Annotated in this window: 206 protein-coding genes, 5 tRNA genes, 2 pseudogenes and 1 riboswitch (1 of these 214 cut by a window edge); of the genes and pseudogenes, 97 read left to right on the plus strand and 116 right to left on the minus strand. The window is 69.8% G+C overall.

The genetic code is table 11. From position 1 onward, the window contains the following. The 5 genes from ACIHFB_RS38595 to iolC form a co-directional block, all read right to left on the minus strand. Positions 1–260 (minus strand): aldehyde dehydrogenase family protein (locus tag ACIHFB_RS38595; protein WP_400129349.1); only part of this gene is annotated, 260 nt, incomplete at its 3' end. Positions 261–274: 14 nt separating this feature from the next. After that, positions 275–2158 carry a 3D-(3,5/4)-trihydroxycyclohexane-1,2-dione acylhydrolase (decyclizing) gene (gene iolD / locus ACIHFB_RS38600; protein WP_400129350.1) on the minus strand — a complete coding sequence of 628 codons (1884 nt, stop codon included), beginning with the start codon at positions 2156–2158 and terminating at the stop codon, positions 275–277. Continuing rightward, positions 2155–2976 carry a 5-deoxy-glucuronate isomerase gene (gene iolB, locus ACIHFB_RS38605; protein ID WP_365282992.1) on the minus strand — a complete coding sequence of 274 codons (822 nt, stop codon included), beginning with the start codon at positions 2974–2976 and terminating at the stop codon, positions 2155–2157. Before iolB ends, iolD begins: the two co-directional genes overlap by 4 nt. A 7-nt stretch (positions 2977–2983) precedes the next feature. Beyond that, positions 2984–3865, minus strand: coding sequence for a deoxyribose-phosphate aldolase (locus ACIHFB_RS38610; protein ID WP_365282993.1), 882 nt, complete (start codon positions 3863–3865; stop codon positions 2984–2986). Beyond that, the gene (gene iolC / locus ACIHFB_RS38615; RefSeq protein WP_365282994.1) at positions 3862–4812 is read right to left on the minus strand and encodes a 5-dehydro-2-deoxygluconokinase; all 951 of its coding nucleotides are present in this window, start codon (positions 4810–4812) and stop codon (positions 3862–3864) included. Before iolC ends, ACIHFB_RS38610 begins: the two co-directional genes overlap by 4 nt. A gap of 503 nt (positions 4813–5315) precedes the next feature. Here iolC and ACIHFB_RS38620 point away from each other — a divergent pair. Beyond that, positions 5316–5516 (plus strand): MerR family transcriptional regulator, encoded by a 201-nt coding sequence (locus ACIHFB_RS38620; protein ID WP_365282995.1) that lies wholly within the window; start codon positions 5316–5318, stop codon positions 5514–5516. Positions 5517–5611: 95 nt separating this feature from the next. Here the strand turns inward: ACIHFB_RS38620 and ACIHFB_RS38625 are convergent, their stop codons facing one another. Together ACIHFB_RS38625 and ACIHFB_RS38630 are read right to left on the minus strand one after the other, a co-directional pair. Continuing rightward, positions 5612–6655 carry a zinc-dependent alcohol dehydrogenase family protein gene (locus tag ACIHFB_RS38625; RefSeq protein ID WP_400129351.1) on the minus strand — a complete coding sequence of 348 codons (1044 nt, stop codon included), beginning with the start codon at positions 6653–6655 and terminating at the stop codon, positions 5612–5614. A 166-nt stretch (positions 6656–6821) separates the two neighbouring features. Then, the gene (locus tag ACIHFB_RS38630; protein ID WP_400129352.1) at positions 6822–9077 is read right to left on the minus strand and encodes an MMPL family transporter; all 2256 of its coding nucleotides are present in this window, start codon (positions 9075–9077) and stop codon (positions 6822–6824) included. A gap of 127 nt (positions 9078–9204) precedes the next feature. Between ACIHFB_RS38630 and ACIHFB_RS38635 the strand changes: the two genes are divergently transcribed. The 3 genes from ACIHFB_RS38635 to ACIHFB_RS38645 all read left to right on the plus strand — a co-directional run bounded on the left by ACIHFB_RS38635 (position 9205) and on the right by ACIHFB_RS38645 (position 12462). Then, complete coding sequence (locus ACIHFB_RS38635) at positions 9205–9912, plus strand: TetR family transcriptional regulator (protein WP_400129353.1); 708 nt, start codon at positions 9205–9207, stop codon at positions 9910–9912. 71 nt (positions 9913–9983) lie between these two features. After that, on the plus strand, positions 9984–10199 hold the full coding sequence (locus ACIHFB_RS38640; RefSeq protein WP_365282999.1) for a heavy-metal-associated domain-containing protein: 216 nt from the start codon (positions 9984–9986) through the stop codon (positions 10197–10199). A 25-nt stretch (positions 10200–10224) separates the two neighbouring features. Further along, a complete protein-coding gene (locus ACIHFB_RS38645; protein WP_400129354.1) occupies positions 10225–12462 on the plus strand; it encodes a heavy metal translocating P-type ATPase in 2238 nt (745 codons plus the stop codon). 764 nt (positions 12463–13226) lie between these two features. On the opposite strand, the gene ACIHFB_RS38650 is transcribed toward ACIHFB_RS38645, so the two are convergent. After that, on the minus strand, positions 13227–14516 hold the full coding sequence (locus ACIHFB_RS38650; RefSeq protein WP_365283001.1) for a citrate synthase: 1290 nt from the start codon (positions 14514–14516) through the stop codon (positions 13227–13229). A 220-nt stretch (positions 14517–14736) separates the two neighbouring features. Further along, positions 14737–17013: an ATP-dependent RecD-like DNA helicase gene (locus tag ACIHFB_RS38655; protein WP_365283002.1), complete on the minus strand. Its 2277-nt coding sequence runs from the start codon at positions 17011–17013 to the stop codon at positions 14737–14739. A gap of 151 nt (positions 17014–17164) precedes the next feature. Between ACIHFB_RS38655 and ACIHFB_RS38660 the strand changes: the two genes are divergently transcribed. The 6 genes from ACIHFB_RS38660 to ACIHFB_RS38685 all read left to right on the plus strand — a co-directional run bounded on the left by ACIHFB_RS38660 (position 17165) and on the right by ACIHFB_RS38685 (position 24286). Beyond that, positions 17165–18196, plus strand: a complete 1032-nt coding sequence (locus ACIHFB_RS38660; protein WP_365283003.1) for a LacI family DNA-binding transcriptional regulator — start codon at positions 17165–17167, stop codon at positions 18194–18196. After that, positions 18193–19713 (plus strand): sugar ABC transporter ATP-binding protein, encoded by a 1521-nt coding sequence (locus tag ACIHFB_RS38665; protein ID WP_365283004.1) that lies wholly within the window; start codon positions 18193–18195, stop codon positions 19711–19713. The genes ACIHFB_RS38660 and ACIHFB_RS38665 overlap by 4 nt, the downstream gene beginning before the upstream one ends. Beyond that, entirely contained in the window at positions 19703–21652 is a 1950-nt protein-coding gene (locus tag ACIHFB_RS38670; protein ID WP_400129355.1) for a substrate-binding domain-containing protein, read from the plus strand. Before ACIHFB_RS38665 ends, ACIHFB_RS38670 begins: the two co-directional genes overlap by 11 nt. A 44-nt stretch (positions 21653–21696) precedes the next feature. Next, the gene (locus ACIHFB_RS38675; protein WP_365283006.1) at positions 21697–22692 is read left to right on the plus strand and encodes a ribokinase; all 996 of its coding nucleotides are present in this window, start codon (positions 21697–21699) and stop codon (positions 22690–22692) included. Next, positions 22689–23078, plus strand: coding sequence for a D-ribose pyranase (rbsD, locus tag ACIHFB_RS38680; RefSeq protein ID WP_400129356.1), 390 nt, complete (start codon positions 22689–22691; stop codon positions 23076–23078). Before ACIHFB_RS38675 ends, rbsD begins: the two co-directional genes overlap by 4 nt. A gap of 245 nt (positions 23079–23323) precedes the next feature. After that, the gene (locus ACIHFB_RS38685) at positions 23324–24286 is read left to right on the plus strand and encodes a helix-turn-helix domain-containing protein (RefSeq protein WP_400129357.1); all 963 of its coding nucleotides are present in this window, start codon (positions 23324–23326) and stop codon (positions 24284–24286) included. Between the two features lie 241 nt (positions 24287–24527). Here the strand turns inward: ACIHFB_RS38685 and ACIHFB_RS38690 are convergent, their stop codons facing one another. Genes ACIHFB_RS38690 through ACIHFB_RS38700 form a run of 3 tightly spaced genes read right to left on the minus strand, consistent with a single transcriptional unit; the run spans position 24528 to position 27681 of the window. After that, positions 24528–25328 (minus strand): sugar phosphate isomerase/epimerase family protein, encoded by an 801-nt coding sequence (locus ACIHFB_RS38690; protein ID WP_400129476.1) that lies wholly within the window; start codon positions 25326–25328, stop codon positions 24528–24530. 35 nt (positions 25329–25363) lie between these two features. After that, positions 25364–26533: a dihydrodipicolinate synthase family protein gene (locus tag ACIHFB_RS38695; protein WP_400129358.1), complete on the minus strand. Its 1170-nt coding sequence runs from the start codon at positions 26531–26533 to the stop codon at positions 25364–25366. After that, the gene (locus ACIHFB_RS38700) at positions 26530–27681 is read right to left on the minus strand and encodes a Gfo/Idh/MocA family oxidoreductase (RefSeq protein WP_365283011.1); all 1152 of its coding nucleotides are present in this window, start codon (positions 27679–27681) and stop codon (positions 26530–26532) included. The genes ACIHFB_RS38695 and ACIHFB_RS38700 overlap by 4 nt, the downstream gene beginning before the upstream one ends. Positions 27682–27992: 311 nt before the next feature. Here ACIHFB_RS38700 and ACIHFB_RS38705 point away from each other — a divergent pair, with 311 nt between their 5' ends. Then, positions 27993–29039 (plus strand): LacI family DNA-binding transcriptional regulator, encoded by a 1047-nt coding sequence (locus tag ACIHFB_RS38705; RefSeq protein ID WP_365283012.1) that lies wholly within the window; start codon positions 27993–27995, stop codon positions 29037–29039. A gap of 118 nt (positions 29040–29157) precedes the next feature. Here the strand turns inward: ACIHFB_RS38705 and ACIHFB_RS38710 are convergent, their stop codons facing one another. The 4 genes from ACIHFB_RS38710 to ACIHFB_RS38725 all read right to left on the minus strand — a co-directional run bounded on the left by ACIHFB_RS38710 (position 29158) and on the right by ACIHFB_RS38725 (position 33621). Then, the gene (locus ACIHFB_RS38710; RefSeq protein WP_400129359.1) at positions 29158–31305 is read right to left on the minus strand and encodes a xanthine dehydrogenase family protein molybdopterin-binding subunit; all 2148 of its coding nucleotides are present in this window, start codon (positions 31303–31305) and stop codon (positions 29158–29160) included. Next, positions 31305–32279 carry an FAD binding domain-containing protein gene (locus tag ACIHFB_RS38715; protein WP_400129360.1) on the minus strand — a complete coding sequence of 325 codons (975 nt, stop codon included), beginning with the start codon at positions 32277–32279 and terminating at the stop codon, positions 31305–31307. The genes ACIHFB_RS38710 and ACIHFB_RS38715 overlap by 1 nt, the downstream gene beginning before the upstream one ends. 3 nt (positions 32280–32282) lie before the next feature. Then, on the minus strand, positions 32283–32888 hold the full coding sequence (locus ACIHFB_RS38720) for a (2Fe-2S)-binding protein (RefSeq protein ID WP_400129361.1): 606 nt from the start codon (positions 32886–32888) through the stop codon (positions 32283–32285). A 157-nt stretch (positions 32889–33045) separates the two neighbouring features. Then, positions 33046–33621, minus strand: a complete 576-nt coding sequence (locus ACIHFB_RS38725; protein WP_400129362.1) for a TetR family transcriptional regulator — start codon at positions 33619–33621, stop codon at positions 33046–33048. Positions 33622–33801: 180 nt separating this feature from the next. Here ACIHFB_RS38725 and ACIHFB_RS38730 point away from each other — a divergent pair, with 180 nt between their 5' ends. Together ACIHFB_RS38730 and ACIHFB_RS38735 are read left to right on the plus strand one after the other, a co-directional pair. Further along, positions 33802–34770 carry a bifunctional helix-turn-helix transcriptional regulator/GNAT family N-acetyltransferase gene (locus ACIHFB_RS38730; protein ID WP_365283017.1) on the plus strand — a complete coding sequence of 323 codons (969 nt, stop codon included), beginning with the start codon at positions 33802–33804 and terminating at the stop codon, positions 34768–34770. A gap of 18 nt (positions 34771–34788) precedes the next feature. Beyond that, positions 34789–35589 (plus strand): sugar phosphate isomerase/epimerase family protein, encoded by an 801-nt coding sequence (locus tag ACIHFB_RS38735; protein ID WP_365283491.1) that lies wholly within the window; start codon positions 34789–34791, stop codon positions 35587–35589. On the opposite strand, the gene ACIHFB_RS38740 is transcribed toward ACIHFB_RS38735, so the two are convergent. Both ACIHFB_RS38740 and ACIHFB_RS38745 read right to left on the minus strand, forming a co-directional pair. Then, positions 35573–36157: an alpha/beta hydrolase gene (locus ACIHFB_RS38740; RefSeq protein WP_365283018.1), complete on the minus strand. Its 585-nt coding sequence runs from the start codon at positions 36155–36157 to the stop codon at positions 35573–35575. The genes ACIHFB_RS38735 and ACIHFB_RS38740 overlap by 17 nt on opposite strands. A gap of 27 nt (positions 36158–36184) precedes the next feature. Continuing rightward, entirely contained in the window at positions 36185–36751 is a 567-nt protein-coding gene (locus tag ACIHFB_RS38745) for an RBBP9/YdeN family alpha/beta hydrolase (RefSeq protein ID WP_400129363.1), read from the minus strand. A 61-nt stretch (positions 36752–36812) separates the two neighbouring features. On the opposite strand from ACIHFB_RS38745, the gene ACIHFB_RS38750 reads away from it, so the two are divergent. Next, positions 36813–37178 carry a MerR family transcriptional regulator gene (locus ACIHFB_RS38750; RefSeq protein ID WP_400129364.1) on the plus strand — a complete coding sequence of 122 codons (366 nt, stop codon included), beginning with the start codon at positions 36813–36815 and terminating at the stop codon, positions 37176–37178. Here ACIHFB_RS38750 and ACIHFB_RS38755 read toward each other — a convergent pair. Then, a complete protein-coding gene (locus tag ACIHFB_RS38755) occupies positions 37168–37587 on the minus strand; it encodes an ATP-binding protein (protein ID WP_400129365.1) in 420 nt (139 codons plus the stop codon). The genes ACIHFB_RS38750 and ACIHFB_RS38755 overlap by 11 nt on opposite strands. Before the next feature lie 121 nt (positions 37588–37708). Here ACIHFB_RS38755 and ACIHFB_RS38760 point away from each other — a divergent pair, with 121 nt between their 5' ends. Continuing rightward, positions 37709–38527 carry a Scr1 family TA system antitoxin-like transcriptional regulator gene (locus tag ACIHFB_RS38760; RefSeq protein ID WP_400129366.1) on the plus strand — a complete coding sequence of 273 codons (819 nt, stop codon included), beginning with the start codon at positions 37709–37711 and terminating at the stop codon, positions 38525–38527. Further along, positions 38524–38697 carry a DUF397 domain-containing protein gene (locus ACIHFB_RS38765; protein ID WP_400129367.1) on the plus strand — a complete coding sequence of 58 codons (174 nt, stop codon included), beginning with the start codon at positions 38524–38526 and terminating at the stop codon, positions 38695–38697. The genes ACIHFB_RS38760 and ACIHFB_RS38765 overlap by 4 nt, the downstream gene beginning before the upstream one ends. Here the strand turns inward: ACIHFB_RS38765 and ACIHFB_RS38770 are convergent. The 3 genes from ACIHFB_RS38770 to aroA are packed head-to-tail and all read right to left on the minus strand — an operon-like array spanning position 38678 to position 41347. Further along, positions 38678–39466, minus strand: a complete 789-nt coding sequence (locus ACIHFB_RS38770) for a hypothetical protein (RefSeq protein WP_365283024.1) — start codon at positions 39464–39466, stop codon at positions 38678–38680. The two genes, ACIHFB_RS38765 and ACIHFB_RS38770, sit on opposite strands and share 20 nt — an antisense overlap. Before the next feature lie 12 nt (positions 39467–39478). Beyond that, entirely contained in the window at positions 39479–40102 is a 624-nt protein-coding gene (locus ACIHFB_RS38775; RefSeq protein ID WP_365283028.1) for a GNAT family protein, read from the minus strand. Positions 40103–40114: 12 nt separating this feature from the next. Then, the gene (gene aroA, locus ACIHFB_RS38780; RefSeq protein WP_400129368.1) at positions 40115–41347 is read right to left on the minus strand and encodes a 3-phosphoshikimate 1-carboxyvinyltransferase; all 1233 of its coding nucleotides are present in this window, start codon (positions 41345–41347) and stop codon (positions 40115–40117) included. Positions 41348–41936: 589 nt separating this feature from the next. Here aroA and ACIHFB_RS38785 point away from each other — a divergent pair. The 6 genes from ACIHFB_RS38785 (at position 41937) to ACIHFB_RS38810 (ending at position 48667) form a co-directional block, all read left to right on the plus strand. Continuing rightward, positions 41937–43727 carry a glycoside hydrolase family 3 protein gene (locus ACIHFB_RS38785; RefSeq protein WP_400129369.1) on the plus strand — a complete coding sequence of 597 codons (1791 nt, stop codon included), beginning with the start codon at positions 41937–41939 and terminating at the stop codon, positions 43725–43727. A 115-nt stretch (positions 43728–43842) separates the two neighbouring features. Continuing rightward, a complete protein-coding gene (locus ACIHFB_RS38790; protein WP_365283034.1) occupies positions 43843–44475 on the plus strand; it encodes a hypothetical protein in 633 nt (210 codons plus the stop codon). Positions 44476–44906: 431 nt separating this feature from the next. Beyond that, on the plus strand, positions 44907–47240 hold the full coding sequence (locus ACIHFB_RS38795) for a nitrate- and nitrite sensing domain-containing protein (RefSeq protein ID WP_365283036.1): 2334 nt from the start codon (positions 44907–44909) through the stop codon (positions 47238–47240). Then, positions 47237–47671 (plus strand): roadblock/LC7 domain-containing protein, encoded by a 435-nt coding sequence (locus ACIHFB_RS38800; protein ID WP_365283038.1) that lies wholly within the window; start codon positions 47237–47239, stop codon positions 47669–47671. The genes ACIHFB_RS38795 and ACIHFB_RS38800 overlap by 4 nt, the downstream gene beginning before the upstream one ends. Beyond that, on the plus strand, positions 47668–48060 hold the full coding sequence (locus tag ACIHFB_RS38805) for a DUF742 domain-containing protein (RefSeq protein WP_365283040.1): 393 nt from the start codon (positions 47668–47670) through the stop codon (positions 48058–48060). Before ACIHFB_RS38800 ends, ACIHFB_RS38805 begins: the two co-directional genes overlap by 4 nt. Next, positions 48041–48667, plus strand: coding sequence for a GTP-binding protein (locus ACIHFB_RS38810; protein ID WP_400129370.1), 627 nt, complete (start codon positions 48041–48043; stop codon positions 48665–48667). Before ACIHFB_RS38805 ends, ACIHFB_RS38810 begins: the two co-directional genes overlap by 20 nt. Before the next feature lie 61 nt (positions 48668–48728). On the opposite strand, the gene ACIHFB_RS38815 is transcribed toward ACIHFB_RS38810, so the two are convergent. The 4 genes from ACIHFB_RS38815 to ACIHFB_RS38830 form a co-directional block, all read right to left on the minus strand. Then, entirely contained in the window at positions 48729–50162 is a 1434-nt protein-coding gene (locus ACIHFB_RS38815) for a S28 family serine protease (protein WP_365283042.1), read from the minus strand. 155 nt (positions 50163–50317) lie between these two features. After that, the gene (locus tag ACIHFB_RS38820) at positions 50318–50704 is read right to left on the minus strand and encodes a hypothetical protein (RefSeq protein WP_365283044.1); all 387 of its coding nucleotides are present in this window, start codon (positions 50702–50704) and stop codon (positions 50318–50320) included. Positions 50705–50781: 77 nt separating this feature from the next. Continuing rightward, positions 50782–54513, minus strand: a complete 3732-nt coding sequence (locus tag ACIHFB_RS38825) for an ABC transporter ATP-binding protein (RefSeq protein ID WP_400129371.1) — start codon at positions 54511–54513, stop codon at positions 50782–50784. A 112-nt stretch (positions 54514–54625) separates the two neighbouring features. Beyond that, positions 54626–55642 carry an esterase-like activity of phytase family protein gene (locus tag ACIHFB_RS38830; protein ID WP_365283048.1) on the minus strand — a complete coding sequence of 339 codons (1017 nt, stop codon included), beginning with the start codon at positions 55640–55642 and terminating at the stop codon, positions 54626–54628. Positions 55643–56084: 442 nt separating this feature from the next. Here ACIHFB_RS38830 and ACIHFB_RS38835 point away from each other — a divergent pair, with 442 nt between their 5' ends. From ACIHFB_RS38835 to ACIHFB_RS38845, 3 genes are all read left to right on the plus strand, one after another. Beyond that, on the plus strand, positions 56085–57029 hold the full coding sequence (locus tag ACIHFB_RS38835; RefSeq protein ID WP_365283050.1) for an EamA family transporter: 945 nt from the start codon (positions 56085–56087) through the stop codon (positions 57027–57029). Between the two features lie 90 nt (positions 57030–57119). Then, positions 57120–59402, plus strand: coding sequence for a glycosyltransferase family 39 protein (locus ACIHFB_RS38840; RefSeq protein ID WP_365283052.1), 2283 nt, complete (start codon positions 57120–57122; stop codon positions 59400–59402). A 189-nt stretch (positions 59403–59591) separates the two neighbouring features. Continuing rightward, complete coding sequence (locus tag ACIHFB_RS38845; protein ID WP_365283054.1) at positions 59592–60395, plus strand: endonuclease; 804 nt, start codon at positions 59592–59594, stop codon at positions 60393–60395. Positions 60396–60407: 12 nt separating this feature from the next. Here the strand turns inward: ACIHFB_RS38845 and ACIHFB_RS38850 are convergent, their stop codons facing one another. From ACIHFB_RS38850 to ACIHFB_RS38860, 3 genes are read right to left on the minus strand one after another with little or no spacing between them, the layout of a single operon-like run. Beyond that, positions 60408–62090 (minus strand): thiamine pyrophosphate-binding protein, encoded by a 1683-nt coding sequence (locus ACIHFB_RS38850; RefSeq protein ID WP_400129372.1) that lies wholly within the window; start codon positions 62088–62090, stop codon positions 60408–60410. Beyond that, positions 62087–63067, minus strand: a complete 981-nt coding sequence (speB, locus tag ACIHFB_RS38855; RefSeq protein WP_365283058.1) for an agmatinase — start codon at positions 63065–63067, stop codon at positions 62087–62089. The genes ACIHFB_RS38850 and speB overlap by 4 nt, the downstream gene beginning before the upstream one ends. Positions 63068–63111: 44 nt before the next feature. Further along, a complete protein-coding gene (locus tag ACIHFB_RS38860; protein ID WP_365283060.1) occupies positions 63112–64566 on the minus strand; it encodes a sodium:solute symporter in 1455 nt (484 codons plus the stop codon). A gap of 122 nt (positions 64567–64688) precedes the next feature. Here ACIHFB_RS38860 and ACIHFB_RS38865 point away from each other — a divergent pair, with 122 nt between their 5' ends. Both ACIHFB_RS38865 and ACIHFB_RS38870 read left to right on the plus strand, forming a co-directional pair. Further along, positions 64689–66356 carry a PucR family transcriptional regulator ligand-binding domain-containing protein gene (locus ACIHFB_RS38865; protein WP_400129477.1) on the plus strand — a complete coding sequence of 556 codons (1668 nt, stop codon included), beginning with the start codon at positions 64689–64691 and terminating at the stop codon, positions 66354–66356. A 66-nt stretch (positions 66357–66422) separates the two neighbouring features. Beyond that, on the plus strand, positions 66423–67211 hold the full coding sequence (locus tag ACIHFB_RS38870; RefSeq protein WP_365283062.1) for a phosphatase: 789 nt from the start codon (positions 66423–66425) through the stop codon (positions 67209–67211). Positions 67212–67266: 55 nt separating this feature from the next. On the opposite strand, the gene ACIHFB_RS38875 is transcribed toward ACIHFB_RS38870, so the two are convergent. The 4 genes from ACIHFB_RS38875 to ACIHFB_RS38890 form a co-directional block, all read right to left on the minus strand. Next, positions 67267–68229, minus strand: coding sequence for a cation diffusion facilitator family transporter (locus ACIHFB_RS38875; RefSeq protein ID WP_365283064.1), 963 nt, complete (start codon positions 68227–68229; stop codon positions 67267–67269). Positions 68230–68234: 5 nt separating this feature from the next. Beyond that, a complete protein-coding gene (locus tag ACIHFB_RS38880) occupies positions 68235–69116 on the minus strand; it encodes an acyl-CoA thioesterase II (RefSeq protein WP_365283066.1) in 882 nt (293 codons plus the stop codon). A 61-nt stretch (positions 69117–69177) separates the two neighbouring features. Next, on the minus strand, positions 69178–70335 hold the full coding sequence (locus tag ACIHFB_RS38885; protein WP_365283068.1) for an acyl-CoA dehydrogenase family protein: 1158 nt from the start codon (positions 70333–70335) through the stop codon (positions 69178–69180). Positions 70336–70434: 99 nt separating this feature from the next. Continuing rightward, on the minus strand, positions 70435–71025 hold the full coding sequence (locus ACIHFB_RS38890) for a TetR/AcrR family transcriptional regulator (RefSeq protein ID WP_365283070.1): 591 nt from the start codon (positions 71023–71025) through the stop codon (positions 70435–70437). Between the two features lie 86 nt (positions 71026–71111). Between ACIHFB_RS38890 and ACIHFB_RS38895 the strand changes: the two genes are divergently transcribed. The 10 genes from ACIHFB_RS38895 to ACIHFB_RS38940 all read left to right on the plus strand — a co-directional run bounded on the left by ACIHFB_RS38895 (position 71112) and on the right by ACIHFB_RS38940 (position 84193). Beyond that, positions 71112–72743, plus strand: coding sequence for a carboxyl transferase domain-containing protein (locus ACIHFB_RS38895; protein ID WP_365283072.1), 1632 nt, complete (start codon positions 71112–71114; stop codon positions 72741–72743). 14 nt (positions 72744–72757) lie between these two features. Then, a complete protein-coding gene (locus tag ACIHFB_RS38900; protein ID WP_400129373.1) occupies positions 72758–74755 on the plus strand; it encodes an acetyl/propionyl/methylcrotonyl-CoA carboxylase subunit alpha in 1998 nt (665 codons plus the stop codon). Continuing rightward, positions 74752–75708, plus strand: coding sequence for a hydroxymethylglutaryl-CoA lyase (locus ACIHFB_RS38905; protein ID WP_365283076.1), 957 nt, complete (start codon positions 74752–74754; stop codon positions 75706–75708). Before ACIHFB_RS38900 ends, ACIHFB_RS38905 begins: the two co-directional genes overlap by 4 nt. Positions 75709–75714: 6 nt before the next feature. Continuing rightward, positions 75715–76875: an acyl-CoA dehydrogenase family protein gene (locus tag ACIHFB_RS38910; RefSeq protein WP_365283078.1), complete on the plus strand. Its 1161-nt coding sequence runs from the start codon at positions 75715–75717 to the stop codon at positions 76873–76875. 130 nt (positions 76876–77005) lie between these two features. Next, entirely contained in the window at positions 77006–78052 is a 1047-nt protein-coding gene (locus ACIHFB_RS38915) for an ABC transporter substrate-binding protein (RefSeq protein ID WP_400129374.1), read from the plus strand. A 118-nt stretch (positions 78053–78170) separates the two neighbouring features. After that, positions 78171–79007, plus strand: a complete 837-nt coding sequence (locus tag ACIHFB_RS38920) for a siderophore-interacting protein (protein ID WP_400129375.1) — start codon at positions 78171–78173, stop codon at positions 79005–79007. A gap of 150 nt (positions 79008–79157) precedes the next feature. Beyond that, positions 79158–80624 carry a lysine decarboxylase DesA gene (gene desA, locus ACIHFB_RS38925; RefSeq protein ID WP_365283084.1) on the plus strand — a complete coding sequence of 489 codons (1467 nt, stop codon included), beginning with the start codon at positions 79158–79160 and terminating at the stop codon, positions 80622–80624. Further along, on the plus strand, positions 80608–81891 hold the full coding sequence (locus tag ACIHFB_RS38930; protein WP_365283086.1) for a SidA/IucD/PvdA family monooxygenase: 1284 nt from the start codon (positions 80608–80610) through the stop codon (positions 81889–81891). The genes desA and ACIHFB_RS38930 overlap by 17 nt, the downstream gene beginning before the upstream one ends. Then, positions 81888–82427 carry a GNAT family N-acetyltransferase gene (locus ACIHFB_RS38935; RefSeq protein ID WP_365283088.1) on the plus strand — a complete coding sequence of 180 codons (540 nt, stop codon included), beginning with the start codon at positions 81888–81890 and terminating at the stop codon, positions 82425–82427. Before ACIHFB_RS38930 ends, ACIHFB_RS38935 begins: the two co-directional genes overlap by 4 nt. Continuing rightward, on the plus strand, positions 82424–84193 hold the full coding sequence (locus ACIHFB_RS38940; protein ID WP_400129376.1) for an IucA/IucC family protein: 1770 nt from the start codon (positions 82424–82426) through the stop codon (positions 84191–84193). Before ACIHFB_RS38935 ends, ACIHFB_RS38940 begins: the two co-directional genes overlap by 4 nt. 138 nt (positions 84194–84331) lie before the next feature. Here ACIHFB_RS38940 and ACIHFB_RS38945 read toward each other — a convergent pair whose 3' ends face one another. Further along, positions 84332–85903 carry a beta-N-acetylhexosaminidase gene (locus ACIHFB_RS38945; RefSeq protein ID WP_365283091.1) on the minus strand — a complete coding sequence of 524 codons (1572 nt, stop codon included), beginning with the start codon at positions 85901–85903 and terminating at the stop codon, positions 84332–84334. Between the two features lie 93 nt (positions 85904–85996). Here ACIHFB_RS38945 and ACIHFB_RS38950 point away from each other — a divergent pair, with 93 nt between their 5' ends. Beyond that, positions 85997–86878 (plus strand): DUF4429 domain-containing protein, encoded by an 882-nt coding sequence (locus ACIHFB_RS38950; protein ID WP_400129377.1) that lies wholly within the window; start codon positions 85997–85999, stop codon positions 86876–86878. Between the two features lie 25 nt (positions 86879–86903). Here the strand turns inward: ACIHFB_RS38950 and ACIHFB_RS38955 are convergent, their stop codons facing one another. Beyond that, positions 86904–88463, minus strand: coding sequence for a metallophosphoesterase family protein (locus ACIHFB_RS38955; RefSeq protein WP_365283095.1), 1560 nt, complete (start codon positions 88461–88463; stop codon positions 86904–86906). A 186-nt stretch (positions 88464–88649) separates the two neighbouring features. Here ACIHFB_RS38955 and ACIHFB_RS38960 point away from each other — a divergent pair, with 186 nt between their 5' ends. Together ACIHFB_RS38960 and glmS are read left to right on the plus strand one after the other, a co-directional pair. Next, the gene (locus tag ACIHFB_RS38960; RefSeq protein WP_365283097.1) at positions 88650–88907 is read left to right on the plus strand and encodes a hypothetical protein; all 258 of its coding nucleotides are present in this window, start codon (positions 88650–88652) and stop codon (positions 88905–88907) included. 14 nt (positions 88908–88921) lie between these two features. After that, positions 88922–90739 (plus strand): glutamine--fructose-6-phosphate transaminase (isomerizing), encoded by a 1818-nt coding sequence (gene glmS, locus ACIHFB_RS38965; RefSeq protein ID WP_365283099.1) that lies wholly within the window; start codon positions 88922–88924, stop codon positions 90737–90739. 169 nt (positions 90740–90908) lie between these two features. Here the strand turns inward: glmS and ACIHFB_RS38970 are convergent, their stop codons facing one another. Continuing rightward, positions 90909–91472 carry a GPR1/FUN34/YaaH family transporter gene (locus tag ACIHFB_RS38970; protein WP_400129378.1) on the minus strand — a complete coding sequence of 188 codons (564 nt, stop codon included), beginning with the start codon at positions 91470–91472 and terminating at the stop codon, positions 90909–90911. A 150-nt stretch (positions 91473–91622) separates the two neighbouring features. Next, positions 91623–92150 carry a universal stress protein gene (locus ACIHFB_RS38975; protein WP_365283103.1) on the minus strand — a complete coding sequence of 176 codons (528 nt, stop codon included), beginning with the start codon at positions 92148–92150 and terminating at the stop codon, positions 91623–91625. Between the two features lie 316 nt (positions 92151–92466). Here ACIHFB_RS38975 and ACIHFB_RS38980 point away from each other — a divergent pair, with 316 nt between their 5' ends. From ACIHFB_RS38980 to ACIHFB_RS39000, 5 genes are all read left to right on the plus strand, one after another. Beyond that, positions 92467–92787, plus strand: a complete 321-nt coding sequence (locus ACIHFB_RS38980; RefSeq protein ID WP_365283105.1) for a hypothetical protein — start codon at positions 92467–92469, stop codon at positions 92785–92787. A gap of 378 nt (positions 92788–93165) precedes the next feature. Next, positions 93166–94380, plus strand: coding sequence for a helix-turn-helix domain-containing protein (locus tag ACIHFB_RS38985; RefSeq protein WP_400129379.1), 1215 nt, complete (start codon positions 93166–93168; stop codon positions 94378–94380). A gap of 145 nt (positions 94381–94525) precedes the next feature. Further along, positions 94526–95146: an oligoribonuclease gene (orn, locus tag ACIHFB_RS38990; protein WP_365283107.1), complete on the plus strand. Its 621-nt coding sequence runs from the start codon at positions 94526–94528 to the stop codon at positions 95144–95146. A 94-nt stretch (positions 95147–95240) separates the two neighbouring features. Then, a tRNA-His gene (locus ACIHFB_RS38995) sits at positions 95241–95313 on the plus strand. A 66-nt stretch (positions 95314–95379) separates the two neighbouring features. Then, positions 95380–95880: a GNAT family N-acetyltransferase gene (locus ACIHFB_RS39000; protein ID WP_400129380.1), complete on the plus strand. Its 501-nt coding sequence runs from the start codon at positions 95380–95382 to the stop codon at positions 95878–95880. Positions 95881–95965: 85 nt separating this feature from the next. Here ACIHFB_RS39000 and ACIHFB_RS39005 read toward each other — a convergent pair whose 3' ends face one another. Next, positions 95966–97021, minus strand: a complete 1056-nt coding sequence (locus tag ACIHFB_RS39005) for a LacI family DNA-binding transcriptional regulator (protein ID WP_365283111.1) — start codon at positions 97019–97021, stop codon at positions 95966–95968. 329 nt (positions 97022–97350) lie between these two features. Here ACIHFB_RS39005 and ACIHFB_RS39010 point away from each other — a divergent pair, with 329 nt between their 5' ends. The 4 genes from ACIHFB_RS39010 to ACIHFB_RS39025 all read left to right on the plus strand — a co-directional run bounded on the left by ACIHFB_RS39010 (position 97351) and on the right by ACIHFB_RS39025 (position 102119). Beyond that, the gene (locus ACIHFB_RS39010) at positions 97351–98673 is read left to right on the plus strand and encodes an extracellular solute-binding protein (RefSeq protein ID WP_400129381.1); all 1323 of its coding nucleotides are present in this window, start codon (positions 97351–97353) and stop codon (positions 98671–98673) included. Further along, complete coding sequence (locus ACIHFB_RS39015; RefSeq protein ID WP_400129382.1) at positions 98670–99698, plus strand: carbohydrate ABC transporter permease; 1029 nt, start codon at positions 98670–98672, stop codon at positions 99696–99698. Before ACIHFB_RS39010 ends, ACIHFB_RS39015 begins: the two co-directional genes overlap by 4 nt. Next, positions 99695–100591, plus strand: coding sequence for a carbohydrate ABC transporter permease (locus tag ACIHFB_RS39020; protein WP_365283117.1), 897 nt, complete (start codon positions 99695–99697; stop codon positions 100589–100591). The genes ACIHFB_RS39015 and ACIHFB_RS39020 overlap by 4 nt, the downstream gene beginning before the upstream one ends. A 100-nt stretch (positions 100592–100691) precedes the next feature. Next, complete coding sequence (locus tag ACIHFB_RS39025) at positions 100692–102119, plus strand: GH1 family beta-glucosidase (RefSeq protein WP_365283119.1); 1428 nt, start codon at positions 100692–100694, stop codon at positions 102117–102119. 66 nt (positions 102120–102185) lie between these two features. Here ACIHFB_RS39025 and ACIHFB_RS39030 read toward each other — a convergent pair whose 3' ends face one another. The 8 genes from ACIHFB_RS39030 to ACIHFB_RS39065 form a co-directional block, all read right to left on the minus strand. Further along, positions 102186–104183, minus strand: a complete 1998-nt coding sequence (locus ACIHFB_RS39030; RefSeq protein WP_400129383.1) for a beta-galactosidase — start codon at positions 104181–104183, stop codon at positions 102186–102188. Next, entirely contained in the window at positions 104177–105493 is a 1317-nt protein-coding gene (locus ACIHFB_RS39035) for a glycoside hydrolase family 36 protein (RefSeq protein ID WP_400129384.1), read from the minus strand. Before ACIHFB_RS39035 ends, ACIHFB_RS39030 begins: the two co-directional genes overlap by 7 nt. Before the next feature lie 26 nt (positions 105494–105519). After that, positions 105520–106419: a carbohydrate ABC transporter permease gene (locus ACIHFB_RS39040; RefSeq protein ID WP_400129385.1), complete on the minus strand. Its 900-nt coding sequence runs from the start codon at positions 106417–106419 to the stop codon at positions 105520–105522. Then, a complete protein-coding gene (locus ACIHFB_RS39045; protein WP_365283127.1) occupies positions 106416–107393 on the minus strand; it encodes a sugar ABC transporter permease in 978 nt (325 codons plus the stop codon). The genes ACIHFB_RS39040 and ACIHFB_RS39045 overlap by 4 nt, the downstream gene beginning before the upstream one ends. After that, the gene (locus ACIHFB_RS39050) at positions 107390–108703 is read right to left on the minus strand and encodes an ABC transporter substrate-binding protein (RefSeq protein WP_365283129.1); all 1314 of its coding nucleotides are present in this window, start codon (positions 108701–108703) and stop codon (positions 107390–107392) included. The genes ACIHFB_RS39045 and ACIHFB_RS39050 overlap by 4 nt, the downstream gene beginning before the upstream one ends. Positions 108704–108946: 243 nt before the next feature. Further along, on the minus strand, positions 108947–110404 hold the full coding sequence (locus tag ACIHFB_RS39055; RefSeq protein WP_400129386.1) for a cellulose binding domain-containing protein: 1458 nt from the start codon (positions 110402–110404) through the stop codon (positions 108947–108949). A gap of 229 nt (positions 110405–110633) precedes the next feature. Beyond that, the gene (locus ACIHFB_RS39060; protein ID WP_365283133.1) at positions 110634–112010 is read right to left on the minus strand and encodes a HAMP domain-containing sensor histidine kinase; all 1377 of its coding nucleotides are present in this window, start codon (positions 112008–112010) and stop codon (positions 110634–110636) included. Beyond that, positions 112007–112705: a response regulator transcription factor gene (locus ACIHFB_RS39065; RefSeq protein ID WP_365283135.1), complete on the minus strand. Its 699-nt coding sequence runs from the start codon at positions 112703–112705 to the stop codon at positions 112007–112009. Before ACIHFB_RS39065 ends, ACIHFB_RS39060 begins: the two co-directional genes overlap by 4 nt. A 110-nt stretch (positions 112706–112815) precedes the next feature. Between ACIHFB_RS39065 and ACIHFB_RS39070 the strand changes: the two genes are divergently transcribed. Further along, positions 112816–113325: a hypothetical protein gene (locus tag ACIHFB_RS39070; RefSeq protein ID WP_365283137.1), complete on the plus strand. Its 510-nt coding sequence runs from the start codon at positions 112816–112818 to the stop codon at positions 113323–113325. A 160-nt stretch (positions 113326–113485) separates the two neighbouring features. Here the strand turns inward: ACIHFB_RS39070 and ACIHFB_RS39075 are convergent, their stop codons facing one another. Together ACIHFB_RS39075 and ACIHFB_RS39080 are read right to left on the minus strand one after the other, a co-directional pair. Next, the gene (locus ACIHFB_RS39075) at positions 113486–114355 is read right to left on the minus strand and encodes a spermidine synthase (RefSeq protein ID WP_400129387.1); all 870 of its coding nucleotides are present in this window, start codon (positions 114353–114355) and stop codon (positions 113486–113488) included. Between the two features lie 42 nt (positions 114356–114397). Further along, positions 114398–114880 carry a hypothetical protein gene (locus ACIHFB_RS39080; RefSeq protein WP_400129388.1) on the minus strand — a complete coding sequence of 161 codons (483 nt, stop codon included), beginning with the start codon at positions 114878–114880 and terminating at the stop codon, positions 114398–114400. Between the two features lie 272 nt (positions 114881–115152). Between ACIHFB_RS39080 and ACIHFB_RS39085 the strand changes: the two genes are divergently transcribed. Then, the gene (locus ACIHFB_RS39085; RefSeq protein ID WP_400129389.1) at positions 115153–116592 is read left to right on the plus strand and encodes a hypothetical protein; all 1440 of its coding nucleotides are present in this window, start codon (positions 115153–115155) and stop codon (positions 116590–116592) included. A gap of 34 nt (positions 116593–116626) precedes the next feature. Here ACIHFB_RS39085 and ACIHFB_RS39090 read toward each other — a convergent pair whose 3' ends face one another. After that, positions 116627–117223 (minus strand): histidine phosphatase family protein, encoded by a 597-nt coding sequence (locus ACIHFB_RS39090; RefSeq protein ID WP_400129390.1) that lies wholly within the window; start codon positions 117221–117223, stop codon positions 116627–116629. Between the two features lie 197 nt (positions 117224–117420). On the opposite strand from ACIHFB_RS39090, the gene ACIHFB_RS39095 reads away from it, so the two are divergent. The 7 genes from ACIHFB_RS39095 to ACIHFB_RS39125 all read left to right on the plus strand — a co-directional run bounded on the left by ACIHFB_RS39095 (position 117421) and on the right by ACIHFB_RS39125 (position 123938). After that, a complete protein-coding gene (locus tag ACIHFB_RS39095) occupies positions 117421–118374 on the plus strand; it encodes a phosphatase PAP2 family protein (RefSeq protein WP_400129391.1) in 954 nt (317 codons plus the stop codon). Beyond that, positions 118325–119494: a hypothetical protein gene (locus ACIHFB_RS39100; protein ID WP_400129478.1), complete on the plus strand. Its 1170-nt coding sequence runs from the start codon at positions 118325–118327 to the stop codon at positions 119492–119494. Before ACIHFB_RS39095 ends, ACIHFB_RS39100 begins: the two co-directional genes overlap by 50 nt. Beyond that, positions 119485–121074, plus strand: a complete 1590-nt coding sequence (locus ACIHFB_RS39105; RefSeq protein WP_400129392.1) for a hypothetical protein — start codon at positions 119485–119487, stop codon at positions 121072–121074. Before ACIHFB_RS39100 ends, ACIHFB_RS39105 begins: the two co-directional genes overlap by 10 nt. Further along, on the plus strand, positions 121071–122411 hold the full coding sequence (locus tag ACIHFB_RS39110) for an AAA domain-containing protein (RefSeq protein WP_400129393.1): 1341 nt from the start codon (positions 121071–121073) through the stop codon (positions 122409–122411). The genes ACIHFB_RS39105 and ACIHFB_RS39110 overlap by 4 nt, the downstream gene beginning before the upstream one ends. 343 nt (positions 122412–122754) lie before the next feature. Continuing rightward, entirely contained in the window at positions 122755–123126 is a 372-nt protein-coding gene (locus ACIHFB_RS39115; protein WP_365283153.1) for a hypothetical protein, read from the plus strand. A gap of 109 nt (positions 123127–123235) precedes the next feature. Beyond that, positions 123236–123871 (plus strand): hypothetical protein, encoded by a 636-nt coding sequence (locus tag ACIHFB_RS39120; protein WP_400129394.1) that lies wholly within the window; start codon positions 123236–123238, stop codon positions 123869–123871. Further along, positions 123862–123938: transfer RNA gene (locus ACIHFB_RS39125), tRNA-Lys, on the plus strand. Before ACIHFB_RS39120 ends, ACIHFB_RS39125 begins: the two co-directional genes overlap by 10 nt. 71 nt (positions 123939–124009) lie before the next feature. Here the strand turns inward: ACIHFB_RS39125 and ACIHFB_RS39130 are convergent. After that, complete coding sequence (locus tag ACIHFB_RS39130; protein WP_365283157.1) at positions 124010–125353, minus strand: M6 family metalloprotease domain-containing protein; 1344 nt, start codon at positions 125351–125353, stop codon at positions 124010–124012. A gap of 358 nt (positions 125354–125711) precedes the next feature. Between ACIHFB_RS39130 and ACIHFB_RS39135 the strand changes: the two genes are divergently transcribed. Continuing rightward, the gene (locus ACIHFB_RS39135) at positions 125712–127577 is read left to right on the plus strand and encodes a putative bifunctional diguanylate cyclase/phosphodiesterase (RefSeq protein ID WP_400129395.1); all 1866 of its coding nucleotides are present in this window, start codon (positions 125712–125714) and stop codon (positions 127575–127577) included. On the opposite strand, the gene ACIHFB_RS39140 is transcribed toward ACIHFB_RS39135, so the two are convergent. The 3 genes from ACIHFB_RS39140 to ACIHFB_RS39150 all read right to left on the minus strand — a co-directional run bounded on the left by ACIHFB_RS39140 (position 127553) and on the right by ACIHFB_RS39150 (position 130539). Then, positions 127553–128656, minus strand: a complete 1104-nt coding sequence (locus ACIHFB_RS39140) for an LLM class flavin-dependent oxidoreductase (RefSeq protein ID WP_365283161.1) — start codon at positions 128654–128656, stop codon at positions 127553–127555. The two genes, ACIHFB_RS39135 and ACIHFB_RS39140, sit on opposite strands and share 25 nt — an antisense overlap. A 363-nt stretch (positions 128657–129019) precedes the next feature. Continuing rightward, positions 129020–129751, minus strand: coding sequence for a decarboxylase (locus tag ACIHFB_RS39145; RefSeq protein WP_400129396.1), 732 nt, complete (start codon positions 129749–129751; stop codon positions 129020–129022). After that, positions 129748–130539: an aspartate/glutamate racemase family protein gene (locus tag ACIHFB_RS39150; RefSeq protein WP_365283165.1), complete on the minus strand. Its 792-nt coding sequence runs from the start codon at positions 130537–130539 to the stop codon at positions 129748–129750. Before ACIHFB_RS39150 ends, ACIHFB_RS39145 begins: the two co-directional genes overlap by 4 nt. Before the next feature lie 183 nt (positions 130540–130722). Here ACIHFB_RS39150 and ACIHFB_RS39155 point away from each other — a divergent pair, with 183 nt between their 5' ends. Then, entirely contained in the window at positions 130723–131694 is a 972-nt protein-coding gene (locus tag ACIHFB_RS39155) for a D-2-hydroxyacid dehydrogenase (protein WP_400129397.1), read from the plus strand. Positions 131695–131713: 19 nt separating this feature from the next. After that, on the plus strand, positions 131714–133102 hold the full coding sequence (locus ACIHFB_RS39160; protein WP_365283169.1) for an amidase: 1389 nt from the start codon (positions 131714–131716) through the stop codon (positions 133100–133102). Here ACIHFB_RS39160 and ACIHFB_RS39165 read toward each other — a convergent pair. Then, on the minus strand, positions 133083–133577 hold the full coding sequence (locus ACIHFB_RS39165) for a DUF3830 family protein (protein WP_365283171.1): 495 nt from the start codon (positions 133575–133577) through the stop codon (positions 133083–133085). The two genes, ACIHFB_RS39160 and ACIHFB_RS39165, sit on opposite strands and share 20 nt — an antisense overlap. A gap of 108 nt (positions 133578–133685) precedes the next feature. Here ACIHFB_RS39165 and ehuB point away from each other — a divergent pair, with 108 nt between their 5' ends. From ehuB to ACIHFB_RS39195, 6 genes are all read left to right on the plus strand, one after another. Further along, positions 133686–134579: an ectoine/hydroxyectoine ABC transporter substrate-binding protein EhuB gene (ehuB, locus tag ACIHFB_RS39170; RefSeq protein WP_365283173.1), complete on the plus strand. Its 894-nt coding sequence runs from the start codon at positions 133686–133688 to the stop codon at positions 134577–134579. After that, positions 134576–135295: an ectoine/hydroxyectoine ABC transporter permease subunit EhuC gene (gene ehuC, locus ACIHFB_RS39175; protein WP_365283175.1), complete on the plus strand. Its 720-nt coding sequence runs from the start codon at positions 134576–134578 to the stop codon at positions 135293–135295. The genes ehuB and ehuC overlap by 4 nt, the downstream gene beginning before the upstream one ends. Continuing rightward, entirely contained in the window at positions 135292–135942 is a 651-nt protein-coding gene (ehuD, locus tag ACIHFB_RS39180; RefSeq protein WP_365283177.1) for an ectoine/hydroxyectoine ABC transporter permease subunit EhuD, read from the plus strand. Before ehuC ends, ehuD begins: the two co-directional genes overlap by 4 nt. 7 nt (positions 135943–135949) lie before the next feature. Beyond that, on the plus strand, positions 135950–136729 hold the full coding sequence (gene ehuA / locus ACIHFB_RS39185) for an ectoine/hydroxyectoine ABC transporter ATP-binding protein EhuA (protein ID WP_365283499.1): 780 nt from the start codon (positions 135950–135952) through the stop codon (positions 136727–136729). Positions 136730–136925: 196 nt separating this feature from the next. Continuing rightward, positions 136926–137684: an IclR family transcriptional regulator C-terminal domain-containing protein gene (locus ACIHFB_RS39190; RefSeq protein WP_365283179.1), complete on the plus strand. Its 759-nt coding sequence runs from the start codon at positions 136926–136928 to the stop codon at positions 137682–137684. Positions 137685–137767: 83 nt separating this feature from the next. After that, positions 137768–137844 (plus strand) — tRNA-Lys (locus tag ACIHFB_RS39195). Positions 137845–137897: 53 nt separating this feature from the next. Here ACIHFB_RS39195 and ACIHFB_RS39200 read toward each other — a convergent pair. The 5 genes from ACIHFB_RS39200 to ACIHFB_RS39220 all read right to left on the minus strand — a co-directional run bounded on the left by ACIHFB_RS39200 (position 137898) and on the right by ACIHFB_RS39220 (position 143424). Beyond that, complete coding sequence (locus tag ACIHFB_RS39200) at positions 137898–139568, minus strand: AMP-binding protein (RefSeq protein WP_365283181.1); 1671 nt, start codon at positions 139566–139568, stop codon at positions 137898–137900. A gap of 40 nt (positions 139569–139608) precedes the next feature. After that, complete coding sequence (locus tag ACIHFB_RS39205; RefSeq protein ID WP_365283183.1) at positions 139609–140130, minus strand: hypothetical protein; 522 nt, start codon at positions 140128–140130, stop codon at positions 139609–139611. A 103-nt stretch (positions 140131–140233) separates the two neighbouring features. Further along, positions 140234–140839, minus strand: a complete 606-nt coding sequence (locus tag ACIHFB_RS39210) for a lytic polysaccharide monooxygenase (protein ID WP_365283185.1) — start codon at positions 140837–140839, stop codon at positions 140234–140236. Positions 140840–140949: 110 nt separating this feature from the next. Beyond that, a complete protein-coding gene (locus ACIHFB_RS39215) occupies positions 140950–142074 on the minus strand; it encodes an SPFH domain-containing protein (protein WP_365283187.1) in 1125 nt (374 codons plus the stop codon). 57 nt (positions 142075–142131) lie between these two features. Then, the gene (locus ACIHFB_RS39220) at positions 142132–143424 is read right to left on the minus strand and encodes a peptidoglycan-binding protein (RefSeq protein WP_365283189.1); all 1293 of its coding nucleotides are present in this window, start codon (positions 143422–143424) and stop codon (positions 142132–142134) included. A gap of 188 nt (positions 143425–143612) precedes the next feature. Between ACIHFB_RS39220 and ACIHFB_RS39225 the strand changes: the two genes are divergently transcribed. From ACIHFB_RS39225 to ACIHFB_RS39235, 3 genes are all read left to right on the plus strand, one after another. Then, positions 143613–143686 (plus strand) — tRNA-Lys (locus tag ACIHFB_RS39225). A 453-nt stretch (positions 143687–144139) separates the two neighbouring features. Continuing rightward, the gene (locus ACIHFB_RS39230) at positions 144140–146116 is read left to right on the plus strand and encodes a glycosyltransferase family 2 protein (protein WP_365283191.1); all 1977 of its coding nucleotides are present in this window, start codon (positions 144140–144142) and stop codon (positions 146114–146116) included. After that, positions 146113–148050, plus strand: coding sequence for a galactose oxidase-like domain-containing protein (locus ACIHFB_RS39235; RefSeq protein ID WP_400129398.1), 1938 nt, complete (start codon positions 146113–146115; stop codon positions 148048–148050). Before ACIHFB_RS39230 ends, ACIHFB_RS39235 begins: the two co-directional genes overlap by 4 nt. 90 nt (positions 148051–148140) lie before the next feature. On the opposite strand, the gene ACIHFB_RS39240 is transcribed toward ACIHFB_RS39235, so the two are convergent. Next, positions 148141–149175, minus strand: a complete 1035-nt coding sequence (locus ACIHFB_RS39240) for a glycoside hydrolase family 6 protein (protein WP_365283195.1) — start codon at positions 149173–149175, stop codon at positions 148141–148143. A 177-nt stretch (positions 149176–149352) separates the two neighbouring features. Here ACIHFB_RS39240 and ACIHFB_RS39245 point away from each other — a divergent pair, with 177 nt between their 5' ends. Next, positions 149353–150129 (plus strand): GAF and ANTAR domain-containing protein, encoded by a 777-nt coding sequence (locus ACIHFB_RS39245; protein ID WP_365283197.1) that lies wholly within the window; start codon positions 149353–149355, stop codon positions 150127–150129. A 373-nt stretch (positions 150130–150502) separates the two neighbouring features. Here ACIHFB_RS39245 and ACIHFB_RS39250 read toward each other — a convergent pair whose 3' ends face one another. Both ACIHFB_RS39250 and ACIHFB_RS39255 read right to left on the minus strand, forming a co-directional pair. Then, complete coding sequence (locus ACIHFB_RS39250; RefSeq protein ID WP_365283199.1) at positions 150503–151162, minus strand: class F sortase; 660 nt, start codon at positions 151160–151162, stop codon at positions 150503–150505. A 6-nt stretch (positions 151163–151168) separates the two neighbouring features. Further along, positions 151169–151819 (minus strand): hypothetical protein, encoded by a 651-nt coding sequence (locus tag ACIHFB_RS39255; RefSeq protein ID WP_400129399.1) that lies wholly within the window; start codon positions 151817–151819, stop codon positions 151169–151171. Positions 151820–152038: 219 nt separating this feature from the next. On the opposite strand from ACIHFB_RS39255, the gene ACIHFB_RS39260 reads away from it, so the two are divergent. Then, a complete protein-coding gene (locus tag ACIHFB_RS39260) occupies positions 152039–152818 on the plus strand; it encodes an HAD-IIA family hydrolase (protein WP_365283203.1) in 780 nt (259 codons plus the stop codon). A 54-nt stretch (positions 152819–152872) separates the two neighbouring features. Here ACIHFB_RS39260 and ACIHFB_RS39265 read toward each other — a convergent pair whose 3' ends face one another. From ACIHFB_RS39265 to ACIHFB_RS39310, 10 genes are all read right to left on the minus strand, one after another. Next, complete coding sequence (locus ACIHFB_RS39265; protein ID WP_400129400.1) at positions 152873–153925, minus strand: 2-aminoethylphosphonate ABC transporter substrate-binding protein; 1053 nt, start codon at positions 153923–153925, stop codon at positions 152873–152875. A 40-nt stretch (positions 153926–153965) separates the two neighbouring features. Then, a complete protein-coding gene (locus ACIHFB_RS39270; protein WP_400129401.1) occupies positions 153966–154763 on the minus strand; it encodes an ABC transporter permease in 798 nt (265 codons plus the stop codon). Next, complete coding sequence (locus ACIHFB_RS39275) at positions 154750–155526, minus strand: 2-aminoethylphosphonate ABC transporter permease subunit (protein WP_400129479.1); 777 nt, start codon at positions 155524–155526, stop codon at positions 154750–154752. The genes ACIHFB_RS39270 and ACIHFB_RS39275 overlap by 14 nt, the downstream gene beginning before the upstream one ends. A 35-nt stretch (positions 155527–155561) precedes the next feature. Beyond that, a complete protein-coding gene (locus ACIHFB_RS39280) occupies positions 155562–156629 on the minus strand; it encodes an ABC transporter ATP-binding protein (protein WP_365283211.1) in 1068 nt (355 codons plus the stop codon). Next, entirely contained in the window at positions 156626–157300 is a 675-nt protein-coding gene (locus ACIHFB_RS39285) for a phosphonatase-like hydrolase (RefSeq protein ID WP_400129402.1), read from the minus strand. The genes ACIHFB_RS39280 and ACIHFB_RS39285 overlap by 4 nt, the downstream gene beginning before the upstream one ends. Then, positions 157294–158418: a TIGR03364 family FAD-dependent oxidoreductase gene (locus tag ACIHFB_RS39290; RefSeq protein WP_400129403.1), complete on the minus strand. Its 1125-nt coding sequence runs from the start codon at positions 158416–158418 to the stop codon at positions 157294–157296. The genes ACIHFB_RS39285 and ACIHFB_RS39290 overlap by 7 nt, the downstream gene beginning before the upstream one ends. Before the next feature lie 142 nt (positions 158419–158560). After that, on the minus strand, positions 158561–159316 hold the full coding sequence (locus ACIHFB_RS39295) for a GntR family transcriptional regulator (RefSeq protein ID WP_365283217.1): 756 nt from the start codon (positions 159314–159316) through the stop codon (positions 158561–158563). Positions 159317–159347: 31 nt separating this feature from the next. Next, positions 159348–160091 carry a hypothetical protein gene (locus ACIHFB_RS39300; RefSeq protein ID WP_400129404.1) on the minus strand — a complete coding sequence of 248 codons (744 nt, stop codon included), beginning with the start codon at positions 160089–160091 and terminating at the stop codon, positions 159348–159350. Between the two features lie 139 nt (positions 160092–160230). Further along, entirely contained in the window at positions 160231–160902 is a 672-nt protein-coding gene (locus ACIHFB_RS39305; RefSeq protein WP_400129405.1) for a VOC family protein, read from the minus strand. Between the two features lie 34 nt (positions 160903–160936). Beyond that, entirely contained in the window at positions 160937–162100 is a 1164-nt protein-coding gene (locus ACIHFB_RS39310; RefSeq protein WP_400129480.1) for an ROK family protein, read from the minus strand. A 78-nt stretch (positions 162101–162178) separates the two neighbouring features. On the opposite strand from ACIHFB_RS39310, the gene ACIHFB_RS39315 reads away from it, so the two are divergent. Both ACIHFB_RS39315 and ACIHFB_RS39320 read left to right on the plus strand, forming a co-directional pair. Continuing rightward, a complete protein-coding gene (locus ACIHFB_RS39315) occupies positions 162179–163252 on the plus strand; it encodes a Gfo/Idh/MocA family oxidoreductase (protein ID WP_365283223.1) in 1074 nt (357 codons plus the stop codon). Beyond that, entirely contained in the window at positions 163249–163755 is a 507-nt protein-coding gene (locus tag ACIHFB_RS39320; RefSeq protein WP_365283225.1) for a heme-degrading domain-containing protein, read from the plus strand. The genes ACIHFB_RS39315 and ACIHFB_RS39320 overlap by 4 nt, the downstream gene beginning before the upstream one ends. A gap of 103 nt (positions 163756–163858) precedes the next feature. Here the strand turns inward: ACIHFB_RS39320 and ACIHFB_RS39325 are convergent, their stop codons facing one another. Beyond that, complete coding sequence (locus tag ACIHFB_RS39325; protein ID WP_400129406.1) at positions 163859–164716, minus strand: fumarylacetoacetate hydrolase family protein; 858 nt, start codon at positions 164714–164716, stop codon at positions 163859–163861. Positions 164717–164966: 250 nt separating this feature from the next. Between ACIHFB_RS39325 and ACIHFB_RS39330 the strand changes: the two genes are divergently transcribed. Beyond that, positions 164967–165752 (plus strand): SAM-dependent methyltransferase, encoded by a 786-nt coding sequence (locus ACIHFB_RS39330; RefSeq protein WP_400129407.1) that lies wholly within the window; start codon positions 164967–164969, stop codon positions 165750–165752. 14 nt (positions 165753–165766) lie between these two features. On the opposite strand, the gene ACIHFB_RS39335 is transcribed toward ACIHFB_RS39330, so the two are convergent. From ACIHFB_RS39335 to ACIHFB_RS39345, 3 genes are all read right to left on the minus strand, one after another. Continuing rightward, positions 165767–166501 (minus strand): YidC/Oxa1 family membrane protein insertase, encoded by a 735-nt coding sequence (locus ACIHFB_RS39335; RefSeq protein ID WP_400129408.1) that lies wholly within the window; start codon positions 166499–166501, stop codon positions 165767–165769. Between the two features lie 94 nt (positions 166502–166595). After that, the gene (locus ACIHFB_RS39340) at positions 166596–166868 is read right to left on the minus strand and encodes a DUF6412 domain-containing protein (RefSeq protein ID WP_365283503.1); all 273 of its coding nucleotides are present in this window, start codon (positions 166866–166868) and stop codon (positions 166596–166598) included. A gap of 178 nt (positions 166869–167046) precedes the next feature. Then, positions 167047–167574, minus strand: a complete 528-nt coding sequence (locus ACIHFB_RS39345; RefSeq protein WP_400129409.1) for a winged helix-turn-helix transcriptional regulator — start codon at positions 167572–167574, stop codon at positions 167047–167049. Between the two features lie 282 nt (positions 167575–167856). On the opposite strand from ACIHFB_RS39345, the gene ACIHFB_RS39350 reads away from it, so the two are divergent. Continuing rightward, the gene (locus ACIHFB_RS39350; protein WP_400129410.1) at positions 167857–169155 is read left to right on the plus strand and encodes an MFS transporter; all 1299 of its coding nucleotides are present in this window, start codon (positions 167857–167859) and stop codon (positions 169153–169155) included. Positions 169156–169295: 140 nt separating this feature from the next. Here the strand turns inward: ACIHFB_RS39350 and ACIHFB_RS39355 are convergent, their stop codons facing one another. Then, positions 169296–170078: a class E sortase gene (locus ACIHFB_RS39355; RefSeq protein WP_400129481.1), complete on the minus strand. Its 783-nt coding sequence runs from the start codon at positions 170076–170078 to the stop codon at positions 169296–169298. 329 nt (positions 170079–170407) lie between these two features. Between ACIHFB_RS39355 and ACIHFB_RS39360 the strand changes: the two genes are divergently transcribed. The 3 genes from ACIHFB_RS39360 (at position 170408) to ACIHFB_RS39370 (ending at position 174827) form a co-directional block, all read left to right on the plus strand. Continuing rightward, positions 170408–171880: a beta-1,6-galactanase gene (locus ACIHFB_RS39360; RefSeq protein ID WP_400129411.1), complete on the plus strand. Its 1473-nt coding sequence runs from the start codon at positions 170408–170410 to the stop codon at positions 171878–171880. A 456-nt stretch (positions 171881–172336) separates the two neighbouring features. Continuing rightward, positions 172337–173413, plus strand: a complete 1077-nt coding sequence (locus tag ACIHFB_RS39365) for a hypothetical protein (RefSeq protein ID WP_400129412.1) — start codon at positions 172337–172339, stop codon at positions 173411–173413. 403 nt (positions 173414–173816) lie between these two features. Further along, the gene (locus tag ACIHFB_RS39370) at positions 173817–174827 is read left to right on the plus strand and encodes an SEC-C domain-containing protein (protein WP_400129413.1); all 1011 of its coding nucleotides are present in this window, start codon (positions 173817–173819) and stop codon (positions 174825–174827) included. 134 nt (positions 174828–174961) lie between these two features. Here ACIHFB_RS39370 and ACIHFB_RS39375 read toward each other — a convergent pair whose 3' ends face one another. Then, positions 174962–176341, minus strand: a complete 1380-nt coding sequence (locus ACIHFB_RS39375; RefSeq protein WP_400129414.1) for a DUF222 domain-containing protein — start codon at positions 176339–176341, stop codon at positions 174962–174964. A gap of 737 nt (positions 176342–177078) precedes the next feature. Beyond that, positions 177079–177456: a winged helix-turn-helix transcriptional regulator gene (locus ACIHFB_RS39380; protein WP_400129415.1), complete on the minus strand. Its 378-nt coding sequence runs from the start codon at positions 177454–177456 to the stop codon at positions 177079–177081. A 122-nt stretch (positions 177457–177578) separates the two neighbouring features. Between ACIHFB_RS39380 and ACIHFB_RS39385 the strand changes: the two genes are divergently transcribed. After that, positions 177579–178454 carry an NAD(P)-dependent oxidoreductase gene (locus ACIHFB_RS39385; protein ID WP_400129416.1) on the plus strand — a complete coding sequence of 292 codons (876 nt, stop codon included), beginning with the start codon at positions 177579–177581 and terminating at the stop codon, positions 178452–178454. A gap of 23 nt (positions 178455–178477) precedes the next feature. Here ACIHFB_RS39385 and ACIHFB_RS39390 read toward each other — a convergent pair. Both ACIHFB_RS39390 and ACIHFB_RS39395 read right to left on the minus strand, forming a co-directional pair. Continuing rightward, positions 178478–178573 (minus strand): annotated as a pseudogene (locus tag ACIHFB_RS39390) (IS5/IS1182 family transposase); the annotation flags it as partial. Positions 178574–178877: 304 nt separating this feature from the next. Then, positions 178878–179477 (minus strand): hypothetical protein, encoded by a 600-nt coding sequence (locus ACIHFB_RS39395; RefSeq protein ID WP_400129417.1) that lies wholly within the window; start codon positions 179475–179477, stop codon positions 178878–178880. 273 nt (positions 179478–179750) lie between these two features. Here ACIHFB_RS39395 and ACIHFB_RS39400 point away from each other — a divergent pair. Beyond that, positions 179751–180568 (plus strand): IS5 family transposase gene (locus tag ACIHFB_RS39400; RefSeq protein ID WP_400129418.1). Its coding sequence is split into 2 segments (ribosomal slippage): positions 179751–180098 and positions 180101–180568, totalling 816 coding nucleotides; the frame shifts between segments, so codons are not numbered across the junction. Between the two features lie 48 nt (positions 180569–180616). Here ACIHFB_RS39400 and ACIHFB_RS39405 read toward each other — a convergent pair. From ACIHFB_RS39405 to ACIHFB_RS39415, 3 genes are all read right to left on the minus strand, one after another. Next, positions 180617–181618: a YDG/SRA domain-containing protein gene (locus tag ACIHFB_RS39405; RefSeq protein ID WP_400129419.1), complete on the minus strand. Its 1002-nt coding sequence runs from the start codon at positions 181616–181618 to the stop codon at positions 180617–180619. A 227-nt stretch (positions 181619–181845) separates the two neighbouring features. Then, entirely contained in the window at positions 181846–182424 is a 579-nt protein-coding gene (gene cyaB / locus ACIHFB_RS39410; protein ID WP_400129420.1) for a class IV adenylate cyclase, read from the minus strand. A gap of 21 nt (positions 182425–182445) precedes the next feature. Further along, a complete protein-coding gene (locus ACIHFB_RS39415; protein WP_400129421.1) occupies positions 182446–183297 on the minus strand; it encodes a helix-turn-helix domain-containing protein in 852 nt (283 codons plus the stop codon). 774 nt (positions 183298–184071) lie between these two features. Here ACIHFB_RS39415 and ACIHFB_RS39420 point away from each other — a divergent pair. Next, positions 184072–184164, plus strand: a pseudogene (locus tag ACIHFB_RS39420) (DUF397 domain-containing protein); the annotation flags it as partial. Between the two features lie 129 nt (positions 184165–184293). After that, the gene (locus ACIHFB_RS39425; RefSeq protein ID WP_400129482.1) at positions 184294–184770 is read left to right on the plus strand and encodes a hypothetical protein; all 477 of its coding nucleotides are present in this window, start codon (positions 184294–184296) and stop codon (positions 184768–184770) included. Between the two features lie 34 nt (positions 184771–184804). Here ACIHFB_RS39425 and ACIHFB_RS39430 read toward each other — a convergent pair whose 3' ends face one another. Next, positions 184805–185815: a hypothetical protein gene (locus ACIHFB_RS39430; RefSeq protein WP_400129483.1), complete on the minus strand. Its 1011-nt coding sequence runs from the start codon at positions 185813–185815 to the stop codon at positions 184805–184807. Between the two features lie 145 nt (positions 185816–185960). On the opposite strand from ACIHFB_RS39430, the gene ACIHFB_RS39435 reads away from it, so the two are divergent. After that, positions 185961–186617 carry a TetR/AcrR family transcriptional regulator gene (locus tag ACIHFB_RS39435; RefSeq protein WP_400129422.1) on the plus strand — a complete coding sequence of 219 codons (657 nt, stop codon included), beginning with the start codon at positions 185961–185963 and terminating at the stop codon, positions 186615–186617. Positions 186618–186676: 59 nt separating this feature from the next. On the opposite strand, the gene ACIHFB_RS39440 is transcribed toward ACIHFB_RS39435, so the two are convergent. The 4 genes from ACIHFB_RS39440 to ACIHFB_RS39455 all read right to left on the minus strand — a co-directional run bounded on the left by ACIHFB_RS39440 (position 186677) and on the right by ACIHFB_RS39455 (position 191442). Continuing rightward, entirely contained in the window at positions 186677–187795 is a 1119-nt protein-coding gene (locus ACIHFB_RS39440) for a DUF4037 domain-containing protein (RefSeq protein WP_365283258.1), read from the minus strand. A gap of 147 nt (positions 187796–187942) precedes the next feature. After that, the gene (locus tag ACIHFB_RS39445) at positions 187943–188263 is read right to left on the minus strand and encodes an SCO4225 family membrane protein (RefSeq protein ID WP_365283260.1); all 321 of its coding nucleotides are present in this window, start codon (positions 188261–188263) and stop codon (positions 187943–187945) included. Positions 188264–188368: 105 nt separating this feature from the next. Beyond that, positions 188369–189052 (minus strand): response regulator, encoded by a 684-nt coding sequence (locus ACIHFB_RS39450; RefSeq protein ID WP_400129423.1) that lies wholly within the window; start codon positions 189050–189052, stop codon positions 188369–188371. Continuing rightward, positions 189049–191442, minus strand: a complete 2394-nt coding sequence (locus ACIHFB_RS39455) for a histidine kinase (protein ID WP_400129424.1) — start codon at positions 191440–191442, stop codon at positions 189049–189051. The genes ACIHFB_RS39450 and ACIHFB_RS39455 overlap by 4 nt, the downstream gene beginning before the upstream one ends. Before the next feature lie 314 nt (positions 191443–191756). On the opposite strand from ACIHFB_RS39455, the gene ACIHFB_RS39460 reads away from it, so the two are divergent. Next, the gene (locus ACIHFB_RS39460; RefSeq protein WP_400129425.1) at positions 191757–192218 is read left to right on the plus strand and encodes a DUF5707 domain-containing protein; all 462 of its coding nucleotides are present in this window, start codon (positions 191757–191759) and stop codon (positions 192216–192218) included. Between the two features lie 30 nt (positions 192219–192248). Next, on the plus strand, positions 192249–192902 hold the full coding sequence (locus ACIHFB_RS39465; RefSeq protein WP_400129426.1) for an HAD family hydrolase: 654 nt from the start codon (positions 192249–192251) through the stop codon (positions 192900–192902). Positions 192903–193245: 343 nt separating this feature from the next. Here ACIHFB_RS39465 and ACIHFB_RS39470 read toward each other — a convergent pair whose 3' ends face one another. Together ACIHFB_RS39470 and ACIHFB_RS39475 are read right to left on the minus strand one after the other, a co-directional pair. Continuing rightward, a complete protein-coding gene (locus ACIHFB_RS39470; RefSeq protein ID WP_400129427.1) occupies positions 193246–194070 on the minus strand; it encodes an inositol monophosphatase family protein in 825 nt (274 codons plus the stop codon). Continuing rightward, positions 194030–194917, minus strand: coding sequence for an alpha/beta fold hydrolase (locus tag ACIHFB_RS39475; protein ID WP_400129428.1), 888 nt, complete (start codon positions 194915–194917; stop codon positions 194030–194032). The genes ACIHFB_RS39470 and ACIHFB_RS39475 overlap by 41 nt, the downstream gene beginning before the upstream one ends. Positions 194918–195065: 148 nt before the next feature. Here ACIHFB_RS39475 and ACIHFB_RS39480 point away from each other — a divergent pair, with 148 nt between their 5' ends. Then, positions 195066–195368: a hypothetical protein gene (locus tag ACIHFB_RS39480; protein ID WP_400129429.1), complete on the plus strand. Its 303-nt coding sequence runs from the start codon at positions 195066–195068 to the stop codon at positions 195366–195368. A 29-nt stretch (positions 195369–195397) separates the two neighbouring features. On the opposite strand, the gene ACIHFB_RS39485 is transcribed toward ACIHFB_RS39480, so the two are convergent. Together ACIHFB_RS39485 and ACIHFB_RS39490 are read right to left on the minus strand one after the other, a co-directional pair. Continuing rightward, on the minus strand, positions 195398–196690 hold the full coding sequence (locus tag ACIHFB_RS39485; protein ID WP_400129430.1) for a glycoside hydrolase family 27 protein: 1293 nt from the start codon (positions 196688–196690) through the stop codon (positions 195398–195400). Between the two features lie 39 nt (positions 196691–196729). Then, positions 196730–197101, minus strand: coding sequence for a VOC family protein (locus ACIHFB_RS39490; RefSeq protein WP_365283276.1), 372 nt, complete (start codon positions 197099–197101; stop codon positions 196730–196732). Between the two features lie 169 nt (positions 197102–197270). Between ACIHFB_RS39490 and ACIHFB_RS39495 the strand changes: the two genes are divergently transcribed. Then, the gene (locus ACIHFB_RS39495) at positions 197271–198701 is read left to right on the plus strand and encodes an alginate lyase family protein (protein WP_400129484.1); all 1431 of its coding nucleotides are present in this window, start codon (positions 197271–197273) and stop codon (positions 198699–198701) included. 454 nt (positions 198702–199155) lie between these two features. Here ACIHFB_RS39495 and ACIHFB_RS39500 read toward each other — a convergent pair whose 3' ends face one another. Both ACIHFB_RS39500 and ACIHFB_RS39505 read right to left on the minus strand, forming a co-directional pair. Beyond that, the gene (locus ACIHFB_RS39500; RefSeq protein ID WP_365283278.1) at positions 199156–199626 is read right to left on the minus strand and encodes a hypothetical protein; all 471 of its coding nucleotides are present in this window, start codon (positions 199624–199626) and stop codon (positions 199156–199158) included. A gap of 72 nt (positions 199627–199698) precedes the next feature. Further along, on the minus strand, positions 199699–201111 hold the full coding sequence (locus ACIHFB_RS39505; RefSeq protein ID WP_365283280.1) for a DUF445 domain-containing protein: 1413 nt from the start codon (positions 201109–201111) through the stop codon (positions 199699–199701). Between the two features lie 190 nt (positions 201112–201301). Here ACIHFB_RS39505 and ACIHFB_RS39510 point away from each other — a divergent pair, with 190 nt between their 5' ends. Beyond that, positions 201302–202639: an SGNH/GDSL hydrolase family protein gene (locus ACIHFB_RS39510; protein ID WP_400129431.1), complete on the plus strand. Its 1338-nt coding sequence runs from the start codon at positions 201302–201304 to the stop codon at positions 202637–202639. A gap of 59 nt (positions 202640–202698) precedes the next feature. On the opposite strand, the gene ACIHFB_RS39515 is transcribed toward ACIHFB_RS39510, so the two are convergent. Genes ACIHFB_RS39515 through ACIHFB_RS39530 form a run of 4 tightly spaced genes read right to left on the minus strand, consistent with a single transcriptional unit; the run spans position 202699 to position 206143 of the window. Then, positions 202699–203493, minus strand: a complete 795-nt coding sequence (locus ACIHFB_RS39515; RefSeq protein ID WP_365283284.1) for a DUF1707 domain-containing protein — start codon at positions 203491–203493, stop codon at positions 202699–202701. Positions 203494–203526: 33 nt separating this feature from the next. After that, on the minus strand, positions 203527–204522 hold the full coding sequence (locus tag ACIHFB_RS39520; RefSeq protein ID WP_400129432.1) for an ATP-binding cassette domain-containing protein: 996 nt from the start codon (positions 204520–204522) through the stop codon (positions 203527–203529). A 6-nt stretch (positions 204523–204528) separates the two neighbouring features. Then, positions 204529–205293, minus strand: a complete 765-nt coding sequence (locus ACIHFB_RS39525) for an ABC transporter permease (RefSeq protein WP_400129485.1) — start codon at positions 205291–205293, stop codon at positions 204529–204531. 49 nt (positions 205294–205342) lie between these two features. Next, entirely contained in the window at positions 205343–206143 is an 801-nt protein-coding gene (locus ACIHFB_RS39530) for an ABC transporter permease (protein WP_400129433.1), read from the minus strand. A gap of 202 nt (positions 206144–206345) precedes the next feature. On the opposite strand from ACIHFB_RS39530, the gene ACIHFB_RS39535 reads away from it, so the two are divergent. Continuing rightward, positions 206346–208724 carry a transglycosylase domain-containing protein gene (locus ACIHFB_RS39535; protein WP_365283292.1) on the plus strand — a complete coding sequence of 793 codons (2379 nt, stop codon included), beginning with the start codon at positions 206346–206348 and terminating at the stop codon, positions 208722–208724. Here the strand turns inward: ACIHFB_RS39535 and sugE are convergent. The 3 genes from sugE to ACIHFB_RS39550 form a co-directional block, all read right to left on the minus strand. Further along, positions 208718–209038: a quaternary ammonium compound efflux SMR transporter SugE gene (gene sugE / locus ACIHFB_RS39540; RefSeq protein ID WP_210594103.1), complete on the minus strand. Its 321-nt coding sequence runs from the start codon at positions 209036–209038 to the stop codon at positions 208718–208720. The genes ACIHFB_RS39535 and sugE overlap by 7 nt on opposite strands. A gap of 37 nt (positions 209039–209075) precedes the next feature. Continuing rightward, a riboswitch (guanidine-III (ykkC-III) riboswitch) is annotated at positions 209076–209150 on the minus strand. A 46-nt stretch (positions 209151–209196) separates the two neighbouring features. Next, complete coding sequence (locus ACIHFB_RS39545) at positions 209197–209499, minus strand: co-chaperone GroES (RefSeq protein ID WP_247197870.1); 303 nt, start codon at positions 209497–209499, stop codon at positions 209197–209199. Positions 209500–209593: 94 nt separating this feature from the next. After that, a complete protein-coding gene (locus tag ACIHFB_RS39550; RefSeq protein ID WP_210594101.1) occupies positions 209594–209923 on the minus strand; it encodes a DUF3618 domain-containing protein in 330 nt (109 codons plus the stop codon). Positions 209924–210018: 95 nt separating this feature from the next. Here ACIHFB_RS39550 and bcp point away from each other — a divergent pair, with 95 nt between their 5' ends. Next, positions 210019–210486 (plus strand): thioredoxin-dependent thiol peroxidase, encoded by a 468-nt coding sequence (bcp, locus tag ACIHFB_RS39555; RefSeq protein ID WP_365283297.1) that lies wholly within the window; start codon positions 210019–210021, stop codon positions 210484–210486. Positions 210487–210528: 42 nt separating this feature from the next. Then, positions 210529–210615 (plus strand) — tRNA-Leu (locus ACIHFB_RS39560). A 4-nt stretch (positions 210616–210619) separates the two neighbouring features. On the opposite strand, the gene rdgB is transcribed toward ACIHFB_RS39560, so the two are convergent. From rdgB to ACIHFB_RS39580, 4 genes are all read right to left on the minus strand, one after another. Beyond that, complete coding sequence (rdgB, locus tag ACIHFB_RS39565) at positions 210620–211222, minus strand: RdgB/HAM1 family non-canonical purine NTP pyrophosphatase (protein WP_400129434.1); 603 nt, start codon at positions 211220–211222, stop codon at positions 210620–210622. A 38-nt stretch (positions 211223–211260) separates the two neighbouring features. Further along, the gene (locus ACIHFB_RS39570; protein WP_365283301.1) at positions 211261–211662 is read right to left on the minus strand and encodes a hypothetical protein; all 402 of its coding nucleotides are present in this window, start codon (positions 211660–211662) and stop codon (positions 211261–211263) included. A gap of 143 nt (positions 211663–211805) precedes the next feature. Further along, the gene (gene rph, locus ACIHFB_RS39575) at positions 211806–212543 is read right to left on the minus strand and encodes a ribonuclease PH (RefSeq protein WP_365283303.1); all 738 of its coding nucleotides are present in this window, start codon (positions 212541–212543) and stop codon (positions 211806–211808) included. A gap of 78 nt (positions 212544–212621) precedes the next feature. Then, positions 212622–212855: a glucose PTS transporter subunit EIIB gene (locus ACIHFB_RS39580; protein WP_210594094.1), complete on the minus strand. Its 234-nt coding sequence runs from the start codon at positions 212853–212855 to the stop codon at positions 212622–212624. A gap of 150 nt (positions 212856–213005) precedes the next feature. On the opposite strand from ACIHFB_RS39580, the gene ACIHFB_RS39585 reads away from it, so the two are divergent. After that, on the plus strand, positions 213006–214295 hold the full coding sequence (locus ACIHFB_RS39585) for a PTS transporter subunit EIIC (protein ID WP_365283305.1): 1290 nt from the start codon (positions 213006–213008) through the stop codon (positions 214293–214295). 93 nt (positions 214296–214388) lie between these two features. Next, a complete protein-coding gene (locus tag ACIHFB_RS39590) occupies positions 214389–215636 on the plus strand; it encodes a PTS transporter subunit EIIC (protein WP_365283307.1) in 1248 nt (415 codons plus the stop codon). A gap of 69 nt (positions 215637–215705) precedes the next feature. On the opposite strand, the gene ACIHFB_RS39595 is transcribed toward ACIHFB_RS39590, so the two are convergent. Further along, positions 215706–216458 (minus strand): MBL fold metallo-hydrolase, encoded by a 753-nt coding sequence (locus ACIHFB_RS39595; protein ID WP_365283309.1) that lies wholly within the window; start codon positions 216456–216458, stop codon positions 215706–215708. A gap of 263 nt (positions 216459–216721) precedes the next feature. On the opposite strand from ACIHFB_RS39595, the gene ACIHFB_RS39600 reads away from it, so the two are divergent. After that, positions 216722–217171, plus strand: a complete 450-nt coding sequence (locus tag ACIHFB_RS39600) for a type II toxin-antitoxin system PemK/MazF family toxin (RefSeq protein ID WP_365283311.1) — start codon at positions 216722–216724, stop codon at positions 217169–217171. Positions 217172–217178: 7 nt separating this feature from the next. On the opposite strand, the gene ACIHFB_RS39605 is transcribed toward ACIHFB_RS39600, so the two are convergent. The 7 genes from ACIHFB_RS39605 to clpS all read right to left on the minus strand — a co-directional run bounded on the left by ACIHFB_RS39605 (position 217179) and on the right by clpS (position 221999). Next, positions 217179–218129 carry a cysteine synthase gene (locus tag ACIHFB_RS39605; protein ID WP_365283313.1) on the minus strand — a complete coding sequence of 317 codons (951 nt, stop codon included), beginning with the start codon at positions 218127–218129 and terminating at the stop codon, positions 217179–217181. A gap of 6 nt (positions 218130–218135) precedes the next feature. Beyond that, the gene (locus ACIHFB_RS39610) at positions 218136–218414 is read right to left on the minus strand and encodes a MoaD/ThiS family protein (RefSeq protein WP_365283315.1); all 279 of its coding nucleotides are present in this window, start codon (positions 218412–218414) and stop codon (positions 218136–218138) included. A gap of 115 nt (positions 218415–218529) precedes the next feature. Then, entirely contained in the window at positions 218530–218625 is a 96-nt protein-coding gene (locus ACIHFB_RS39615) for a putative leader peptide (RefSeq protein WP_020270288.1), read from the minus strand. A gap of 90 nt (positions 218626–218715) precedes the next feature. Continuing rightward, a complete protein-coding gene (locus ACIHFB_RS39620; protein WP_365283318.1) occupies positions 218716–219138 on the minus strand; it encodes a M67 family metallopeptidase in 423 nt (140 codons plus the stop codon). A gap of 143 nt (positions 219139–219281) precedes the next feature. After that, positions 219282–220718, minus strand: coding sequence for an amino acid permease (locus ACIHFB_RS39625; protein ID WP_365283320.1), 1437 nt, complete (start codon positions 220716–220718; stop codon positions 219282–219284). A gap of 319 nt (positions 220719–221037) precedes the next feature. Further along, positions 221038–221640: a DUF2017 domain-containing protein gene (locus ACIHFB_RS39630; protein ID WP_365283322.1), complete on the minus strand. Its 603-nt coding sequence runs from the start codon at positions 221638–221640 to the stop codon at positions 221038–221040. 41 nt (positions 221641–221681) lie between these two features. After that, positions 221682–221999, minus strand: coding sequence for an ATP-dependent Clp protease adapter ClpS (gene clpS / locus ACIHFB_RS39635; RefSeq protein WP_089106662.1), 318 nt, complete (start codon positions 221997–221999; stop codon positions 221682–221684). A gap of 180 nt (positions 222000–222179) precedes the next feature. Here clpS and ACIHFB_RS39640 point away from each other — a divergent pair, with 180 nt between their 5' ends. Then, positions 222180–223526 (plus strand): nicotinate phosphoribosyltransferase, encoded by a 1347-nt coding sequence (locus tag ACIHFB_RS39640; RefSeq protein WP_365283324.1) that lies wholly within the window; start codon positions 222180–222182, stop codon positions 223524–223526. Between the two features lie 129 nt (positions 223527–223655). Beyond that, positions 223656–224240, plus strand: a complete 585-nt coding sequence (locus ACIHFB_RS39645; protein ID WP_365283326.1) for a nicotinamidase — start codon at positions 223656–223658, stop codon at positions 224238–224240. Between the two features lie 33 nt (positions 224241–224273). On the opposite strand, the gene ACIHFB_RS39650 is transcribed toward ACIHFB_RS39645, so the two are convergent. Beyond that, positions 224274–224609: a hypothetical protein gene (locus tag ACIHFB_RS39650; protein WP_365283328.1), complete on the minus strand. Its 336-nt coding sequence runs from the start codon at positions 224607–224609 to the stop codon at positions 224274–224276. Between the two features lie 133 nt (positions 224610–224742). Beyond that, a protein-coding gene (locus ACIHFB_RS39655; RefSeq protein ID WP_365283330.1) for an immune inhibitor A domain-containing protein crosses the window boundary here: on the minus strand, positions 224743–225310 show its end. Its footprint extends 1775 nt past the window's final position; the window shows 568 of its 2343 coding nt (coding positions 1776–2343); its start codon lies beyond the right edge, outside the window — the gene reads right to left on this strand; it ends in the stop codon at positions 224743–224745.

Raw genomic sequence — 225310 nt, forward strand, 5'->3', positions numbered from 1 at the left:
AGCTCCGCAATCGCATCCCGGTTCGCATCCAGCAGCGCACGGAAGCGGAAGAGGATCTCCGTGCGCTTGGCCAGCGAGGACTGACCCCAGGTCACGTACGCATCCTTCGCGGCGGCCACGGCCGCGTCCACCTCGTCGACCGTCGCGAACGCGACCTTCGTGGTGACCGCGCCGGTGGCAGGGTCGGTGACCGGCCCGTACGTACCCGACGCGCCTTCGACGGTCTTGCCGCCGATCCAGTGGTTGACGATCTTCGTCATGACCAAGAACTCCTTCACAGATGGCGGCGTCGGGTGGTGACGTGCCGGTCGTACTCCTCGCGGGCCTTCACCGCCGACGGTCGGGTCGCGGTCTCAGCCACAGGTACATCCCACCAGGCTTGCGCCGGAGGCGCGCCCGACACTGTGTCTGCCGTTTCGGTCTCGACGTAGACACATGTGGGAGTGTCGGCGGCCCGCGCCTCGGCGAGCGCCTCCCGCAGGTCGGCCACGGTCTTCGCACGCAGCACGCGCATGCCGAGGCTGGCGGCGTTGGCGGCGAGATCCACCGGCAGCGGGGCGCCCGCGTACGTACCGTCGTCCGTCCGGAAGCGGTACGCCGTGCCGAACCGCTCGCCGCCCACCGACTCCGACAGACCGCCGATCGACGCGTACCCGTGGTTCTGCACGAGCAGCATCTTGATCGCGATGCCCTCCTGTACGGCCGTCACGATCTCCGTCGGCATCATCAGATAGGTGCCGTCGCCGACCAGCGCCCAGACGGGCCGGTCGGGCGCCGCGAGCTTCACGCCGATCGCGGCCGGGATCTCGTAGCCCATGCAGGAGTAGCCGTACTCCAGGTGGTACTGGTCCGCCGACCGCGCCCGCCACAGCTTGTGCAGATCGCCCGGGAGCGAACCGGCCGCGTTGATGATGATGTCCGACTCGTCGACGATCGCGTCCAGCGCGCCGATGACCTGCGGCTGGGTGGGCCGCACGTCGGGCTCCTCGGCCTCGAAGCAGGCGTCGACGCGCTGCTCCCAGCGCTCCTTGTCCTCGCTGTACTCCGTGACGTACCCGTCCGTGACGCGGTGGTCGTGTATCTGGAGCGCCTCGGTCAGTTCGGCGAGACCGCTGCGGGCGTCCGCGATCAGCGGCAGGCCGGACAGCTTGTGGCCGTCGTACGGGGCGATGTTGAGGTTGAGGAAGCGGACGCCCGGGTTCACGAACAGCGTGCCGGAGGCGGTGGTGAAGTCCGTGTACCGGGTGCCGACGCCGATCACCAGGTCGGCGGTGCGGGCGAGTTCGTCCGCCGTCGCGGTGCCGGTGTGGCCGACGGCGCCCACGTCCTGCGGGTGGTCGAAGCGGAGTGAGCCCTTGCCCGCCTGCGTCGAGGCGACCGGGATGCCGGTGGTGCGGGCGAACTCCTCCAGCGCCTCCTCGGCGCGGCTGTGGTGGACGCCGCCGCCGGCGACGACCAACGGCCGCCGAGCCGCGCGGATCGCCGTCACGGCCTCGGCGAGTTCGGTCGGGTCGGCTCCGGGCCGGCGTACGACCCAGGTCCGGTCGGCGAAGAACTCGTCCGGCCAGTCGTATGCCTCTGCCTGAACGTCCTGCGGGAGCGCGAGGGTCACCGCGCCGGTCTCCACCGGGTCGGTGAGCACGCGCATCGCCTGGAGGGCCGCCGGCATCAGCGCTTCGGGGCGGTGGATCCGGTCGAAGTACTTCGACACCGGACGCAGGCTGTCGTTGACCGACACATCGCCCGCGTAGGGCACTTCGAGCTGCTGGAGTACCGGGTCGGCGGGGCGGGTGGCGAAGATGTCGCCGGGGAGGAGCAGGACCGGGAGGTGGTTGATCGTGGCGAGGGCGGCGCCCGTGACGAGATTCGTCGCGCCGGGGCCGATGGAGGTCGTCACCGCATGCGTGGACAGACGGCCCGACTGGCGCGCGTAACCGATCGCCGCGTGCACCATGGACTGCTCGTTGCGGCCCTGGTGGTACGGCATGTCGTTGCCGTACTCGACCAGCGCCTGGCCGAGTCCGGCGACGTTGCCGTGGCCGAAGATGCCCCAGGTGGCGTCGATCAGGCGGCGGCGGACGCCGTCCCGCTCCGTGTACTGCGCGGCGAGGAAGCGCACCAGCGCCTGCGCGACCGTCAGCCTCGTCGTTGAGGTCATCGGTAACCCCCAGTGCTTTCTACGTGGTCCGGGTGGAAGCAGATCCGCCACTCCCGCGTCTCGCCGGGTCCCGCCATGACGTTCAGGTAGTACATGTCGTGGCCGGGCTGGGCGATCGACGGGCCGTGCCATCCGTCGGGGACGAGGACGGAGTCTCCGGAGCGGACCTCCGCGAGGACGTCTGATCCGCCCTCACGAGAGGGAGATACGCGCTGATAGCCGAACCCGTTCGGACCGTCGATCTCGAAGTAGTAGATCTCCTCGAGCTCCACTTCCTCACCCGGCCGGTGCTCGTCGTGCTTGTGCGGCGGATACGAGGACCAGTTGCCGCCGGGAGTGATCACCTCGACCGCGATGAGCTTGTCGCACTCGAACGCGTCGGCGGAGGCGAAGTTGCGCACATGGCGTGTGCAGTTGCCGCTGCCTCGCTGCTCGATGGGAACCTCCGGCGCGGGGCCGTAGCGGGCGGGGAGTCGTCGCTCGCACTTCGCTCCTGCCAGGGCGAAGCGGCCTCCCGCGCCGGAGGCGATCTGCACCCGGGCGTCTCGGGGCGCGTACGCGAAGTCGGTGACCGACGCGAACACGTCCTTGCGACCCAGGAGTTCGAATACTTCGTCCTCCACTTGCACCGTGCAACCACCGCCCAGCGGCACCACGATCCACTCGCTGTCACCGGTGGTGAAGGTGTGCGAGCCACCCGCCGCCAGCTCGACGATCCGCAGGCTGGAGTGGGTCCAGCCGGCCAGCTTGGGGTCGATGTCGAGCGCGTAGTACGCGTCGGCGGTGGTGCCCTTCGGAACGTACAACTCGTTGCTCATGCGGCCCTCACAGCAGTCCTACGGCGGTGTCCACGGCGGCGGCCACATCGCCGTCCGCCGGATACAGCAGTGAACGGCCGACCACCAGACCACGGACCGTGGGCAGTTGGAGGGCGCCGCGCCACTTCTCGTACGCTCCGTCCTGATCGTCGCCGACCTCCCCGCCCAGCAGCACGGCGGGCAGCGTGGAGGTCTCCATGACCCGGGCCATGTCGTCCGGGTTGTCGGTGACGGGGACCTTCAGCCAGCTGTACGCCGAGCTGCCGCCCAGGCCGGACGCGATGGCGATCGACTTGGTGACGGCGTCGGCGGAGAGATCGTTCCGGAGTCTCCCCTCGGCCGTACGAAGGCTGATGAACGGTTCGACGAACACCGGGAGTCGGCGGGCGGCCATGTCGTCGATCGCGCGGGCCGTGGACTCCAGGGTGGTGAGGGAGCCCGGGTCGTCGTAGTCGATGCGCAGCAGCAGCTTGCCCGCGTCGAAGCCGAAGCGCTCGATGTCCTGGGGACGGTGGCCGGTGAAGCGGTCGTCGAGTTCGAAGGAGGCGCCCTGGAGGCCGCCGCGGTTCATCGAGCCCATGACGACCTTGTCGTCCAGGGCGCCGAGCAGCAGCAGGTCGTCCAGGATGTCGGCGGTGGCGAGGACGCCGTCGACGCCGGGTCTCGCGAGGGCCAGGCAGAGGCGTTCGAGCAGGTCGGCGCGGTTGGCCATCGCGAACTTGCGGTCGCCGACGCCGAGCGCACCACGGGCCGGGTGGTCCGCGGCGACGATCATCAGCCGGCCGGAGTCGCCGATGAGCGGGCGGCGCCGGCGGCGGGCGGCCGCTTCGGCGATCGCCTCGGGGTGTTGGCTGCGGATGCGGACCAGCGCCTCGATGTCGACGGTCACAGCACGGCTCCAGCGGTCAGGGCGGCTTCCACTTCGACCGGTGTCGGCATCGCGGAGGAGCACTCGAGGCGGGAGGCGACGATGGCGCCGGCCGCGTTGGCGTGCCGCATGATCTTCTCCAGGTCCCAGCCCGCGAGGAGGCCGTGGCAGAGGGCGCCGCCGAAGGCGTCGCCGGCGCCGAGGCCGTTGAGGACGTTCACGGGGAGGGGCGGGACTTCGGCGCTCTCGCCCTTGTCGTTGACCGCGAGGACACCCTTGGGGCCCTGCTTGACGACGGCCAGTTCGACGCCGGCGTCGAGGAGGGCGCGGGCGGCTGCGTGCGGTTCGCGGACGCCGGTGGCGACCTCCACCTCGTCGAGGTTGCCGACCGCGACGGTGGTGTGGCGGAGGGCTTCGGCGTAGAAGGGGCGGGCCGCGTCCGGGTCGCTCCAGAACATGGGGCGCCAGTCGAGGTCGAAGACCGTCGTACCGGCCTTGGCCCGGTGGGCGAGGGCCGCGAGGGTCGCCGTACGGCTGGGCTCCTCGCTCAGGCCCGTGCCGGTCACCCAGAAGATGCTGGCCTCGCGGATCTCGTCGAGGTCGAGATCGTGGGCGTCGATCTCCAGGTCCGGGGCCTTGGGGCGGCGGTAGAAGTACAGCGGGAAGTCGTCCGGCGGGAAGACCTCGCAGAAGGTGACGGGGGTCGGCAGCCCGGCGACCGGGGTGACCCAGCGGTCGTCGACGCCGAAGTCGCGCAGCGCCTCGTGGAGGTACGTGCCGAACGGGTCGTCTCCGGTACGCGTGATCACGGCGGTACGGCGGCCGAGGCGGGCCGCGGCGACCGCGACGTTGGTCGCCGAGCCGCCGAGGAACTTGCCGAAGGACGTCACCTGCGGCAGCGGGACACCCGTCTGGAGCGGGTAGAGGTCCACGCCGATCCGTCCCATGGTGATCAGGTCGTACGCCATCGCGTTCCCTTCATGCCCGGCTCACCGTCGTCTCGGCTCGCGCGGTCGTATCGGCTCTCCCCGGTTTTCTAGCCCCGCACGCCGAGCCCTGTCAATGTTTTGTCCAGACATTCGGACCAGACCTTGACACGACTACTGTGCGTACGGAGGTTGGCGCCATGACGTCGTTGTCACCTCGGTCCCCACTGTCCCGCATCCGGATCGGCTCGGCGCCCGACCGGTGAGGCGCCCGGCTCGCCCACGTCGAGGGACGGCCTCGTTTGTCAATGCGCCGCGCCTCAATCCGGCGCACGCCTTTGCGGCACTTGTGTCACAAACGCCCCCCTCGTGTCACACATGTCGCGTGTACGCCGGTCTTACGTCACACCCGGTGCACAGGCCCTGTCCTGCGCTCACTCTGCGTCGTTCACCGGACACAGGCTTTGTGATCGCCAGCGCAGCGCCCGGTACCCCCGACGGCCGTCCCCGGTCGCCGCCGCGGTGCGCGCAGGGAGGTGCACCTCATGACCGACCGACGGCTCTGGTCCTACAAGGAGATCGCGGCGCACATCCGGGTGCAGCCGGACACCGTGCGGTCCTACCGCAAGCACGGGCTGCTGCCGCCACCCGATCATGTGGAGGGCGGCAAACCCTTTTGGTACGCGGACACCGTCCGGGCGTGGGTCGCCTCCCGCCCGGGCAACCGCGCCCGCAGAGAGGACTGACCGCTCCGCACCCCCGCCCGCTCCCGTGCCCCACCTCGCGTGGGGCACCGGCTTGTCCGCCGCGCTCTTCCCGCTGGGCCCTTCCAGCTGGGCCCTCAGGCCCACGGCTCGATGACCGTGACCCCCGCTCCCGGTGCCGTGCCCATCGCGGCGAGTGCGGCGGGTGTCGCGTCCAGCGTGATGGTGGAGGTGACGAGGAGATCGGGGCGCAGGGCGCCTGTCCGGACCAGTTCCAGCATCGGAGGGTAGGTGTGGGCGGCCATGCCGTGGCTGCCGAGGAGTACTAGTTCCAGGGCGATGGCGCGGGCCATCGGGACGGGGGTGGTGCCCGTGTCCGAGGGCAGCAGACCGACCTGGATGTGACGGCCACGGCGGCGCAGGCCGTTCACCGAGGCGGCGCAGGTGGCGGGTGCGCCGAGGGCGTCCAGCGAGAGGTGGGCGCCGCCGCCCGTCAACTCACGGATCGCCGCCGCCGTGTCCGGCGTCCGCGTCCCGTCCACGCACTGAGCCGCCCCGAACTTCCTTGCCAGGTCCAGCGCTTGGGCGGACACGTCGACGGCGACCACCCTCGCCCCCGATGCCGCCGCGATCATCACCGCCGACAGGCCCACGCCCCCGCAGCCGTGCACCGCGACCCACTCCCCCGCCGCCACCCGGCCCTGCTGCACCACCGCCCGGAACGCCGTCGCGAACCGGCAGCCCAGCGAGGCCGCCGTCGCGAACGACATGCCGTCCGGTACGGCGACGAGGTTGACGTCGGCGTGGTCCAGCGCCACGAACTGGGCGAAGGAACCCCAGTGGGTGAAGCCGGGCTGGGTCTGGCGCTCGCACACCTGCTGGTCGCCGGTCGCGCAGGACGCGCAGCTGCCGCACGCGCAGACGAACGGAACCGTCACCCTGTCGCCCGGCCGCCACACGGTCACCCGGTCGCCCACCGTCTCCACCACACCGGCGAGTTCATGGCCCGGCACATGCGGCAGCGTGATGTCCGGGTCGTGGCCCTGCCAGCCGTGCCAGTCGCTGCGGCAGAGGCCGGTCGCCTCGACCCGCACGATCACTCCGTGCGGTGCGGGTGCGGGGTCCGGCACGTCTCGGACTTCGGCCGGTGCGCCGTACTGCTCGAACATCACTGCCCGCATCTGCCTCAGCCTCCGGCTCGGGGATCATCGCCTCCGGCGGAACGCTAACGCTCCGCCGGGGGCCGCGATATGCCTCCGGCGGTCGGCTGCGGGGCCGGTGTGGCCGGTCGCGCCCACGCGGCGGAGCCGCATATCAGCACAACCCCGCGCCTCTTTGGGGCGTCGGTCAGCCGGGCGTCATGGCCTTGTCCCGCTCTTCCGCCTCCGTCGGCGCGGGTCCTCCCCCGTCGCCCTCGCTCAAGCCGAACCGCTGATGCAGGCGACGCAGCGGTCCCGGGGCCCACCAGGTCGCCCGGCCGGTGAGGCGCATGACCGCCGGGACCAGGAGGCTGCGGATGATCATCGCGTCCATCAGGACCGCCAGGGCGATACCGAGGCCGAGCATCTTGGTGTTGGTCACACGGGAGGTGCCTATGGCGACCATCACGACCGCGAGGATGACGGCCGCAGCGGTGATCAGTCCGCCCGTGCGCTCCAGCCCGTGCCGGACCGCCTGTTCATGGTCGCCCCCATGGTCGTACTCCTCCTTGATGCGGGACAGCAGGAACACGCCGTAGTCCATGGAGAGTCCGAAGGCCACGCAGAACATCAGGACCGGGAGGGTCGTCTCGATCGAGCCGGGGCTGGTGAAGCCGAGCAGGCCGGAGAGATGGCCGTCCTGGAAGACCCACACCACCGCGCCGAACATCGCCGTCAGGCTGAGCGCGTTGAGCACCACCGCCTGGATGGGGATGAGAACGCTGCCGGTCAGGAGGAAGACCAGGAGCAGGGTGACGATCGCGATGAAGGCCGCCGCCCAGGGCAGTTGCTCGGCGATCGCGTCCTTGGAGTCGACCAGGACGGCCGCGGTGCCGGTCACCTTGGTGTCGAACGGGGCGTCCGTCGCCCGTAGTTCGCCGACCAGGCGCTGAGCCGGGTCGTCGACCGCCTCGCCCTCGGGCAGCACCGTGAAGTACGCCGATTCGCCCTGCACCAGCGGGCCTTCGACCCGCAGCACGTCGGGCAGGCCCGCTATCCGCTCCTTGTAGGTGGAGTACTGCGCCTCGGTCGCCCGCCCCTCGGCCAGCACCTCGAGTCCTCCGCCGGGGCTGCCCGGGAAGCCCTCCCGGATGTGCTGCTGCACGACATGGGACTCGGCACCGGACGGCAGCTGACGGTCGTCCGCCGTGCCGAACTTCACGCCCAGGAACGGCAGGCCCAGCAGAACCAGCACGGCCGTGGTGCCCAGGGCGAAGAACGGGGCGCGGCGCATCACCAGCGTCGCCATGCGTCCCCAGGCCGTGCTTTTCGCACCGGACGCGCCGGACGCGCCGGAGGGATCGGGTACGCCGGACGCCTTGGACGACCCGCCGCGCCGGAACAGCTTTCGCAGGTCCAGCGCGTTCACCCGGTGGCCCAGCAGGAGCAGTGCCGCCGGGAGCAGGATCAGCGCGGCCGCCGCGGCCAGCAGCACCACGGCGATCCCCGCGTAGGCGAAGGACCGCAGGAAGTACTGCGGGAAGAGCAGCATCGCCGCCAGCGACACCGCGACCGTGAGGGCGGAGAAGAGGACGGTGCGGCCGGCCGTGCGCAGCGTCGTGCCGACCGCCGTCAACGGCTCGGCTCCCCCGGACAGTTCCTCGCGGAAGCGGCGGACGATGAACAGGGCATAGTCGATGGCCAGGCCCAGCCCCAGGGCCGTCGTCAGGTTCATCGCGAAGATCGAGACATCGGTGAACTCCGTGAGGCCGCGCAGGACCGCGTTCGTCCCCAGGATCGCGACGATGCCGATGCCGAGCGGCAGCAGGGCCGCGACCGCGCTGCCGAAGACCATCACCAGTAGGACGAGGGTCACCGGCAGGGCGATCACCTCGGCGCGGGTCAGGTCCTCCTGGATGATCGTCTGCATCTCGTGCCGCACGGCGACGATGCCGCCGACCTTCACCTCCACCGGGCCGTGCGTGCCCCGGAAGGAGGGCGCGACACGGTCCAGGGTCTCGCCCATCGTCTTCTCGTCGCCCGTGATACGGGCGGCTATCAGCGCTTCGTGGCCGTCCTTCGCGCGCAGGGCGGGAGCCGCCGAGCGCTCGGCCTGCCAGTAGGAGCCGACGCCTTCGACGCCCTTCTCCCGCGCCAGCCGCTCGGTGAGGCGCTCCGCTTCCGCGACCACCGCCGGGTCGTCGACCGAGGCGCGGCCCGCGTCCACGAGCAGCAAAAAGTTCGGCTGGGAGTCGGGGAATTCACGCTCCAGCGCCCGGGTCGCGTACGTCGACTCGGCGCCCGGGTCCTCCCAGCCGCCGCTGCCCAGCCGGTCGGCGACCCCGCTGCCCGCCAGCACGGCGAGGACGGTGAGCACCAGGGCCGCGAGCAGCGACAACCGGGGTCGGGCGGTGACGAAACGGGTCCAGCCGCCGACACGAGGTGGGCTGTTGACTTCGGTCATGGTGCGGTGTCCCCTTCACCGTGAAAACCGTAGAATGAAAAACACGAGACGTCACTCGCGTTCCATCCAAGAATGCGAGCGACCACTCGCGTTTGTCAATGATGTTCGGAGAGTTGTGGATAACCACATGCCCGACAAGCACGAGCAGAACGGCCAGGCGCAGGACGGCCGGGAGAAGGACCCCCAGGAGAAGGCACAGCCGCGCCGCCGTCAGGCCCGCGGCGAGCGCCGTATCGCCCAGCTGCTGGAGGCCGCCGCCGCCGTCTTCTGCACGACCGGCTACACGGCGGCCAGCGCCAACGCCATCGCCCGTGAGGCGGGCGTCTCGCCGGGCACGCTGTACCAGTTCTTCCCGAACAAGGAAGCGATCGCGATCGAGCTGGGCGACCGGCTCATGCACGAGATGCGCGAGACGTACGGCGAGGCGCTCACCCCGGTCGACTCCACGACCCCACTCGAGGAGGCCGTCGGCGCGGCGGTCGACCGCTTCATCGCCTTCAACTGCGACCACCCCGTGTTCTTCGCGCTGATGCACGGCCCCGACGTCCCCGGCCGGATCGCCGAGGACCACGACGCCCTGCACGCGACCCTGCTCGCCCGGCTCGGGGGCCTGCTCTCCTCGCTCCTGCCGGACGCCCCCGCCACCGAGGTCACGCGCACCTCGCATGTCGTCCTGGGGATGTACAAGGCCGGCCTGGAGCTGGTGCTCGCCCACGAAGGCGCGGAGCGCGACGCGTACATCCGGGAGTTGAAGCACGTCCTGATCCGTTATCTCGACCCGATGGTCGGCGACCGACTCGGCCGGGCGGCTCCCTTTGGAGAAGGTACCCCCTAGGGGTATAGTTGCGGGTAAAGGGCCCTCCCGTGGGCCCCGCAGGCCCCACACGCCTCCACAAGGAGTACGACATGAGCATCACCGCCACGTACAAGGTCAGCGGGATGAGCTGCGGACACTGCGAGGGCGCCGTTTCCGGCGAGATCTCCGAACTCCCCGGCGTCAGCTCGGTGAAGGCCGTCGCGTCGACCGGCGAGGTCACGGTCGTCTCCGACGCCGCGCTGGACGACGAGGCCGTGCGCGGCGCCGTCGACGAGGCCGGTTTCGAACTCGTCGGCACGGTCTGAGAGCACCCCGAGAGTCCCTGAGCGCATGACCGGCACCGTCACCACCGCCACCACCACTCCGGCGCCGATAGCCGCGACCTCCGAGGTCGAGCTGCTCATCGGCGGGATGACCTGCGCCTCCTGCGCGGCACGCGTGGAGAAGAAGCTCAACCGCATGGCCGGCGTGACGGCCACGGTGAACTACGCGACCGAGAAGGCGAAGGTCACCTACCCCGCGGACACCGAGGTCGCGGACCTGATCGCCACGGTCGTCAAGGCCGGCTACACGGCCGAGGAGCCCGCGCCGGTCAGCGCGGAGCCGGCGCCCGAGGACCCCGAACTCACGTCCTACCGGCAGCGCTTCACCGTCTCCGCGCTCCTCGCGATCCCGGTCATCGTGCTGTCGATGGTCCCGCCCCTCCAGTTCGACAACTGGCAGTGGCTCGCACTGACCCTCGCCGCACCCGCCGTCGTCTGGGGCGGCTGGCCCTTCCACAAGGCCGCCTGGACGAACCTCAGACACGGCGCGGCCACCATGGACACCCTGGTCTCCCTCGGCACGCTGGCCGCCTTCGGCTGGTCGCTGTGGGCGCTGTTCTTCGGTGACGCGGGCATGCCGGGCATGCGGGAGAGCTTCCGGCTGACCGTGGGCGGCATGGACGGCGCGTCGACCATCTACCTCGAAGTGGCGTCCGGCGTCGTCGCGTTCATCCTGCTGGGCCGCTATATGGAGGCCCGCTCCAAGCGTCGCGCGGGTGCGGCCCTGCGGGCGCTCATGGAGCTGGGCGCGAAGGACGTCGCCGTGCTGCGGGACGGGCGGGAAGTGCGGATTCCGGTGGCCCGGCTGGCGGTCGGCGACCGGTTCGTCGTACGGCCCGGCGAGAAGGTCGCCACCGACGGGACGGTCGTGGAGGGTTCCTCCGCCGTCGACGCCTCCATGCTGACCGGCGAGTCGGTGCCGGTCGACGTGACGGTCGGAGACATGGTCACCGGCGCCACGGTCAACGCGGGCGGCCGACTGGTGGTCGAGGCCGTCCGGGTCGGCGCCGACACGCAACTCGCCCGGATGGCACGGCTGGTGGAGGACGCGCAGAACGGCAAGGCCGAGGTGCAGCGGCTCGCCGACCGGATCTCCGGCGTGTTCGTGCCGGCCGTCATCCTCATCGCGGTCGCCACGTTCGGCGCGTGGCTCGGCCTCACCGGTGACGCGGTCGCCGCCTTTACCGCGGCCGTGGCGGTCCTGATCATCGCCTGTCCGTGCGCGCTGGGCCTGGCCACGCCGACCGCGCTGATGGTCGGCACCGGCCGCGGCGCGCAGCTCGGCGTCCTCATCAAGGGCCCCGAGGTCCTGGAGTCCACGCGCCGCGTCGACACCGTCGTCCTGGACAAGACCGGAACGGTCACCACCGGCCGTATGACCCTTCAGAAGGTGTACGTCGCCGAAGGCACCGACGAGACGGAGCTGTTGCGGCTCGCCGGCGCCCTGGAGCACGCCTCCGAGCATCCCGTCGCCCGGGCGGTCGCCGTGGGCGCCGAGGAACGCGTCGGGTCGCTGCCGCCGGCCGAGCGGTTCGAGAACGTGCCGGGGCGTGGCGTACGTGGGCGCGTGGAGGGCCACGAGGTGGCCGTGGGACGCCTCTACGAGTCGCTGCCCGAGGAGTTGACCCGGGCGAAGGACGAGGCCGGGAGCAGCGGTCGTACGGCCGTCGTCGTCGGCTGGGACGGAGCGGCACGCGGTGTCGTCGCCGTCGCGGACGCGGTCAAGGAGACCAGCGCCGAGGCGGTGCGCGAACTGCGCGCCCTCGGGCTCACGCCGGTGCTGCTGACCGGGGACAACCGGGCGGTCGCGGCGACGGTCGCGCGGGCCGTCGGGATCGACGAGGTGATCGCCGAGGTGCTGCCCGAGGACAAGGTCGACGTCGTACGGCGGCTTCAGCGCGAGGGGCGGACGGTCGCCATGGTGGGTGACGGCGTCAACGACGCGGCCGCGCTCGCCACCGCCGATCTCGGGCTGGCGATGGGGACGGGGACGGACGCGGCGATCGAGGCGAGCGATCTGACGCTCGTACGCGGGGATCTGCGGGTTGCCGCGGACGCGATCCGGCTGTCCCGGAGGACGCTGTCCACGATCAAGGGAAACCTTGTGTGGGCGTTCGGATACAACGTGGCCGCGCTGCCGCTGGCCGCCGCGGGACTGCTGAACCCGATGATCGCGGGGGCGGCGATGGCCTTCTCGTCCGTGTTCGTGGTGACGAACAGCCTCCGCCTGCGCACATTCCGCTGAAGTTACCGCCAGTTACACGGAAGTAGAGGTGAGAGGGCCTCTAGAGTCCGACGCAACCCTCACATAAGCTCTTCACAAGGCTCGCGCATCATCCTTACGCTTGAGCTCCGATCACCGTATCGGGGTCCTTGCGCATCTAACGGACATATGCAAGAGACGCAGATCACAGTGATGAGAAGGTAACCATCGAAGGGGTTCGAAGGTCTAAGTTGACGATGTCGGAAAGCGTCTTGGGGGGCGCCGACTGACATCTGAGGATGTCTTGGGGGACTTCCTCAGAGCTGCGTTGCCGGGGCACGTACTACGGGAAGCTTTGAGCGGCCCTCCCGACCGTGCGCTGTCCCGGCAGACCGCACACCCCAGGAGTACGACGAGTTCTGCTCGTTTTGCTCAAAGGCTGCCTCGGCAGTTTGCTTGACAGCGATTCAGGCGCTGGTTTCTCACAGACGCCCGGCCGGATCCCGTGGGGGGAATCCGCACCGGGACATGGGAAGGCGCCCTGATCGTCGGCCCGTGGGGGGACCGGCGCAGGGCGCCTTCCTCTTTTTGTCTTTTCCCCCGCAGGGCCCGGCCGGCTCGCCAGCCCAGGCCCTGCGTCTACGCGATCAGCGACCCTCGACCGGAACGAAGTCCCGCTCCACGACGCCCGTGGCCGTGCTGCCCGGGGGACAACCCCCGGACCCCCGGCCGGCGCACCCGAGGCCGCAGGGCAAGCCCCGGTGACGGGCGCCGATGGCCTGGCGCCCCTCACCGGCAGGGGTGTGTCAGCGACCCTCGACCGGAACGAAGTCCCGCTCCACGACGCCCGTGTAGATCTGGCGCGGGCGGCCGATGCGGGAGCCGGGCTCCTTGATCATCTCGTGCCACTGGGCGATCCAGCCCGGGAGGCGGCCGAGGGCGAAGAGGACCGTGAACATCTCGGTCGGGAAGCCCATGGCGCGGTAGATCAGGCCGGTGTAGAAGTCGACGTTCGGGTAGAGGTTGCGCGAGACGAAGTAGTCGTCGGAGAGCGCGTGCTCCTCCAGCTTCAGCGCGATGTCCAGCAGCTCGTCGGACTTGCCGAGGGCGGAGAGGACGTCGTGCGCGGCGGCCTTGATGATCTTCGCGCGCGGGTCGAAGGACTTGTACACCCGGTGGCCGAAGCCCATCAGGCGGACGCCGTCCTCCTTGTTCTTCACCTTGCGGATGAAGGAGTCGACATCGCCGCCGTTGGCCTGGATGCCCTCCAGCATCTCCAGCACCGACTGGTTGGCGCCGCCGTGCAGCGGGCCCCAGAGGGCGGAGATACCGGCGGAGATCGAGGCGAACATGTTGGCCTGCGAGGACCCGACCAGACGCACCGTGGAGGTCGAACAGTTCTGCTCGTGGTCCGCGTGCAGGATCAGCAGCTTGTCGAGGGCGGCCACGACGACCGGGTCGAGCTCGTACTCCTGCGCCGGGACCGAGAACGTCATGCGGAGGAAGTTCTCGACGTAGCCGAGGTCGTTGCGCGGGTAGACGAACGGGTGGCCGATCGACTTCTTGTACGCGTACGCCGCGATCGTCGGGAGCTTGGCGAGCAGGCGGATGGTGGAGAGGTTGCGCTGCTTCTCGTCGAACGGGTTGTGGCTGTCCTGGTAGAAGGTGGACAGCGCCGAGACGACCGACGACAGCATCGCCATCGGGTGGGCGTCGCGCGGGAAGCCCTTGTAGAAGTTCTTGACGTCCTCGTGCAGCAGGGTGTGCTGCGTGATGTCGTTCTTGAACGAGGTGAGCTCGTCGACGGTCGGCAGCTCGCCGTTGATCAGCAGGTAGGCGACCTCCAGGAAAGTGGAGCGCTCGGCCAGCTGCTCGATCGGGTAGCCGCGGTACCGCAGGATGCCCGCTTCGCCGTCCAGGTAGGTAATGGCGGATTTGTACGCGGCGGTGTTGCCGTAACCGCTGTCCAGCGTCACCAGACCGGTCTGGGCGCGGAGCTTGCCGATGTCGAAGCCCTTGTCACCGACGGTGCTGTCGATCACCGGGTAGGTGTACTCGCCGTCGCCGTACCGCAGTACTACAGAGTTGTCGCTCACGTCTTCCCTCACCGACGTTGTGCCTCATCTTCGAGGTTGCCCTGACTGTCTCTACCATCCCCCATTTGGCGCAGGAGAGTGCACTCGGGGTCGACCATTGGGCCTATTGGCGGCACTGAGTGCCGCCAACCTGCTCATCCTGCCCCTACTACTTCCCCATCTGCTAGTGCTGTGTGACCCAAACGACTCATTTGATCGATCATTTTTTCACGGCCCCGCGTCAGCCCTCCAGGGGCCGGGGCGAGAGCCTGAAGTCGAGTGCCGTACAGCGGCGTCCCGCGGACACCGTGCGCACCGCCTGTCCGATCGCCTTGCGGGAACCGACGAGGACGACCAGCTTCTTGGCCCGGGTGACCGCGGTGTACAGCAGGTTCCGCTGAAGCATCATCCAGGCCCCGGTGGTGACCGGGATCACCACCGCCGGGTATTCACTGCCCTGCGAGCGGTGAATGGTCACCGCGTACGCATGGGCGAGCTCGTCCAGTTCGTCGAACTCGTACGGAACCTCCTCGTCCTCGTCCGTCAGTACCGTCAGGCGCTGATCGACCGGGTCGAGCGCGGTGACCACGCCCACGGTGCCGTTGAAGACGCCGTTCTTCCCCTTCTCGTAATTGTTGCGAATCTGCGTGACCTTGTCGCCGACCCGGAAGACGCGGCCGCCGAAGCGCTTCTCGGCCAGGTCGGGGCGGCCGGGTGTGATCGCCTGCTGGAGCAGGCCGTTGAGGTTGCCGGCGCCTGCGGGCCCGCGGTGCATGGGGGCGAGCACCTGGATGTCACGGCGCGGGTCGAGCCCGAACTTGGCCGGAATGCGCCGTGCCGCGACATCGACGGTGAGCCGGCCGGCCTCCTCGGTGTCGTCCTCGACGAAGAGGAAGAAGTCCTTCATGCCGTCGGTGACCGGGTGTTGGCCGGAGTTGATCCGGTGCGCGTTCGTCACGACCCCCGACTGCTGGGCCTGGCGGAACACGCGCGTGAGGCGGACGGCGGGGATCGGGCCGCCGTCGGCCAGCAGATCCCGCAGCACCTCGCCTGCGCCGACGCTGGGGAGCTGGTCGACGTCCCCGACGAACAGCAGATGCGCTCCCGGGGGCACCGCCTTCACCAGCTTGTTGGCGAGGAGGAGGTCCAGCATGGAGGCCTCGTCCACGACCACCAGGTCGGCGTCCAGGGGCCGGTCCTTGTCGTAGGCGGCGTCCCCGCCGGGCTTCAGTTCCAGCAGCCGGTGGACGGTGGAGGCCTCGGCGCCGGTGAGTTCGGCGAGGCGCTTGGCGGCGCGGCCGGTGGGGGCGGCGAGGACGACCCGCGCGCGCTTGGCCCGGGCCAGCTCGACGATCGACCGGACGGTGAAGGACTTGCCGCAGCCGGGCCCGCCGGTGAGGACCGCGACCTTCTTCGTCAGCGCCAGCTTCACGGCGGCCTCCTGCTCGGGGGCGAGCTCGGCGCCCGTACGCCCCTTCAGCCAGTCGAGGGCCTTGTCCCAGGCCACGTCATGGAAGCCGGGCATCCGGTCCTCGTCGGTGCGCAGGAGGCGCAACAGCTGGGCGGAGAGGGAGAGTTCGGCGCGGTGGAAGGGGACGAGGTAGACGGCGGTGACGGGGTGCCCGCCGTCCGGACCGGGCACCTTCTCCCGGACGACACCGGGGTCCTCGTCCTCCTCGGCGGGCGCCGCCAGCTCGGCGAGGCACTCGATGACCAGGCCGGTGTCCACCTGAAGGAGCTTGACCGCGTCGGCGATCAGCTGCTCCTCGGGCAGAAAGCAGTGGCCCTGGTCGGTGGACTGCGAAAGGGCGTACTGGAGGCCGGCCTTGACGCGCTCCGGGCTGTCGTGCGGGATGCCGACGGACTGGGCGATCTTGTCGGCGGTGAGGAAGCCGATGCCCCAGACGTCCGACGCGAGGCGGTACGGCTGGTTCTTGACGACCGAGATCGACGCGTCGCCGTACTTCTTGTAGATGCGGACCGCGATCGACGTCGACACCTCGACGGTCTGGAGGAAGAGCATGACCTCCTTGATCGCCTTCTGCTCCTCCCAGGCGTCGGCGATCTTCTTGGTCCTCTTGGGGCCCAGTCCGGGGACCTCGATGAGCCGCTTGGGCTCCTCCTCGATGATCTGGAGGGTGTCCAGCCCGAAGTGCTGGGTGATGCGGTCGGCGAAGACCGGCCCGATGCCCTTGACCAGCCCCGAGCCGAGATAGCGGCGGATGCCCTGGACGGTGGCCGGCAGGACCGTCGTGTAGTTCTCCACGGTGAACTGCTTGCCGTACTGCGGGTGGGAGCCCCAGCGGCCCTCCATCCGCAGCGACTCGCCGACCTGGGCGCCGAGCAGCGCGCCGACGACGGTCAGCAGATCGCCGCCGCCGCGGCCGGTGTCGACCCTGGCGACCGTGTAGCCGTTCTCCTCGTTGGCATACGTGATCCGCTCCAGGACGCCTTCGAGGACGGCGAGGTGCCGCTCCCCCTGCGCCGTCTGCTTCGGACCGCCCGCCTGATTCGACATGATCCGACGCTACCGCCAGGCACTGACATCACGATCCGGTCTCGCACCCTTGCCAACGCCCGTGTAATCGATTCCAATCCTCTGTACGCAATCGATGTAATCGATTCCAAGGAATCGATCACAGAGTCATCCACAAGGAGGTGGAGCGGCGATGGCGAGCATCAAGGACGTCGCTGCCGAGGCGGGGGTCTCCGTCGCCACGGTGTCGCGGGTCCTGAACGACCATCCGTCGGTCAGCGCCGACGCACGCACGCGCGTGCTGGCTGCCGTCGAGGTGCTGGGCTACCGCCCGAACGCCGTCGCCCGTTCCCTGCGCACCGACCAGACCCAGACCCTCGGGCTGGTCATCAGCGATGTGCTCAACCCGTACTTCACCGAACTGGCCCGCTCCGTCGAGGAGGAGGCCCGCGCCCTCGGCTACAGCGTGATCATCGGGAACGCCGACGAGCGGCCCGAATTGCAGGACCACCACGTACGCAATCTGCTGGACCGGCGGATCGACGGACTGCTGGTCTCCCCCACCGACGGCGGCTCCCCGCTGATGCTGGACGCCGCGCGGGCCGGGACGCCGATGGTCTTCGTCGACCGGTGGATTCCGGGCGTGGACGTGCCGGTCGTACGGGCCGACGGACAGGCCGCCGTACGGGATCTCGTCGCGCATCTGCACGGGCTCGGGCATCGACGGCTCGCCATCATCGCGGGCCCCGCCGCCACCACCACCGGCAGCGAGCGCGTCGCCGCCTTCCGGGAAGCCTTGGCCGAGTACGGCCTTCCCCTCCGGGACGAGTACATAGGCATGGGCGACTTCCAGGCCGAGAGCGGACGCCGGGTCACCGAGGGCTTCCTCGATCTGGCCGAGCCGCCCGAGGTCGTCTTCGCCGCCGACAACCTGATGGCGCTCGGCGCGCTGGATGCCGTACGCGCGCGTGGGCTGCGTGTCCCCGACGACATCGCGCTCGCCGCGTTCGACGACATCCGCTGGTTCGTGCACACCGATCCGCCGATCACCGCGATCGCCCAGCCGACCGGAGAGCTGGGGCGGGCCGCCGTCCGGGCGCTCGTCGACCGCATCGAAGGCCGGCCCCCCGAGTCCGTCACCCTCCCCGCCCGGCTCGTCGTACGCCGCTCGTGCGGCGAGTCCGCTCCCCCAGAGCCGTCCCCCGCACAAAGGAGCAATCCGTGAGCAACCCGGACGAGTTGCTGCGCATCGAAGGCATACGCAAGACCTTCCCCGGCGTGGTCGCGCTCGACAGCGTCGACTTCGACGTGCGGCGCGGCGAAGTGCATGTGCTGCTCGGCGAGAACGGCGCCGGCAAGAGCACCCTCATCAAGATGCTCTCCGGCGCCTACACGCCGGACTCAGGGCGGATCCTGGCCGGTGGCGAGGAGGTGCGCATCCACGGTGCGCAGGACTCCGAGCACCTCGGGATCGCCACCATCTACCAGGAGTTCAACCTCGTCCCCGATCTGACGGTCGCCGAGAACATCTTCCTGGGCCGCCAGCCGCGCCGCTACGGGATGATCGACCGCAAGCGGATGGAGGCCGAGGCCGCCGTCCTGCTGGAGCGCGTGGGCGTGCGTGTGTCGCCACGCGCGCGTGTCCGTGAACTCGGTATCGCGCGCCTCCAGATGGTCGAGATCGCGAAGGCGCTCAGCCTCCACGCGCGCGTGCTCATCATGGACGAGCCGACCGCGGTGCTCACCTCCGACGAGGTCGAGAAGCTGTTCTCCATCGTGCGCAAGCTGCGCGAGGACGGCGTCGGGATCGTGTTCATCACCCATCACCTGGAGGAGATCGCCGCCATCGGCGACCGGGTCACCGTCATCCGCGACGGCAGGAGCGTCGGACAGGTCCCGGCCACCACGCCCGAGGACGAACTCGTACGCCTGATGGTCGGGCGGTCGATCGAGCAGCAGTACCCGCGGGAGCGGGCCGAGGCCGGGGACGCCCTGCTCAAGGTGGAGGGGCTCACCCGGAACGGCGTCTTCCACGACGTGTCCTTCGAGGTGCGCGCCGGTGAGGTCGTCGGCATCGCGGGGCTCGTCGGAGCCGGCCGTACGGAGGTCGTACGGGCCGTGTTCGGGGCCGATCCGTACGACAAGGGTGCCGTGAAGGTCAGCGGTGCCTCCTTGCGCGGCCATGACGTGAACGCGGCCATGACCGCCGGGATCGGGCTCATCCCCGAGGACCGCAAGGGACAGGGGCTGGTGCTCGACGCCTCCGTCGAGGAGAACCTCGGGCTGGTCACGATGAGGACCACCTCCCATGCCGGTCTCGTGGACCTCAAGGGACAGCGGGCGGCGGCCTCGCGCATCGCCGAGCAGCTCGGGGTGCGCATGGCCGGACTCGGCCAGCACGTACGGACGTTGTCCGGCGGCAACCAGCAGAAGGTCGTCATCGGCAAGTGGCTGCTCGCCGACACCAAGGTGCTGATCCTCGACGAGCCGACGCGCGGGATCGACGTAGGCGCCAAGGTCGAGATCTACCAGCTCATCAATGAACTCACCGCCCAGGGCGCGGCCGTACTGATGATCTCCAGCGATCTGCCCGAGGTGCTCGGCATGAGCGACCGGGTGCTGGTGATGGCCCAGGGCCGGATCGCGGGCGAACTGGCCGCCGACGAGGCAACGCAGGACGCGGTGATGGCACTCGCCGTGAGCACCCCTACCACCGAAGTGGAGGCCCCCCGTGGCCGCTGACACGCTCAAGAGCACAACGGGCGCGAGTAGCGCCACGAACGGCCTGCGCCGCCTGCTGCTCGACAACGGCGCGCTCACCGCGCTCATCGTTCTCGTCATCGCCATGTCGGCGCTGTCGGGCGACTTCCTGACGACGGACAACCTCCTCAACGTCGGCGTCCAGGCGGCCGTGACCGCCATCCTCGCCTTCGGTGTCACCTTCGTGATCGTCTCGGCGGGCATCGACCTGTCGGTCGGCTCGGTGGCGGCCCTGTCGGCCACCGTCCTCGCCTGGAGCGCCACTTCGGAAGGCGTCCCGGTCGTCCTCGCCGTGCTCATGGCGATCGCCACCGGCATCGCGTGCGGCCTGGTCAACGGCTTCCTGATCTCGTACGGCAAACTGCCGCCGTTCATCGCGACGCTCGCCATGCTGTCCGTGGCCCGCGGTCTGTCCCTGGTCATCTCGCAGGGCTCCCCGATCGCCTTCCCCGACTCGGTCTCGCACCTCGGGGACACCCTGGGCGGCTGGCTGCCCGTGCCCGTCCTGGTCATGATCGTCATGGGGCTCATCACGGCCTTCGTGCTGGGACGGACGTACATCGGCCGCTCCATGTACGCGATCGGCGGCAACGAGGAAGCGGCCCGGCTGTCGGGTCTGCGGGTGAAGAAGCAGAAGCTCGCGATCTACGCCTTCTCCGGGCTGTTCGCGGCGGCCGCGGGCATCGTGCTCGCCTCGCGGCTGTCCTCCGCGCAGCCGCAGGCCGCGCAGGGCTACGAGCTGGACGCCATCGCCGCCGTCGTGATCGGTGGCGCCTCGCTCGCGGGCGGTACCGGCAAGGCGTCCGGCACGCTGATCGGCGCGCTGATCCTGGCGGTGCTGCGCAACGGCCTCAACCTCCTGTCCGTGTCGGCCTTCTGGCAGCAGGTCGTCATCGGTGTCGTGATCGCGCTGGCGGTGCTGCTGGACACCGTGCGCCGCAAGGCCGGGGCGACTCCGGTCACGACCGGCGGGGGCGGCAACAAGAGCAAGCAGGCGGTGACGTACGTCCTCGCCGCGGTGGTCGCGGCCGCGATAGTCGGCGCCACCTCGCTGCTGCACGGCGGCTCCTCCAGCGCGGCGCAGCAGAAGATCGGCCTGTCGCTGTCGACGCTCAACAACCCCTTCTTCGTGCAGATCCGGGCCGGTGCCCAGGAGGAGGCGAAGAAGCTGGGCGTCGACCTGACCGTCACCGACGCGCAGAACGACGCCTCGCAGCAGGCCAACCAGCTGCAGAACTTCACCAGCGAGGGCCTCGGCTCGATCATCGTGAACCCGGTGGACTCGGACGCGGCCGGCCCTTCGGTGCAGGCCGCCAACCAGGCCGACATCCCGGTCGTCGGCGTCGACCGCGGCGTCAACAACGCGGACACGGCCGCGCTGGTCGCCTCCGACAACATCGAGGGCGGCAAGCTCGGCGCCAAGGCGCTCGCCGAGAAGCTGGGCGGCAAGGGCACGATCGTGATCCTTCAGGGCCAGGCCGGTACGTCCGCGAGCCGTGAGCGCGGCGCGGGCTTCGCGGCCGGGCTCAAGGAGTACCCGGGCATCAAGGTCGTCGCCAAGCAGCCCGCGGACTTCGACCGCACCAAGGGCCTCGACGTGATGACGAACCTGCTCCAGGCGCACCCCGACATCAACGGCGTCTTCGCCGAGAACGACGAGATGGCGCTCGGGGCGCTCAAGGCGCTGGGCTCGAAGGCCGGGACGTCGGTCCAGGTCGTCGGCTTCGACGGCACTCCGGACGGCCTGAAGGCGGTCGAGGCGGGCACCCTGTACGCGTCCGTGGCGCAGCAGCCCAAGGAGCTCGGGAAGATCGCCGTGGACAACGCCGTCCGGGCGGCCGAAGGCAAGAACGTCAGCAAGACGGTGAAGGTGCCGGTAAAGGTGGTCACGAAGGAGAACGTGGCCGGCTTCGGCGGCTGACCGAGCCTCAACCGACCGACTCGGACTGAATCGGGGAGATTTTCATGTACGACTACGACCTCCTGGTCGTGGGATCCGCCAACGCCGATCTGGTGATCGGCGTCGAGCGGCGGCCCGGTGCCGGGGAGACGGTGCTCGGCTCCGACCTGACCGTCCACCCCGGCGGCAAGGGCGCGAACCAGGCGGTCGCGGCCGCCCGTCTCGGAGCCCGTACGGTCCTGCTGGCCCGGGTCGGCGACGACGCGCACGGCCGGCTGCTGCTCGACTCGCAGCAGGCGGCCGGGGTCGACACGGTGGGCGTCCTGGTCGGCGGCGCGCCGACCGGGGTCGCGCTGATCACCGTCGACCCGTCCGGGGACAACAGCATCGTGGTCTCGCCCGGCGCCAACGCCCGTCTGACACCGCCGGACGTGCGCATCGCGGCCAGCCTCTTCCAGGCCTCCCGGGTGGTCTCGGCGCAGCTGGAGATTCCGCTGGAGACGGTCGTGGAGGTGGTACGGAACCTGGCGGACGGCAGCCGCTTCGTACTGAATCCGTCGCCGCCGCGTCCGCTCCCGTCGGAGCTCCTCGCGGCCTGCGACCCGCTGATCGTGAACGAGCACGAGGCGAAGGTGATCCTGGGCGAGGCCGCCGTAGGGGACACACCGGAGGACTGGGCACGGATCCTGCTCGCGAAGGGCCCGCGCTCGGTGGTCGTGACGCTGGGCGCGGAGGGCGCGCTGGTGGCCTCCCCCGAGGGTGTCACCCGGGTCCCCTCCGTGAAGGTGGACGCCGTGGACACGACGGGCGCGGGCGACGCGTTCACCGCGGCCCTGGCCTGGAAACTGGGCGCGGGCGCGTCCCTGACGGAGGCGGCGGCGTACGCGGCCCGCGTCGGGGCGGCGGCCGTCACCAAGCCGGGCGCGCAGGAGTCCTTCCCGACGGCCCAGGAAGTCGACGCCCTGTGCTGTGCTGTCCCGGGGGACAACCCCCGGACCCCCGGCAGGAAAGACGGCTCGGACAGGCTGACCGGAGAGCACGTGCGAGGTGAGTCCCTGTGAAGCGGGCGGGCATCCTCAACCGTCATCTCTCCGGTGCGCTGGCCGAGCTCGGGCACGGGGACGGGGTGCTGGTGTGCGACGCCGGTATGCCGATCCCGGACGGGCCCCGCGTCGTGGACCTGGCCTTCCGGGCCGGGGTGCCGTCCTTCGCCGAGGTGCTGGACGGTCTGCTGACCGAGCTGGTCGTCGAGGGCGCGACGGCCGCGAGCGAGGTGCGGGAAGCCAATCCGGCGGCCACGGCGCTGCTGGACGATCACTTCCCCGGGCTGGAACTGGTCTCCCACGAGAAGCTCAAAGAACTGTCGGCGCATGCGCGTCTGGTCGTACGGACGGGGGAAGCACAGCCGTACGCCAATGTGCTGCTGAGGTGCGGGGTCTTCTTCTAGCCCCACCGCTCCGCACGAAATCGAGGGGGCCCGGTCCGTCGACCGGGCCCCCTCGCGTTTTCCCCTCCGCATCAGAACCCCCGCGATCCCCCCAGATCCCCCTCCAGAAGTCCTGATGCCAAGTACGACCCACGGACTGCCGGAAGGGTTGCACGGTGTCTCCAGTTTTTTTCGACCCGGCCGCGAGCCGGGTCCTTACCATGGCCCAGAGGTTGCCGTGCGGTGCCGGGTGGGGGTGTACGCCGATGCTGGTCCAGGAGTTCACAACCGAAGTCGTGGCGTCCGCCGAGCGCTGGGATCTGTGGCAGGACATCAGCGCGCGCACGTACATGCCCCATCTGCTGCGCACCGACTGCCGGGAGGACTTCCGCGCGACGACGCGTCTGCTGCCGCTCGGTGATGTGCAGATCTCCTCGGTGGCGTTCGCGCATCTGGTGTCCGTGCGCACACCACGGCTGATCCGGCGCGCCGATCCCGAGGTCTACCTGATCAACTGCCAGTTCCACGGCAAGGGAGTCGTCGCGCAGGACGGGCACGACCGGGCGTTCGCCGCCGGGGATCTCACCTTCATCGACAGCAGCCTGCCGTACGAGTCCTGGCACTGCATGTCGCCGGACACCGTGTCGTCGGTGATCGTCACGATTCCGCGTGCGGTGCTGCCGCTGCCGCCGCGGACGGTGCGGCGGGTGCTGGCCCAGCCGATCCCGCTCGACCGGGGTATGGGGGGTGTGCTGTACCGCTGGCTGGCCGACCTCGCGGCCCGCGCCGACGAGTTCACCGAGGCCGATGCCCCGACGCTGGCCACCGTGACCACGGACCTGCTCGCCTCCGTGATCGGCGACTGTCTGGACGCCGAGGACGCGCTGACCCCGGAGGCCCGCCGACGCGCCCTGCACACGCGGATCCGGGACTTCATCGACCAGAACCTCGCCGACCCGTCACTGTCTCCGGCGGGCGTCGCGGCCGCGCACGGCATTTCGGTACGGCATCTGCATCAGCTGTTCGCCGAGGAGGGCGCGACACCGGCCGCCTGGATCCGCCACCGCCGTCTGGAGCGCTGCCGCCGCGATCTCACCGACCCGCGTCTGCGCGCCCGCCCCATCCAGACGGTGGCGGCCCGTTGGGGCTTCATCGACCCGGCGGCGTTCAGCCGGGTCTTCCGGCGGACGTACGGAATGCCGCCCCGGGACTACCGCCACCACACCTGACCGCGACCACCTCCGGCAGCCCCGCATATCGCACTGAAGCGTGCAGGAATCGCCTAGATCCGTGCACGCCCTGCCAAGGATCTGAACGCTTTGCCTTGACATCCTGTTGCCCGGGGGAAAACCCGCCGCATCGCGGGGGAAAGCGGGGGACCGGCGTGCGGCCCCCACTGCCGGGCGTCGGCACCGGCGGTGGGGCCGCACCTCGGACGGGCCTCTCCGCTCACCGGATGACGTGCTCCGGTTACCGGATGACGTGCTCCACGAACCGCTCCGCGGTCTCCGCGAGCACCTCGCGCCCGTCCCGGGCCCACAGCCCGTCGTTGAACAGCTCGACCTCGATGGCCCCGGTGTAGCCGGCCGCCTCGACGTACGCCTTCCACTCCCGCATGTCGATCGCCCCGTCGCCGATCTGCCCGCGGCCGTTCAGCACGCCCTCCGGCAGCGGTGTGGTCCAGTCGGCGAGCTGGAACGTGTGGATACGGCCGCCGGCGCCGGCGCGGGCGATCTGCGCGGGCGCGTTGTCGTCCCACCAGATGTGGTACGTGTCCACGGTCACGCCCACCTGCTGCGCGGGGAAGCGTTCCGCGAGGTCCAGGGCCTGGGTGAGCGTCGAGACCACGCAGCGGTCGGACGCGTACATCGGGTGCAGCGGCTCGATCGCCAGCCGCACCCCGTGGGACTCGGCGTACGGCCCCAACTCGCCCAGCGCGTCGGCGATCCGCTCCCGCGCGCCGTGCAGGTCCTTCGAGCCGGCGGGCAGACCGCCGGAGACCAGGACGAGGGTGTCGGTGCCGAGGGCGGCGGCCTCGTCGACGGCCCGCCGGTTGTCGTCGAGGGCCTTCGCCCGCTCCCCCGCGTCGATCGCCGTGAGGAAGCCGCCGCGGCAGAGGGTGGTCACCGTCAGGCCCGCGTCGCGGACCAGCTTCGCGGTGGCATCGAGGCCGTACGACTGGACCGGCTCGCGCCAGAGGCCGACGTTGCCGATGCCCAACTGCCCGCAGGCATCGACGAGTTCGGGCATGCCGAGCTGCTTCACCGTCATCTGGTTGATGGAGAAGCGGGACAGGTCCTGATCGCTCACTGGGTCACTCCGTACAGGGACAGCAGGTTCTTCATCCGCTCCTCCGCCGGCCCGGGGTCCGGGAACAGGCCGAGGCCGTCGGCCAGTTCGTAGGCGCGGGCGAAGTGCGGGAGGGAACGGGCCGACTGGAGGCCGCCGACCATCGTGAAGTGCGACTGGTGACCGGCGAGCCAGGCCAGGAAGACCACGCCCGTCTTGTAGAAGCGGGTCGGGGTCTGGAAGAGGTGCCGGGACAGCTCGACCGTGGGGTCCAGCAGCCCGCGGAATCCGGCCACGTCGCCCGTGTCCAGCACCCGTACCGCCTGAGCCGCCAGCGGCCCCAGCGGGTCGAAGATGCCGAGCAGAGCGTGGCTGAAGCCCTGCTCGTCGCCCGCGATCAGCTCGGGGTAGTTGAAGTCGTCGCCGGTGTAGCAGCGGACGCCCTCCGGGAGGCGGCGGCGGATGTCGATCTCGCGCTCGGCGTCGAGCAGCGAGACCTTGATGCCGTCGACCTTGTCCGGGTGCGCGGCGATGACATCGAGGAAGGTGCGCGTGGCGGCATCGAGGTCGGTGCTGCCCCAGTAGCCTTCCAGCGCGGGGTCGAACATCGGGCCCAGCCAGTGCAGGATCACGGGCTCGGTGGCCTGGCGCAGCAGATGGCCGTAGACGTCGAGGTAGTCCTCGGGGCTCTTGGCCACGGCGGCCAGCGCCCGGGACGCCATGAGGATGGCCTGGGAGCCCGACTCCTCGACCAGCGCGAGCTGCTCCTCGTAGGCGGTCCGGATCTCGTCGAGGCTGTACGGGTAGCCGATCTCGGTGACGGACAGCTGGTCGGTGCCCACGCCGCAGGCGATGAGGCCGCCGACGGCCTTGGCCTCGGCCGACGAACGGCGGATGAGATCGGCGGCGCCCGCCCAGTCCAGCCCCATCCCCCGCTGGGCGGTGTCCATCGCCTCGGCGACACCGAGCCCGTGCGACCACAGATGGCGGCGGAAGGCGAGGGTGGCGTCCCAGTCGACGGCGGCGGCCGAGTCGGGGCTGACGTCGGCGTACGGATCGGCGACGACGTGGGCCGCGGAGAAGACCGTACGGGAGGTGAAGGGGGTGCCGGGGGTGACGGCGAGGGGTTCGGGGCGGGGGGCGTACGTCCGCAGACCCCCCTGTCCGTCCGGGAGTCGAATGGTCACGGCGCGATCTCCGGTACGTCGAGACGGACGCCCTCGGCCGAGGACTTCAGGCCCAGCTCGGCGAGCTGGACGCCGCGGGCGCCGGCGAGGAGGTCCCAGTGGTAGGGGGCGTCGGCGTAGACGTGCTTGAGGAACAGCTCCCACTGGGCCTTGAAGCCGTTGTCGAACTCGGCGTTGTCCGGGATCTCCTGCCACTGGTCGCGGAAGGAGTAGGTGGCCGGGATGTCGGGGTTCCAGACCGGCTTGGGAGTCGAGCTGCGGTGCTGGACACGGCAGTTGCGCAGGCCCGCGACCGCGGAGCCCTCGGTGCCGTCGACCTGGAACTCGACGAGTTCGTCGCGGTTGACGCGGACGGCCCAGGAGGAGTTGATCTGGGCGATGGCGCCGCCGTCGAGTTCGAAGATGCCGTACGCGGCGTCGTCGGCCGTCGCGTCGTAGGGCTTGCCGTTCTCGTCCCAGCGCTGCGGGATGTGGGTGATGGCGGTGGCCTGTACGGACTTCACGCGGCCGAACAGCTCGTGGAGGACGTACTCCCAGTGCGGGAACATGTCGACGACGATGCCGCCGCCGTCCTCTGAGCGGTAGTTCCAGGAGGGGCGCTGGGCGGCCTGCCAGTCGCCCTCGAAGACCCAGTAGCCGAACTCGCCGCGGATCGACATGATGCGGCCGAAGAAGCCGCCGTCGATGAGGCGCTTGAGCTTGAGCAGGCCGGGGAGGAAGAGCTTGTCCTGGACGACGCCGTGCTTGATGCCGGCCGCGTCGGCGAGACGGGCCAGCTCCAGGGCGCCCTCGAAGTCGGTGGCCGTCGGCTTCTCGGTGTAGATGTGCTTGCCGGCGGCGATGGCCTTCTTGAGCGCCTCCTCGCGGGCGGAGGTCACCTGGGCGTCGAAGTAGATGTCGACGGTGTCGTCCGCGAGGACCGCGTCGACGTCCGTCGAGAAGTGCTCCAGGCCGTGCTGCTCGGCGAGCGCCCTGAGCGCGTGCTCGCGGCGGCCGACCAGGATCGGCTCCGGCCACAGCACGGTGCCGTCGCCGAGATCGAGGCCGCCCTGCTCGCGGAGGGCGAGGATCGAGCGGACCAGGTGCTGGCGGTAGCCCATGCGCCCCGTCACACCATTCATGGCGATACGCACCGTCTTGCGTGTCACGTCGTTCCCTTCGTAGGCGTCGTACGCGGTTCAGCGCGCCGCGTACGCCCCACCGACCTCGTCGGCTTCACAGGTGAGCGATACAGCAAGCGCTTTCTATCTCTCATCAGAAGCTAGCCTCTGACCAGGGGTCTGGACAAGACCGTGACGAGGTCGAGTTGTTCGAGGGGGCGAACAAATGGGTTCCATGCCCTTAAGGTCTGCTCGGTATGCCGGAACCGTGACCTGCGGCGGCATGTCTACGACGACGTACGTCGGAACATGACGAGTACGACGAGGTAGGACGAGATGCTTGACCGGAGGACGACGAGATGACGGTGACCCTGGCGGACGTGGCGGCCCGCGCACAGGTCTCCCCCGCGACGGTGTCGCGCGTGCTGAACGGGAACTACCCCGTGGCCGCCACCACCCGCGAGCGGGTGCTGCGGGCGGTCGACGAGCTGGACTACGTGCTGAACGGCCCGGCGAGCGCGCTGGCCGCTGCGACGTCGGACCTGGTGGGGATTCTCGTCAACGACATCGCCGACCCGTTCTTCGGGATCATGGCGGGGGCCATCCAGTCGGAGATCGGAGGGCCGGGGGGACGTGCCGGGGGTGAGCGCCTGGCCGTGGTCTGCAACACGGGGGGCTCGCCGGAGCGTGAGCTGACGTATCTGACCCTGCTCCAGCGGCAGCGGGCCGCGGCCGTGGTGCTGACCGGCGGGGCCGTGGAGAACCAGCCCCACGCGGCGGCGGTGGCCGCGAAGTTGCGGAAGCTGGAGGATGCCGGGACACGGGTGGTGCTGTGCGGACGACCGCCGGCGCCGGACACCCAGGCGATCGCGCTGACCTTCGACAACCGCGGCGGCGGACGGGAGCTGACCGAGCACCTGATCGGCCTCGGTCACCGACGGCTGGGCTATATCGCGGGTCCTGAGGAGCGGACGACGACCCGCCACCGTCTGGAGGGCCACCGGGCGGCGCTGGCCGCGCACGGCATCGAGGAAGACCCGCGCTGGACGGTGCACGGCCGCTACGACCGGCGGTCCGGCTACGAGGCGACGCTCGAACTCCTGCGCCGGGACCCGTCGTTGACGGCCGTGGTCGCCGCGAACGACTCCGTCGCCCTGGGCGCGTGCGCCGCGCTCCGCGACTCCGGGCTGCGAATCCCGGACGACGTCTCCGTCGCCGGCTTCGACGACCTCCCGTTCAGCATCGACGCGGTACCCGCGATGACGACGGTCCGCCTGCCGCTCGCGGAGGCGGGGGCGCGGGCGGGACGCATCGCCATGGGACGCGAGGAGCCACCGCACGGGGGGATCGCGACGGTTCGGGGGGAGTTGATGGTGCGGGGGTCTTCGGGGGTGCCGCGGGCCTGAGGGGCCGGTTACTCGGGGGTGGGCTGGACGGTGCCGGGGCGGCCCGGCACCGTCGTCGAACCGGTGACCCGGCCGGGCAGGGCCGTCAGGGTCGTGCGGGGGTGCCGTGGCGGGGGCGTCAGAGGAGTGCCTCCGGGCGGATGGGGAGGTTCGTCAGGCGTTTGCCTGTTGCGTTGAAGACTGCGTTGCCGATGGCGGGGGCCACGCCGACGATGGTGATCTCGCCCAGACCCTTCACGCCGATCGGATCGGCCTGGGGATCCTCGGTGTTGATGAATGCGGCGTCCAGGTCGGGGACGTCCGCGTTCACCGGCACCAGGTAGTCGGCGAGGCTCGCGTTGACGATGCGGCCGTCGCGGTGGTCGGTGACGGTCCCTTCGAGCAGGGCCATTCCGATGCCGCCGACCATGCCTCCGATGGCCTGGCTGTGGGCGAGCTTGGGGCTGATCACCCGCCCCACGTCGTAGGCCGCGAAGATCCGCCGGATCCGGACGAGGCCCAGCAGGGGATCGACGGACACCTCGGCGAAGACGGCCCCGTAGCCGTACGTCGAGATCCGCGTGTCGGCGTCGCCCGGGCCCCAGTTGCCGTTGACTTCGAGGCTCGGCAGATCGGCCCGCCGCAGAATGTCCCGGTAGCTGTCCCGGGCACGTCCGTCGGAGGTCTCCAGGTGGCCGGCGCGGGCCCGTACGTCCTGCGGGTCCGCGCCGTGCAGGGGGGAGTCCGGGTCCGCCACGGCCCTACGGACGAACTCGGCCTTCAGCGCGTTGCAGGTGGTGTGGACGGCGGAGCCCACGCTGGCCATGGTGCACGCGGCCGCGTGCAGGGGGGCAGTTGGGTACGTGGAGTCGCCCAGTCGGAAGGTGACCGACTCGGCGGGCAGTCCCAGGGCGTCCGCGGCGACCTGCATGACCGATGTGGTCGTGCCGGGCCCCATGTCGCCGGTCGCCGCGAACACCGTGGCGGTGCCGTCGGCGGAGATCCGCGCCAACGCGCTGGAGTCGCGTCGGTTGTTGTGGTACGAGGCGGTGGCCATGCCCATGCCGATGAGCAGGTCCCCGTCCGTGCTCGCGCCCGGCTTCGCCTTCCGCCGGGACCAGCCGAAGCGACGCGCGCCGGTCTCGTAGCACTCGCGCAACTTCCGGGTGGAGAAGGGGATCTGCGCGACCTCGTCCCGGGTCGGTTCGTTGCGCAGCCGCAGTTCGACGGGGTCGACGCCCAGTTCGTGGGCCAGTTGGTCCATCGCGGTCTCGAGGGCGAAGTTGCCGCTCACCACCCCCGGTCCGCGCATGGAGCAGGGGGAATGGACGTCGATGGGGGTGACCCGGTAGGCGGTGCTGGTGTTGGGGACGCCGTAGAGGAACTGCGGCAGGTCGGTGAGCCCGTCCGTGTAGGTCTGGTAGCGCGCGTTCTCGATGCGGACCTCGTAGACGAGAGCGCCGACGCGTCCGGCCGTACTGCTGCCGAGGGCCATCCGGTGCCGGCTGGCCGGCCGGAACCCGGTGCCGTAGTAGAACTGACGCCTGGTCAGAACCACCTTGACGGGCCTGCCGACCTCGCGCGCGGCGAACGCAGCCAGGATGACGTGGTCGTAGGTCTGGATTCCGCTGCCGAACCCTCCGCCCACGAACTCGGCGTGCACGCGTACGTCACCGACCGCGATGCCGAGCGCCCCGGCCACGTTGCGCGCGGCGCCCTGCACCCACTGGGTCTTGTCCCAGAGCGTCAGCCGTCCCCCCTGCCACCGGGCGATGGTCGACGGCAGTTCGATGGGGTTGTGGTTCTCCCGGGCGATCGAGAGATTCAGGTCGACCTTCACCTGCGCGGAACCCATGGCGCCCACCGGGTCGCCACGGCTGTAGTCGGGCTCGTCCTCGGGTGTCTGCGAGGGGAGGTCCGGATCGTCGAAGTCGGTGATCGCGTCCTGCCGTTCGTACGTCGCCTCGACCAGCGAGGCGCCGTGGGTCGCCGCCTCCAGGGTCTCCGCGACGACGACCGCGATGGGCTGGCCGTAGAAGGCGAGCCGGTCGACCGGGTGGGCCAGCCGCAGGCCGCCGAAGTCGGTCAGGACGTGCAGGACGCCCGGATGCCCGAGCGCCGCGTCCACCGCGACCTCGCTCACCGTGCCGCGGGCCACCGTGCCGTTGACGATCACGCCGTACAGCAGGCCTTCGATACGGTGCTCGGCCGCATACGTGGCCGCTCCGGTCACCTTGCGGCGGGCGTCGACGCGGGAGAGCGGCTGCCCGACGACGGGGGTTGCCATCACTGTCCTCCGATCGTCATCAGCTGGCGGCGCACGGTGCGTTCGACGAGCTGCACCTTGAAGGCGTTCTCCGACAGGGGCGTCGCGCCGTCGGCCGCGAGGGCGGCGGCATTCGTCCACGTCCTGCGTCCCGGCCGCTTGCCGATGAGCGCGTGCTCCACCTTGGGCAGCCGCCACGGCACGGTCGCCACGCCACCGACGGCGACCCGGGCGTCCCGCACCACGCCGCCGCTGATGTCCAGCGCCACCGCCGCGGACGCGAGGGCGAACTCGTAGGACTGTCGGTCACGGACCTTCAGATAGCCCGAGCGCCGGGTGTGCGCTCCCGCGGGAATGGTCAGGGAGGTGATGAGTTCGCCCTTCCGGAGCGCGTGCTCGTCCTGGGGTGTGTCTCCGGGGCGGAGGAAGAAGTCCCGGACCGGGATGGAGCGTGAGCCGTCCACGTCCCGCACCTGGACCGCGGCGTCCAGCGCCACGAGGACAACTGCCAGGTCCGAAGGGTGAGTTGCCACGCAGTGGTCGCTGGTCCCCAGGATGGCCTGCATACGGTTGTCGCCATGCAGGGCGTCGCATCCCGAGCCCGGTTCGCGCCGGTTGCACGCGGAGTGGACGTCCCGGAAGTAGGGGCAGCGGGGGCGCTGCATGAGGTTGCCGCCGATGGAGGCCATGTTCCTCAGCTGTGCGGAGGCGCTCAGTTCGAGCGCCTGCGACACGGCGGGGTAGCCGGCGCGCACCTGCGGATGCGCGGCGAGCTCGCTCATCCGCACCAGGGATCCGACGCGGAGCCCTGTCCGGGTGACCGCGATGTCGTCGTACGGGAGGCCGTTGATGTCGACGACATGCGCCGGCCGTTCGACGGTCTCCCGCATGAGGTCGACGAGTGTGGTCCCGCCGGCGATGTAACGACCGCCGCGGGCGCCGGCGCTCAGTGCGGAGTTGGCGCTGGAGGCCTTTGTGAAGGCAAAGGGGTGCAACGCTCACACCTCCTTCGCTGTCTGCTCGATCGCGGAAACGATGTTGGTGTAGGCCCCGCAGCGGCAGAGGTTGCCGCTCATCCACTCGCGGATCTCCTCCCGCGAGCCCGTGTGCCCCTCGGCGATGCACGCGACCCCCGACGTGATCTGGCCGGGGGTGCAGTAGCCGCACTGAAGACCGTCGTGGTCGATGAACGCCCTTTGCAGCGGATGCAGTTCGTCGCCTCGGGCCAGGCCCTCGACGGTGGTGATGTCCGCGCCCTCGTGCATCACGGCGAGGGTGAGACAGGCGTTCACCCGGCGATCGTCGACGAGCACGGTACAGGCACCGCAGGCGCCCTGGTCACAGCCCTTCTTCGGGCCGGTGAGAGCCAGGTGTTCGCGCAGCAGGTCGAGCAGCGAGGTGCGGTTGTCGATCTCCGCGGTCCGGCGTTCGCCGTTGACCGTGAGACGAACGGTCGAAGGCCGATCGGCGGGAACGGTCTCCGGCGCTTCGACATCGGCGGCGGCGCGGTCCGGGCCCAGCAGGGGCGCGCCGGCCACCGCTGCCGATGCCGCGACGAAGGTTCGTCGTTTCAGCGTGGTTGCTTCGTCGAGCGTTTCCGACATGCGCCATGCCTTCCGGTCTCGGGCGGGAGAGTTGCCCCAGGGATGTGATGACACCAGGTGTCATCATACTCTAGTGACGACACCCGGTGTCATCAATGCGAACGTGACTGAGGAAACACCGGTGCAGAGCGGAGTGAAGCGCGCCGGCAGGTGCAGTTCAGGGAGCGAGCGGGGCCGCCACCTCGGCCCTGAGCTCCTCCACGCATTCATGCAGCAGCGCACGCAGGTCGCGCACTTCCGAATCCTCGATCCAGGCGTCGCGCGCGGCTCTCCACGCGGCGGCACCCGCCGCGGCGGCCAGGAAGGCGGACCGCGGCGCGACACCGCGCTCGCACAACGCCTCGGCCACGATCCCACTGGTCTTGGCGAACTTCGTCAGCTCTCGCTCCCGAAGCTCCGGGTTGGCCGCGATGATGTCCCGGCGACGCCGGGTGGCCGCATGCCCCATGTTGAGCATGTCCGCCGCGGCGCCGTACCCCTCCACGACGACGGCGATCGGCGAGAGGTCGGCCGGCGCGGCGGCCATGGCATCGACGATCACCTGGTGAATCCGGTCCGAGAGCGGGAACACCACCTCGCGCTTGTCGGGGAAGTGACGGAAGAACGTCCGCTTCGTCAGACCGGCCCGCTCCGCGATCTCGGCGACCGTGGTCTGCTCGAATCCGCGCTCGGCATACAGCTCCTGCGCGGCGCGCGACAGGCGTCCCGCTGCGTCCGGCGTCCATCGACTCATGCCGCCCATCCTAGTGATGACACCCGATGTCATCAGATATGGCCACCCGGCGCGGGGCGAGCGTTCGCCGGGTCGGCGGCGACAAGGGGGTGGCCCCGGCGATGCCGGTGCCCTAGTCTCGACCTACGGAACCTCTGACTGAGTCAGACATCCCGAGTCGACCAACCGGGGGCGATACCCATGACCGTCCAGGACATCCGCGCCTTCAACCGTTTCTACACGAACGTCATCGGCGCCCTCGACTACAGCCGCCACCTCTACGCCCCGTACACCCTCACCGAGTCCCGCGTGCTGTACGAACTCGCGCGCTCCCCGCACACGGACGCGGCCGATCTACGGGCCGAACTCTCCCTGGACTCGGGCTACTTGAGCCGGATCCTGAACAAGTTCGAGCAGGACGGCCTCATCGAGCGCGCCCTCTCCCGCCGCGACCCACGCCGCCGTACCGTCGCCCTCACCGCACGCGGCCGCGAGACCGCCGCGCTGCTCGCCGAGCGTGCGGACGAATCCGTCGGCGCGCTGCTCTCCACCGTCCCGCCCGCCGACCGCCCCCGCCTCACCGAGGCGATGCACACGGTCCGTACGGTCCTCTCCGCCGCCCGCCCTCCCTCACTCTCGGCTTCGCTCGAGCGGGGGGACCCCCATCGCCCCGAGGACGTCGTCCTGCGCGAGCCCGGCCCCGGCGACCTCGGCTGGATCGTGCAGCGCAACGCCGCGCTGTACTCCGCCGAGTACGGCTTCAACACCGACTACGAGGGCCTGGTGGCGCGTATCGTCGCCGACTTCGCGGAGGATCACGACCCCCACCTGGAGCGGGTGTGGATCGCGGAGCTGGACGGCCGGCCGGTGGGCTGTGTGATGTGCGTACGGGACGACGCCCCCGGCACGGCACGACTGCGGCTGCTGCTGGTCGAGCCGGACGCCCGCGGCCTCGGTATCGGCGACCGCCTCGTCCGCGCCGTCGTCGACTTCGCCCGCGGCGTCGGCTATCGCGAGCTGGTCCTGTGGACCAACGACATCCTCGGCGCCGCCCGCCGCATCTACCAGCGCCACGGTTTCGTCCTCGTCGCCGAGAAGCCCCACCGCTCCTTCGGCAAGGATCTGACCGGTCAGGACTGGCGCATGGATCTGCACCAGACGCCCGAGTGACGAGTAGGGTCGATGACCATGAAGCTGGCGTTCTCCACCCTCGGCGTCCCTGGCCTCCCCATTCCGGACGTGCTGCGACTCGCGGTCACGCACGGCTATCACGGCGTCGAGCTGCGTGCGCATCCTGAGGAGCCGGTGCACCCCGGCATCGGACTGGCCGAACGGGCCGACGTGGTGGCCGAGTTCAAGGGGGCGGGGGTGGAGGTACTGGGCGTGGCGGGCTACGCGCGCGTGGCCGCACCCGGCGCCGACGAGCCGGTCGTCGAGGAGATCCACCGTCTCCTCGACCTCGCCCGCGACCTGGGCGCAGGCTTCGTGCGGGTCTTCCCCGGGGCCGCGACGGACCAGTCCGCCGAGGAGGCCGACGCGACGGCCGCCCGACGCCTCGGCACGGCCGCGGAGTACGCGGGCGACCTCGGCGTGCGCATCCTCCTGGAAACCCACGACTCCCACCGCACCGGCGCCGCCGCGATCCGTATCCTGGGCCCGGTCGGCCACCGCCAGGTCGGCTCCCTCTGGGACGTCATGCACACTTGGCTCGGCGGCGAACAGCCCTCCGAGACCTACGCGGCCCTCTCCCCCCACCTCGGCTACGTCCAGGTCAAGGACATCGCCTCGGCCACCGACACCACCCCGCTGCCCCTCGGCGCAGGCGTGCTCCCCCTCACCGAGTGCATCGAGGTCCTCTCCCGGCACGGCTGGGACGGCTGGCTGTGCTGGGAGTACGAGAAGCGGTGGTACGAGGGGGCGGCGCCGCTTCCGGAACTGCTGGGCCCGGGGCGTGAGCACCTGTCCCGTCTGCTCAACGATTCGGCGTGAACTCCACGGAGGCGTCCAGACACCAGTCCAGCACGGCGGGCCAGGAGCCGTAACCGGCGTCCAGGTCCAGGTGGGCGGCGCCCGGGAGGATGTCGGTCGGGATGCCGAGAGGGTCGCCGAACGCGGTGTCGGCACCCTCCGGGCAGTACGGGTCGTCATCGCCCGCGACAAGACGGGTGGGCCCGGGGAGCGTGAAGTCCAGGACGGGCGGGGCGAATTCGGCCACCTCCGGATGTCTTACGAGCACGGAGGCGGAGGGCGGGGCCACCAGCAGCACCCGATCCACGCTGCCGAGTCCGGGGAGGCCGCGGGCGGCGGCGTGCAGCCACAGGACGGCCGAGGCGCTGTGGGCCAGGACGACACGCTCGGAGTCGGCGGGCAACTCCCTGAGACGACCGGCCAGCTCGGTGAGCCAGACCTCCAGGTCCGGGTCGTCGGGGTCGGGCAGCTGGGGGTAGGTGACGTGGTGGCCGAGTGCGGTGAGACGGTCGGCGAGCCAGTGCTGCCAGTGGTCCTTGGGACGGTGGTTCTGCCAGCCGTGGAGGATGAGGTAGGAGCGCGCGGTCATGGCGTTGATGATTTCAGGCCCGCTTCCTTACGACACGATGGCTTCAAGGACTTCGTGCAGCGAAGTGACGCCGTCAGAAGCGAGGAAGTGGCCGGCTCCGGGAACGACCTCGGCGGAGATTCCGAGCAGCCCGGCGAGGCGGTCGGTGTGACCAGGCGGAACGTACGGGTCTGCGTCTGACCGCATGATCGTGAGTCGACCGATGTGGTTGGTGAGCCCCTCCACATCACAGCCGTCCCCGATGTGGGAGTTCAGTTCGGGGAGCGCGGGCAGCGGGTCGACGAACCCGGAGACCAGCACGAGTGTGCCGAGGTGCCAGGGGCCTGGAAGCGAGCGCAGACAGCGCAGCACGGTCAGACAGCCGAGGCTGTGCGCGACGACTGTCGAGTTCTCGTCGAGAGCCCCCAAGTCAGCGCGTACGGCTTCCGCCCACTGCGCGGGGTCGGGGTCCTGTGGGTCGGGAAGAGCCGGGATCGTGGTGGGGATGCCGTCCGCGTCGAGTTGCTCGGCGAGCCAGCCGAACCAGTGATCTTCAGGGGATGCGCCGTAACCATGGATGATCGAGGCGCGCCGCCGGGTTGTTCCGGTTGTCATGTCGCAGGACGGTACGGGTTCACGTCAGCGTGAAGGTCAAGCCGATGAGGAGGAATCGACGGTGCTGATCAGCGAGCTCGCCGAGCTGACGGGCGTGAGCGCGCGAGCGCTGCGCCACTACGAGGACCGAGGGCTGTTGGCCCCGACCCGCAACGGCAACGGGTACCGGGACTACGCCGAGTCCGATGTCACCCGTGTAGCCCAGATCAAGATGATGATCTCCGCTGGTCTGGGAACCTCCACCATCCAGCGGTACCTCGGTTGCGCTCGCACCGGCGATCACGGCACTTCCCTCGAGATGTGCCCCGGCCTGCGGGCCGAGCTGGACGCCTTGGCCGAACGGCTCGACACCAGACAAGCCGAACTCGGGCGGATGCAGCGACGATTGAGCGCACTGGCCGGCAACGACCAGTCGGTCAACCGCTGAGCACCCGCGCCCAGACCGCCTTCCCGAACTCCCGCTCCCTGACTTCCCAGGCGTCGGAGAGTGCCTCTACGAGGAGAAGGCCCCGTCCCGATGTGGCGTCGGGGTCATAGGGCTTGCGGACCGGGTGGTACGGCGACCCGTCGGCGACCTCGATCTCGATCGTCTTCGCGCCGTCGTAGGTGAGGGCCACGTCGACGGTACGGCCGGGGCGGCGGGCGTGCCGGATCGCGTTCGTGGCCAGTTCCGAGATGACGAGGGTGACGGTCTCGGTGGTGTCTTCGGGGACCGCCCAGGACGCGAGCACGATGCGGGCGCCGCGCCGGGCCTCGGCGATGTTCTCGCAGACGGGCATGAAGCTACGGCGCCAGGTGCGGGGGCGGGGGTTTGGTTCGTGACTTTCTGTGTTCACGGGACCACTCTCGGCGCAGGTGGGTACCGTCCACTAGTGACCGAGCGTCGACTTCCGCGCATGGCAACTGGCGTTGTGCGCGAGTTGATTGGCGTTGAGCGATGTTGAGGGGGGCGCTGCAATGGGGCAGCCGAAGAAGAACGCGTCATCGCCTGCCGCGCAGTACTTCGCGGAGGTCCTGCGGATGCTCCGTACGGCGGGAGGGTTGTCGCAGAACGAGCTGGGTGACCTGATGGCGTACTCGGGAGCAGCGGTGAGCGCGGTCGAGACCTGCGCCAAGCCTGCGACGGACGAGTTCATCGAGGCGGCGGAGAAGGCGCTGAACGCCGGGGGGCTTGTTGCGGCTGCGGCGAAGTATCTGCGGCTGGAGCGGTATCCGGCGCACTTCCAGGGGTTTGTGCAGCTGGAGCAGGAGGCAGTCAGCGTCTCCTCGTACTGCGCGCAACTCATCGACGGGCTGCTACAGACCGAGGCCTACACGCGTGCCGTGCTGGAGTGCGCGTTCCCTCCGCTGGAGGAAGACGAGATCGATCAGCTCACCACGGCTCGCATGGAACGCAAGGCCCTGCTGGAACGTAAACCGACGTGCGTGGTGAGCGTCATCCTCGAAGAGAATGCACTCAGGCGGCAGATCGGCGGCTCTGAGGTCATGCGCGCGCAGTACGAGTACCTCCTCACCATTGCCAAGCGGCCCAACGTCGTGCTTCAGGTCATGCCGATCAGCCAGGGCGAGCACGCTGGTCTGCAAGGACAGATGAAGATCATCGAGACCCCGGAGGAGACCACCCTCGTCTACATGGAGAGCAACGGCCAGAGCACCCTCGTATCCAGGCCAGAAGATGTCGGCATCCTCGCCCGGCGTTATGCGATGATCAGTCGGCAGGCCCTCCGACCGGAGGAATCCGTCGCCCTGATCGAGCAGTTGGCAGGTGAGCTATGACTGAACTGACGTGGTTCAAGAGCAGCTACAGCGACAGCTCCGGCGGTGATTGCGTCGAGGTCGCCACCACCTCCGCCATCCACATCCGCGACTCCAAGACCCCCGACAGCCCGCACCTCACCATCTCCCCCACCGCCTGGGCCGACTTCCTCACCCACGCCGTGAAGTGACCGTCGGGCAGGCGGCCAGGGGAACGGCAGTGACCTCGCTGCCGGTGTCGTCGGGGCCGAGCGGTCGGACGAACCGGTAACACTGCTGGGCCGTGGCGTACATGGGTCGCTCGACATGGATGAGGACGGTGACGGTGGCCCTGTTCCCGTCACGGACGGCACGCCTGACATCGAAGTAGCCGAGGGTGCCAGTGGAGTCGAGGGCCCGCAGCACACCGGTGGGCGTCATGTTCGAGGGGCTCATGTTCTCGATGTCCTGCCGTGCGGAGGCGGCCAAGGAACCGATCTGCCTACTCGACTGGCACACCTCGTCGTCACGCTCGTTCATCCTGGACGTCCAGGCCGAACCGGACCCGTGGGTGAACGTGAACCGGAAGCATCGTGCGACCTGCTCGGAGCCGCCGCCCAGAAACACGGCCTCCTCCACGTACATGGAGGCCTTGACGACGGTGGCCGTGAACTCGTGACGCGCCGAGTCGTAGGTGATGAGCGGCGCTTCACTGTGCCGCCAGATCACACCGGTGAGCGTGTCTGCGTCGGCGTCGGGGCCGCTCGCGGTGAGCGCACGGCTGGTGTCGTCCGCTGCCTCGTGGGCGCGCTCGGCGATCCCGGACAGGGCGCCCTGCCGACGCTCGCCGTTCGTGTGGCCGGTGTGCCAGGCGTCGTACCAGAAGTAGGCAAGCAGGGCGGCGGGAATCATCAGCAGCACCAGACACCCATTGGCGATACGCCGGGTCACAGCCCCCACCACCACGATCTGCTCGCCCATTCGCGCCTCCGTTCAGGAAGCCAACCCGGCCAATCTTCCCTCCAGTTGCCGTCTGCACTCCGGCCAGTCCTGAGCCGTAATCGAATACATGGCGGAGTCCCGCAACCGCCCCTCCTCCCCCGGGGCCCAGGACCGGGACCAGTTGCGCAGGACGCCCTCGAAGCGGGCACCGGTGGCGGCGATGGCCGCGCGGGAGCGGGCGTTGCGGGCGTCCGTCTTCAGGTCCACCCGGGACACATCCCACTCCTCGAAGGCGTGCCGGAACAGCAGCAGCTTGGCCTCTGCGTTCACCCCTGTCCCCTGAACGGACGCCGCCAACCACGTGAAGCCGACCTCGACGGCGTCCAGCCGGTCCGGCGAGAGCCATGAGCGCGGCTCCCAGTACGACGTCGTACCGACCGCTCGTCCCGAGGCGACCGACACCTGGGCGTACGGGGCCAGCTTCCCGGCCGCCGCGCGGGCGAGCTGAGCGTCGACGTACGCGCCGACCTCCTCCGCCCGCGGCACCCACGTGAACTCGTACGTGCCCCGGTCCTCCTCCGCCGCCACCGCCAGGTCGGCGGCGTGCCGGTGCTCCAGCGGCTCCAGGCGCACCGACTCGCCCTCCAGAACCGGCCCCTCCAGCTTGAAGCTCACCCTCGCCACCCCTCACAACCGTGCGCGCAGCGCCCCGAACGCCTCATGGAAACCCGGGAAAGTCTTCCGTACGCACCCGGGGTCGTCGAACGAAATACCCGGCACCCGCAACCCCGTCACCGCGAAGGACATGACGATGCGGTGGTCGCCGTACGACTTGATCTCGGCGCCCGACACATCCGGCACCGGCTGAATCTCGATCCAGTCCGGGCCCGTGTCCACGTCCACCCCCAGCCGCCGCAGGTTCTCCGCGCACGCCTCCAGGCGGTCGCACTCCTTCACCCGTGTGTTGGCGACGTCCTCGATCCGCACCGGGCCGGAGGCGAACGGGGCGATCGCGGCGAGGGTCGGCATGGTGTCGGAGATGTCCCGCATGTTGACCGTCAGGCCGCGGAGCTCGCCCGTTCCTCCGACCGTCGTGCCGGACGGGCCCACCTCCACCTGAGCGCCCATCCGACGGAGAACGTCGACGAAGCCCAGGTCGCCCTGAAGTGCCCCCGCCCCCAGCCCCGGGACCGTCACCTCGCCGCCCGTCACCGCCGCCGCCGCGAAGAAGTAGCTCGCGGTGGAGGCGTCCGGTTCGATCGTGTACGTCGTGGCCCGGTAGCCGCCCGGCGGGACCACGAAGACGTCGCCCTCCCGGGCGACCTCCACGCCGAACGCCCGCATCATCGCGATCGTGATCTCCACGTACGGCGCGGAGACCAGGTCCGTGACCCGGATGCGCAGGCCCTTTCGGGTCAACGGGCCCAGCAGCAGAAGCGCGGTCAGGTACTGCGACGACTGGCCCGCGTCCAGCGTCACCTCGCCACCCTCGACGCCCGCCGCCCGGACGGTCAGCGGGTGGTGGCCCTCCGCCTCCTCGTGCCGCAGGTCGACGCCCAGGTCGCGCAGGGCCCGGGTCAGGGGCAGCAGCGGGCGGCGGCGCATCTGCGGCGACGCGTCGAAGCGGTACGTGCCGTGGCCCGTGGCGGCCAGGGCGGGGAGGAAGCGGGCCGTGGTCGCGCCGTCCCGGCAGTAGACGTCCGCGTCCGGGAGCGCGGGGCCCTGCGGGCGGCCGTCGATCTGCCAGGTGTCCCGGGTCCGGCCCACGCGGTAGCCGAGACGGGTCAGGCCTTCCGCGAAGCCTTCGGTGTCGTCGGAGCGGAGCGGACGGACGAGGGTCGTGACCCCGTCGGCCGCCGCCGCCAGAAAGAGGGCGCGGGCGGTGACGGACTTGGAGCCGGGGATGTCGACAGCTGGCATGGCCTCATGATCGCCCGACCTTCACCTTCGGTGCCGTCGCGTCCATGGGATGGACCCCTGAAGATCGCCTGAACGTCACCGACGCCGGCGCCACCCCGCCCGGCGCCCGCCGGAACCGTACGCACGCCGCGACAGCATTGGCCCAAGGTGGTGGCCCATACGCCCCGTTGAACCCTGGGTCACCAACTTCCGGGAATCGGGCCGAACCGGGGAACCCGGCCACACCCTGGCCCGTCCAACCCGCACGCTGCCGGAGAGTCACCGTGGTCCGGTGTCGGCCTCGCTGCTGGCTGCGAACGCTGACGTACCCTCTCCGCCGAGCCGCGGCCGGCAGCACGCCGCCATCGGCGCGCCCCCCTCCAACAGCGCCGATGGCGGCCCTTCGCTCCGCGGGTTGGGCGGTTTGTTTGTCCGCGGGCCCGGTGGGGGCTGGTCGCGCAGTTCCCCGCGCCCCTAAAAGGGCGCGTTTCCGCAAGCCGACTTCATCAGAACCGCTTCGTGTGCGTTCCCCTTGACTGGCAGAAACTTCCCGGATATTGGTGGCTTCTCGGAAGTTTCCTTCAGCGGATCACCTCCGGAAGGAGCGCACGTGCCCTCCAGACGCACCGTCCTCGCCGCCACCGCAGGCGCCGCCGCCACTCTCACCCTTGGCGGGACCGCATACGCGGACGACAAGAAGCTCCGCTCCCTCATCTCCCGTATGACCCTGGAAGAAAAGGTCGGGCAGCTCTTCGTCTCGCGGGTCTACGGCCATTCCGCCACCGCCCCCGACCAGGCCGACATCGACGCCAACCTGAAGGAACTCGGCGTCCGCACCGCCGCCGAGCTGATCGCCAAGTACCGGCTCGGCGGCGTCATCTACTTCGCCTGGGCGCACAACACCCGTGACCCGCACCAGATCGCCGGACTCTCCAACGGCATCCAGCGGGCCTCCCTCGGCCTCCCCCGCGGTCTGCCGATGCTCATCTCCACCGACCAGGAGCACGGCATAGTCGCCCGTGTCGGCAGGCCCGCGACCCTCTTCCCGGGCGCGATGGCCATCGGCGCCGGAGGATCCGGCACGGACGCCCGCACCCTCGGCCGTATCGCGGGCCGGGAACTGCGTGCGATGGGCATCCGGCAGGACTACACCCCGGTGGCCGACGTGAACGTGAACCCGGCCAACCCGGTGATCGGCGTACGTTCCTTCGGCTCCGATCCGGACGCGGTGGCGGCGCTGGTCGCGGCGGAGACCCGGGGCTACGAGGCGTCCGGCGTCGCGGCGACCGCCAAGCACTTCCCGGGCCACGGCGACACCGAGGTCGACAGCCACTACGGCTTCCCCACCATCACGCACACCCGCACCCAGTGGGAGACGCTGGACGCACCGCCGTTCCGCGCCGCGATCGCCGCCGGCATCGACTCGATCATGACCGCGCACATCCTGGTGCCGGCCCTCGACGACTCCGGCGACCCGGCCACCCTCTCCCGCCCCATCCTCACCGGCATCCTGCGCGAGAACCTCGGCTACGACGGGGTCGTGGTCACCGACGCCCTCGACATGGCGGGGGTCCGCCAGAAGTACGGCGACGACCGCGTGCCGGTGCTCGCGCTCAAGGCGGGCGTGGACCAGCTCCTCAACGCGCCCGAGCTGGACATCGCGTGGAACGCGGTCCTGACGGCCGTACAGGACGGTGAGCTGACCGAGGAGCGGCTCGACGAATCCATCCTGCGGGTGCTGCGGCTGAAGGCGAAGCTGGGGCTGTTCGACGAGCCCTACGTCAGCGACGGCGGCGTCGACCGCACCGTCGGCGTCAAGGCGCACCTGGCCGCCGCCGACCGTGTCGCCGAGCGGACGACCACGCTCCTGGTCAACGAGGGCGGCCTGCTGCCGCTGTCCCACCGCACCCACCCCCGGCTGCTCGTCGTCGGCGCCGATCCCGCCTCCCCGTCGGGCAGCACGGGTCCCCCCACCCATGTCCTGGCCGCCGCCCTCGCCGAGCTCGGCTTCACGACCACCGCCCTGTCCACCGGTACGGCACCCTCCGCGACGACCGTCGCAGGCGCCGTCGCCGCGGCCGGGAACGCGGATGCGGTGGTGGTCGGGACGTACAACGTCTCCGCGACGAGCACACAGAGGACACTCGTCCAGCAACTGCTGGCGACCGGGAAGCCGGTGGTCGCGCTCGCCATCCGCAATCCGTACGACGTGGCCCAACTCCCGTCCGTACCGGCCTACTTGGCGTCGTATTCCTGGACGGACGTCGAACTGCGCGCCGCGGCGCGTGTGATCGCCGGGCGGGTGCGGCCGCGCGGGAAGCTGCCGGTACCGGTGCAGCGGGCCGACGATCCGGCGAGCGTGCTGTATCCGGTCGGTCACGGGTTGTCGTATCGGACGTAGTACGCATACGTCATGTGCCCGGCGTACGCCCGCCAACTGGCGCAAAGCACCACGCATGTCTGGCGTGCGCCCGCCGCGGCGGGTCACGCTGGGCGGGGGTGTCGGGGGGATGACGATGCGTGCGAGAAGTTCCATGGGGGTGGTGTGCGCACTGGTGGCGCTGCTCGCCGCCCTGCTGACGGCCTGTCAGGGTGATCCGCCCGCGACGGACGAGGAGACACCGGTCGGCAGCGGGCGGTCGACCTCCACCCAGCCGTCCGGCTATGGCGCGGTGTTCCTCGCCGTCGACGAGTGCAGCTCCTTCGGTACGACGAGCTTCACCGAGGTGCCGTGCACCGGTGAGCGGGCGGCGGCGCGGGTCGTGGCCCGGTACGACAGCAAGGTGGGGCACGGGCCGCCGTGCCCCGGGACCACGGACTTCGTCCTCCACATCAGCGAACAGGCAGGGTCCTTCGACGAGGACGGCGACGGAGCCGTCCCGCAGGGCTACGCCTGTATGCGCAAACTCTCCCCGCCGCACCCGGGCGACCCCGGCGGCGGGGGCGGTCCCCGCACCATCGTCGGCGACTGCGTCTACAGCTCCGGCGACGGCGAAGTACGCGAGACGTCCTGCGCGGGAGAGGGGAAGAAGGAGCCCGAGTACGAAGTGACGAAGGCCGTCGACAGGCGCACGGAATGCCCGGCGTCGACCGCGCTGTACGTCCAGCTCGGCGGGTCGGATCCGGTGGGGTGCGCCCGGCCGGTGTGAGAGGCCGGTGTGAGCGGCCGGTGTGAGCGGCCGGTGCCGGCGTCCGGAAAATGTGACCCATGCCAAACAGAAGGCTTTCCTTTTCTCCGGAAGGATTCATTCCGAATTCGCCTTCGTCGCGGAACGCTTGAACCCGGACAACGATGACCTGGGACTATCCGCGAAACGGGCCCAATTGCCGAACTCCGGGCGTGGAACCGTGCGTACGCCACCGCCGGAATCGGACGCGCTGAGCCGGACGAACCAGTCTTGAGATCATTTGGGCAGTCGGTAGGCTCCCCCTGTCATGACGCGGACCCTGCTTCCGGGCAGTCCGTCATCACTCACCGGCGGGGACTTCTGTGGCACTCCACGCACGAACCGCACGACAGCGGGCAGAGCAAGAGACGGAACACCGGCAAGCCGTCCAAGAGGCCGCCCCCAGGCGCCGGTTGTCGCTCCGGACGATCCTGCTCGGCCTGGCCCTGGTGCCCTGTGTCGCGCTGGTCTCGCTGGGCGCGATGAACTCGGCCCAGCTGTACGGCGACTGGAACAACGTCCACGACCGCAACGAGTCGGCGAAACGCTTCGGCGCGCCGCTGCTCGGCATCTTCGCCCAAGTACAGGCGGAGCGGCGGCTGAGTGCGGTGGCCCTCGCGGACCCTGAAGCGGACCGGTCCGAGCTGACGCGTCAGCGGCAACTCACCGACAAGTCCGTACAGAGCCTCGAAGCGCTCTCCGACTCCGCGCCGACGGATCTCTCCGCGGCATTCCAGGACCTCGACCGGGGCCTCGGGAAACTGCCCGAGTACCGGACCGCCGTGGACCGGCGCTCCGCCGACCCGCAGCAGACGTTCGACGGCTACACCGCGGTCATCGCCTCGGACATGGCGTTGTTCGAGGACTTCAGCAACATCGGCTTCGGCGAACAGACCGTCCTCGCCCGGCCTTTGCTCGACGCCCAGTGGGGCCTGGAGATGATCTCGCGCGAGGACGCGATCATCGCCGCCGGGGTGGCGAGCGGCCACCTCACCGGCGGGCAGCGCTTCCGGCTCTCCAGTGCGATCGGCGCCCAGACCCACATCTACGACGACAAGGTCCTGCCCCAGCTGGCCGAGGCGCGGGCCGAGGACTATCGGAGCGTGCTGTCCGGTACCGCCTGGAAGCAGAAGTCCGGTATCGAGCAGAAACTCCTCAGCACCGAGGAGACCGACAGCGCCGGCCGGACCGCCGTGGCCGCCGGTGTCGGCAAGGAGTGGCAGCAGAGCCTGGCCGGGATCACGCCCGAACTGGGGAAGGCCGCGGCCGCCTACTCCGACGACCTCGTCGCCTCCACCGAGGACGAACTCGGCAGCCTGATGACGAACATGCTGCTCAACTCCGCCGTGAGCGCGGCGGCCGTGGTGCTGATGCTCTTCGTCACCCTGCGCCTGACCGGCATCCTGCGCCGCCGGATCTTCGGCCTGCGCGCCGAGGCCCTGGAACTCCAGACCCGTCTGCCCGACCTGGTGGAGCGGCTGCGCCAGGGCGAGAAGGTCGACACCGACGCCGAACTGCCCGAGATCCGCCACGGCGACGACGAACTCGGCCAGCTCGGCCAGGCCCTCAACCAGGCCCGCGGCACGTCCCTCGAGACCGCCGTACGCGAGGTCGAGCTGTACCGCGGCTTCGAGCGGCTGCTGCAACGCATCGCCAGGCGCACCCAGTTGCTCATCGGCATGCAGCTGAAGCGGCTCGGCGAGATGCAGCGCCAGCACGAGGACCCCGCGGTCCTGGAGGGGCTGTTCGACCTCGACCACCTGGCGGCCCGGCTGCGCCGCTACGAGGAGAACCTGGTGATCCTCGGCAACGGACAGCCGCAGCGCCGCTGGCGCAGGCCCGTACTCCTCATGGACGTCATGCGCTCCGCACAGGGCGAGGTGCAGGACTACCGGCGCATCCGGATCGACACCGACGGCGAGACCTGGCTCTCCGAGCGCGCCGTCGGCCCCATGGTGCACGTGCTGGCGGAACTGATGGAGAACGCGGTGTCGTTCTCCCGGCCGCCGACCCCGGTCGAGGTGACCGCGTCCCAGGTCGGGCGCGGCGTCGCGATCGAGATCGAGGACCGCGGCATGGGCATGGACCCCCAGCAGTACGCCGAGGCCAACGCGCTGATGGCCGACCCGCCCCGGATGGACGTGATGTCCCGCGCCGACGACGCCCGTCTCGGCCTGTACGTCGTGGCCCGGCTGTCCGCCAACCTGGGTCTGCAAGTGGAGCTGCGGCCCTCGTCCTTCGGCGGCACCCGCGTGGTCGTCCTGGTGCCCGGGGAGCTGATCGCCGACGGCGGACCGCTCCCCGAGGAGTTCCCCGTCCCCTCTTTCCCCGACCAGCTGGCGCTGCACGGCGCGCCCCGCTCCGAACAGCCGGACGATCACTCCGGTCCCCGGGCGCGGCCGATCGAGCAGGAGACCCTCACGCGTCCGCTCATCGGCCCCTGGGTCGAACCGCCGGCCCGCCCCGCCCCGGCCCCCGGGCCGAGCACCGGCCCACTGCCCCGGCGGGTACGCCAGGCCAGTCTCGCCAGCGAACTCCGCCGGCCTCCCCCCGCGTACCCCGACGAACCGAGTACGGACCCGGCCGGGGCGCAGCCACTGCCCCGGCGGACCGGGGCGCGCTCCGGCGCCACCGTCGCCGCCTTCCAGCGCCAGTCCCGGACGGCCCGGCTCAGGCCCGCCCCCGACCAACAGCCCAACCACCCCGCACCGGGCCCCGAACGGACCCGGAAGGAAGACGGACGATGACTCTGCGAACCACTGCCACCAACTCCGACCTCGACTGGCTGCTCGACCGTCTGGTCGACCAGGTCCCGGGCACCCGGCACGCCGTCGTGCTGTCCGACGACGGGCTGGTCGTCAGCCAGTCCGGCAGCATCCCCCGGGTCGACGCCGAACGCCTCGCAGCCATCGCCACCGGCCATCAGAGCCTGGCCCGCGGAGTCGGCGAGGTATTCGGCGGTGGCGCGGTCCACCAGGTCATCATCGAGCTGGACGAGCTGTGGCTGTTCATCAGCGCCGCCGGCCGCGGCACCCATCTGGCGGTCGTCGCGGACCAGGAGGTGGACGCCGAGGTGATGGCCGTCGCGATGGACACCCTCGTGCAGCAGGTGGGACAGCATCTGGGCACCGAGGTGCGGGTCGTCCAGGGGCATACGGAGGGCGGTGTACGTGAGTGAGGCACTGGGCCGACGCGGCGGCGGACGACGATGACGCGGAGGAGAGCCTCGTCAGGCCGTACACGATCACTCAGGGGCGTACGGCCTCGGCACGGGACGACCTCACCCTCATCACCGTGATCGCCACCGTCGCCACGCCCGGCGACCAGCACTCCGACCGCGGTCTGCAACCCGAGCACCGGCTGATCCTCAGACAGTGCCGTACACCGGTGGCGCTCGCCGAGGTCGCCGCGGGGCTGCGGCTGCCCGTCGCGGTGACGAAGATCCTCGTCGACGACCTGCTCGTGCGGGGAAGGGTGACGGCCCGGCCGCCGCTCACGGTCGTGCTGGGCGAGGAACCGGACATGATTCTTCTTCAGGCGGTGAAGGATGCCCTACTCAGACTCTGACGAACCGCAGACCGGGGCAGCTGTGCCGGCGGCGGACGCGGCTCCGGCGCTCGCCGCCGTGAAGATACTGATCGCGGGCGGGTTCGGTGTCGGCAAGACCACCATGGTCGGTGCCGTGAGCGAGATACCGCCCCTGAACACCGAGGAGCAGCTGACCGTCGCGGGCCTCGGCGTGGACGACCTCGTCGGGGTGGAGGACAAGACCACCACGACCGTGGCGCTGGACTTCGGCCGGATCACGGTGAGTTCGCAGCTCGTCCTGTACCTCTTCGGCACCCCGGGCCAGGAACGCTTCTGGTTCATGTGGAACGACCTGGTGCACGGGGCCCTCGGTGCCGTCGTCCTCGCGGACACCCGGCGGCTGGAGAGCAGTTTCGCGTCCATCGACTTCTTCGAGAGCCGCGGCGTCCCTTTCGTCGTCGGCGTCAACTGCTTCCACGGACTCCAGGACCGCACCGTGCCCGAGGTCAGGGACGCGCTCGACCTCGACCCGAACGTCCCCGTCATCATGGGCGACCTCAGGCAGCGACGGGCGAGCCGGGATCTGCTGCTCGCCCTGGTCAACCGGCTGATGGGAGGCCGGGCACCGCTCCCGAGCCGCCGTTGAGAGCGGCACGGTCCGGTGGCCGTCTGCCACCGGACCGCGCCTCGATCGTCCGCTCCGGCCGTTACGGCCGCAGCGTCGGCTCGCGCTCCACGTCACGCACGTCGAGCTTGGAGTCGAACTTGGCCAGCGGCTTGGCCGCCGCCGGGTCCGACTGGACGGCGCTGGAGGCGACGCCCGCCCACTTGAGGATCTTCGCCGTCGCGAGGGCCTTCTCGTCGGCGACGAGACCCGCGACGTTCGCGCCGTGGTTCAGGCCCGGCGCGGTGAGGACGTACGAGTCCTTCGCGCCCTTGCCGAGACGGAACTGCTCGGCGCCCCACGGGTCGTTCTGGCCGTAGACGTACAGCATGTGGTTCGCGTTGTGGCGGACCCAGTTGTCGACGTCCTTCATCGCGGACGGCTGGAACTTCATCGGGATCGACCGCGGCACGAAGTTCCGCGGCGGCATGTAGCCGTAGCGGATGTACTTCTTCTCGATGTGCGGGAAGACGATCGTCGGCGCGCCCAGCTGCGTGCCCGCCTGGTAGTAGTACGGCGTGTACGGCTCCAGGCCCTGGTCCGTGTAGAAGGAGAACCCGGCGATCGTGTCGATCGAGCTCCAGATGGCGTCGTCGGTGGCGTTCTCGGCGTCGGCCGGGATCGTGTCGCAGTCGGAGAGCAGGCTGTACTGCCAGAAGCCCCAGACGTAGTCGAGCACGGTGGCCTCGTAGGCCTTGTCGAGGCTGCCGACGGTGTCGAAGGTGTAGCCGTTCTCGGCCGCGTACGCCGCGTACCGCTTCTCCAGCGGCTCCCGGCGCACCAGGGCCTCGCGCTGCACGCCGTTCAGCCGGTCGCGGCACTCCTTGGTGCCGACGGCGGCGAAGAAGCGGTCGTACGCCGAGTCCTCGTTGTTCACCACGTCGTTGGGGGCGACGTAGGCGACGACGCCGTCCATGTCACGCGGGTAGAAGCGCTCGTAGTAGGTGGCGGTCATGCCGCCCTTGGAGCCGCCCGTGGAGACCCAGTTCTTGGAGTAGATCTTCTTCAGCGCCTTGAAGATACGGTGCTGGTCGCTGGCCGCCTGCCAGATGTCCAGCTTGGTCCAGTCGGCCGGGTCGGGCCGGGACGGGGTGAAGAAGCGGTACTCCATCGAGACCTGGTTGCCGTCCACGATCTGGGTCGGCTCGCGGCGGCTGGGCGTCGTGGAGACGTTGTAGCCGCCGGTGTAGAAGACCGTCGGGCGGGCTTCGTCCTTGTGCAGCACGGTGATGCGCTGCTGGAAGGTGCCCTTGGACGGGTGCCGGTGATCGACCGGCTGGGTGTAGTTGAGAACGAAGAAGCGGTAGCCGGTGTAGGGCTTCTCCTCGACCAGGCTCATGCCCGGAACGGAGAGCAGCTTCTCCTTGATGTCAGTGGTGCCGGTGGCCTCCGGCCCGGCGGCGGTGGCCGCCCCGGCCGTGCTCAACGTGCCTATGAGCACTGTGAGCGCCAGCAGCCATCTGAGCGCCTTGCGCATGCACCCTCCCGGTTATTTACAGATGTGCGCCGGAAGCTAGCGGAGCAAGTCACCCGAGCACCAGGGGACATGACCGGTCGAGAGGGAAAACCCTGTAGAAAACCTGTGACGCGGAAACCTGTGATGCGGAAATCCGTGTTGTGCGGACCCCTGGCTCAGTACAGGATCCAGCCGGTGCTGACCGAGCCCCCGCCGACCGCGCCCTTCACCCGTACGCTCCGGTGGCCCATGTAGACCAGCGGTGTGCTGATGCGGTGGGTGCGCTTGTCCTTGTAGGCGAGCGGACGGTGGCCGCGCACCTGCACACTGACCGACATCGTCCGCTTGGGGCCGGGGTTCCTGGCGAGTGTGACGGCGCAGATACGGCGCCCGTTCTTGTAGACGTGGACGGCGCCGGTGGAGAACGGGAGTGTCCTGACCTTGCGGCCGGCGCAGGGGGCGGCCGCGTGCGCCTCGGCCGGTACCGCGAGCGCGAGGAGCCCGGACGCGGTCAGCACGGCCATGCCGAGCGCGAGCCCTCGGCGTATCGCACCACTGTCCACTGTCGCCCCTCCTGTACCCCGACCATGAGCGTACGGGTGTACGGACGCACGACGTATGTCGGATGGTTGCACGACCGTCAGCGGGACACCCTGACCGGCTCCTCGGGCTCGGACTGCCCGAGGAACGTCCGCCACAGCCGGGCGTACTGGCCGTCCCGCGCAAGGAGTTCCTCGTGCGTGCCGTCCTCGGCGACCCGGCCGTGGGCCATCAGCACGACCCGGTCCGCGCGGGCCGCGGTCGTCAGACGGTGGGCGACGACGAGGGTGGTACGGCGGCCCGCGAGGCGGTCGGTGGCCTGGTTGACCAGGGCCTCGGAGGCCAGGTCCAGGGCCGCCGTCGCCTCGTCGAGGAGCAGGATGTCCGGGTCGACCAGCTCGGCGCGGGCCAGGGCGATCAGCTGGCGCTGGCCCGCGGAGAGGTTGCGGCCGCGCTCGGCGACCTCGTGCAGATAGCCGCCGTCGAGCGTGGCGATCATGTCGTGCGCGCCGACCGCTCGGGCCGCGGCCTCCACCTCGGCGTCGGTGGCGTCCGGACGGCCGTAGGCGATGGCGTCGCGGACGGTGCCCTGGAAGAGGTAGGCCTCCTGCGGGACGACGCCCAGGCGGTGCCGGTACGAGGTGATGTCGAGGGCGCGGAGGTCCATGCCGTCGACGGTCACCCGGCCGCCCGTCGGGTCGTAGAAGCGGGCGACGAGCTTCACGAGCGTCGACTTGCCTGCGCCGGTCTCACCGACGAAGGCGACGGTCTGGCCGGCGGGGACGGTCAACTCGATGCCGCCGAGGGCCTCTTCGTCCTTGCCGTAGGCGAAGTGCACGTCCTCGAAGGCGACCTCGCCGCGCAGGGAGAGGACGTCGAGCGGCTCGTCGGCGCTCTTCGTGGACGTCGGCTCCTGGAGCAGTTCCTGGATGCGGCCCAGCGAGACCGTCGCCTGCTGGTAGCCGTCGAAGACCTGGGAGAGCTGCTGGACGGGGGCGAAGAACAGGTCGATGTAGAGGAGGTAGGCGACCAGCGCGCCGGTGGTGAGCGTCGCGTCGTCGACCCGTCCCGCGCCCGCGATCAGTACGGCCGCCGCGGCGACCGACGACAGCAGCTGCACGAACGGGAAGTAGATCGAGATCAGCCACTGGCCCCTGGTCCGGGCCTGCCGGTAGCTGTCGCTCCGCTCCGCGAACCGCCGCCCGCCGTCCCGCTCGCGCCGGAAGGCCTGCACGATCCGCAGCCCGGAGACCGACTCCTGGAGGTCGGCGTTGACCACCGACACCCGTTCACGGGCCAGTTCGTACGCCTTCACGCTCGCGCGGCGGAAGAAGACCGTGGCGATGATCAGGGGCGGGAGGGTCGCGAAGACGACCAGGGCGAGCTGGATGTCGATCACCAGCAGGGCGACCATGATGCCGAAGAAGGTGACGACCGAGACGAACGCCGTGACCAGGCCCGTCTGGAGGAAGGTCGACAGCGCGTCGACGTCCGTCGTCATCCTCGTCATGATCCGGCCGGTCAGCTCCCGCTCGTAGTAGTCGAGTCCGAGCCGCTGGAGCTGGGCGAAGATCTTCAGACGGAGCGAGTACAGGACGCGCTCCCCCGTCCGTCCCGTCATCCGGGTCTCGCCGATCTGCGCCGTCCACTGGACGAGCACGGCGGCCAGCCCGAGGAGCGAGGCCACCCAGACCGCGCCGAGGGCGAGTTCCGAGACACCGCTGTCGATGCCGTGCCGGATCAGGATGGGCAGCAGCAGACCCATCCCGGCGTCCACGGCGACGAGGCCGAGGCTGATGAGGAGGGGCAGCCCGAAGCCACGGAGGAGCCTGCGCAGGCCGTAGCTCTCCTCGGGCTTCACGGCCCGCGCCTCGTCGATCTCAGGGGTGTCGGTCGCCGGGGGCAGCGCATCCACCTGGGCGAGGAGTTCGGGGGTGGCCGGGGTGCCCTCCATCGCGATGTCGCGCGGCGTCCGCTCCCCCGCCCACAGCCGGGGCGTGATGCCGCGCTCGGCGTCGAACTCGGCGTCCAGCTCGTCCCGTACGGAGGTGTCCTCCGGTGGGGAGGCGGGCCGGGCGTGGCCGGGTGAGACACCGCCGAGCTCGTCCGGGTCGGTGAGGAGGCGACGGTACAGCGGCGAGCGTTCCTGGAGTTCGTCGTGGGTGCCGATGTCGGCGAGCCGGCCGCCGTCGAGGACGGCGATGCGGTCGGCGAGGTTGAGGGTGGAGCGGCGGTGGGCGATGAGGAGGGTGGTCCGGCCCTCCATGACGTGCTTCAGGGCCTCGTGGATCTCGTGCTCGACGCGGGCGTCCACCGCGGAGGTCGCGTCGTCCAGGACCAGCAGCCGCGGGTCGGTGAGGATCGCGCGGGCGAGCGCGACGCGCTGGCGCTGGCCGCCGGAGAGGGTGAGGCCGTGCTCGCCGACCTTGGTGGCGTAGCCCTCGGGAAGTGCCGTGATGAAACGGTGCGCCTGAGCGGCGCGGGCAGCCGCCTCGATCTCGTCGTCCGTCGCGTCGGGACGGCCGTACGCGATGTTGCTGCGGACCGTGTCCGAGAAGAGGAAGGAGTCCTCGGGGACGAGCCCGATCGCGGCCCGGAGCGAGTCGAGGGTCAGCTCGCGGACGTCGTGGCCGCCGATGAGGACGGCGCCGTGGGTGACGTCGTAGAAGCGCGGGAGGAGCAGCGAGACCGTGGACTTGCCGGAGCCGGAGGAGCCGACGACGGCGAGGGTCTCGCCGGGGCGGATCTCGAAGCTCAGCCCGTCGAGGACGGGGCGGGTCTTGCCGAGGGCGTCCTGGTACCCGAAGGAGACGTCGTCGAACTCGACGGTGGCGGGCGCGTCGGCGGGCAGGGTCTTGTGGCCCTCCTCCAGCGTCGGCTCGGTGTCGATCAGCTCCAGCACGCGTTCCGTGCCGGCGCGGGCCTGCTGGCCGACCGTGAGGACCACGGCGAGCATGCGGACCGGGCCGACGAGCTGGGCGAGGTAGGCGGAGAAGGCGACGAACGTGCCCAGCGTGATGTGGCCGCGCACGGCCAGCCAGCCGCCGAACGCCAGCATCGCGACCTGGCCGAGGGCCGGAACGGCCTGGAGAGCCGGGGTGTACTTGGAGTTGAACCGGACCGTGCGCAGCCGTCCCGCGAACAGCTTCCGGCCGACCTCCCTGAGCTTGCCGGTCTCCTGCTCCTCCTGCCCGAAACCCTTCACCACGCGTACGCCGCTGACGGCACCGTCGACGACGCCCGCGACGGCGGCGGCCTGGGCCTGGGCGTACCAGGTGGCGGGGTGCAGCTTGGCGCGGCTGCGCTTGGCGATGACCCAGATCGCGGGCGCGACCGCGAGGGCGACCAGCGTGAGCGGCGGGGACAGCCACGCCATCACGACCAGGGAGATCAGGAAGAGCATGAAGTTCCCGATGGTCATCGGGAGCATGAAGAGCAGGCCCTGGATCAGCTGGAGGTCACTCGTCGCACGGCCGACCACCTGCCCCGTGGACAGCTCGTCCTGCCGGCGGCCGTCGAGGCGGGTGATCGTCCCGTACATCTCGGTCCGCAGGTCGTGCTGGACGTCGAGGGCGAGACGGCCGCCGTAGTAGCGGCGGATGAAGGTGAGGACGTAGACGAAGACGGCCGCGCCCACCAGGGCGCCCGCCCAGGTCGCCATGGACCGGGTGTGGTCACCGACCACGTCGTCGATGATCACCTTGGTGATCAGCGGCACCAGCGCCATGACGGCCATGCCGACGAGGGAGGAGCCGAGCGCGAGGACGACGTCCTTGGGGTGGCGCCAGGCGTACGCCCAGAGTCTCCGCGCCCATCCCTGCCGCGCTTCCACGTCGGTGCCTCCCCGTTCTGTTGGATCTACGGAAGGCACCAACGCGGAATGAAGCGGATTTCATCCCTCCGCAATATCCGCAGGGATTCGGCGCAGGATCAGATCGCAAGGGTCAGATGCGGACGCGGAGGTCGTAGAACCGTGTCGTCTGCACCGGATTCTGGTTGTCGTCGCTGACCAGCAGTACCTTCAGGCGGCCCTTGCTCCAGCCCGTGACCGCCATGCCCTCGATGTTGTCGAGGAGCGGGTTGGGCTGGGGCTGCCCGGCGGTCGCGCCCAGTGACGGACAGTTCACGATGTCGGCGAGGAGGGTCTTCTTGACCAGGCGTACGTCCTTCTGGCCGGCCAGGGTGTCGATGCCGCTGGTGTCGGTCGCGCGGCGCGGGTCGGCGAGGTAGAGGCGGACCGTGTTGCCGACGCCGGCGGTGAAACCGCGCTCCAGGACGAGGAGGCGGCCGTCGGGCAGCGCGGTGACCTCGGGGACGCCGAGGCCGGTGTCGGCCTGGTAGGCGTACTGGGCGCCGAGCCCGAAGGTGCCGTGATGCCGCTTCCAGGTCTGCCAGCGGACGGTGCCCGCCGAGTCGCCGGAGAGCGCGTACTCCATCGACGCGAGCAGGGTGCGGCCGCCGCGGAACATCGTCAGTCCCTCGAAGGTGCCGTTGCCGACACCCCGGCCCGCCGGGGCGACCTGGAGGGAGCCGGGCACGGGAAGGCGGTCGAGGATCTCGCCGTCCCGCGAGTACCGGCGTACGGACGGCTCGGTCTCGGAGCTGATCAGCCGGGTCCCGTCGCGCTCCACGACCAGGCCCTCGGAGTCGAGCGCCGCGCCCTTCTCGTCGGCGAGCTGGACGACCGACGTCGGCTGAAGCGTCCTGCGGTCCAGCGTGAACAGCGACGAGCGGTCCGACACCGCGGCGAGGTCGCCGTTGCGATCCACGGCGAGCGCGGAGAAGTTTCCGACGTAGGTGCCCTGGTACGTCGTCCCGTCCAGGGCGTCGGAGAAGCCCTGGATGGAGACGGAGGGCGAACAGGCGTGATTCTCGCCCGCGTTGGCGGGTCCGGCGGCGGTGAGGCAGGTGGCCGCGGCCAGGCCGGCGGTGGCGGTCGCAAGTACGGTTCTCAGGCGCATGGGCGTCACCGTAGGGCGGGTCGGTGACGGACGGGAGACCACCAGGCGTCAACTGTGGACGCGGTGCCCGCGGAGTCATAGGCAGCGGAGGCCCGCCCCGGTCGAATGGCTGTACGACCAGGTAGCATCGCCGCGTGGACACTTACTGGCACGCCGTTACCCCCCCTCCCTGCGCCTGATCGGGCGCAGACGCTGAGGATTTGATCCCCGGCCCCGACCGACCCGCACCGGGCGGTGAGGGGCCGTCGTCGTGCGCCCGTTTCGGACCGGAGCGCTCCGCTGGAAGCAGGAGCCTCGCCTGCGGGTCCGTCGTGGCTGGTCGCGCCCACGCGGCGGAGCCGCATATTGACACAGCCCCGCGCCCCTTCGGGCGCTCCGAACCGCACCGGCCTTCGCCAGGCCCGCCTCGTCCCAGACGCCTCGACGACGGAAGACCACACCTGTGCCGAACCGCACTTCCACCCTGACTCCCGCGCGCCCTCACACACCGCGCGCCCGTCTCCTCGGCGGCCCCGCGCCCATCCTCATGTCGGCCGTGCTGTGGGGCACGACGGGAACCGCCAGTTCCCTGGCCCCGGCCGGCGCACCCGCGGCGGCGATCGGCTGCGCCGGTCTCACCCTCGGCGGCCTCCTGCTGTTCCTCACCTCACGCGGCGCCCGCTCACTGCCCGCCGGCTGCACGCGCAGCGAACGGTGGCTGCTGGTGCTGGGCGCGCTGGCGGTGGCCGGGTATCCGGTCACCTTCTATCCGGCGGTGGCCCGGACCGGCGTGGCGGTGACCACGGTGATCGCACTCGGCAGCGCACCGGTCTTCGCCGGACTCCTGGCCTGGATCACCGGACAGTCCCGGCCCACGGCACGCTGGACGGTCGCCACCGCGGCCGCCGTGCTGGGGTGCACGCTGCTGGTGCTGGGCCCCGAACTCACCGGACATGCCACACCGGTGGACCTGACCGGCGTCGGGCTCGCCGCGGGGGCCGGACTGACGTACGCCGTCTACTCGCTGATCGGCGGCCGGCTCATCACCCGCGGACACGCCTCCGACGCGGTGATGGGCGTGCTGTTCGGCGCGGCCGGGCTGCTCGTCCTGCCGCTCGTGCTGCTGGTGGACGCGCAGTGGCTGACCACCGCGCGCGGCGCCGCGGTGGCCGGCTACCTCGCCCTGTTCACCGTCGCGCTCGCCTACCGGCTCTTCGGGTTCGGACTGCGCCACACCCCCGCGTCGACGGCCACGTCGCTGACCCTGACCGAGCCCGCCGTCGCAGCGGTCCTGGGCGTCGCCGTCCTCGGTGAACGCCTGCCGGCGGCCTCCTGGGGCGGGCTGGCCGTGCTCGCGCTGGGGCTGGTGTTCATCAGCGGTGACACGGGCCGGTTGAAGAAGCGCTGAACCAACCATGACCTGGCCCTTGGTCGATTCACAGCCGAGGGCCAGGTACGGCACAGCGCGCGCCCACCCCCTCCATGCAGGCTGCCGCTCGTGACGTCTGCCACTGATCCTCTCCCCCACACGACCGTGACCCCCGAACCGCCGCCGCCGGCAACCCCCGCGGCGCCCCCGGACACGGCACCCCGCTGGTCACTCCCCGCGCTCGTCGCGATCATGATCCTGGCGGGCGTGCTGTACTCCTGGAACCTGTCGTCGTCCAACCTCAACAGCTTCTACAGCGCGGCCGTGCTGAGCGGTACGCAGAGCTGGAAGGCGTGGTTCTTCGGCTCGTTGGACGCGGGCAACTTCCTCACCGTCGACAAGCCGCCGTTCGCGCTGATGGTCATGGGCCTGTCGTGCCGGATCCTCGGCTACGGCACCTGGCAGATGATGGCGCCGATGATCGCGGCGGCCCTCGGCACGATCTGGATCGTGCACTCCTCCGTGAAGCGGGTCTGGGGCCACGCCGCGGCGACCGTCGCCGCCCTCGTACTGGCCCTCACCCCGATCACGGTCGCCATCAACCGGGACAACAACCCCGACACCCTGCTCGTGCTGCTGATGGCCGCCGGGGCCGCACTGACCCTCCGGGCCACCCGGGACGGCAGGCTGCTGCCGCTGCTCGGCTCCGCGGCCTGCTTCGGGCTCGCCTTCAACACGAAGATGCTCCAGGGCTACATCGCACTGCCCGTCGTCTTCGCGGTCTACCTCTACGCGGCCAGGCCGAAGCTCGTGAAGCGGATCGTCAACCTGGCCCTCGCGGCCGTCGTCCTGGCGGTCTCCAGCTTCTGGTGGGCGGCCGCGGTGTCGCTGGTGCCCGCGTCCGAACGGCCCTACATCGGCGGCTCCACGGACGGCACCGCCTGGGACCTGATCATGGGCTACAACGGCCTCGGCCGGATCCTCGGCGGCGAGGGCAACGGCGGAGGCGGCGGGGGCGGGGGCGGGGGCGGGGGCGGCTTCTCCGGTACGGCGGGACTCGGCCGTCTCTTCAACGACATCCTCGGCGGCCAGATCTCCTGGCTGATCCCCTTCGCCGCGATCGCCTGCATCGGCGGCCTGGTCCTCTGCGGCCGCGCCCCGCGCACCGACATGACCCGCGCCGCGCTGGTGATGTGGGGCGGCTGGACCGCCCTGCACTACCTGACCTTCGCGATGGCCGAGGGCACCATGCACCCCTACTACACGACCGCGCTCGCACCCGGCATCGCGGCGCTGTGCGGAGGCGGCGGCCTGATGCTGCTGCGCGCCTTCCGCACCGACAAGCGATGGGTGTGGGTGCTGCCGGCGGGCCTGGCGGTCACCGGCATCTGGGCCGTCGTACTGCTGCGCCGCGCCTCCGACTGGAACACCTGGCTGTGGCCCACGGTCGCGGTCGTGATGGCGCTCGCCATCGTCGGACTGTTCGTGTTCCGCTCCGGCAACCGCTCACGGCTGCTGGCGGCGTCCGTGGCCGCGGCGATCGTCGCGGCGGTCGCGGGCCCGGCGGCCTACGCCTGGTCGGTGCCGTCCGGCTCCGGAGGCGGCATGGGCGGTACGAATCCGACGGCCGGCCCGTCGACGGGCGGCGGCTTCGGCGGTGGCCCCGGCGGGGGCGGCGGCGGGGGCGGGCGCGGTGGTTTCGCCGGCGGCGACATGCCGGGCGGCGGCCAGCAAGGCGGGCAGCAGGGCAGCCAGCAAGGCGGCCAACAAGGCGCCCAGAACGGACAGGCTGCCGGCGGCTTCCCGGGCGGAGGCACGCCCAGCGGAGCGCCGAGTGGGGCGCCCGGCGGCGCGATGTCAGGCGGTGCGCCACAGGGCGGCACGCAGCAAGGCGGCGGCTTCCCCGCCGGCGGCATGGGCGGCGGAGGCGGAGGTGGCGGCGGCATGGGCGGCGGTGCCGACACCGAGCTCATCTCGTACCTCAAGAAGCACCAGGACGGCGCCACTTGGCTGCTCGCCGTCTCCAGCTCACAGAGCGCGGCCCAGCTCATCGTCAGCAGCGGTGAGCCCGTGATCTCCATGTGGGGCTGGTCGGGCTCCGACAAGGCGATGACCCTCGCCAAGCTCAAGGAGCTGGTGAAGAAGGGCGAGTTGCACTACATCCAGATCGGCAGCGGAGGGATGGGCGGCGGCCGCGGCGGCGACTCCAGCCTCTCCACCGAGGTGACGGAGTGGGTGCAGAAGAACGGCACGGCGGTGAAGGAGAGCGAGTACAGCTCCAACTCGTCGAGTTCTTCGAGCTCTTCTGATTCGTCGAGCACGTCGGATTCCTCAAGCACCTCGAACTCCTCGACCGCCTCGACCTCTTCAACCGCCTCGATCTACCGCTTGGACCCGTCGGACGTCAGCTGAGTCCCGGCACCCAATGGCCCCCGACCTCCCGGTCGGGGGCCGTTTTGGTACGTCAACTCGCGTAGACAAAGGGCAAATTGCCGGTCCCGGTCATCTGATCGACATGTACAAGTCATTTACAGGGCTGCATGCTCATGCCACGCTCCCGTCTGCCGCCTCCATTCAACCCGCGTAGATGGGACCCCCTTTATGCTGGCGACACGCATCCGCCGCTGGAAGTCAGTGGCCCTGACGACGGCAGCCGTCCTGGTCGGTTTCAGCGCCCCCGCGCTGACCGCGACCCCGGCCGCGGCCACCACCACCGCGTACGACACGACGTACTACAAGAACGCGGTCGGCAAGACGGGCACCAGCCTCAAGTCCGCGCTGCACACGATCATCAGCAGCCAGACCAAGATCTCGTACTCCGCGGTCTGGAACGCGCTGAAGGCGACCGACCAGGACCCGAACAACAGCAACAACGTGATCCTGCTGTACAGCGGCGTCTCCCGGGCCAAGTCCCTCAACGGCGGCGACGTCGGCGACTGGAACCGCGAGCACACCTGGGCCAAGTCCCACGGCGACTTCGGCGAGGCCACCGGTCCCGGCACCGACCTGCACCACCTGCGTCCCGCGGACGTCCAGGTCAACAGCATCCGCGGCAACCTGGACTTCGACAACGGCGGCAGCGCGGTCACCAACGGCGGCGGCAGCACCGTCGACTCCGACTCCTTCGCGCCGCGCACGGCGGACCGGGGCGACGTGGCCCGCATGATCCTCTACATGGCCGTGCGCTACGAGGGCGACGACGGCTTCGCCGACCTGGAGCCCAACGAGAAGGTCGGCAACGGCAGCAACCCCTACATGGGCAAGCTCTCCGTCCTCAAGGCCTGGAACGAGGCGGACCCGCCGAGCGCCTTCGAGGAGAAGCGCAACCAGGTCATCTACGACACGTACCAGCACAACCGCAACCCGTTCATCGACCACCCGGAGTGGGTCGAGTCGATCTGGTAGTCCCGGTCGGCCCTACAGATGCGTGGGCGCGAACATCCGCAGCACCGCCGGCAGGACGACCACCGACGGCCCCGATGCGGCCAGCGCCTTCGCCAGGTCCGTCTCCAGGGTCTCGGGGGACGTACGAACCCCCGGGACCCCGAAGGACTCCGCAAGCGCGACATAGTCCGGCCGCGTCAGCTCCGTCGCCGTCGCCTCGCCGAACGCGTCGTTCATGTACTCGCGGAGGATGCCGTAACCGCCGTCGTCGACGATCAGCCAGGTGACGTTCAGGTCGTACTGCCTGGCCGTCGCGAGCTCGGCGATGGAGTACAGCGCGCCGCCGTCGCCCGACACCGCCAGCACCGGGCGGGTCGGGTCGGCGGCGGCCGCGCCGAGCGCCGCCGGGAAGCCGTAGCCGAGGCCGCCGGCGCCCTGGGCGGAGTGCATGTGGTTGGGGCCCTTGGCGTCGAACGCCGACCAGGCCCAGTAGGCCAGGATCGTCATGTCCCAGAAGGACGGGGAGTCGGCGGGCAGCGCCCTGCGCACGGACGCCAACACGTCCTGTTCCAGGGTGAGTTCCTGGGCGGCGATGCGCTCGGTCACCTTCGCGAGCACCGTTCGCACGCGCTCGGGGGCAGCGGAGTCGGAGCGCTCCCGCACCGTCTCCAGCAGCGCCTGAAGCGCGAGCCGCGCGTCCGCGTGGATGCCCAGTGCCGGGTGGTTGGACTCCAGCTTGCCGAGGTCCGCCTCGATCTGGATGACCCGGCCGCGCGGCTTGAACGTGTGGTAGTTGGACGACACCTCGCCCAACCCCGAGCCCACCACCAGGAGGACGTCCGCGTCCTCCAGGAAGTCCGTGGTGTGCCGGTCCTCGATCCAGGACTGGAGGGACAGCGGGTGCTTCCAGGGGAAGGCGCCCTTGCCGCCGGGGGTCGTGACGACCGGCGCCTGGAGGACCTCCGCCAGCTGCTTCAGCTTGCCCGAGGCGTCCGCCCGTACGACTCCCCCGCCCGCGATGATCGCCGGGCGGGCCGCGCGGGACAGCAGGTCCGCTGCCACCGCGGTCAGTTCGGGGCGTGGAGGCAGCTCGTCGGGGAAGGCGTCGCCGCCCGTGACCACCGGGATCGAGGTCTCGGCCAGCAGCACGTCCTGCGGGATCTCCACCCACACCGGGCCGTGCGGAACCGTCAGCGCCGACTTCCAGGCCGCCTCGATCGCGGACGGGATCTGGGACTGCGTACGGACCGTGTGGACGGACTTGACCACGCCCCTGAACGAGGCCGCCTGGTCGGGGAGTTCGTGGAGGTAGCCGTGGCGGCCGCCGCCCAGCCCAGCGGTCGGGATCTGGCTGCTGATGGCCAGGACGGGGGCGGAGGCCGCGGCCGCCTCCTGGAGTGCGGCGAGCGACGTCAGCGCGCCCGGCCCCGTCGACAGCAGCAGCGGTGCCGCCTCGCCCGTGATCCGGCCGTACGCGTCGGCCGCGAACCCGGCGTTGTTCTCCACCCGCAGCCCGAGGTACCGCAGGTCGCTGCGGCGCAGCGCGTCGAACATGCCCAGCGCGTGCTGGCCGGGCAGCCCGAACACCGTCGTCGCGCCGAGCCCGGCCAGCGTCTCCACGACCAGGTCTCCGCCGTTGCGGCCGGGGGGCGGGTTCAGTGCGGCCGAGATCTGCGCCTCGGTCGGACGGAGTACCAGGTCGTGGTCGTGGGTCACTTGGCTTCCGAGTCCTTCCGGGCCGCCGCGATCTGGCGCGACATGATGGTCGTGAGTTCGTACGCCGTGTGGGACGCGGCCACCGACGTGATCTCGGCGTGATCGTACGCGGGCGCCACCTCGACGACGTCCGCGGAGACCAGGTTGCAGGAGGCCAGGCCGCGCAGGATCTCCAGCAGCTCCCTCGACGTCATGCCGCCCGCCTCGGGCGTCCCCGTGCCGGGCGCGTGGGCGGGGTCCAGGCAGTCGATGTCGATGGAGATGTACAGCGGGCGGTCGCCGATGCGCTGCCGGAGCTGGTCGGCGACCTCGTCGACGCCGCGCCTCATGACGTCCGCCGACGTGACGATGCCGAAGCCCATCTTCGCGTCGTCGGTGAGGTCCTGCTTGCCGTACAGCGGGCCGCGGGTGCCGACGTGGGAGAGGGCGGAGGTGTCCAGGATCCCCTCCTCCACCGCCCGCCGGAACGGCGTGCCGTGTGTGTACTCGGCGCCGAAGTACGTGTCCCACGTGTCGAGGTGGGCATCGAAGTGCAGCAACGCCACGGGCCCGTGCTTCTTGGCGACCGAGCGCAGCAGCGGCAGCGCGATGGTGTGGTCGCCGCCGAGGGTCATCAGGCGCGCGCCCGTCCCCAGCAGTTCGTCCGCCGCCGCCTCGACCGTCTCCACGGCCTCGTTGATGTTGAAGGGGTTCACCGCGATGTCCCCGCCGTCCGCGACCTGCGCCAGCGCGAACGGGGACGCATCCTGCGCCGGGTTGTACGGGCGCAGCAGCCGGGACGCCTCGCGGATCGCGTTGCCGCCGAAGCGGGCGCCCGGCCGGTACGAGACGCCCGAGTCGAACGGCACCCCGACCACGGCGACATCGGCGCGGCCGACCTCGTCGAGGCGCGGCAGCCGGGCGAAGGTCGCGGGTCCGGCGTACCGCGGGATGCGGGAGGAGTCGACGGGGCCGCGGGGCGTCTCGTTACTGCTCATGGATGGATGCCTTCTTTCCTGCACTTCATCACGTATGTACGACTCTACTGGTGGGCCGGAACCCGGTCGGACACGAGTTCGGGTGCCCGCCCGGCGAGACGCTCGCGCCAGGCGGCGAGTACGGCCGCGTCGGTCGGCTTGGTCGCCAGGGACACGACGACGTAGGTGGCCAGGGAGGACAGCAGGCCGTAGTAGATGGGCTCGTTGGCGAGGATGCCGTACGTCGCCATCAGACCGATGACGGCGAGACCGCCGACCACGACGGAGGCGAGCGCGCCCGGGGCCGTGCCCCGCTTCCACAGCAGTCCGCCGAGGATCGGGACGAGGAGTCCGCCGACGAGCAGGTTGTACGCCACGGTCAGCGCCTCGACGACGTTGTTCAGCGCGATGGCCGTGGCGATCACCGCGAGGCCCATGATGAGGATGAAGGCGCGGTTGTCCTTGACCTCGTCACGGTCACCGGAGGTGACCTTCCCCCGCAGCCGCGACCAGATGTCGTTGTTGGCGACGGTGGCACAGGCGATCAGCGCGCCGGAGGACGTCGACATCACCGCGGCCAGGGCGGCGGCCAGCACCAGTCCCCTGACGCCGACCGGGAGTTCGTCCTTCACGATGGTCGCGAAGGCGTCGTCCGGGCTGCCCAGCTTCGGGTAGAGCACCTTGGCCGCCGTACCGATGACGGCGCCGGCGAGGGCGTACGCGAGGCAGTACGTTCCCGCGACCGTGCCGCCCCACTTCGCCGTCCGGTCGCTGCGCGCGGTGAAGACGCGCTGCCAGATGTCCTGACCGATGAGCATGCCGAAGGTGTAGATCAGCACGTAGGTGAAGATCGTCTCGCCGCCGATGCCCAGCGGGTCGAAGTACTCGGTGGGCAGCTTCGCCTTCATCTCGCTGAACCCGCCCGCCTTGACGACGGCGATGGGCAGCAGGAGCAGCAGCACGCCGATCGTCTTCACCACGAACTGCACCATGTCGGTGAGGGTGATCGACCACATGCCGCCGAGCGTCGAGTACGCGACGACGATCGAGCCGCCGAGGATGATCGCGACGGTCCGGTTCATGTCGAAGAGGACGTCGAAGATCGTGGCGTACGCGATGGTGGAGGTCACCGCGAGCATCAGCGTGTACGCCCACATGACCACGCCGGAGATGACGCCGGCCCGGCCGCCGTAGCGCAGGTCGAGCATCTCGGAGACGGTGTAGACCTTGAGGCGGGCGATGCGGGCGGAGAAGAAGACGGACAGGGCGAGCAGGCCGAGGCCGATGGTGAACACCATCCACGCGCCGGACAGCCCGTACTGGTAGCCCAGCCCCACACCGCCGATGGTGGACGCGCCGCCGAGGACGATCGCGGCCATGGTGCCGGAGTACATGGTGGGTCCGAGGCGGCGCCCGGCGACGAGGAACTCGCTCTTGGACTTGGCGCGGCGCATGCCCCACCAGCCCATGGCCAGCATGCCGGCCAGATAGACGACGATCACTGTGTAGTCGATGGCCACAGGGCCCTCCTTCGGTCGGTCTCGCCGGCGGGTGCTGAGGACTGACCCTAGGTGGCCGGAAAGCGACTGCGAAGTGTACGTTTCATCCATTCAAGGTGCCTTGAGTGGAGGGAACGCACACCATGCCGGACCCCGCCGTTCCGCCCACGCCACCCGTGCCCCTCGCGTCCCTCCTGGCCCGCGAGGACCTCGCCCTCCGCCAGATCGCCGGGCCCTCCGACCCGGACATCGTCATCCACTGGGCGCACACCTCGGAGATGGCGGACCCGTACCCGTATCTGCTGGGCGGCGAACTCCTGCTGACCGCCGGTGTGCACATTCAGGACGCGGCGGGCTCGGGCACGTACTTCGACGACTATGTGTCCCGGATCGTCGCGGCGGGCGGCGCGGCCCTCGGCTTCGGTGTGGCGCCGGTGCACGACACGGTGCCGCGGGCGCTGGTCGCGGCCTGCGAGGCGTACGAGCTGCCCCTGGTCGAGGTCCCGCCGCAGACCACCTTCTCCGGCGTGGCCCGCGCGGTCTGGCAACTCATGGCCCAGGCCCGCCTTGCGGAACTGCGCCGCGTCACCGAGGCCCAGCAGAGCCTGGCCGCCGCCGCTTCCCGCCCCGACCCGGTCCCGTCGGTACTGCGCCAGCTCGCCCAGCGGGTCGGCGGACGGGCCGTGCTGTACGGGCCGGACGGCGGGACGATCGCGGAGGCCGGGCGCGGTCCGGGGAGCGAGGCGAGAGCAGCCCTGGCGGAGCTGGCACAGGTCGTACGCCCGACAGGCACGGCTCCGCCACGACCGCAGCCCGGCGCCACGGCCGCCGCCGACCGCCCGCTCGGTGCCCCCGGCGCGGGGGCACGCGCCGACCGCACGTCCCCTGGCCGCCCAGCCGGTGAGCCCCGCGGCACAACAGGAGCCGACCGCACGCCGCCAAACCGCCCGCCCGCCGAGCCCGGCGCGGCGGCACGAGCCGATCGCCCACCCGCCGGTCCCGGCCGCCCCACCTCCGCCACGGACACCGTCGCCGGTACCCACCTCGCCGCCTACGCCCTCGGCTCCGGTCAGGGATTCGTCCTCGGTGTCGCGGCCCCGCAGCGCGACCCGGGTGATCACACCATCGCCTCCGTCGCCGCGGTGCTGCTCACCCTCCTCACCGGTGAACACCACAGTGGGGCGGGTGCGGCGCGGTCCTCCGCGCTGGTGCGGCTGCTGCTGGGCGCCCCACCCGAGGAGGTCGCGTCGCTGCTGGGCGGTGACAGGTGGCTGGTCGTGCATGCGCGGCCCGACGCGCACGTCCCCGACGCGGTCGCCGCCTCCGCGCTGGGCGCCGCGCTGGGGTCGCCGTTGGTGGACCTCGCGCGGGATGTCGTACGAGTGCTCGTGCCGGCTCGTGAGATCGAACCGCAGCCCGGCTGGACGCTGGGTGTCAGCGCGCCCGGCGGGCCGCAGGAGTGGCCGGCCGCCGATACCCAGGCGGCCCGTGCCCTGGCACGCGCGCGGGCCACCCGCACGGCCCTGGTCCGGCACGGCGCCCGCACCGGTCTGACCGAGCTCGTCCCCCAGGACGAGGCCGAGGCACACGCCCGCACCCTCCTCGCCCCCGTCGCCGCCACCCCGGCCCTCACCGAGACCCTGCGCACCTGGCTTTCCCTGCACGGGAGTTGGGACCGTACGGCCGTCGCGCTGTCCGTGCACCGCAACACCGTGCGGCAGCGGATCGCCCGGTGCGCGGCGCTCCTCGAAGCCGACCTGGACGATCCCGACGTACGCATGGAACTGTGGTTCGCCCTGCGGAAACGGTGAGTGACGCACGTCCCAGCGTTCGGGACGTCGGGTGTTCGCACAGAGGTCTGCTTCACAATGGTTCCCATGCCGATACCCGGGACACCCAGCCGCGCCGAGCTCGTCGACCACCTCGTGAAGACCCGCATCGCGGGCGACGTGGCCACGCCTCGTGAGAACAACCTCTCCCATTACCGCAAGCTGGCGAACGGCGACCGGCACTACTGGCTCGGCCTCGAGCTCGGGGAGCGCTGGACCGACGAGCAGGACGTGCTCGCGGTGATGACCGAGCGGGTGGGTGTGAACGACGACCCGGAGCACCGGTACGGCCAGGACACCATCGACCCCGAGCTGACGGTCGACGCCCTGGACCGGATGGCGGCCCGGCTGCGCAAGGCGGCGGACGGCGAGCAGCGGGTGCTGTTCGCCACCGGCCACCCCGGCGGCCTGCTCGACGTGCACCACGCCACGGCCGCCGCGCTGCGCGGGGCCGGCTGCGAGATCGTGGTGATCCCGGAGGGGCTTCAGACGGACGAGGGATACGTCATGCAGTTCGCGGACGTGGCGATGCTGGAGCACGGCGCCACGCTGTGGCACACCCATTCCGGCGATCCGATGCGTGCCATCCTCACGACCCTCGAACAGGAGGGCCGCCCGCTGCCCGACCTGGTCGTCGCCGACCACGGCTGGGCCGGTTACGCCGCCCAGCACGGCGTCGACTCCGTCGGTTACGCGGACTGCAACGACCCGGCCCTCTTCCTCGCCGAGTCCGAGGGCACCCTCCAGGTCGCGGTCCCGCTCGACGACCATGTGCTCAGCCCGCGTTACTACGACCCGCTGACCGCGTATCTGCTGGCGGAGGCCGGGCTGGCCTGAGCCTCGGGGAGAAGGGGAAGGGGGGACCTGCGCTCAGGGCGGGCTCAGGGCGGGCTCAGGGCCAGGGGTTGAGCCCCTCTTCCCGCCGCTGCGCGTGGCCCGGCGTCGGATCCAGATACACCCGGCTCACCGCGGGGAACGCCTCCCGCAGCCGCTGCTCGGCCTGCTCGCAGGCCCACTCGATCTGCGCGGCCGTCGAGATGTCCCGGAAGTCGATCTTCGCGGCGACCAGCGCCTCCCGCGGTCCCTGCACGAGCGTCGTCAGCTCCAGTACGGCCTCGATGTGCTCGACGGCCAGCAGCTCGGCGCGGATCCGCTCCCGGATGGGCTTCGGCAGCGGGCGGCCGATGAGGAGCTCGGCGTTGGAACGGCCGAGGACCCAGGCGACGTACAGCAGGAGCAGGCCGATGCAGAGGGAAGCGATGCCGTCCCATACGCCCGACCCGGTGAGCTGTCCGCCGAGTAGTCCGCCCGCCGCCAGCAGCAGGCCCGCGAGCGCGGCCGAGTCCTCCAGGACGACGGCCTTCACGGCGGTGTCGGGGGTGTGGCGGAGGTAGACCTTGAACGGCGCGTTGAAGCGGGCCGCCTCGCCGCGCGCCTGCTTCAGACCGGTCCGCAGGGAGTAGCCCTCCAGCAGGAAGGCGAGGGCGAGCACGATGTACGACGCGAGCGGGTCGCCCAGCTCCTCGCCCTGGACCAGGGTGTGGATGCCGTCGTAGATCGAGAAGACGGCGCCGCCGACGAAGGTGGCGACGGCGGCGAGCAGCGCCCAGATGTACCGCTCGGGGCCGTAGCCGAGCGGATGTTCCTCGTCGGCGGGTTTCTCGCTGCGCTTGAGGGCCGTGAGCAGCATGAGCTCGGTGACGGTGTCGGCGACGGAGTGCGCGGCCTCGGAGAGCATCGCGCTGGATCCGCTGATGACGCCGGCGACGGCCTTGGCGGCCGCGATCCCGAGATTGGCGAGGGCGGCGACGACGACCGTGGTGGTGCTCTCGCCGCCGCCTTCCGGTGAACTCATGTCCCTCAGTGTGGTCGAGGGGCGCGGACGACGCCCTCCTGTATCACCGAGATCGCGAGGTTTCCGTCCTGGGTGTAGATCCGGGCCTGTCCGAGGCCGCGGCCGCCGTGCGCGGAGGGCGACTCCTGGTCGTACAGCAGCCACTCGTCGGCGCGGAACGGGCGGTGGAACCACATCGCGTGGTCCAGCGACGCCCCGACGACATCGCCGACGGCCCAGCCGCCGCGCCCGTGCGCGAGGAGGATCGAGTCGAGGAGCGTCATGTCGGAGACGTAGGTGGCGAGGACGACGTGCAGGAGAGGTTCGTCAACGGCGCCGCCCAGCTTGCCGTTGGTGCGGAACCAGACCTGGGAGTGCGGTTCGCGCGGTTCGCCGAACTTCCCGTACGGCGGTTCCTCCGCGTAGCGCAGGTCGATGGCCTCGCGGGCCTCCAGGAACTTCTCGACCACCGCCGGGTCGAGGTGGTCGTAGCCGCGCAGCCGTTCCTCGGAGGTGGGCAGCGTGGCCGGGTCGGGGGCGGCCGGCATGGGGGTCTGGTGCTCGAAGCCCTCCTCGTGCCGCTGGAAGGAGGCGGAGAGGGCGAAGATCGGCTGTCCGTGCTGGACGGCGACGACGCGGCGCGCGGTGAAGGAACGGCCGTCGTTCATCCGGTCGACCGTGTAGACGATCGGCGCGCCGGCGTCGCCGGTGCGCAGGAAGTACGCGTGGAGGGAGTGGGGGAGACGGTCCTCGGGGACCGTCCGCCCAGCGGCGACCAGCGCCTGCGCCGCGACCTGTCCGCCGAAGACTCGGGGGATGACGGCGGAGCGGGACTGGCCGCGGAAGATGTTCTCCTCGATCTGCTCGAGGTCGAGCAGATCGAGGAGACTCTGAAGTGCCTGACTCATGCAGTCTTTTCTACTGGTCAGTAATTTCCGGAACCTTACGGGTCCGTGTCCTGCGGCCTGCTTACAGGCCCATGTCCTTCGCGATGATCGTCTTCATGATCTCGCTGGTGCCGCCGTAGATACGGTTGACGCGGTTGTCGGCGTACAGGCGGGCGATCGGGTACTCGTTCATGAAGCCGTAGCCGCCGTGCAGCTGGAGGCAGCGGTCGATCACACGGTGCGCGACCTCGGTGCAGAACAGCTTGGCGCTGGCGGCCTCGGCGGGGGTGAGCTCGTCCGCGTCCAGGGCCTCCAGGGCGCGGTCGACGACGGCCTCGGCCGCGTCCACCTCGGCCTGGCAGGCGGCCAGCTCGAACTTGGTGTTCTGGAAGGAGGCGACGGGCTTGCCGAAGACGGTGCGCTCCTGCACGTACTCCTTGGCGAACCGGACCGCGGCCTTGGCCTGGGCGTAGGCGCCGAAGGCGATGCCCCAGCGCTCGGAGGCGAGGTTGTGGCCGAGGTAGTAGAAGCCCTTGTTCTCCTCGCCGAGGAGGTCCTCGACGGGCACCTTGACGTCGACGAACGCGAGCTCGGCGGTGTCGGAGGTCTTCAGGCCCAGCTTGTCGAGCTTCCGCCCGATCGAGTAGCCCTCGGACTTGGTGTCCACGGCGAAGAGGGAGATGCCGAAGCGGCGGTCCTCGGCGGTGGGCGCGGACGTCCGGGCGCAGACGATGACACGGTCGGCGTGGACGCCACCGGTGATGAAGGTCTTGGCGCCGTTGAGGACGTAGTGCGTGCCGTCCTCGCTCAGCTTGGCGGTGGTCTTCATCCCCGCGAGGTCGGACCCGGTCCCCGGCTCGGTCATCGCCAGGGCCCACATCTCCTCGCCGGAGACGAACTTCGGCAGGAACCGCTTCTTCTGCTCGTCGTCGGCGAGCATCTTGATGTACGGCAGACCGAGCAGCACGTGCACACCGGAGCCACCGAACTGGACACCCGCGCGCGCCGTCTCCTCGTACATCACGGCCTCGAACTTGTACGAGTCGATGCCGGCGCCGCCGAACTCCTCGTCCACGCGGATGCCGAAGATGCCGAGCTCGGCCAGCTTGTAGTAGAACTCGCGCGGCGCCTGGCCGGCCGCGAACCACTCGTCGTAGACCGGCACGACCTCGGCCTCGATGAAGGCGCGAAGGGTCTCCCGGAACGCCTCGTGATCCTCGTTGAACACCGTACGACGCACGGTCGCCTCCTCCACCACCGGTACCTGTCTAAGCGCTTGCTCACCCAAGGTACCGGCGAGTACGAAGCCACGTCCAGACCGGCCCGTACGTAACGCTCGTCACGCCCCCGCCGCCCCGAACGCTCCCCGAGCCATCCGATGCAGCAGCTCCGCCGTCACCCCGCGCCCCGGCAGCGCCCCCGGTCGCCCCAGATGCGGGGTCGAGTTCAGCAGGCCGAAGACCGAGTGGACCGCGGAGCGGGCCGTGGGTTCGGTCAGGCCCGGGTAGACCTTGCGGACCACCTCGACCCACAGCTCGACGTACTGCCGCTGGAGCTGCCGTACGAGCTTGCGGTCGCTGTCGCGCAGGCGGTCCAGCTCGCGGTCGTGCAGGGTGATGAGGGGACGGTCGTCGAGGGCGAAGTCGATGTGGCCCTCGATGAGGGAGTCGAGGAGCGCGTCGGGGTCGCCGTCCGTCTCGGCGACCCTGCGCTTGCCGCCCGTCAGCAGCTGGCCGCTGATGCCCACCAGCAGCTCGGCGAGCATCGCGTCCTTGCCCGCGAAGTGCCGGTAGAGGCCGGGGCCGCTGATGCCCACCGCGGCACCTATCTCGTCGACTCCCACGCCGTGGAAGCCGCGCTCGGCGAAGAGTCGAGCCGCCTCCTTGAGGATCTGCTCACGGCGGGTGGGGGCGTCGGTTCTGGAGGCCATGAAGGTAATTCTAGACAGGGAGGTTAGCGGTCGTTAACCTGAAGGAAATGCGTTAACGCTCATTAACAATGTGAGGGGACCGCAGGATGCAACAGGCACCGGAGCTCCACAGCGCGGCAGACCCCGCGTCGGAGGCCTGGCGGGCCAATGAGGCGGCGCAGCTGGCGCTCGTCGAGGAGCTGCGCGGCAAGCTGGCCGCCGCCCGGCTCGGCGGCGGCGAGAAGGCCCGCGCCCGCCACACCGCACGCGGCAAGCTGCTGCCCCGCGACCGGGTCGACTCCCTCCTCGACCCCGGCTCACCCTTCCTGGAGCTGGCCCCGCTGGCGGCCGACGGGATGTACGACGGACAGGCCCCGGCGGCCGGTGTCATCGCCGGGATCGGGCGGGTCGCCGGGCGCGAGTGCGTGATCGTCGCCAATGACGCCACCGTGAAGGGTGGGACGTACTACCCCATCACCGTGAAGAAGCATCTCCGGGCGCAGGAAGTGGCCCTGGAGAACCGCCTGCCCTGTCTCTATCTGGTCGACTCCGGTGGTGCCTTCCTGCCGATGCAGGACGAGGTCTTCCCCGACCGTGAGCACTTCGGGCGCATCTTCTACAACCAGGCCCGGATGTCGGCGGCCGGCATCCCGCAGATCGCCGCCGTCCTCGGCTCGTGCACGGCCGGCGGGGCGTATGTCCCCGCGATGAGCGACGAGGCCGTGATCGTCCGCAATCAGGGGACCATCTTCCTCGGCGGGCCCCCGCTCGTGAAGGCCGCCACCGGTGAGGTCGTCACCGCGGAGGAGCTCGGCGGCGGCGAGGTCCACGCGCGTGTGTCCGGTGTGACCGACCACCTCGCGGAGGACGACGCGCACGCGCTGCGGATCGTCCGCACCATCGTCTCCACGCTTCCCGCGCGCGGGCCGCTGCCCTGGACCGTGGAGCCCGCCACGGAGCCCAAGGCCGACCCGTACGGGCTGTACGGCGCGGTGCCCGCCGACCCCCGTACTCCGTACGACGTCCGCGAGATCATCGCGCGCGTCACCGACGGCTCCCGTTTCTCCGAGTTCAAGGCCGAGTTCGGGCAGACCCTGGTCACCGGCTTCGCCCGGATCCACGGCCACCCGGTCGGCATCGTCGCCAACAACGGCATCCTGTTCTCCGAGTCCGCCCAGAAGGGCGCCCACTTCATCGAGCTGTGCGACCAGCGCGGAATCCCGCTGGTGTTCCTCCAGAACATCTCCGGGTTCATGGTCGGACGGGACTACGAGGCCGGTGGCATCGCCAAGCACGGCGCCAAGATGGTGACGGCGGTCGCCACGACCCGGGTGCCGAAACTGACCGTCGTGGTCGGCGGCTCGTACGGCGCGGGGAACTACTCGATGTGCGGCCGCGCCTACTCCCCCCGCTTCCTGTGGATGTGGCCGGGCGCCAAGATCTCCGTCATGGGCGGCGAGCAGGCCGCGTCCGTCCTCGCGACCGTCAAGCGGGACCAGCTGGAGGGCCGCGGCGAGTCCTGGCGACAGGACGAGGAAGAGGACTTCAAAGCGCCGATCCGTGCACAGTACGAGCGCCAGGGGAACGCTTACTACGCCACCGCCCGCCTCTGGGACGACGGCGTCATCGATCCGCTGGAGACCCGGCAGGTACTGGGCCTGGCCCTGACCGCGTGCGCAAACGCGCCCCTGGGCCAAAAAGATCCAACACAGACCCAGTTCGGCGTCTTCCGGATGTGAGGGAACCCACCACCATGTTCGACACAGTCCTTGTGGCCAACCGGGGCGAGATCGCGGTCCGGGTCATCCGCACTCTGCGCGCCCTGGGCGTCCGCTCGGTGGCCGTCTTCTCCGACGCGGACGCCGACGCCCGGCACGTCCGGGAGGCCGACACGGCGGTACGGATCGGTCCCGCGCCGGCGGCGCAGAGCTATCTGTCCGTGGAGCGCATCCTCGACGCCGCCGCCCGCAGCGGCGCCCAGGCGGTCCACCCCGGGTACGGCTTCCTCGCCGAGAACACCGCCTTCGCCCGCGCCTGCGACGCACAAGGGCTGGTCTTCATCGGGCCGCCCGCGCAGGCCATCTCCCTGATGGGCGACAAGATCCGCGCGAAGGAGACGGTCGCGGCGGCGGGGGTGCCCGTGGTGCCCGGCGGTCGTGACCCCGAACTGGCCGACGCGGCCCGCGAGTTGGGCGCACCTGTACTGCTGAAGCCCAGTGCGGGCGGTGGCGGCAAGGGCATGCGCCTGGTGCGGGACCTGGCCGTGCTGGACGAGGAGATCGCGGCGGCCCGGCGCGAGGCCGCGGCCTCCTTCGGCGACGACACGCTGCTCGTCGAGCGGTGGATCGACCGGCCCCGGCACATCGAGATCCAGGTCCTGGCCGACGCCCACGGGAACGTGATCCACCTCGGCGAGCGCGAGTGCTCCCTCCAGCGCCGCCACCAGAAGATCGTCGAGGAGGCGCCGAGCGTGCTCCTGGACGAGGCCACGCGCGCATCCATGGGCGAGGCGGCGGTCCAGGCGGCCCGTTCCTGCGGGTACGTCGGCGCGGGCACGGTCGAGTTCATCGTCCCCGGCGGCGATCCGTCGTCGTACTCCTTCATGGAGATGAACACCCGCCTCCAGGTGGAGCACCCGGTGACGGAGCTGATCACGGGCCTGGACCTGGTGGAGTGGCAGCTGCGGGTGGCGGCGGGCGAACGCCTGCCGTGGGCGCAGGAGGACATCTCGCTCGCCGGGCACGCGGTCGAGGCCCGTCTGTGCGCCGAAGACCCCACGCGCGGCTTCCTCCCCTCCGGCGGCACGGTGCTCAGCCTGAACGAGCCCCAGGGCAACGGCATCCGTACCGACTCCGGGCTGAGCGAGGGCACCGAGGTCGGCAGCCTGTACGACCCGATGCTGTCCAAGGTGATCGCGTACGGCCCCGACCGTGCCACCGCGCTCAGAAAGCTCCGGTCGGCCCTCGGACAGACGGTCACGCTGGGCGTGCCGACGAACGCGGGGTTCCTGCGCCGGCTGCTGGCCCACCCGGCGGTCGTGGCGGGCGAGTTGGACACCGGGCTGGTCGAGCGGGAGGTGGACGGGCTCGTACTCGACCAGGTGCCCGCGGAGGTCTATGCGGCGGCGGCGCTGCTGCGCCAGGCGGCGCTCGCCCCGGCCGCCGGCACCGGCTGGGCCGACCCGTTCTCCGCCGCGGACGGATGGCGGCTGGGCGGCGAGCGGGCCTGGACGGCGCACCACCTGCGGGTGCCGGGCCACGAGCCGGTGACCGTGCGCGTGCGCAGCACACCGGACGGCGGGACCGAACTGCTGCTGGACGACGGGGACGAGCCGCTTCGGGGGTCCGCGGGCCCGCTGCCCGGGCCCGAGGGCCGGTTCACCTGCCGGCTCGACGGCGTCGCCCACACCTTCGCCGCGCTGCCGGACGGCAGCTGGCTGGGCCGCGACGGCGACGCCTGGCAGGTGCGGGACCACGACCCGGTGGCCGCGTCGCTCACCGGGGCCGCGCACTCCGGTGCCGACTCGCTCACCGCGCCCATGCCCGGGACGGTGACGGTCGTGAAGGTCGCCGTGGGCGACGAGGTGACCGCCGGGCAGAGTCTGCTGGTCGTCGAGGCGATGAAGATGGAGCACGTCATCTCCGCCCCGCACGCCGGCACGGTCGCCGAACTGGACGTGACGCCGGGCACGACCGTCGCCATGGACCAGGTACTGGCGGTCGTCGCACCGCACGAGGAGGCAGCGCAATGACGGTTCAGGGACTCCCCATGGTCGTACCGGCGCAGGACCTGCCCCCACGGGTGCGGATCCACGAGGTCGGCGCGCGGGACGGACTCCAGAACGAGAAGTCGACGGTGCCGACCGAGGTCAAGGCGGAGTTCATCCGCCGCCTGGCCGACGCGGGCCTGACGACGATCGAGGCCACCAGCTTCGTCCACCCGAAGTGGGTGCCCCAACTCGCCGACGCGGAACAGCTGTTCCCGATGGTGAGCGAGGTGCCGGTCGCGCTGCCGGTCCTGGTGCCGAACGCCCGCGGACTCGACCGCGCGCTGGCCCTGCACGCGCGTCGCGTCGCCGTCTTCGCCAGCGCCACCGAGTCCTTCGCGAAGGCCAACCTCAACCGCACGGTCGACGAGGCGCTGGGCATGTTCGCGCCGGTGGTCGCGCGGGCGAGGGAGCACAAGGTCCACGTCCGCGGCTATCTGTCGATGTGCTTCGGCGACCCCTGGGAGGGCCCGGTCCCGATCCACCAGGTCGTGCGGATCAGCAAGGCCCTGATGGACATGGGCTGCGACGAGCTGAGCCTCGGCGACACGATCGGCGTGGCGACCCCGGCGCACGTCCAGGACCTGCTGTCCGAGCTGAACGAGGAGGGCGTGCCGACCTCCGCGATCGGTGTGCACTTCCACGACACGTACGGCCAGGCACTCGCCAACACCCTGGCCGCCCTGCAACACGGCGTCACCACCGTCGACGCCTCGGCGGGCGGCCTCGGCGGCTGCCCGTACGCCAAGTCCGCAACCGGCAACCTCGCCACCGAAGACCTCGTGTGGATGCTCCAGGGACTCGGCATCGACACCGGAGTGGACCTCGGCCGCCTCGTCGCCACCAGCGTGTGGATGGCCGACCAACTGGGCCGACCCAGCCCGTCCCGCACCGTCCGTGCACTCGGTAAATCGACTCTGCCCCACAAGGACCAGTGATCTGCCATGGACCACCGCCTCTCCCCCGAACTCGAAGAACTCCGCCGTACGGTCGAGCAGTTCGCGCACGACGTGATCGCCCCCAAGATCGGCGACTTCTACGAACACCATGAATTCCCGTACGAGATCGTCCGCGAGATGGGCCGCATGGGTCTGTTCGGGCTGCCGTTCCCGGAGGAGTACGGCGGTATGGGCGGCGACTATCTGGCACTGGGCGTGGCTCTGGAGGAGCTGGCCCGGGTCGACTCCTCGGTGGCCATCACCCTGGAGGCGGGCGTCTCGCTCGGCGCGATGCCGATCCACCTCTTCGGCACCGAGGAGCAGAAGCGCCAGTGGCTCCCTCGGCTGTGCACCGGCGAAATCCTCGGCGCCTTCGGCCTGACCGAGCCGGACGGCGGCAGCGACGCGGGCGCGACGCGTACGACGGCCCGCCTGGACGCCGAGACGAACGAATGGGTGATCAACGGCACGAAGTGCTTCATCACCAACTCGGGGACGGACATCACGGAGTTGGTGACCGTCACGGCGGTCACCGGCCGCAAGCCGGACGGCAGGCCGCTGATCTCCGCGATCATCGTCCCGTCGGGCACGCCCGGCTTCACGGTCGCCGCCCCCTACTCGAAGGTGGGCTGGAACGCCTCGGACACCCGTGAGCTGTCCTTCGCGGACGTCCGGGTCCCGGCCGCGAACCTCCTGGGCGAACAGGGCCGCGGCTACGCCCAGTTCCTGCGCATCCTCGACGAGGGCCGTATCGCGATCGCGGCCCTGGCGACCGGCCTGGCCCAGGGCTGCGTCGACGAGTCACTGAAGTACGCGAAGGAACGCCAGGCCTTCGGCCGCCCCATCGGCGCCAACCAGGCGATCCAGTTCAAGCTCGCCGACATGGAGATGAAGGCCCACACCTCCCGCCTGGCCTGGCGCGACGCCGCCTCCCGTCTGGTGGCCGGGGACCCCTTCAAGAAGGAGGCGGCACTGGCCAAGCTCTACTCGTCCACCATCGCCGTCGACAACGCCCGCGAGGCGACCCAGATCCACGGCGGCTACGGCTTCATGAACGAGTACCCGGTGGCGCGCATGTGGCGTGACTCGAAGATCCTGGAGATCGGCGAGGGCACCAGCGAAGTCCAACGGATGCTGATCGCACGGGAGTTGGGGCTGACGGGCTGAGCCGCAGGTCACAGGCCACGCCCAGGCTTGAGTCCGAGGGCGGCCCACCCCTGGACAAGCGATGAGGTTAGGCTAACCTACCTTCGAAATGTCCAGCAGGTGATCCACCCCGTTCGAAAGCAGCGTACCCATGTCCAACGCCAGAGCCACCCACCTCACCCGCCGCGGCATCCTCGCCGCGGGCGGCGCCCTCGGCCTCGGTGCCGTGCTCGCAGCCTGCGGCGACGAAGACTCGGGCAGCGAGGGCTCGGACGCGAAGGCATCCGCCGGGGCCTCCGGCCCCTGGTCGTTCAAGGACGACCGCGGTACGACGGTGAAGCTCGACAAGGTCCCGGCGAACATCGTGGCGTTCACCGGCGTCGCCGCCGCGCTCCACGACTACGGCATCTCGGTCAAGGGCGTGTTCGGCCCGACCAAGACCACGGACGGCAAGGCCGACGTCCAGGCCGGCGACATGGACATCAGCAAGGTGACCATCCTCGGCAACGCCTGGGACCAGTTCAACGTCGAGAAGTACGCCGCGCTCGCCCCGGACGTCCTCATCTCCACGATGTTCGACGACGCCGGCACCCTCTGGTACGTCCCCGAGGCGTCCAAGGACAAGATCGCCAAGCTCGCCCCGAGCGTCGGCATCTCCGTCTACGACCGCCAGATCACCGAGCCCCTGGAGCGCCTGTGGGCGCTCGCGGAGTCGCTCGGCGGGGACATGAAGGCCGCCGCGGTCACCGACGCCAAGAAGAAGTTCGAGACCGCGGCCGCCCGGCTGCGTGCCGCCGCCAAGGCCAAGCCCGACATCAAGGTGCTGGCCGGCTCCGCGAGCCAGGACCTGTTCTACGTCTCCGGCACCAACCTCTCCATCGACCTGGAGTACTTCAAGGCCCTCGGCGTGAACTTCGTCGAGCCCTCGGAGAAGGCGAAGTCCGTGGGCGGTGGCTGGTTCGAGAGCCTCAGCTGGGAGAACGTCGACAAGTACAAGGCCGACGTCATCATGATGGACGACCGGTCCTCGACGATTCAGCCGGCGGACATCACCGAGGCGACGTGGAAGAAGCTGCCCGCGGTGAAGGCGGGGCAGGTCATCGCGCGGTCGCCGGAGCCGATTCTGTCGTACGACAAGTGCACGCCGTTGCTTGAGAATCTCGCCGAGGCGCTGGAGAACGCCAAGAAGGTGAGCTAACGGCTCGCGGGGAACTGCGGGTCCGTCGTGGCTGGTCGCGCCCACGCGGCGGAGCCGCATATGTCACAGCCCCGCGCCCCTAGGTACGCATCCCTGACGTCGATTCAGGAGTTACCCCATGACCACCGCCGTCGCCTCCCCCTTCCGTTTCTTCTCCCTGCACGTCGTGCGGACTCGGCGGCTCGGGCCGTCTCTGGTTCGGGTGACCTTTGCCGGGGACGAGTTGCGGGACTTCCACTCCGACGGGTGTGACCAGTCGCTGTCGCTGTTCATCCCCGCCGAGGGCCGGACCGAGCCCCGCGTCCCCGTCGAGCTCGGCGACGGCTGGTGGCAGGCGTGGCGCGAACAGCCCGATGACGTGCGGGCCGTGATGCGGTCGTACTCACTCCGGTCGCTGCGCCGGAACCCCGACGAGATCGACATCGACTTCGTGCTGCACGAGCCCGCCGGGCCTGCCTCCCGGTGGGCCGCGCGGGCCGCCGCCGGGGACAAGGTGCAGCTGCTCGGACCAGCGATCGCCGACAACCGGGCCATCCGCTTCCGGCCGCCCGCCGACACGGACCTGGTCGTGATCTGGGGCGACGAGACGGCCGTACCCGCGGTCTCCGCCATCGTCGAGTCGCTGCCGGCCGGCACCCGTGCCCGGGTCTGGCTGGAGGTGCACCACGCCGGTGACATCCAGGACCTGGCGACCGAGGCGGACGTGGAGATCGACTGGCTGGTCGCGGAGAAGCCGGGTGTCGAGGGGTCCCCCATGGCCCTCGATGCCCTGCGCGAAGCCCGACTCCCGCCCGCCGAGCACCCGTACGTCTGGATCGCGGGCGAGTCCGGCTGTGTGAAGCAGCTGCGCCGGCACTTCGTGGGCGAGCGCGGGATCGACCGCCGCCGGGTCACGTTCGTGGGCTACTGGCGGCAGGGGCTGTCCGAGGAGCAGCTGCGCGAGCGCGGCGAGTGATGCGGCAGCGACAGGAGTGATCACCGTCACGGGCGGGGTTGGGTTTCCCTTGCGTTAAATCTGGTGAAGTTAGGTTAGGCTAACCTAAGTTGAAGCCCACACTCCGCTTCGCCCGTCCCGCACGGATCGTCCCCACCGGAGGACCCCCTCATGCGCTCGCACCTGCTCAATGACACGACCGCGGAGCGGTACCGCAGCTCCGTGACCGAAGGAATCGAGCGGGTGGCGGCCAAACTCGCCACCACCGACCGTCCGTTCACCGGCATCACGGTCGACGCCCTCGCCCCCCGTATCGACACGATCGACCTCGACCGGCCGCTGCGCGACACCGCAGCGGCCCTCGACGAACTGGAGGACGTCTACCTCCGGGACGCGATCTACTTCCACCACCCCCGCTATCTCGCCCACCTCAACTGCCCGGTCGTCATCCCGGCCGTGCTCGGCGAGGCGATCCTCTCCGCGGTCAACTCCTCCCTGGACACCTGGGACCAGTCGGCCGGCGGCACCCTCATCGAGCGCAAGCTCATCGACTGGACGACCGCCCGCATCGGCCTCGGCCCCGCCGCCGACGGCGTGTTCACCTCCGGCGGCACCCAGTCCAACCTCCAAGCGCTGCTACTGGCCCGCGAGGAGGCGAAGCCAGGGCGGGCAGGGTGGGAGGAAGGGGCCTCCTTCGCCAAACTGCGCATCTTCGCCTCCGAGGTCAGCCACTTCAGCGTGAAGAAGTCGGCCAAACTCCTCGGTCTGAGCCCGGACTCCGTGGTCTCCATCCCCGTCGACCACGACAAGCGCATGCAGACGGTCACGCTCGCCCATGAGCTGGAGCGCTGCAAGAAGGACGGCCTGGTGCCCATGGCGGTCGTCGCCACGGGCGGCACCACCGACTTCGGCTCCATCGACCCGCTGCCCGAGATCGCCGAGCTGTGCGAGCAGTACAACACCTGGATGCACGTCGACGCCGCCTACGGCTGCGGGCTCCTCACCTCGCTCAAGTACCGCCACCGCATCGACGGCATCGAGCGGGCCGACTCCGTCACCGTCGACTACCACAAGTCCTTCTTCCAGCCGGTGAGTTCATCGGCCGTGCTGGTCCGCGACGCCGCCACGCTGCGCCACGCCACCTATCACGCGGAGTACCTCAACCCGCGCCGCATGGTGCAGGAGCGCATACCCAACCAGGTCGACAAGTCGCTGCAGACCACCCGCCGCTTCGACGCGCTCAAGCTGTGGATGACGCTGCGCGTGATGGGCGCCGACGGCATCGGCGAGCTCTTCGACGAGGTCTGCGACCTGGCCGCCGAGGGCTGGGAGCTGCTCGCCGCCGACCCCCGCTTCGACGTGGTGGTCCAGCCCTCGCTCTCCACCCTCGTCTTCCGCTACATCCCGGCCGCCGTCACCGATCCCGCCGAGATCGACCGGGCCAACCTGTACGCCCGCAAGGCCCTGTTCGCCTCCGGTGACGCGGTGGTCGCGGGCACCAAGGTCGGCGGCCGCCACTATCTGAAGTTCACCCTGCTCAACCCCGAGACCACGACGGCCGACATCGCCGCCGTCCTCGATCTGATCGCCGGCCACGCCGAGCAGTACCTGGGAGAGACCGTTGTCCGCGCTTCCTGAAGCCTCTGAAAAGCTCCTCGACTTCGTCGGGATAGGCCTCGGCCCCTTCAACCTCGGCCTGGCCTGTCTGACCGAGCCCATCGACGAACTCGACGGCGTCTTCCTGGAGTCGAAGCCCGACTTCGAGTGGCACGCGGGGATGTTCCTGGACGGCGCCCACCTCCAGACCCCGTTCATGTCGGACCTGGTCACCCTCGCCGACCCGACGTCGCCGTACTCCTTCCTCAACTACCTCAAAGAACAGGGGCGGTTGTACTCGTTCTACATCCGCGAGAACTTCTACCCCCTGCGCGTCGAGTACGACGACTACTGCCGCTGGGCCGCGAACAAACTCAGCTCCGTCCGCTTCGGCACGACGGTGGCAGAGGTGACGTACGACGAAGGGGACGACCTCTACGCCGTACGCACCACGGAGAACGAGATCTTCCGCGCCCGCCGCCTGGTCCTCGGCACCGGCACCTCGCCGTACTACCCGGAGGCGGTGCGCGGCCTGGGCGGTGACTTCTTCCACAACTCCCGCTACATGCAGAACAAGGCGGAGCTGCAGAAGAAGGAGTCGATCACGCTCATCGGCTCCGGCCAGTCCGCCGCCGAGATCTACTACGACCTGCTCAGCGAGATCGACGTCCACGGCTACCGGCTGAACTGGGTGACCCGCTCCCCGCGCTTCTTCCCGCTGGAGTACACCAAGCTCACGCTGGAGATGACGTCGCCGGAGTACATCGACTACTACCGCGAGCTCCCCGAGGCCACCCGCTACCGCGTGATGGCGCAGCAGAAGGGCCTGTTCAAGGGCATCGACGGCGACCTGATCAACGAGATCTTCGACCTGCTGTACCAGAAGAACCTCGGCGGTCCCGTGCCCACGCGCCTGCTCACCAACTCCTCGCTGGGCGACGCACGCTACGAGAACGGCACGTACACCCTCTCCTTCCGCCAGGAGGAGCAGGCGAAGGACTACGAGATCGAGTCCCAGGGCCTGGTGCTGGCCACCGGCTACCACTACGCCGAGCCGGAGTTCCTGAAGCCCGTGCGCGACCGTCTGGTCCGCGACTCGCACGGCAACTTCGACGTCGCCCGCAACTACTCGATCGACACGACCGGCCGCGGCGTCTTCCTCCAGAACGCCGGCGTGCACACCCACAGCATCACGTCCCCGGACCTGGGCATGGGCGCGTACCGCAACAGCTACATCATCCGTGAGCTGCTCGGCAGCGAGTACTACCCGGTCGAGAAGACCATCGCGTTCCAGGAGTTCGCCGTATGAGCACCGCGACCGACACCTTCGCCTTCCGCCCGCTCGACCCCCTGAAGGACGCCGAGCTGCTGCACACCTGGGTCACGCACCCCAAGGCGGCCTTCTGGATGATGCAGGACGCCCGGCTGGAGGACGTCGAGCGCGCCTACATGGAGATCGCGGCCGACGAGCACCACCACGCCCTGCTCGGGCTGCGCGACGGCGAACCCGCGTTCCTCATGGAGCACTACGACCCCGTCCACCGCGAACTGGTCGGCCTGTACGAGCCGCAGCCCGGCGACGTCGGCATGCACTTCCTCACGCCGGCGACCGACACGCCCGTGCACGGCTTCACCAAGGCCGTCATCACCGCCGTGATGGCCCATCTCTTCGAGGACCCGCGCACCGCCCGCGTCGTCGTCGAGCCGGACGTGTCCAACAAGGCCGTCCACGCCCTGAACGAAGCCGTCGGGTTCGTGCCCGAGCGAGAGATACGGAAGCCGGAGAAAGAAGCGTTGCTGAGTTTCTGCACCCGCGAGCAGTTCGAGAAGGCGGTGTCCGCATGAGCCTCGCCGACGCCACGGCCCACCTCTCCCCCGAGAACTGGGAGACGGCCAACCGCCTGCTGATCCGCAAGGCGCTGGCCGAGTTCGCGCACGAGCGGCTGATCACCCCCGAGAAGGACGGTGACCAGTACGTCGTACGCAGCGACGACGGCCTGACCCGCTACCGCTTCACCGCCACCCGCCGCGCCCTCGACCACTGGCAGGTGGACGCCGACTCCGTCACCCGCCACCGCGACGGCGCCGAACTCCCCCTCGCCGCCCTGGACTTCTTCATCGAGCTGAAGAAATCCCTGGGCCTGAGCGACGAGGTCCTGCCGGTCTACCTGGAGGAGATCTCCTCCACCCTCTCCGGCACCTGCTACAAGCTCACCAAGCCGAGGACGACCTCCGCCGAGCTGGCGAAAAGCAGCTTCCAGGACATCGAGACCGGCATGACCGAGGGCCACCCCTGCTTCGTGGCCAACAACGGCCGGCTCGGCTTCGGCATCCACGAGTACCTGTCGTACGCCCCCGAGACCGCGAGCCCGGTCCGGCTGGTGTGGCTGGCCGCGCACCGCTCACGGGCAGCGTTCACGGCGGGCGTCGGAATCGAGTACGAGTCGTTCGTACGCGAGGAGTTGGGCGCGCAGACGGTCGAGCGGTTCGACGAGACGCTGAAGGCGAAGGGTCTGGCCCCGGAGGACTTCCTCCTCATCCCCGTCCACCCCTGGCAGTGGTGGAACAAGCTCAGCGTCACCTTCGCCGCCGAAGTCGCCCGCGGGCACCTGGTCTGCCTGGGCGAGGGCGACGACGAGTACCTGGCCCAGCAGTCCATCCGGACCTTCTTCAACAAGTCCGCCCCCGAGAAGCACTACGTCAAAACCGCCCTCTCGGTCCTCAACATGGGCTTCATGCGCGGTCTCTCGGCCGCCTACATGGAGGCCACCCCCGCGATCAACGACTGGCTCGCCCAGCTCATCGACAACGACCCGGTGCTGAAGTCGACGGGCCTGTCGATCATCCGCGAGCGGGCGGCCGTCGGCTACCGGCACCTGGAGTACGAGAAGGCCACGGACCGCTACTCGCCGTACCGCAAGATGCTCGCCGCGCTGTGGCGCGAGAGCCCGGTGTCATCGCTCCAGGACGGCGAGTCGCTCGCCACCATGGCGTCCCTCGTCCATGTGGACCACGAGGGCGCGTCCTTCGCGAGCGCGCTGATCGAGCAGTCGGGACTGGCCCCCAAGGAGTGGCTGCGCCGCTACCTCAAGGCCTACTTCACCCCGCTCCTGCACAGCTTCTACGCCTACGACCTGGTCTACATGCCGCACGGCGAGAACGTGATCCTCGTCCTCAAGGACGGTGCCGTCGAGCGCGCGATCTACAAGGACATCGCCGAGGAGATCGCCGTCATGGACCCGGACGCGGTACTGCCGCCGACGGTCGAGCGGCTGCGCGTGGAGGTCCCGGAGGAGAAGAAGCTCCTCTCGATCTTCACCGACGTCTTCGACTGCTTCTTCCGCTTCCTCGCCGCGAACCTCGCCGCCGAGGGGATCATCGAGGAGGACGACTTCTGGCGGACGGTCGCCGAGGTCACCCGCGACTACCAGCACTCGGTGCCCGAACTCGCCGACAAGTTCAAGCAGTACGACATGTTCGCCCCCGAGTTCGCCCTGTCCTGCCTCAACCGACTCCAGCTGCGCAACAACAAGCAGATGGTGGACCTGGCCGACCCGGCCGGCGCCCTACAGCTGATCGGCACCCTGAAGAACCCCATAGCGGGCCTGTAACGGCCCCTCACAGACAGGCGGGTATCCCGGAGTACGGTCCTCCGGGATACCCGCCGTCACTTCCAAACGACCCTGGCGGCAACGACCCTCAGGGGCGCGGGGAACTGCGCGACCAGCCCCCACCGGGCCGCAGCCGAATCACGACCCAGAGCCCCACGGAACTTGCGGCGACCGATAGAAACCGATCCCCAGCGCATCCCACCGCGGCCCCTGCGCAGCAAGCCGCACCTTGTACCCGTCCCAGTCGTGCGTGGCCGCCGGCGACCAACCGAGCTCGGCCACCCCCGCCAGCCGCGGGAACGCCATGTACTCGATGTCCGCCGAGCTGTCGAGCGTCTCGCTCCACAGCGGCGCCTCGACACCCCGGATCGCCGAAGCGGGCGCCCCCGCGAGATACGCACCCGGATCCCAGTCGTACGACCGCTGCACCTCGACGTACCCCGCCCAGGACAGCCCCAGCGGCGTATTCGCGTCGTACTTCATGTCGAGGTAGAGCCGATCCGCCGGGGAGAGGATGATCCCGGTCCCGTTCGCCGCGGCGGCAGCGACCTGTGCCTTCTCCTCGGCACTGGTGTCATCCAGCCCCCAGTACTGGGCGAGCGCCCCCTTCGCCGGCGTCGCTCCAGTCAGCTGGTGCCAGCCGACGACCGTCTTCCCGTACTTGGCGACGATCGGCTGCACCCGGTCCATGAACTTCACATAGTCCGCATGGCTGGTGGAGTGCGCCTCGTCGCCGCCGATGTGCAGATAGCGGCCCGGGGTCAGCGCGGCCAGCTCACGCACCACGTCGTCCACGAAGTCGTACGTGATCTCCTTGTCCACGCACAGCGAGCTGAAGCCGACCTCGGTGCCTGTGTACAGCGGGGGTGCCACGCCGTCGCAGTTCAGGTCGGCGTAGGAGGCCAGCGCGGCATTGGTGTGGCCCGGCATGTCTATCTCGGGGACGACTTCCAGGTAGCGGGAGCCCGCGTACCGGACGATCTCCTTGTAGTCGGCCTTCGTGTAGTAGCCGCCGGCGCCGCCGCCCACCTCCGTGGAACCGCCGTAGGTCGCCAGGCGCGGCCAGGAGTCGATGGCGATGCGCCAGCCCTGGTCGTCGCTGAGGTGCAGATGCAGCTTGTTGACCTTGTACAGCGCCAACTGGTCGATATAGCGCTTGACCTGGTCGACGGTGAAGAAGTGCCTGGAGACGTCGAGCATGGCGCCGCGCCAGCCGTAGCGCGGGGTGTCCTTGATCGTGCCGCCCGCGACCAGCCACGGCCCGGGCTGCCGGGAGTCCTTCTCGACGGCGGCGGGCAGGAGCTGGCGCAGGGTCTGGACGCCGTGGAAGAGTCCGGCGGGCGCCGCCGCCGTGAGGGTGACGCCCTTGCCCCCGCTGTCGAGGCGGTAGCCCTCGGCGCCGAAGGAGCCCTTGCCGAGCCGGAGTTGGATGCCTCCGGAGCCATGGGTCGTGACCGGCAGTCGATATCCGGTCGACGGTCGCAGGACATCCGCCAGATACTCGCCGACCCGGCGTGCCTCGCGCGAGCCGTCGACGCGGATACGGGTGGAGTCGGTGATGCGGTACGGCGATCCGCCCGCGTCGACCGAGGCGGGGGCCGGAATCACCTGGTCCAGTGGCGTCGCGGAGGTCTTCGGGGCCGGTGCCGCCCCGACCGTGAATGCCCCGGCCGTCGCCACCAGCAGCAGCGAACCGAGGAGCCGGAACATACGGGGAGTCGTTCTGTGGTGCCGTCTCACATGCGCTCCCTTCAGGATTGGTAGAGACCACTCTCTCGCAGAAGCGGTGAAACAATCCCTCTCATGGCGGAAATCATCCAGAGGGACGGCACCTGGATCTTCGACGGCGACGCGCTGCGGCTGACCCCCGGACGGGACAAGAACGTCAGTTTGCTCCGCAAGACCCTGGGTGAACTCGTGGTCCCGTTGGGCGCGTTGGCGGGCGTCTCCTTCGAGCAGGGCAGGAAGACCGGGCGGCTGCGGCTCCGGCTGCGGGACGGCGCCGATCCGCTGCTGCACGCCACCGGCGGCCGGCTCGCCGAACCCCACGACCCCTATCAGCTGACCGTCGAGTCCGACCGCTACGGCGTCGCCGAGTACTTCACGGACGAGGTCCGCAACGCCCTGCTCCTGGACGAGGTGCCGTCCGACCCGGTGTCCGAGTACCTGTTGCCGGGTCCGGCCGTTCCGCTGTCGGTCTCCGCGGGCGACGGCACCGCCAGCTTCGACGGCGAGCGCATCCGCCTGGAGTGGAACTGGAAGACCGAGGACGCCAAGGCCGCCGCAGGCACCCGCACGCTCACCGTGTCCGACCTGACGGCCGTGGAATGGCACCCGTCGGCCGGCCTGGAGAACGGCTACCTCCGCTTCACCGTGAAGAACGCGCCCACCAAGGCGCCGCCCAAGTACGACCCCAACTCCGTCGAGCTGTGGGGCTTCAAGAAGGACCCGCTGATGGCCCTGGTCGCCGCCGCCGTACAGGCCCGGCTCCCGCATCCGGCCGCGGCCGCCGCCACGGACGTACGACAGCTGGAAGCGGCCGTGGCCCCGGCCGCGTCGGGCGGTGAGGACGACCACGACGCGCTGCTTCGGCGGCTGCGCGAGCTCGGCGAGCTGCACCGCTCGGGCGTGCTCACGGACGAGGAGTTCTCCATGGCCAAGCAGGCGGTCCTCAAACGGATGTGAGGACCGCCGCCGGCGGACGGAGTCGCTACTTGGCCTTGCGCGCGACCGTGAAGTGGTCGATGCGGTCACCGGTCTCGGCGATGCCCGACACCTTCAGCCTGGCGTAGTGGCCGCGCGGCGCGGGCTCGACGTCCACGCGCAGGAACGAGTAGTTGAGGTAGCGCACCCGGGACCAGGTGACGGTCTCGTCGACCTTGCCGTCCTTGGTGTTGATGAAGGAGGCCACGGAGTCGACCTCGTTCAGGTGCCCCTCGTAGGAGTCCGGCGCGCTGAACGCGTACAGGCTGCGGCCCGCCGCACCCGCCGTCACATAGACGACGCCCTCGGTCTCGGAGTACGCGGTCTCGCCGATCGGCAGCTTCTTGACGACCTTGTTGCCCTTGAGGACGTCGGTGCGCTCGTACTGGTGGTTGTGGCCGTTGATGACCAGGTCCACCGTGTACTTCTCGAACAGCGGCACCCACTCCTGGCGCACGCCCCCCTCCGAGGCGTGCGCGGTGGAGGTGCAGTAGGCGCAGTGGTGGAAGAACACGACGATGAAGTCGATGCCGTGCGCGGCCCGGTACTTCTTCAGCTGGGCCTCGAACCACGTCGTCTGGGTGCCGCCGGAGATACCGAGGTTGGCCGGGATCTCGAAGGAGACGTCGTTCGGGTCCAGCGAGATGATCGCGGTGTTGCCGTAGACGAAGGAGTAGACGCCCGGCAGGTTCTTCTTGTCCGGCCCGTTGTCGGGGAGCGTGAAGCGGGCCTCCTCGCCGCCGTAGCCGTTGGGCGAGTACCAGGCCTCCATGTCGTGGTTGCCGTAACTCACCATCCACGGGACCGACTTGGCGACCGACTCGGTCTGGGCGAGGAACTGGTCCCACACCCGCGAGTCGAAGCCGGTGTCGGCGGTCTTGCCCGCGCCGGCCGGGTCGGCGTAGGCGATGTCACCGGCGTGCAGGTGGAAGACCGGGTCCTGGCCGAGGATCAGGCTGTCGTTGGCGAGGCCGTGGTAGCTGACGCCCTGGTCGCCGAAGGCCGTGAAGGTGAAGGGCTTCTTGCGGTCGGGCGCGGTGGTGAAGGTGCCCAGGGTGCCGACCAGGTGCGATTCGGCCGGGTCGAAGCCCTGGTGACCGACGCCGTAGTAGTACGTCTTCCCCGGGCGCAGGTGGGTCAGCTTGGCGTGCACGTAGTACTGGGTGTGATCGGCGCTGGCGCCGACCCCGGCCGGGGTGTACAGCGTGCGCACCTCGGCGTCGATCTTGCGGGAGAGGTCCCAGGGGTGGGTGCCGATGCGGACGAACGGCTTCTTGACGGCGACCGGGACCTGCCAGGAGACGGTCATCTCGGTGGCCGCGTCATTGCCGTAGGAGAGGTGACGGCCGAACGGGGCGACCAGCGCGCCGTCGACGGTCTCGGTGCTCGTCCGCTGCGTCGGAACCGCGGCTTGGGCGGTGGCGCCCGGTACGAACGCGCCACCGGCGACGGCACCGAGCGTGACGGCGCCGCCTCTGATCATCGTGCGCCGCGAGAACTTGGCGCGCAGGTACTCATGCTGCTCGGCCATGCTCATGCGCTCGGCAAGCTGCTCGGGTACGCCCATGCGAGGAATGTCCATGGCGTCTGAAACTCGTCCCCCCGGGCAACGAGCTGAGTTCCTCCGGATGGACAGCGTGCGAACAGGTGCTCATGACGGATTCAACGTTCTCCCAAAGAGTTTCAACAGGCGGTTGCCCGATATCGGGCAGGATTCTTGCGAAAGCGTCGCCGGTACCCCAGGATCTACCGGGTGCACGACGAACTCGTTGATCATCTGACGCGGTCCACGCCCCTCAACCGGGGCGAGGCGCTGCGCGTGATCCAGGACGTGCTCGCCTACTTCGACGAGACGACCGAGGACGTCGTCCGTCGCCGCCACCGCGAGCTCCAGGCCCAGGGCCTGGTGAATGCGGAGATCTTCGAACGGATCGAGGCGGACCTGAAATACCGGGCCGTGGCACCGCCGGAGCTCACGCTCCGCCAGCTGCGCCGCATCGTCTATGGCTAGGGATACCTATATATATGTGCGGAATCGTCGGATACATCGGGAAGCGCGATGTGGCCCCCCTGCTCCTTGAGGGCCTCCAGCGCCTGGAGTACCGGGGCTACGACTCGGCCGGCATCGTCGTGACCACGCCCAAGACCGCAGGCCTGAAGATGGTCAAGGCCAAGGGCCGGGTCCGCGACCTGGAGGCCAAGGTGCCCGCCCGCTTCAAGGGCACCACCGGCATCGCCCACACCCGCTGGGCCACCCACGGCGCCCCCTCCGACGTGAACGCCCACCCGCACCTCGACGCCGAGGGCAAGGTCGCCGTCGTCCACAACGGCATCATCGACAACGCCTCCGACCTGCGCCGTAAGCTGGAGGCCGACGGCGTCGAGTTCCTCTCCGAGACCGACACCGAGGTCCTCGTCCACCTCATCGCCCGTTCGCAGGCGGAGAAGCTGGAGGACAAGGTCCGCGAGACGCTGCGCCTCATCGAGGGCACGTACGGCATCGCGGTCCTGCACGCCGACTTCCCCGACCGTATCGTCGTCGCCCGCAACGGCTCCCCGGTCGTCCTCGGCATCGGCGAGAAGGAGATGTTCGTCGCCTCGGACATCGCCGCGCTGGTCACCCACACGCGCCAGATAGTGACGCTGGACGACGGCGAGATGGCCACCCTCAAGGCCGACGACTTCCGCACGTACACGACGGAGGGCACCCGCACCACGGCGGAGCCCACCACCGTCGAATGGGAAGCGGCGTCCTACGACATGGGCGGCCACGACACCTACATGCACAAGGAGATCCACGAGCAGGCCGACGCCGTGGACCGCGTCCTGCGCGGCCGCATCGACGACCGCTTCTCCACGGTGCACCTCGGCGGCCTGAACCTGGACGCCCGTGAGGCCCGCCAGATCCGCCGCGTGAAGATCCTCGGCTGCGGCACCTCGTACCACGCGGGCATGATCGGCGCCCAGATGATCGAGGAGCTGGCCCGCATCCCCGCGGACGCCGAGCCCGCCTCGGAGTTCCGCTACCGCAACGCCGTGGTCGACCCCGACACGCTCTACATCGCCGTCTCCCAGTCCGGTGAGACGTACGACGTACTGGCCGCCGTCCAGGAGCTGAAGCGCAAGGGCGCGAGGGTGCTGGGCGTGGTGAACGTCGTCGGCTCGGCGATCGCCCGCGAGGCCGACGGCGGCATCTACGTCCACGCGGGCCCCGAGGTCTGCGTCGTCTCCACCAAGTGCTTCACCAACACGACGGTGGCCTTCGCCCTGCTGGCCCTCCACCTCGGCCGCACCCGGGACCTCTCGGTCCGCGACGGCAAGCGCATCATCGAGGGCCTGCGCAAGCTCCCCGCCCAGATCGCCGAGATCATGGAGCAGGAGGGCGAGATCGAGAAGCTGGCCCAGAGCTACGCCGACGCCCGCTCGATGCTCTTCATCGGCCGCGTCCGCGGCTACCCGGTCGCCCGTGAGGCCTCCCTGAAGCTCAAGGAGGTCTCCTACATCCACGCCGAGGCCTACCCCGCCTCCGAGCTCAAGCACGGCCCGCTCGCCCTCATCGAGCCCGCCCTGCCCACGGTCGCCATCGTCCCCGACGACGACCTCCTGGAGAAGAACCGCGCCGCCATGGAGGAGATCAAGGCCCGCAGCGGCAAGATCCTCGCCGTCGCCCACCAGCCCCAGGAGAAGGCCGACCAGACGATCGTAGTCCCCAAGAACGAGGACGAGTTGGACCCCATCCTCCTGGGCATTCCCCTCCAACTCCTCGCCTACCACACGGCCTTGACCCTCGGCAGGGACATCGACAAGCCCAGGAACCTGGCCAAGTCAGTAACGGTGGAGTAGAGGCCTTTGGCCTTTGGCTTTTGGCTTTTAGGGGCGCGGGGAACTGCGCGAGCAACCCCCACCGGACCCGCAGAGGCCACACAACAGAACGGACCCCCACGTGATGCCACCATTCACGGGGGGTCCGTCCCTTTCGCCGGGAAGCCGCCCAACTCCCCAGCCGGCGCAGCTAACCGGTGGCCGTCACACCCCGGCCGGCAGCACGTCGCGGAAGAGCCGTGGGCCAATGAGCCAGCGCAGCAGTCGCCGCGTACCAGGCAACGGCACCGGCCGCGACGGCGAACCAGCCACCGACCTTGGTCAGACCGTCGTTGTCGGCGAACCGAGCGATGGCGAGGAGCAGCAGCGAGACGAAGAACAACCCGTAGGCGCCCTGCCCGAGTTGGTCCCCACCCGCGAAGGTAAGTGACAGCGCCACAAGGGCGAACAGCAGCAGGAACAACCCGGCCGCATTGTCGGCGACAGCCGCGTCCGCGGAGACGGCCCAGGTGAACCAGAGTGCGCCGAGCGCCGAGAATGCCGCACCCGAGACGGTGTCACGGTCGCGGAAGGCCATCAGGCCGGCGACGAACAAGGCTACGCCGCCCACGTATTGGGCCACTGATACGGCGTCGGCCGCCGTCACACCGTCGATCACACCGGTGTACCCGAGCCCGAAGGCCAGGAGGGTGATCCCAAGAGCGAGTCGGCCGACGATCGTGGTGGTGTTTCCCGCAGAGACGTCGTTGTCCACGGCGGGCTCCCTTCATGCATGTGCAGTTGCGCGGTGACCGATATATGCCCTTCACAAGGGCACAAACACCTCTACGCGTCAGTAGATTTACGCACTGCCACAAGGGAATCGAACGCGCCAAGTCCGCATCTCACCTGGGACAACGGGGAGTTACGGAATGACAACGACGGGCCGCTTGGCGCGCTTGGCCAGCCGCCCGGCGACGGATCCGAAAATCCGTCCGACGATGCCTTGCGTGGACCCGACGACGATCGCGTCCGCCTCGTACTCCCGCCCGACCTCTTCGAGTTCGTGGCAGATGTCGCCACCGCGCTCGACGAGGATCCAGGGCACCTCGGCGAGATAGTCCGCACAGGCGAGTTCGAGCCCCAGCACTTCGGTGCGATGGTCCGGGACGTCCACGAAGACGGGTGGCTCGCAGCCGGCCCACACGGTGGTGGGCAGCCGGTTGGCCACATGGACGATGATCAGGCCCGACCCGGAGCGATGGGCCATCCCGATGGCGTACGCGAGGGCGCGCTCGCTGGAGGTGGACCCGTCGAAGCCGACGACTACGCCGTGCTTGAAAGCGGGGTCGCAGGAGTGACGTGTCTCTTCCGCCGCCTGGGGCTCGGACGCCGTGTGGTCGGCGACCGGCCGCTTGCGGTCCGCGGGTTCGAAGAATTCGTGACCGGCCATGGCTGTCTCGGCGTTGCGATCCTTTTGGGAGGGACGACAGTGTGCGGCGGAGCTGTGTCCGGGAATCATCTTCCCAACCCCATACCCCCAAGGGTACGGCGGCACGCCTCCTTAGCCCAGATCCCGCACAACCGCTGCGGGGGTTCCAGGGAGCATGCACGAGGGCACGCCCGTAACGCAATGGTTGCTGCGCTGTACAGGCGGTTTGCACAGCATTCACTTACCCGGCCCCCGTCCGGCCCGGGCACCCCCTAGAGTGACCGACGCCTCGAACACGCGTTGAACCCGGCGACCGATCAACCCCGGGAGCACGCACATGTCCGGCCCACGCCCCACCCCCGAGACGCACCACTCCCAGGACACCGCCACCGATGTGGTCCGCTGGGCGGCCTTCAGCTGCGTCCTCGTCCCCGTCGTCCTCCTCGTCTACGGCACCTCCCTCGCCGGCGCCACCGGTACGGCCCTCGGCCTGGCGGCCGTCACCGCCGTCTGCCGGGTTCTGCTGCGCCACTCCGAGCGCGGCGCGGCCCGGCTGCTCGCCGACGAACCCGCCCCGCACCGTGGCCGCCATCACAGGAGCGGCACCGGAGCCCACAGGGGCGGACGGCATGCTGGGGGAAACACACCGGTCGACTGACCGGTTTCCGCGCACGGAACCACTTCTTTTCAGCCAACTTCTGGCCACCGCGCATCCCTTGCCCTGAACACCCCTCACGCCCCGTTCCACCTGCACCGAAAGGGCCCAAGAGGGCCTGCGCACCCTACAGGGATTGGCCACTGCGACGAGGCGCACTTCCCTGCACGGCCCACGAGTGCAACGCTTCGTGATCGAATGCTTCACGCCAAGTTGCCAAGTCGACAATGTGCCGGGTGGTGAACTGGTCACCTCGGCATCGCGGGACGCAGTAGATTCGATCTTGACTGTCTTACGGCGGGGGACTCGTGCAGGACCGAGGGGAAACGTGCAGGAGCGACACAACCGAGGAGCCGCGACCACCGAGGGGGGCTTAGCAGTATGAGCCACGACTCCACTGCCGCGCCGGAAGCCGCGGCCCGGAAACTTTCCGGGCGACGCCGCAAGGAGATCGTCGCGGTGCTGCTGTTCAGCGGCGGCCCCATCTTCGAGAGTTCCATACCGCTGTCGGTGTTCGGAATCGACCGCCAGGACGCCGGCGTGCCGCGCTACCGCCTGCTGGTGTGCGGTGGCGAGGACGGCCCGCTGCGGACCACAGGGGGCCTGGAACTCACCGCGCCGCATGGCCTGGAAGCGATCTCGCGGGCGGGCACGGTCGTCGTGCCTGCCTGGCGCTCGATCACTTCCCCGCCACCGGAGGAAGCGCTCGACGCGCTGCGGCGGGCACATGAAGAGGGGGCCCGCATAGTCGGGCTGTGCACCGGCGCCTTCGTCCTCGCGGCGGCAGGCCTGCTGGACGGCCGCCCCGCGACAACACACTGGATGTATGCGCCGACGCTGGCCAAGCGCTACCCGTCGGTGCACGTCGATCCACGCGAACTCTTCGTGGACGACGGCGACGTACTGACCTCCGCAGGCACCGCGGCCGGAATCGACCTGTGCCTGCACATCGTGCGGACGGACCACGGCAACGAGGCGGCCGGCGCGCTCGCCCGGCGCCTGGTGGTCCCGCCGCGCCGCAGCGGCGGTCAGGAGCGCTACCTCGATCGATCTTTACCAGAGGAGATCGGCGCCGACCCGCTCGCCGAGGTCGTCGCCTGGGCGCTGGAGCATCTCCACGAGCAGTTCGACGTGGAGACGCTTGCCGCGCGCGCGTACATGAGCCGTCGTACGTTCGACCGCCGCTTCCGCTCGCTCACGGGAAGCGTCCCGTTGCAGTGGCTGATCACGCAGCGGGTCCTCCAGGCACAACGCCTTCTGGAGACGTCGGACTACTCGGTGGACGAGGTCGCGGGCCGCTGCGGCTTCCGCTCGCCGGTGGCGCTGCGCGGGCACTTCCGCCGCCAGCTCGGCTCGTCGCCGGCGGCGTACCGGGCCGCTTACCGGGCGCGCAGGCCGCAGGGCGAGAGGCCGGCGGACACCGACGGGACGTCGGTCCCGGCCGGCTCACCTGGCTCCCCGAGCCCGGCGCCCGCCCTCCATCCGGAGGGCCCGGGACCGGGGCCGGTGCCGATGCAGACCCGCCGGACCCCGGCGGCCAGCGGAGTGGGGCCGTCCCTGGCCGCCAGCGTGCCGGGGCAGCGCAGCGGGACGTAAGCACATAGCAGGGTCCGCGTACGCACTGACGCCGGACGGGCAATCTCGGCCCGTCCGGCGTTTGCGTGTGCCCGGCACAGTTCCAATGGAGCCCCGCACGAGCACGGGGCACCCGATTCGCCTACGTCGGCTTTAGGGTGGTCGCATGAACGATCGCATGGTGTGGATCGACTGCGAGATGACCGGCCTCTCGCTGTCCGACGACGCGCTCATCGAGGTAGCCGCCCTCGTCACCGACTCCGAGCTGAACGTACTCGGTGAGGGCGTGGACATCGTCATCCGTCCGCCGGACTCCGCGCTCGAGACGATGCCGGAAGTGGTGCGTCAGATGCACACCGCGTCCGGGCTGCTCGACGAACTCCCGGCCGGTACGACACTGGCGGACGCCGAGGAACAGGTGCTCGCCTACGTCCGGGAACACGTCAAGGAGCCCGGCAAGGCGCCCCTGTGCGGCAACTCCGTCGGCACCGACCGGGGCTTCCTCCTGCGCGACATGCCCAAGGTCGAGGAGTACCTGCACTACCGCATCGTCGACGTGTCGTCGATCAAGGAACTGGCCCGGCGCTGGTATCCGCGGGCGTACTTCAACAGCCCCGAGAAGAACGGCAACCACCGCGCTCTCGCCGACATCCGGGAGTCCATCGCGGAACTGCGCTACTACCGCGAGGCCGTCTTCGTGCCCCAGCCGGGCCCCGACTCGGACACCGCCAAGGCGATCGCCGCGAAGCACGTCCTACCTGCTCAGCAGGCAGGTCAGCACCCCTGATTCGGGCGCCGCGAAAGCCAGGCGCGAGCACCCCTTCGGACCCTGTACACTTTTTCTCGGCCGGTCGGGGAAAACACTCGTCGAACCGGTCATGGTGGGTGTAGCTCAGCTGGTAGAGCACCTGGTTGTGGTCCAGGATGCCGCGGGTTCGAGTCCCGTCACTCACCCTGAGTGATCAGCCGGTGGCTTCGAGAGATCGAAGCCACCGGCTGATCCCGTTTCCGGGGGTCCCCTTGCACACCGAGCCGATCAGCTCCGCCCGCCTCGACCTGCTTCCCCTGCGCGTCGAGCACGCCGCCGAGATGGCCGCCGCACTGTCCGACCCGGCCCTGCACACCTACATCGGCGGCACCCCGAGCACCCCCGAGGCCCTGCGCACCCGCTACGAACGCCTGGTCACCGGCTCCCCCGACCCGGCCGTCTCCTGGTGCAACTGGGTCCTGCGCCACCGCACGGACTCCCATCTGATCGGCACCGTCCAGGCGACGATCACCGGCCCGGTCGCGGAGATCGCCTGGGTGGTGGGCACCCCCTGGCAGGGCCACGGCTACGCCTCAGAAGCAACCCGCGCCCTGGTCACCCACCTGAGCCACCACTCCTCCCTGCACACGGTCATCGCCCACATCCACCCCTACCACACCGCCTCGTCCGCCGTCGCCACCGCAGCCGGCCTGACCCCGACGACCGAAACCCACGACGGCGAGATCCGCTGGCGCCTGGAACTGGGCCACTGACGGCGCCGCCTGCCGCGCCGCCCTCAACTCCCCTGCGCCACCGAAGCGTTCACCGGCATCGGGACGCCCGGCAAGGGACGCGGCGTCATGACGACGAGCGCGGGATCAGTTCCGTCGCCAGTACCACCTGCCGTCGCTCCAGGCCCCGGGACGCCGGCGGGCGGCGGTCGGCTATCTCCGCGAGGAGGAGGTCGATCATGCGGCGGCCCATTTCCTCGATGGGCTGACGGACGCTGGTGAGGGGCGGGTCCATGTGGCGGGCTATGGCGGAGTCGTCGTAGCCGACGAGGGCGACGTCGTCGGGGATACGGCGGCCTGCCTCGCGGAGGACCTGGCGGGCGCCCGCCGCCATCACGTCGGAGCCGGCGAAGACCGCGTCCAGGTGGGGGCAGCGCTCGATCAGTCTCGCCATCGCACGGTTGCCGCCCTCCTCGGTGAAGTCGCCGGGTTCGATGAGGAGTTCGTCGACGTCGTGGCCCGCGTCGCGCAGGGCGTCGCGGTAGCCGTCGACGCGGCGCTGGGCGCCGTAGACGTCCTGGCGGCCGGTGATGTGGGCGATCGTGCGGCGGCCGCGGGAGAGGAGGTGCTCCACGGCCGAGCGGGCGCCGCCGTAGTTGTCGGAGTCGACCGAGGTGAGCGTTTCCGCGGCCGAGCGCGGGCCGCTGATCACCGCGGGTATCTCGAGCTGGGCGAGAAGGTCGGGGAGCGGATCGTCCGCGTGGACCGAGACCAGCAGGACGCCGTCGACACGGTGGGCGGCGAGGTACTGGGCCAGCCGGCGGCGCTCCCGGTCGCTGCCCGCGAAGATCAGCAGCAACTGCATCTCCGTGTCGGAGAGTTCGGCGCCCACACCCTTCAGCATGTCCGAGAAGTACGGCTCCGCGAAGAAACGGGTCTCCGGCTCGGGGACGACCAGGGCGATCGCGTCGGTGCGGTTGGCGGCGAGGGCGCGGGCAGCGGTGTTCGGGACGTAGCCGAGTTCCGCGACCGCCGCCTCGACGGCCGCGCGGGTGGCGTCGCTGACCCGGGGCGAGCCGTTGATCACCCGGGAGACCGTGCCCCGGCCGACCCCGGCGCGGGCGGCGACCTCCTCGAGGGTGGGCCGACCGCCACTGCGGCTCCGCGCTCCATGGATTGCCATGTGGCTCCGCCTTTCCACCGTTGACGCGCCGGCCTGGAATCTAACAGTCGTGGCTGAGATGGTGACCTTCCGCGCCGCCGCCCCGACCGCCCGGACCCCGACCCCGAGTCCAGTTAACGGCCCGATAACTGAACGCATCTCTCCGCGCCCGCTCCCTTGACACCCCCGCCCGGACCGACGACTCTTCAACACATCACATGTGGGAGCGCTCCCACAGTACCTGACACATAAACATCCCGCACGTTCCCCGCCCGCGCCGCAGCGAGAACCAACGGGCCCAACAGTGCAGTTGGCCGGGGGGTCGGCACGTCAGGCAACAGGAGGACGCAATGCGCACGAGTACCCGCCGGTCCCGCAGGCTGTCGGCCCTCGCGGTCGCCGCCGCGCTGACTACGGGCCTGCTGGCCGGCTGCGCCGAGGACTCGGACGACTCCGGATCGAACGAGGGCGGTGGCAACGCCGACGGCAAGACCACCCTGACCGTCGGTACGTTCGGCGTCTTCGGCTACAAGCAGGCCGGTCTGTACGACGAGTACATGAAGCTCCACCCCGACATCAACATCAAGGAGAACGTCACCACCCGGACCGACGTCTACTGGCCGAAGACGCTGACCCGGCTCCAGGCCGGTTCGGGCACCGACGACATCCAGGCGATCGAGGTCATGAACGTGACCGAGGCCGTGGAGACCCAGGCCGACAAGTTCGTCGACCTCGGCAAGGACGCCGACACCTCGCAGTGGCTGGACTGGAAGACCGCGCAGGCCACCTCCAAGGACGGCAAGGTGATCGGGCTCGGCACCGACATCGGCCCGATGGCGATCTGCTACCGCAAGGACCTGTTCCAGAAGGCCGGCCTGGAGACCGACCGCACCAAGCTCGCCGAGCAGTGGAAGGGCGACTGGGGCAAGTACGTCGACGTCGGCAAGCAGTACATGGAGAAGGCGCCCAGCGGCACCAAGTTCGTGGACTCCGCCTCCTCCGTCTACAACGCGGCCCTCGGCGGCGGGACCGAGCGCTACTACGAAACAGATGGAACCGTCATCTGGGACAAGTCCGACGGTGTCAAGAAGGCCTGGGACGTCGCCATGGAGGTGGCGACCAGCAACATGTCGGCGAAGCTGAAGCAGTTCGACAAGCCGTGGGACCAGGGCTACGCCAACGGCACCTTCGCGACCGTGGCCTGTCCGGCCTGGATGATCGGCTACATCCAGGAGAAGTCCGGTGACTCCGGCAAGGGCAAGTGGGACGTGGCCGCGGCCCCGACCGCGTCCAACTGGGGCGGCTCGTTCCTCGGTGTGCCGACGGCGAGCAAGAACCAGAAGGAGGCCGTCGAGCTGGCGAAGTGGCTGACCGCGCCCGAGCAGCAGGCGAAGGTCTTCGCCAAGCAGGCCAGCTTCCCGTCGACCCCGTCGGCGTACGACAGCCTGAAGCCGGCGGCCGCCACCACGGCCTACTTCTCGAACGCGCCGATCACGGACATCTTCTCGGCCTCGGCCGAGACCATCCCGACGCAGTACTTCGGCATCAAGGACCAGGCGATCAACACCGCGCTGACCGACATCGGCATTCTCCAGGTCGAGCAGAAGGGCAAGTCCGCCGACGAGGGCTGGGACGCCGCCGGCAAGGAGATCAAGGACGTGCTCGGCCAGTGACCAGCTCCAAGCAGGCACTCGCGCATCCTGCGTCGAGCGCCGAGGCCGCGTCCGGCGATGAGCCGGGCGCGGCCCGGGGCGCTCACGGTCGCGGTAAGCCGCCCCCGGGCCCGGGTTCCTGGCGGAGCCGGCTGTACCGCTGGGACATGAAGGCGTCGCCGTACGCGTTCATCGCCCCCTTCTTCATCGTCTTCGGGGCGTTCAGCCTCATCCCGCTGCTGTACACGGCCTGGTACTCGCTGCACAACGTGCAGCTGGCCGATCTGGACAACCAGAAGTGGGCGGGCCTGGACAACTACCAGAACCTGCTGTCCTCGGACTTCTTCTGGAACGCCCTGTGGAACACGTTCACCATCGGCGTGATCTCGACCGTGCCGCAGCTGATGATGGCGATCGGCCTGGCGCACCTGCTCAACTACCGGCTGCGCGGCTCGACGATGTGGCGGGTCGTGATGCTCACCCCGTACGCCACCTCGGTCGCCGCGGCGACGCTGGTGTTCGTGCTGCTGTACTCCTGGGACGGCGGCGCGATCAACTGGGCGCTCGGCGGCATCGGCATCGATCCGATCAACTGGCGTGAGTCGGACTGGGGTTCGCAGTTCGCCGTGTCGTCGATCGTGATCTGGCGGTGGACCGGCTACAACACGCTGATCTATCTCGCGGCGATGCAGGCGATCCCGTCCGACCTGTACGAGTCGGCGTCGATAGACGGCGCGAACCGCTGGCAGCAGTTCATCCATGTGACGATTCCGCAGTTGCGGCCGACGATCCTGTTCACGGTGGTCGTCTCCACGATCGGCGCGACCCAGCTCTTCGGCGAGCCCCTGCTGTTCGGCGGGGTCAGCGGCTCCAAGGGCGGCTCGGACCACCAGTACCAGACGCTCGGTCTGTACATGTACGACCAGGGCTGGATCATCGGCAACCTCGGCAAGGCGTCCGCAATCGCGTGGTCGATGTTCCTCATCCTGGTGATCGTCGCCGTGATCAATCTGGTGTTCACCCGACGTCTGAGGAAGTCCCAATGACCACAAGTGAACTGACGCGACCTCAGGCGCCGGTGAAGAGCGACGCGCCACGGCGCCGGATCATGGGCGCGGGCAAGCAGCGGCACGCCGGCCCGGTGACCTACGTCGTCCTGACCGTCTTCGCGCTGGTGTCGCTGGCGCCGCTGGTGTGGACGGCGATCGCCGCCTCGCGCACCGACCGGCGGCTCGCGGAGACTCCGCCGCCGCTGTGGTTCGGCGGGAACCTGTTCAAGAACATGGAGACGGCGTGGGAGGAGGCGGGTCTCGGCACGGCGATGTTCAACACGACGTTCGTCGCGGGCACGATCACCGTCTCCACGGTGCTGTTCTCCACGCTCGCCGGGTTCGCCTTCGCCAAGCTGCGGTTCAGGTTCTCCGGTGCGCTGCTCCTGCTGACCATCGGCACGATGATGATCCCGCCGCAGCTGGCCGTCGTACCGCTGTATCTGTGGATGGCCGACCTGGGCTGGTCGAACCAGCTCCAGACCGTCATCCTGCCCACCCTGTGCACCGCGTTCGGCACGTTCTTCATGCGGCAGTACCTGGTGCAGGCGCTGCCGACGGAGCTGATCGAGGCGGCGCGGGTGGACGGGGCGAGCAGTCTGCGGGTCGTGTGGCACGTGGTCTTCCCGGCGGCGCGGCCCGCGATGGCCGTGCTGGGCCTGCTGACGTTCGTGTTCGCCTGGAACGACTTCCTGTGGCCGATCATCGCCCTCAACCAGGAGAACCCGACCGTGCAGGTCGCGCTGAACTCCCTCGGTACCGGCTATGTCCCGGACCAGGCGGTGATCATGGCGGGCGCGCTGCTGGGCACGCTGCCGCTGCTGATCGCCTTCCTGCTGTTCGGCAAGCAGATCGTGGGCGGCATCATGCAGGGCGCGATCAAGGGCTGACGCCCGGACGCCGCCCGAGGGGCCGAGTCACCGCCGCCTCGGCCCCTTGTCCCCCCTCCCCCAATCTCCGGTCTTCACGACCTCCAATGGGAGCGCTTCCATGCCTGAGTCCGAATCGCCCGTGACCTTTCCTCCCGCCTTCCTCTGGGGCGCCGCGACCTCCGCGTACCAGATCGAGGGGGCGGTGCGGGAGGACGGCCGCACCCCCTCGATCTGGGACACCTTCAGCCATACGCCGGGGAAGACGGCCGGCGGTGAGCACGGTGACATCGCTGTCGACCACTACCACCGCTACCGCGAGGACGTCGCGTTGATGGCGGAGCTGGGCCTGACCGCGTACCGCTTCTCGGTCTCCTGGCCGCGGGTGCAGCCGACGGGCCGCGGCCCGGCCGTCCAGCGGGGTCTGGACTTCTATCGCCGGCTGGTCGACGAACTGCTGGCGGCAGGCATCAAACCGGCGCTCACCCTCTACCACTGGGATCTGCCGCAGGAGTTGGAGGACGCGGGCGGCTGGCCGGAGCGGGACACGGCGTTCCGCTTCGCCGAGTACGCGCAGATCGTCGGCGAGGCGCTCGGCGACCGGGTGGAGCAGTGGATCACGCTCAACGAGCCGTGGTGCAGCGCGTTCCTGGGCTACGGGTCGGGGGTGCACGCGCCGGGCCGCACGGACGCGGCGGCCTCGCTGAAGGCGGCCCACCATCTGAACCTGGCGCACGGTCTGGGTACGTCGGCTCTGCGCTCGGCGATGCCGGCCCGCAACTCGGTGGCGGTGAGCCTCAACTCCTCGGTGGTCAGGACGGTTTCCGAGGACCCGGCCGATCTGGCGGCGGCCCAGAAGATCGACGATCTGGCCAACGGCGTCTTCCACGGTCCGATGCTGAGCGGCAGCTACCCGCAGACACTGTTCGCGGCGACGTCGTCGGTCACGGACTGGTCGTACGTCCTGGACGGCGATCTGGCCCTGATCCACCAGCCGTTGGACGCGCTGGGCCTCAACTACTACACCCCGGCGCTGGTTTCGGCGACGGAGCCGGCCGCGCCCGGCCCGCGGGCGGACGGCCACGGAGCGAGCTCGTTCTCCCCCTGGCCGGGCGCGGACGACGTCGCCTTCCACCAGACCCCGGGCGAGCGTACGGAGATGGGCTGGACGATCGACCCGACCGGCCTGCACGACCTGATCATGCGCTACACGCGCGAGGCCCCTGGCCTGCCCCTGTATGTGACGGAGAACGGCGCGGCCTACGACGACAAGCCGGACCCGGACGGCCGCGTCCACGATCCCGAGCGGATCGCCTACCTCCACGGCCATCTGACCGCCGTACGCCGGGCGATCAGCGACGGCGCCGACGTCCGCGGCTACTACCTGTGGTCCCTGATGGACAACTTCGAGTGGGGGTACGGCTACGGCAAGCGCTTCGGCGCGGTGTACGTGGACTACTCGACGCTGGAGCGGACGCCGAAGTCGAGCGCGCTCTGGTACGGGGAGGCGGCGCGCACGGGGGCCCTGCCTGCCGTCGAGGGGGACTGAGCGGGGGGCGGGGCGCGGCACGTCGAGGGTCGTGCCGCGCCCCGGTCTGTCCGGTGACGCTGTTTCTCAGCGGGGCTGCCGTACGACCGCGATCTCTCCCGGCGCGACCTGGACCGTGCCCTCCGTGACCGGCTTCCCGGTGAGGAGTTCGGTGGCGTCGGAGGGGACCGGGATCTCGGCTCCCTTTCCGGCATGGTCGATCAGGAAGAGATAGTCGGCGTCCGCGCCGCGCCGCAGCACCGCTTCGATGCCCTCGGGGACGGCGTCCAGCACGGGCCGTACGCCTGCCTCGTCGCGGATGCGTTCCAGGAGGGCGGCGAGGGTGTCCGGGTCGGGGCGGGTCGACAGGTACCAGGTCGTGCCGGTGCCGTGGGAGTTGCGAGTCACCGCCGGGATCCCGGCCAGGGGGCCGTCCGTGTACGACGCCACCGCCTCGGCGCCGTCCAGGCGGACGCGCTCCGACCACAGGGTTCCGGTCGCGTCGCCGCCGAGTCCGACCGTCTCGCCCGGCAGCAGCGGGAACACCTCGTCCGTGCTGACGCCCAGCGCCTCCCGGAACGCGCCCGGGTAACCGCCCAGCCGTACATGGCAGTTGTGGTCGACCATCCCGCTGTGGAAGCCGACGGCCAGCGTGCCGCCGCGCTCGGCGAAGCCGGTGAGGTTGGCGGCGCCCGTGTCGTCGACCAGGTAGAGGCTCGGGGCGAGGACGAGGCGGTACGAGGACAGGTCCGCGTCCGGGCGTACGAAGTCCACGGCGACGCCCGCCCGCCACAGGGGCTCGTACCAGTCCCGGACCAGGTCCTGGAACCGCACCTGCTCGCTCGGCTGGGACGGTAGCTCCATCGCCCAGCGTGCGTCCCAGTCCCAGACCACGGCCACGTGTGCCGTGCCCGTGCTGCCGCGCACCTCGGCCAACGCCTTGAGATCCGCGCCCAGTCGGACGACGTCCCGCCAGATCCGGCTGTCCGTCCCCGCGTGCGGCAGCATCGCCGAGTGCCACTGCTCGGCGCCCGCCTTGGCGGCCCGCCACTGGAAGTAGGCGATGCCGTCCGCGCCGTGGGCGACATGGGCGAGGGCGTTGCGGCGCAACTCCCCCGGGTTCTTCGCCCTGTTGACCGGCTGCCAGTTGACCGCGCCCGTGGAGTGCTCCATCAGCAGCCAGGGGCCGCCCGCGAGGGAGCGCACCAGGTCGCCGCTGAGCGCGATGTCGATCTCCGACTCCGGGTCGGCGGACTGGAGGTAGTGGTCGTTCGACACCACGTCCAGCTCGGGGGCCCAGCGCCAGTAGTCCAGGGCGTCGAAGTTGTACATCACCATGAAGTTGGTGGTGGCGGGGGTCGACGGGGCCGCTTCCCGCAGGACGTCCCGTTCCGCCTTGTACAGCGACAGCAGTGCGTCGCTGCAGAAGCGGCGCCAGTCCAGCTGGTGGGTCGGGTTGGGGACGGCGCCCGTCGCACGGGGCGGGATGATCTCGTCCCAGTCGTAGTACCACTGGCTCCAGAAGGCGGTGCCCCAGGCGTGGTTGAGGGCGGCGAGGTCGTCGTCGTACTTGGCCCGCAGCCATACGCGGAACGCCGCCGCGCTCTCGTCGCAGTAGCACTCCGCGTTGTGGCAGCCGTACTCGTTGTGGACGTGCCACATCACCACGGCCGGGTGGTCGGCGTACCGCTCGGCCAGCGCGCCCGCGATCCGCAGCGCCGCCTCCCGATAGGCGGGGCTCGACGGGCAGAACGTCTGGCGGCTGCCGTACGAGAGGGTGCGGCCGTCCTTGTCGACGGGCAGCGCCCGAGGGTGCTTGCGGAAGAACCACGCCGGGGGTGCGGCCGTCGGGGTCGCCAGGTCGGCGGCGATGCCGTGCTCGTGGAGCAGGTCGAGGATCCTGTCCATGCGCGAGAAGTCGTACGCGCCCTCGGACGGTTCGAGCAGCGCCCAGGAGAAGATGCCGACGCTGACCATGGTCACGCCGGCCTCACGCATCAGCCGTACGTCCTCGGCCCAGACGTCCTCGGGCCACTGCTCGGGGTTGTAGTCGCCGCCGTAGGCGATGCCCGGGACGTTCAGCATGCGTCAACTCCCGTGAGAAGGCGGCGCGTTGTCTCCACGCCCCACTCGTCCAGCGCCAACAGCCGGTCGCTGGACGCCATCAGGCCGCCGGTCGCCTCCACATGCGCGGCCCAGCGCTCCCGCGTCTCCACTGCCGGACGCGCCATCAGACAGTCCGGGTCGTTGATCCAGAGTCGCCCGTGCTGCCACTGCCGCCCGACGCCGGTGAACTCGGCGGCGTCCTGGCCGGGTTGGCTGTAGTCGTCGGCCTGGGGGCGGCGGTACGGGGCGGTGTCGGCGCTGACGCGCATCGCGTCGAACAGACCGATGGAGGGGAGGATCGGGGCGCCACAGCCCAGCAGGTATGCCTCCTCGCCGATCGCCTGGCGGATGAGGGTGATGCCCTCGCGGTACGCGGTGAGTGCGTCCGCACCGGAGTGTCGTACGCCGTCCAGGGCGCCCGCGTAGAGGAAGTCGACCTTGAAGTAGTCGTAGCCCTCGGTGCGGAGCGTGGTGAACACCTCGACCAGGTAGGCCGCGGCCTGCGGGTGCGTGGTGTCCAGGACGTACAGGTCGTGGCCCCAGTTGACGCCGGCGTGCAGGGGCGTGCCGTCCGCGTCGCGCACCAGCCAGTCGGGCCGGCCGGCGGCCAGTTCGCTGCCCGGGTCCACCAGGAACGGCGCCGTCCAGATGCCCGCCCGGCGGCCCCGGGCGCGGATCGCGTCGGCGATGCCCTCGCGGGAGCGGAAGCGGCCGGAGAGGGTGAGCCAGTCGCCGAGCGCGCTCTGGTAGCCGTCGTCGATCTGGACGACGTCGATGGGCAGGTCGAGGGTGTCCATCGCACGGAGGTTCTCGTGGATGTCGTCCTCGGTGACGTCGGTGAAGTACTCGTACCAGGAGCACCAGACCGTGGGGGCCGGGCGGGGGGCCGGTACGCCGAGGCCGTCGGCCCAGTCCGCCAGTACCGACTGGACGGACGTCCCGGTCAGCAGCTTCACCGGCCCGTCGGCCGCGACCTCCACGTGATCGCCCTGGACGGTCACACGGATGGACGGGACCGAGTGCTGCGGGTCCGCCGCCGCCCACAGCCGGGCCGGTGAGCCGTCGCCCGGGTCGAGCGCGAGCAGCCCTTCACCCTGGAAGGCCCCGGCGGCGACGGTGACGCCGGGCCGGTAGCAGACGGTCGCCCAGTTGGCGTTGGTGGGGCGGTGCGGGGTGTCGCCGAGGGCGTAGGCGCCGCTGGGGCTCCAGGACTGCCAGCCCTCCTCGTGGACGCGGGCGGTGCGCCGGTCCACGGGGACGGTGGCGAGCGGGGTGAAGGGGGTGTGCACGGGGTTCTCTTTCGGGGAAAGGGGGGTCAGCCCTTGTTGGCGCCCAGGGTCAGGCCGCTGACGAACTGGCGCTGGAGCACGAAGTACACGATCAGCGTGGGGATCGCGGTGAGCAGGGCGCCGGCGGCGACCAGGTTGGGGTCGGTGAAGTACGCCCCGGTGAGGTTGTTCAGGGCCGAGGTGATCGGCATGTTCTCGCCGGTCGAGATCAGGACGAGGGCCCAGAAGAAGTCGTTGTAGATCCAGATGGACAACAACGTGGCCAGGGCGGCCATCGCCGGGCGGCACAGCGGCAGCACGATCTGCCAGTACTGGCGCCACACCGAGGCACCGTCCACCAGCGCGGCCTCGGTGAGCTCGTGCGGAAGGGAGCGCATGTAGTTGCTCAGCACGAAGGCACAGAAGCCGGACTGGAACGCGACATGGATGAGGACCAGGCCGAGCGCGGAGTCGTACAGCTTGCCGGACATGGTGATGCCGGGCAGGTCGATCAGCAGGTACATCCGGTACAGCGGGGTGATGATGACCTGCTGCGGGAGCAGGTTGCCCGCCGTGAAGACCAGCAGCAGCGCCAGGTTGAGGCGGAAGTCGAAGCGGCTGACGTAGAAGGCGACCATCGACGACAGGAACAGCGTCAACAGCACCGCCGGGACGGCGATGATCATCGTGTTGACGAAGTAGTGGCCCATGTCCGACTGCTGAAACGCGTTCGTGAAGTTGTCGAAGCTCAGCGAGTCGGGCCAGGAGACATAGCCCTTCTCGCTGGTCTCCGCATACGGACGCATCGCCGAGTACAGCGCCCACAGCAGCGGACCGAGCCAGGCCAGCGCGGCGCCCGCGAGGAACAGGTGCAACAGGATCCGGGCCGGGCGGACGGGCGTGCGGACCTTGGGCGTACGGACCTTGGTCACGACGGTGGTGCTCATGCGCGCCGCTCCTTCCGGAAGGTGGCCACCAGATACGGAATGATCACGACGAGCGAGATCAGCAGCAGCACGACCGCGATCGCGGAGCCGTAGCCGATGCGGCTGGACTCGCCGATGATGTTGTTGGTGACCAGGATCGAGAGCAACTCGGTGCCCTCGGCGCCCTTGTTGAAGACGAAGACCAGGTCGAAGGCGCGCAGGGCCTCGATGATGGTGACGACCAGGACCACGGTGTTGGTGGGGCGCAGCGTCGGGAAGATGACGTTCTTGAACGTCTGCCACTCATTGGCGCCGTCCAGCGCGGACGCCTCCCGCAGCGAGGGGTCGACGCCCTTCAGACCGGCCAGGTAGAGGATCATCATGTAGCCGGTGTGGCGCCAGGACGCGGCGATGAGGATCGCCCAGAGGTTGAGGTCCGGGTCGCCGATCCAGTCGATGTACTTGCCCGGCTCGTTGGCCCCGATGACGCTGTTGATCAGTCCGGTGTCGGGGTTGTAGATGAGCTGCCAGACGAAACCGATCACGGCCATCGACATGACGACGGGCAGGAAGAACGCCGTCTGGTACACCCTGCTGAACCGGATCTTCTTGTCCAGCTGCACGGCCAGGAACAGGCCGAGCGGCGTCGGGATCGCGATCAGCACGACGAACCAGATGACGTTGTGCTGGACGGCGGGCCAGAACTGCGGGTTCTGCTCGAAAAGCTCCTTGAAGTTCTGCAACCCGACCCACTGGATCGAGTCGAAGCCGATGCCGTCCCAGGTGGTGAAGGCCAGCGCGACCGAGGCGAGCGCGGTGACCCAGACGAGGGCGATGTGCAGGATCGTCGGCAGACCCGCCATGAAACCGAGGGTGATCCGGTCGCGGCGGGTGAGCAGACGGCGGTGGCCACGGCGGGCCTTGGGTGCGGGGGCAACGCCCGGAGGCGGCACGGCGGCCGCCTCCGGGATCTCCTTGGTGGTCTCGGTTGTCATGAGGAGGCGAAGATCGTCTTCTTCTGGCGCTCGATCGAGGACAGCAGACTGTCGACGCCCTTGGGGTCGCGGATGAACTTCTGGAGCGACGGCTGCATCACCGTGGAGGTGAAGTCCGGGCGGCTGTCGCGGTCCATGAACTGGGTGAGGCTCTTGGCGCCGGAGATCATGTCGTACGCCTTCTTCTGAAGGGGGGTGTACGACGAGGTGTCGGCCTTGGTGGAGGCGTGGACCGCGCTCGGGTCGGACTTGAGGTAGATGGTCTCGGCGTCCGGAGTGCCCAGGTACTCCAGGAGCTTGACCGCCTCGGTCTTGTTCTTCGGGCTCTTGCTCATCATGAAGCCGTCGGTCGGCGCCTCGACGGTGTCCTGTCCGTACGCCGGGTCGATCTCCGGGAAGGCGAAGAAGTCGAGGTCTTCCAGGTCGGCCGCGTTGGTGAACTGCTGCGCCACGAAGGTGCCCAGCAGGTACATGCCCGCCTTCTTCGACACCAGGGTCTGCGCGGCGTCCTGCCAGGTACGGCCGACGGCGCCTTCCTGGTGGTAGGGGAGGATCTCGGTCCACAGGTCGAAGGCGGACTTCACCTTGGCGTCGGTCCAGGACGCCTTGCCCGCCATCAGGTCGACGTGGAAGTCGTAGCCGTTCTTGCGGAAGTTGATCTGGTCGAAGGTGCCGAGCGCGGGCCAGGCGTCCTTGTCGCCGAAGGCGATCGGCACCAGCTTGTCCTTCTGCATCTGCTTGCACAGCGCCACGAAGTCGTCCCAGGTGGTGGGGACTTCGTAGCCGTACTGCTTGAAGACGCTCTTCCGGTAGAAGATCGCCCAGGGGTACGTGTACAGCGGCACGAAGTAGTACTTGCCGTCCTCACCCTTGCTGAGCTTCTGCATCGCCGCGGGGAAGTTGCCCCCGATGGTCTGCCACACGTCGTCGATCGGGGTGGCGAGACCCTTGGCCGCGAAGAACTGCATCCGGAAGCCCGCGAACCAGGTGAACACGTCGTCCGGCGTGCCCTGGAGGTAGGAGTTGATCTGCTCCTGGAAGGTGTTGGAGTCCTTGGTGTTCACGTCGACCGTGATGCCGGACTTCTTCTTGTACGCCGCGTAGATGTCGGCGAACGCCTTCTTCGGCACCGCGTCCGACGCCTTCGAACCCAGCGTGACCGTCTTCGGGTCGGCGGCCGTACCGCTGCCGCCGCAGGCACTGAGCAGAGGTATGCCGGCACCGAGCACGGCCGCGCCGCCTATGCCGCGCAGCAGGGTGCGCCGGCTGGGCGCGGGAAGGGCGAGACCCGAGGGGGAGAGATCAGGCATGAACGGCTCCAGGGGTGAGGGTTCGGCCATGAGCGAGCCAGATCGAGTTCCGTCTTAATCACTCAGAAATCAACTTGACCGAACATGGGTGGCGTAATAACAGCTGTATGTCCAGTCATGCGTCAAGGGTTTGCCGCCCCAGTTGTCGAAACGTAATCGACATCACCGGGCCCCTGTCAGAGCACGCAAAGGGGGCGCACAGCCGCCGGTGCGGCTGTGCGCCCCTGTGGGGGGTGGCTCGGCCTACTGGAAGGCGGCGAAAGCCTTCGAGAACGCGTGCTCGTCCTGGAGGATCGAGCTGCATGTCGCGTCGGCGGAGGGCTTGGTGCCGCCCGGGCACTGCTTGTCGCGGGTCGCGGACCACATCGACAGCCAGCCGAGGCCCTTGGACTTCGCGAAGTTCACCAGCTGGGTGGCGTCGTCGACCTTGAAGATCTCGGTCACGACGTCGTTGACGCCGATCATCGGGGTGACCGCGACCGTCTTCCAGGCCGCGCTGTCGGAGAGCCCGAGGACGCTCTTGACCTGAGCCTGGGTGGCGGTGGCCGCCTGCTCGGCGTAGGTGCCCATGTCGCCGCTGTACGCCGGGCCGTAGTCCATCGCCATGATGTTGACGGTGTCGATGCCGACGCCGTTCTGCTTGGCGTCCGCGAGCAGGTCCACGCCGGCCTGGGTCAGGCCCTCCGGCATCACCGGGAGGGTGAAGGAGACGTCCAGGTCCGGGTGCGCCTGCTGGAGCTCGGCGATGGCCTGGGCGCGGCGCGTGTTCGCCGCCGTGTCCGGCAGCGCGCCGCCCTCGACGTCGAAGTCGACCTTGGTGAGCTTGTAGGCGTCCACGACCTTGCTGTACGCCGTCGCCAGCGCGTCCGCCGAGGAGCAGGTCGTGGCCAGCTCGGAGCCCGCCGCGCCGCCGAAGGAGACCCGGACGTCGCCGCCCTTGGCCCGCAGGTCGCCGATCTGCGCGGCCACCGCGTCGCTCCCCAGGTCGCTCACACCGCCCCACTTGGGTGTGCAGCCGCCGCCGTCGGTGATGAAGGCGAGGTTGTAGTTCTTCACGCCGGTGGCCGTGGCGGCGCCGACCAGGTCGAAGGCCGGGTAGAGGGAGGTGTCGACGTACGGGGCGAAACCGGCGGCGGCGGTGGTGCCGTCGCCCGAGCTCTCGGAGGGGGTGGCGGTCGGGGGCGCGGTCTCGGTCTCGGACGGGGTGGCGGAGGGCTTCGGGGTCGCCGTCGGGGTCGGGGTCTCGGTCGGGCGGCCGGTCGGCTCCGGTGTGGCGCCCTCGTCCGCGGAACACTTCTGGTCGCCGATGAGACAGCCGGCCGGGGCGCCGGTGCCGTTCACCACGAAGCCGACGGTGACCGACTCGCCGGGCGCGAGCCCGTCCTTGTCCCAGGACGCCGGCTTCACGGTGACGTGCGAACCGCTGACGCTGGACTCGGCGTTCCACAACGAACTGAGTCTGCTGCCGGAGGGCAGATCGAACTCCAGCGTCCAGTCGCTCTGCGCCGCGCCGGATGTGTTCGTGACGACGTACTGCCCGGTGTAACCCGTCGACCAGTCACTGGTCTTGGTGTACGCGGCGCCGACGCCGGCCGCCTGCGCGGTCCCGGTGAACAGGATCGCGCCGGCGCCGACCACGGCCGCGGCGACCAGGCCGCCTATCGCCTTGTTCCTGCTGCTGACCTGGCGCCGGTGCGTCATCGCGTGCCTGCCTTCGCCGTTCACGGGGGGTGGGGGTGCGGCAGCACGCTAGCGACCGGGAATCGGGCAAAGCACCTGATCCGGGCGGGGGTTGGGGATCTTAGGGCGGGCTTAAGGATGAGATCGGGGGCGGTTAAAGGTCGAGACCAATCGTCCCCTTCACCACCACAACGAAGGGCGACGGACGGGCGTTCACTTCACCACCACAACGAAGGGCGGCGAACAGCGTTCACTTCACGGAAGCCGAGCGCCGGCGCCGACGCACCGTCCCCCGGTGCCCCCGCCGCTCCGGCGCCCGCCCGTCCAGCTGGATCCAGATCCGCACCTCCGTGCCGCCGAGCACCGAGGAGCCGATCCGTACGTCGCCGCCCGTCGACTCCGCGAGGCGCCGCACGATGTCGAGTCCGAGGCCGGTCGAGCCGGCGCTCCCCGACCCGCGCCCACGGGCCATCGCCGCGTCGGGGTCGAGAATGCCGGGACCCGCGTCGGAGACCAGCACGATCACCGCGTCCTCGCTGTTGTGCACGTCGACCGCAAAGGCCGTGCCCTCCGGAGTGTGCCGGAAGACATTGCCCAGCAGGGCGTCCAGCCCGGCCGCAAGATCCGCCCGGGCCACGGGTATCCGCACCGGCCGGTCGACCCCGGCCACCCGCACCTTGCGCCCCTCGTCCTCGGCGAGCGCCGACCAGAACCCCATCCGCTCCCGCACCACTTCGGCCGCGTCACAGCCGCCACCGGCACCAGGCGCCGCGGTCTGCGGCTTGGCCTCCCGCGCCGTCTGGATGATGGTGTCGACCTCACGCTCCAGCTGCGCGACGGCGGCCCGCGTCTGCTCGGCGGCGGGCCCGTCCCCGAGCGAGGCGGCGTTGAGCCGGAGCACGGTGAGCGGCGTCCGCAGCCGGTGCGACAGATCGGCCGCCAACTCCCGCTCATTGGCGAGCAGTTGTACGACCTGATCGGCCATGGAGTTGAACGCGACCGCCGCCAGCCGCAGTTCGGTCGGCCCCTCCTCCGGCACCCGGGCGCCCAGCTTCCCCTCCCCCAGCTCATGCGCACCCTCGACCAGTCGCTGCGCGGGCTGCACCATCCGGACCCCCAGCCGGTCGGCGACCGCGACCGAGCCGACGACGAGCGCGACACCCACCACGGCGAGCACGGCCCAGGCGGTGTCGACGCCGTTGGTGACCTCGGACTCGGGGACGTACACCTCCACGACGGCGATCTCGCCGGAGCTCAGCGCGACCGGCTGGAGCAGCGTGGAGCCGCCGGGCACCTCGGTGGTGGAGGCGCGGCCCAACTTTCGCACGGTCGCGATGTCCTCGTCGGCGGCGCGCTGCTTGCCCAGGTCGACGGCCGTGGCGCCGTCGGCGGCCGGTATGTGCACGGCCATCCCGGAATCCGAGCCGGCGGAGGCGACGACCCGCTCCAGCTGGTCGCGGTCGGTGGTGATGGACAGGGCCGGGGCGACGGCCGCGGCCTCCCGCTCGGCGTTGGAGAACGCGCGGTCCCGGGCCATCTCCTTGATGACGAGGCCGAGCGGCACCGCGAAGGCGACCACGACCATGGCGGTGACCGCCAGCGAGACCTTGACCAGTGCCCACCTCATGGCTCCACCCCCGGTGGCTCCAGCTTCACACCGACCCCGCGCAGGGTGTGCAGATAGCGCGGCCGCGCCGCCGTCTCCCCCAGCTTCCGGCGCAGCCACGACAGATGGACGTCGATGGTCTGGTCGTCGCCGTACGACTGCTGCCACACCTCGGCGAGCAGCTCCTTGCGCGCCACGACGACACCGGGCCGCCCGGCCAGGAAGGCGAGCAGATCGAACTCGCGCCGGGTCAGGTCGAGGCGTACGCCGTCCAGCTCGGCCTGTCGGCGCAGCGGATCCACGGTCAGCCCGCCGACGCGGATGACGGTGGACGGGGGCGCCTCCCCCGCCGCCGCGCGGGACCGCCGTAGCACCGCGGCCATCCGGGCGGAGAGGTGGTCGACCGAGAACGGCTTGGTCAGGTAGTCGTCCGCGCCCGCGTTCAGCAGGCGGACGATCTCCGTCTCGTCGTCCCGCGCGGTGGCGATGATCACGGGGACATCGGTGATGCCGCGCAGCATCTTCAGCGCCTCGGACCCGTCCAGATCGGGCAGACCGAGGTCGAGGATGACCACGTCGAAACGGAAATGGGCGACCTCGCGCAGCGCCTCAAGGGCGGTGCCGACGCTGCGCACGGTGTGCGCGGCATCGGTCAGATGCCGGATGAGGGCCGAGCGTACGAACTGGTCGTCCTCGACCACGAGCACACTTGCCATGCGCCGCACCGTACGCCATGCGATGGACACCGGTCCGGCGCCTGTGGATAACTCCCGACGGTGTGCATCCGGGCGACACCGGTGGGACGCGTGAGGCAGTATGGCCCGCGATGCGGAGAGGTCTCATACACGTACTGGCGTGGACGCTCGCCACGGGCGCGGCGGTCACGCTGTCGTGGTGGGGTGTCCACACGGTCATGGCGGGCACGGCCTACGACCCGCCGCGCGCCCTGCCGATTGCCTCCGGCGGTTCGACGACGCAGGAGTCGAGGCCGCTGGCGTCCTCTACGGCGCGTGCCGAGCCCACGCGCGAGCCGTCGAGCAGGGCGCCGTCTACGCCGGCTGCGACGCCCTCGAAGACTCCTACGCAAGCGCCCAGCCCGTCCCCCACTACCTCCGGCCGGGTCAAGAGCTACGACACCGAAGGCGGGCGCGCGGTCTTCGATCTGGGCGAGAGCTACGCCACGCTGGTGTCGGCCTCGCCGGCCGCGGGCTGGTCGATGCAGGTGTGGAAGACGGAGACGTGGATTCGGTTGGAGTTCGCCAAGGGTGCGGATCGGGTAACGGTGTTCTGCACGTGGCACGACAGCGCGCCTCGGGTGGAGATCGAAACGTATTAGCTCCGCGATGGGCTGTTTGTCGTCTGCGGGTCCGTTGTGGCTGGTCGCGCAGTTCCCCGCGCCCCTTTGGGGCGTTTCAATCGGGGCGCTTCAATCGGGGCGCTTCAATCGGGGCGTTTCAATCGGGGCGTTTCAATCGGGGCGTTTCAATCGGAACGCCTCAGCGGAACACCGAGGGCGGGGGCGCGGGGGAAGCGACCGCCACTGCATCCGTGACCGGTGTCGCTCCCCCGGTGAAGTCGGTCAGTGCCCTGCCGTGCTCCACTCGGCCCGGGTGGGGGTCGGAGGCGGCGCGGCGGGTTAGTTCGGCCAACGGAAGAGGGTGGTCGGAGACTACGAGCACCGCGTTGCCGAACCGCTTGCCGCGCAGCACGGTCGGGTCGGCCATCAGCGCGAGTTCGGCGAAGCGGGCGGAGGCGGTGGCTACCTGCCCCCGCAGATGGGCCAGCGGCGGCCCGTCCGCGAGGTTGGCGGCGTACCACCCGCCCGGCCGCAGCGCCCTGCGCACCTCGTCGAGGAACTCGGTCGAGGTCAGATGGGCGGGTGTGCGGGCCCCGCTGAAGACATCGGCGACGACCAGGTCGGCCCACCCGTCGGGCACCTTGGCGAGCCCCTCCCGCGCGTCCACGGACCGCACCCGTACCCGGATCCCCGGCTCCAACGGCAGCTGCCGGCGCACCAGTTCCACGAGGGTGGCGTCCCGCTCGACGACCTGCTGGGTGGACCGGGGCCGGGTGGCGGCGACATAGCGCGCCAGCGTCAGCGCCCCGCCGCCGAGATGGAGGACGTGGACGGGGCTGCCGGGCGGGGCGACGAGGTCGACGACGTGACCCAGCCGCCGCTGGTACTCGAAGGAGAGGTGGAAGGGGTCGTCCAGGTCCACATGGGACTGGGGCGCCCCGTCGATGAACAACGTCCAGGCCCGCCCGCGGTCCCGGTCGGGTATGAGCTCGGCCAGCCCACCATCGACGGCCTCGACGACCGGCGCATCGCCCGCACCGCGGCGCCGCGAGTTCCTGGACTTTCCCATTGGGCCATTATCGGGGCGCGGGGGAAGGTCGGCGCGGGCACGTCACCGACAGTTGTCCGCCGCCTCGATCAGGCGGGCCGCCTCCCCCAGCGCCGCCCGCAGCACCGCGGGGTCCGTCGCCAGGTCGGCCTCTCCCGGGGGGAGCAGCCAGTCCGACCCCTCGACCGGTGGCTCGGGGTTCAGACACAGCCCCCGCCCGTTCGTCTCCGTGCACGTACTCCCGGGGACGTCCCATGCCGCCGCGGTACCCGACGGCACCACGAACCCCAGGGTGTCGCACCCGTCGTCATGGAGCACCGGCCCCACCGAGTCCCCGGCGGCACCGCGCCGCAGGATGTCGACCGCCTCCAGGCCCTGCCGGGCCGGCACCGTCACCAGATCGCACCCGTCCCCTTCGGCAGGGAACTCGGCGGCGAACGGCGTCGCACTGCTCTCCGGCGTCGGCGCATGCCCCGCCGTCGTCACCGGCGCACACGGCACAAACGACGCGACGCTCCGGCTGGTCTCCATCCCGGCCTCCACCACGGAACCCCTCCTAGGGCGAGCGGGTCGGGAGTCGGGCGGCTCCCGGTCCACTGAGTTCAACGCGTCACCGCGTCAACGGCTACGCCGGAAGTCCGCCGCAAAGGATGGCAGTTCATGGCAGATCGTGGATGAGATATCCGGTTTGTAGCCAAACACTGCGTGGTGGCTCCGACACAGCGGGTACGTTCTTGCCCGCCGGACACAGGGTGCCCACACGGACAACTAGCCCTATACCCGGCATGGTTCGACGGTTCGCAAGAGAGGACCCGGCCATGGCGTCGTCACATATGACCCCGTCTCAGTCCCCCCGGCCACCGCGGCCGAATCTCGCGTTCCGGCAGCTGCGCGCCCAGCGCTCGCCGGCCGAGTTCGCCGCGGCGGTCCGTCGGGCCGCCCGCGAGATCGGTGAGCGGGTCAGCTGTGACGCGCGCTATGTCGGTCGGGTCGAGGCGGGTGAGATCCGCTGCCCCAACTACGCATACGAACGGGTGTTCCTGCATATGTTCCCCGGTCGCACGCTCACCGACCTCGGCTTTGCGCCCCGCGCATCCGTACGTGGACGCGGAGCGCGCGAACCCGATGACACGCCCCCTTCGCACACCACGAGCCCGGCGTACGGGACGGGTGAGACGGAAGGGGCAGCCGAGCCGTATGACCCGCAGAACCCCTACGAGACGCACGAGAACCACGAGGAGAGCGACGTGCTACGTCGCGCATTCATGACCAGCGGGGGCGCCACGATGGCCGCCGCCCTGGGCCCCATCGGGCTCACCTTCGAGGCCGCGGCCGCACAGCGCCCGGCCCGCCGCTCCGGAGCGAGCGAGGCGGACGCCCTGGAAGAGGCCGTCCGCAGGATCCGGCTGCTCGACGACCGGCACGGCGCCGACGGCCTCTACCGGCGCGCGGCGGCTCCGCTGCGCGCCGCGTACGCCCTGCTCGACGCCGGCGCGACCCGGCAGACGACCGCCGACCGGCTGCACTCCGGCGCCGGTGAGCTGTCCATCTCGGTGGGCTGGCTGGCCCATGACTCGGGCCGGTTCGACGATGCTCGCTCGCACTACGCGGAGGCGCTCGCGACCGCCCGGATGTCCGGCGACCCTGGGCTGGAGGCGCACGCCTTCTGCAACACGGCGTTTCTCGCGCGGGACGCGGGACGGCCCCGGGAGGCGTTGCGTGCCGCGCAGGCCGCGCAGCGCGTCGCCCGCCCGCTGGGCTCCGCGCGCCTGATGTCGCTGCTCGCGCTGCGCGAGGCGGGCGGCTGGGCGGGGCTCGCCGACCGCACCGGCTGCGAACAGGCCCTCGCCCGTGCACACGCCCTCTACGACCGAGGCCCCTCGGACATCGACCCCGAGTGGATGAGCTTCTACGGAGAGGCCGAACTGGAGGGCCTCGAGGCGCAGTGCTGGTCCACCCTCGGCGACTGGCCCCGCGCGGCCCGCCACGCCCGGCGCGCCGCCCACCTCCAGGACCCCCACTTCACCCGCAACATCGCCCTGTACACCGCCGAGCTCGCCGACGACCTGGCCCGCGGCGGTCACCCCGACGAGGCGGCCCTGGCCGGCATGCGCGTCCTGGACCTCCTGAACGAGGTCCAGTCGTCGCGGATCCAGACCATGCTGGCGGGAACGGCGCGCGTACTGCTGCCGCACCGCCGCGCCTCGGAGGTGTCGGCCTTCCTGGAGCGACACGCATCGCTCCCGCGTATGGCGTGAGCGGCCGCGTACGGCGTGAGCGGCTGCGTACGCCCTACCCGCCCAGGTGCCCCAGGTCGTTCCAGCTCTCGATCGCCGGCTCGCCGTACGCCCATCCCAGCACCGACAGCGACGTGGGGTTGAGCCGGATCCGAGCCGCGAAATCCAGCGGCAGCCCCAGCCACCGCGCGCCGATGGACCGCAGGATGTGCCCGTGGGCGAACACCAGCACATCCCGGTCCGCCGCCCGCGCCCACGCGACGACCTCGTCCGCACGGGCGGTCACCTCGGCCAGGGTCTCCCCCTGCGGCACTCCGTCCCGCCAGATCAGCCAGCCGGGCCGGACGGCCTGGATCTCCTGGGGCGTCATGCCCTCGTAGCCGCCGTAGTCCCACTCCATGAGCACGTCCCAGACACCCGCGCGTTCCCCGAACCCGGCGAGTTCGCATGTCTCACGCGCGCGTGCCAGCGGGCTGGTGCGCACCTCGACGCCGGGGAGACCGTCGTACGGCGCCCGGTGCAGCCGCTCGCCGAGCAGTTTGGCGCCGCGGCGGCCCTCCTCGAGCAGGGGGACGTCGGTCCTGCCGGTGTGTCTGCCGGACAGCGACCACTCCGTCTGTCCGTGCCGGGCCAGCAGGATGCGCGGTGCCATGGAAGACCTTTCCAGAGGGATTCCGGGCGGAATCGAGTCGGGCGTGTCCATCATCGCGCACGGTAGAAAGGGGCAACCCGTCGGGCGATCTCTGCGTCTTCCAGGGCCGGGGGCGCCACTCGGGGGCGCGCACATACACCGTAAAGTGGAACGTCCGGAATGCCGGGCCGCGCGACGAGAAGGGGGAGGGCGATCGGATGCCGCACGCCGAAACACTGAGCACCGAGGCGGCCCCGCGGACCCGGCTGCGCTGGTGGACCGAACTGCCGCTGATCGTGCTGGTGTACGCCTGCTACTCCGCGGGCCGGCTCCTCGTCGGGGGCGATGTCTCCAAGGCCGTCGACCACGGCCTGGCGATCCTGAAGATCGAGAAGGCCCTGCGCCTCAACGCGGAGCATCCGCTCAACCGCCTGTTCACCCGCGAGGCCTGGATAGGCATCCCGGCCGACTTCTGGTACGCGTCGCTGCACTACGCCGTCACGCCCGCCATCCTGATCTGGCTCTTCCGGTTCCGTTCCCGGCACTACCGCGCGGCCCGCACCTGGCTGATGACGTCCACCTTCATCGGCCTGATCGGCTTCACGCTGCTGCCGACCTGCCCGCCCCGGCTGCTCGCCGACGGGCACGGCTTCGTGGACACGATGGCCCAGTACAGCTCGTACGGCTGGTGGGGCGGCGACGCCAGCGCGCCGAAGGGGCTGGGCGGCCTGACCAACCAGTACGCGGCGATGCCGAGTCTGCACTGCGGCTGGGCGCTGTGGTGCGGCGTGATCCTCTGGCGGTTCGGCGGGACGAGGCTGACCAAGGTCGCCGCCGTCGTCTATCCGCTGGTGACGACGATCGTGGTGATGGGCACCGCGAACCACTACTTCCTCGACGCGGTCGCGGGCGCCGCCGTGATGGGGGCCGGGTTCCTGCTGACGCCGTATGTGATGCGGGTCGCGAACCGGGTCCGGGTGCAGCTGATGGCGCGGGTCCTGCCGGGCTCAGCAGGCTCTGGTGGCACACAGACCTCAGCACAGGCCTCGATTGTCAGTGGCGGATGCCAGACTTCCACGGGTGAGCGAATTCCACGGCAGCGCGAGTCACGAGCCGAGCCGAGTGCCGCCCCCCAGGACGCGGAGGACGGCGCTCCGGCACCGGCTCGCTGAGCTGCGCGGTCCCGATGTACCGGCCAAGGCGCTGGATGCCCGCGCCCTGGCCGCACTCGCCGCCAATCCGGGCTGCAAGCGGCGCGCGATCCTGGACGGCGCGGGGGTGAACAAGGCGTCGCTGGCGAGCGCACTGGGCGCCCCGTCGGCCTTCGGGCAGTCGCAGTTCGCGTTCACGCGGGGCAACGCGTTCGAGGCCAAGGTCAAGGCGGACGGCGGTGCCGAGCTGCTGCGGCTGGTGCACGAAAAGCTGGACCCGGGCGCCGCACCGCCCACACGCGCGCACGTGCCCGACCTGTCCGCGATCGGCCCCGAGGGGCGCTCCGCGCGTACGGCACTGGCACTGCGCGAAGCCGTCGAGGCCGCCGACTGGACGCTGCTCGACCATCCGATGCTCGCCCTCGACGTCGCGGGGTCACCCGCCTTCCTGGAGCCGGACGCGGTGGTCGTGCATCCGGACGGCAGCTGGACGGTCGTCGAGATCAAGTCCTTCCCCATGCTGGACGGTTCGGCGGACCCGGCAAAGGTGGGCGCGGCCGCCCGCCAGGCCGCGGTGTACGTACTGGCGTTGGAGCAGGTCGCCCGCCATCTCGGCGCGGAGCCGGAGGGGCACGCCGAAGAGAGCGGCCCCGCCCCTCGGGTGCGCCACCGCGTGCTCCTGGTCTGCCCCAAGGACTTCTCCAACCTGCCCACCGCGTCCGCCGTCGACGTACGCAAGCAGCGCGCGGTGACCGACCGCCAGCTGGCCCGGCTCACCCGCATCCAGGACATCGCCGACACCCTCCCCGAGGGCACCTGCTTCTCCCCCGAGCTGCCCACCGCCGAGCTGACGGCGGCCGTCGAGACGGTTCCGGCAACGTACGCGCCCGAGTGCCTGGCCGCCTGTGAGCTGGCCTTCCACTGCCGCGACCGCTCCCGCGCGGCCGGCGCGGTGACCTCCCTCGGCCGCTCGCTGCGGGCCGAGCTGGGCGGTCTGACGACGGTCGAGGACGTTCTCGCGGCGGCCCACGGAACGGCCGGCGACCCGGACGACCCGGCGGTGGCGGCGCTGCGACGGGCGGCGGAGCTGCGGGCGGAGGCGCTCGACCAGCGCGCCGTGGGGGTGACCGGATGTCGCTGATCTCCACCCTCGCCCGCCTCGAAGCCGTCACCACCGGCCGCGCCCAGCCCGCCACCACGGTCCGGCACCGGCATCTGTCCGACCGCCCTCTCGTCCTCGTGCCGCTCACCACGGCCGGTGAGGCCGGCGCCCCGCTCGGCGCCCTGGTGGGCAGCGACCGGGACGCGCCGCGACTGCTGGTCGTACCGCAGCCACGCGACCGTGACCTCAGGTTCGCGTTCCTCGCCGAACTGGCGGACGTCGTGCTGCCGCACGTCGAGGCGTACGCCGACGCGGTCGAGGCGGCCGAGCGCACCGAGTCGGACCCCGAGACCGGCAAGCGGGTCAAGGTCGAGGTCGAACTGTGCACGGACGCCCCGCAGTTGATCGTCCCGAGCCGCGCGGGCATCGATCTCGTACGACTGCTGGGACGCTCCATGCGTTTTCGGCGCACGGCGGAACAGGACCCGGAGACCCCCTACCCCGCGCCACCCCGGGTTCCGCTGCTCGGCCGGTGGCTGACCCACTTCGCGGAGCGGGCCCGGGTGCCCGGCTCGGCGCTGCTGCTCGCCATGACGGACGTACTGGCCCGGCACTGGGCGACCGGCCAGTCCAGCCTCGAGGACCAGCACCTGGGCGCGCTGCTCGCCTGGATCGACCCTGCGGAGGGTGAGTCGGGAGCCGAGGCCGCGCTGCGGGCCGAGCTCGCGCGGGACGCGCGGGGCCAGTTGCTGTGCCCGCCCGCCGGCCCGGCCACCGACCCGGCGTTCGACAACAAGCTGCTCGCACCCGCCATCGAGCGCTACGACCGCGCGCGCACCGCCCTCGCCGCCGCGGAGGACGGGCTGGAGGCGGACGACCGGCTCGGTGAACTCACCGCCGCCGAGCGGGAGATCCGCGACCTCGTGCTGAGCCGCACGCTGCCCACCTGGGAGGCGGTGTGGCGCGGCCTCGACCTTCTGCGAGCCCTGCCCGCCGGGGCACACATCGAGGAGCGGTGGACGCGCGACCGCTGGTCCTTCACCGGCCACCGCGACCGGATCGTGGCCGGCGAGCCCCCGCAGCCGCGCCTCGACGACGCGGTCACCGCGGCCAACAAGCTCGCCGCACGCGAGCGCGAGCAGGCCCGTCTGGAGGCGCAGGAGGCGCTCGACGACCCGCTGGTGATGGCCGGGCGGCGGCTGTCCGGAGAGGCGTTCGCCGGTGAGGTCACGGAGGTCGTCATGGCGTACAGCGAGGGCAAGCGCCCCAGCCCGCGCCCGCTGATCACGGTGCGCACGGGCGACCGGCCGCATCTCGGTGCGCGGGTGAAGGTGTATCGCTCGCTGGGCGGGAAGCCGCAGGCGGCGGAGTTCGTCGAGTACGAGGGGGAGGATCTGATCGTCCTGCGGATCGTCGACAAGATGGGCCGTGGAAAGGCGCCGGAGGAAGGTTCGGTGCCGGACAAGGGCGACGCGCTCTGCTTCACGCTCTTCGAGCACGAACAGCGGGGCGGGGCCAAGCTGCCCGACCCGGAGCAGACCCCGTGGACACACGGCGGGCCGCCCGGCGAGGCGGTCCTGCCCGCCGCCGACCCGGTGACCGCGGAGGACGTCCTGTGACCGACTCGGCCACCTTCGATCCCGGCGCCGCGGCCGCCCGCGCCACCGACGCGATCCTCTCCGACACCCTGCACGGCACTCACCGGGGCGTCGTCGTCGACTCCCCGCCCGGCGCCGGCAAGTCCACGCTCGTCGTCCGTGCGGCGCTCGAACTCGCCGACGCCGGGCGGCCGTTGATGGTCGTCGCGCAGACGAACGCCCAGGTCGACGACCTGGTGCTGAGACTCGCCGAGAAGAACCCCGAGCTGCCGGTCGGCCGGCTGCACAGCAGCGACACCGACCCGTACGACAAGGCGCTGGACGACCTTCCGAACGTACGGAAGTCCGCGAAGGCCGCCGATCTCACCGGCCTGCCGGTCGTGATCTCGACGGGCGCGAAGTGGGCGCACGTCAAGGTCGACGAGCCATGGCGGCACGCGATCGTCGACGAGGCGTACCAGATGCGCTCGGACGCGCTGCTCGCCGTGGCCGGGCTGTTCGAGCGGGCGCTGTTCGTCGGCGACCCCGGGCAGCTGGATCCGTTCGCGATCGTGGGCAGCGAGCAGTGGGCGGGCCTGTCGTACGACCCGTCCGGCTCCGCCGTGACCACCCTGCTCGCGCACAACCCCGAGCTGCCGCAGCACCGCCTCCCCGTGTCCTGGCGACTTCCGGCGTCAGCGGCGCCCCTGGTGTCGGACGCCTTCTACCCGTACACGCCGTTCCGCAGCGGCACGGGTCACGGCGACCGTCGGCTGACCTTCGCGATCCCCTCGGACGACTCCGGCCCCGACCGGGTGATCGACGAGGCGGCCGAGTCCGGCTGGGGCCTGCTGGAGCTGCCCGCGCGGCACACCCCGCGGACCGATCCGGAGGCCGTGCGGGCCGTGGCGACGGTGGTACGACGACTGCTGGACCGAGGCGGCGCGGCCACGTCGGAACGCTCGGACGAACCGGCCCCCCTGACCGCCGACCGCATCGCCGTCGGCACCGCACACCGAGACCAGGCGGCGGCCGTACGGGCAGCGCTGGGCGACCTGGGCGTCACCGACGTCACCGTCGACACGGCCAATCGGCTACAGGGCCGCGAGTACGACGTCACAGTGGTCCTGCACCCCCTCTCCGGACGCCCCGACGCAACCGCCTTCCATCTGGAAACCGGCCGCCTCTGCGTCCTCACCTCCCGACACCGGCACGCATGCATCGTGATCTGCCGCGCCGGAGTGAGCGACCTGCTGGACGAGTATCCGTCGACGGAGCCGGTGCAACTGGGAACGGTCGTGAAGTTCCCGGACGGTTGGGAGGCGAACCACGCGGTACTGGCGCATCTCGCGGAACGCCGGGTGACGTGGCGGCCCTGACCAGTCCCCCGGGCGGCACGCCGGCACGCGCCCCGAACCACGCGACCCGACCGCCGGACGGAGTCCGGCACGCCGCCGGAGGCGGCCAATGAATACAGCCCGGACGGCTGGGAGGCGAACCACGCGGTACTGGCGCATCTCGCGGAACGCCGGGTGACGTGGCGGCCGTGATGCGCCGTGCCCCCACAGGTTGGCGGGCCGGAGCCGGGTTGGTGAAGTGCGCCGGAGCCACGCCGCCCCGGCCCACTTGCGGCGGCGCGAGAGAATGGACGGTGGCCCTCTTCGGTGGGGGTGCCCCCGCTGGTGGGGGAGGTGGTCCGTGACGTACGAGGAGGAGACAGACATGGCGGAGCCCACGCCGCGTCGGAACGAACCGCGGCTTCGCCCCGCGCCCCTGCTCTTCGAGCCTGCGCAGGTGGCTGAAGACCCCGAGCATTTCTTCGATCTGGAGTCGATCGAGGATCCACGCGCGTTGCTGGCGCGGGCGACGGAGCTGACGCAGGCGTTTCGGGCGGCGGCCGATCGTGCGGTGGAGTTCCAGGCGATGGCGGCAGCGCAACTGGCGGATCCTCGACGGTTCGACCGGCTGACGGCGGCGGACATCGCAGAGCGGGCCGAGTGGACCGAGGACTACGCGAAGAAGATGGTCGAGTTCGGGCGGGACCTCATGCAGGGCACCTCCGGCGACGGACGGGGAACCGCGGACCCGGTGTGAGCGCCCTGGCATATGCCAGGCGGGCAAGATACTCCTCCCCACCCCCTCCCGTCCCGGTTTCCCGCAACTCTCCGGAACCCAATGCTCACCGCCGGTACATGTAGTTGGCATGAGCCGCATCGCCCGCAATGAGCCGTTCTCCGATCGATTCGACGCATCCGGCGCATCCGGTGCCGCCGGCGTATCCGAGGTCACCTCGGACGGGGCCGCCTGGCTGGCATCCGCGGGCATGTACCCGCGGAGCACCCTCGCGCACTGGGCAGAACGACCGCACGCCCCGGTCGTCCTCCCGTGCGGTACCGCCTTCGACGTCGTCAGCGCACCCGCGCTCTTCGGGCGTCAACTGCTCGACCGTTTGTGGGACGAGGGGCCCGGGTCCGGCCCGGTGGCGGTGTTCCGGGGGCGGATGCTGCTGCTGACGGGGCCGGGTACGGCACAGCGGCTGCCGTCACTGCTGGACTGGGAGGAGTGGGGGTCCGGCGGACGAGACCAACGCCGTACCGGAGACATCCCGCCACTGCTCTGTCACGGCAACGGCGACGCCGTGACCCTCCCCGCTCCCCTGGGCGCGATCGGCGTACAGTCCCGCTGGCTCGTCGCCCCCGACACCCGTCACCCTTGGCTGCCGGGCCCGGAAATCCTGCTGTGGGCGGCACGCCGGGCGGCCCGCGCGACCGTACGGATATCGATTTTTCCTCCCGCCGATCAGGATGCTAAGGTCTACGACGTCAGCAGGCGCCGCTAGCTCAGTTGGTTAGAGCAGCTGACTCTTAATCAGCGGGTCCGGGGTTCGAGTCCCTGGCGGCGCACCAGCGATGGGGTCACTGACCTGGGGATCCTCGACGATGTCGAGGGTCCCTTTCGCGTTTGCCGAGACCCGCACTCACCCCGTCGTGATCTTCACCGTCCACGCCCCCGCCGTCGTGCGCCCCTCCACCTCCACCCGGACCGGCTCACCCGGCACGGTGAAGGTCTCGCCGAGGGCGACCGGGGCGTCCGCGAGGGGTGGGTAGACCGAGTTCTCCCAGCAGGCCTCGGTGCGGGGGTGGGCGTCGATGACCTCGATCGGGCCGCCGCCGGATTCCTCGCCGCTGCGGATGCGGTAGACGAGGATGCCCTGGCGGCAGGCAGTGGCGTCGTTGCCGACGGGGCCGCGCGCCTCGAAGGCGAGGGCCGTGTCGGCGCCGGTACGGACGATGGCCACCTTGGTGCCGCGGCCGAGGCCGAAGGAGGGGGCGCCCGCGGCGCCGACCGCCGGGACGCCGGGGCCGGCCGCGAGCGGCTCCAGGGTCAGCCGGGTGGGCCCGCTGCCCTGTACGCATCGCACCTGTCGTCCGTCCAGCCAGCCCAGCTTCCACTTGTGCCAGCCGAACAGGTCAGGTGCAAGGCCGAACTGGCTGCCCATCAGGTCCCAGTCGCCGACGTAGGTGTCCCAGTCGCCCTTGCCGTCCCTCGGACGGTGGTACAGGTCCGGCAGATCGAAGACATGACCGGTCTCATGGGCCAGGACCAGCCGGTCCGGCGGGTGCTGTTCGAAGACCGTGACGACCCGGTGCAGGTCAGTGCCGTCGGCCCGCAGCGGAGCCTCCAGGTTGACGACCTTCGTCGCGTCCGAGTCGACGCCGGGGGCGTGCGGATCGGCGACGAAGTAGACGATGTCGTAGCGCGAGAAATCGACGTGCGGATCGGACGCCGCCAGGGCGTCGCGCAGGAACGCCGCACGGTGCGCGGAATTCCAGTCGCGCTGTATGGCGTACGAGGTCGATGACTGGGGCATACCGATCCAGCGCCGCAGCGGATGCGGGCGCAGGGTGAAACGGCCGTAGGAGGCGCGTTCGAAGAAGCGGCTGGTGGCCGGGAAGTGGTCGGCGGTCAGTTCGGCGGGGGTGGTCAGCGGGGCGGAGTCCGGGAAGGAAAGGAACACCATCACCGCGTCCAGTTGACGGGCCGGGCGGGGATAGGCGGCGTTCCAGGTGTCGACGCCCTCCGAGTGATGGGCGTCGGTGCGGCGCAGGGCGCACGAGGCCGGCGAGAAGGGCTCGGCGACCGAGGGGCCCGAGATCAGGGAGGTCGCGGCGAGAGCGGACATCGTGGTGAACACCGCGGCCGTACTGCGTAGTCGGGGCCGGGCCGCCATCCCGTCGAACCCTCGGCGGACCACATGGGTGAGTCCGGTGAGGGAGAGCTGACGCGGCACAAGGACCTCCGGGTGCGGTTCGCGGGACACCGCATTCAGCCTGTGGGAGATTGTCGTACTACGCCCTGTTTGTCTGCACCAGATGAGTGAGGGACCGGAGAGACCGTCAGAAGAGACCACCAGCGACAACCGCCGGAGACGACACCCCCGAATCGCTCACGGAACGTCACATGCGGTCGGGGGGCCTAAGAACCCGCCCATGTGCGGGCAGAAACGATCTGCCAGAAAGGCCGGTGCGTCAGGGACACTGGAGAGTGGCTGGAAGGGCCGGGGGCCAGCCTCTATGATCGGCACACTTTCCAGCCCGGACACGGCCCGGCGGCCTTCCTCCCGGTCGGCCATACCGACGAGACCCATCCGAAGATCGAGTGCACTGCGGGAGCAAGCGGTGAGCGGAACGTCCGAAAGGCCGGCGCCCACGGCAGATCTCATCCGACCTGCCGTCACAGAGAGTAATGAATTGTCTTCGCCCGGTACCGACCCGGACACACTGGCCCCACCCGTCGACTTCCGTTCCGCCTTCACCGCGGCCCCGCTCGCGATGGCCGTGGTCGACCGCGAGGGCCTGGTCATCAGCGCCAACGAAGCCCTCGGCGCCCTGATCGGCGCCCGGTCAGGGGCGTTGGCCGGGCGGGTCGCCGCCGATCTGGTGGACCTGACGTCCGACGCCCGTACCTGGCACGCGTATCGCGAGGTACTGCGCGGACGGGAGGCGCGGCTGCGCTGCACGCGTCGTATCAAGCATCCCGACGGGCACGCGGTGTGGGTGCAGGTCACCGTCGGGCCGCTGCCTGACCGGGGCGAGGCGGTGCTGCTGTCCGTCGCCGACATCAGTGCCCGGCGTGAACTCCAGGCGCGGCTGCGGCACTTGCAGATGCATGACCCGGTGACCCGGCTACCCAACCGCACGCTGTTCTTCGAGCGCCTTTCGGCCGCGCTGGAGGCGGAGTCCTACGACGAGGGCGGCACCGGACGCATCGGGCTGTGCTACCTGGACCTGGACGGCTTCAAGGCGGTCAACGACACGCTCGGCCACCGGGTCGGCGACCGACTGCTGGCCGCCGTGGCGGAACGCCTCACGCGCTGCGCCGACGAGGCCGGTTACGCCCGGGCGAGCACGCCGCTGGTGGCACGGCTCGGCGGGGACGAATTCGCCCTGCTGGTCGAGGACTCGACGGGCACCGAGCAACTCGCCGAACTGGCCGAGTCGGTGCTGAAGGCGCTCCAGGCGCCCTTCGACCTGTCCGGCCAGCGGCTGTCGCTCTCGGCGTCGATCGGCGTGGTCGAACGCCAGGCGGCGGGGACGACGGCCACCGGTCTGATGCAGGTCGCCGACACCACGCTGTACTGGGCGAAGGCCGACGGCAAGGACCGCTGGACGCTCTTCGATCCGGAACGCAACGCCCACCGCATGACCCGCCAGGCTCTGGCCTCCACTCTCCGTCCGGCCATCGAGCGCGGTGAATTCACCCTCGAATACCAGCCGTTGGTGGGCATGGAGGACGGACGGGTGCGCGGGGTCGAGGCGTTGATCCGATGGAACCATCCACAGTTCGGCGTACTGACGCCGAATCGGTTCATCGGATTGGCGGAGGAGGACGGTTCGATCGTGCCGCTCGGCCGCTGGGTGCTGGCCACCGCCTGCCGGCAGGCGCGACGCTGGCAGTTGGAGCACCCGGAGGAGCCGCCGCTGTTCGTCAGCGTGAACGTCGCGGTCCGTCAGGTCTGGGACTCGGACCTGGTCGCGGACGTGGCCGAGACGCTGGCGGAGACGGGACTCGAGCCGCACCTGCTCCAACTGGAGCTGACCGAGTCGGCGGTGATGGGCTCGGCCGGGCGTCCCCTCCAGGCCCTTCAGGCGCTGAGCGCGATGGGCGTGGGCATCGCGATCGACGACTTCGGCACCGGCTACTCGAACCTGGCCTATCTCAGCCGGCTGCCGGTGTCGGTGCTGAAGCTGGACGGGTCGTTCGTACGGGGCTTCCAGTACGACGGCTCCGACGACAAGGCCGACAAGGCGGTGGCGCCCAACCCGGCGGACGAGGTCATCGTCGAGGCGATGATCCAGCTGGCCCACCGGCTGGGGCTGACCGTCACGGCAGAGTGCGTGGAGACGTCGTCGCAGGCCACCCGTCTTCGGCGGATCGGCTGCGACACCGGTCAGGGGTGGCTGTACTCCCGTCCGGTGTCGCCGGATCGTATCTCCGAGCTGCTGGGACCGCCGGGGGTTCAGGCGGCGGTGGGCAATCCGTAGGCGTCCGCGATGAGTTCGTAGCTGCGGACCCGCAGCGCTCCGTCGTGGGCGTGCGAGGTGAGCATCAACTCATCGGCGCCGGTGCGCTTTTGGAGGTCGTCGAGGCCCGCACGGACCTCGTCGGCGGTGCCGTGGATGATGTTGGAGTTCCAGGAGGCGATGAACTCCCGCTCCATGGGGCTGAATTCGTGGGCCTCGGCTTCCTCGGGGGTGGGGACGAGGCCGGGGCGGCCGGTACGCAGGCGGATCATGTTCAGGGCCCCGGCCATGACCTGGCGGCGGGCCTCCTTCTCGTCCTCGGTCGCGAGCGCGGAGACGCCGATGACGGCGTACGGCTTGTCGAGGACCGCGGACGGCTGGAAGGACTCCCGGTAGAGGTCCAGGGCCGGGATCGTGTTCTGCGCCGAGAAGTGGTGCGCGAAGGCGAAGGGCAGGCCCAGGACGGCGGCGAGACGGGCACTGAAGCCGGAGGAGCCGAGGAGCCAGACCGGGGGGCGGTGCGGGGACTGGACGCCGCCGGGGCTGGTCGCCTGGACCGGGCCGGGGACGGCGTGGATCCGGCGGTAGGGGTGGCCGTCGGGGAAGTCGTCGTCCAGGAAGCGGTTGAGCTCGGCGAGTTGCTCGGGGAAGTCGTCGGCGCCTTCGTTCAGGCGGTCGGTGCGGCGGAGGGCTGCGGCGGTGGCGCCGTCCGTGCCGGGGGCGCGGCCGAGGCCGAGGTCGATGCGGCCGGGGGCCATGGCCTCCAGTGTGCCGAACTGCTCCGCGATGACGAGCGGGGCGTGGTTCGGGAGCATGACGCCGCCTGAGCCCAGGCGGATGCGGTTTGTGTGGGCGGCGAGGTGGGCGAGGATCACGGCGGGTGAGGAGGAGGCCACGCCGGGCATGGAGTGGTGCTCGGCCACCCAGTAGCGGTGGAAGCCGCGGGATTCGGCGAGGCGGGACAGTTCGACGCTGGTCCGGAGGGCCTCGGTGGCGGTGTGGCCCGCGCCGACGGTGACCAGGTCCAGTACGGAGAGGGGGGTGGGGGCGGTGCCCTGTGCTGTGCCCCGGATCTCGTCTGCCGTCTCGTCTGCCGTCACGGTGAAGCCTCCTGTGTTGGTGCCGTGCGCTGTCCTGCGCAGTGCAACAGGAGGGGGTCTCCGTTTGTTCCCGGGGAGTTTTTCTCGCCCCCGCCGCCCCTACCCTTCCCGTCCCCCAGGGGCTCCGCCCCTTCGACCCCGCCAGGGGCTCCGCCCCTGGACCCCGGCGGGGCTTCGCCCCTGCACCCCATCGGCCTGAACGGCCTCGTCCTCAAACGCCGGACGGGCTGGGGGGGTGCGGGTGGGCTGGAAGGTGTCGAGGGCTGGGGGGTGCGGGTTGGGGCTGGCAGGTGGCGGGGGCTGGGGGGCGGGCGGGCTCGAAGGTACAGGCCGCTGCGGCACAGCGTCCGCCCCATACGCCCCTTACGCCTGCACCAGTGGCTCCTTCGTGAAGAGGGTGCCCAGGGCCGGGGCGTTCACGCGGCGGGCTGTCAGGCGTAGGGCCTCCCAGACTGTGACCTGGTTGGCTGTGAGGACGGGCTTGGAGAGTTCCTTTTCCAGGGTGGGGAGGCAGGAGGCGGTGTGGAGGGCGGTGTCGGGGAGGAGAAGTGCGTCCGCGTCCTCGTGGTCCGCCTCGCGCGCCAGGGCCAGGACCTCGTCCTCGCCCCAGGTGCCGACCTCCGCGGCCGTGATGATGCCGGAGCCGCGGACGGAGAGCACCTCCGCGCCTGCGGCCCGCAGGAACTCGGCGAAGAGGTCCGCCACGTCGTCCGGGTATGTCGCGCCGACCGCGACCCGCCGCACACCCAGCTCACGCACCGCGTGCACGAAGGCGAAGGACGTCGAGGACGCGGGCATGCCGGCGGTGCGGGCGAGGCTGCGGACCTGCTCGTGGGCGCCTTCCCAGCCGTAGACGAAGCTGCCGCTGGTGCAGGCCCACACCACCGCCTCGGCGCCGGTCAGACGGAGGGATTCGACGCCCGCCGACAGTCGCTCCGCCGCGCCCATCCGCAGCAGTGCGTCGACCCGGTGGGCGTCCTCGCCGATGTCCGTGTGGACGACGTCGAGGCGGATGTCGCTGCCCAGGAGTTGCTCGATGCGCGGATAGTCGTCCTCGGCGGAGTGGCCCGGGTAGAGGAAACCGAGTGCGGTCATGTCCAACCTTCCTGCTGCTGCTCTTCCTCCGGCAGTACGGGGCCGGTGCGCGCGGCCGGATCGACCAGCCGCTGATACGGTCCCACCGCTCGGGTACCCAATCGGCGCAGTGCCGCCCACATCGTCACCTGGTTGGCCGACATGACCGGCAGCCGCAGTTCCGCCTCCAACTGAGGGATCACGTCGTACGTCGGCAGGTTGGTGCAGCTGATGAACAGGGCGTCCGCCCCGCCCTGTCCCACCGCCTGCCGCGCCATGTCCGCCACATCCCGGTACGGCACCTTCCAGATGTGCCGTGTCAGGCCCATGAACGCGCAGCCCGTGACCGTGACGCCCGCCTCCGCCACGTACTCCTCCAGCGAACGGGTCACGGACACGGTGTACGGCGTCACCAGCGCCACCCGGCGTACGCGGAGCTCGGTCAGCGCCTCCAGCAGGGCACCGGACGTCGTGACGGACGGGACCGCGCCCTCGCGGGTCATCGCCTCGCACATCGCGCGTTCGCCGGCGACGCCGCCGACGAAGCTGCCGGAGGTGCAGGCGTAGGCGACGACCTCGGGCGTGATGGCGTTCAGGGTGCGCACGGCGTCGCCGAGCGTTTCGTGTTCGCTGACCAGCCGGGCCAGGTCGAGGCTGACCTCGACGGGTACGAACGGCGTGCGTGTGAGGTGGAGGGAGACCTCGTCGGGCATCCATCGCCACAGCTCGCGGTCGAGCGCGAAGTCGAAGGGGGCCACTACACCGACACCGCGCTGAGGGCGCGGTCCACCCAGAAATGAGACGTCCACGGCAGGCACCGGCCTCACATGAGAAACCAGGGTCAGCGGACCCGACGCCCGCCCATGTTGACGAAGGTAGGTTCGGGTGCGAGCGTGGTCAATCCTCGCATGTCGCCCGCAGGTCAACGTGTCGTTACCGCCGTATCACCGCCCACGTCAGACGGCCTTCGCCGCCGAGAAACGGCTCCCCGAATGACCTCACCCCCGTCCGCGTCCACCCCCGACACCACCCTCCTCGTCCTCGACGCCGAACCGCCGCCCCGCCTCGGCCGCCTCACCGGCCGGGCGCGGATCGAGCACGCGGATCCGTCGACCCTCGCCGAGCGCCTCCCGCACGCCGATGTGCTGCTCGTCTGGGACTTCGCCTCGCACGCCGTGCGCGAGGCCTGGCCGGGCGGCGGTCCGCGCCCGCGCTGGGTGCACACGGCGAGCGCGGGCGTGGACCATCTGATGTGTCCCGAACTGGCCGCCTCCGACACGGTGGTGACCAACGCCCGCGGCGTCTTCGACCAGCCGATCGCCGAGTACGTCGCCGCGCTCGTCCTGGCGATGGCCAAGGACCTGCCGCGGACATGGGAGTTGCAGCGCGCGCGGGAGTGGCGGCACCGCGAGTCGCAGCGGGTGTCGGGCACGCGCGCGTGCATCGTCGGCTCGGGCCCGATCGGGCGGACGATCGCCCGTACGCTCAAGGCACTTGAGATCACCACGGCGCTGGTCGGGCGCACCCCGCGCACCGGTATCCACGGCCCCGCCGACCTCGACCGGCTGATGGCCCGCGCCGACTGGGTGATCGCGGCCGCGCCGCTCACCGACCAGACGTACGGCATGTTCGACGCCCGGCGGTTCGGCATGATGCAGCCCTCCGCCCGCTTCATCAACGTCGGCCGCGGCCAGTTGGTCGTCGAGGACGCGCTCGCCGAGGCGCTGGCCAAGCGGTGGATCGCGGGCGCCGCCCTGGACGTCTTCGAGCACGAACCGCTCACGCCCGACAGCGCGTTGTGGCAGCTCCCGGGCCTGATCGTGTCCCCGCACATGAGCGGCGACACGATCGGCTGGCGCGACGAACTCGGCAGGCAGTTCGTGGAGTTGTACGAACGCTGGGAGGCGGGCAGATCTCTGGTGAACGTGGTCGACAAGAAGCTGGGGTACGTACCCGGGCGCTGATGTCCCTGGAGGCTGCTGCATGTCGGAGCTCACCGAGCTGACCGCCGTACAACTCGTCGACGGCTACCGCAAGGGCGAATTCAGCCCCGTGGAGGCGACCCGCGCGGCACTGGAACGGGCCGAGCGGATCCAGCCGGTCGTCAACGCGTTCGTACGCCTGGAACCCGAGGAGGCGCTCGCGCAGGCCGCCGCGTCGGCGGACCGGTGGCGGCGCGGGGAGCCGGCGGGGCTGGTGGACGGGGTGCCGGCGACGGTGAAGGACATCCTGCTCATGCGGGGCGGACCGACGCTCAAGGGCTCCAGGACCATTGACCCGAAGGGCCGTTGGGACGAGGACGCCCCTGCCGTCGCCCGGCTGCGCGAGCACGGCGCCGTCCTTCTCGGCAAGACCACGACACCCGAGTTCGGCTGGAAGGGCGTGACGGACTCGCCGTCGTCCGGGGTGACGAGGAATCCGCACGACACCTCGCGCACCGCGGGCGGTTCGAGCGGCGGCAGCGCGGCAGCCGTGGCGCTGGGCGCGGGGCCGTTGTCGCTCGGGACGGACGGCGGCGGCAGTGTGCGTATCCCGGCGGCCTTCTGCGGGATCTTCGCACTGAAGCCGACGTACGGGCGGGTGCCGCTGTATCCGGCGAGCGCCTTCGGCACGCTGGCGCACGTCGGGCCGATGACGCGGGACGCGGCGGACGCGGCACTGCTGATGGACGTGATCGGCGGGCCCGACGCCCGGGACTGGTCGGCGCTCGCACCGACGTCGTCCTTCGTGCAGGCCCTCGCGGGGGACGTTCGCGGACTGCGGGTCGCCTACTCGCCCTCGCTGGGCGGGCAGGTGGCGGTCCGTCCCGCGGTCGCTGCGGCCGTACGGCAGGCCGTGGAGCGGCTGGCCGGGCTCGGCGCGTACGTCGAGGAGACCGACCCCGACTTCACCGACCCGGTGGACGCCTTCCACACCCTGTGGTTCAGCGGCGCCGCCCGGGTGACCCAGCAACTCGGGCCGCAGCAGCGTGAGTTGCTGGATCCGGGGCTGCGGGAGATCTGCGCGGCCGGCGCCCGGTACAGCGCGCTGGACTATCTGGCCGCCGTGGACGTCCGCATGGAGCTCGGCCGCCGGATGGGCCGGTTCCACGAGTCGTACGACCTGCTTCTCACGCCGACCCTGCCGATCACCGCGTTCGAGGCGGGCGCCGAGGTGCCCAAGGGCTCGGGGCATCGGCGGTGGACGGGGTGGACGCCGTTCACCTACCCGTTCAACATGACGCAGCAGCCCGCGGCGAGCGTGCCGGTGGGGTTCGACGCGGAGGGGCTGCCGATCGGCCTCCAGATCGTGGCCGCGCGGCACCGGGACGATCTCGTCCTGCGTGCCGCGCATGCCCTCTACGAGGCCGGGGTCACGCCCTCCGGAAACTGAGGGTCTCCCCCGCCGCCCCGGTCCGCCACAGGTCGTTGCAGCCCTCCGCCATCTCCGTGAGGCCTTCGACGACCTCTCCCCACACGATGCCCGGCACCCACCCCACGTCCCCGTTGAGCAGCAGGTTGTTGCGCTCGTAGAACAGGGCGAGGTCGACGACGGTCGTCCCGGGGCCGACCTCGCGGTCATAGCCGTAGGCCTTGGTGCCCAGCTCCGATCCCGCGAAGGCGAAATAGCACAGATCGCCGGGAATGGGGGTGACTGTCGGGTTTTCCAGGGGTGGTTCCGTTGCCGCGAATGGCGGGAAAAGGGCGTAGATCTCGTTGCGTGCGTATTTCGCGTGGTAGACGTCGCCGGCCAGCGGCAGGGAATCCCAGACGGCCGCGCAGGTGATCGGCGCCCGGTCGTCGAGCAACCGGGCGGTGCAGGTGATTCCGCGCTTGACCAGCGATACTTCGATGTAGCGATCAGCCATGCACTCCATGGTCCCCCGCCGGTCAAGAGGGCGTGGCCAGGAGCGGGGCCGAAATCGGCCCGCATAAGTCACATGAGGTCGGGTAGCCGCGCCGCCATGGCTCCATCTATGGAACATGGCTCATATACGTCCGGGCCCACGCGCCGGTCGCTGCTCGCGGGGGTGGCGGCGGTCGGCGCGCTGGGTGCCGCAGGCTGCTCGCGCGTCGCCACGGCCTCGTCCACGGAGGGCGGTGATCTGCTCGACCGGCTCAAGGCGCAGGGTGTCGTACGCCTGGGGATAGCGGGTGAGATCCCGTTCGGATACATCAACACGGACGGCGAACTGACCGGTGAGGCACCGGAGCTGGCGAAAGCGATCTTCAAACGGCTCGGGGTGGACAGCGTGCAGCCCGTGCCGACGGAGTTCGGCTCGCTGATACCCGGGCTGAACTCACAGCAGTTCGATGTCGTCGCGGCCGGGATGTACGTCAACCCCGAGCGCTGCGCACAGGTCATCTTCGCCGATCCGGACTACCAGATGCTCGACGCCTTCATCGTGCGCAAGGGAAATCCGAAAGGGCTGCACGACTACAAGGACATCGTCGAGAAGAAGGCGAAGTTCGCCACCGGAACCGGTTACGCGGAGATCGAGTACGCCGTCCAGGCGGGGTACAAGGAGAGCGACATCCTGATCGTCCCCGACCAGGTCGCCGGGCTGAACGCCGTGGAGGCGGGGCGCGTCGACGCCTTCGCCGGGACCGCGCTCACCACGCGTGAGGTGGTGAAGAAGTCCGGCAAGGCCGAGTCGACCGAACCCTTCAAGCCACTGCTCGACGGCAAACCGCATGTCGACGGCGGCGCCTTCGCATTCCGCCAGACGGAGACGAAACTGCGGGACGCCTTCAATGTGGAGCTGCGGAAGCTGAAGAAGAGCGGCGAGCTGTTCCGCATCCTCCAGCCCTTCGGCTTCACCAAGGCCGAGATGACCGATCTCACCGCGAAGGAGCTGTGCGGCGGATGACCTCGGGACTGTGGGAACTCGTCATCAAAGGCGTCTGGGTCACGATCCAGCTGCTGGTCCTCAGCGGCCTGCTGGCGGCGGCCGTCGCCTTCGTGGTCGGCATCGCCCGAACCCATCGGCTGTGGATCGTCCGCTTCCTCGCGGGCTTCTACACCGAGGTGTTCCGCGGGACCTCGGCGCTGATCATGATCTTCTGGGTGTTCTTCGTGCTGCCGATCGCGTTCGGCTGGCAGCTGGTCCCCCTGTGGGCCGGCACTCTCGCGCTCGGGCTGACGTACGGCGCGTACGGCGCCGAGGTCGTGCGCGGTGCGCTGAACTCCGTCGATCCGGCGCAGCGTGAGGGCGGGATCGCGCTCAGCTTCACGCCCTGGCAGCGGATGCGGCTGATCCTGCTGCCGCAGGCCGTACCGGAGATGATCCCTCCCTTCTCCAACCTGCTGATCGAACTGCTCAAGGGAACCGCGCTGGTGTCCGTGATGGGCATGGGCGACCTGGCCTTCAGCGCCAACCTGGTGCGGCTCGCGCTACAGGAGAGCGCGGAGATCTACACGTACGTACTGCTGATCTACTTCGTCATCGCCTTCCTGCTGACGCGGCTCATGCGAGGTCTGGAGCGCAAGCTCAAGGCCGGACTCGGCACGCCGGTCGGGCGCACCGCCGAGCAGGAGCTGCACCGACCTGAGACGACCGGCGTGGGCGCGGGAGGTTCTTCATGACCTGGGACTGGGGCGCTGTCGCCGACTTCATGCCGCACTTCTGGGACGGACTGCTGGTCACCCTGCAGATCCTCGTCCTCGGCTCGCTGATCTCGTTCGCGCTGGGCCTGGTGTGGGCGCTGCTGATGCGAACGCCGACCCGCTGGGTGCGCTGGCCGGTCGGGGTGGTCACGGAGTTCATCCGCAACACCCCGCTGCTGGTGCAGTTGTTCTTCTTCTTCTACGTGCTGCCCGAGTGGAACATCACGTTCTCCGCGCTGACCACGGGCGTCGTCGCGATCGGGCTGCACTACTCGACGTACACGATGCAGGTCTACCGCGCCGGCATCGAGGCGGTGCCCGCCGGCCAGTGGGAGGCGGCGACCGCGCTGAACCTGCCGCTGGGGCGCACCTGGACCGCGGTGATCCTGCCGCAGGCGATCCGACGGGTCGTGCCGGCTCTCGGCAACTACGTCATCGCGATGCTCAAGGACACACCGATCCTGATGACCATCACGGTGATGGAGATGCTCGGCGAGGCGCGTCTGTTCTCGCAGGAGCACTTCCAGTTCACCGAGCCCCTCACCGTGATCGGTGTGGCCTTCATCGTCATCGCCTATCCGGCCTCCCTTCTCGTACGAGCCCTGGAGCGACGCCTTGTCCGCTGACACCCCTCTGACGAAAGAAACCGACGCGAACACCAACCGGCCGGTGGACGGCAGCGAACTGATCCGCTTCGACCACGTGACCAAGCGGTTCGGGGCGAACACGGTGCTCGACCAGCTCGACTTCTCCGTCTCCTCCGGCAAGCACGTCACCCTCATCGGCCCGTCCGGCTCCGGCAAGACCACGATCCTGCGGCTGCTGATGACGCTGACCAAGCCCGACGAGGGCACCATCACCGTCGACGGACAGCAGTTGTTCCCGGCGCCGGAGAAGCAGGTCCGCGAGGTCCGCAAGAACATCGGAATGGTGTTCCAGCAGTTCAACCTGTTCCCGAACATGACGGTCCTCAGGAACATCACCGAGGCGCCGGTCACCGTGCTCGGCCTGTCCAAGGACGAGGCGGAGGAGCGGGCGCGCGGGCTGCTGGACATGGTGGGCCTCGCCGACAAGTGCGACTCCCGGCCGACCCAGCTGTCCGGCGGCCAGCAGCAGCGCGTCGCCATCGCGCGGGCGCTGGCGATGCGGCCGCAGGTGCTGCTGCTCGACGAGGTGACCTCCGCGCTCGACCCCGAGCTGGTCGCCGGTGTGCTCGACGTCCTCCGGGACATCGCCCGCACCACCGACATCACCATGCTCTGTGTGACCCACGAGATGAATTTCGCCCGGGACATCTCGGACCAGGTCCTGATGTTCGATTCCGGCCGGGTCATCGAGTCCGGCCCGCCGGAGAAGATCTTCAGCGAACCCGAGCAGGACCGAACGCGGGAATTCCTCAGCGCGGTGCTGTGAATACAGGAGGTGAACGCGGACAAGCGCCGAGAGCCATCTCTCGGCGCTTGTCCGTGGCATATGCCAGCGTGTCAGTCCCCCTGCTGAGAGCGCCGGAATCTCGTCAACAACCGCTCACTACAAGCCTCTTGCCCGTTATCGTGGAGAGGATCCGCTGACCGGATTGCGGCCAAAGAGCGAGCGCAGGGGGATCACCGTGGCGCTGAAGCACGAGCCGACCGCGCCGTACCACTCGGCCCAGGACGCCCTGCGCGTACTGGAGACCGTGGCGCGGCACCCCGCCGGAGTCACCGACACCGAACTCGCCCGGCACACCGGCCTCGACCCCGAGCGGCTGACCACGCTGCTGCGGATGCTGCGCCGCGAGGGGTACGTCGAGCAGATCGCCGACGGCGCCTATGTCACCGGCGAGGCCCTCGCCCGCCTCACCTCCGCGCACGGCCGTGACCAGGCCCTGCGCGAGAAGCTCCAGGGCACCCTCGACCGGCTGCGCGACTCGGTGGGCGCCGCCGTCTACATCAGCCGGTACGTCGACGGCGAGATCAAGGTCACCCAGTACGCCGACGGTCCCACCACCCCCGCGGTCAACGAATGGGTCGACTTCCGCTTCTCCGCCCACGCCACCGCGATCGGCAAGAGCCTGCTCGGCCAGCTCGACCACAACAGCCGCCGGGACCATCTCTCCCGGCACAAGATGCCCCGCCTCACCTCGCGCACCATCACCAGCGACCGGCTGCTGCTCTCCCGCCTGGAGGCCCAGCCGCCCACCGTGCCCCACCTCGACCTCCAGGAGTACGCGGTCGGCACGGTCTGCGCGGCCGTCCCGATCACGGCCGGCGCCGCCGTGGGCTGCCTCGCTCTCTCACTCCCCGTCGAGCACGCCCACCGCCTCAAGCAGGCGGCCGACGCCCTGAACCGCAACGCCGCCCCGGTGCTGCTCTCCCTGGCCATCTGACGTTGGTCAGGAGCACCCCTGAGGACCGGGTAGTATTTTTCCGTCGCCGCGAGCAAGACCAAGTCGCGGTCGACGAGGGTTATGCGCCGCTAGCTCAGTTGGTTAGAGCAGCTGACTCTTAATCAGCGGGTCCGGGGTTCGAGTCCCTGGCGGCGCACCATGTCGATGGCGAGGCATGTTCGCGGAAAGCGCGAACCGGTCTCGCCATCGCTGTTACTGCGCGGCTGCGCCGCGCGTTGTGGGGGCTTCGCCACCCACACCCCCTGAAGCCGGGCCTCTCGTGGGAGCGAGAGGCCCTTCTACGTCTTCTTGGGTCAGCCTCCGGTATGCGTACTCCCCCGTCGGTCGCCACCACACGGGATCGGCGCACCGGAACCCTTCCTTCCGCAGCTTCGCCCGGTGGATCTTGTTCGTCGCCGTCACGGGCATCCGCTCCACGACCCGTACGAAAGTGGGCGCCATCTTCGTGCCCAGATCCGGCTGGGCGAGCAGGAACTCCGCGAAGCCGAGCGGGTCGAAGTCCCCGGAGACCGCCGCCATCACCTGGTCACCGGTCACCGGGTCCGGCACCGCGTACACGGCGACGGCGTCCGCCCCCTCGTACCGGGCGAGGATGTTCTCGATCATCGCGGCGGCGAGGTTCTCGCTGTCGACGCGCAGCCTGTCGTCCATCCGCCCGGCGAAGTACAGGAACCCCTCGGCGTCCCGGTAGAAGAGGTCGCCGGTCCGGTACGCGCCGTCACGCAGCCGTGCCGCGTCCGCCTCCGGGTTGCGCCAGTAGCCCTCGAAGGGGTTCGGGCCCCGGTTCACCAGCTCGCCGATCGACTGCTCGCCGTTGAGCAGCCGCCCGGCGCCGTCGAACTCGGCCGCCGGGCACTCCTTGTCGCCGTCCGGATCGAGGATCACCAGCCCCGATGTCGCCGGCCCGACCGCCCCCGCCGGGGTGCCCGGCGTCCACTGCACCGCCGCCCCGCCCTCCGAGGACCCGTACCCCTCCACCAGCCGCACCCCGAACCGCCGCTCGAAGGCCGCCGCGTCCACCGCCCCCGCCTCCGTGCCGAACCCGAGCCGCAGCGGATTGTCCCGGTCGTCGGGCCGCTCCTCGGTGGCGAGGACGTACTGCACGGCCCGCCCCACATACGTGAAGTACGTCGCCCCGTACCGCCGTACGTCCGCCAGGAACCCCGACGCCGAGAACCGCCGCCGCAGCGCCACCCCCGCCCCGGCCGCCAGCGCGGGCGCCCAGTCGGCGATCACCGCGTTGCCGTGGAACATCGGCATGCAGATGTAGTGCACGTCGTCCGGGCGCACGTCGAAGTGGTCCACCAGGGAGTGTCCGGCGGCGGCCAGGCGGCCCTGGGAGCAGATGGCGGCCTTGGGGGCGCCGGTCGAGCCGGAGGTGAAGTACAGCAGGAGACGGTCGTCCGGGGTGGCCCGCGAGGCGTCCGGGCGGGCGTCGGCGTAGGGCGCGAGCAGGTCGTCGTACTCCTGTGTGTCGGTCAACAGGATCCGCACGTCGGGGAGTTCGAGGCCCGTGAGGAGAGGGAGGCGGGTGCGTTCGGTGAGGAGGATCCGGCAGTCGGTGTGCAGGATGTCGCGGGCGAGTTCGGGGCCGCGGCGGGTGGGATTGATCCCGGCGACGGCCGCGCCGGCGAGGGAGGCGGCCGCCAACCACAGCGGGTATTCGGGGGTGTTGTCGAGCAGCACCCCGATATGCGGCTCAGCGCCCGCCGGCAGCAGATCGGCCAGCAGCGCCGCACGGGCCGCCGCCCCGGCCGCCAGCCCGTGGTGGGTGAGTGTCCGCTCCTCGAACCACAGCCCCGGGCGGTGGTCGCCCCACCGCCCGGCTATGAGTTCCGCGACCGTACGCGCCCTGGACTCCATGGCCGCGTACGGTAGTTGATGGACCGTCAGATGTGGAGGGTCACGGGGTCAACGTGACGCCGTCGACGACGACGGTGTCGGTGGTGTCGTCGACGTCCTCGCCGAAACCGAAGCCGAAACCGTCGGACATCTGGTTGTAGGTGACCATGAAGCCGACGCAGAACACCACGGCCACCCCGAGGAACGCCAGGATCCCGATCGTGGCCGCCGCGTGCTTGGCCCGGCGGGGCGTATGGGCCGTGGCGACGACCTCTCGGCCGTCGGTGTAGTGGACCGTGACGAAGTCGCCCTCGATGACGGTCCCCGGACCGCCCTCCTCCTCGAAGCGGACGGGGCGGCCGTCATGGGTGGTGAACTCGTAGACGTGGTGCAGCGTCGTCCGCACGGACGTGTCGTTGCTGCCGCCGTGCACCGTCGTGTACGACCGCAGACACCGCCCCTCCGCCGTCAGTCCGCTGCTCCAGGCACTGCGGATCTGCCACCAGCGGCGCAGCACGCGGTACGCCATGAAAAGGACGACAGCCATGATCAGGCTGGGTACGGCGTAGAAGATCACATCCATGGCACTTCCCCCGAGGTCGAGCAGAGCTCCCCTACGCCGTCATGGTCATGTCGGCGTAGGGGGAACGTACCCGTGGGGAGTGCCCGATTTGCTCAAGCCATGCTCAGAACGTGACGTCGGAGCAGGCGTAGAACGCGTTGGACGTGTCCGCGATGGTCCAGACGGCCACGATGACGTGATGACCGCTCAGACCGCCGGGCAGGGTGCCGGTGTGCGAGAGGGTCTGCGGCGGGCGCTGGCCGTTGTAGGGGACGGTGAAGAACGGGGTGAGGTTGAGGTCCGAGCGGGCCAGGTTGTGGTTCTGGTTCCAGCCCGCCTTGGTGACGTAGTACTTGAAGTCGGTCGTGGCGTGCATGGCGGTGAACTGCCAGCGGAACGTGTAGCTCTGACCGCCCGACACCCTGGTGGTGGGCCAGGCGGCGCCCGACGGTGCCTTCGGTGCGCTGAGCTGGGCGAACTGGCCCAGTCCCGCGTTGCATATCTGCCCGTCCGCGGGACCGGACGCCGGGAAGCCCTTCGGGCCCTCGACGCTCTGCGGCTCCCACTGGATGGAGCCGCAGTTGGGCACGGAGCCGTTCTGACAGAGCTTCTGCCTGCTGATGGGAAGGTCGGTGTAGCCGTGGCCGCTGGCGCCGCCGGAGGAGAGCACGAGGGCTCCGGTCGTGGCGAGGCCCACAGCGATGGCGGACAACTTGGTCTTGTTACGCATACTGCCGCTCCTGGAGAACGTGGGGGAAGTTCACTGAGCCGTGCAGGTCTAGACCAAGTTTCAGATTATTGCCGTTACTTGAACATGTCCATACCAATCGTGGAACAGGTTCAGGGCCCCGTTTCGCCCCGTCCGGAGCAGAACGCCACCGTCAAGTCCTTCACCAGAACCTTGCGTTCGTAGTCGTCGAGATCGACCAGCCCACGCATCGTCAGCCGCGTCACCGTGTCCTCGACCGAGTCGACGACCGACGTGAGCATGCTCGCCCGGTGCTGGGCGTCCAGCGCGGCGATCCGGCGGCGGTGCATGGCGGCGGCGACCTCGGGGGCGTATTCGACGCGCACCGGCTGCACCGAGAACACCTCCAGGCCGACCGGCGTCGCGTCCGCCGCGACCAGCCGGGTCAGCGCGTCGGCCGCCGCGTCCACGGACGGCTTCGCGGCGCCCGGCATCTCCACCGGAACCCGGGCCAGCGCGGCCTCCACGCACTCGCGCAGATACGTCTCATGGTCCTCGACGGCCAGCGTGGCCCGCGCGGTGTCCCGCACCCGCCACACCACGAGGACGACGACCCGCAGCGCGACCCCGCTGCCGTCGGCCGCGGGCATCGGCTCGCTGCGCCAGTGCCGCAGCCGTACGTCGACCCGGCGGCGCAGCAGCAGCGGGTTCACCCACATCAGGCCGGTACGCCGGACGGTCCCCCGGTAGCGGCCGAACAGACCGAGCACCCAGGCCCGCCCGGTCCGCCCCCGGGCCAGCCCGCCGAACCCGAACAGACCGAGGGCCCCGGCCCCGGCGTACGCCGCCCACTGCGCGGGCCCGAGCCCGGCGCCCGCGGTCACCGGCAGCCCCAGCCCCGCCGTCACGGGCGACGGCAGCGCGCCCGCCCACCACGAGATGAGAACGGATCCGGCCACCCCGGTCCCCCCGGCGAGCACTCCCACCACACCGGGCAGCACCCGCGCCTGACGCTCCACCAGGTCGGGGTCCGCCTCCGGCACCGGGCGGGCCGCCCTCGCCGGTGCCGGACGGTGCAGCCGAGGCTGCTCGCCCGTGCCCTGCCGACGGCCCACGACGGCGGGCCGGAGGGGGACGGACACCGGGTCGGGGTCGTCGCGGAACAGCAGATGGACGGGGATCTCGGTGGTCGCCTCGTTCCGGATCAGCCGGGCCGGCCGGGAGGCGCCCTCGATCGGATCCTCGGAGTCGGGCGTGTGCGATGTCGTCGTGGTCATGGGTGCCTCCAGCCTCCGCGCCAGATGCGAAAGAACAGTGGGATGGGCGGCCGTGGGTCAGGCGAACAGCCGCCGCCAGGTCTCCGGCCCCGGGAAGCCGTCCGCCGCGCCGCCCCGCCAGCCCTGGGAGCGCTGGAAGGCCTCGACGCCGCGCCGGTCCGCCTCGCCCCAGCGCGGACCCGGTTCGGCCAGGTAGTGCTTGCCGAACCCCTTCTTCACCAGCTGCCGGCCGAGCTGGGTGACGTACTTGTTGTCGGCGCCAGGACGGAACATCGCCCGCCCCGGGTAGCCGGGCACCCCATGGGAGGAGGGGGCGGCCGGTCCGGCCGCCCCCTCGGTGATGTCCTTGCCCCGGCCGTTGACGAGCAGCGCCCAGGTCTGCGGCCCCGGCAGCCCGTCCGCGTCGGCGCCGCTCCAGCCCTGGGCGCGCTGGAAGGCCTGGGTCGCCCTGGTGTCGGCGTCCGTCCAGCGCGGGCCCGGACCCGAGGAGTAGAAGCGGCCGGCGCCGCGCTTGACGAGCATGCGGCCCAGTTCGGTGACGTGCTTGTTGTTGGCGCCGGGACCGAAGTACGCCACTCCCGGGTACGGCGTCGCGTCGGGCACGCTCGGCTTCGCGCCCCCCGCGCCTGCCGCCAGCCCCTTGTAGCGGTAGGCGACATAGCGGTCGGAATGGGTCCAGTAGGCGTAGGGGGTGGTCCGCTTGCGGGCGAACGGGCGGGTGGACTCGTAGGCGATGTAGGAGGTGTGCTTGTAGTCGGTCCAGCTGCCGAAGATGACGACGTGCGAGCCGTTCTCCGGGTTCGCCGGATTGTGGAACAGCAGAATGTCGCCGGGCAGCAGATCGTCCTTGGAAACCCGCACCCCGTACTGGTCGAGGCTGCCGGTCCATTCGTTTCCGGGCAGCTTCCAGGCCATCGAGACGAAGCCCGAACAGTCCTGCCGGTATCCGTCGGACCAGTAGCGGCTCATGCTGTACGGCACCTTCGCCGCGACCCATTTCTTGGCCCGTTTGATGATCTCCGCCCGGGTGGTCGCCGGCGCCTTCTCCCCGGCGGTGGGCTCTGTCGGCCGGTTGCCCGGACCGTGCAACGGCCCCCTGCCGCCCTGCGGGCTGTCGGGCTCGTCACCTGCGACGACGTCCGGCTGATGGGAGGTGTGCGGGGCGGCGACGGCCGGTGCCGCCTGCGTTGCGACAAGCGCCGCGGCGGCCACGACCAGCGCGTGACGGGCGGCCGGGTGACCGCTTTTGCGGCCGGCCGCGGAATACGGCAGAACCCGACGCCAGTGAACACATCCCGGGCAGTCGCAGTCACTCGCGGGATCGAACTCCTCGAATACCGGAGTCGTCATGCGATTCCCCTCACATTCCAGCTGGAAATGTTCGCGTCCGTGTACGTTGATCAGTTTCTCAACTGTCTTCCCGACTCGCATGCTGACGGTCCGAATGATGTACGCGGGCCCCGCCGGGCCCCGGCCGCCCCGGGCACCCGTGGTCCGGAGCACCCTCCGGTGTCGGGTAAAGTCGTGCAGGTCAGCAGGCGCCGCTAGCTCAGTTGGTTAGAGCAGCTGACTCTTAATCAGCGGGTCCGGGGTTCGAGTCCCTGGCGGCGCACCGACGGCAGGGCCCCTCGCTCAGGCGGGGGGCCTTTCGCATACCGGGCGCCCGCCTCAAGCCCGCCCTCGAACAGTCGTGCCCGTTCGCCCACACGGGGTCCACAAGACCCCCACAGCTGCCACAATGAACGCGTATGACCGGTAAACACCGCGTTTCGCATCTTGCGATCATGATGAACGCCGTAGAACCCTGTTTTTCAAGATGCTGCGGATTCGCGGCACTTGGGGGGCAAGGAGCCGGTTGCCGGTTGACGCGGGGAGAGGGGCCCCGTTCATGAGTCGATGCCGAGGGGGGCATCATGCAACCGGAAGGTCGCAGTTCCATGTCTAGTGGTGTGGAAGATGTGGTGACAGCGGCCCACTACTGATACGCCTGTGAAGGTCTAGGGGGACTCGAGCAGGTGTAAGGAACCGACAGACACGCGCTGAACCGCGTGTGGGGGGATGACTCATGACGTCGACGCCGACGGGCGCCCGGCAGAACTTCGACCCGTCACAGACGACCCAGCTCAGGGTGCCATCGCATCGGACCGGCGCATTCCGCCGCATCAAGAAGACGCTGCCGAAGTACGACTACGAGCACTACAGCCGGCTGGCGGGCCCCCTCACGCAACCCGATCCGAGCAAGCCCTACAGAGTGCAGTACCGCTCCTTGATCTCACAGGAGCCGCACCGCCTCAGAGTGGCGCTGATGCTGATCGCCGCGCCGCTGCTCTCGCTGGTCCTGCTCGCCTGGCTGCTCCAGCCGGTGCACTGGACCGTACGCGACTACCCGGCGTACGACTTCCTGCCGGCCCTCGACATAGTGATGCTCGTCTCGATCGGCCTGATCGAGTTCTTCCGCTGCATGAACGTGCTGTCGAACGCGCACGCCACCCTGGTCGCCCGCGACCCCATCCCGGTGGTGCCCGAGACTGGCACGCGAGTCGCCTTCCTGACCTCCTTCGTGCCCGGCAAGGAGCCGCTGGAGATGGTGACGAAGACCCTGGAGGCGGCCGTCAAGCTGCGCCACCGGGGCCTCATGCACGTCTGGCTGCTCGACGAGGGCGACGACCCGGCGGTCAAGGAGGTCTGCGCCCGGCTCGGCGTGCACCACTTCTCCCGCAAGGGCGTCGCCAAGTGGAACCAGGCGAAGGGCCCGCACCGCGCCAAGACCAAGCACGGCAACTACAACGCCTGGCTGGACGCGCACGGCGACCAGTACGACTTCTTCGCCTCCGTCGACACCGACCATGTGCCGCTGCCCAACTACCTGGAGCGGATGCTCGGCTTCTTCCGCGACCCGGACGTCGGCTTCGTCATCGGCCCGCAGGTCTACGGCAACTACGACACGTTCGTCACCAAGGCCGCCGAGTCCCAGCAGTTCCTCTTCCACGCCCTGATCCAGCGCGCCGGCAACCGCTACGGCGCGCCGATGTTCGTGGGCACCTCCAACGCCGTACGCATCAGGGCGCTGAAGCAGATCGGCGGTCTGTACGACTCGATCACCGAGGACATGGCGACCGGCTTCGAGATCCACCGGCACAAGAACCCGGCGACGGGGAGGAAGTGGCGCTCGGTCTACACGCCGGACGTGCTCGCCGTCGGTGAGGGCCCGAGCGCCTGGACGGACTTCTTCACCCAGCAGATGCGCTGGTCGCGCGGAACGTACGAGACGATCCTCAAGCAGTACTGGAAGGGCTTCTACTCGCTGCCGCCGAGCAAGCTCTTCAACTACACGATGATGATCATCTTCTACCCGATGTCGGCCCTGAACTGGATCCTGGCGGCGATCAGTTGTGCGCTGTTCCTGGGTCTGGGCGCCTCGGGTGTGAACATCGACCCGACCGTGTGGCTGATGCTCTACGGCAACGCCTCCGCCCTCCAGATCGGCCTCTACGTCTGGAACCGCCGCCACAACGTCTCGCCGCACGAGCCCGAGGGCTCCGGCGGTGTGGCCGGCATGGTGATGTCCGCGCTGTCGGCGCCGCTCTACGCGAAGGCGCTGATCGACGCCATGCTCCGTAAGAAGAGCAAGTTCGTGGTCACGCCCAAGGGCGACTCGGCCAGCCCGGACCGGTGGTTCGGAACCTTCCGGTACCACTGGTACTTCATCCTGATCTTCGCCGCCTCGATCACCGCCGGCTTCGTCTACGGCCACTCGCACCCCGCGATGATCATCTGGGCCTGCTTCGCCATGCTGATCACGGCCACGCCCATCTTCGCCTGGCGGTACATGATGCGGCAGGAGAGGAAGAGGCCCGCCGGGCCGGCTCAGCCGGAGCCGCAGGACGCGGTGCCGGTCGTGCCGCACCAGGCACAGCCGCTGCCGGCGCCGCACGCCCCGCAGCAGAAGCCGAGCTGGGCCGCCGCGCAGCCGCCCTCGGGCGGCGGCAACGACCAGACCATGCAAATCGCCCTGGGTGGACTTGGGGGACGTAAGGAATGAAAGACCAGGCCGGCCGCCGCCGTGTCCGTCGACTCGCGATAGGCACGGCGGTGGTTCTCGCGCTGGCCGGGATGAACGGGCCGTGGCTGTATCGCGTCGGGACCGAGAAGTATCACGAGTACCAGATCAACAGACCCGAGTACAAAGCCGACAACGGGCACTGGAAGATCGTCGAGTTCCCGGAGGAGTACCGGCAGAACACCATCCACGCGGCGCTGCTGCGCACCGGCAAGGTGCTGCTCGTCGCGGGCTCGGGCAACGACCAGGAGAACTTCGACGCGAAGAAGTTCGACACCCGGATCTGGGACCCGGTCAAGGGCACCATCAAGACGGTGCCGACCCCCAGCGACCTGTTCTGCACCGGCCACACCCAGCTCGCCAACGGCAATCTGCTGATCGCGGGCGGCACCAAGCGGTACGAGAAGCTGAAGGGTGACGTCACCAAGGCCGGCGGCCTGATGATCGTCCACAACGAGAACCCGGACAAGCCGATCACGCTGCCCGCGGGCACCAAGTTCACCGGCAAGGAGAACGGCAAGACGTTCGTCTCCAAGGACCCGGTGCTGGTGCCGCGCGCGAAGAAGGTGTTCGACGAGACGACCGGCGAGTTCAAGCGCAACGACCCGGGACTTGGCCGTATCTATGTCGAGGCGCAGCAGAAGGGCGAGAAGTACGAGACCGGCACCCAGGACAACTACCGGATCCAGGGTCTGACCGGCACCGCCGCCCGCAACACCTACGGCATCGCGCAGAAGCTCGCGCTCGACAAGAAGGACTTCCAGGGCATCCGGGACGCCTTCGAGTTCGACCCGATCGCCGAGAAGTACATCAAGGTCGACCCGATGAACGAGGCCCGCTGGTATCCGACGCTCACCACACTGAGCGACGGCAAGGTCCTCAGCGTCTCCGGCCTCGACGACATCGGCCAGCTGGTCCCGGGCAAGAACGAGATCTTCGACCCGGCGACCAAGAAGTGGACGTACACGGATAAGATCCGGCAGTTCCCGACGTATCCGGCGCTGTTCCTGACGCAGAACGGCAAGATCTTCTACTCGGGTGCGAACGCGGGCTACGGACCCGACGACGTGGGGCGTGACCCCGGCATCTGGGACGTGGACACCAACAAGTTCACCAAGCTGCCCGGGCTGAGCGACGCGAACATGCTGGAGACCGCGAACACCGTGCTGCTGCCGCCGGCGCAGGACGAGAAGTACATGGTGATCGGCGGGGGTGGCGTCGGCGAGTCCAAGCTGTCCAGCGAGAAGACCCGGCTGATCGATCTGAAGGACGCGAACCCGGCGTTCACCGACGGGCCTTCGCTGGAGAAGGGCACCCGGTATCCGCAGGCGTCCGTACTGCCGGACGACACCGTGCTGATCTCCGGCGGCTCCGAGGACTACCGTGGCCGCGGCGACTCCAACATCCTCCAGGCGCATATGTACGACGCCGCGACCGGCGACATGAAGCGCGTCGCCGACCCGCTGGTGGGCCGCAACTACCACTCCGGTTCGATCCTGCTGCCCGACGGCCGGGTGATGTTCTTCGGCTCGGACTCGTTGTACAGCGACAAGGCCGACACCAAGCCCGGGAAGTTCGAGCAGCGCATCGAGATCTACACGCCGCCGTATCTGTTCCGGGATGCGCAGCCGTCGTTGTCGGGCGGTCCGCAGACCATCAAGCGCGGCGGTACGGGGACGTTCACCTCGCAGCACGCGTCGACGATCAAGAAGGTGCGGTTGATCCGGCCGAGCGCGTCCACGCATGTCACCGATGTCGATCAGCGGTCGATCGCGCTGGACTACAAGGTGTCGGGGGACAAGATCACGGTGACGGTGCCGAAGAACAAGAACCTGGTTCAGTCGGGCTGGTACATGCTCTTCGTGACCGACGACCAGGGGACGCCCAGCAAGGCGCAGTGGGTCCAGGTCCCCTGACCGACACGCACCGGCCGGACCGACACGCACCAGGGGGCGCCCTCCGCGAAGGAGGGCGCCCCCTGGTCATGGCGTCACGTGGTCATGGCGTCACTTGCTGGCCTTGGCCAGGTTCAGCGCGTACTCCGGCCACCACTCCCCCGCCTTGGGGCCGCCCTTGCACTCGCCGTCCGACTCACCGGGGCGCTTGGCCCAGACGTACGCGTCGACCAGGTCGTCCGCCGTCTCGGTCGTCGGGGTCTCACCGAGCGCGCGACCGGGCGGGTTGCACCAGCGCTCGTCGGCGTCGCCCTCGGTGTAGGGGCCGTTTCCGTTGCGGCTGGTGTCGATGACGAAGGGCTTGTTGCCGACCTTCGCGGAGAGCTCCTTGCCGTAGGCGATGGAGTCCTCGGTGGTGTAGAAGTTCGAGACGTTGACCGAGAAACCGTCCGCCTTGTCGACGCCCGCCCACTGGAGGGGCTCGAAGATCTGGTCGGGGTGGCCCCAGCCGGCGTTGCCCGCGTCCAGGTAGACCTTGGTGTTCTTCAGGGACTTGAGCTTCTCGATGGCGCCCTTGAGGAGGTCGTAGCGCTCCTCGTGGAACTCCTCCTGGGTGCAGCCGTCGACCAGGTGCAGAACCGCGTCCGGTTCGAGGATCACGGTCGTGGAGCGGTCACCGATGCCCTTGGCGACCTGGTCGATGAACTCACGGTAGGCGTTGCCGTCCGCGGCGCCGCCGCTGGAGAACTGGCCGCAGTCGCGGTGCGGAATGTTGTAGAGGACGAGCAGTGCGTCCCGGTCGGCCTTCTCGGCGGCCTCGGTGAAGCCGCGCGCCTCCTGCTCGGCGCTCTCCGGAGTGAGCCACTGACCCGTCGGCTGCTGAGCTATCTTGCGGATCTGCTCGGCGTCCTCCTCCTTGCCGTCCTTCTCGTAGGTCGCGACCTGCTCCGCCGCGTTCCCCTCCGGGTTGACCCAGAACGGGTCGGTCCCCTTGGGCTGTTGGGAGATCTTCGCACCGGCGTCGCCGGCGTCCTCCTCCCCGCCGTCCCCGGAGGAGCACCCCGCGATCAGCAGCGCCGCCCCCAGTACCGCTGCGGACGCCCGTGTTCCGGCCGACAAAGACACCACCCCCCTGCTGCCGTACATCCAACTCCCCCTTGGGTGCACCGTTCCGCACCGCTCAAGGTTCAATCCTGACATACGTCACGCTGCGCCCACGAGATCGCCCCGAGCCTTGTCGGAGAGCTGTTACACCCCCGATGGTCTGGGTACGCGTGCGTCCAACCGGGGGGTGCGCGGGGACGCGAAGGGGAGTGCGCGGGGATGCACCACACCGGCCGGGAGATCCGGCTCGCAGAGGCTCTGGTGGAGGCGGCGGACACGCTCACCGACGCCTTCGAGGCCACGCATTACTTACAGGTGATCTCCGATCATTGCGTGGAACTGCTGGCCGCGCGGGCGGCCGGGATCATGTTGATCGACGGCGGGCGGGCGGTGTCGCTCGCCGGGAGCAGCCGGCAGCAGGAGATCGCCCTCGACCTGCTCCAGGCCCAGCACAGCGGCGGGCCCTGTCTGGACAGCTACAGCTCCGGCCAGCCGGTGCCGCCGGTCTCCATCCGGCTCGCCCACGCGGACGCCCGCTGGCCGGACTTCACCGAGCGGGCGCTGCGGCACGACGTGATGGCGACCTTCGCGGTGCCGCTGCGCCGCCGCGAGACCCTGCTCGGCGCGCTCAACGTGTTCGTGCCGACGCTGCCCGAGCACGACGGGCCCGAAGGGGAGGCGGAGCTGCGGCTCGCCCAGGCCCTCGCCGACGCCGCCGCCGTAGGGCTCCAGAACCACCGCGTGTACGCCCAGTACCGCACGCTGGCCGGGCAGTTGCAGGAAGCCCTGTCGAGCCGGGTGCGGATCGAGCAGGCGAAGGGGATGCTGGCGGAGCGCTGGGACATGCGGGCCGACGAGGCGTTCGTGGCGCTACGGCAGTACGCGCGCCGGCGCAGGCTTCCGCTGGACCGGGTGGCAAGCGCTGTCATCGAACGGGTCGCGGATGACGCCGAGTTGCGCAGGGAGGCCGAGGGGACGGCCGACGGACCCGCATAGAACCCCGCACCACCTGCGCGGATGACACAGCGCCACGGTTCCGGGACTTGGCGTCAATCAGCCCCTATACCAGGCAACGCTTTTCGTTCTACAGTCGACCACGACGGCCCCAGCCCCCGGCCAGTCGTCCCCCACCGTGGCTTCCAGGCCTCCCGCGCCGTCGCCGGGTTACTCCCGCAACCCGAGCGCGCGCGGTCGAGGACCAGCCCGGTCGACGGCTTCGGGGGGAGCGGGTCGTCGACCGGGCCGGGTCGCTCCACTGGGTTTGGCCGTAAGGGGGGTGCCGCTATGGGGTGGTGGTCGGGTGCGGCGCCGTGGGGGCTTGTCGCGCAGTTCCCCGCGCCCCTGACGGGGCGCTGCCCCACCGTAAGAGTCACAGTCCCGTACCCGTCAGGTACGCCGATACGATCACGTTTGCCGTGTAACTGCGGGTCGCCTGGTCGAAGCTGCCGCCGCAGGTGATCAGGCGCAGCTCTGCGCGGCCGGTCTGGTGGGGGCCGTAGGCCTGGTGGGCGTCGAAGTGGTCGCGGGTGACAACCTGGACGTCGTCGACGGTGAACTCGGCGACCTTGCCGTCGTCGCGGATGACCCGGACCGTCTCGCCGGGCTTGAGGGCGCTGATCTTGTAGAAGACGGCGGGGCGGGTCGCGGTGTCGACGTGCCCCACCATGAGCGCGGTGCCCGCGGCGCCCGGTTTCGCACCGCCCGCGTACCAGCCGACCACTCCGGCCTGGTCGAAGGGCGGTGGGTCGACGGCCCCCTGTGCATCGAGCCCGCGGGCCACGACCGGGGCCTGCACGCCCAGGTAGGGGATGTCGATGCGCTGCGGCAGCGCGGCCCCCAACGGCTTTGCGGCGGGCGGAAGTTCGGCGTCTGGGGGTCTGCCGACCGCAGCCACGTCGCCCGTGGTCGGTGCCGCCGTCCCGTGCCGTACGTCGGTGACCTCCCGCCCCCACAGCCACAGCGCGAGCAGCAGCACCGCCCAGACCACCCCCGTCGTGAGGCGGCCGGCACCCGAGGAGCGCTCGGACATCGCCGGTCAGTCCGTCCCGCGGCTCCGCCGGACGCTGCGCAGCGCCACGGCGACCGCGGCGACACCCGCCAGGACCAGTCCGGTCACCGCGTGCGCGGTACCGGGTCCGGCCTCGTCGGTATCGCTGTCGGCCTCGGCTTCGGCGGCGAGCCGGGCCGTACCGCCGCCGCCCGCCTGGACGGGCGCCACGGGCGAGGAGGCAACAGCGGTGGGTTCGAGAAGGGGCGAGGCGGAGGGCTGTGTCTGTGGCTGGGTCTGCGGCTGTGTCTGTGGCTGCGGCTGTGTCTGTGGCTGCGGCTGTGTCTCTGTCTCTGTCTGCGGCTCACTCTTGGCTACGACGGTGAGGGCGGCCTTCACCTGCACTCCGACGCAGGTGACCTGCACGTCGTACGTACCGGCCGTGATCGATGAGCTCACGCGGGTCTCCCCGACGAGCGTGCCGTCCGCGCCGGTGAGCCGGGCGTCGGCGACGAACGCCGCCGAGACCGCGGTGCCGGTGCTGCCGGCGCAGCCGGTGGCCTTCAGCGAGATGTCGGTGCCGGGGGCCGGGGACGTGGGGGTCACCGAGATGCCGCCTCCGTCCGCCGCATGGGCTGCCGGGGTGAGCGCCGCGAAGATCGCCGCACCCGCACAGAGAGTGACTTTCAGTGGACCCATCGAGAACCTCCAGTACTCAGGAGGCTCCCCCGCGGGGCCGGGCACCGCATCTTCAGCGGGGCCGGGCTACTCCGTCCGAGTTGGATTTCGCGGGTGCCGGGTTTCAGATCCGGTCGACGAGCCCGGTGGGAAGAACTGAGGTCGGCCGCAGGGGCCATCATCCAGCCGGGTGAATAGCATGGTCATCACGTTGACCGACAGGGCAGGAGTCCGCACCTCATGACTGAGCGCAAGCCCATCGAATCATGGCTCACCGACATGGACGGGGTCCTCATGCACGAGGGAGTCCCGATCCCCGGCGCGGATGCCTTCATCAAGAAGCTGCGCGATTCCGGCAAGCCCTTCCTCGTCCTGACGAACAACTCGATCTACACCGCCCGGGACCTGCACGCCAGGCTGAACCGGATCGGCCTCGAAGTGCCGATGGAGAACATCTGGACCTCTGCGTTGGCGACCGCCAAGTTCATCGACGGTCAACGGCCCAACGGCACTGCCTATGTGATCGGCGAGGCCGGTCTGACCACGGCGCTGCACGACGTGGGCTACATCCTCAGCGACACCGACCCCGACTTCGTGATCCTGGGTGAGACGCGCACCTATTCCTTCGAGGCCCTGACCAAGGCGATCCGACTGATCAACGGCGGCGCCCGCTTCATCGCCACCAACCCGGACAACACCGGTCCGTCCCCGGAAGGGGTGCTGCCCGCCACCGGGTCGGTGGCCGCGCTGATCACCAAGGCGACCGGCAAGGAACCCTACTTCGTCGGCAAGCCGAACCCGCTGATGATGCGCACCGGCCTCAACACCATCGGAGCCCACTCCGAGTCCAGCGCGATGATCGGCGACCGCATGGACACCGATGTGCTGGCCGGACTCGAAGCGGGCATGACCACGTTCCTCGTGCTCACCGGGCTCACGACACAGACCGACATCGACCGTTTCCCCTTCCGGCCCACCGAGGTCGTCGATTCGATCGCCGACCTCGTCGATCGCGTCTGAATGAATCGCGGCTGAATGAATCGCGCCGAGTGAATCGCGTCCGAGTGAGAAGAGTCAGCTGCCCGTGGCCGACTTCCAGGCGTCCACGTACGACGTGAGGTTCTTGTCGATGTCGGCCCAGTCGGGTTCGAAGACCTCCACGCCGTCCATGAGCTTGGTGAGCGCGATCGCGTTGGCGTCGGTGGCCTTGATGTCCTGGCGGGCGCTGAAGCCGCCGCCGATCGCGCTGACCTGCTGCTGGGCCTTCCGGCCGAGTATGTAGTCGAGGAGCTTCTTGGCGTTCTCGCTGTGCGGGGCGTCGGTGACGAGCCCGGCCGCGTAGGGCAGGGCGAAGGTGGTGGGCTTCCCCGTGGCGGTCGCCGGGAACCAGATGGCGAGGTTCGGCATGGACTTGGCCTGGGCGAAGTTCATCTGGACATCGCCGTTCGCCACGAGGAGTTCGCCCTTGTCGACCTTGGGCGCGAGCTTGCCGGTGGAGGCGGACGGGCCGACGTTGTTGGACTGGAGCCTGCCGAGGTAGTCCATGGCGGCCTTCTCGCCGCCGAAGTCGTGCATCGCCTTGATGAGGACTGCGGTTCCGTCACCGGCGACACCGGGCGTGGAGTACTGGAGCTTGTTCTTGTACTCGGCGTCGAGGAGCTGCTCCCACGTGGTGGGGGCCTGCTTGAGCTCCTTCTTGTTGTAGATGAACCCGAAGTAGTTGTTCACGACGGAGGTCCAGGTGCCGTCGGCCCCCTTGTCGGCGCCGTTGACCTGGTCGGATCCGGCCGGGGCGTACTTCTGGAGCAGACCCTTGCCGTCGGCCTGCTGGATGAACGGCGGGAGCGTGACGAGCACGTCGGCCTGGGTGTTGCTCTTCTCGCGGACGGCGCGCTGCACCACCTCGCCGGAGCCGCCCTCGACGTACTCGACCTTGATCCCGGTCTCCTTCTCGAAGTCCTTGAAGATCTGGTCGTACCAGCCGTCGCCGTTCTCGCCCTTGAGGCCGTCGGCGCTGTAGACGGTGACGATCTTCTCGTCGGAGGCGGCGGAGGTGCCCGCGCAGGCGGTGAGCGGGGCGGCGAGGAGACAGAGGGCGGCGATCGGGACGATCCTGTTGCGAGGCATGGCGAGGTGAACTCCTAGCAGGATGAGGGTTGTCGGTCGGTCAGCGGTACGAGGCTTTGGTGCGTACGCGGGAGACGGCGAGCAGGGCGATCAGCGTCGCCGTCATCAGGACCACGGCGAGCGCGGAGCCGGCGAACAGGGCGCCGCGGTCGGTGGCCGCGTAGATGAGGACCGGAAGCGGAGTCCAGTCGGGCGGGTAGAGCATCATCGTGGCGCTCAACTCGCCCATGGAGAGGGCGAAGCAGAGGCCGGCGGCGGCGGTCAGCGAGGGCAGCAGCAGGGGCAGCTTCACTCGCCACAGCACGTAGGAGGGGCGGGCGCCGAGCGAGGCCGCGGCCTGCTCGTACGCCGGGTCGAGCCGGGCGATCGCGGCCGACACGGACTGGTAGGCGAACGCGGTGACGAGAACGGCGTGCGCGAGGATCACGATCGACCGGGTGCCGTTGAGCAGCAGCGGCGGCTTGGAGAAGGCGACGAGGATCGCAAGCCCGACGACGACGGAGGGCACGGCGACGGGCAGCACGAACAAGGCGTCCAGGAACCGTCGTTGGCGCCTTTTCAGCCCGGAGGCCGCGAGGGCGGCCCAGGTCCCCACGGCCAGCGCCAGCAGGCTCGCGGTGAGCGCGGTGACCAGGCTGGTGGTGAGCGCCTGGAGGGCCTCGCCGCGGGTGGCGGCGTCGTAGTGCCCGGTGGTGAAGCCGGACGGCAGGACGCTGGACCAGTTGGTGGCGAAGGACGCGGCCAGGATCACCAGCAGGGGCAGGGCGAACAGGGGGAGGAAGAGGACGAGGAACAGCGCCCAGGCTGCGTACCTCCCCTTCCGGCTATGCACCAGCACGACGGCTCACCACCCGGTAGAGGCCGTAGAGCCCCACGGAGATCAGGACATTGACGACGGCGACCACACACGCGCCCGGATAGTCGGACTCGAGGATCGCCTTGCTGTAGACGAGCATCGGGAGGGTGGTGACGCCCTTCGCTCCGGTGAAGAGCACGATCCCGAACTCGTTGAGGCACAGGACGAGGACGAGGCTCCCGCCGGCCGCGAGCGCGGGCAGCGCCTCCGGCAGGATCACCGTCCGGATGATCCGCGCGGGCCGCGCGCCGAGACCGGCCGCCACCTCCAGCTGCGCGGTGTCGAGCTGCGAGAAGGCGGCGAGAAGCGGCCGTACGACGAAGGGCGTGAAGTACGTGACCTCGGCGAGGAGCACTCCCCACGGCGTGGTCAGGAACTGGAACGGCCCGTCGGCCGCACCCGTGACGTCCGTCCAGAGGCCGTTGGCCATGCCGACGGTGCCGTAGATGAAGAGCAGCGCGAGCGTGATCAGGAAGGACGGGAAGGAGAGGAAGACGTCGATGAACTTGGCGACGCTCCGCGCCCCCGGGAACGGCACGAACGCGATGATCAGCGCCAGCACGAACCCGAGCACCAGACACCCGACGGTCGCCCCGACCGCCAGCCACACAGTGGTCCACAGGGCCTCACGGAAGGCTTCGGAGCCGAGGACATCGGAGTACGGCTGGAGCGAGGTCCCGCCGGTGTCGGGCTGGAAGGACTGCTGGACGACCAGGGCGAGGGGGTAGAGGAAAAGGAGGGCCAGGACTGCGACGGGGGGGCGCGGCCCACAGCAGCCGCCTACTCATCGGTGACTCCGGCGGGGGTGACTCCGGCGGGCAGGAGTGTCGCATCCTCCGGTGCGAAATGCAGCGTCACCGCATCCCCATGAGCCGGCGGAGCCTTCAGCTCCCGCAGGTCCGCCATGAGCCGGTGGCCGTCCACATCGACGTACAGCCGGTGGGTGGCGCCCCGCCACTGGATCTCGTCGACGGTTCCGGCGAGTTGGTTGGGGCCGGAACCGAGGCCGACGAGGTGGGGACGTACGCACAGGGTGGCCTGCGCGCCGGGCGCGGCACCTGACGTGCCGACCTCGATCTCGCGCCCGCCGAAGGAGACGCCGCCCTCCCCCACCGTCACGGGCAGCAGATTGGCGTTGCCCACGAAGGAGGCCGTGAACTCGGTCCTCGGCGCCCGGTAGAGCTGGTGAGGGGTCCCGCAGTCCTGGAGTCGGGCCCGGTCCATCACCGCGATCCGGTCGGCCAGCGTCAGCGCCTCGACCTGGTCGTGGGTGACGTACAGGATCGACACGTCGGGCAACTCCCGGTGCAGCCGGGCGAGTTCGGCGAGCATCCCGGAGCGCAGCTGGGCGTCGAGCGCGGACAGCGGTTCGTCGAGGAGCAGCACGCCGGGCCGGATGGCCAGCGCCCGGGCGATGGCGACGCGTTGCTGCTGGCCGCCGGACAGCTCCCGGGGATGGCGGCGCGCGTACGCCGCCATCCCGGTCATCTCCAGCGCCTCGGCGACCCGCCCGCGTATCTCGCTCCTGTCGACCTTGCGCGCCTTCAGCCCGAAGGCCACGTTGTCCTCGACCCGCATGTGCGGGAACAGCGCGTACTGCTGGACGACCATCCCGATCCCCCGCCGGTGCGGCGGCAGTTCGGTCACATCGCGCTCGCCGAGGTACACCCGCCCGGAGACGGGCCGTACGAACCCGGCGACCGCCCGCAGCGCGGTGGTCTTGCCGGATCCGGACGGCCCGAGCAGGGCCATCACCTCGCCGGGTTCGACGGTGAGGTCGAGCGCGTCGAGGACGACGTTCCCGTCGTAGGCGACCGTGACCGAGTCGAAGCGGATGCCGCTGCTCATGCGAGCGCTCCCGGCAACTCCGCCACGGAACCCAGCACTTGGGTGGCCCCGGACGCCCGCAGCGCGTCCTCGTCGTGCGCACCGGTCAGGACACCGGCGACCACGCCCGCCCCCGCGCGGACCCCGCTGAGCATGTCGTACGAGGTGTCGCCCACGACGGCGATCTGCCGGACGTCGTCAGCCGCCGCAGTCCGCAGGAACGCGCTGAGGACCATGTCGGGGTAGGGGCGTCCTCGGCCCCCGGCGTCGGCGGGGCACAGCGTCAGCGGCACCAGGTCCTGCCAGCCGAGCGCGGCGAGGATCGCGTCCTGCGTGGTGCGTGCGAAGCCGGTGGTCAGTACGACCGTGCGGCCCTGCGACCTGAGCTGCTCGATGGTCTCGCGCGCACCGGGGATCGGCGCGACGAGCCCGCCGTCGACCAGCTCCGCGTACGCCTCCTCGAAGGCCCTGTTGGCTTCCTGGGCCTTCGTCTCCTCCCCGAACAAATGCCGGAAGACGGAGATCTTGGACTCGCCCATGGTGGCGCGGACGTAGTCCACCATCGCGTCGGGATCGGCTCCCAGGCGCCGCGCCGCGGCCGCGAAGGCCCGCTCGACGAGGCCGCCGTCGGCGACGGTCGTACCGGCCATGTCGAGCACGACGAGTCGGATGTTCTCGGGCTCGCTCACCATCCCAGCTCCTTGGCTGTCGTCTCGGCGATCGCGGGCGAGCAGGTCATGCCGCGCCCGCCGGGCCCGGTGACCAGCCACACCCCGTCACGCACCTGCTGCCGGTGCACGACCCGGCTCGGGTCGGTGCACTGCGCGTACACCCCGGCCCAGCGCCGCCGGATCTTCGGCAGCGGGCGACCGAGGAAGGACTCGACGACCTCGGTGAGGTGGTCGTAGGGGTCTTCGAGGGTGTCGAAGGCGAAGGGGTGCTCGTACTCATGGGTGTCGCCGATGGTCAGCCCGCCGTCGGCGCGCTGCACCATGAGCAGTTGCATACGGTGGTCCGCGGCCGTCCGTGCCTGGGCCTGACGGGCGTTGAGCTCGTCGAGGGCCGCGGAGGCGTACGCCGGGTAGTAGCGGAAGCTGTCGGCGTCGGCGACCGAGGTGGTGAGCGGTTCGCCGAGCGGGTCGGTCTGCATCATCTGGAGGCGTACGCGGCGGACGGGGAGTTCGGCCCCGGCAAGCTCACGGACCAGGCCGCCGAGCCAGGCGCCGGTGCAGAGGACGACGACGTCGCCGGAGTGCATGTCCCCGTGGTCGTCCCGGACGGCGCCCTGCCCGATCACCTCACGGACCTCCCTGCCGGGCAGGAACGTGTACCTCGGTGACTTCAACAGCTCGGCGCGCAGGGCGAGTTGGGCGGTGCGCGGCTCGACGGCCGCGTCCCGCTCGCAGTACAGGGCGGCGCTGAACTCGCCGCGCAGGGCGGGGTTCAGGGCGCGTGCCTCGTCGGGGGTCAGCAGCTTGTAGCCGCGGGCGGGTGCGTCCTCGCGGGCTACGGCGGCCTCGGCGACGGCGAGTTCGAGGTCGCCGCGGACGGGGGTCAGGGAGCCGTTCGGCCGGAAGCCGAGGCCCGGCACCCGGCCGCCGACCTCCTCCCACAGCTCCCGCGCCCGCAGCGCGGTCTCCAGCTCCTCGCCGCCCGCGCGCCCGCTCACCCAGATCTGGCCGAAATTGCGCAACGAGGCGCCGCGAGCCTCCGCCTCGCGCTCGATCTGTACGACCTCATGGCCGCGTTCCACTGCTTGCCAGGCGTGCATGGTGCCCACCACGCCTGCTCCGACGACTATCACTCTCACAACGGCCACGCTCCTCGCGATCGGGTAACCGGAAGGATCCGGCTGACAACGAGAGCGTGAACCGGTCATCACATTTGGGCTAGACCCGTTATCAATTCGTGATCATTCGTGTCCATGAGGAGCGACAGACATTGGGTGTTTCTCAGCCGCGGAGATGGGTCGTGAAGGAGAACCGGTCCCCCCGGAACAGCGTCCGCACCCGCTCCAGCGGCCGGCCGCCCGTGTCCCGCGAGACGCGGTGGATCAGCAGCATGGGAAGGGCGGGCGGCGTACCGATGAGGAGGGCCTCGCGCGGTGTCGCGAGCACCGTCTCGATGCGTTCGTCGGCGTCCCCGAAGACGATGCCCTGTCCATGGAGGTAGGCGTAGAAGGAAGAGTCCGGCTCGAAGTCGGCGTCCAGGCGGGGCACGCGGGCCACGGCGACGTAGGTGCTCTCCAGGCCGACCCGCTCGTCGTCGGCGAGCAGCACGCGCTCCAGATGCCAGACGGCCTCGCCGCGCGTGAGCCCGGTCTCGGCGGCGAGCGCGTCGGGGCAGGGGAAGCGGTCGAGGGTGACGAGGTTACGGCCGGGGGTGCGCCCCTGACGTCGTACGCCTTCGGTGTAACTGGCGAGCGACAGGGGCTGCTCCAGCTTCGGACCCGCGACGACCGTGCCGCGCCCCTGCCGCCGCAGCCGCCCCTCCAGCACCAACTCACGGATCGCCTGCCGCACGGTCTCCCGCGCGACCTCGTACCGCTCGGAGAGGTCCCGCTCGGTGGGCAGCAGCCCGCCCTCTCCGAGTTCGTCGACGAGTACGGAGATCTGCGCCTTCACCGCGTAGTACTTGGGGATGCGGCCGTGCTCCGGGATGCCGGAGCGGACGGGGGCGGCGGGGTGCTGGTCGTTCGGGTAGTCCACGCAGGGATCGTCGCAGACGGCCGGGGTGCGCTCAGCGCCGCCTCCGTACGAGGAACAGCGCGCCGCCCGTGGTGAGCAGGAAGACGACGGTGGCGGCGAGGGCGCCCGGCCGGGTGCCGATGCCGGTGCGGGCGAGCTCGTCGGCGAAGGGGAGGGGGCGGGCGGTGGGCGGTGCGGAGGCCTCGGGGGGCGGCGCCGGGGTGGGCGCCGGATCGGAGTCGATGCCGAAGCGGTAGTCGTCGGACTGGCCGACCCAGTCGCCGTCGTCGTCATGCCGCTGCACGACGGCCGCGTTGGCGGTGACCACGTTCGGCACGGCGTCCGAGGTGACGGCCAGCCTGACCTTCACGGTGACCGTCCTGCCGGGGCCCACGGTGAACCCGGGGAAGCCGTCACTGCCGTCGCCGTCGCCTCCGAACGCGCCGACCAGCTCATCGGCATCGGTCGCCTCGAAGCGGACCGGACGGGGCTGCGGGCCGTCGTAGAACTCCAGTCGGGGCTGCGAGGGCTTCAGCGCGTGCTTCTCGTCGACGAGAACGACAACCGGGTGGATGCCGGAGCACTCCTCGTCGGTGGCGTTCGTGAGATCGAGAGACCAGGTGCCGTAGCCACCGCCCGCCTCGTAGGTGCCAGGGCCGCCGTGGATACGGGTGGTGAGGGGGAAGATGCCGCCGTCGGGGGCGGTGCAGGCGGCGTCGGTGTCCGCGTACGCCGGGGCGGAGAGGAGGGCGGCTGCCGCCGCGAGGCAGAGGGAGACGGGCGTGCACAGTCGCATGAACACATGAGCATGGAGGGTGGGGCGGGGGTTCCGGGGACGCCATGCCGGGACCGCCCTCGATCGGCGGCGCGGATACGCCCCTACGGTGGAGCACCAACGGCAGACCACGACCGGCAGACCACGTCCAGCGGACCCCTTACTCCCGATCCAGCGCCGTACAGATGCAAACCCTGTTGCCGTCAGGATCGGCAACAACCGTGAACGAAGGCGCCTTTGAGGCGTCGACCACCGTGCCGCCGGCTGCAACCGCCGCGGCGATCCGCTCCTCCGCCACCTCGGGCGCAAGCCACAGGTCCAGATGCCACCGTTGCCGCGGGGTCTCATGACGTTCCGTCCGCTGGAACCACAGGTTGGGCACCCGGTTCGAAGGATCCAGCACCGTGTCCTCCACGACATGCCCGGGCTCGCCCGTCAGCAGCGCGGACCAGAACGGCCCCACCAGCTTGTCGTCGGCGGTGTCGAGCGCAAGCTCCAGCTGTGCGACCTCGCCGGGCACGCCGATCAAGCCCTGCGCACGGGCGATCCCGCTGATGGCACGGGCCAGTTCGAGATCGTCCGGAGTGACCCACCGCCCTCCGGTCCGCCCGTCGACGGTGGACAGCGCCACGTCGACGAATCCACGCCCCAGCCGGATCTCCGGGTCCTGGCCCACGGCGACCGGCACTTCGGCGACCGCCGCCACGAACGCAGCCGCGCTCGCGATGCCACCGACGCGATATCGCGCGGCGATGGGCTGGGCAAGCTTGCGCCAGTCGCCGAGCCCGGACGCGATCTCCCTGAGAATCTCCTGATTGCCAAGCATGTCCATGCAGCCATGCTCCCAGCCGGTACCCCGGTGAGCGCTACCCGTCACTCCGCCCGAACAACGGCGCCAGCAGCAACTGCGCCGCGCCCTCCGCAACCCCACGCGCGCCACCCGGCGCGACCCGCACAGGCACCACGCCCTCGCCCGCCCCCTCACGCCGGGCGCGCCCGGCGAGAACCGCGCCCACTCCCCGTACGAACGCCTCCGGCGCGGCAGCCACCGTACGACCGCCCAGCAGCACCACGTCGATGTCCAGCAGCCCGACCAGGTTCGCGGCGCCCGCGCCCAGCACCCGCGCCGCCTCGTCGATCTCGCCGCGTGCCACGGCGCCCAGGCAGAGCGCCTCGATGCAGCCGCGGTTGCCGCAGGTGCAGGGCGGTCCGTCGAGCTGGATGACCTGGTGCCCGAACTCGCCGGCCCCGGTCCGCACCCCGCGATGCACGCTCCCGCCGATCACCAGTCCAGCCCCGAGCCCCGTACCGAGATGGAGATACGCGAAGGACCCGCCCCCGCCGCCACGACCGACCGCGAGCCCGAGCGCGGCGGCATTGGTGTCCTTGTCGACGACGACCGGTACGCCCAGCCGTCCCTCCAGCGCGGCCCGCAGCGGATACCCGTCCCACTCCGGGAACCCGGTGACCCGGTGCAGCACCCCGCGCGCATGGTCCAGCGGTCCCGGCAGCGCGACCCCGACGCCGGTGAGCCCGGGCACCGTATCCGGCCTGTCCGGCCCCAGCACGGCGGCGACCGCCTCCTCCACCTCGCCCACCACGGCCTCGGCCCCCGCCCCCAGGTCCAAGGAGGAGCGCCGCTCCCCCACCACGCTCCCCTTGAGGTCGACGAGGACAGCCCGCAGCTCATCGCGGTCGAGGTGCACCCCGACCGCGTGCCCTGCCTCCGGGACCAGCCGGAGCACGGTCCGCGGCTTGCCGCCCGTGGAGGCGCGGCGGCCGGCCTCGGCGGCGAGGCCTTCCTCCCGCAGCCGTGCCGTGATCTTGCTGACCGCCTGGGGGGTGAGCCCGGTGCGCTCGGCGAGTTCGAGCCGGCTGATGCCGTCGGCGCCGGCCGTGCGCAGCAGGTCGAGCACGAGCGCGGTGTTGTGGCTGCGCAGGGCGAGGAGATTCACGCCGCCGGGCACACCGCGCACGCCGTCCCCGACCCGCACGCCGTCCGCGGCCCGCGCCGCCGCCATCCCCCGCATGCCGCCCTTCGACCTGTTCACGCCACCCATTGTCCCTGGCGCTTGCACTTTGGCAACAGCGTTGCGAAAGTGGGAGACATGAGTGCTACCCCTCTCCGCGTGGGTCTGGTCGGCTACGGCCTCGCAGGCTCCGTCTTCCACGCCCCGCTGATCACCGCCACCGAGGCCCTCACCCTCGACACAGTGGTCACCTCGAACCCCGAGCGCGCGGAGCAGGCCCGCGCCGAGTTCCCGGACGTACGCGTCGCCGCCACCGCGGACGAGCTGTTCGACCGGGCCGACGAGCTGGACCTGATCGTCGTCGCGTCCCCGAACAAGACGCATGTCCCACTCGCCACCGCCGCCCTCAAGGCCGGCCTCCCGGTGGTCGTCGACAAGCCGATCGCGGGCACCGCGGCCGAGGCGCGCGAGCTGGCGGCGCTGGCGGACGAGCGCGGACTGCTGCTCTCCGTCTTCCAGAACCGCCGCTGGGACAACGACTTCCTGACCCTGCGCAAGCTGCTGGCCGAGGGCGAGCTGGGCGACGTATGGCGCTTCGAGTCCCGCTTCGAGCGCTGGCGCCCGCAGCCGAAGGGCGGCTGGCGCGAGTCCGGTGACCCCGCAGAGATCGGAGGTCTCCTCTACGATCTCGGCAGCCACGTCGTCGACCAGGCCCTGGTCCTCTTCGGCCCCGCCACGTCCGTGTACGCCGAGTCGGACATCCGCCGCCCCGGCGCCGAGACGGACGACGACACGTTCATCGCGATCACGCACGCGGGCGGCGTCCGCTCCCACCTCTACGTCTCCGCGACGACCGCCCAACTCGGCCCCCGCTTCCGGGTGCTGGGCTCGCAGGCGGGCTATGTGAAGTACGGCCTGGACCCGCAGGAGGCGGCGCTGAAGGACGGGCAGCGGCCCGCGACGACCGCCGACTGGGGCACGGAACCCGAGTCGCTCTGGGGTCACGTCGGCTCCGGAGAGTCCCCGCTGACCGGCGGCGGCCGTCCCGAGCCGACCCTGCCGGGCGACTACCCGGCCTACTATGCGGCCGTGGCAAAGGCCCTGCTGGACGGCGGTCCCAACCCGGTGACCGCGCTGGAGGCGGCCGCCGCCCTCGACGTACTGGAGGCGGCCCGCCGTTCCGCCCGCGACCAAGTGACGGTGACGCTGTGACGCACAACTCCGAGCTGACCCCGAAGTTCCACCCCGAACTCACCCCGCCGCTGGAGGAGTTGGAGGCCCAGGAACGCCGGCTGGTCTTCCGCCGTTTCACCTACGACGACGCCTGGGCCCTCGGCTCGCTGCTGTTCGAGATGGCCAGGGAGCGCCAGGCCCCGGTGGCCATCGACATCCACCGCGCCGGCCAGCAGCTCTTCCACGCGGCCCTGCCCGGCTCCACCCCCGACAACGACGCCTGGATCAACCGCAAGCGCCGAGTGGTGGAACGCTACGGCTCGGCCTCCTACCTCGTGGGCGCCCGCTTCCGGGCCAAGGGCACGACCTTCGAGGACTCCGCCCGCCTGGACCCGGACGAGTACGCGGCCCACGGGGGGTCCTTCCCGATCACCGTGGAGGACGTGGGCGTGATCGGTTCGGTGACGGTGAGCGGCTTGCCGCAGTTGCAGGACCACCGCTTCGTGGTGGAGGCGCTGGAGCACTTCCTGGAGAAGCAGTAGGACAACGCCGCTTCTTTCAGGGGCGCGGGGAACTGCGCGACCAGCCACATACGGCCCGCAGTCGACAACGAAGCGCAGTTCCCCCGCTCTCCCAGCGGAGCGCCTACGCGTCCTTGAACTCCTGCCGCTGCCGACCAAGCCCCTCGATCTCCAGCTCGACGACATCCCCGGCCCGCAGATACGGCTTCGGCTCGGGCTGCCCCATGGCCACCCCCGCCGGCGTCCCCGTATTGATCACATCACCGGGATACAGCGTCATGAACTGACTGACGTACCGCACGACTTCACCCACCGGGAAGATCTGCTCAGCCGTCGTCCCGTCCTGCTTCAGCTCCCCGTTGACCCAGAGCTTCAGGGACAGCCGCTGCGGATCCGGAACCTCGTCCGCCGTGACCAGCCACGGCCCCAGCGGATTGAACGTCTCGCAGTTCTTCCCCTTGTCCCAGGTCCCGCCCCGCTCGATCTGGAACTCCCGCTCGGACACGTCATGCGCCACCGCATACCCGGCGACATGAGCGAGCCCCTCCTCCGCGGACTCCAGATACCGGGCCGTACGCCCGATGACGACCGCCAGCTCGACCTCCCAGTCGGTCTTCACGGACCTCCGGGGCACCAGCACCGTGTCGTAGGGCCCGACCACCGTGTCCGCGGCCTTGAAGAAGACCACCGGCTCGGCGGGCGGCTCGGCCCCCGTCTCACGGGCGTGGTCGTGGTAGTTCAGCCCGATGCACACGACCTTGCCGATCCGTGCGAGGGGCGGTCCGACGCGCAGCCCGGCGGCATCCAGCACGGGCAGCTCACCGGCCTCGGCGGCGGCCCGGATCCGGTCGAGCGCCGCATGGTCGGCGAGCAGCGCTCCGTCGATGTCGGGGACAAGGCCGGACACGTCCCGCAGAACCCCTTGGGCGTCTTGCAGCGCAGGCGTCTCCGCTCCCGCCGTACCGACTCGCAGCAGCTTCATGATCACAATCTCCCTCGATCGCGTGCGCCCGTCCGACCGGCCACGGCCGGTGTGCGGCCTGCACGCAGCCATCGGAGGACTGGTCGATCCTCCAAGGTCGACGACCACTCCGCAAGACCTGGTTCACGGACTGGACCGGACACCGATGCCCACGAAGGAGCGACAAGGGAACCACACACGACCACACGTGACCACACAGAAATCGAACTCTGGTCCTGTGCACGGAAGTTGATTATGGAAGGCTGTCGCCATGAGCGCCGAGGAGATGGACACCAGCAGGCCGCACCCCGCGCGGATCTACGACTATCTGCTGGGCGGCAAGATCAACTACGAGGTCGACCAGCTGGCCGGCGACGCGCTCGCCGCCAAGGCGCCCGAGGTGCGGATCGGCGTACAGGCCAATCGCGCCTTCCTCCAGCGTGCCGTCCGGTACGTCGTCGGCACCGGCGTCCGCCAGATCCTCGACATCGGCACCGGACTGCCCACCTCCCCGAACGTGCACGAGGTCGCCCACGAAGCGGCACCCGACATACGCGTGGCCTATATCGACAACGACCCGATCGTGAAGGCACACGCCGACGCGCTGCTCAGCCGCTCCGGCGCGACCAGCGTCGCACTCGGCGACCTGCGCGACCCGCAGGCCGTCCTCGATCACCCCGACGTCCGCAGGATCATCGACTTCGACCAGCCGGTCGCGCTGCTCCTCCTCGCCGTCCTCCACTTCGTCACCGAGGCCGAGCAGCCCGCGCAGATCATCGCCACCCTGCGCGACGCACTGCCGGCCGGCAGCTACCTGGTCCTCTCGCACGCCACAGGTGACCTCGCGGATCGCGACGACGCCCGGGCCGTCTACAACAACGCCACCGCCACCATGAACCTGCGCTCCCACGCCGAGGTCGAGCGCTTCTTCGACGGCTTCGACCTGGTCGAGCCCGGCCTGACCCAGGTCCCGTTCTGGCGCCCGGACACCCCGCCGCCGCCCCGAGCCGCCGAGATCGGCTTCTACGGCGGCGTGGCCCGCAAGACGACCGGCTGACCCTCCGGCGGGGCTCAGCGGTACAGCACCGCCCGCTCCACCGCGCTCCACGTCGAACTGGTCACCACATACAACGCGGCCGCCAGTGGCACCACCGCCACCGTGACCAGCGTGAAGAAGGACATGAACGGCATGACCTTCGTCATCGCCCCGAGCCCCGGCACCTGCTCACCACCGCCACCGCCGACGGGGACGGAGACGGGGACGGAGCTGCCGGTCGCGGCCATCATCCGCTTGGTACGGCGGTAGTTGAACGCGGCGACGGCGGCGACGAGGGCGAACAGTGCGACGTACACGAGCCCGGCCGCCCCGAACACCCCGCCGTCACCGAGGGCGTCGACCCAGCGATGACCGAGGGGCGCGGCCAGCAGCTCATGGCCGAGCAGTTCGTTCGCCTCGCCGCCGATCGTCGGGTTGGAGAACAGGTGGTAGAGCAGAAAGAACGCGGGCAACTGGAACAGGCCGGGCAGGCACCCGGCCAGCGGTGAGACCTTTTCCTCGGCGTGCAGTTCCAGCACGGCCTGCTGGAGCCGCTCGGGGCTCTTCCCGTGCTTCTTCCGCAGCTCGGCGATCTTCGGCTGCAACTGCGTACGCGCCTTCTGCCCGCGGGCCGCCGCACGGGACAGGGGATGCACCAACAGCCGTACGAACGCGGTGAACAGGACGATCGCGGCAGCAGCCGCGGAGGCGTGGAAGAACGGTTCGAGCAGCTGCGCCAGCTGCTCGACCAGGTTGGCGAAAACGGACATGGATGGGCCCTCCGTCGGGTCTCGTCGTGCCGGTCAGTGGATGGCGGCATGACGACCCGCGCAGGGTCACTTACTGGAACTGCGGAAGTGTGCCCTACGCGACGGTCGTCGGGAGGGCCCGTCCGGGTGCCCGGGGCCGGGTGCGCCCCTTGGCGTCGGGATCGCGTTGCGGCAGGAACGCTGTACGCAGGTCACGGTCGCGGATGGCCGTACGCACCCGCGTGGGCGGCACGGCGGGCGCGCAGCGCGAGACGAGGAGCGAGCAGGCGGCGAAGGCGGACCCGGCCGCGGCGGTCGCGGCAAGCGCGACGGTGGCGGAGAGGCTGCCGGTGTCGAGCAGCGCGACCTGGAGCAGCAGGAGCAGCATCAGGAGGGCGGGGCGCGGACCGGTCCGGTTGCGGAACACGGTGCCCCCTTCTCGTATGCGTGCCGGTCTTGTCGTATGCGTGCTGGACTTGTCGTATGCGCGCTGGACTTCTCGTATGCGCGCCGGTCTTGTCGTATGCGCGCCGGACTTCTCGTATGCGTGCTGGTCCTGTCGTTCGTTATACAGGATCCGTCTCGATCGGCTGAAGCAGCCTCTTGGGCTTGAGGAGTGCCCGGCTGACCGGATCCGCCGGGGCAGGATCGAGTCCGGGTCCCGGCAACATGTCGACGTCCGGGACGGGTACGACGGTTCCGCAGGCGCTGCATTCGCCGTAGGAGCCGAGCTCGGTACCGCACTCGGCGTGCCGGAAGATGCGGAGCTGGGCCTCGCCGAAGTGCTCGCGGCCCCACAGCCCGAGTGAGCGCACGGTGGGGAACAGTGCGATGCCGCGGTCGGTCAGGACGTACTCGTCACGCGGCGGCGACTGCTGGTACCGGCGCTTTTCGAGGATCCCCTCCGCGGTGAGCGCCTGGAGGCGGGCCGCCAGAACGGCGCGCGGGATGCCGAGGTGGACGAGGAAGTCGTTGTAGCGCCGGACGCCGTAGAGCGCGTCGCGGATCACGAGCAGCGTCCAGCGCTCGCCGACGATCTCCAGTGCCCGGGCGATCGAGCACTCCTGTGTCGCGTAGTCCTTGCCCAGTGCCATGGCGTCCACTGTAACCACTTTCCCGACTCAAGGTTCAATGAACGAACTGATGATGCTACGGTACGAGGCATGCCAAGGTTCAATGAACGAACTCTGACGACCGACCCCACCCGGGCCGCACCCCCGGCCGCTTCCACGGACTCTCCCCCGACGTCTCCTCTGGCCTCCCCCCTGGCGTCTCCCTCGGTCTCTCCCTCGGTCTCTCCCTCGGTCTCTCCCTCGGTCTCTAACTCGGTCTCTCCCGGGGCCGAGTCGGCGCCCCGCCCGACCGCCACCCTCGCCGTGACCAGCGCCGCCACCGCCGTGGCCCTGATGACGTACACCGCGCCGATGATCACGCTCCCCGCGACCGCCGCCGCGCTGCACACCCCGCTCTCCGCCCAGGCCTGGCTGCTGAACGGCACCCCGCTCGGCCTCGCCGCCCTGCTGCTGGTCGCGGGAAGCCTCGCCGACGACTACGGCCGCCGCCGGATCTTCCTCGCCGGCACCCTCGCCCTCGGCATCACCACGGCACTGGGGGCCTTCACCACCTCCACCTGGCTGTTCACGCTGGCCCGCATCGCCCAGGGCGGGGCGAGCGCCGCACTTCTCGCCAGCAGCCTGGGGCTGATCGTGCACGCGTTCCCGACGCCGCGCGGCAGGCTGCACGCGACCGGCGTGTGGGGCGCGTTCGTGAGCGGCGGCATCGCGCTGGGACCGCTGGTGGCCGGGGCGATGCCCAACTGGCGGCTGGGATACGGGGTGTTGGGCGCCGCGGCCCTCATCGTGGCCGCATTCGGCACCCGTACGCTGGCGGAGTCCCGTGCGCCCAGGGGCGGACGGCCCGACTTCGGCGGGGCGGTGACCTTCGGACTGGCGCTCGTCGCGCTGGTGGCGGCGCTGACGCTGGGGCGCGACGGCTGGCTGCGGGCACCCGTGGCCCTGCTGCTGGCCGCGTCCGCCGTGCTGGTGGGGATCTTCGTGCTGGTGGAGCGGCGCGCGGGAACACCGATGATCGACCTGGGCCTGCTGCGCCGCCCGCGCTTCCTCGCCTCCTCGGCCGGCGGCCTGTTCACCGGGCTCGCGGTGATCGGCCTGTTCAGCTTCCTGCCGGCGCTGCTCCAGCAGACGCTCGACCTGTCCGCGATGGACACGGCATGGCTGTTCCTGCTCTGGTCCGGGCTCTCCTTCGGCGTCGCCCTACAGGCGAAGCACCTGGCGGGCCGCGTGCCACCCCGTCTGCAACTCGCCCTCGGCTTCCTCCTCCACGCCGGCGGCGCACTCACCATGCTGGGCGCCCTGTCCTCCGGCTCCTGGACACGCCTGCTCCCCGGCCTGCTGATCGCCGGCATCGGCAGCGGCCTGCTCAACGCCGCACTCCCCCTCCTCGCCGTGGAATCCGTACCGGCCGAGCGGGCGGGGATGGGGTCAGGCGCGCAACAGACGTTCCGCTACATCGGCTCAAGCGCCGGCGTCGCCCTGACGATCGCACTGGCGACGTCCTCGGGGAGCCTGGCGCAGGGCGCGAACGTCGCGGTGGGCGTATCGGCGGGGCTTGCGGTGATCGCGGCGGTGGGGGTGGGGGTGCTTCGGGAGAGGTGAGGGGGAACGCCTTCCAGGAGCAAGGCCCTCCAGGTGCAACGCCCTGAGGGGCGCGGGGAACTGCGCGACCAGCCCCCACCGACCCGCGGACGAACAACCCGCCCCAGCGGCGCGTCACCGCGGCGCGCCACCGCGGAGCGTCACCGCGGCCGCATGGAGACCAGCTTGCCCCACACCACCAACCGGTACTTGGACGTGTACTCGGGAGTGCAGGTCGTAAGGGTGAGGTAGTACCCAGGCTCGCTGTACCCGTATCCAGGCCGGACGCCACTCCTCGGCACAGGCCGGATAACCCCACCGTCCCGAGCGGAAGTCTCCGGCAGGGTCCGGTCGACCACATACGTATAGCTGGCGTCCTCCGTCTCGACCTCGACCTCGTCACCCTTGCCGAGCCGGTTGACGTACCGGAAGGGCTCACCGTGGGTGTTGCGGTGCCCGGCGAGAGCGAAGTTCCCGGCGCGGCCGGGCTGTTGCGTACCGCGGTAGTGGCCGACGTACCCCTTGTTGAGGACGTTCTGCTTGCTGGTCCCCTCGGCGACGGGGACGCGAAGGCCGAGGCGGGGGATGGTGAGGATGGCGTAGGCCCGGGACCAGTCCGGGGCAGCGGACGTAGCACGCTTCGCGGCGGGCTGCCGCCGGGGCACCTCGGTCGGCGAGGGAGCAGCCGCCATACCGGAGTCTCCTCCCTGACCCCCACCCCCGCCCTCTCCCTCCGAAGCCCCCCGCTCCCACTCCCGCTCCAGCGCCTCCACCTTCCGCTCGGCACCCTCCCTGGCCTGCCGGTTGGTCCACCACAGCTGATGCGCGACAAGCAACAGAAGTACGAGCCCTACGGTGACCAGGACCTCGCCGCCCGCCCACACCCCGCGCCGCAGCAGCACACGCCGCCGCCGGCTGCTGTGCTGCACGACGAGAACCCGCATCCCCATCTGCCTCCGCATCCGCATCGGCACGCGCACCTCCTTCGCCGGTGCCGCCCGCACGATAAGAGCCGGGTCCGCAAGTAGCCAGACCCGTGCGCGACGACGTATGGAACGGACCCGATCCAGGCCGATCCAGGCCGTTCCAGACCCGAACGAGACCCGAACCAGCCCTGTTCCAGGCCCGTTCGGTACTTCGTACACGGGTTTGAGAAAGGGCTGTCATAAACCTCGACAACCCCCTGCGGCACACCCGATGCTTCCTCATGGCATGAACGGGACAGGCCGCAGCGCCGGTTCAGGGACCGGTGGTTGACCGAATCGGAGAAGCCATGATCCGACGCAGAACCCTGCTGGCCGCGGCAGGCGGAACATTCCTCGGCAGCGCCCTGGCGACCGGCACCGCACACGCGGACGCCACCATCGCCGTCAACCCCGCCACGACGTACGGCACTTGGGAGGGCTGGGGCACCTCGCTCGCCTGGTGGGCCAACGTCTTCGGCGCCCGGGACGACTTCGCCGACGCCTTCTTCACCACCAAGTCGGTGACGTACAACGGCACTTCACTCCCCGGCCTGGGCCTCAACATCGCCCGCTACAACCTCGGCGCGTGCAGCTGGAACAGCGTCAACGGCGAGTCGATGGTGAAGTCGCCCAACATCCCCGCCTTCAAGCAGATCGAGGGCTTCTGGCAGGACTGGAACAACGAGGACCCCACGTCCTCCGCCTGGGACTGGACGGCGGACGCGACCCAGCGCGCCGCCCTGGTGAAGGCGACGCAGCGCGGCGCGGTGAGCGAGCTGTTCGCCAACTCCCCGATGTGGTGGATGTGTTCCAATCACAACCCGTCGGGAGCGGCGGGCGGCGCCAACAACCTCCAGACCTGGAACTACCGTCAGCACGCCTCCCACCTGGCCGCGGTAGCCCTGTACGCGCGCACGAACTGGGGCGTGAACTTCGCGACGGTCGACCCCTTCAACGAGCCCGCCTCCACCTGGTGGACCTCCACCGGCACCCAGGAGGGCTGCCACATGGACCCGGCGGTCCAGGCGGCCGTACTCCCCTACATGAGAAGCGAACTCGACGCGCGCGGCCTGACGGGCATCAGGATCTCCGCCTCCGACGAGACCAACTACGACACGGCCCGCTCGACCTGGGCCTCCTTCGGCTCGTCGACCAAGGCCCTGGTCAACCAGGTCAACGTGCACGGCTACCAGGGCTCGGGCGGCCGCAGGGACCTGCTCTACACGGACGTCGTCACGACATCCGGCAAGAAGCTGTGGAACTCGGAGACGGGCGACGGCGACGCGACCGGCCTGAGCCTGGCCTCGAACCTCTGCTACGACTTCCGCTGGCTGCACCCGACGGCGTGGGTCTACTGGCAGGTAATGGACCCGAGCACCGGCTGGGCCATGATCGCGTACGACGCGAACACACTCCAGCCGACGACGGTCCAGACGAAGTACTACGTCATGGCCCAGTTCAGCCGCCACATCCGCCCCGGAATGACGATCATCGACACGGGCGTCAGCTACGCAGCGGCGGCCTACGACGCGACGGCACGCCGCCTGGTCATAGTGGCCGTCAACACCTCCTCGGCCGCCCAGACCCTCACCTTCGACCTCTCCCGCTTCTCGACGGTGACAGGCGGCTCCGGCGGCCTGGTCCCCCGCTGGAACACGGCAACATCCGGCAGCGACCGCTACCGCGCCTACTCGGACACGTATCTGAGCGGCAAGTCGGTGAGCGTGCCGTTCGCGGCGGGCGCGGTGCAGACGCTTCAGGTGGACGGGGTGACCCGGTAACGAACAGCACGACCATGTAGAGCGAACGCGGGACGAGGGGCGTCGGGCGACCGGCGCCCCTCCGTCATGGACGGGGCGACACGACGCCGGCGCCACCCGCGCTCGTACCGACCGGAGGCGCCGGCCGCGATGCGGTCACATACCCGCGGCCGTCCAGCGATCTCGTAGAAGCCGGACCCAAGCGAAGCGCCCGCGCCGCTGCCGCGACCCGCGACCCGCGACCCGCGACCCGCGATCCGCGATCCGCGAGACCACGACGCTCATGAACACCGCCGCACCGCACCCAAACCCTGGCCTCCCCCCGGGCCAAGTGGCGGCCCGCGGTACACCGTCCGGTGGCTTATGACTGCCGCAGCGTTAGTCATATAACCCCTTTTCCTATGAATTCCACTATCCAGCCCTTGGTGCTGACCAGCCGTCACGAGGCCCTGAACCAAGTCGAGGAGAGTGGAGCAAATGTCGACATCGCCGAGTTGGCGATCCGTCCTGGCGTCGGCCGCCACGGCCGCGCTCGCCGCAGCCGCCCTGGCAACCGCCGGACCCACCTACGCCCAGACCCACACCAACCCACCCCCGCCCCACCCGGCCAAGCCCGCCTACCCGGCCCACGGAGCCAAGCCCACCCACCCCATGAAGCCGGCCTACCCGGCCCATCCAGCGAAACCGGCCCACCCGGCGAAGCCTGTCTATCCGGCCCACCCGGCCAAGCCTGCGTATCCGGAGCACCCGGCAAAGCCCGCGCACCCCGCGAAGCCCGCGTACCCGGCCCACCCCGCGAAGCCCGCCTACCCCGCAAAGCCGGCCCACCCGGCCAAGCCTGCGTACCCGGCTCACCCCGCCAAGCCTGCTCACCCGGCCAAGCCTGCATACCCGGCCCACCCGGCGAAACCCGCGCACCCCGCAAAGCCGGTCTACCCGGCCAAGCCCGCGCACCCCGCAAAGCCCGCGTACCCGGCCCAACCGGCGAAACCAGCTCACCCGGCGAAGCCTGTCTATCCGGCCCACCCCGCGAAGCCCGCGTACCCGGCTCACCCGGCGAAACCCGCCAAGCCCGCGTACCCCGCGAAGCCGGCCCACCCGGCCAAGCCCGCGTACCCGGAGCACCCGGCCAAGCCTGCCTACCCGGCCAAGCCCGCTCAGCCAGCTCACCCCGCAAAGCCTGCCTACCCGGCTCACCCGGCTAAGCCCGCGTACCCGACCCACCCCGCGAAGCCGGCGCACCCCGCCAAGCCCGCGTACCCCGCGAAGCCGGCCCACCCCAGCAAGCCCGCCCACCCGGCAAAGCCCGCCTACCCGGCCCACCCGGCCCACCCGGCAAAGCCCGACCACCCGACGTACCCGGCCAAGCCGGAACACCCCACCAAGCCCGCGTACCCAGCCCACCCCACCAAGCCGGCCCACCCGGAACACCCGACGAAACCCGCGTACCCGGAGCACCCCACGAAGCCCTCACACCCGACGAAGCCGACGCACCCGACGAAGCCGGAGCATCCCCAGCACGCGAAGTCGGATGAGGGGCACGAGGACAGCTAGCCACCGTCGCAAAGTCGGCAAGCCCGGGCAAGAACGCCCGCAACGGCCAGGCCCGGCACCGCGCTCCCCTTCGACCCGGCAACCTCCGGCGTCTGCGCGACGGGCGGCCCGCAGCACGGCTCGCTGCTCAACGGCCGAGGTCAGCCGTGGCTGCCGGCCGGGGGACATCACTGGTCGGCGGCAATGCCGGGCCCGGGACACCGGGCCCGGCACACCAATGTCCGGGGCAGGCACGTACGACGAAGTGGCTGGACACCCCTTCAATGGGCGCCCAATGAGCGTCCAATGGGCGCCCATGGGCGTCCCTCACAAGATCGCCGACAGAACCATGACCGAACCCGTCATGGACCCCTGGCCTGCCCATACCTCACCTTCGTCACCGACCGGCGCTACGGTGTCCCCCATGCGCCCCGACACGCCTGCCGAAAACGTCGACCACGCCGCCGAAGCGGCCCGCCTGGAGCGGACCGCCGGCCTGTATCCCGAGGACGCCGAGGCCCTGCTCCTCCAAGCCGCGGCCCACCTGGAACTGTCCGGCGACCGCCCCGCCGCGACGACGCTCTACGACCGCCTGCTGTCCTCGTCCGCCGGGTTGGACAACCCGCACCTGGTACGAGCACTCAAGGCATCGAACCTCTGGGAATACGGCCACGAGGCCGAGGCCAGGGCCATCATCGAGGGCGTCCGAACGGCGTCCCCACGCGACCCGGCCCCCTGGGTGATCGTCGCGGAGGCCCTGGAATCCCACGACGAGCTGGAGCAGGCGCAGGAGACGTTCACGGAGGGAGTACGGCTCCTCCTCACGGACGTCCCGGAGCCCCCGTACGCCACCCATCCCCTCCTCTTCGGCCGCCACCGCGTACGGCGCATGCTGGGCGCCGGCCACGACGAGTGGGACGCCCTCGCGGACACCGTCCACACCTCCCCGGTGTCCCTGGACGAACTCCACGACCCCAAGCGCCTGTGGTCCCTGGGCTCGGACAACCCGGCCGAACTGCGCGCAGAGATCTTGCGGTTGCAAGCAGAGCTGGGCACTTACAGGGCGGCCCTGTCCCGCCCCTTCCCGGTAGCCGTACTGCACTGGCCATCGGGCGAGTTGGACGAACTCCTCACCGCCTACCCGACGCTCGCCACGGAGTACCCCTCCCACGAGGAGCACCTGGCGACGATAGAGGCCTCCCTCCGAGAACTCGCCTCCTCAGGCACCCCGAACCTGGGCATCGTCACAGGAACGGTCCCGTCATACGAGGCCTTCTCAGCCTCAGAGGGCACTTCCCCCGACGACGCGGCCCTGCTACCGCAGTACGCCACAACCCTGGCGGCCAGGGGCCGCGCCATCGAGTGGCCACCACAGCGGGGCACGACTTGCTGGTGCGGGTCGGGGCAGCCATACGGAGACTGCCACGGGGTGTAGCGCCCCATGACAGTCCATAGCAGCCCATCCCCGCCCCTCCCTGCCCATGACTGTGAGCCGAGGCGACGCCAAGCGTTCCTCGGATCAAGTCGCGGAGCAGCACTACCCACAGAGCACCGCTGCCCTGCACGCACTCATTCCCGATAGACGGGTGGGGTGTTGGTGTACCTATGACCGGTCGGGGCGGTCCAGGTTGTGACGCCAGAGTGCCGATCGCGCCGGACTGCCCACCCGGGATGATGAGTTTTGAGCCGATGATGCCGACGGCACAAAGGCTGCAGATTGTCCGGCACGGTCGGCCCACCCCGCTCGGGATGACGATGGTCGAAAGGCCGGATGTGGTCGAGGTCGCAGCGGTGGGCGGGCATCCGACAGCTCGGGAAGGCGCAGTACTGATCCCGAGCGATCACCTGCCGCTCCACTTCGGCCGTCGGCCGATAGGTGGTGGGATCGGTCTTCACCAACAGCCCGGTCTCAGGCTGGGTCAACAACCGCCGCCAGACCGTGCCGGGCGCAAACGCCAGCTCACGGGCCTGCGAAGCGGCGATGGGCCCATACCCCTTCAGCTCGGCGGGCCCATCCTCGACCCCCAGCAGGATGTCGAAGGGCACGGTCACCTGCACCACCACCCTGGCCCGCCCCGCCCCTGAACCAGCACCCACACCCAACCCACCAACCACACAAGGCGGGTTGACGACCAACTCGAACAACGCATCGGCACGCTTCTGCTCAAGAGTGCGCCCATCGTCGCCATACCCGTGGGCCCGAGTGTCGACGGCCTGCTCCATGAGCGCTGCCTGCTGGGCAGGCAGCACCGCCCCGAATACGGCCATGCCGTCATCCTTCGGATAGTGCAGGAGCCCACGCTCCGGCACCCGCTCCCGGTGCCGCAGCTCAGCGCCCTCCGGATCGGCCCGATGAATCTCCCGACGCAACGCGGCCCGAGTCTGCCCAGCTGCCTGCCCGGGCATCTTGCCCACCATCACCGCCTCGACCTGCCCGGCGACCTCGTCGTCAAGCACCTCCAACTGCTCAGCAACCGCCTGCGCCTGCACATAGGAGATCTGCCCCTCGGCCAGAAGCCCAGTGGTGGCCTCATGGCGGGCGGACAACAAGGTGGCAGCCTTCAGCCGCTGCGCGGCGGTGGCATTGGCCAGCCGCAAAGCACAGGCCACCTCCTCCACCGCCGTATCCCAAGAGGCGGCAAACACATCATCCAACCCACCACCCCCAGCCAAGATCACGTGCTCCGGCGTCTCGGCCCGCTCGGCAATCGCAGCCAGCACCTCAACCTGCTTGGCCTGCACCCAAGACAGATGCGCCTCCAACACGACCAACGCATCAACAAGCCCCCGAGCCGACAACCCCTCCACATCGACCGCATCCAGCCGCCCGGCAGTAACCGCCCCCGGCCCCTGCACCCTCAGCCGAGCAACCCACTCATCCAGCGCCCCAGCCTGCGGCAGGACAGGCGACACCCCACCCCCGAAACTCGTCGAACCGGAAACAGACATGCCCCTCACCCCCCGAAAGACCAACAACGGCACGCCGAACTCACGACCCCCACAAGCGAGTTCCCACCTCCAATTGTCGCTCACTCAGAGTGATAACGCCAGGTAAATCCCACACTCGAACGGGTGAACCCAACTAGCAGAAGCATCCGCACGCCCACCGGCGCCCCGCCCTGCGACCCACCACTGCCCACCCCTCAACCGACACCCGCCAAGCCACCCGACCACCCCGCCCACGCGACCGCGCCCCACCCACCAACCGAGTGCCGTCAGGCCGACCCGGCGTGCCCCCGACCCCCGACCGCGCCCGCAAACCCCGGCCCAGCCCACACCGGCCCCCACCGCAAACCCACCTCGGCCACCCGTCTTTCCGGGCCGCCCGCTCGCTTCCAACCCGTGCTGGAGCGGCTCGTGTCAAGGGTGGCCCGCAGGGCCATCGCCGAAGGCGACGCGAAGCGCCCTTGATACGGGCCGCGGAAGCACGACACTGCCAAAGAAGCGGGCGGCCCGACGGTGCGCGATTAATCCCCAAGACACCGATCTAGGTCTTCGGACGCCTCGGCGCCATCTCGCGAAGCCCGCCATGAAGGCGTAGAAGGTCCTAACCGACAGCCAAGCGCGAGCGGGAATAGGCCAGGTGATGCAGGTGGCGTCAACCGTGGTCAACGACGAGCTGGAGTAAGTGCTCGCGCGGATAAGGCGTGATGAAGTGCCCGGTCTACGATCCGGCCCATCCGCTTCTATCGCTGGACTGTCCCAGCATTTTCGACGGAGACCTTTTCAGCCCCGATCCGCCGCATGCGTTCGGTGCCCCATTTTCCCAATGAGGCCAGGGCCGCGTTGAGCGAGACGCCATGCTCCGTCAAGGAGTACTCGACCTTCGGTGGCACTTCCCGGTATACCTCACGATGCACGAGCCCGTCTGCTTCCATCTCCCGCAGATGTTGAATCAGCATCTTCTCGCTGACGCCCGGCAGACCACGTCGAAGCTCGGCGAACCGGCGGGTCCCATAGTGGTGCAACTCCCAGAGGATCAGGGACTTCCACTTGCCGGCGACTACATCCATCGCCGCGTCGATGCCGCAGAAGTAGGGACCACGTCGTGCTGATGTTGCCATCCGCCCCCTCCAAGACGTACTTACCCGCGAGTGAGTACCTGACTATTTAGTCCGTACTGGTCAACTCTACTGGCAGCGGAGAGGATTCAGCCGAACGACGAACACGAGGGGAACCCCAAAAGATGACAACCAACAACGGCGTTCTGGTGAGTGTGCTCGGGGTGGGGGCAATGGGTAGCGCTCTCGCCGGTGCCCTGGTGAAGGCCGGACACGCGACAACAGTCTGGAACCGCTCACCCGGGAAGGTGGACGAACTCGTGACGCAAGGCGCGCAGGCCGCTGCGACGGCCGGCGACGCAGTCCGGACCAGTCGGTTAGTGATCGCATGCCTGCTGGACCACGCCTCGGTACATGAGGTGTTGGATCCGCTCTCCGATGAGCTGGCTGGACGAACCTTGGTCAACGTAACCACGACGACACCGGCTCAGTCGCGGGAGTTGGCCGCCTGGGCCGCCCATGCGGGGGTCGCGTATCTGGACGGCGGCATCATGGCCGTACCGCACATGATCGGTCAGCCTGCGGCATCGATCCTCTACAGCGGATCGGCCGATGTCTTCAATCAGTACAGGCCGCTGCTCGACCTGTGGGGAACCAGTACCTACTTCGGTGAGGACGGCGGGCTGGCGTCCCTGTACGACCTCGCGCTACTCGCGGGCATGTACGTCATGTTCGCCGGTTTCATGCACGGCGCCGCCATGGTCGCCCCAGCCGGAGTGACGGCGGGCGAGTTCGCGGCCAAGGCCGCACCTTGGCTGACCGCCATGACCGGCTCCTTCCAAGGATTCGCCACCGTCATCGACGGCGGGGACTACACCGTCGAAGGGCAGCAGAGCCTCCAGTTCTCCAACCTCAGTGACCTCCTGACCGCCAGTTCCGACCAGGGCATCAGTACCGAGGTGGTCACCATGGTCCAGCAGCTCATCCAACGCCAGATTGATGCAGGCCATGGAGAGGAAGGCTTCGCCCGAATCATCGAGAGCATCAAGCAACCAGGCTAGGAACTCACGCGGACAAGCGTGGGTCACGGTCGCCTGGTGGGCCGGTCGTCCCAGCGGTAGGTGATCCAGGAGCGGCGGATGAGGCTGCGTAGGCGATGATGACATCGGCTTAGAGGATGTCTCACGTGGTCAGGTTCTGATGCGGCTGATGCTGCACCGTAAGGGTTGATCTGTCGAGTCGGCTCGTTTCGGACGAACTGCGGGAGCTGACCGCTCCGTTGCTGCCGAAGTTCACGTCCCGCCCGCAGGGCGGAGGAACTGCTCCGTTGGGTGAGCGGGCGGTGTTCACGGCCGTGGTGTACGTGCTGACCAGCGGGGCGGGGGTGAGGCCACTGATCCGGAGTCCCTCCCGCGTCTACAGGAAGCAGCCGACTGGCTGCGGGGGCGGCGCTGATCCCGGGTGAGTCCGGACGAGGCGCCGCATTAGAATTGCTCGTCGGTGATACGGGTGCGGGTTCCCGGCTCCGAGTATGTACTGCCGGAAGCGAAGCCCAGATGCTTCTTGCCGCCCACGTATGCGATGTGGAACACATCCGCACCGAGCCCGGTGACCTCGTGCAGCGACCTTGCCAAGAGTACGACGGCCTCCTGACTGGTCCACCCGCATGCCTCCACGTCGAGCCGCAAGGTGTCGGGGTTCATCCGCACACTGGTGACCTCCTCCCCCGCACCCCCCTCGTACTGCTTGTCGGCCGGGGCGTAGTAACGCACGACCTGCCAGTACCCGGCCGCTGTTCCCGCTTTCACCTGCCAGCCAGCGCTCGCGCCCCTGTGCTGGTCGCCCGAGGCGTACGCCATGATCCAGTCGCCGAGCACATCCGTGATCTGCCCGGTATGAGGCCGCAGAAGCCGCGACCCGGCCGCCTCCTGGCGCGCCCGCTGGGCGTCCTTTACCTGCTGCTCCGCGCGTTCGCGGTCCTGCAGCTCCTGCGCCCCGCGGTCGATCGCATCCTGGTGCCGGCGGACCTCGGCGGCGGTCCACTCGGACCTGGGCTTGTGAAAGCCATACCGTGTGCGCGGCACGTCGGGCTCCCTGTCTCCGGACATCGTCGGCCTCCAGCTCCTCGGGCGATGGCTGCTTCGAGTGTCCTCGCAACGAGTACGGCTGGCCATCCGCCCAATTCCGTAGGGGGTGCGTTTCTTGTGGAGGGACCTCGCTGCTGGCGAGCACGGACGCATCGGCCCTTGGAGGCCAGCGTGACCTCGCCTGCCCCGCTTTCTGCAGGTGCGAGGTGATGCCCTGGAGTTAGGGGATGTCTCACGTGGTCATGCGCTAATGCGGCATGATGACGCACCGTGAGGATTGACCTGTCGCGTCGGCTCGTGTCGGACGAACTATGGGAGCTGACTGCTCCGTTGTTGCCGAGGTTCACGTCTCGTCCGCAGGGCGGTGGTACTGCTCCGGTGGATGAGCGGGCAGTGTTCACGGCGATGGTGTACGTGCTGACGAGCGGGTGCGCGTGGCGGTATCTGCCGGAGTCGTTCGGTGTCTCGCTGGCTACCGCGCACCGCCGGTTCACCGCGTGGACCGAGGCGGGGCTGTGGCGGCGGCTGCACCGGTTGGTGCTGGATGAGCTCGGCGCCAGGGGAGAGTTGGACTGGTCGTCCGCGATCGTCGATGCCGCATCGGTGCGGGCGAAAAGGAGGGCTCGCTGACCGGGCCGAATCCGGTCGATCGGGGCAAGAAGGGCAGCAAGCTGCACGTGCTGTCCGAGGCCCAGGGCCTGCCTCTGGTGGTCGCGGTGTCCGGTGCAAATCTGCACGACAGCCAGGCGTTCAAGCCGCTGATCCTCGGTATACCCGCTGTCCGCTCCCGGCGGGGTCCACGCCGGAGACGGCCGGTGAAGATCCGCGCGGACAAAGCGTATTACTCGACCGAACACCTCCGCTGGCTCCGGGGCCGCAACCTCGTCCCACGCATCGCCCGTCCCGGTATCGAGTCCGGCGAACGCCTCGGCCGACACCGCTGGAGGATCGAGCGGTCGATCTCCTGGCTTTTCGGCTACCGCCGCCTCACCGTCCGGTACGAACGAAAGGGCAGCCACTTCCTTGCCTTCCTCGGCCTCGCCGCAGCCCTCACCTGCTACAAGAGACTCACTAAACTCACCACGTGAGACATCCTCTAAGTCGACGAAGGCGTTGATGACGCTGGTGCAGCGTTCTTACACCTCGCTAGAGCCATCCTCATTCCGTCGCTGCTCTCGGTGATAGCGCACATACTCAGGATGCACCTTGTGGGCTCGGTGCCTCTTGAGCCTCTCTCGAAGATTCACGCCGAACAATCCCGAGCGCAGGACGATCGACCAGTCATCCTCTATCGCTATCGCCCCGATGTCGAGAAGTACGTGGCAATTAGGGCAGAGGCACAGAACGTTCGGCTCAACATCAGGTCCACGGTGGGGCTTACCCAGAGGCTTGATGTGAGCACCCTCGCTGTACGGCTTACCGTCCGGCCCGATCAAACGTAGGCCACAGATCTGGCACTCATGATCGTAAAGCTTCTTGATACGCCTGGTCAGCGCACTGTCGCGAACTTGCCTCTGCACCCACGAGGAGCGGATGGCAGGGTACTTCTCGACCTCTTCCTCCTGCTTCTCACCCTTCTCCTTCAACGCGTCAATCGTGCGACGTTCCAGTCCAGTCACTTCCTGCAGAGAATCAGGAAGTCGCTCCAACTCAAACTGGCAGATTTCGATTTCCGAACCGTCCGGCGCGGGTGACTTGGCAATGGCCGTACGACTATCGGCGATCAGATACAGGCCGTCGTACCGGTAGCCTTTTCCGGGAGAGTAACGCTTCTCTCCTTCATAGCCACGAACCACTCGAATGAGGTGACCTCGCTCATAGCTCAACTGCAAAGCGGCATTATCCCGGTACTCCCAGGACTGACTGCGATTGAGCTTCGTGACACCGCGGTCCTCGTACTTCTCTTTATCCGGCGAGGCTCCGGTGTACCGGATTGAGTGCCAGTCATCAGCATCGTCTTCGTAACCACCATTGAGCACGATGCAGTCGGAGACCCAGCTGCCGTCTAGGTCCTTGATTCGAGAGATACCTCGTTGCAGATCCCCGTGGAGCTGGGCATCGAACAGTTCCCTCCGTCCCTGGAAGAAGGACCCGGGTCCAACACCCTCGACGTAACCGATCACACGTTCGTTCCCCATGCGACCACACTCGACCCCAACTGATCACTCATGTCAACTCCATTGAGCAGCCAGTTGATACATCGGCGCATGATGATCGATTGGCGTCATTTCGCCCGTCGATTGTCAGGGCCAGCTGTTACCAGTGCCCGTTGCCACACAGAGTCGGGGAGACAGCGCGAGCTGTCCCTTCGCTGAGTCCTTGAGCCAGTCGCCTGAACCCACCAACCTCACGCGATCCGCATCGATCACGGAGCACCGATGGCACCAGACCGCCCTCGCTGCTCCGCCACAGCTCCCGTGTATGTCTCGCGCGTCAAGTTCTCGGGCTCGATGCCGAATTCAGATAGGACGGAGCGAACGTCGTCCAAAGCCGCGCTCACCCCGCCCTCGTCAACGAGCGTCTCCACCTCAATGAACGTCCCATCAATCTCCGGCACGCGCACAAGGGTGGCGAGCATCCGTCGGCCGCGCGCCTCGAACTCGTAGTTTCGGCAGCGCTTCTCGAATGCGATGACCTCCACGTGTCCGAGGCCTCGGAGGATGGCGTGGGCGGCCTCAGCATCCGCCACCTCGGTCTCGTACTCGGGCTTCGAACCGGATACCTCATCCACCGCGGCGCCTTTGAAGGTGAGCATCGTGCGCGTGCCGTCCTCGCCGTGGATCGTCCGAACTCGCAGCTCCTGATCCGCCTTATCCAGCGAACCGTCCGGCCGGTCGTAGTACGTGTCCCGATACACCTCAACCCGGGCTTCGGCGCGCTCGTCGAGCTGCCGCACTACGGCTTCGGGCGAGTGAACTCGGGCCTTCAACTCCGCCTCGATCACGATTCGTTGCCCTCTCTTGGTCTAGATAGTGCGCTGCGCACCGTCGATGATCGCCTCGAACATCCGGCGGAACCCTCGGAAGAAGGGGCCGTGTGGAGTCTCCATGATCTTGTACGTAGCCGATTCGTGCCCTTCCCACCCAGCGTCGAAGGCGCTGACGAACATGGTGGAGTCCATGCGGATGAGCCGCCAGGTGGGCAGCATGCGGTAGCGCCAGGCCCTGATGTCGCATGAGTCGGCAAGTTCCCGCAGTCGCGCCTCTGCCAGCCGCACGCCGCCGGCGAGAGCATCGGTCGACTCTCCAATCTCGGCGGCGCGTTGATTCAGTGCATCGCTGTCCGGGTCAAGGAGGAGCACCCGTACACGCAGCCCTTTGCCGCCTTGCTCGCGTGGCAAGCAAGCGCGCAGGAGGCTGTCGTTCAAGCCGATCAGGCCGAGACCGCGCACAGCCAGAATGTCCAGTTCCTGGGCTTCACGCGCTTGCTGTTGGATCTCTTCGGCAGCCGAGTTCTGCGCAGCGTAGACCCTGACCACTTCAGGAAAAGCCGCGAGATCGAACGCTGCTCCCCCGAAGCGCTTCTCCCTGCTCGACGCAAGGCCCAGCAGGTGTCGTGCGTCGTCGGGCATACGGAGGCCATCCGCGATGCGCTCGTAGACGTCGAGGCGGGACACTTCTCGACGGCCATTGATGATCTCGTTTACTCGGGCCTGCGTCATCCCGACGGCAGCGGCAATGCGGGACTGGCTGGCACCTGCGTACTGCTGAGTGAACCGAAATACGGCGCCCATGTCCCGTGCGCGCAGGGCCTGCCTGACGTCGGCGCGTTCCCATGCCCAGTCCGGCAGTTCAATCGGCCCGAGCGCCGCAGCCATGGCTCAACCCCCAGTATCCGCAGACGAGATGGATATGTATCCCACGGTGAGATTACCGAGTGGGTATCGAATCAACACCACCCGTCACCCGATGGTGACTGTATGAACACCCTCTCCCCCGGCTGGATGCCCTCCGGTCGCTCAGTTTCGCTTCTCCCCGCGGGCAAGTGGTGGGACGCCGTGAAAGTCCCCCGAGCGGTCGCGCTGGAAGTACTCGGCCAACTCCGCGATATGACAGGGGCGGTCATCGAGGACCCGTGGGCCGACACCTTCTACTGGCTGGTGCCTACAGGGAGAGCCTCCGGGTGGGAGATGCCGGAGACGACACGAATCAGGGTCCTCGGCGATACGGCCCACCTAGTCGTGCCGGGGCCACAGTGCACGACCGGACCTCGCTGGCATATCCCGCCCAGCGATAGCAGTCTCCTGACGGACCCCGAGAAACTGCATGACGCATTGGCCCGCGCGACAGCGGTCGTCTGCCGACAATCTTCCGACGAGGCGTACAGGTCGCTTGTTGCCCACTACAACCTGTGTCACGGCTGCGCTCACAGCAGTGAGACGTGCGCCCGAGGGCGACAGTTGCGCCAGGCATGGGTGGCCGTCCGATGGACGTGATCTGCTTCCGCTGCCAAGGCGTCATCCATCCCGGGGTGCCATACAACAGCCACGTCCATGACAGGGCATCTGGGCCGCCGTACACGACCTACAGCCACCGCGACGCCGAAGATGTGTGCAGGCCCGACGCTGTGCGGGATCCAACCAAGGCCAGCCACTAGCCGGCCCGACACGGCGCCCCTGCGCTTCACCACCGAGGAATTGGCGGCGGCCGGTATCGATCCGACCCGGTTCGGCCAACCCGTCTGACGCTCCCACCCCCTCCCATCCCCTCCCCCCAGTCGGCCCCGGCCAACTCGTCCGTCGGGTCGGGGCCGGCTGTCCTTTGCCCTTCCCCTTTGCCCTTCCCCCCTCTTCGACACCGAACGGGTATGAGTGGTGCACCATCACGGCTATCTCTGGACCGGCCCGAAGGAGCGTTTTGACAACGAAGCTCTACGGCGGCCCCCGCATCCGGAACCGCCCCCGGCCGGAAGCAAACCCGAGCTGATCCGGCGCTATCGGGAGGTGGCGGCGGAGTTCCCGATTACTGATCTTCCGCCTCTGGAAACGGCGTACTGGCTCGTCAAGCAGCGTTCCCTGGTTCGTGGCACGTGGGATCAGGCCAAGGAGGCGGGGGGCTGGCTCGGGGAGCAGCTGGCTGAGTATGCGGCCCGGTTCGCCTCGGAGAGGGCGCGGGATGTCACCCATCTGGCGATTGTGGTCAACTCCGCCGCCGAGAGGCTGGATTCGGGGGGCGATGTCTCGCTCGGCTTCTATCTCGAACGCCCCACGTTTTTGTCGTTGGCGGTGGTGACGTGCTCTCCGAACCGTTCGAAGCCTGAGCTTGGGTGTCCTGTCGAGTACGTCCACTAGACGTTGGCGTCAGCGTTCACGTTCGCGGAGCCCCTCACCCCCGATACCGCTCAGCCACGGCCGCAAAGGCGGCCTTGGGTTCCCAGTCCATGTCGGGGTAGGTCTCGCCCCGCTGCCCTTCGAGGAGTTTGACGATGCCGAGGCCGGCCCGGTCCAAGTCGTCTCTGGGGTCGCCGTCGGGGCGGTGCGGGTAGCCGGGTAGGGCGAACAGGAACACGAAGGCGCTGTCCACGCCCTCGGTCTCGAAGATCTCCAGCAGTTCGCTGAGATAGGCGGCCTGGCCGGCCTCGTCGCGCTCGTATACGCCGTTCAGCCGTACGGGGGCCGCGGTCTTCGGGTCGCGCTCGACCGCTTCCAGGACCCGCCCGCCGCGGTCTCCCGCGCCGCGGTAGGCCGCGGTGCCGAACCCGGTGATGGCGAGCGGCTTCGGGTCCTGGGCCAGGGTGCGGACCGCGTCCCGGAAGCGGTCGGCGACCTCGGCGGAGCGGATCAGCTCGAAGGTCACAAAGTCGAAGGGAGTCCAGTCGACCTGCTCGAACTGGATTGATGCGTAGGTGAGTTGGCCGTGGAAGCGCGCGCGGACCGTGGCCGCGGCGTCGCGGAGGAAGGCGTTGAGGCGCACGACGAGGTCGCGGATCGCTTCGGCCCGTCGCTCGGGTCGGCCCATCAGCTGCTCGACCCGGTCTTCGGCGTTCTCTCCGGGCAGGAACCCGCGGTTCATCACGCTCAGTTCGACCCCTGCGACGAACACGACTGTGGCCCCCTGCTGCCGGAGCCGTTCCGCTCGCTCGGCGCAGTCGCGGAAGAGCGTGAGGATCTGCTCCGGGTCCAGCTCCAGTGGATAGGGCGAGAACCAGACCTCCAGGCCGAGTTCGGCGGCCGCGCGGGCTGCCAGCTCCAGTCGGTCCGGGTCACCGCCGATGATCTGGACCGCGTTGCAGTGCAGGTCGTCGCGGATGATGGCGAGCTCGCGCCGGACCACCGCGGGGTCGAAGTGCTCGCGGGATATCTGGCCGTGCACGACGAATCCGGTGTCGTACGTCATTCCCCTTGCTCGCATGGCAACTCCCTCTCTGCCGGGCCCAGTCGGCCCAGTCGGCTCAGGCCGGTCGAGGTTACAGGAAACATGCGTGCACGCAAATTTGCGTGCACGCATGCATCCATGGGCCCCTGCATGGAACACTGACACCGTGACGACACCACCACCGGGACTGCGGGAGCGTAAGAAGCAGGCCACGCGCGAGGCGCTACGTGAGGCTGCCCTGCGTCTGGCCGTGGAGCGCGGGCCGGATCAGGTGCGGGTCGAGGACATCGCCGAGGCGGCCGGGGTCTCGCCGCGCACCTACAACAACTACTTCGCCAGCCGCGAGCAGGCGATCGTCGCCGCTGTCACCGCGGACCGGGAGGCGCGTATCGCGGCGGCGGTCGCGGACCGGCCCGCAGAAGTGCGCCTGGCCGACGCCATCACCGAAGCGGTGGTCGAGCAGTACACGAACACCGGTGAGCGCGAGCAAGAGGCGCTGTTGCTGATCATCACGCGGACCGCGCTGCGCGACGCGTTCCTCGACACCACCGCCGGCATCGAGCCCCCTCTCACCGCGGTGATCGCCGAACGCCTGGGGGACGGTGACGCCGGAGCGCACACAGCGCGCGTTCTCGCGGCGAGCGTGGCCGCGGCGGTCCGCATCGCGTTGGAAGGCTGGCTCCGGCCGGACGGGAGCGCAGGGGCTGCGAATGCAGCGGGCGGACTGGTCGTACCCACCGGTTCACTGCCCGACCAGCTCCGCGCGGCGCTGACCCCGCTCGCGCCCGCGTTCGACGCCGCCGAACGACGCACCCGGCCGTGAAGCCGACCGTCGGGATTCCAATCACCGACGTTGACAAACGCCCCTCCCTCAACCCCCGGTCAGAGCAGCTCCACCCGCTGTTTCCACATCACATCGCTCACCGCACGCGTCAGTTCCGGCCGCACCAGCACCTCCGTACTGTCCACGAACTGGTCCACCGCCCCGACCGCCGGCAGTTCACGGAGCGCGGGATCGGCGATGCGGCGGGTCAGGGCCTCGGCGAAGCGTTCGGCGTGCAGGACGCTGAACGGTCTGGAGTGGTACGGGCGGGTGGCCGGGTCGACGCGGTGGGTCAGATCGAGCTGGTTGTGGATGTCGCCGGCTATCTCGTAGCCGCGCGAGAGGTGGCGTTCGCGGGTGTGCCAGTCGGTGGCCGCGAGGGCGGCGGTGAGGACGGGGGTGAGGTGGGGGGCCGCGTGGGTGCGGGCGAACGCGCTGCCGAGCCATTTGCCGTACGGCGGGTAGCGGCGGTCCATGAGGAGGCACAGCCGCATCAGGTCGCGGACGAGGCGGGCGGTGACCACGGCGGAGCCGAGTTCGTCGCCGACTTCGCCGCAGCGGCCGACGAAGGCCTCCTCCTGGGAGATGCGCTGCCATTGGCAGGCCAGGACGTGGAGCCAGACGTCGCGCGGGTACCAGCGCAAGGTGTGGCGCAGGGGGCCGAGTTCATGGAGGCCGTCGTGGAATACGGCGCCGGCGGTGACCTCGGCGAGTAGCTGGGTGGGGGTGGCCAGCCAGTCCGCCGTGGTGACGCCCTGTGCCGGGTCGAAGCCGAGGACGTCGGTGAACCAGGCGGCGCGGTGGGTGACTTCGATGCGGTGGTGAACCGGTCCGTCGGTGGCCTGCATGACCCGGATGTCACCGTCGCCGGTGGGTGCGAAGTGCGTCGGGTAGCCCGCGAAGGTCTTCGGGAGGTGTTCGGCGAGGAGATGTCTGATGCGGCCGCCATAACGGGAGACATCCCGGCGACGGAGGAAGAGTTGCAGGCGGGGGCCCCATTCGTGGTCGGTCGAGCGGGGGGTGTCGTAGCCGAGGACCTCGGAACCGCTGCCGAGACGGGCGGCGGAGTGCGGGATCCCTGGGGCGGCTTCCTCCAGGAGAGGACGTACGGCATCTATGTAGAACCGGCGGGAGAGTTCAAGGCCCGGTATGAAAGGTGGCATATTCGTGAAGCTCATGCCTGAGACCCTTCCCAAAATCCACATGATCGCGCGAGCGACTTTCACGCCGTTGTCCGTCCCCCGGTGGCGCGAGAGCGCGAAGCCGACTGGTACGGCTGCCAGTTGAGCCCCGGACCACTGAGGGGTATGAGGAGAGCGTCTGCCTCAGGACGCCGAATCCGCGCTGTCGCCGCGACGCAGCGCGCGGGCGCACCAGCCGATGATCGTGGCGTTGACCAGCGCCCCGAACACGACGGCGACGACGAACATCGCGACGTGGTCCGGCAACGCCAGGAGCACAAGGCTGGCCGGGGCGGTGGCGAGCAGCGGGATGACACCCGCCATGGACTCGTCCGAGCTGTCGCCGACGCTCACCACTACGGCCCACACGAGCAGGACGGCGCAGAGCGCGAGGTAGACGCGGGCGACGACGTTGCCGAGAGCGTGGCGCAGACTGCGGGGAAAGGATCGGCCGGAACCGGTCACGGTGGTGAACTCCTCGGTCGGTGGGGTTTTGGGGCGTGCCCGTGAAGGGCGGAGCGTTGGCCAGGGCTAGCGGGCCAGCGGGCCAGCGGCGGTAGCCGGTGGTCGTCAGAGGTGGGTGCCGGGCGGGTTGGGGCGGGCGAGGCCGAGGTCGTACGCGAGGATCGTCGCCTGTACGCGGTCACGCAGGCCGAGTTTGCGCAGCAGGGCGTTCACATGGGACTTCACGGTGCCCACGGTGATGCCGAGTTCCTCGGCGATCTCCGCGTTGTTGAGGCCGGACGCGAGCAGGCTCAGGACGTTGCGCTGGCTGCCGGTCAGGCTCTCCAGCTCACGCGGACCGCCCTCGGACCGGAATCCGGTGCCGACCCCGGTCGCGTAGTGACCGATGAGCCAACGGGTCGCGGACGGGGCGAGCACGCTCTCCCCGGCGGCCACCACCCGGATGCCGTGCAGCAGTTCAGCGGCGTGTACGTCCTTGAGCAGGAATCCGGAGGCTCCGGCGCGCAGCGCGTCGAAGACGTACGCGTCGAGGTCGAAGGTGGTCAGGACGAGGACGCGGGGTGCGTTCTCCCTGCCCGTGATGATGCGGGTGGCGGCGATGCCGTCCAGCTCGGGCATCCGTACGTCCATGACGACCACGTCGGGTGCCAGCTCCTCGGCGAGACGCACCGCTGCGACACCGTCGGCGGCCTCACCGACGACCGTCATGTCCTCCTCGGCGTCGATCACCGCGGCGAATCCGGCCCGTACGACACCCTGGTCGTCGACGACCAGCACACTGAGGCTCATCGTTCCCTCACCTCGTCTGCGTGATCTACCTGCTCCGCCTGATCTGCCTGATCTGCCTCCTGCTGAACCGGCGTGAGTGGCAGTCGGAGGACGACCGTACCCGGCGGGCCGGTGGTCAGCGTGCCGCCGAGGACCGCGACCCGGGCCGCCAGCCGCTCCCGTACGGCGGGACCGGCGGCGTCGGGCACGCCGGTGGCCGTGAGCGTCAACGTATCGTCGTCCGCGTCGAGTTCGAGTACGGCGGGCTGCTCGCCGCCGGTCGCGAGCACCGTTTCGGCGGCATGGTAGGCGGCCAGGTCCACCTCGGTGGGCAGCCGTTCCGGTACGCGGCCGGTCAGGCGGATCTCGACGGATCGGCCGGTGGCGCGGCACTGATGGGCGAGCAGGTCGAGCGCCTGGAGGGTGGGCTGCGGCCGCAGTTCGGGCCCCGTCTCACCCTCACCCACACCCTCGCCGTCCCGGACCGTGTCGAGCAGGGCGCGCATCGCGGCCAGGGCCTCGCGGGCGCGCTCGGCGGTCGCGTCGAGGCGGCCCGCCTGCGCCTGCTCGACCATGTCGGCGGTACGCGCCAGCACGGTGGTCTCCAACCCCGCGGCGATCCGGCGGCGCTCGGCCCAGGCGTCCCGGACGGCCTCCTCGGTCCATGTGGCGAGACGTTCTTCCTGCCTGCCCCGGTCAACCCGGTCCCGCCGCCCACGCAGGGCCCCGCCCCACCGAGCCGCGCCGACCACCAGCGACACCCCGGCCGCCGCCGACACGACGACCGCCCAGACGGGAACCGTCGTACCCCGGTCCAGTACGGCGCCGATCACTGCGGCCGCGTGCACCACCACGGCCGCGATCACGGCGACGGGGAGGAACGGGCGGGGCATGCGTGGACGGTCACCGGCCGGGGTCGAGCCGGCGGCCGTACGGGCAGCGTCCGCGGCGAGTGCCGTGCAGGTGGCGAGCATGCTCAGCGCGGGCGGCAGGACGACCGGACCGGTGTACTCGCCGGTGGCCATCGCCACCGGCCAGAGCAGAGCGAGGCCGATCAGGACGCCGTACGAGACACGGGGCGTCCGGCGCAGCCACAGCAGCGCGACCGCCTGGGCCGCGGCCAGCAACGCGAAGAGCACGCCCGCGGACACCTGCGTACCGTCGTTCGACGTCGTCTCCGGCCGGATGACCAGTACGGGGAGCAGCGGCTGAAGCACGAGGCCGACGGCGGCCGTCACCTGCGCCAGGCGATAGGTGCGCGGCACGGACCGCTCCGGCGGGGCGGCGGTGCGGCCGGGCAGAACCGCGCGCACCTCCCAACCGCCGTCCGGCGTCGGGCCGGTGTGCAGGGTGCCGCCCGCCTCGCGGGCCCGGGACCGCAGGAAGCCCTGACCGCGTCCGCCGCCCAGTCCCGCGCCGTGCGCCGCCGCACCGGCCGGCGGAGCGGCGCTGGTGACCACGACGTCCGTGCGGGTGTCGCCGTACCGGCACAGCACCGTCGTATGCGCACCGGGGGCGTGCCGCGCCACGTTGGTCAGCGCCTCGCGCACGATGCCGTACGCGGCGTCCGCGACGGCGCCGTCCGGTAGCGGATCGATGTCGCAGTCGACCGGCTGGCCCAGTCGGCGGAAGCCCTCGACCAGACCCCGCAACCGCTCCTGGGGCGACGGCAGTTCGTCCCGCGAGGGCGCCGGCGCCCGTACGGCGCCGAGCGCCCGGGTGACCTCGCGGCCGGTCTCGACCGCGAACCGGAGTGCCTCGCCCTCCAGTTCGGGACGACGGTCACGCAGTCCGAGCGCCGCCCCGGCGGTGACCACCACGGCCGTCAGATGGTGGGCGCTGACGTCGTGCAACTCCCTTTCCATACGGCGTCGTTCGGTCGCCGGGAGCCGGTGGCGCTCCGCCTCGGCCCGCTTCAGCTGCCGTTCGGCCGTGCGCCGCGCGCGGCGGGTCCGCCGTACGAGGAGACCCGCGCCGCACGCTACGGCGTACAGGACGGCGGTCAGGACCAGGTCGAGGCCGTTCCGGTCGCTGAGTCCGTGCAGGCTGATGCCTTGCAGGAGTTGCCAGACGGCGAGCGCCAGGACGCACAACACGGCGGTGAAGGTGTCGCGTTCGGTCGCCACGGTGAACAGGGCCAGCGCGACACCCGCGGTCCCGAGTACCGCCAACGCCCCGGTGGGCAGCGGTCCGGCGCCGAGCGCACAGGCGGCGGCGATCAGGATGAGGGTGGCCACCGGGCGACTGCGCCGGAGGGCGAGTGCGGCCGTCACCGGTCCGGCGACCAGGACGGCCACGAGAAGGTCGGGCGCGGACGGCACCGCCCCACGCGTCAGCTCCGCGCCGGGCCACACGAGGGCCTGGGCGCAGATCAGCAGGACCGGGAGCAGCCGGTCGTCGGTTCGATTCATGACGGATCAAGGCTAGGTCCGCGAGTGAGCGGCCCGGCTCCGGCTGAAGGGGGATGTCGTCCTCGTACCTGGGTTATAGAGGCGCCGGCGGCGCGGCGCGGGGTGGAGGCTCCGGGGCGTTCTCTACCTCCGGTTCAACGCGGCATTCGTCCCGCAGCGTGAGGACCGGGCCCTGCCCCCGACCCTAGGCTCGATCACATCGAGAACGCGGTCGACCAGCGGTTCTTCACCGCATTCCGCGTTCCACTTCAACGAACAACGAACAACGAACATCGACCAACGACCAACGACCAACGAACTCAGGGGGACCTCCCATGTCCAAGCACATCCTCGTCTCGTCGCTCATCGGTATCGCCGTCGTCGGCGGAATCGCCGCCGGCGGTCTCGCCGTGGCCTCGGCCTCTGCCTCCGCCCCCGCGACGCCGGCCCTGGAGAACAGCTCGGTCCGCTACGTCGCTCCGTCCGACGGCAAGGCGGGCTCGCTCACCTTCACCGCGGACGTCAGTGACGACTCCGGCATCCGCGGGCTCAAGGTCATCGCATGGCCCGCGAGCTCGAAGCTCGACCCGACCGAGGCGGAACTTCGGCACGTGGACAGCGCCAAGTGCGAGCGCACCTCGGACGAGACCTCCCGCTGCACCTACGCACTGAAGGTCACCAAGAAGGAGGCCGCCGAGCTGGACCAGGGCACCTGGCACATCTCGGCGCTGGCGACGGCCAAGGACGGGAACACGACACTCGTGCCGCGCGCAGCCAGCTTCGACATCACACGCTGACCCACGACCGCGGTCGTAGGGTTGGGCCCTGTGCAGCGACTGGCCCTCTTCGACCTGGACAACACCCTCGTCGACCGGCAGCTCGCGTTCCACGCGTGGGCGGTGGAGTTCGCGGACGCGCATGGGCTGGCGGACGAGGCGGCGGGCTGGCTGGTCGCCGCGGACGGACAGGGGCTGCGACCCCGCGGCCAGTTCTTTCGTGAGGTCCGGGAGCGTTACCGGCTGCCCGAATCCAGTGAGGAGTTGTGGGCAGCATTCCGCTCCCGGATGCCGGAACTGGTCCGGTGCGATCCCCAAGTGCTCGACGGGCTGTCGCAGTTGCGGGAATCCGGGTGGCGCGTGGGCATCGTCAGCAACGGGATGGCCGACACTCAGCTCGCGAAGATCCGCCGTACCGGGCTGAGTGAACGAGTGGACGGCTGTTGCGTCTCCGGGGAGGTCGGCATCCGCAAGCCGGACGTGCGGATCTTCCGGCTGGCCGCGGCCCGTTGCGGTCTGGGTCTGGCGCGCGGCGGCTGGATGGTGGGCGACAGTCCCGGGCACGACATCGCGGGCGGCCGGGCCGCCGGCCTGCGGACGGTGTGGGTCGATCGCCACGGCAAGTGGGCGCATGGGGAGACTGGGCCCGATCTCTCGGCTACGGACGCGCCGACCGCGATCAGCCTGCTGCTCACGTCGGATTGACCTCCGTACGCACGTCGGCCCCCACCGCCGTGACCGGGCGGTGGGGGCCGACGCGGCGCTCAGGCCCCGTTTCCTGAGCGGGTTGTGGTGGGCCCTCGTCCCGGGGGCTCACCACTCACGGTGGTTCAGGTGATGGTGATGGTGATGGTGACGCAAGCACTCGTCCGAAGGGTTCGGTGGGCGGAAGCGGCCCGTCAAGCCGGCCGAGCGTTTGCCTTCTGCCGCATCGGATGCCACTCCTGTGTCACTCCTGCCGCATCGGCTGCCTCTCGGGCCGCTTCCATCTCTCTGTCGCCACCGGACACGGAAGGGTTGCCGCAAGTACGGAATTCTTCTGCGCCGATCACTCAGGCCGGACGGTCGCCCGCCACAACTCCCCCGCTTCACCCGCCACTCCCGGCGCGGCCAGCAGCAACGGCTCGTCGTAAGCAGGGAGTTGAGGCAGCGCCACCGCTCCCGCCTCCGTGGCGATCAGAAGGGCCGGGAGTCCGTCCACGGGGTGGAACTCGCCGATCGCGGTGGCCGAGGCACGGCCCGCGGCGACCTGGGCCAGAGAGAGGGCCGTGGAGCCCATGACACGGACCGTGCAGTGGCGGGCGGAGAGTTCGGCGAGCAGATGGTCCATGCCGGGCCAGTGCGCGTGGGCCGCCCATTCGGTGAAGAAGACATGGCCGGTGAGGGTGGTGTGGTCGGCGGCGTGGGTGGGGGCGCCGTTCAGGTGGGCGCCCCTGCCCCGGATCGCCGTGAAGACCTCGCCGCGCCAGGGGTCGGCGACGACTCCCAGCAGCGGCGTGCCGTCGGAGGCGGCCAGGCCCAGCGAGAAGGAGCACCAGCCGATGCCGTGCGCATAGTTCGTCGTACCGTCGACCGGGTCGATCACCCAGTGCGGGGCGTCCGGCGCGCCCTCGTGGACGCCGTGCTCCTCGCCTTCGATGCCGTAGGAGGGGAACTTCGAGCGCAGGAGCGATCGTACGTACGTCTCGATCGCCTCGTCCGTGTCCGTGACGATGTCGGCGGGGCTCGCCTTCTCCCGCACCGGACCGTCCGCCGCGCCACGCGGCCGGCGGATCACCTCCGACGCCCACTCGGCCAGCCGGGTCGCGACGGTCAGGGCGCGGTCGAGGTCATCACTCACGGTTCGCTCGCAGTTCGTCGTGTACGTCTTCATGTGCGTCTTCGTGTACGTCTTCGTGTACGTCTTCGTGTACGGCCGTCCCGGCATCGGCGGCGAAGAAGGAACTCACCGCCGTGTGCAGGCGTTCCGGCTGGTCCAGATGTACGTCGTGGGCCGCGGCCGGGATCACTTCGAGGGTCGTACGGGTGGGGCGGCGGGCCCGCATCTCCGTGTGGTCGCGCTCGGGCATCGTGCCGTCCGCTCCGCGGATCACGAGCGCCGGGCAGGTGATCCTGGTCCAGTCGTCCCAGTGGTCGTGGGTGGCCAGCTCCGTCACCGCCGCGATCATTGTGTCCCGATCGACCCTCGGGTACCAGCCGTCCTCCCGTTCCTCCAGGTTCGCCGCCCACGCCTCATGGCCGAAGAAGGCCCGGGCCGCGGCCGGGGAACGGAAGGGGGTGGGCCAGCTGTCCAACCACGCCGCGATGTGGGAGGGCGGGTCCGGGGTGGGTACGCCCGGGCCCGCCTCGATGAGGGTCAGGGACGTCACGAGGGTGGGGTGCGCGGCGGCCAGCAGCATGGCCGTGTGGCCGCCCAGGGACTGGCCGATCAGGGCCACGGGGGCCAGGGAGAGTTCCTCGATCAGGGCCACGGCGTCCGCGACGCAGGCCTCCCGGCTCACCGTCGGCGGTCGGCGGGTGCTGGCGCCGTGGCCCCGGGCGTCGTACGTCACCACCCGGCGGCCGTCGTCCAGCAGCCGTCGCACCAGGTCGTCCCACTCGCCCATGTGCCCCGCCAGCCCATGCAGGAGCAGCACGGGGTCCGGACACCGCGGGGTGGGCGGCGGCCTGTGGTCGCGGTAGGCGATACGGGTGCCGTCCGGGGTGGTGAGCGTCTTCAAATGCGTTCCTGTCAGGTGGATGGTCCGGGTGGGCCACCCTCGCCCCTTGACAGCCCCCGACTCAGGTTCGCGGGCGCACGCAGCGGGCGGGTTAGCCTCGGGGCGTATCGGTCTTGAACGGCGGATCGAGCGGCAGCAGGAGGCAGGCATGGCGAAGGTTCCCAGTGCGTTGGTCGCCGCGAGCGGGCTCGTCGGCGGGTACGGCGTGGCGCGGTGGACCAGGAAGCGGGAGCTCGGCGGTGCCGTGCTGGCCGTCGCCGGAGCCGCGGCGGCGCTCCAGTGGCGGCAGCAGGCCGGCGGGAAGGCCGCCGGCGCGCTGACCGCCACCTATGTCGCCGCCTTCGCCGGTTCCCACCCGCTGGCGAAGAAGGTGGGCGCCTGGCCTGCCGTCTTCGGGGTCGCGGGGGTCGTGGCTCTGGCGTCGTGGGCGGTCGCGGACCGACGCGGCTGACCACGGACCGGGGCCGGTCGTGCCCGTGCTCAGGCCGGCGGGGTGAGCCGGTAGAGGGCCGAGCCGTGGGCCGGCAGGTCGACGTGGAGGCTGTGGCCGTCATGGGCGAGGTCGGTGTGGGTCCACAGCTCCCGGATGTGGTCGCCGGGCCGGGCGCCCATGGAGCCGAGGGGCACGGTGACCTTCTCCGGGCTGTCCGCCAGTGAGAACACGGCCGCATAGCGCATACGTCCGTCGCTGTCGCCGGCCGTCCACAGCACAAGCGCGTCCTCCCGGAGCACCTCGCGGCTGTCCGTGCCGTGCCACAGGACGTCGAGCGCCTCGTCGTTCGTGAGCAGTTCGATGGTCTCGGCCGGGCTGCTCGGCAGATCGCCGCCCATCATCAGCGGGGAACGGGAGATCAGCCACAGGCTCAGCAGACTGATCTGCTCGTCGCGGGTGAGGAGACACAGCCGGTCCTCTCCCCGCTCGGCCCGGATGCCGATGTGGCCGAGCGGCAGCATGTCGGCGTCGGCCCAGCCGCGCTCGCCCTGCCAGGGTGCCCAGCGGGCCATACGGCCGAACTGCGCCTCGACGTCCTCCCACCGGTCCCACAGGTCGTCGCAGACACGCCACATCGTGGCCGAGTCGCGCAGGTGGTCGAGGTGGGCGACGGAGACGTCCGTGCCGGGTGACAGGCTCAGCTCGATGGAACGGCCGCTGCGGGCGATGGCCTCGGCGTAGGCGGAGATCTCCCGCTCGTGGTAGGGGAAGAGCATGTCGTCGGCCTTGATGAAGTCGACGCCCCAGCGGGCGAATTGGGCGACCTGCGCGTCGTAGTACGCCTGGGCGCCCGGGTGGTCGTGGTTCAGCCCGTAGTTGTCGGAGTTCCACGGGCAGACGGAGCCGGTGTCGGCGATCTCGTCCGCAGTGAAGTCGGTGCCCGCTACCCGCAATCGGCCGACGACGGCACGGCGCGGGATGCCGCGCATGATGTGCAGGCCGAAACGCAGGCCCAGTCGGTGCACGCGGTCGGCCAGCGGGCCGAATCCTGCGCCGTCCGCCGCGGACGGGAACCGGTTCGGCGCGGGCAGTTGACGGCCGTGGGCGTCGAGGACGAGTGGGGCGTCGGGGTTGTAGCCATGGGCGCGGGCAGTTGGGTCGTACCACTGGATGTCCACCACCACGGTGTCCCACCCAAACGGCAGCAGATGCTCGCGCATGAACTCGGCGTTGGCGAGGACCTCGTCCTCGGTGACGGTGGTGCCGTAGCAGTCCCAGCTGTTCCAGCCCATCGGGGGCCGCAGCGCGCGGTCAGGGATCGGACGTGTCGATCGGGTCATGGTGAACGGCTCCTGGGCGAGTACGAAGGACGCTGCTGACTACGGCTGGGCGACGGCGCGATGGCTGAGCACATTCACCACCTGCCCTCTCGGATCCCGGACGAAGAAGCGCCGTACGCCCCACTCCTCGTCCCGCAGTTCTCGTACGATCTCCGCGCCCGAGGCGTTCACCTGCGCGTACACCGAGTCGACGTCCTCGACCTCGACGCTCAGGTCGGGGACGACGGGCCCGGTGCGCTCCTCGGTGAAGAAGCTGATCTGGGCACTGGGGTTGGCAGGGGAGGCAAGGGTACGGACCCACCCCATGTTCATGACTTCCTCGAAGCCCAGCAGGCCGTAGAAGTCGGAGCACGACGTCATCGACTCCTCCGACTCGACCTGAACGTTGGGAACAATCCTGCGAATGGTCATGACCCCATGGTCGCAACCACCACTGACAACGCACCCCGCCACTCCACAGACTCCGTTTTTTGTTATCGGCGCCCACTCCCGCCCGTCTCCTCACCGTCCCCGCCCACAGGCACGCGCCCTTCGACCCCGAGGAACGAAGCACGTGACACGAGAGATCAGCCGCCGGAGCATGCTCAAGGCCACGGCTTCCACGGCCGTCGCAGCCGGAGTCGTCAGCACAGTCGCACCGCCGGCGACGGCCGCCGGCAGTACCTTCGCGCACCCCGGCCTCCTGCACACCCGTACCGACCTCGCCCGTATGGCGGCCAAGGTGAAGGCGGGCGCCGCTCCCTACACCACCGGCTTCGCCAAGCTGAGCGCCAACTCCCATGCACAGAGCGGCTGGACGGCCCGCCCGCAGACCACCGTGGTCCGGGGAGGATCCGGCCAGAACTACGTGACCCTCTACAACGACATCCATGCCGCCTACCAGAACGCCCTGCGCGGACACGTCAGCGGCGACAGCGCGCACCTCGATACCGCCGTGGCGATCCTGAACGCCTGGTCGGCCGAGCTCACCACCCTCGCGGGGAACGCCGACCGTTTCCTCGCCGCCGGTCTGTACGGCTACCAGTTCGCCAACGCCGCCGAGTTGGTCCGCGACCACCCCGACTTCGAGCTCGACCGCTTCCAGGAGATGCTGGCCACGGTCTTCGCACCGCTCAGCGACAGCTTCCTGGTCAAGCACAACGACGCCGTCGTCACCAACTACTGGACGAACTGGGACCTCACCGCCATGTGCTGCGTCCTGGCCACCGGCCTCTTCTGCGACGACAAGGCCCAGGTCGCCCGCGCCGTCGACTACTTCAAGCACGGCGAGGGGCTCGGCTCCATCAAGAAGGCCATCCCCGTCCTCCACGACGACGGCCTCGGGGAGTGGCTGGAGGCCGGTCGCGACCAGGGGCACGCGCTCCTCGGCGTCGGCCTGATGGGTACGTTCTGCGAGATGGCGTGGAACCAGGGCATCGACCTGTACGGCTACGACGACAGCCGGTTCCTCAAAGGCGCCCAGTACGTCGCCAAGTGGAGCATGGGCGGTGACGTCTCGTACACCGCCAACACCCGTGCGAAGGGCGCGATCAACGGCTGGTCCGGCCAGGAGACCGCCACCGACGCCGCGGCCGTCGACCCGGCGATGACGCGCCCCATCTGGGCGATGATCGCCAACCACTACACCAAGCGGCGGGGCCTGTCCGCGTCCTACCTCACCCAGATCGCCGCGAAGTCCTCGCCGGAGGGCGGAGGCGGGGACTACGGCCCCAACAGCGGCGGCTACGACCAACTCGGCTTCGGCACGCTGGCATTCACGCGGGACAAGTCCAAGAACACAACGGCATCACCAGCCCCGTCCCCATCGGCCGCGACCCCACCCCCAACCACCGGGTCGGCCCCTCTCCCGCAGGGAACGGCGTCCACACCGGCCGCCGCCTCCGACGGAAACCTGGCAGCCACGGGCTCCAACGACCTGCTCGGCTGGACGGCAGCCGCCGGCATCACAGCCATCACCGGCGGAGTCCTGTTCCTACGCCGACGTGACCGTATGCGCCAGCAGAACCAATAACCACCCGGCGTGGGGGCTGGGGCAGAGCGGGTCGCGCAACCCGGCGCTACCGGGGCACCGCCTGCGCCCACCCGTGCCGCCCTAGGCGGCACGAATGCCCGCAGCTGGGCGGGAGGGTGGCCGCAGCGGGGCCGGGCGGGGTTACCCGCAGCTGAGGGGGACCGGCGCCCGCAGATTGGTGGCGGGGCCGACTGCCCACCGCCACCTGGGCGGCTGCCCCCAGCTGGGCTGAGTCGCTGGCGTGTGGGGTATCGCTCGTGCGCCCCCGCGCAGCCGCACCCTCGTACGGCGGTGAGGGGACGTGGTGGGGGTGTCCGCCCGCAGTGGTTGGCGCGTCAACGCGGGTGAGTTGGTGAGAGACCGATTTCGCGCCGTTCCGAGGACGGACACCCCCACCACGGCCCCGACCCACCACCCACCCGCAGGCAGGCCGGCAGGCAGGCAGGCAGCACTCTCACCGCAGCAGCACACCTTCCCCCAGCTCCTCCCCCTCCCGCCGAAACGCCCGCCCCACCGTCGCCGCGACCAACACCCCCGCCGCGATCACCAGACTGAAGAAGGCCCAGGCCAAAGGCCATGCGCCCGCGAAACCGTCAGGCGGCCCGGGGTGGGTGCGCAGGGAGACGTACATCAGGGCAATGGCCGGCCCGGCCACCAGCACAAGCGGCCAGGCCAGGTCGTCACGGTGGCCGAAATACGCCGCCAACAGGAGCAGGGCGACGGCCAGCAGAACCACGCCCACACCCGTCACCGGCGTCGTCTCATGCATGGAGCCCGGGCTCTGGACGCGATTACGCAGATCCCAGGGTATGCAGACCAGATACGCCGCCCCCGCGAGGACGGCGCCGAGCACGCGAGTCAGCCAGCGTTCCGGCCACGCGCGCATCCGCAGAGGACTCAGCAGCTTCTCGGTCTTTTCGGTCATACATGCGAGGGTTCCCCCGCAACCAGAAGCCCGACAGAGTACGCGTACTCAGACGCACACCCTCACCCCTACCTAGGCACCCAGCACCCGCGTCACCGTATAGATCAGCAACCCCACCAGCGACCCCACCACCGTGCCGTTGATCCGGATGAACTGAAGGTCGCGCCCGATATGCGCCTCGATCTTCCGCGTCGTGTGCTCGGCGTCCCACCCGGCGACGGTGTCGGTGATCAGAGAGGTGATCTCCTTGCGATACGTGGAAACGACATAAACAGCAGCCCCCTCCACCCAACTGTCGACCTTGCCCTGCAACCGAGGATCGTCAGCCATACGCGCCCCCAACGACAGCAGCGAGGCCCGCACCCGAAGCCGCAGCTCACTGCGCTCGTCCTCAGCGGCCGAGACGATCATCGAACGCACGGCGGTCCAGGCGGACGCGATGAGATCCTGCACCTCACCCCGCCCCAGCACCTCCCCCTTCAGCCGCTCGACACGCGCACGCGTGTCGGTGTCGGACTGCAGGTCGGACGCGAAGTCGGTGAGGAACCGGTCGAGCGCACCCCGCGCCGGATGGGACGGCATGTCCCGCATCTCGGTCACAAACCGCAGCAGCTCCTTGTAGACCCGCTCCCCGACCTTCTTGTCGACGAACCGCGGCGTCCACCCAGGAGCCCCACCCTGCACGGCATCCATGACCTGCTCGTCATGGAGCACGAGCCAGTCGTGCGCACGGGCGACGACAAGATCGACGACCCGCTTGTGACCGCCGTCGGCGACGACCTTCTCCAGCATTTTGCCGATTCCGGGCGCGATCTCCTGGGCGTCGGCCCGCCGCGTGATCGCCTCCCCGACCACGGCCTGCACATCGGAGTCCCGCAGCACGGTCAGCGCACCCCGAAGGGCGGCGGACAACTCGGCGGTCACGCGATCGGCATGGTCCGGCTCCGCGAGCCACGCACCCAGCCGGCTGCCGATACCGACGGCACGCAGCCGCTGCCGTACGACGTCTTCGGAGAGGAAGTTCTCGCCGACGAACTCACCCAGGGAGACGCCCAGCTGATCCTTCTTGGTCGGGATGATCGCGGTGTGCGGGATGGGCAGCCCGAGCGGATGCCGGAAGAGGGCGGTCACGGCGAACCAGTCGGCCATCGCACCGACCATGCCCGCTTCGGCGGCCGCGGCGACATAGCCCGCCCAGGGGCCGGCCCCCGAGTTGTCCGCCCACTTGGCCAGGACGTACACCAGCGCCACGAAGAGCAACAGCCCGGTCGCGGTGAGCTTCATCCGGCGCACTCCGCGCTGCTTCTCCAAGTCGGCGGCGCTGAAGGTCGTCATCGCACGTGCGGCCGCACCGGGGACGCCCCGGTTACCGGCCGCCCCCGAGCGGGCATGCTGCTCTACGTCAGCCGCATCCGTTTCACCCGGTTCATCAGGTTTGGTACGTTCCATCCGCTCCACCCGTTCGCGCCCCCTCGTCCTACCCATTGTCCCTTCCTGACCGACTCCCGGAACGGAACAAGAGTTCCCGGAGTCCTACCGGACGAAGGAACCTCAGGGAGAAATCAGGGCCACGCAGTGGGGGGCCTGTTCAACTACCCCCCTACCCATGCCTCATCATGGTCGATGATCACATCGGAGCCTCGGGCTCCCGTCCACCCGAGGAGTTACGCACCGCATGACCAGGAAAGCCGGTTATGCCCTGCTTGCCGCGATCATCGCCCTGATCGTGGCGCTGTCCGCTGCCATATACGTCGGTGCGGCCGCCGGCGACGGCACCGGCCGCAGCAGGGACAACCTCGCCGGGGCCCGTACCCCGCGCAATCCGGCCGAGCCCGCCTCCACGGGCACCTGGGTCGGCACCTGGTCCGCGTCCCCGGTCGGCGCCGAGCCCGGCACCGAGATGACCGGCCTGGCCAACCGCTCCGTACGCAACGTCGTGCACACCAGCGCGGGCGGGACGAACGCCCGGATCACGCTCTCCAACGTCTACGGCCAGTCCCCGCTGACGATCACGCACGCCACCATCGCCATCGCGGTGGGCGGCGGCACGGCCGCGGCGGTCCCCGAGACCATGCGACGGCTGACCTTCAACGGCAGCACCACCGTCGTCGTACCGGCCGGCCGGCAGGCGATGAGCGACGCCGTCCGCATCACCGTCCCGCACGACAGCGACGTGCTGGTCACCACGTACTCCCCCAACGCGGCCGGGCCGGTCACCTACCATCCGCGGTCGCGGCAGATCTCGTACGCCGCCCAGGGCGACCTCACCGAGGACGTGACCGGCACCGCGTACACCGAGCAGGTCGAGTACTGGCGCTATCTGACCGCCCTCGACGTGCTGAGCAACGAGTCCAACGGCACCGTCGTCGCCTTCGGCGACTCGCTCACCGACGGCGTCGGCTCCTCCACGGGCGCCAACAACCGCTGGCCCGACCTTCTTTCGGACCGGCTGCGCGAGGCGGTCGAGGACGGCGAGGACCTGCCGCGCTACAGCTTCGTCAACCAGGGCATCGGCGGGAACCAGGTCCTGGCCAACGGCCTGGGCCGCCCGGCCGAGAACCTCTCCGGCCTCGGCCGTTTCGGCCGTGACGTGCTCAGCCGTACGAACGTCAAGGTCGTCATCATCGACCTCGGCGTGAACGACATCCTCCGCAACCCCGGTCACGCCGACCCCGACGCGATCGTCGAGGGCCTGCGCACCCTGGTCCGGCAGGCCCACGCACGCGGGCTGAAGGTCATCGGGGCGACGCTGATGCCGTTCCAGGGACACAACGGCTACTCGTCCGAGCGGGAGGGCGTCCGGCAGGACATCAACGCCGAGATCCGGTCGGGCAAGGTGTTCGACGCGGTCGTCGACTTCGACGCGGCGGTACGGGACCCGTACAACCCGCGGAAGTTCCGCCCGGACTACGACTCCGGGGACCATCTGCACCCGAGCGACAAGGGCTACAAACGAATGACGGAGGCGTTCGACCTGGACGACCTGAAGGGCGGCGTCCCGGCGCAACTCTGAGCCCCCGAAGGCCGCACCCACCCCTCGCACCACAGAACCACAAACCACGAGCCCCCGGCTCAATCCTCCCCGCGCCGCCGCCGCTCCTCGCGCCGGTCATGCATCAGATCCCGATGCCCTTCGAGCATCCGCCGATGGGCATCGTGCAGGTCGTCCCGGAAGGACTCCTGAAGCTCGCGTATCGCGGTCTTCCGGTCCAGCTTCCCCTGCCGCTGCTCCTCCCGCAGCCGCTTGCGCTCGGCGCGGGTCAGCTTGCGTTCCACGCCCACGCCGCCCCAGAAGGCGAACCCGGTGACGATCACACGAGGGGCCCCGGGCTCTCCCGGCACGCCCTCCTCGCGCTGGTCGAAGCCGCCCATGATGCCGAGCCCGCGGACGACGACCTCCACGCCGGGCGGCACGATCACATTCATGCCGCCCATGATGGCGATGCAGTTGATCTCGACCTCGCGGTCCGCGAAGTTCGCCTCGCGCAGATCGATCTCACCGCCGCCCCAGAAGGCGAAGCAGTTGAACCGCTTGGGCACGGTCCAGCGGCCCCTGCGCTGGAAGCCGGACATCACGGCGACACCCCACGCCGACGAACCTTCGCCACCGACGATCCGCTGCGCCCAACTCCCGCTCTCCACGGGCTTCTTGACCATGTCGACCGTCGGCGGGACCACCCCGGCGGCGGGCAGGTCCCGGGTGATGGGCGCCAGTTCGCCGTACGTCCGCGCCTTGTACGTCGCGTCCAGCCGCTCCTCGAACTCCGTCATGTCGAGACGGCCCTCGGCGACCGCATCCCGCAGCACCTCGGCGACTCGTTCACGATCAGCGTCGGAGGCACGCAGCTCCGGGGCATCGTCCGTCATATCCCTCAGCCTACGAGTTCCGGGGCGCGGACACTATGCGGTCGCCCGCTCCTGCGGGGGTTTGGGGGTGTCCCCCAGTGAATGCAGCATCCTGGCGATCACGGCCTCGATGTCAGGCTCCCGCACCGACAGGTCCACCAGCGGATACTGCGCCGCGATGCTCGCCACCAGCGGGGCCGCCGACTCCGACGCCGGGAAGGCCAGCCACTGGCGCGGCCCTTCCACCCGTACGACCCTGGCGGGCGGCGCCTCGATCGGCGGGAGTTCCCGCTCCAGGTCCACCACCAGGGTGCGCTCGCTCTCGCCCGCCTCGTGCAGGCCGGCGAGCGGGCCGTCGTACATCAGGCGCCCGTGGTCGATGACCATCACGCGCGAGCACAGCTGCTCGATGTCCTGGAGGTCGTGCGTGGTCAGCAGGACGGTGGTGCCGCGCTCGGTGTTCAACTCCCGCAGGAACTCCCGCACCTTGGCCTTGGAGATGACATCGAGGCCGATCGTCGGCTCGTCGAGGTAGAGCACCTCGGGGTCGTGCAGCAGGGCCGCCGCGATGTCGCCGCGCATCCGCTGGCCGAGCGAGAGCTGCCGCACCGGCACGTCCAACAGGGTCTGAAGTTCCAGGAGTTCGACGCAGCGAGCGAGGTTCTCGCGGTAACGGGCGTCCGGGATCCGGTACATGCGGTGCATCAGACGGTAGGAGTCGATCAGCGGCAGGTCCCACCACAGTGTCGTGCGCTGCCCGAACACCACCCCGATCCGGTGGGCGAGGCGCGTGCGCTCGCGGGACGGGTCGATACCGGCGACGCGCAGCCGGCCACCGCTCGGGGTGAGGATGCCGGTGAGCATTTTGATCGTCGTGGACTTTCCGGCACCGTTCGGGCCGATGTAGCCGACCATCTCGCCCCGCGCCACGGAGAAGGTGAGCGAGTCGACCGCCCGCACCTCCCGCCGCTCCCGCTTGAGGAAGCCGGCCTTCTTGCGGACGACGAAGACCTTTTCGACTCGGTCGAGCTCGATGAAACGCTCAGTCACGGCTCACTAACTCCCTGTACTTCGGTATGAGCGAAGCCCGGCCCGCCATGCCAGACCCGCCAGCGCGCAGCACACTCCGGCGGCGACCGGCGACATGAACGTCACCCACGTCGGCAGGTCGAGCGGATACGGCCGCCCCAGCACGTAGGACGCGGGCAGCCAGTTGACGAAGGCGAGCGGCACCATGAACGTCACCCCGCGCACCAGGTCCTGTCCGAACAGGGTCGGGGGGTACTGAAGCATCGTGGTGCCGCCGTACGTGAACGCGCTCTGCACCTCGGAGGCGTCCTGCGCCAGGAACTGGAAGGCCGCGCCCGCCACGAACAGCGCCGAGAAGATCGCCGCGCCGCTGACCAGCATCACCGGCACCAGCAGCACCTTGGCCGCGGTCCACTCGACGTCGACGGCGAACAGCCCCCAGCACAGCACCAGCGCCCCCTGGGTGACCCGGCCCAGCCGGCGCAACGGGAACTGGTCCGCGCCGACCTGGGCGAGCACCGGTGCGGGCCGGACGAGCAGCGTGTCGAACGACCCGTCGCGGATCCGGACGCCCAGGGCCTGCGTCGAGCCGAGCAGCAGGTCGGTGATCCCGAACGCCGTCGCGGACAGGCCGTACAGGAAGGTCACCTCGGGCAGCGTCCAGCCGCCGAGCGAGTCGACCTGCGAGAACATCAGCAGGATCCCGACGAAGTCCAGCCCGGTCAGCATCAGGTTGCCGAAGATCGTGACGACGAAGGAGGTCCGGTAGGTCATGCCGGCCCGGATCCACATCCCGGCGATCAGCCGGTAGGCCCGCAGGCCCTCCGCGACCCTGGAGATCTCACCCACCCTGCACCACCACCCGCCGCGTCGCCGCCCCCTGCACCAGTCGTCCCGCCGCGAGCAGGGCCACCGCCCACACCGCCTGGAAGGCGAACGCCCCGAGCGCGTCGGTCTCCCCCATCAGCACATCCGCCGGCATCTGGAGTTGCGCGGCCCACGGCAGCGTCCGGACCACGTCGCCGAGCGCGCCGGGGAAGGCGTTCAGCGGCAGGGTCATGCCCGAGCAGAAGAGCCCCGTGACCATCAGCGCCTGGGTGACGCCCCTGCCGTCCATGATCCAGAACACGCTCAGCGCCGCCAGGTAGCGGATCCCGAAGCTGACGACCATCGCCAGCAGCAACGCGACCAGGAACGCCGCCCAGGTGCCGACGTCCCTGGGCAGGGCCATCGGGAAGAACAGCGCACCGAAGACGAACGGGATCACCCCCCGCCCCAGGACCTGGAACAGCGACCGTCCCAAGTCGCTCGCCAGCCACCACAGTTGGAGATCGGCCGGCCGGTACAGGTCGATGGCGATCTCGCCGGTACGGATGCGTTCCATGAGCTCGCTCTCGAAGCCGCCGCCCTGAATGGCCACGGCCGCGAACAGCGCCTGCCCCAGCCACACATACGTCACGGCCTGCGCCTGGTCGTACCCCCCGAGGTGCGGTCGCTCGTCCCACAGCGCCAGATACGTGTAGACGAGGATCAGTCCGAAGACCGTGTTCGTGAACACTCCGGCCGCGGTGGCCGCCCGATACGTCGCGTACCGTCTGAAACTCCCCCTCGCGACGGCCGCGTACAACCGTACCGAGTCCACACCCACAGCCCCCTCGCCCACTCGGCACCGAAGCGCAGGAGCCTAGTGCGCCGCCGCCATGAACTGCCACGTATTTTCCGGGCCGACACGCGCCGAGGTCAGGGAACTGATCGCCGAGTGCGACAGTCTTCAACAGGGGGGCACAGAAGGCGAACAAGGGCGTACGGGAACGTACGACGTAAAACAGGAGTCCGTGCACAACATGAACGACGAGCCGCAGCCGAACCGGCCGAGCCCGGGCTGGGCCCCGAGAGGGCCGGAGGCGACGCAGCAGCCGAGCGGCAAGAAGCGCCCCGGGCGCACCGGTTGGCGCCGGCTGATCCCGACCTGGCGCATGGTGCTCGGCACCCTCGTCATCGGGATAATGCTGCTGGCCGGTCTGTTCTTCCTCGGGTACTCCCTGGTCAAGATCCCGCCCGCGAACGCGCTCGCGACCAAGCAGAGCAACATCTACCTCTACGCGGACGGCAGTCAGCTCGCCCGCGACGGCGAGGTCAACCGGGAGAACGTCTCCCTCGCACAGATCTCCAAGTCCGCGCAGCACGCCGTACTGGCCGCCGAGGACCGCGACTTCTACAGCGAGTCGGCGATCGACCCCAAGGCGATGGTCCGCGCGGCCTGGAACACGGCGACCGGCAAGGGCAAGCAGTCCGGTTCGACGATCACTCAGCAGTATGTGAAGAACTACTACCTGGCCCAGGAACAGACCGTCACCCGAAAGGTGAAGGAATTCTTCATCTCGATCAAGCTGGACCGCGAGGAGAGCAAGGACGAGATTCTCCAGGGCTACCTCAACACCAGCTACTTCGGGCGCAACGCCTACGGCATCCAGGCCGCGGCCCAGGCGTACTACGGCATGGACGCCACCGACCTGGACGCGGCCCACGGCGCCTATCTCGCGGCCCTGCTGAACGCGCCCAGCGAGTACGACATCGTCGCCCACCCGGAGAACAAGGCCGCCGCCCAGGCCCGTTGGAACTACGTCCTCGACGGCATGGTCAAGGAGGGCTGGCTCAGCGAGGGCGACCGGGCGGGCCTGAAGTTCCCGGTGCCGAAGGAGGCGAGCGTCTCGACGAGCATGTCCGGACAGCGCGGCTACATCGTCGACGCGATCAAGGACTATCTCATCGAGAACAAGATCGTCACCGCGGACGAGCTCGACGCCGGCGGCTACCGCATCACCACCACCCTCCAGAAGAGCAAGCAGAACGCCTTCGTCGACGCCGTCGACGAGCAGCTGATGGACAAGCTCGACCGGAAGAACAACAAGGTCGACAGCTACGTCCGCGCGGGCGGCGCCGCCGTCGACCCCAGGACCGGCAGGGTCGTCGCCATGTACGGCGGCATCGACTACGTGAAGCAGTACACGAACAACGCCACCCGCGGTGACTTCCAGGTCGGCTCCACCTTCAAGCCGTTCGTCTTCACCTCGGCCGTCGAGAACGAGTCCGTCACCCAGGACGGGCAGCCCATCACGCCGAACACCTACTACGACGGCACCAGCGAACGCCCCGTGCAGGGCTGGAGCGGCAGCTACGCGCCCGAGAACGAGGACGACGTCAACTACGGCGACATCTCCGTGCGCACCGCCACCGACAAGTCCGTCAACTCGGTGTACGCACAGATGGCCGTCGACGTCGGCCCCGACAAGGTCCGCCGGACCGCGGTCGACCTGGGCATCCCGGGCAACACCCCCGACCTGACCGCCACGCCGTCCATCGCACTGGGCCCGGCCACCGCCAGCGTCCTCGACATGGCGGAGGCGTACGCGACGCTCGCCAACCACGGCAAGCACGGCACGTACACCCTGATCGACAAGATCACGAAGGACGGCGCGGACGTCGTGAAACTGCCCGAGCGGAGCACCCGGCAGGCCGTCAGCCGCGAGGCCGCCGACACCACCACGTCGATCCTGCAGAGCGTCGTCGACAACGGCACCGCCACCGCCGCCCAGGCCGCCGGGCGCCCCGCGGCGGGCAAGACCGGCACCGCCGAGGAGGACACCGCCGCCTGGTTCGCGGGCTACACACCCGACCTGGCGACCGTCGTCTCCGTCATGGGCCAGGATCCGGTCACTGCCACACACGAGTCCCTCTACGGCGCCATGGGCCTGGAGCGCATCAACGGCGGCGGCGCGCCCGCCGAGATCTGGGCCCAGTTCACCAAGGAGGCCCTGAAGGGCACGCCGGTCAGCGAATTCGACCTCCAGCTCCAGGAAGGCGCCGACGAACCGGAGTTGCCGACGACCGGAGAGCCGACCGACCCCGGCACCGGCGCCCCCACCGACGGCGCCCCGTCGGGCCGGCCGACGAACGGCACCCCCACCGACGGGGAGGACACCGAGGGCCGGACCGACGGCGGCGCGACCACCACGGGCGAGACCACGAACGGCGGCACGACGACCGACGGCGGCACGACGGGCGACACGAGCACGGGCGGTACCACGGGCGACACGACGACCGGCGGCACGACGGACGGGACCACCGGGGACACCGGCGAGGGCACCACAGGAGACACGACCGAAGGCGGCGGCGACGATACGACGGGGGTGATCGGCGGAGCTCCGCCGAGCCCTCAGTGACCCGAGGTCGCCTTCAGCCCCACCACGGCGACCAGCAGCAGACAGACGAAGAAGATCCGGGCGGCGGTCGCCGGCTCCCCCAGCACCACCATGCCGAGCACCGCCGCACCGGCCGCCCCGATCCCGACCCACACGCCGTAGGCGGTACCGATGGGCAGGGACTTCGCTGCGTACGACAGCAGGAACATGCTGGCGACGATGCCCGCGCCGGTGAGCACGCTGGGAACCAGGCGCGTGAACCCGTCGGTGTACTTCATCCCGATCGACCAGCCGACTTCGAGCAGACCGGCGACGACAAGCAGAACCCAGGCCATGAGGAGCACCTCCGAGAGACGGAACGGAACTGACGGCGGTGCGTCGTCTTTGCGTTCATCCCCGGTACGGCGCGTCTCGTCGGGTGCCCTTCAAAGGTAGCAAAGGGCATGGAAAAGGGGCTGGTGACGATGGTCACCAGCCCCTTTGGACCGCTGATCTACAGGTACAGCCCGGTGGAGTCCTCCGACCCCTCGAAGCGGTCCGCGGCCACGGCATGCAGATCGCGCTCGCGCATCAGCACATAGGCGGTGCCCCGCACCTCCACCTCGGCCCGGTCCTCCGGGTCGTACAGCACCCGGTCGCCCACCTCGACGGTCCGTACGTTCTGTCCCACCGCGACGACCTCGGCCCAGGCCAGTCGCCGCCCGACCGCCGCCGTGGCGGGGATGAGGATGCCCCCGCCCGACCGCCGCTCGCCCTCACCGGTCTCCTGCCGCACGAGTACGCGGTCGTGCAGCATCCGGATCGGCAGCTTGTCGTGGGTGCTGTGCTCGTTCTTGTTGGCGCTCACGCCACGAACCTACCTGCCTTTGACCCCTCCGTAGGCCGCTGGGTCAGCCCCTGCGACGCCGGGTGCCCAGTGCGAGCAGCCCCACGAGCCCGACGGCGACGACGGCCACGGGCACGATGCGCTCCAGCCGGGGTGCGCCCTCGTGATCGACGAACTGCCCCTTCACATCGCTCACGACCCGGTTGACGCCCACATAGGCCCGGCCGAGGGTCCGGTCGACATTGGAGACGACCTTGGCCTTGGCGTCCCCGACGATCGTCTTCGGATGCACCCGCACCCCGATCTCGTCGAGCGTCTCGGCCAGCACGTCGCGGCGGCGCGCGATGTCCGCCTCGATCTGCGCCGGGGTTCTGGTGTCCGAGGTGTCCGCCACCGTACGGCCTCCGAAGTCTGGTGCTGCCTTGTTCCGGACAGTCTGTCAGCTCTTACGCCGACCGCACTGTCAGGACCCCCCGTTACTCTGGCGGAATGAGTGAGCGACTCCAGCCCGGGGACACCGCCCCCGCCTTCACCCTCCCCGACGCCGACGGCACCGAGGTCTCCCTCGCGGACCACAAGGGCCGCAAGGTCATCGTCTATTTCTACCCGGCAGCCCTGACCCCCGGCTGCACGAAGCAGGCCTGCGACTTCACGGACAACCTGGAGGTGCTGGCCGGCGCGGGGTACGACGTCATCGGCATCTCCCCCGACGCCCCCGAGAAGCTGGCCAAGTTCCGCGAGAAGGAGAACCTGAAGGTCACCCTGCTCGCCGACCCCGACAAGTCCGTCACCGAGGCCTACGCCGCCTACGGCGAGAAGAAGAACTACGGCAAGACGTACATGGGTGTCATCCGGTCGACGGTCATCGTGGACGAGGAGGGCAAGGTCGAGCGGGCGCTGTACAACGTGCGGGCGACGGGGCACGTGGCCAAGATCATCAAGGACCTGGGGATCTGACGGTGCTGCCCGGCCAGTAGCATGACCGGGCAGCATCATCTGGCGGCCGTGGTGGAATTGGCAGTCACGCTGGGTTTAGGTCCCAGTGGGGTAACTCCCGTGAGGGTTCGAGTCCCTCCGGCCGCACCAGCACTCAGCCCAACAACTCCCGCACCACCGGCACCAACCCCCGGAACGCCTTCCCCCGGTGGCTGATCGCGTTCTTCTCCTCAGCCGTCAGTTCCGCGCACGTCCGCGTGTCCCCCTCGGGCTGGAGGATCGGGTCGTACCCGAACCCGTTCGTGCCGGCCGGCGTATGCCGCAGCACCCCCCGCAGCTGCCCCTCGACCACCCGCTCCGTCCCGTCCGGCAGCGCAAGCGCCGCCGCGCACGCGAAGTGGGCGCCCCGGTGTTCGTCGGCGATGTCGGAGAGCTGGGCCAGCAGCAGGTCCAGGTTGGCGCGGTCGTCGCCGTGCTTACCGGCCCAGCGGGCGGAGAAGATGCCGGGTGCGCCGTTCAGGACGTCGACGCAGAGGCCGGAGTCGTCGGCGACGGCGGGGAGGCCGGTGGCCTGGGCCAGGGCGTGGGCCTTGAGCAGCGCGTTCTCGGCGAACGTCACGCCCGTTTCCTTGACGTCGGGAATGTCGGGGTAGGCGTCCGCGCCGACGAGGTCGTGAGGGAAACCTGCGTCGGCGAGGATCGCGTGCAGCTCGGTGATTTTTCCGGCGTTGCGGGTGGCGAGGATCAGGCGGGTCATGCCGTTCAGTATCCAGGGCTCGCCCGCCCGTGGTTTCCCTACGGCGTGCAGACCTTGGTGAGTTCGCCGGCCGCGTCGGTGACCGGGCTGATGTCGGGGGTCTCGTCGCCGTTCTTGACGGCGTCCCGGACGTTGGTGACGGCCTGCTGGAGGTTGTCCACCGCCTTGTTGACGTCGGCGTTGTCCGTCTTGTCGCCGATGTCGTCGAGGTTCTGGTCGATGGAGTTGAGGGACTCCTCGAGCTGGGTCGGGTCGTTGGCGGCGCTCTCCACGGCCTGCTGAAGGTCGGTGACGCTGTCGGCGATGGCGTCGGCGGTCTGGACGCAGTCCAGCGCCTTGTTGACGGCGTCGCAGCCGGTGGTCAGTCCGACTGTCAGCCCGACGGCCGCCACGGCGGCGACGACGGCTATGCGTGGACGGCGGCTACGGCTCACGGCCATGGTTCGTTTCCTCCCTAGCGCAGGCCTCGGAGGCCCCCCGTTACGTGGCCGGGCGCACAGTGGCCACCGTGCGCCCGTACCTCTAGTGACGCGAGGCCGTGCTGTGGGGTTGCCCGCGGCTGCCTGCTGTCTTGGCGTGCCCTTTACTTTTCGAGGACCGTATCAAGCGCCTTGCGCTGGAGGACAGCGAGTTCGGCGCAGCCGGAAACGGCCAGGTCCAGCAGGGCGTTGAGCTCTTCGCGGGCGAAGGGTTCGGCTTCGGCGGTGCCCTGGACCTCGACGAAACGGCCGTCGCCGGTGCAGACGACGTTCATGTCGGTCTCGGCGCGTACGTCCTCTTCGTAGCAGAGGTCCAGCAGCGGAACTCCTCCCACGATGCCGACCGAGACCGCGCTCACCGTGCCGGTGAGGGGCTGGCGGCCGGCCTTGATCAGCTTCTTGCCCTGGGCCCAGGCGACGGCATCCGCCAGCGCCACATACGCGCCGGTGATCGCAGCCGTGCGGGTGCCGCCGTCGGCCTGGAGCACGTCGCAGTCCAGCACGATGGTGTTCTCGCCGAGTGCCTTGTAGTCGATGACCGCGCGCAGCGAGCGGCCGATGAGACGACTGATCTCGTGGGTGCGGCCGCCGATCTTGCCCTTGACGGATTCGCGGTCGCCGCGGGTGTTGGTGGAGCGGGGCAGCATCGAGTACTCAGCGGTGACCCAGCCTTCGCCGCTGCCCTTGCGCCAGCGGGGGACGCCATCGGTGACGGAGGCGGTGCAGAAGACCTTGGTGTCGCCGAAGGAGACGAGGACGGAGCCCTCGGCGTGCTTGCTCCAGCCGCGTTCGAGGCGTACGGGGCGGAGCTGTTCGGGGGTGCGGCCGTCGATTCGAGACATGACGTTGAGCCTAGCCGCACATACGGAGGGGGCTCCTCCCGCGTCGGGAAGAGCCCCCTCCTCAGTGAGCGTGCGTGCTCACATCATGTCTTCGATGTCCGCCGCGATCGGGTCCGCGTCGGTGCCGATGACGACCTGGATCGCCGAGCCCATCTTGACGACGCCGTGTGCGCCGGCCGCCTTGAGGGCCGCTTCGTCCACGAGGGAGGGGTCGTGGACCTCGGTGCGGAGGCGGGTGATGCAGCCCTCGACTTCTTCGATGTTGTCGATGCCGCCCAGCCCGGCAACGATCTTCTCAGCCTTGGTGGCCATGTTCTTTCTCCCTGATCCGAACCGCTTTGTCGCAGTAACCCACAGTTGGCCCATCTTCGCGAGCGGTCATGCCGTGTGTACCGAAGGATGGCGGTCACGACAGCGGAACCGTCCGTCAACTGGTCTACACCACATTACCGAGGGGCGTCCATGAGTTCCGACAGCGCCGCCGCCGGCCCTGCCCGCCTCCGCTGGAACAAGCTGTTCCAGGGCCTTCAGAAAATGGGCCGCAGTCTCCAACTGCCCATCGCCGTGCTGCCGGCCGCCGGCATCCTCAACCGGCTCGGCCAGCCGGATGTGTTCGGTGCGGACGGGCTCGGCTGGGACAACGTCTCCAAGGTGATGGGGGCCGCGGGCGGCGCGCTGCTGGACGGTGCACTGGGCCTGCCGATGCTGTTCTGTGTCGGTGTCGCGATCGGCATGGCGAAGAAGGCGGACGGCTCCACCGCGCTCGCGGCCGTCGTCGGGTTCCTCGTCTACTTCAACGTGCTGCGTCAGTTCCCGGAGGACTGCGAGGTCGGCACGACGGAGGTCACCACCGGCTGCCAGGGGACGGACGGGACGGTGGTCGCGTACACGTACCAGAACCCGGGCGTCTTCGGCGGCATTGTCATCGGCCTGCTGACGGCCTACTTCTGGCAGCGCTACCACCGCACCAAGCTGGTCGACTGGCTGGGCTTCTTCAACGGCCGCAGGCTCGTGCCGATCATCATGGCGTTCGTCGCGATCGCGATCGCGTCGCTGAGCCTGTGGGTCTGGCCGCCGATCGGCGACGCGCTGGAGAACTTCAGCGACTGGATGAGCGATCTGGGCGCGTGGGGTGCGGGCGTGTTCGGCCTCGCCAACCGGGCCCTGCTGGTGATCGGTCTGCACCAGTTCCTGAACGTGCCCATCTGGTTCCAGTTCGGCACCTACACCAAGCCGGACGGCACGGAAGTACACGGCGACATCAACATGTTCCTGGCGGGCGACCCGAACGCGGGCCAGTTCACCTCGGGCTTCTTCCCGATCATGATGTTCGCCCTGCCGGCCGCCGCCCTCGCCATCACACACTGCGCAAAGCCCAACCGCCGCAAAGAGATCGGCGGCCTGATGCTGTCCGTCGCCCTGACATCCTTCGTCACGGGCATCACCGAGCCGATCGAGTACTCGTTCCTCTTCATCGCCCCCCTGCTCTACGCGGTCCACGCAGTGCTGACAGGCGTCTCGATGGCGGTGACCTGGGGCCTCGGCGTCCACGACGGCTTCAGCTTCTCCGCCGGCCTCATCGACTACGTCATCAACTGGAACCTGGCGACCAAACCCTGGGCGATCATCCCGATCGGCCTGTGCTTCGCGGTCGTCTATTACGTCGTCTTCCGCTTCGCGATCACGAAGTTCGATTTGAAGACTCCGGGGCGGGAACCGGAGGAAGAAATCGAGGACGTAACGAAGGTCTGAACGCACCTCCGAGCGGGTTCCTTATCCGCCCTTCACCGTGCTAGAAACAGGTCTACACCACTGAGTGGTGTAGACCACCACGATGGAGGATGTATGAGCACCGCCACCACATCGGCGGCCCCCGCAAAGAAGCGGGGATCCGGCCTGTTCCAGGGTTTGCAGAAGGTCGGCCGCAGTCTCCAGCTGCCGATCGCCGTGCTGCCGGCGGCGGGCATTCTGCTGCGCCTCGGCCAGACCGACGTCCAGGAGAAGCTGAACCTGCCGGACAAGGTCACGGCGGTCTTCGCCACGGCCGGCGGCGCGATCTTCGACAACCTTCCGATGCTGTTCTGTATCGGTGTCGCGATCGGTTTCGCGAAGAAGGCGGACGGCTCGACCGCGCTGGCCGCCCTGGTCGGCTTCCTGGTGTACAGCAACGTCCTGAAGGCGTTCCCGGTCACCGAGGCGAAGGTCCAGGCCGGCGAGGACATAGCCGCGACCTACAACAATCCCGGTGTCCTCGGCGGCATCGTGATGGGTCTGCTGGCCGCCGTGCTGTGGCAGCGCTACCACCGAACCAAGTTGGTCGACTGGCTCGGCTTCTTCAACGGCCGCCGGCTCGTACCGATCATCATGGCCTTCGTCGGCACCGTCATGGGCGTCTTCTTCGGCCTGGTCTGGGAGCCGATCGGTGAGGTCATCTCCGACTTCGGCGAGTGGATGACCGGCCTCGGCGCCTTCGGTGCGGGCCTGTTCGGTCTGATCAACCGTGCGCTGATCCCAGTCGGCATGCACCAGTTCGTGAACACCGTCTCCTGGTTCCAGATCGGCGACTTCACCAACGCCGCCGGCGATGTCGTGCACGGTGACCTGAACCGCTTCTTCGCCGGGGACCCGGACGCCGGTCAGTTCATGTCGGGCTTCTTCCCGATCATGATGTTCGGTCTGCCGGCCGCCGCGCTCGCGATCGCTCACTGCGCTCGTCCCGAGCGTCGCAAGGCCGTGATGGGCATGATGATCTCGCTCGCGCTGACCTCCTTCGTGACCGGTGTGACCGAACCGATCGAGTTCTCGTTCATGTTCATCGCCCCGGTGCTGTACGCGATCCACGCCGTGCTCACCGCTCTGTCCATGGCGATCACCTGGGCGCTCGGCGTCCACGCGGGCTTCACGTTCTCCGCGGGCTTCATCGATTACGCGCTCAACTGGAACCTGGCCACCAAGCCATGGCTCATCATTCCGATCGGTCTGGTCTTCGCGGCGATCTACTACTTCCTCTTCCGCTTCGCGATCACCAAGTTCAACCTCCCCACCCCGGGCCGCGAGCCCGAGGAGGAGGTCGAGGACCTCACCAAGGCGTGAGTTCCGGTCGTACGGCATGACGAAGGCCCCGGTACCGAGGAGGTACCGGGGCCTTCGTCGGCGTTTGGATCAGATCTCGTACGACACCCTCGGCGCCGCCAGTTCCACCGGACCGTCGTACGCCGCGCGGGCGTCGGCCAGGTTGATCCGGGGGTCGGTCCACGGGGGGATGTGGGTGAGGACCAGGCGGCGGGCGCCCGCCCTCGCCGCCGTCTCCCCTGCCTCGCGGCCGTTGAGGTGCAGGTCGGGGATGTTCTCCTTGCCGTGCGTGAACGCGGCCTCGCACAGGAACAGGTCGGTGTCGCGGGCGAGTTCGTCGAGCGTCGGGGTGACGCCCGTGTCGCCGGAGTAGGTCAGGGACTTCCCGCCGTGCTCGACGCGGATGCCGTACGCCTCGACCGGATGGGCCACGCGTTCCGTGTGCACCGTGAACGGGCCGAGGTCGAAGGTGGACGGCTTGACCGTGTGGAAGTCGAAGACCTCGCTCATGGAGGAGGCCGTGGGGGTGTCCGCGTAGGCGGTGGTCAGCCGGTGTTCCGTGCCCTCGGGTCCGTAGACGGGGAGCGGGTCGCAGCGGCCGCCGTCGTGGCGGTAGTAGCGCGCGACGAAGTACGCGCACATGTCGATGCAGTGGTCGGCGTGCAGATGGCTGAGGAAGATCGCGTCGAGGTCGTAAAGACCGCAGTGGCGCTGCAGCTCGCCCAGGGCACCGTTGCCCAGGTCGAGAAGCAGCCGGAAGCCGTCGGCCTCTACGAGGTAGCTCGAGCAGGCCGATTCCGCGGACGGGAACGACCCCGAGCAGCCGACGACGGTGAGCTTCATGAAGCAGAAACCTCCGCTGGCGGGAAATGAGAGAAGGTGCGTCGGGGGTCGTGCGGTCCGTCGAGCGTAAGGCGCAAAACGTCCGGTCGCTCCTCCGCCAAGGGCTGTTGTGGGCGAACTCACCTGTGGTGTCACCGGTTCGGCTCGAAGCCGGGGCCGAAGGGGGGCGCGCAGCGCCCGAACAGGGTGGTGGCGCGTGACGGGGGGCGTGTGCCTGGTGCGAAGGGCGCGCGTGGGTGAATGCGCGCGGGTAACGTCGTCGTATGGATACGTCCTGGTGGCTGGCGCTCGCGGCGGTGGTACTGCTCGCGCTGGTCGCCGCGCTCGTCGACGGCTGGGGGCGGGGTCGGCCGCGGGGGCGCAGGACGCGGCCGCCGGGGCGGCCGGGGGAACGGACTGCTCAGCGGCCCAGGCCTGCGGAGATCTGGTGGGCCCAGGTGCCGTTCGAGGACGGGCCGGGGGCCAAGGACCGGCCGTGTCTGGTGCTCGCCGTGCGCGGGCGCCGGGCGACCGTCGCGAAGATCACCAGCAAGTATCGCGACGAGCGGACCGGCGTGATCCCGCTGCCGCCGGGTGCCGTCGGCGATTCTCAGGGGCGGGCCAGTTTCCTGGAGACGGACGAGCTGCGGGATGTGCCGGTGCGGGACTTCCGGCGGAAGGCGGGGGTGGTGGACCCGGTCCTCTGGGACCAGGTCCGTCACCTCGCCACGTGAGTGGGCCTCACGCCCAGAGTTGACCCTGAAGGGTCTCGATCGCCTCTTCCGTCGTCGCCGCCGTGTACACGCCCGTCGACAGGTACTTCCAGCCACCGTCGGCCACGACGAAGACGATGTCCGCGCTCTCGCCCGCCTTCAGCGCCTTCTGGCCGACGCCGATCGCGGCGTGCAGCGCGGCACCGGTGGAGACGCCGGCGAAGATGCCCTCCTGCTGGAGCAGTTCCCGGGTGCGGGTGACGGCGTCCGCCGAACCGACCGAGAAACGGGTCGTCAGAACGGACGCGTCGTAGAGCTCGGGGACGAAGCCCTCGTCGAGGTTCCTGAGTCCGTACACCAGGTCGTCGTAGCGCGGCTCGGCGGCGACGATCTTGATGTCGGGCTTGTTCTCGCGCAGGAAGCGGCCGACGCCCATGAGGGTGCCGGTGGTGCCGAGGCCCGCGACGAAGTGGGTGACGGAGGGGAGGTCGGCGAGGATCTCCGGGCCCGTCGTGGCGTAGTGGGCGCCCGCGTTGTCCGGGTTGCCGTACTGGTAGAGCATCACCCAGTCGGGGTGCTCGGCGGACAGCTCCTTGGCGACCCGTACGGCGGTGTTGGAGCCGCCGGCCGCCGGGCTGGAGATGATCTCCGCGCCCCACATCCCGAGCAGGTCCCGGCGCTCCTGCGAGGTGTTCTCCGGCATCACGCACACCATGCGGTAGCCCTTGAGCTTGGCCGCCATGGCGAGGGAGATGCCGGTGTTGCCGCTCGTCGGTTCGAGGATCGTGCAGCCCGGGGTGAGCCGGCCGTCCTTCTCCGCCTGCTCGATCATGTGCAGGGCGGGACGGTCCTTGACGGAGCCGGTGGGGTTGCGGTCCTCCAGCTTGGCCCAGATCCGGACGTCGGCGGACGGCGACAGCCGCGGCAGGCGCACCAGAGGGGTGTTGCCCACCGCGGCCAGCGGGGAGTCGTAGCGCATCTGGGATCAGACCATGCCGCCGGCCACGGCCGGCAGGATCGTGACGTTGTCGCCGTCGGTGAGCTTGGTGTTGATGCCGTCGAGGAAGCGGACGTCCTCGTCGTTGAGGTAGACGTTGACGAAGCGGCGCAGCTGGCCGCCGTCCACGATGCGGGCCTGGATGCCGCTGTGCCGGGTCTCGAGGTCGGCGAACAGGTCGGCGAGGGAGTCACCGCTGCCCTCCACCGCCTTCTGACCGTCGGTGTACTGGCGGAGGATGGTCGGGATGCGGACCTCGATGGCCATGGCTCAGGGCTCCTGTCGGAAAGTGTCTGGTCGGTGGGCGCGCGGCAGCGCTGTACAGCGGGGTTACGCAGGTGAGGCGCCGCGGCTCACGGCCGTACGGCGGCAGGGGTCGGCGTCAACAGATGGCGCTGGCGAGCCTGCACAGGTCGACGTGCAGCCGCGCCACGAGCAGCATGCCCGGCGTCTTGTCGCTCACGTCGTGGAAAACCATGGGGTCATCGTATCGATTCCCGGTCCGGCTCCTGGAATGTGATCTCGCATTTCGGACACATTTCATCCGCAGTACGAGATCGGGACGGGATCAGTACGACTCCACCACCCTGACCTCCTCCTCCGTCACCTCGCCCTCCACGATCCGGAACGAGCGGAACTGGAACGGACCGGCGTCGTCCGTGTCCGCGGTCGACACCAGGACGTAGTGGGCGCCGGGCTCGTTGGCGTAGGAGATGTCGGTGCGGGAGGGGTAGGCCTCGGTCGCCGTGTGGGAGTGGTAGATGACCACCGGCTCCTCGTCGCGGTCGTCCATGTCGCGGTAGAGCCTGAGCAGGTCGCCGGAGTCGAACTCGTAGAACGTGGGCGACATGGCCGCGTTCAGCATCGGGATGAAGCGCTCGGGGCGGTCCGAACCCGCCGGGCCGGCGACGACGCCACACGCCTCGTCGGGATGGTCCTTGCGCGCGTGCGCGACGATCTGGTCGACGAGTGCCTGGGTGATGGTCAGCATGTTCGTCAGGATAAGCAGAAGGCCGCCCCGTACCGAAGGGTGGTACGGGGCGGCCCATATGCCGGACGTTCTGAGCGGCAGCCGCGGGGAGTGCCACGAGTACTCCCGCGCGGCTGAACGTCCGGGGCACCGATGCCGGCGGCTCAGCCGACCTTGTCGAACTCCGGCTCGCCGCGACGGTCGGTGATCTGCGGGTTGCGGCTCTTGAGGATCGCCCAGCCGATGCCCAGGGCTACGGCCCAGCCCGCCATGACGTAGAGGCAGACGCGGGAGTCGGCGTCGTACGCGATCAGGCAGGTGACGAAGAGCAGGAACGCGATGGCGACGTACGAGCACTTCGCACCACCCGGCGCCGGGAACGACGACGCCGGCAGCCGCCCCGCCTCGACCGCCCGGCGGTAGAGGACGTGGCTGATCAGGATCATCAGCCAGGTCCAGATGCCGGCCGCGGTGGCCACCGAGACGACGTAGCCGAATGCCTTCTCCGGGACGATGTAGTTCAGGACGACGCCGATGCCCATGAAAAGCACGGAGACGGTGATGCCGAAGGCCGGGGTCTTCGACGTCGACAGCTTGCTGAACACCTTGGGGGCCTCGCCGTTGTCGGAGAGGGTGCGCAGCATGCGGCCCGTGGAGTACATGCCGGAGTTGCAGGACGACAGGGCCGCGGTCAGGACGACGAAGTTGACGATTCCCGCGCCGGCCGGGATGCCGATCTTGGCGAAGGCCGCGACGAAGGGGCTGACGCCTTCCGCGAACTCGGTCCACTTCACCACGCACAGGATGACGGTGAGGGCACCGACGTAGAACAGCGCGATCCGCCAGGGCAGGGTGTTGATCGCCTTGGGGAGGGTCTTCTCCGGGTTCTCGGACTCGCCGGCCGTGACACCGACCAGCTCGACCGCGAGGTAGGCGAACATGACGCCCTGGAGGGTCATCAGGGACGAGCCGATGCCCTTGGGGAAGAAGCCGTCGAAGGCCCACAGGTTGGAGACGGCGGCGGTGTCACCGGCGGAGCTGAAACCGAAGGTGAGCACGCCGAGACCGATCACGATCATGCCGATCAGTGCGGTCACCTTGACCATCGAGAACCAGAACTCGATCTCGCCGAACAGCTTGACCGAGATCAGGTTGGCCGCGAACAGGACGACCAGGAAGACCAGGGCCGTGACCCACCGCGGGATCGACGGGAACCAGTAGTTGACGTAGATCGCGGCGGCCGTCAGCTCGGCCATGCCGGTGACGACCCACATCAGCCAGTACGTCCAGCCGGTGAAGTAGCCGAAGAACGGGCCGAGGAATTCACGGGAGTACTCCGCGAAGGAGCCCGAGACCGGCCGGTAGAGCAGGAGCTCGCCGAGCGCCCGCATGATGAAGAAGATGATCACGCCCGCGAGGGCGTACATGAGGATGAGGCTGGGTCCGGCCTTGGCGATGTTCGCCCCGGCTCCCAGGAACAGGCCGACGCCGATCGCGCCGCCGATGGCGATCATCTGGACCTGGCGACTGCCGAGTCCGCGCTCGTACCCCTCTTCCGACTCCTCTGGGCCCTTGTCCGTGTCGACCTGAGCGGAGGTCATGTGTGGTGCGCCTTTCTCCATGCCGACCCGGGCCTTCGTCGGCCTCGGATCGGGTCTCGATCCCCCCGGATTGCTGGAGCGTTGTGCCTAACCGGCGGTCTGCCGATCGGTGGCGCACCCGGCGGAACAATGGGTGGTGTTCGCCGGGCGGTCGTGAAGATTTATCACGGCCGCAATACTGATCACCTTGACGGCGTGTGGCGCACACCACAGGGAGAAGTGGACAAAGAACGCCCAGAGGGTTCATACGCGGCCGCTGCGGTGACGGGATCGTTATCCGGATTTGAGCGTCCGCTGAGCGAACACGGAACCACCACAATCACGGCATAAGTGTGGAGACCAAGGTCTCCTGGAGCCCGCCCAGCCACAGATACGCCATCACCATCGGCTTGCGCGGGTCCTCGTCCGGGAGGCGGTAGAGGAGGTCGGTGTCCTCCTCGGCCGTGATGTCGAGCCGGGATCCGATCGCGAGGCGCAGGTCGTTGAGGGCGTTGAGCCACTGCTTGGACTCCTCGTCCGACAGCTTGAGCACCGCCCCGCCCTCGTCGACCGGGCTCAGCGCGTCCAGGCAGCGGATCACCACGAGGGCGTTGTCCCGCTTGCCGGCGCGCAGGTCGTTCTCGGTGTAGCGGCGGAACTCCGCGGAGTACGCCTTCTGCTCCGCGGCCTCCTCGGCCTGCGGCGCGGCCTCGGGGTCGCTGTAGGCGTCCGGGAAGAGGCGTCTGAGGACGGGGTCGGCGGGCGGCTCGCTCGGGCCGTCGGTGAACAGCTCGGCCAGCGGGTCGTCGGAGGCGTCCTCGCCGGGGCCGGGGCCGATGAGTTCCAGGAGCTGGACGGCCAGCGACCGGATGATGGAGATCTCGACGTCGTCGAGTGCGACGGCCGCGCCGCCGCCGGGGAGCGGTTCGAATTGACCTGGCATGAAGTGAGTTCGCTACTTCCGGTCCTGCGAGCGGGTTCGGTCTATTTCCGGTCCTGCTGAAGGGTGGCCCACAGACCGTAGCCATGCATCGCCTGCACGTCGCGTTCCATCTCCTCGCGGCTTCCGCTGGAGACGACCGCCCGGCCCTTGTGGTGGACGTCGAGCATGAGCTTGGTGGCCTTGTCCTTCGGATAGCCGAAGTACGTCTGGAAGACATAGGTCACGTAGCTCATGAGGTTGACCGGGTCGTTGTGCACGATCGTGACCCAGGGGACGTCCGGCTCGGGTACGGCGAAAACCTCCTCCGCCGACTCGGTGCGTTCGATCTCTACGGGAGCGGGTGACGTCACAAGGCCCATGCTGCCACCGGAGGGGGGTGGTCGCACAAATGCGCCTGCGATCGGCCCCGGATCGACCCCAAATCGTCAGACTGACGAGATGGGGGTACCATCCGTAGTCATGCTGCACACACCGGGGGACAGCCCCCGGACCCCCGGCCGACGCCGGGGTACCCGGAAAGTCATTGCTAGGAGAGCTCGGTGAGCGTTGCGGACCTTGGGCTGCCGGTGGATGTTCCCTCGACGGCGCTCTTCACGGACCAGTACGAGCTGACGATGTTGCAGGCCGCGCTGAGGGCGGGCACCGCCGAGCGGCGGAGCGTGTTCGAGGTCTTCACCCGGCGGCTGCCGAACGGACGGCGCTACGGCGTCGTCGCGGGCACCGGACGCGTCCTGGACGCGGTCGAGAACTTCCGCTTCGACGCGGACGTCCTCGGCTTCCTGCGCGAGGGCGGGATAGTCGACGAGGAGACCCTGGCCTGGCTGGCCGACTACCGCTTCAGCGGTGACATATGGGGCTACCCCGAGGGCGAGGTGTACTTCCCGGGCTCGCCGATCATGCGGGTCGAGGGCTCCTTCGCCGAGTGCGTGCTGCTGGAGACCGTGATCCTGTCCATCCTCAACCACGACTCCGCGATCGCCGCGGCGGCGTCCCGGATGTCGTCGGCCGCCGGGGGCCGGCCCCTGATCGAGATGGGCGCCCGCCGCACCCATGAGCTCGCGGCCGTCGCCGCCGCCCGCGCGGCGTACGTCGGCGGCTTCGCGACCACCTCCGACCTGGCCGCCGGTTTCCGCTACGGCATCCCGACGGTCGGCACGTCCGCGCACGCCTTCACCCTGCTCCACGACCACGAGCGGGACGCCTTCCAGGCCCAGGTGAACTCGCTGGGCCGGAACACGACGCTGCTCGTGGACACCTACGACGTCACCGAGGCGGTCCGTACGGCGGTGGAGGTCGCCGGGCCCGAGCTGGGTGCCGTCCGGATCGACTCCGGGGACCTGCTGCTGGTCGCGCACCGGGTGCGGCAGCAGCTGGACGAGCTCGGCGCGACCGCCACGAAAATCATCGTGACCTCGGACCTGGACGAGTACGCGATCGCCTCGCTGGCCGCCGCGCCGGTGGACGCGTACGGCGTCGGCACGCAACTGGTGACGGGATCCGGCCATCCCACCTGCTCCATGGTGTACAAGCTGGTCGCCCGAGCCGAGTCCGCCGACCCGACGGAGCCACTGGTTCCGGTCGCGAAGAAGTCCAGTGGAGGCAAAACCTCCATCGGCGGCCGCAAGTGGGCCGCTCGACGACGGGACGCGGACGGGGTCGCCGAGGCCGAGGTGGTCGGCACCGGACCGGTCCCCGGCGACCTGGCCGACCAGCAGCTTCTCGTCGAGCTGGTCAAGGGGGGTGACGTGGTCGCACGCGAACCGCTGGACGTCCCCCGCGACCGGCACATCGCCGCCCTCGCGAAACTGCCGCTGTCCGCCACCCAGCTGTCGCGCGGGGAACCCGTCATTCCGACCGAGTACGCGCACGAGCGCCCGGGTAGCTAGAGCGGGTGCCCTCGAGAGCGCCCTGAAATGCCCCCTCCCCTAGGGCGCTCCCAGTCTCTAGGCTCGTAACTTCACACCGGCGGGCCCGCACCTGATCCACCCCGACCCCATAGTCGAAGGACACCGACCATGCGCCGCGCCTTGATCGTCGTAGACGTGCAGAACGATTTCTGCGAGGGGGGCAGCCTCGCGGTGGCCGGGGGTGCCGATGTGGCCGCCGCCATCACCGAGCTGATCGGGCAGGCGCCCGCCGGCTACCGGCATGTGGTGGCGACCCGCGACCACCACATCGCACCGGGCGGACACTTCGCCAGCAATCCCGACTTCGTCCACTCCTGGCCGGCCCACTGCGTGGCCGGCACCGAGGGCGTGGGCTTCCACCCGAACTTCGCGCCCGCGGTCGCCTCCGGCGCGATCGACGCGGTGTTCGACAAGGGGGCGTACGCGGCGGCGTACAGCGGGTTCGAGGGCGTCGACGAGAACGGCGTGACGCTGGCGAGCTGGCTGCGGGCCCGTGAGGTCGACGAGGTGGACGTGGTGGGGATCGCCACCGATCACTGCGTACGCGCCACCGCACTCGACGCCGCCCGCGAGGGCTTCCGTACCCAGGTGCTGCTGGACCTGACCGCCGGGGTGGCCGAGCAGACCACCGAGCGGGCGATCGAGGAGATGCGGGAGGCGGGCGTGGAGCTCTCCGGCAAGCCGGTCGTCTGAGCGACGGCCCGGCACGACACCGCCCGCGCAGCGCTACGCCGGAGCCGCCGGCCGTCTCCGCAGCGCCCTGATCGGATGCCACAGCTCCTGCGACAGGACGGGGACGCCGTCGTCCGGCGCCGTGCGCCATATCAGGCCGTCGGGGTGGTGGAGGACCGCGGTGATCTCGTCAGGGGTCGGCGGGGACGCGTTGCCGCGCAGGTAGACCGCACGCATACCCAGATTGCGCAGCCTGGTCAGGGCGCGCGCTCGGTTCTGGGCGTGCACGAGGACACGTACGCAGCCCGTGCCGTCGACGGTGGGGCTGGGCAGATTCAACGCCACCACCACGCTGCCGGTCGGCAGCCTGCAGAAGCCTCCTACGGCCATTCAGTCACTTCCCCGTTCCCAGCGGTGCACCAGCGGTGTCAATAAGAGAACCACAGGACGCACCTAAACACGGAACGGCGGCAACCCGCCAGGGGCTGCCGCCGAATCGTGCTCTGACCTGCGGAAATGCTGGTTACTTCACCGCGGGGCCGACTTCGAGCGAGATCGTCGAGCCGTTCTTGGCCTCCTTGACGATCTTGATCTTGGTGTTGGTGTCAGTGATCTTGACGCCCGCCGTGGGGTTGGACGCGTCGTAGTAGGTGCTGGTGTGGTCGTTGAAGACCGGCACCCCCTTCTGCGACGGGATCCGGGTCGCGACGTCCGCGTTGTGCAGCGTGATGCCGTCCGTGCGGTAGAGGCTGAACGGCGAGTCGTACGCCTGGATGCGGTTGCGCATCAGCGTGCCGTCGGACCACTTCAGCGCGGTCGGGTGGGAGTCGACCGGGAGCACCAGACCGGTGCCCTTGTGCTGGCTGGTGTTGTTGTCCGCCTGGGAGGTGTCCCACTTCCAGACCAACAGGCCGTTCTGGTACGGGTAGTGCTCCACCCAGCTCGGACGGGTCGTCGAGAAGCCGAAGTTGTACGGGCCGACCTTGAGGGTCTTGTCGTACGACACGTACTGGCGGTTCTCGGCGATGTAGTACTGCGCGTAGTCCTTGGTGAACGAGGCGCCGACGCGGGAGAACCCGGTCGCCGTCCAG

It is taken from the genome of Streptomyces sp. NPDC051963 (assembly GCF_044593495.1).
GTDB lineage: Bacteria > Actinomycetota > Actinomycetes > Streptomycetales > Streptomycetaceae > Streptomyces.

Coding starts and splice junctions, on each gene's coding strand:
- ACIHFB_RS39115 (WP_365283153.1), top strand. CDS start 122,755: ATGGCGGAGCCCACGCCGCGTCGGAACGAACCGCGGCTTCGCCCCGCG.
- ACIHFB_RS39075 (WP_400129387.1), bottom strand. CDS start 114,355: ATGGGAAAGTCCAGGAACTCGCGGCGCCGCGGTGCGGGCGATGCGCCG.
- ACIHFB_RS38880 (WP_365283066.1), bottom strand. CDS start 69,116: ATGAGTCAGGCACTTCAGAGTCTCCTCGATCTGCTCGACCTCGAGCAG.
- ACIHFB_RS38980 (WP_365283105.1), top strand. CDS start 92,467: ATGTCCGGCCCACGCCCCACCCCCGAGACGCACCACTCCCAGGACACC.
- ACIHFB_RS38865 (WP_400129477.1), top strand. CDS start 64,689: ATGCCGGACCCCGCCGTTCCGCCCACGCCACCCGTGCCCCTCGCGTCC.
- ACIHFB_RS39215 (WP_365283187.1), bottom strand. CDS start 142,074: ATGACCACGACGACATCGCACACGCCCGACTCCGAGGATCCGATCGAG.
- ACIHFB_RS39210 (WP_365283185.1), bottom strand. CDS start 140,839: ATGCGTAACAAGACCAAGTTGTCCGCCATCGCTGTGGGCCTCGCCACG.
- ACIHFB_RS39595 (WP_365283309.1), bottom strand. CDS start 216,458: ATGAAGCTCACCGTCGTCGGCTGCTCGGGGTCGTTCCCGTCCGCGGAA.
- ACIHFB_RS38975 (WP_365283103.1), bottom strand. CDS start 92,150: ATGGCCGGTCACGAATTCTTCGAACCCGCGGACCGCAAGCGGCCGGTC.
- ACIHFB_RS39095 (WP_400129391.1), top strand. CDS start 117,421: ATGCCGCACGCCGAAACACTGAGCACCGAGGCGGCCCCGCGGACCCGG.
- ACIHFB_RS39335 (WP_400129408.1), bottom strand. CDS start 166,501: ATGTCCGTTTTCGCCAACCTGGTCGAGCAGCTGGCGCAGCTGCTCGAA.
- ACIHFB_RS38910 (WP_365283078.1), top strand. CDS start 75,715: ATGGACCACCGCCTCTCCCCCGAACTCGAAGAACTCCGCCGTACGGTC.
- ACIHFB_RS39260 (WP_365283203.1), top strand. CDS start 152,039: ATGACTGAGCGCAAGCCCATCGAATCATGGCTCACCGACATGGACGGG.
- ACIHFB_RS39165 (WP_365283171.1), bottom strand. CDS start 133,577: ATGGCTGATCGCTACATCGAAGTATCGCTGGTCAAGCGCGGAATCACC.
- ACIHFB_RS39645 (WP_365283326.1), top strand. CDS start 223,656: ATGCGCCGCGCCTTGATCGTCGTAGACGTGCAGAACGATTTCTGCGAG.
- ACIHFB_RS39600 (WP_365283311.1), top strand. CDS start 216,722: ATGGATACGTCCTGGTGGCTGGCGCTCGCGGCGGTGGTACTGCTCGCG.
- ACIHFB_RS39305 (WP_400129405.1), bottom strand. CDS start 160,902: ATGGACATGCTTGGCAATCAGGAGATTCTCAGGGAGATCGCGTCCGGG.
- ACIHFB_RS38950 (WP_400129377.1), top strand. CDS start 85,997: ATGGCGGAAATCATCCAGAGGGACGGCACCTGGATCTTCGACGGCGAC.
- ACIHFB_RS39495 (WP_400129484.1), top strand. CDS start 197,271: ATGCTCAAGGCCACGGCTTCCACGGCCGTCGCAGCCGGAGTCGTCAGC.
- ACIHFB_RS39510 (WP_400129431.1), top strand. CDS start 201,302: ATGACCAGGAAAGCCGGTTATGCCCTGCTTGCCGCGATCATCGCCCTG.
- ACIHFB_RS39610 (WP_365283315.1), bottom strand. CDS start 218,414: ATGGCCATCGAGGTCCGCATCCCGACCATCCTCCGCCAGTACACCGAC.
- ACIHFB_RS39025 (WP_365283119.1), top strand. CDS start 100,692: ATGCCTGAGTCCGAATCGCCCGTGACCTTTCCTCCCGCCTTCCTCTGG.
- ACIHFB_RS39070 (WP_365283137.1), top strand. CDS start 112,816: ATGCGGAGAGGTCTCATACACGTACTGGCGTGGACGCTCGCCACGGGC.
- ACIHFB_RS38620 (WP_365282995.1), top strand. CDS start 5,316: ATGACCGACCGACGGCTCTGGTCCTACAAGGAGATCGCGGCGCACATC.
- ACIHFB_RS39450 (WP_400129423.1), bottom strand. CDS start 189,052: ATGAGCCTCAGTGTGCTGGTCGTCGACGACCAGGGTGTCGTACGGGCC.
- ACIHFB_RS38675 (WP_365283006.1), top strand. CDS start 21,697: ATGTACGACTACGACCTCCTGGTCGTGGGATCCGCCAACGCCGATCTG.
- ACIHFB_RS38625 (WP_400129351.1), bottom strand. CDS start 6,655: ATGCGGGCAGTGATGTTCGAGCAGTACGGCGCACCGGCCGAAGTCCGA.
- ACIHFB_RS38790 (WP_365283034.1), top strand. CDS start 43,843: ATGCGTGCGAGAAGTTCCATGGGGGTGGTGTGCGCACTGGTGGCGCTG.
- ACIHFB_RS39470 (WP_400129427.1), bottom strand. CDS start 194,070: ATGAAGACGTACACGACGAACTGCGAGCGAACCGTGAGTGATGACCTC.
- ACIHFB_RS39380 (WP_400129415.1), bottom strand. CDS start 177,456: ATGGCAACATCAGCACGACGTGGTCCCTACTTCTGCGGCATCGACGCG.
- ACIHFB_RS39330 (WP_400129407.1), top strand. CDS start 164,967: ATGAGCGCCGAGGAGATGGACACCAGCAGGCCGCACCCCGCGCGGATC.
- ACIHFB_RS39340 (WP_365283503.1), bottom strand. CDS start 166,868: ATGCTGCTCCTGCTGCTCCAGGTCGCGCTGCTCGACACCGGCAGCCTC.
- ACIHFB_RS38935 (WP_365283088.1), top strand. CDS start 81,888: ATGAGCACCGCGACCGACACCTTCGCCTTCCGCCCGCTCGACCCCCTG.
- ACIHFB_RS38870 (WP_365283062.1), top strand. CDS start 66,423: ATGCCGATACCCGGGACACCCAGCCGCGCCGAGCTCGTCGACCACCTC.
- ACIHFB_RS38875 (WP_365283064.1), bottom strand. CDS start 68,229: ATGAGTTCACCGGAAGGCGGCGGCGAGAGCACCACCACGGTCGTCGTC.
- ACIHFB_RS39325 (WP_400129406.1), bottom strand. CDS start 164,716: ATGAAGCTGCTGCGAGTCGGTACGGCGGGAGCGGAGACGCCTGCGCTG.
- rdgB (WP_400129434.1), bottom strand. CDS start 211,222: ATGACCCGCCTGATCCTCGCCACCCGCAACGCCGGAAAAATCACCGAG.
- ACIHFB_RS39375 (WP_400129414.1), bottom strand. CDS start 176,341: ATGTCTGTTTCCGGTTCGACGAGTTTCGGGGGTGGGGTGTCGCCTGTC.
- ACIHFB_RS39615 (WP_020270288.1), bottom strand. CDS start 218,625: ATGGTTTTCCACGACGTGAGCGACAAGACGCCGGGCATGCTGCTCGTG.
- ACIHFB_RS39255 (WP_400129399.1), bottom strand. CDS start 151,819: ATGGGTCCACTGAAAGTCACTCTCTGTGCGGGTGCGGCGATCTTCGCG.
- ACIHFB_RS39105 (WP_400129392.1), top strand. CDS start 119,485: ATGTCGCTGATCTCCACCCTCGCCCGCCTCGAAGCCGTCACCACCGGC.
- ACIHFB_RS39460 (WP_400129425.1), top strand. CDS start 191,757: ATGTCCAAGCACATCCTCGTCTCGTCGCTCATCGGTATCGCCGTCGTC.
- ACIHFB_RS38630 (WP_400129352.1), bottom strand. CDS start 9,077: ATGACCGAAGTCAACAGCCCACCTCGTGTCGGCGGCTGGACCCGTTTC.
- ACIHFB_RS38955 (WP_365283095.1), bottom strand. CDS start 88,463: ATGGGCGTACCCGAGCAGCTTGCCGAGCGCATGAGCATGGCCGAGCAG.
- ACIHFB_RS39040 (WP_400129385.1), bottom strand. CDS start 106,419: ATGAGCACCACCGTCGTGACCAAGGTCCGTACGCCCAAGGTCCGCACG.
- ACIHFB_RS39625 (WP_365283320.1), bottom strand. CDS start 220,718: ATGACCTCCGCTCAGGTCGACACGGACAAGGGCCCAGAGGAGTCGGAA.
- ACIHFB_RS38800 (WP_365283038.1), top strand. CDS start 47,237: ATGACTCTGCGAACCACTGCCACCAACTCCGACCTCGACTGGCTGCTC.
- ACIHFB_RS39245 (WP_365283197.1), top strand. CDS start 149,353: ATGCACCACACCGGCCGGGAGATCCGGCTCGCAGAGGCTCTGGTGGAG.
- ACIHFB_RS39440 (WP_365283258.1), bottom strand. CDS start 187,795: ATGAGCTTCACGAATATGCCACCTTTCATACCGGGCCTTGAACTCTCC.
- ACIHFB_RS39160 (WP_365283169.1), top strand. CDS start 131,714: ATGTCGGAGCTCACCGAGCTGACCGCCGTACAACTCGTCGACGGCTAC.
- ACIHFB_RS38645 (WP_400129354.1), top strand. CDS start 10,225: ATGACCGGCACCGTCACCACCGCCACCACCACTCCGGCGCCGATAGCC.
- ACIHFB_RS39370 (WP_400129413.1), top strand. CDS start 173,817: ATGCGCCCCGACACGCCTGCCGAAAACGTCGACCACGCCGCCGAAGCG.
- ACIHFB_RS39505 (WP_365283280.1), bottom strand. CDS start 201,111: ATGGGTAGGACGAGGGGGCGCGAACGGGTGGAGCGGATGGAACGTACC.
- ACIHFB_RS39630 (WP_365283322.1), bottom strand. CDS start 221,640: ATGCCAGGTCAATTCGAACCGCTCCCCGGCGGCGGCGCGGCCGTCGCA.
- ACIHFB_RS39315 (WP_365283223.1), top strand. CDS start 162,179: ATGAGTGCTACCCCTCTCCGCGTGGGTCTGGTCGGCTACGGCCTCGCA.
- ACIHFB_RS39535 (WP_365283292.1), top strand. CDS start 206,346: ATGAACGACGAGCCGCAGCCGAACCGGCCGAGCCCGGGCTGGGCCCCG.
- ACIHFB_RS39515 (WP_365283284.1), bottom strand. CDS start 203,493: ATGACGGACGATGCCCCGGAGCTGCGTGCCTCCGACGCTGATCGTGAA.
- ACIHFB_RS38810 (WP_400129370.1), top strand. CDS start 48,041: ATGCCCTACTCAGACTCTGACGAACCGCAGACCGGGGCAGCTGTGCCG.
- ACIHFB_RS38815 (WP_365283042.1), bottom strand. CDS start 50,162: ATGCGCAAGGCGCTCAGATGGCTGCTGGCGCTCACAGTGCTCATAGGC.
- ACIHFB_RS39250 (WP_365283199.1), bottom strand. CDS start 151,162: ATGTCCGAGCGCTCCTCGGGTGCCGGCCGCCTCACGACGGGGGTGGTC.
- ACIHFB_RS39360 (WP_400129411.1), top strand. CDS start 170,408: ATGATCCGACGCAGAACCCTGCTGGCCGCGGCAGGCGGAACATTCCTC.
- ACIHFB_RS39480 (WP_400129429.1), top strand. CDS start 195,066: ATGGCGAAGGTTCCCAGTGCGTTGGTCGCCGCGAGCGGGCTCGTCGGC.
- rph (WP_365283303.1), bottom strand. CDS start 212,543: ATGTCTCGAATCGACGGCCGCACCCCCGAACAGCTCCGCCCCGTACGC.
- ACIHFB_RS38725 (WP_400129362.1), bottom strand. CDS start 33,621: ATGAGTCGATGGACGCCGGACGCAGCGGGACGCCTGTCGCGCGCCGCG.
- ACIHFB_RS38705 (WP_365283012.1), top strand. CDS start 27,993: ATGACGGTGACCCTGGCGGACGTGGCGGCCCGCGCACAGGTCTCCCCC.
- ACIHFB_RS38710 (WP_400129359.1), bottom strand. CDS start 31,305: ATGGCAACCCCCGTCGTCGGGCAGCCGCTCTCCCGCGTCGACGCCCGC.
- ACIHFB_RS39500 (WP_365283278.1), bottom strand. CDS start 199,626: ATGACCGAAAAGACCGAGAAGCTGCTGAGTCCTCTGCGGATGCGCGCG.
- speB (WP_365283058.1), bottom strand. CDS start 63,067: ATGAGCAGTAACGAGACGCCCCGCGGCCCCGTCGACTCCTCCCGCATC.
- ACIHFB_RS38640 (WP_365282999.1), top strand. CDS start 9,984: ATGAGCATCACCGCCACGTACAAGGTCAGCGGGATGAGCTGCGGACAC.
- ACIHFB_RS39010 (WP_400129381.1), top strand. CDS start 97,351: ATGCGCACGAGTACCCGCCGGTCCCGCAGGCTGTCGGCCCTCGCGGTC.
- bcp (WP_365283297.1), top strand. CDS start 210,019: ATGAGTGAGCGACTCCAGCCCGGGGACACCGCCCCCGCCTTCACCCTC.
- ACIHFB_RS39220 (WP_365283189.1), bottom strand. CDS start 143,424: ATGACGACTCCGGTATTCGAGGAGTTCGATCCCGCGAGTGACTGCGAC.
- ACIHFB_RS38905 (WP_365283076.1), top strand. CDS start 74,752: ATGACGGTTCAGGGACTCCCCATGGTCGTACCGGCGCAGGACCTGCCC.
- ACIHFB_RS39590 (WP_365283307.1), top strand. CDS start 214,389: ATGAGCACCGCCACCACATCGGCGGCCCCCGCAAAGAAGCGGGGATCC.
- ACIHFB_RS38765 (WP_400129367.1), top strand. CDS start 38,524: ATGACTGAACTGACGTGGTTCAAGAGCAGCTACAGCGACAGCTCCGGC.
- ACIHFB_RS39065 (WP_365283135.1), bottom strand. CDS start 112,705: ATGGCAAGTGTGCTCGTGGTCGAGGACGACCAGTTCGTACGCTCGGCC.
- ACIHFB_RS39030 (WP_400129383.1), bottom strand. CDS start 104,183: ATGCTGAACGTCCCGGGCATCGCCTACGGCGGCGACTACAACCCCGAG.
- ACIHFB_RS39605 (WP_365283313.1), bottom strand. CDS start 218,129: ATGCGCTACGACTCCCCGCTGGCCGCGGTGGGCAACACCCCTCTGGTG.
- ACIHFB_RS39145 (WP_400129396.1), bottom strand. CDS start 129,751: ATGACCGCACTCGGTTTCCTCTACCCGGGCCACTCCGCCGAGGACGAC.
- ACIHFB_RS39430 (WP_400129483.1), bottom strand. CDS start 185,815: ATGACGTACGACACCGGATTCGTCGTGCACGGCCAGATATCCCGCGAG.
- ACIHFB_RS38730 (WP_365283017.1), top strand. CDS start 33,802: ATGACCGTCCAGGACATCCGCGCCTTCAACCGTTTCTACACGAACGTC.
- ACIHFB_RS39060 (WP_365283133.1), bottom strand. CDS start 112,010: ATGAGGTGGGCACTGGTCAAGGTCTCGCTGGCGGTCACCGCCATGGTC.
- ehuD (WP_365283177.1), top strand. CDS start 135,292: ATGACCTGGGACTGGGGCGCTGTCGCCGACTTCATGCCGCACTTCTGG.
- ACIHFB_RS39265 (WP_400129400.1), bottom strand. CDS start 153,925: ATGCCTCGCAACAGGATCGTCCCGATCGCCGCCCTCTGTCTCCTCGCC.
- ACIHFB_RS38685 (WP_400129357.1), top strand. CDS start 23,324: ATGCTGGTCCAGGAGTTCACAACCGAAGTCGTGGCGTCCGCCGAGCGC.
- ACIHFB_RS39005 (WP_365283111.1), bottom strand. CDS start 97,021: ATGGCAATCCATGGAGCGCGGAGCCGCAGTGGCGGTCGGCCCACCCTC.
- sugE (WP_210594103.1), bottom strand. CDS start 209,038: ATGGCCTGGGTTCTGCTTGTCGTCGCCGGTCTGCTCGAAGTCGGCTGG.
- ACIHFB_RS39020 (WP_365283117.1), top strand. CDS start 99,695: ATGACCACAAGTGAACTGACGCGACCTCAGGCGCCGGTGAAGAGCGAC.
- ACIHFB_RS39285 (WP_400129402.1), bottom strand. CDS start 157,300: ATGGTGAGCGAGCCCGAGAACATCCGACTCGTCGTGCTCGACATGGCC.
- ACIHFB_RS39120 (WP_400129394.1), top strand. CDS start 123,236: ATGAGCCGCATCGCCCGCAATGAGCCGTTCTCCGATCGATTCGACGCA.
- ACIHFB_RS38985 (WP_400129379.1), top strand. CDS start 93,166: ATGAGCCACGACTCCACTGCCGCGCCGGAAGCCGCGGCCCGGAAACTT.
- ACIHFB_RS39415 (WP_400129421.1), bottom strand. CDS start 183,297: ATGGCTGCGGCGCTCGGGCCGATTGAACTGCCGGACTGGGCATGGGAA.
- ACIHFB_RS39200 (WP_365283181.1), bottom strand. CDS start 139,568: ATGGAGTCCAGGGCGCGTACGGTCGCGGAACTCATAGCCGGGCGGTGG.
- ACIHFB_RS39650 (WP_365283328.1), bottom strand. CDS start 224,609: ATGGCCGTAGGAGGCTTCTGCAGGCTGCCGACCGGCAGCGTGGTGGTG.
- iolC (WP_365282994.1), bottom strand. CDS start 4,812: ATGGCGTACGACCTGATCACCATGGGACGGATCGGCGTGGACCTCTAC.
- orn (WP_365283107.1), top strand. CDS start 94,526: ATGAACGATCGCATGGTGTGGATCGACTGCGAGATGACCGGCCTCTCG.
- ACIHFB_RS38720 (WP_400129361.1), bottom strand. CDS start 32,888: ATGTCGGAAACGCTCGACGAAGCAACCACGCTGAAACGACGAACCTTC.
- ACIHFB_RS39580 (WP_210594094.1), bottom strand. CDS start 212,855: ATGGCCACCAAGGCTGAGAAGATCGTTGCCGGGCTGGGCGGCATCGAC.
- ACIHFB_RS39230 (WP_365283191.1), top strand. CDS start 144,140: ATGACGTCGACGCCGACGGGCGCCCGGCAGAACTTCGACCCGTCACAG.
- ACIHFB_RS39455 (WP_400129424.1), bottom strand. CDS start 191,442: ATGAATCGAACCGACGACCGGCTGCTCCCGGTCCTGCTGATCTGCGCC.
- ACIHFB_RS39090 (WP_400129390.1), bottom strand. CDS start 117,223: ATGGCACCGCGCATCCTGCTGGCCCGGCACGGACAGACGGAGTGGTCG.
- ACIHFB_RS39310 (WP_400129480.1), bottom strand. CDS start 162,100: ATGCGGGGGATGGCGGCGGCGCGGGCCGCGGACGGCGTGCGGGTCGGG.
- ACIHFB_RS38745 (WP_400129363.1), bottom strand. CDS start 36,751: ATGACAACCGGAACAACCCGGCGGCGCGCCTCGATCATCCATGGTTAC.
- ACIHFB_RS39385 (WP_400129416.1), top strand. CDS start 177,579: ATGACAACCAACAACGGCGTTCTGGTGAGTGTGCTCGGGGTGGGGGCA.
- ACIHFB_RS39205 (WP_365283183.1), bottom strand. CDS start 140,130: ATGGATGTGATCTTCTACGCCGTACCCAGCCTGATCATGGCTGTCGTC.
- ACIHFB_RS39055 (WP_400129386.1), bottom strand. CDS start 110,404: ATGACGCACCGGCGCCAGGTCAGCAGCAGGAACAAGGCGATAGGCGGC.
- ACIHFB_RS38900 (WP_400129373.1), top strand. CDS start 72,758: ATGTTCGACACAGTCCTTGTGGCCAACCGGGGCGAGATCGCGGTCCGG.
- iolD (WP_400129350.1), bottom strand. CDS start 2,158: ATGACCTCAACGACGAGGCTGACGGTCGCGCAGGCGCTGGTGCGCTTC.
- ACIHFB_RS38830 (WP_365283048.1), bottom strand. CDS start 55,642: ATGCGCCTGAGAACCGTACTTGCGACCGCCACCGCCGGCCTGGCCGCG.
- ACIHFB_RS39620 (WP_365283318.1), bottom strand. CDS start 219,138: ATGCTGACCATCACCCAGGCACTCGTCGACCAGATCGTCGCGCACGCG.
- ACIHFB_RS39155 (WP_400129397.1), top strand. CDS start 130,723: ATGACCTCACCCCCGTCCGCGTCCACCCCCGACACCACCCTCCTCGTC.
- ACIHFB_RS38940 (WP_400129376.1), top strand. CDS start 82,424: ATGAGCCTCGCCGACGCCACGGCCCACCTCTCCCCCGAGAACTGGGAG.
- ACIHFB_RS38760 (WP_400129366.1), top strand. CDS start 37,709: ATGGGGCAGCCGAAGAAGAACGCGTCATCGCCTGCCGCGCAGTACTTC.
- ACIHFB_RS39235 (WP_400129398.1), top strand. CDS start 146,113: ATGAAAGACCAGGCCGGCCGCCGCCGTGTCCGTCGACTCGCGATAGGC.
- ACIHFB_RS39545 (WP_247197870.1), bottom strand. CDS start 209,499: ATGCTGCACGACCGCGTACTCGTGCGGCAGGAGACCGGTGAGGGCGAG.
- ehuB (WP_365283173.1), top strand. CDS start 133,686: ATGGAACATGGCTCATATACGTCCGGGCCCACGCGCCGGTCGCTGCTC.
- ACIHFB_RS39490 (WP_365283276.1), bottom strand. CDS start 197,101: ATGACCATTCGCAGGATTGTTCCCAACGTTCAGGTCGAGTCGGAGGAG.
- ehuC (WP_365283175.1), top strand. CDS start 134,576: ATGACCTCGGGACTGTGGGAACTCGTCATCAAAGGCGTCTGGGTCACG.
- ACIHFB_RS39085 (WP_400129389.1), top strand. CDS start 115,153: ATGGCGTCGTCACATATGACCCCGTCTCAGTCCCCCCGGCCACCGCGG.
- desA (WP_365283084.1), top strand. CDS start 79,158: ATGCGCTCGCACCTGCTCAATGACACGACCGCGGAGCGGTACCGCAGC.
- ACIHFB_RS39240 (WP_365283195.1), bottom strand. CDS start 149,175: ATGTACGGCAGCAGGGGGGTGGTGTCTTTGTCGGCCGGAACACGGGCG.
- ACIHFB_RS39050 (WP_365283129.1), bottom strand. CDS start 108,703: ATGCCTGATCTCTCCCCCTCGGGTCTCGCCCTTCCCGCGCCCAGCCGG.
- ACIHFB_RS38635 (WP_400129353.1), top strand. CDS start 9,205: ATGCCCGACAAGCACGAGCAGAACGGCCAGGCGCAGGACGGCCGGGAG.
- ACIHFB_RS39355 (WP_400129481.1), bottom strand. CDS start 170,078: ATGCGGGTTCTCGTCGTGCAGCACAGCAGCCGGCGGCGGCGTGTGCTG.
- ACIHFB_RS39585 (WP_365283305.1), top strand. CDS start 213,006: ATGAGTTCCGACAGCGCCGCCGCCGGCCCTGCCCGCCTCCGCTGGAAC.
- ACIHFB_RS38945 (WP_365283091.1), bottom strand. CDS start 85,903: ATGTTCCGGCTCCTCGGTTCGCTGCTGCTGGTGGCGACGGCCGGGGCA.
- glmS (WP_365283099.1), top strand. CDS start 88,922: ATGTGCGGAATCGTCGGATACATCGGGAAGCGCGATGTGGCCCCCCTG.
- ACIHFB_RS38690 (WP_400129476.1), bottom strand. CDS start 25,328: ATGACGGTGAAGCAGCTCGGCATGCCCGAACTCGTCGATGCCTGCGGG.
- ACIHFB_RS39485 (WP_400129430.1), bottom strand. CDS start 196,690: ATGACCCGATCGACACGTCCGATCCCTGACCGCGCGCTGCGGCCCCCG.
- ACIHFB_RS39525 (WP_400129485.1), bottom strand. CDS start 205,293: ATGTGGATCCGGGCCGGCATGACCTACCGGACCTCCTTCGTCGTCACG.
- ACIHFB_RS38895 (WP_365283072.1), top strand. CDS start 71,112: ATGCAACAGGCACCGGAGCTCCACAGCGCGGCAGACCCCGCGTCGGAG.
- ACIHFB_RS38845 (WP_365283054.1), top strand. CDS start 59,592: ATGCTGGCGACACGCATCCGCCGCTGGAAGTCAGTGGCCCTGACGACG.
- ACIHFB_RS39365 (WP_400129412.1), top strand. CDS start 172,337: ATGTCGACATCGCCGAGTTGGCGATCCGTCCTGGCGTCGGCCGCCACG.
- iolB (WP_365282992.1), bottom strand. CDS start 2,976: ATGAGCAACGAGTTGTACGTTCCGAAGGGCACCACCGCCGACGCGTAC.
- ACIHFB_RS38890 (WP_365283070.1), bottom strand. CDS start 71,025: ATGGCCTCCAGAACCGACGCCCCCACCCGCCGTGAGCAGATCCTCAAG.
- ACIHFB_RS38740 (WP_365283018.1), bottom strand. CDS start 36,157: ATGACCGCGCGCTCCTACCTCATCCTCCACGGCTGGCAGAACCACCGT.
- ACIHFB_RS39280 (WP_365283211.1), bottom strand. CDS start 156,629: ATGAGCAGCGGCATCCGCTTCGACTCGGTCACGGTCGCCTACGACGGG.
- ACIHFB_RS39570 (WP_365283301.1), bottom strand. CDS start 211,662: ATGGCCGTGAGCCGTAGCCGCCGTCCACGCATAGCCGTCGTCGCCGCC.
- ACIHFB_RS39405 (WP_400129419.1), bottom strand. CDS start 181,618: ATGGGGAACGAACGTGTGATCGGTTACGTCGAGGGTGTTGGACCCGGG.
- ACIHFB_RS38735 (WP_365283491.1), top strand. CDS start 34,789: ATGAAGCTGGCGTTCTCCACCCTCGGCGTCCCTGGCCTCCCCATTCCG.
- ACIHFB_RS39345 (WP_400129409.1), bottom strand. CDS start 167,574: ATGGCACTGGGCAAGGACTACGCGACACAGGAGTGCTCGATCGCCCGG.
- aroA (WP_400129368.1), bottom strand. CDS start 41,347: ATGCCAGCTGTCGACATCCCCGGCTCCAAGTCCGTCACCGCCCGCGCC.
- clpS (WP_089106662.1), bottom strand. CDS start 221,999: ATGGGCCTTGTGACGTCACCCGCTCCCGTAGAGATCGAACGCACCGAG.
- ACIHFB_RS38770 (WP_365283024.1), bottom strand. CDS start 39,466: ATGGGCGAGCAGATCGTGGTGGTGGGGGCTGTGACCCGGCGTATCGCC.
- ACIHFB_RS38655 (WP_365283002.1), bottom strand. CDS start 17,013: ATGTCGAATCAGGCGGGCGGTCCGAAGCAGACGGCGCAGGGGGAGCGG.
- ACIHFB_RS38660 (WP_365283003.1), top strand. CDS start 17,165: ATGGCGAGCATCAAGGACGTCGCTGCCGAGGCGGGGGTCTCCGTCGCC.
- ACIHFB_RS39045 (WP_365283127.1), bottom strand. CDS start 107,393: ATGACAACCGAGACCACCAAGGAGATCCCGGAGGCGGCCGCCGTGCCG.
- ACIHFB_RS38915 (WP_400129374.1), top strand. CDS start 77,006: ATGTCCAACGCCAGAGCCACCCACCTCACCCGCCGCGGCATCCTCGCC.
- ACIHFB_RS39300 (WP_400129404.1), bottom strand. CDS start 160,091: ATGCGACTGTGCACGCCCGTCTCCCTCTGCCTCGCGGCGGCAGCCGCC.
- ACIHFB_RS38920 (WP_400129375.1), top strand. CDS start 78,171: ATGACCACCGCCGTCGCCTCCCCCTTCCGTTTCTTCTCCCTGCACGTC.